We start from the raw sequence: 229,350 nt of genomic DNA on the forward strand, positions 1-229,350 counted from the left end.
CCCTTGATCGCGGCGATGTTCTTCAGCGCTGAGGAGAGTACCGGCGGGTTGGGCGAGATAAATTCGCTGCGCAGCTCCGGGTCCATGTAGTACTGCAGGATCAGGTAGAAGTCCTGCATCGAGTTGTCGCGCACCACCTCACTCCAGACCTTCTTCGGCACACCGTGGTCGTCGACCGTGGTCTGCTGGAACGGCGACATGCCGAGCAGGGTATGGATATTCAGCGCGGTGTCGCCCAGCAGCTGGCTGTGCAGGGCGCTGCGGGTGGTGCTGATGGTCTGGCGCAGACTGGCCTGCGGCGCGCTGAGGTTGTCGGCCAGGCGAATCAGCGAGGCCGCGCAGTGGCGCAGGCCGACTCCGCCATGGCTGCCGCCAAGAATTTTTTCGCCATTACCGGAGAACTCCAGGTGGCCATCGCTGCTCAGGCCGCAGGCTTGCGCCTGGGCGCTGCTGAGGCCCTGCCAGCTCAGGCGGTTGCCTTGCACCTTGGAGCCGGCGACGGGCTGGCCATCGATCACCAACTGGCCGTTGTGGACCCGCACCAGGCCGCGATGCTGGCCGCTCAGATGGTCGACCAGACCGTAGAAGCCGACGATGGCCGGGTTGTCGACCACCCCGCGCACGGCGTAAGGCGTGCCGAGGATGGTGTTTTCCCCGGTCAGGTAAGCGCCCTCGAAGCTGCTGGCGAAGCCGTCGAAGGTGAAGGCCATCTGGTAGGGGAACACGCTTTTCACCGGGCTGCTGCCGCGGTCATCGGTGTTCGGGGTAACGCCCTGGTTGGCGCTGAAGATCAGGCGGAATTCCGGGGTCAGCAGCAGGGTGAAGTCATAGTCCGGTTGCGGCGCCCAGTCGGTCTGGGTCTGCAGGTCGGAGAACTCCACCAGCACGTTCGGGTCGGGCTGGCCGATGAACGGGCCGTTGTCGGTGAGGCCGTAGGTGAAGCGCAGGGCGCCGTCGATCCAGGTGGCGTTCTTCCAGGCGTCGGAGCTGACGTCCCAGTTCAGTTTCGGCCCGCTGGCATCGCCGGACACGTACTGGCCGGCGTTGGCCGATACGGCGCAGGTGTAGGACACCGGCTTGAGGTCGATCTCCACGGAGAAGTGCGCGTCGCCACGGTTGATGTAGCCATAGCCCTTGCTGTTGTCCGGCAGCAGTTCGATGCGCCCGGAGATGGCCTCTGCACCGCTGCCCTGATGCCAGCTCAGCACATGGTTGTCGGGGTCCCAGGTCGAGGCTTGGCGCGCGATCGGCTGGTCGCCGAGCAGCAGGTGATCCTGGCTGCGATCCTGCAGCGCCGGGGTGAGCAGGGTCAGCAGCTCGAAATCCAGCGGACTGCTGCCGACGAAGTTGTTCAGTACCTTGATCGAATAGGTGCGGGCGAACTGGTGACGCGCGGCGAGCAGCGCACTGAAATGGCTGTGCTGTGGATTGATGGCCCTGCGGGTGCGCAGTTGCAGACGGGCCAGCTCGCTTTTGTTAATCCCTTTCATTGCATAACCTCCTAGCAGATGTGTGGGCGCCCAGCGCAGATGGCCGGCCGGGCGCATGCAGCCCTGGCAGTGACCAGAGCGCAAACCAGACAAGGAGGTACACAACAGCAACCCGCGATGGGACGCAGGCTCAGTGACAGATGCAACGGCAGATGAAGGGCAGATCGAACCTAGACAGGTAATGCGGAAATATGGCGTCCTTTCACCCAGCAAACTCCTTGTGCCCCGACCCTGGCATCCCGTGGCGGGTGCCGCTTGAGTCGAGTGAGCGACTGCCAGTCCCCTGCAGCGCCGTAGTACATCGGTTTAGTTGAAAGAAGCGCAGCGTCAAGCCGGATGCGCTGCGGGCGAAAACACCCGGATAAGCACCTTAAATTTTCAGCCAGCCGCTCTGCAACGGGCATTTCAGCACTGCCAAAGCGTGCTGCGGGGGAATACCCCAAGCGCCCCCTGAACAGCTGCCTGGCGGCTGCAGGTGGCGACCCGCCTGGCCTGCAAGCCCAGCACAGAATCGCTAGACGGATTGACGATAACGCCAGGCTTATTAAAAGCCTTTGGCCTCGTTCGCTAGCCCATCCAGCCCAGCGCCTTGGCCCGCGCCACTGCCTGGGTGCGGCGTTCGACGCCGAGTTTGACGTTGATCCGCCGTGCGTGGGTTTTCACCGTGTGCAGGGAGATGTACAGCTGTTCGGCGATCTGCTGGTTGGAGCAGCCCTGGGCGATCAGGCGCAGTACCGCCGCCTCGCGCTTGCTGAGCAACGACTCGCACACCTCGCCCGCCGGCAGCGCAGGCGCCGTGCCTATGTGCTGCTGACACCACTGGGGGTCACTCAGCTGCGGCACTATGCGTTCCAGCCAGGCGCCCTGACGCTGTTGCAGGGCGAGCAGCGGACGCGGTTGCTGCAGGCGCTCGGCCTCGCTCAGGGCCTGACACACCAGGGCGGCAGCGGCTTCCTTGCGGCCGGCGAGAAACTGCGCCTCGGCCAGGCTGACGCGGATCTCGCCCGCCAGGCTGTGGTGGCCCGCCTGCCCGCATTCGCCGAGCAACGCCTGGAGCAGCTCGACGGCGCTGTCCACGCGCCCCAGCGCCAGCTCGGCCAGGGCCAGGCCTTGGCGCACGCGCAACTGCAAGTCGAAGAAGCCCGAGGGCGCCAGCAGCGCATGGGTCTCGAAGCGCTGCTGCACCCGCAGGAAGTGGCTGCGTGCCTGTTCTACTTCGCCCTGGTGCAGGCAGAGTTCGCCCTGGGCCAGCAGCAGGACCTCGCGGTAACGCACCTCGGGTACATGCAGGCACTGCATCTGCCGTTCGGCACTGCGCAGCAGCTGGCGTGCGCGCTCGAACTCGCCGCTGGCGCTGGCCAGTTCGGCCAGGCTCAGGTAACCGAACAGCAGGTAGGCGTCCTGACATTGCTCGGCCTCCTGCAACCCCGTGCGCAGCGCCTGCTCCGCTTCGGCGCTGCTGCCACGGCCCGCCAGCAGATGGCCGCGCATCAGCAACAGACGCGCCAGCACGGGGCCGCGCAGAGCCGCACCCTGCAGCTGCTGCAGCGACTGCTCGGCCTGTTCCAGGGCACGCTCGCGCTCACCCAGCATGGCCAGCAGGTGGACGTGGTCGACGCTGATCAGCGCCTCGAACAGCACATTGCCGCGCAACCGCGCCAGGCGCAGGCCCTCGTGGCTGTGCTGCTGGGCCTGGGCCAGGTCGAGCTCGGCCATGGCCTGCTGAGCCAGGGCCTGGTGGCAGAGGATGTGTTGCGACCAGCCCGACTCGTCCAGCACGGCCAGTGCTTCCAGGCAGTGCTGGCGCGCGCTGCGCAGCCCGCGCTGGCGCTGCAACACCCCTGTCACCGCCTGGTACTGGGCGAGCAGTTGCTGCTGGCGGCGGGCATCGGGTTGCGGCAGGAAGCGCGCCAGCTCGGCGATGCAGCGATCCGCCTCGTCCAGGCGCGCACAGATGATCAGGGCCCAGGCCTGCAGGCAGATCAGGCGGGCGGAGCTGGAGAACAGGCTGGCCGGCAGTTCGTCGCGCCATTGCAGGAACTGCGCGACGCTGTAGCCGATCAGCAACTGATCCTGGCCATAGCGCTGCACGTAGCTGGCGGCCACCTCCAGCTGGCCGGCGCAGAGTGCATGCTGCACGGCTTCGCGCACCTCGCCACGCTCGGCGAACCACTGGCAGGCACGCAGATGGGCCGACAGCGGCGGCTGGCCGCCGGACAGACGCTTGAGCAGGCTGGCCAGCGGACGCCACAGGCGGAACCATTCGCCGCAGCCATCCAGGCCATGCAGGAACAGCTGGCGCTGGCGCAACTCGAGGAGCAGGGCCGCGCCGTCCTGTTCTTCCAGCACCTGGTCGCACAAGGTCGCGCAGAAGCGCGGCATATGCGCCAGGGTGAACAGCGCCTGCAGCAGCGTCGGCGGCAGGCCGGCCAGCACCTCGCGCTCGAAGTATTCCTGCAGCAACGGGGTACCGGCGAGCAGACGCTCGGCGAGATTGTCCGCACTGCTGCCCATCAGCAGCAGGCAGACACCGGCCAGCCAGCCCTCGCTGTGCTGCAGCAGTTGCTTGGCCAAGGCACTCGGCAAGCGCTGCTGGCGTTGTTCGAGCAGGCGTTCGAGCTCTGCCTCGGTAAGCGCCAGAGCTTGCGCGTCGAGTTCCTGCAGATCGCCCTGCAGCAGCAGCCGCGGCAGGTTCCAGGCCGGGCGCCGGCGACCGCTGATCCACCAGCGCAGGGTATGCGGGGCGCGTTCCAGCAGTTGGTCGAGGCAGGCATCCAGTTCGGCGCAGGTTTGCCGCGGGTAGTCGTCGAGAATGATCCATAGCGGTTGCTCGATGCGCCCGAGCAGCAGGCTCAACTCGGCGCCGGGTTCGCCCGGCCCGGGGGTCAGCTGCAGGGCCGTGGCCAGGCGGGTGAGCAATTCGGTCGGGGTCAGCGGCAGGCCGAGCAGCTCCAGCCAGACCACCCGAGTACCCGCGGGGGCGCGGCGCACGCACTCGTTGAGCAGCACGCTCTTGCCGAAGCCGGCCGGGGCGCAGACCAGGCTCAGGCGGCTGTCGCTGGCGAGCAGGGCATCGCCCAGCCGCGGCCGGGCGATATGCGCGGCGGGCAGGCGTGGCAAGGCGCTGTCGTGGGGGCGCTGGCGCAGCGCCATGGGCAGGGCGCGGACACTGTCATGCATGTTCTGGCCTCGACGCGGTTGTTGTATTTGTACGGTCGATGGAACGTCAGCCGATCATACCCACTAATCGGAGGGTCACCAGCGCCTGAATATCGGCAGTGGTGCTACATCAATAGTGCCAGGGCCTGTTCCCGTTTCGTTCGTGAACGAAACGGGAACAGACCCTAGACGCGAGCATAAAAAAGGCGACCACCAGGGTCGCCTCAAGCCAAGGAGCAGCGGCTTTTCTCTCAGCGCACGCCGGCGTTGCGCAGGGCGGCCGGAGTGAAGTCCTTGGCCGATGCGTGGGCGCCGTAGACGACCGAATGTTTCTCCTCGTTGGCCATGCCGATGGCCACGTAGCGGCCGACGACGATGTCGTAGAGGGCTTCGAAGGCATAGCCAGGCGTCTGTACGTGGAAGTTCTGCACGGCCATGGCCTGGCCGATGCGCCAGAGCTGGCCGCGGCCGTCATAGTGCTCGGAGGCGACGATCTGCCAGGAGTCCTCGTCGATGAAGAAGCGCCGCTTGGCGTAGATGTTGCGCTCGCCGGCGCGCAGCGTCGCTTCGACTTCCCAGACCCGGTGCAACTCGTAACGCGCCAGGTCCTGGTTGGTATGCCCGGCCTGCAGGATGTCGGCGTACTTCACCTCGGGCGAGGCCAGCTTGAAGTTGTTGTAGGGGATATACAGTTCGCGCTTGCCGATCAGCTTCCAGTCGTAGCGATCCGGGGCGCCGTTGTACATGTCGAAGTTGTCCGAGGTGCGCAGGCCATCGGCGGCGGTACCCGGGCCGTCGTAGGCCACCTGCGGCGCGCGGCGCACGCGGCGCTGGCCGGCGTTGTAGATCCAGGCCATGCGCGGTTCCTTGATCTGGTCCAGCGAGTCGTGCACCAGCAGCACGTTGCCGGCCAGGCGCGACGGCGCGGTGACCCGCTGCTTGAAGAACAGCAGGGCGTTCTCGGCCTTCTTCTCCGGCAGGTCGGGCATCATCGAGGGGAAGGCCACCACGTCATCGAAGTGCACCAGGGTGTAGTCGCCATTGGTCTGCGGGGTGGCCTGGACGATGTTGCGCTGCAGGTTGCCACCGCGGTAGCGAGTGATGTGGTTCCACACCACTTCCAGGCCGTTCTGCGGAATCGGGAAGGCGTAGTAGCGGCTGTCGGCGAAGTTCTGCAGGCCGTTGCCGCCTTCCACCAGCGTGGTATTCAGCGCGCTGCGCTTGGCGGCGGCGGCGACTTCTGCGGGGACGGTCGCCGTGCGGTGGCTGGGGTAGACCGGCATCTTGTAGCTCTGCGGGTAGCGTTTGAACATCGCCACCTGACCTTCGTTCAGCTTGTCCTGGTACTGCGGCAGGTTCTGCGCGGTGATGGTGAACAGCGGCTGCTCGCCGGCGAACGGGTCGCCGAGGAAACCATTGGCGTCCACCGCTGCGGCGTCCTTGCCCAGGCCGCCGGTCCAGGCCGGGATACTGCCGTCGGCATTGCCGGCTTGCTCTGCCCCTAGCGGGGTGAGGCTGCTACCCAGCTTGGCCGCCTCCTCCGGCGCCACGGCGGCGAACACAGCGCTGGCCAGCAGGCTGAGGGTGAGGGTACTGATCAGTTGCATTGTTGTTGTTTTCATAATTGGCTGGTTCCCTGGGTCGCGGTTCAGAAGTTCACGCCGAAGCTGAGGGCGAGAAAGTCACGGTCGACCGCGACGTTGTAATCACCGCCGAAGTAGTCGGTGTACGACAGGCTGGCGGTATAGGTATTGCGGTACTCGGCATCCAGACCGACGCTGATGGCCTTGCTGCCTTCGTTGAACACCGGGCCGTAGCCGTCGACGTCATGCGCCCAGGACAGGTTCGGCTTGAGGTTGATACCGGCGATCACGTTGTTGTAGTCCCAGATCGCCCGGGCGCGGTAACCCCAGGAGGTGGAAGTGAAGAAGCCGTCGTCGCCATACTCCTGCGCGGACAGCAGGTTCGACGCACTGGTGCCGTAGGGCGAGCCGTAGATCCCGTCGCGGCCATAGCGCAGCTCGTCCTGGCTCTCCAGGGCGCCGATGCGGGTCACGCCGATTTCACCGGCCAGGGTCAGGCGATCGGCGCCCATGACCCGATCGAAGAAGTGGGTGAAGGTGGTTTGCGCCTGGCCCACTTCCTTGCGGTTGTAGCCCCGGTGCAGGGCCTCGGCCTGGGCCAGCGCGCCGGCGAAGCCGCCAGTGGCCAGGCCGCCGGCAACGCTGGTGGCCATCCGGCTGGTCAGGTCGGTGGTGTTGATCTGCACCGGCATGTTGGGCCGGTAGCTGATCTCGCCCGACCAGGCGGTGCCGGTGGGCAGCGAGGTGGAGAAGCTCATGCCATACAGGCGGATGTCTTCCGGATATTCCAGGTAGTAGTTGCCCGTGCCGAGCAGGATCGGCTGGGCCAGCGCCCCGCCGGCGACGGTCAGGGCATTGGTGATGCTCGCGGCGTTGGCGTTCTGATAGCCGACATTCGGTGAGCGGCTGTGGTAGTTGATGAAGTAGGCCGCGTATTCGGTGTCGTCGCCGAGCCAGCGCAGCGCCAGGCCGAACTGCCCGGAGTCGCGGGCGTCGCGATCGCCGCCGCGCGGCACCACCAGCCCCTCCGGCTCGACGGTCACGCCCAGGTCGGCCAGCTCCGACTGGAAGCCGAGCAGGGTCTGGATGCTGCTGAGGCCGAGGCCGTTGTAGTTGGTGTCGCAGCCATCGGCGACCACGTCGGCACTGGAAAAGAAGGTGCCGCAGTTGTCGGCCACGGTCTGGTCCCACTCCAGCTGGTAGAAGGCCTCCATGCTCAACTGGTCGGTCAGGGTCTGCGACAGGTAGAGCATGTTGACCGGGATCAGCCCTTCCTTGAGCTCCGAGCCCGGTCGGCGCAAAGCGGCGGCATCGATCGGGTTGATGGCGTTGATGCTGTTGCCGATGAAGGTGCTCTCGCCCCAGCTGACCACCTGCTTGCCCACCCGGGTCGAGCCCGGTAGATCGCCGATGGCGTAGTTGTGGTAGACGAAGGCGTCGAGAATCTCCGCACCGGATGACTGCGCACCCTCTTTGCGGTTGTGTTCGTCGATGTCCTTGAACAGCCGCTGCTCGTCCTTCAGCTCGAAGTCGTACCAGTACTTGCCACGCACGAACACGCCAGTGTCGCCGTACTTCAGTTCGAGGTCATGGATGCCCTTGAAGATCTTCGAGAAGGTTTCGCCCTTCTTGAAGTTCAGGCGCCCGTCGTCGCCGGTCTGGGTGAAACCACTGCCGCCGTTGGCCGTACCGATCAGCTCCGGATCGGCGCTGCGCATCGACCAGCTGGCGCCGACCGACAGGGACGAGTCGAGCTGGCCCTCGATCTCACCGATGTTGAAGCTGGCGGCCTGCGCCGGCGCGACAGCAGCGAGGGCGATAGCCAGGGGAAGGATGTGTGGCTGGAAGATTCCGGGCCTTGTTGTTTTTGTCATGCGGCTCTCCGATGTGAGTGAAACTGTCCAGCACCCTAAACAGGGGATGACACTCGGATAAGCGCCCGAAGGTTGGATTCGTACCGTCGCCCGAAAGGATGATTAGCCCTCTAGCCAGGGCGTTGCGCGCCATCAACACGGCGCTGAATGCAGCACTATCAGCCGGCCGCCCCAGGCCCGTTCAGCGGGTATGAAAAAGCCCCGCACAAGGCGGGGCTTCGGTAACGGGCAACAGGTGGGCGATCAGGCGATCTTCGGCTGTGCCAGGTTGTTGTCGGCGGCTGCCGCAGGCGCCCATTGCTGCAGACGCAGCAGGCTTTCGCGATAGGGCTTGAGGCTCATCCGCAGCAGCAGCACCGAGGCCAGGACCGCCAGTGTGGTGACGATCAGCAGCGAATAGCGCAGCGCCTTGTCGTCGGCAAAGACGAAGTCGGTGACCAGCGCCACCGCCGTCGGCCCGATCCCCAGGCCGATCAGGGTGACGACGAACAGGTACACGGCCGAGGCCTGGCCGCGCATCGAGTTGGGCATGATTTCCTGGATCGCCGCCGGTGCCACGCCGAACGGCATGCTCAGGAAGAATACGGTCGGCGCCAGCAGCAGCGCCGCCCAGAAGGCGCTGCCCATCAGCGGGAACAGCACCACCAGCGGCAGCGCGCCGAGGGCGGCGATCAGGCCGACGCGCATATTGGCATCGCTGTGCCCGCGCTTGACCAACCGGTCGGCCAGGCGTCCGCCACAGACGATGCCCAGGCAACCGAACACGGCGACGATGCTGCCGTAGACGATGCCCACCTGGCCGGCATCCCAGCCGTAGGTGCGGATGAAGAAGCTGGGGATCCAGGCCGCACTGCCGTAACCGGCGAAGGCCAGGCCGGCGAAGCCGAAGTTGTGGCACAGCACGGTGCGCCGGTTGCTGCGGATATAGCGCCCGACCTCGGCCAGCGGTACCGCCACCCCGGCGCCCACGCCACGCCGCACAGGCTCGCGCACGGCGAGCATGAGCAGGGTGAACAGCACACCGGCGGCGCCGAGAATGAGGAAGATCAGCTGCCACGGACGCACCTCGCCGAGCACCGGCAGCACCAGGTCACCCTGGGCCGAGGCGAACTGGATCACCAGGCCGCCGAGCAGAAAAGCGATGCCGGAACCGAGGTAGACGCCCATCGAGTAGACGCTGATGGCGGTGGCGCGGCGCTCTGGCGGGAAGCTATCGGCAATCAGCGAATAGGCCGCCGGCGACAGCGCCGCTTCGCCCACACCAACGCCGATACGGCAGATGAGGAACTGCCAGTACAGCTTGGCCATGCCGCAGGCGGCCGTGGCCGCGCTCCAGAACAGCACGCCGATGGCGATCAGGCCACGGCGGCTGCGGGTATCGGCCAGGCGCCCGAGGGGGATGCCGCAGATGGTGTAGAACAGCGCGAAAGACAGGCCCATCAGCAGGCTCATCTGCGTGTCGCTGATCACCAGGTCACGGCGGATCGGCTCCACCAGCAGGTTGAGAATCTGCCGGTCGATAAAGGACAGCACATAGGCCACCATCAGGATGACCACGGTGGTCCAGGCGGACAGACTGGAGGGGTAGCCATTATTGTTGTTGGGCATTGGCATGCTTCCTCGACGCCACAGCACGGCGCGGATCGGGTGAGTGTCACCCAGCTTAGGTCGAGATAAAGCCGACTGAGTATCGCCCTAAGGTGTTATCAGCAAGTTGAATTGGCATGCTGCCCTCACGCGAATGGCTGAGCCTGGCACATCGCCAGTAACGGCAAAGCGCTTACAAAATCGAATAAAAAACACTACTGTGGCGCCTTTCTCCTGGATCAGGCACAAACATGTTGACTCCAGTTGCTACCGATTCGAGCCCAGCACCCAGCCGCGTGCATGACCTGCGCCGGGCCGCGCTGAAGCACAGTGGGCGCCAGGCCAAGCTCGCCGAGCTGGTGGCCGAGGCGATGCAGAAGGATATTGCCGCCCTCGGCTGGCCGGTCGGCAGCCTGCTGGGCTCCGAAGCCCAGCTGATGGAGCGCTACCGGATCAGCCGCGCCACCCTGCGCGAGGCGATCCGCCAGCTGGAGCGCAACGGCGTGGCCAGCATGCGCCGCGGCGCTGGTGGCGGCCTGATCGTCCGCCAGCCCGCCAAGGACTCCGCCGCCCTGGCCCTGGCGACGTATCTGGAACTGACCGACGTCAGCTTTGCCGAGCTGTTCGAAGCCCGTGAGCTGATCGAATGCCTGATCGTCAGCCAGGCCGCCGAACAGCTCAGCGATAGCGACATCGGGCGCGCGCGACAACTGATCGACCTGCTGCGCCATACGCCGCCCTGCAGCTTCAACGAAGAACTGCAGCTGCACGGCCAGGTGCGTGAACTCATCTGCCAGGTGGCCGCCAACCCGGCCATCAGCCTGATCTACGTGGCGCTGTGCTACGTCACCATCAATGGCCGCACGCCGCAACGCGCGCACGTGCGAGCCAGGCTGGAGCAGGCCTTCAGCACGGGCCGCCAGCTCAAGCTGGAGTTGCTCGAATGCATCGTGGCCGGCGATGCCCAGCGTGCCCAGGACAACGTGCGCGACTCGCTGCGCCAGCTCCGCGAGCTGATCGTCGAGCTCAGCGGCAGCCTGCAGAAGGGGCCGACCTCCGACATGAGCAGCCTGCAGCTGGCGCCTGATTTCGCCATCCGCAAGGTCTACGAGAAAACCGCCCACCGCCTGGCGGTGGTGATCGCCCGCAGCATCGCCAATTCCGGCTTGCGCGCCGGTGCCCGCCTGGGCGCCGAGCCAGACCTGCAGGCCCTCCATCAGGTCAGCCGGGCCGTGCTGCGCGAGGCGGTGCGCACCCTGGAGCTGCACGCCATCGTGCGCAGCCGGCGTGGCCAGGGCGGTGGGCTGATCGTGGAAACACCCGACCCGAGCTACACCATCAAGCTGTTGCTCAATTACCTGCGCCACAACCAACTGCCGCGGCACTACTTCTACTCGGTGTGGAAGACCCTGCAGCTGACGGCCGCCGGCCTGACCGCGCAACGCCTGGACAGCCAGGGCCGCGCGCGCCTGCAACAACTGCAGGCGGCTACTGCGGCCGCGCGCCTGAGCAACTCCCGCGAGCTCGACCTGTGCATTGCCGAGCTGAGTGGCAACCGCGCCCTCGCGCTGTTTTCCCATGTGTTCGGCGCCATGACCGAGCACGACCCACTGCCCGAAGCCCTGGCGGACAAGCTGCGCGACAGCCAGACGCAACGCATCCAAGCCCTGCTGGCACGCGACCCGAGCCTGGCGCGGCGCAGCATGCTGCGCTACTTCCAGCTGCTGGAAGGGGCGTTTGACGCAACCGCGCCAGGCGGCTCAGCGGGCTGAGAAACGCCGCTCTCGGGCGGCGGCGTGGGTTACAGCCGCCCGCTGCAGACTGGCGGGTAGCAGACTTGCAACAGGTTCTCAGACCACCCCGGCCGCGCGCAGCGCGGCGATCTGCCCTTTATGCAGCCCCAGCAGGCGCTGCAGGATGGCGTCGCTGTGCTCACCGAGCAGCGGCGGCGCCAGGCGGTAGTCCACCGGGGTCTGCGACAGGCGCAGCGGGCTGGCTACCTGCGGGGTGACGCTGCCCAGGCTGTTGGGCAGCTCCACGCGCAGGCCGCGGGCCTGCACCTGGGGGTCGGCGAACACCTGGGCCAGGTCGTTGATCGGCCCGCAGGGCACGCCGGCTTCTTCCAGCAGCTCCACCCACTCGGCGGTGGTGCGGAACACGGTGGCCTGGCGCAGCAGGGGGATCAGCTCGGCGCGGTTGGCCACCCGCGCCTTGTTGGTAGAAAAGCGCGAGTCGCCGGCCAAAGCCGGAAGGCCGGCGACCTCGCAAAACTTGCGGAACTGCCCGTCGTTGCCCACGGCGAGGATGAAATCGCCGTCGGCAGTGGGGAAGTCCTGGTAGGGCACGATGTTCGGGTGGGCATTGCCCAGGCGCTTGGGCGACTGGCCGGTGGCCAGGTAGTTCATCGCCTGGTTGGCCAGGCAGGCCACCTGCACGTCCAGCAAAGCAACGTCTATGTACTGGCCCAGGCCGGTCTGCTCGCGGGCATTCAGCGCGGCCAGCACGCCGACCGTAGCGTACAGCCCGGTGAGAATATCGGTGAGGGCGACGCCGACCTTCATGGGGCCGGCGCCATCCTCGCCATCGGGCTTGCCGGTCAGGCTCATCAGCCCGCCGAGCCCCTGGATCATGAAGTCATAACCTGCCCGCTTGGCGTAGGGCCCGTTTTGCCCGAAACCGGTGATGGAGCAGTAGATCAATCGCGGGTTGACCGCTTTCAGCGACGCGTAGTCGAGGCCATAGGCCGCCAGGCCACCGACCTTGAAGTTTTCCAGCACCACGTCGCACTGCGCCGCCAGTTCGCGTACCAGGCGCTGGCCCTCGGGCTGGGTGAAATCGAGGGTCAGCGACTGCTTGTTGCGGTTGGCGCACTGGAAGTAGGCCGCCTCGCGGCTGTCATTGCCGTCGGCGTCCTTGATGTAAGGCGGGCCCCAGTGCCGGGTGTCGTCGCCCGTACCGGGGCGCTCGACCTTGATCACCTCGGCGCCGAGGTCGGCCAGCGTCTGCCCGGCCCAAGGCCCGGCAAGCACGCGGGAGAGATCGAGAACACGGATATGGGATAGGGCGCCGGACATAAGAACCTCACGAACAAGTCCCCTCTCCCGCTTGCGGGAGAGGGTTAGGGAGAGGGGGAGTGTCGCGTCGAACCACAGCCCTCTCCCCCGGCCCCTCTCCCATAAATGGGAGAGGGGAGCCAAAGCGATTCGCGTCAGGCTCTTAGAAAAACGCCTGCAGACCGGTCTGAGCGCGGCCCAAAATCAGCGCATGCACGTCGTGGGTGCCTTCGTAGGTGTTGACCACTTCCAGGTTGACCAGGTGGCGAGCCACGCCGTACTCGTCGCTGATGCCGTTGCCGCCGAGCATGTCGCGGGCCATGCGGGCGATGTCCAGGGACTTGCCGCAGCTGTTGCGCTTCATGATCGAGGTGATTTCCACCGCGGCGGTGCCTTCATCCTTCATCCGGCCCAGGCGCAGGCAGCCTTGCAGGGCCAGGGTGATTTCGGTCTGCATGTCGGCCAGCTTCTTCTGGATCAGCTGGTTCTGCGCCAGCGGGCGGCCGAACTGCTTGCGGTCCAGGCAGTACTGGCGGGCGGTGTGCCAGCAGTCCTCGGCAGCGCCCAGGGCGCCCCAGCTGATGCCGTAACGGGCGGAGTTGAGGCAGGTGAACGGGCCCTTCAGGCCGCGCACATCGGGGAAGGCGTTCTCTTCCGGGCAAAACACGTTGTCCATGACGATTTCGCCGGTGATCGAGGCGCGCAGGCCGACCTTGCCGTGGATCGCCGGGGCGCTGAGGCCCTGCCAGCCTTTTTCCAGGACGAAGCCGCGGATCTCGCCGGCGTCATCCTTGGCCCAGACCACGAACACGTCGGCGATCGGGCTGTTGGTGATCCACATCTTGGCGCCGGTCAGGCGGTAGCCGCCGTCGACCTTCTTCGCCCGAGTGATCATCGAGCCCGGATCGGAGCCGTGGTCCGGCTCGGTCAGGCCGAAGCAGCCGATGTATTCGCCGCTGGCCAGCTTGGGCAGGTACTTCTGCTTGGTCGCTTCGTTGCCGAACTCGTTGATCGGCACCATCACCAGCGACGACTGCACACTCATCATCGAGCGGTAGCCGGAGTCGATACGCTCCACTTCACGGGCGATCAGGCCGTAGCACACGTAGTTGAGGCCGCTGCCGCCGTAGGCTTCCGGAATGGTGGCGCCGAGCAGGCCGGTTTCACCCATCTCGCGGAAGATCTTCGGATCGGTCTGCTCGTTGCGGAAGGCCAGCTGCACGCGCGGCTTCAACTTGTCGGCGGCGAACTGCTGGGCGCTGTCACGCACCATGCGCTCTTCTTCGCTCAGTTGCTGGTCGAGCAGCAGCGGGTCGATCCAGTTGAAGCTTGCCTTGCTGGCCATGGGGCGAATCCTCGAAACGTTGGCAGTAGAGGGCCGCCACCTGCACAGGCGCGGCCAGTCGATGGAGCAAGACTAGGCCGGTAAGCGGCACGGGGCAAACGAGGATTTTGCACGCTGTTGTGCAATAAGCTCACTCCGAGATAGCCTGAGAAGGCAATTCAAGCTCATGACTGTGAGGCTATCGCATAGATGCGCCGCAAAATCCCCAGCACCGTCGCCCTGGTGGCCTTCGAGTCGGCCGCCCGCCACCAGAGTTTCACCAAAGCCGCCGACGAACTGGCGCTGACCCAGGGCGCCGTGTGCCGGCAGATCGCCGGGCTTGAGGAGTTTCTCGGCATCGAACTGTTCCGCCGTTCGCGCCGCGGCGTGCAGCTGACCGAAGCCGGCCTGGCCTACAGCCGCAAGGTCGCCGCGCAGCTGGATGCGGTGGAGCGCGACACCCTCGCCGCCATGGGTCAGCAGGGTGCCATGAGCATCGAGCTGGCGGTGGTGCCGACCTTCGCTACCCAGTGGCTGGTGCCACGCCTGAAGGACTTCCAGCGCCTGCACCCGGAAGTCACCGTGCACCTGACCAACCGCACCCGGCCCTTCCTGTTCGCCGACACCGCCTTCGACGCCGCCATCTATTTCGGCGATGCCGACTGGTCCGGCACCGAGGCGCACTACCTGATGCCCGAGTACCCGCTGCCGGTGTGCAGCCCTGAGTTGCTGGCCGGGCGTGCGCAATTCAGCGCCGCGGAACTGGCAGCGCTGCCGCTGCTGCAGCAGACCACCCGTCCCTATGCCTGGCGCCAGTGGTTCAACGCCCAGGGCCTGAACGTGCCGCGCGACCTCAGCGGGCCGCGCTACGAGTTGTTCTCCATGCTGGCCCAGGCGGCGATCCACGGCATGGGCGTGGCGCTGATCCCGCCGTTTCTGATCCAGCGCGAGCTGGCCGAGGGCCGTCTGGTCGCCGCCCACCCCCTGGCTTTTCACAGTGATGAGCGCGCCTATTACCTGATTATTCCCGAGCGCAAGCTGGAATCGGCCGCTCTGCGCGCCTTTCGCGACTGGTTGTTGCAGGTGGCCGCTGACTACCAGCAGGAAAATCGCCTGTAGCCCTTGCCGTGCGCGGCCTGCGCCCATGTAGCACGGCGCCATGAACACTACATCGGCGCAACCCGGTAAAACCGCTGAAAGCCCCGCCACAGCTGGCGCGAACAGGATTTCGCACAATCCGTTCGATACATTTCACACCGCATTGGAATCGACGAACGGTTATTCAGCTGGCGAATGCCAAAACACCCCTGCAGGTGCCGCCAGCTGGGGGCTAGGCCAGCAACAGCGCGGCCTGCAGCTGGTATAAAAGACAACGACAGTACCTATAACTTGTAGTAATCGAATTTCAAAACTCCATAAATTCTTGAAGGCCTCGCCGTTCACCTGCAAAATGCCGCGCCCCGCCATTATCCGTGCGGGTTTGTGCTGATCCGCCCTCACCCGCGTGCCACCCGCAGTGCGCTGGTTCATCAAAACGATCACGCAGGAGAATTGAAGTGCACATCGGTGTTCCTCTCGAGACCCATGCCGGTGAGACGCGCGTTGCCGCGACTCCCGAAACCATCAAGAAGCTGATCGGCCAAGGCCATCAGGTGACTGTACAGACCGGTGCCGGCGTCAGCGCCAGCATTCCGGACAGCGCCTATGAGGCCGTGGGCGCAGCCATCGGCAACGATGCCGCCGCCTTCGGTGCCGACCTGGTGCTGAAAGTGGTCGCCCCGACCGAGGCCGAACTGGCGCACATGAAGACCGGCGCCGTGCTGGTTGGCATGCTCAACCCGTTCAGCAACGAGACCATCGCGCGCATGAATGCTCGTGGCGTCACTGCCTTCGCTCTGGAGGCCGCCCCGCGCACCTCCCGCGCGCAGAGCCTGGACGTGCTGAGCTCGCAAGCCAACATCGCCGGCTACAAGGCCGTGATGCTGGCCGCCAACCACTACCCGCGCTTCATGCCGATGCTGATGACCGCTGCCGGTACCGTGAAGGCCGCCCGCGTGCTGATCCTCGGTGCCGGTGTTGCCGGCCTGCAGGCCATCGCCACGGCCAAGCGCCTGGGTGCGGTGATCGAGGCTTCGGACGTGCGTCCGGCGGTGAAGGAGCAGATCGAATCGCTCGGCGCCAAGTTCGTCGACGTACCGTTCGAGACCGATGAAGAGCGCGAGTGCGCCCAAGGCGTTGGCGGTTACGCCCGTCCGATGCCGGCCTCGTGGATGGAGCGTCAGGCCAAGGCGGTGCACGAGAAGGCCAAGCTGGCCGATATCGTCATCACCACCGCACTGATTCCGGGCCGCAAGGCACCGACCCTGCTGCATGCCGCCACCGTGGCGGAAATGAAGCCGGGCTCGGTGATCATCGACCTGGCTGCGGCGCAAGGCGGCAACTGCCCGCTGACCGTTGCCGAGCAGGTGGTGGTGCAGCACGGCGTGACCATCGTCGGCCACAGCAACCTGGCGGCCCTGGTGCCGGCAGACGCTTCGGCCCTGTATGCACGCAACCTGCTGGACTTCCTCAAGCTGGTCATCGACGGCGAAGGCAAGTTCCACCTCAACCTGGAAGACGACATCGTCGCCGCGTGCCTGATGTGCCGCGATGGCAACGTCGTGCGCACCAACGGCTAAGGAGTAGAGACATGGAACTGATTTCCCCAAGCATCTACAACCTGATCATCTTCGTGCTGGCCATCTACGTGGGCTACCACGTGGTATGGAACGTCACCCCGGCCCTGCACACCCCGCTGATGGCAGTAACTAACGCCATTTCCGCGATCGTCATCGTCGGCGCCATGCTGGCCGCCGCGCTGACCGAGACCGTGCTGGGCAAGTCCATGGGCACCCTGGCCGTAGCTCTGGCCGCGGTCAACGTGTTCGGTGGCTTCCTGGTCACCCGCCGCATGCTGGAAATGTTCAAGAAGAAGGCGCCGAAAGCGCCGGTGGAGAAGCACTGATGAGCATGAATCTGATCACCCTTCTCTACCTGGTCGCCTCGATCTGCTTTATCCAGGCGCTGAAAGGCCTGTCGCACCCGACCTCGTCGCGCCAGGGCAACCTGTTCGGCATGATCGGCATGGGCATTGCCGTGGTCACCACCGTGTTCCTGGTGTTCAAGCTGGGCGCGCAAATGACCGAAGGCGGCGCTGCCAAGGGCCTGGGCTTCGTCCTGGTCGGCCTGCTGGTCGGCGGCACTGCCGGCACCATCATGGCCAAGCGCGTCGAGATGACCAAGATGCCGGAACTGGTCGCCTTCATGCACAGCATGATCGGTCTGGCCGCGGTATTTATCGCCATCGCCGCCGTGGTTGAACCGCAGTCGCTGGGCATCGTCGCTCACCTGGGCGATGCGATTCCGGCCGGTAACCGCCTGGAACTGTTCCTCGGCGCAGCCATCGGTGCCATCACCTTCTCCGGTTCGGTGATCGCCTTCGGCAAGCTGTCGGGCAAGTACAAGTTCCGCCTGTTCCAGGGCGCCCCGGTGCAGTTCAAGGGCCAGCACCTGGTCAACCTGGTGATCGGTCTGACCATCGCCGGCCTGGGCCTGGTGTACATGTTCACCGGCAACCTGCAGGCCTTCGCCATCATGCTGGCCCTGGCCTTCATCATCGGCGTGTTGATCATCATCCCGATCGGCGGTGCCGACATGCCGGTCGTGGTGTCGATGCTCAACTCCTACTCGGGCTGGGCGGCTGCCGGTATCGGCTTCTCGCTGAACAACTCGATGCTGATCGTCGCCGGTTCGCTGGTCGGCTCGTCCGGTGCCATCCTCTCGTACATCATGTGCAAGGCGATGAACCGTTCGTTCTTCAACGTGATCCTCGGTGGTTTCGGTGGTGCAGCTGAAGCAGCTGGCCCGGCCGGTGCCCAGGAAGCCCGTCCGGTGAAGTCCGGTTCGTCCGACGACGCCGCCTTCCTGCTGACCAACGCCGACACCGTGATCATCGTTCCGGGCTACGGCCTGGCAGTGGCCCGTGCCCAGCACGCGCTGATGGAGCTGGCCGAAAAGCTGACCCATCGCGGCGTCACCGTGAAGTACGCGATCCACCCGGTTGCCGGTCGTATGCCTGGCCACATGAACGTCCTGCTGGCCGAGGCCGAAGTGCCTTACGAGCAGGTGTTCGAGATGGAAGACATCAACTCCGAGTTCGGCCAGGCCGACGTGGTGCTGGTGCTGGGCGCCAACGACGTGGTCAACCCGGCCGCGAAGAACGACCCGAAGTCGCCGATCGCCGGCATGCCGATCCTCGAGGCCTACAAAGCCAAGACCGTGATCGTCAACAAGCGCTCGATGGCCAGCGGCTACGCCGGCCTGGATAACGAACTGTTCTACCTGGACAAGACCATGATGGTCTTCGGCGACGCCAAGAAAGTCATCGAAGACATGGTCAAGGCGGTCGATTAAGACGCTTTGCTCCAGACACAAAAAACCCGGCCATGTGCCGGGTTTTTTATTGGCCGATGACCTCAGCCACCCAAGCCATGCTTGTTGATGTGCTCAATGATCTTGTTATTGCGGGCCTGCCACTGGTTGAAAGCCGCCTCGAAGGCTGCCAGGTCCGGTACTTCCCCCTTAAAGGCGACCCCCACGATGGTGCTTGGAAAGTCTTCTGGACCATCAAACCCCACAAAACTGTGATTGAATCCTTTGAGCAGAGACCTAAAACCTTCGGGAGTGAAGCGCCAGTAGTCATAGGGGTAGGCATGAATAGGGAAGTTCATCACCGAGCTGATGATCAGCACACCGTTCTTTTGCAAGACACGATGCAATTCATCGATCGCCTTGCGTGGATATTCCACATGCTCGAGCGTATCCATGCAAATGGCCGTCCCCACCGACTCATCCAGCAACTCAAGGTGATGCAGGTTGAGTACTCGGTCGACCCCCTTACCCGCACGCATATCGCAACCGACATACTCCTGCCCTGGGAACAGCGGGCGCAGGTCTTCCAACTCGCTATCGTCATGCACCTGCAAAGCACCAAACTCAAAAATCGGCGCATGAAGCGCGATGGTTTTGTTGGTTAACTCAATAAAGCGTCTCAAGTGACTGCGCATATTGTTATAAGCCTGAACCTTAGCGATTGTTTTTGGTGGCCAAACTGGGTGCAAGCTCCTGAGAACACGTTCTACTAGCAGAACAGGGGCTTGCAGCAATGCCAGTGAAGCCGATTGTTGATGACCTGCGTACAGAGTGCTGCGACGGAAAACCTCTAAATCCCAGCGCTCGCTTCCATCCAGCCTGCGATCCCATGTGCTCAGTTTACAGCGCCATGAAGCACAGCTGCACTGTTGCCGGCCCGCAGAAAAATAAACTTACCCTACACGCCTCCCTTTGCCCGAGAGAAGTCCAGCGCCTTGGACATGGTTGAATGCACGCCTTATCGACGCAGTTCACATCCGCAAGTTGTCGGCTGGCGACTCAGAGTTAGGCTGTCGCGCTTGTTTCCACGACAAGGCTTTCAAACGCAGAAACGGCAGCTCAATATAACGATAAGTACAAGCCGACAAGGCAACTGCCACCAGCAGGATACCAATACCGAATAAGAGCTCCTCACCCCAACCAACTGGATGCCAAGGCAACCGCAGAACAGAGTTACTCTTAAGGAGGAAAAAAATCACTGAGCTGTGCAGCAGGTAAAAGGAATACGACCACAGACCAAGACGATGCAGAACTGGATTCACAAACAAACCCGCGCCCGGAAATTTGAAGTTCAATAGGGCAAAGACAAAAACAGACCACGCCAAGGCATCCCACAGGTAGTGCTCATACCAGAAGACATGAGCGTACGAGCCGAACTGGCGGCCCCGAAACTCAGCCATTTGATTGAGGACCAATAGGGCCATAACTACCAGGAGCAGGCCCACCCAAGGTTGAGCCCCCCAGCACCGCAGTACCGGACCAAAGCGTAGTTGCACCCACGCCAATGCAGCACCCACAGCAAATAGCGGCCAACGCCCTAATAGGCTATTTCTGTGATCCGCCCAAAAGCCCTGATCCAAACCGGATATGCATATCAGGAAATAGGCATAGCTCGCGGCCGGGATCAGTACCCAGAATACATGGCGCCAACCAGGATGGCGCACCAACCAGACAACTGCGGGTAACAGCAGATAGAACTGCACTTCAATGACCAGGCTCCACCAGACATTGCCCATTGGCGACAGAACGCCAACCCGCACCCCTTGAAAAAACAATGCTCCCAGCGCCTGCAACCATTGCCCACTCCACAAGGCGGCCAGCAGAACCAACAGGTAAAACATCGGCAGAATTCGCAACGCCCGGCGCAGTAGATATGGGCCGAGACGCAACGGAGCACCCTGTAGAAAAGGGCGACTCAGTAGAAACCCACTCAGCACGAAGAACAGCGTGACCCCCGCATCCCCACCGAACAGAAGCGCCACCACTGCCGGCAGGTTCTCAAAAGGCTGATAGCCATGCAGGCTACCCAAGTAGTGAAAACAGAAGACCAGCAGAATGGCTATGCCCCGCAGCGACTCAAACTCTGGCAGATGGTCCGCTTGGCTCGGGTGAACAGCATTTTGAGTCATGAGAGATTCACTTGTTGGTCATGCAGAGTAGTTGCTGGAAATCTTTCAGGCCGAAACCCTCCTGATTCGGTTGCAGAAACTTATTGATGACGACAGGCCGGTCGATCCACCCCGGGAAAACCCCGCGAGCATCCTGGCCGCCACCGATGAAAGTAGGCTGCGATAATCCAGCGGTACTACCAGGGCGTTTCAGGAGCTGCTCACTATCCATAATCTGCTTACCGTTCCAGTAAGCAGAAAGTCTGGCCTGGGCAGGCATGGGAAAAGGGAAGGTGTAATGCGCTTTCACATTCACACTGAGCACCAACCGATTGCAGGATGCCATCTCGGTAATAGGCTGACTGAACTGCTCTACCGCACCATGGACGATGCGTAAGCGGCGGTCGCGCAGCAACTGAACCCCCCACACACCAGGCTGCTCAATCAGCGTCATATCCCTATCCGTGGCGGCAGGCGCACTCAGAGAAAGCCCCATGCTGAAACCCTCGAAGACTGGTGCTCGCTGAAAATCACTGCCACGCAGTACTCCTGGCTCGCCCTGCGTACCCGGCTGCCAAGTGGTGGGGACCTGACGAGCCACACTTTCCCATTGGCGTATCAGAACCCTTGCCTCTTCGGGCTGATAGACGCGCCCCCCTTCAGAATTAGCAGCCTGCCCAATGGGTGGAGCAATCGCAGCTGAAATGAGTGGCGCCTGGAGCTTGCGATAGAACAAGCGCCCCTCTTCAAAACTTCGCCCTCCGTAACTCATGCCCTCAAGAAAGGCATCGGCAGCGAAGAAGAGATGCTTCGGCGACTGGTAGGGCTCCTTCCGCATCAAGCCAACCAGGCTTTTCCCATCGATATTCTGTGGTACCGGCCCCCCGGCCAGCTCAACCAGTGTGGGAAAGATATCCATGATTGTGGTGGCAGGAAGAATATCTTCATCCACGAAATGCTTGGGCCAGCGCAACAACAGCGGTGTGCGCTGAGCACCTTCGAGATAATTCCCCTTGCTGCCTTGGAACGGCCAGTTGTTATCACGGGCAATATTTGGGCCGCCGTTATCGCTGGCAAAGACCACAATCGTGTTGTCTGCCTGGCCAGACTCATCGAGAGCTTGCAGCAACCGTGCAATGTTGTGATCTAGCTGCGCCATGACGGCCAAAAACTTGCCTTCGGGGGTTGCAGGAAATTTGGCGGCGAACTGCGGCGAAGGCTGGTACGGCGTATGTGGCGAATACAGCCAAAGATTGATGAACCAAGGCTTCCCGTGCCCCATTCGCAATTGTTCGATGGCTTTCTCGGTAAGGATGTCATCGAGATAGCCTGCGTAGCGCTTGGGTGGTGCGCCGTTATCCTGCAGCCAGGGATTTATATGCGTCGGCCGGCGGCGAACCACCTCCCCGTGTGGCCCTGGCCCCTGCAGCACGAAATGACTGAGCATGCCGAACCAGTAATCAAAACCGTGCCTAGAGGGCTGAATTTCTGGATACTCAAGGGCTTCGCCCACATGCCACTTGCCAAGATGGATGGTGCGGTAACCCATACTCTTGAGCCGTTCAGGCAACGTGACAAGGTCAGGTGAAAGACCCAATCCGGTAGGTGCAAAACCTATCTTCATCGGCTCGCGGCCGCTAATGAGCGCCGCCCGGCTAGGCGAGCAGGTGCTATCCGTATAGTGCTGACGAAAACGCACAGAATCGCGACTGAGCTTATCGAGCGTTGGGGTAGGCGCCTGCCCATCACCCCAGCTGGCAATATCGTTATTACCCAGGTCATCGGTGAGAATCAGCAGGATATTCGGCCGCTGAGCTTGATCCGCATCATTGCCCGAACAGCCTGCACACAGCAGAATGGCCAGCAAATAAAGGCAGCATGCGGTTTTGAATGAACCCGCCACAATAGGACCCCTGCTAAATGAGTGACGCATTATTCCCGAAGCTGGTTGGCAATCAAGACACCCTGCCCGAAGCGGATGGTCTGTTGGTCAACTACCAAGCCCTGCAGAGCGCACAAGAGCAGCTCAGCGGGCTCTACCAGAGCAATCAGCCCTTCCCGCATATCGTCATCGACAATTTCCTTCCGCAGAGCACGATCGTCAAATTGCTTCAGGAATACCCTGAAGACCAGACCCTGCCAATCTGGAATGACGCCACTCACAAAGACAAGGAAAGCGGAGAATATGTACAGAAGGACAAACGCAATATTCGCGACCTCCTGCGCATGCCGCCGACGTATCGACAGTTGATCTGGGAGCTCAACTCACACTACTTCTTGAGCTTTCTGAGCAAAATGACCGAAATCAGCAATCTGATCCCCGACCCCAATCTACGAGGCGCCGGTATCCATCAGATTGGGCGTGGCGGATTTTTGAAGATCCACGCCGACTTCACCACCCATCGCGAATTTTCAATCGACCGCCGACTCAATCTCTTGGTCTATTTAAACCCGGACTGGAAGGACGAATATGGCGGTCATCTGGAGCTGTGGGACAAAGATATGCAAGGCCCACCCAAGCAGGTTCTGCCTGTAGCGAATCGTTGCGTGGTATTCAGTACTACAGCCACCTCCTTCCATGGTCACCCTCACCCTCTGACCTGCCCCAGTAACATCTATCGAAAATCCATGGCCCTGTACTACTACACCAATGGACGCCCCACTGGAGAAGCCGAACCGGTAGTCTCCACGCTATGGAAGGACACGCCTAACTAGCCCATCACGAGGAGCCCTCGCTCTATTCTTTAAACGCAAAAAGGGCTCCTCTACTAACTTGAATGATACCCACGCCAGAATTATCGAAAGTAGCAACGTAGCCACGAACGCGGCATATCTCTCCCAAGACCCCACTGCACCATGGCTCTTAGCCACAACAACTCCAATGAAAACTATTGGGTAATGCACAAGGTAGAGTGAAAAAGAAATTTTTGCTAAAAAATGGCCACACACACCGAACACAGTAGAACTGTTCTGTAGAAAAAGAAAAAATACACACCCCCAAAGCAGTGCTTCAGGAATTATGTCGAACGGTCGCACAGCGGCATAACCAGGACGGTCATTGACCGCTTTATCTTGCAAGAGCAAAGTCAAGAGAGCAAAGAACACCACGAACAGCCCAAGTCTTGCCATGCCTGAAGTCACCCGCAGCCGACCACTGACCACAATCAAAGCTATTACTGCACCCACAAAAAAAGCAGGCGCCTTAAATAATAAAGACGTAGTTATCCACGCATAGTCTCTGATATTGCCAGGAATAAGAAAGTGCGCACAATAAAAGTACAGCAAAGCCCACACAACGCCACACACCAACAAGACACGCTTTTTCAAAGCGAACAACAGAGGCACAAGCAAATAAAACTGAACCTCAGTCGCCAAACTCCACCACACGTTGCTATAAATGCTCAACTCGTTGCCGCTGACCAAAAACAACAGCGCGGGAATGAATTTTTCAAAGCTGCCAACTACAAGGCAACTTATGAACACGTAAAAATAATAGGTAGGCAATATCCTCAAGGCGCGCTGTTTAAAGTGTTCTAGCGTACTGTAGCTACGCCCTTCTCGCCCAGCCAAGATAAATGGCATAGATACAAGATAGCCACTTAGTATGAAGAAAAGCGTAACGCCGGTTCCCCCGGCATAAATAAAAATCAGAAGCGGGTTAAGCATTTCGCTGGGGCGCGAAAAAAATGCAGCATAGCCATGCATCACCACTACCAAAGTGATCGCAATAGCCCTGAGGTCATCCAACTGACCGAGTCTTTTATGCTGGGCTGTTGAAGGGGGCAGCGCGGCCCCCCCAGAGTCATTCACTTATTTAGCACCTTTAGCAACGGCAGCATTGCCAGCCAAACGCTTGAGCTTGCGCGTATTCTCTAGATGCTTGCTGGCATGCACATAGAACGCACGCAGTGCGGCATCGGATTTCTCGCTCTGATCCTCGAAGAGAACCTTGAGCAGCTCCGGATCCTGACTGCGATCGCCACCAGGCTTGCGCAGAACCCCAAGACCGAAACCATGATTGAAGGTGAAGGTTTCGTGCTGACCACGAATTTCGTCCCAGAACTTCCAGGCACCGAAGTCCTGCAGGCGCGCCTGGACATCATGGAATAGGATAATCCCACCCGGCTTGACCTTGGGGTACCAGTTGGCGAAGTCCGCGCTGACCGCCTCATAGGTATGGAACCCGTCGATATGCAGCAGGTCGATGGTGTCTTCGCTGAAATGCTTCAAGGCATCTTCGAAGAACATCCGCATCAGGTAAGAGAAACCGTGGTAGTGCTGACGGTTGTGGTTGTTGACCGAGTTGAATACCGACTCGTCGTACTTGTCGGTGTGCTCATCACCCTCGAAGGTATCGATGGCATAGCACAGGCCATCTATCTCGTTTTCCTTCATCGACTGACAAAAGGTGAAATAGGACAAGCCCTTGTGGGTGCCCAACTCGACCAGCATTTTCGGGCGCAGCGCTGCAACCAGGTCATAGCCAAACGGCAGATGATCAACCCACGTACTGAACACCATATGCAGGGGTTCAAAACGACGGATCGATGGCGGCATGTACACGTAGCTCATACTTTTATTTCCTGCGTAAATTTGGGTTGATGCAATTTGTTTTTTAGGGCAAGGGACGGTTTTTCAATTAACCAATACAGAATTTGTGCCAAGACAATGGAGAGCAGCAAGGTCAATAACACCCCGCCAAAAACATCAAAATCAAAGTGCTTTTTAACTAACTGCATGACTGGCATATGGACTAGGTAGAGAGAAAATGAAATACGGCCGCAATAGCGCGTCAGGCGGTTATCCAAAAAGCTGAAGCGCGGCTGCTCGCGCACAAGCATAACCCACATAACCGCACCCCATAGAAGCGCTTCCAATAAAACACTCCAAGGCGCATGCCAAATATAAACTGCCGGCCCCATGCGAGCGGCAGGAAGCAACAGCACTGCCAGTAAGAATAATAGCGCGCATAAAAATAATCGAGGGGCCCTCAACTTAAACCTCTGACCATCGCGCATGGACAGGACCGCCAAGAGCATGCCGACTAGAAATGCAGGCATCTGTCCGATCACCGAGAGAATTAAATGATACTGCACCTCGAACTCGAGCACACCTCTGTTGAAAAGCAGTTTATTGACAACACCTAGATAAAGCGCCAGGCAGATCATGGCCATTAAGACTAGAATCAGTCGATAATATCGGCTGCGCAGCCCAACGAAGAGCAAAGGTAGCAGCAGATAAAACTGGACCTCCGCAATCAAACTCCACCAAACAACACTAAAACTACCCAACTCATAACCACGAACACTTAATGACATCAATGGCAGCAACTGATCAAACTGCTGCGTAGAAAAAATACCGACCAAACCAACTACATAGTAGGGAGGGAGAACACGCAGAGCACGCTGAAGAAAGTAATGCCTCAACGATGGCAACTGCTTACGCTGCGCCGCATGAAAAAACGGCCGACTCACCAGAAAGCCGCTTAAGAGAAAGAATAGCGTTACCCCCGTGTTCCCCGCATAGAGAAAAGACAAAAGCAGAAAGTCACTCTGCATCTGCGATATCCCACTGACTCCTCCCCACACGTGATAGAGCAACACAAGGAGAATGGCCACTCCCCGAAGACCATCGAGAGGCCTGAAATGCTCCACCCGGTTCAAAAATTTGCCCGAGGAACGCGCGTGCATGAGTGCGGTCGCCCCAGAAAATAAATTCGCAATCCCTGCATTAATACAGGCACCATAAAATCAACCCAAAGGACTCAGACTCACATTTCATAGCCAAGCTCACCTAGATCCATACCTATCAACCTAGACAAACGTCTATTGGATTCAGCAAAAGCATTTTGCGTCAAAGCATCAACTTCTTGAGCCAGCCGCCGGTCAAGTGACCGAACCAAATACCCATCCCGCCTCAACGGCGCCCGCCATGTATTGCGGAAGCCTCTCCAGCCGTCACGATCTTTTAGCCAACCGCCGTAATTAAATGGCGTACTCAGCACCCACCTGTTCAGCAGACGTTGGATTTTTGTCTCAACTATTGTTTGCCCTTGATTGACCGTCTCATTGAACGGTAATTCCTTCAATTTTGTCGAGACCAGGGTATCCGGATAGGCCTTCATTACCTCCCCAACAAAAGCCTCAGGGTTATTTTTGAATAGTTCATAAGGAACGACAACTACCCGCTCCTTCGAAAACATTGCTTGATAGCGGGCAACTAAAGCGTCGTAACAGAGAAAGTCGAGATTGAACTGTGGAACGATATTTTCATCATGCGGAGCAAGGAAATCTTTGAGCTTGTGAGGTAACCCCCACGCAACAGCCGTGCTATACAGAGAGCGAATCATTTGTTTTTGCTCACGCACCACGATCAATATTCTGGCCTGGGGAAATGCCTCCAACAATCTCTGCGCGAGCAACTCCGCATCATATCCTCCGCAAAATAAATTTCCGACCAATGCCTCTGATGACACTACTGGAATCAGCTGAGCAGCCTGCTGATCCGGCAACAGCTTACGGGCTCGCGCTATAACAACATTGGCTTTTCCTTGGAGCGCATGACAATCAAAACGGAAGGGCTTCTTGGCCACCAAAAGCTCATGAATCACATCGGGACTCATGTATTTAATGAAACCCACCTCAGGAATAAATAAATTTTTCTGCAGCCACTTCGAGAGATTTTTCGGATACCCGATATGCAGCAACGGTGCATTATCAAAAAAACTCAGGTCTACGCTCATGCTCTACCATCCGAAATCACAAATCGTTTGATCGCATCAAGCTCACACAAAGCCTCAATGACTCGTCCGCTCAATCGCCTACTTATCCTACAACTGGCTTTGGCTTCATCAATTAGTTCGGGCATGCCTCTTTTTCAGCTGTTCGTCTGCATACATCTCTTCGTTACGTTCCGCGCAACGCTGTGCCCGATGCATGCCGCGCTCTACGGAATGCTTGAGGTAACGAAGAGCAGCCCCAGGAATCTTGCCCAACAAAATCGGCTCCACCGTAGGTGAGCGGAATGGTTGCCCCAGCAACTCTGTAAGCTGGTCATTCTGGCGTCGCAAAATAGCTTCACGCTTTTCCACTTCAGAGGTGGTCACCCCACCATGCAACTGATGAAACGACCCTTCGCCGGCCAACATGAAGGAGCGCGTACGCGGATGCATGGCCACTTTGCGATAGATGCACAGGTTCAGCGCTCCACCACCCGGCAGGTCAAACCGCTCATCCGCTTGACCAATCTCGCGAAATACTTCAGCCGAAGTGAACAGGCAGTTGCACTCCATGAAGGGATGGAAGATGCCGTTGGGATTCGCCCCGCTCAGGCAGGAGATGTCGAACAGGCTATAGCCATTGCGCTGCCAGTCGATCTCATCCAGCAGCGCCTGCTCCTTCTCCTCGGTATAATCATGGGTCAGGTGGAACTGCTGTTCGTTTTCACCGAGGTGGTAACCCGGCACGGCAACCATTGCGTCCTCACACAAGCTGAACGCCATCAGCACATTCTGCACGACCCCGGGCGTCACCATCCGCGCACCGTCGATCATCAGACCGATATAGCGACCACGAGCCTGGGAAAAACCAAAATTGATCGCCGCTGCAGGCGATACGCCTGGTTCGTCGCGCAGGAAGTAACGGAAGTGACCAGGTAGCGCGGCGACAGCCTCGGCATCCATGTTCCGGCGAGAACGGTTCTCCACCAGAATCACTTCATAGTCGTCGACAGCCACTCCTTGCTGATACTGCGGCCCGAGGCTGATCAGAGTGTTGAGCGCCTGACGCGGCATGTCATAGGCGATGACGATAATCGACAGCAAAGGCTGGCTCATGGCGGGCTAACCTTATCCAGCGAATGGCGGATGAACCGATAAACACTCGGGTGCGCGCTGCCAAACAGAATCGGTTTCACCGTAGGCGGCTTGCGATTGGCCCCGCGAATGGCAATGTCCTGGTCGTCCAACTGTTTGTAGATTCGAGCGCGCTCGTCCTTGAGGGTGCCGGTAGTCACACCCCCATGGAACTGGTGAAAGGAGCCCTCTGCGTACAGGAGGTAATATGGCGTGTCGGCGGACTCAAGCAGGCGCTTGTACAGATCAAGGTTGGCATTGCCACCCCCGAAATCGTCATAGCGCGGATTGACGCCACCAAGGGCCCTCCATTTCTTTACCGACATGCCGATGAAATTGCTCTCGTAATTAGGCTGAAAGAAACCACCCTGGCAAGACCCGCTGAGCACGGCAATATCGAACAACTTGTAGCCATCCTGCGGCCACTGGATGCCTTGTAGCAGACCGGCTTCGACTTCCTCGTTGTAACCTTCATTCACCGCCACCTGCTGCAGCTTGTGGCCTATGTGATAACCGGGGGCGGACACCGCAGCATTAGGCACCATACGGAAGACGTCCAGAGCCTGTCTGACCACACCCGGCGATACCATCCGTGCACCGTCGATCATGATCACTACATGACTGCCACGGGCCTGGGCAGCTCCGAAATTGATCGCATGCACGGGCGTACGCTGAGTCTCCTGACGGTGGAAGTAGCGCACGTTGGGCGCATGGCGCATGGCGCGCTCGGCACCGAGCAGGCGGTCTGAGTGGTTTTCCACGACGATGACTTCATAGTCTTCGGACTTGACCCCGCGCTGGTAACCAGGGCTCAGGGACAGCAAGGTCTTCTCAGCTTGATCCGGCATTTTGTAGACGATCAGCACGATCGACAGGCGAAGCTTGCGGCGAAACAGCAACATCGGGCGATTCCTTGAAACTAGCGGGCTAAGCCGCACAGCTCCTGATAGATGGACTGCAACTCATCCGGCAGAGGCTTATTCTCTTGCTGGTGGTGCTTAAGTTCGGGACTAAAGAAACGTTCGCCCTGCAGCGGGCGCAAGCCAACCTCAACCAAAACTTGATTGAGCTTGTCGTGCAACACGCTCTCATCCTCGTCGAAACAGAGCAACGGGAACGGCTGTTGGCGATACAGTTCAAGCAGGCGGCGGTTATAGGCCAGCCAGAGCGCGAAAGCCTTGTGTTCCGGCATGCCACCACGAGCATTGAGCGAACGAGCCACGGCCGAAGGATGACGAAAGATTCCGACGAACTGCAGGTCAGGCAGCAACGCCCGCCAACCCTCGACCAGCAACAGGGCACGCGGATCCTTGAAGCCCCAGTGCTCGACTCCACGGTAATCGGCAACCAACTTGCGCGCAGCCTGCACATCGACCGCGGTCCAAGGTAATGCCGTGGCTGGTGGGTTGTCCCAGGCCAGTCCGTGACGCGCTAAGAGTGCGTCATGAAATGCCACAATGGCCTGATTTTCACGATTTCCCTTGAGGTTGTGCGGGTTCCAGGCGCTGTACTGGCCAAGCTCGAGGCCCGCTTGCTGGAGCGAGCCGGTCAGGAAGCTGGTACCGCTGCGATGCATGCCGACGACCATCAACGGGCGACCAGGCGGATAGAGAAAAGCGAATGTGCGCCGGAACAGCGCTGAGATCGACCGCATGGAGTCCTCGTTGTTATTTGCGGGGAACAGGCCGTGTACTGGTTGGCTTCCCGCCCCAAGCCCCACGTACTCGAAAAGTGCTGCATTGTGTTTAAATGAGCGCCCCTTTTCAATCCGGTCATGTTGTAGATGAATTACAGGGCAATCGTCCTCTATGGGGTATACAGCGCCCTACGTACTGAAGTAGCGAAGCGCTTCCTCGGATTCCTCTGGTGGATCATCGAGCCCGTGATGTACATGGGGGTGTTCTATATCGTCTTTGGCCTGGGCCTGCGCCAAGGAGGGCCAGACTACGCTCCGTTCCTCCTCTGCGGCCTTATTGCCTGGAAATGGTTCGAAGGCACGGTACGCCAGGCCGGCAGCTCTATCGGCATGAACGCCGGCCTGCTGCAACAAATCCATGTACCCAAATGCCTTTTCCCCCTGATCCAGGTTCTGAGCAATAGCTTCAAGTTCCTGATCGTGCTGGCACTGTTGGTGGTGTTCCTGTTGGTCCTCGGCAAGCCGGTGACTCCGGCCTGGCTCGCCCTGATACCCGTACTCTTGACCCAGCTGGTACTGATCATCTCGGTCGGTTTCTTCCTCGCCGCGATCATTCCCTTTGCCCAGGACCTTAAGCAGGTGGTCGACAACCTGCTGATGCTGCTGATGTTCATGTCCGGTATTTTCTTCAGCGCCGAGCAGGTTCCTGAATCCATGCGGTTCATCTTCGAATTGAACCCCATGGTGGTGCTGATCGCTGCCTACCGCAGCATTCTGCTGGCAGGGCAATGGCCGCAATGGGACCAGCTGGGCTATGTGCTGCTGGTCTCCGCCCCACTCCTGCTAACAGCAGGCTTAATTTTCAAGCGCTTCGAGCGCCATTATCCAAAGCTAATGCTGTAGGACCACCATGACCGGCCGAATCATGCTCAGCGCCCAGAACGTGGGTATTTCCTATCGCCAACGCACCGGGTTGCTCAAATACGAGCGCTACTGGGCGCTCAGCGATGTCAGTTTTGAGCTCCATGCAGGAGAGACACTGGGCGTGATCGGCTGCAACGGCGCAGGTAAAAGCACCTTGCTGCGCATGATCGCCGGCATTATCGACCAGGATCGCGGTCAGCTCTGGCGCCAACCGGGTGCGACAGCCAACTTGCTAGCCCTCAATGCGGGCTTCAAGCCTGAGCTGTCCGGCCGTGAGAATGCAATGTTCAGTGGCTTACTGCTTGGCCTTTCGAACCAGCAGATCAGCGAAAAACTGGATGAAATCAAGGCCTTCAGTGACCTCAAGGATTTCTTCGAGCGGCCTGTCGGAACCTATTCGACCGGCATGCGGGCACGACTGGGCTTTGCCGTGGCCATTCATGCCGATCCAGACATCCTGCTGATCGACGAAGTGCTCGGCGTGGGTGACGAAAGCTTCAAGATCAAATCGCATGCAGCGATGAAAGCCAAGATCAACTCGGACAAGACCGTGGTGCTGGTATCACACAGCATGGCGGCAATCCGCAGCCTATGTGACCGCGTCCTGTGGCTGCATGAGGGGCGATCGATAGCCTGCGGCGAGACCAACTGGGTGATCGACGGCTATCTCGAGACCATTCGTACAGCCTTGCGCAAGCAGCGCCTGCAAGAAAAAGAGCAGACGAGCACAGCTGCAACCAGCCAACCCATTTAGAACAACAGGGCCCGCCACGCTTGGCCAAGACCTGACCCGAGATACGCATGATAACGACGCACAAGAAAGTCTTCGTAGTTCTGGGCATGCATCGCAGCGGTACCAGCGCCATGACCCGAGCCCTACAGGTATTGGGTGTTGAGCTCGGCAACAACCTAATGCCTGCCGCAGCGCTCAACAACGAGACCGGCTTCTTCGAAGATCTCGACATCAACGAACTCAACATCGAGATTCTGAAAACGCTCGGGTATAGCTGGCACAGCCTCGCCTGCGTTGACCTGACTGATCTGCAAAATATCGACCTCAGCACGCTACGCCAGAAGGCCGCTGCCCTGCTGAAAGAGAAATTGCAGAACCACAGTTATTTTGGCCTCAAAGATCCCCGCATCTGTCGCCTGCTGCCGTTCTGGCAAACGGTCTTCGCCGAGCTGAGTCTCGATGTTCATTACCTGATAGCCAGTCGTAATCCGATCAGCGTCGCTCAGTCCCTAGCCAAACGTGATGGCTTTGAGCTGGAAAAAGGCCATCTGCTCTGGCAAGAGCACATGCTCAACAGCCTGCGGCTCACCACCGACAGTTCACGGATTGTGGTCGACTTCGATCAGCTCCTTGCTCAGCCCGACAAGCAGCTCGGCCGAATCGCCCGCCAATTCGGTCTGACATTCGACCCGGCAAGCGTTCATTACCAGCAGTATCGCCATGAGTTTCTCAAGGATTCACTGCGCCACACCCTGTACAGCATTGATGAGCTCGAACACGCCGGGGAAGCTTCCAGCCTTAGCCGCGAGCTGTTCCGCCTACTCAGTCGACTGGCAGACGATAACGCCACGCAAGGCATCGACCTGAACACCCTGCATCTACAGCAGCAGGCTCTCAGCAATGCCTTGCAGCTGATTGACAAGGGAGAATCCAAAGCACGCAGCCTCAAGGCCAAGGCCGAGCAACTCAATGGCCAACTGCAGCAGAAAACCCAGCAATTGCAGGACAAGGGACAGTTGCTGCAGGAGCGGGATCGGCAGTTGCAGGAAAAAATGCGAGATATCCAGGGAAAGGATCAGCAACTGCAGGGAAAAATGCGACATATCCAGGACAAAGATCGGAAGCTCATTGAGCTCGGACACACGATCAACCAGTTGAAAGCGCGCAATCAGACTCTGATCGCCGAGGTACTCCAGTACAAGCAGTCCACCAGCTGGCGCATCACCGCTCCCATGCGCCGCCTCGTTACACTGGGCACGCGGCTCAGAGCCCTTAGCAGCAAACTGCGCGGGCTTATCAACAGTGCTGGCGGCCCTCTTCCCCTCCTGCAGAAACTGCTGAGCATTTACCGCCTGGAAGGTCGTCACGGTATTCTGCAGCGCGCTCGCCTGTACCGGATGAGCAAGGTCTCGTTCGGCGCCAACTGGCCGGGCAAAGACTTCGCCCTCAGCAGTGCTGCCCGGCAACAACAAGCCGAGTCAACAAATCGCGCCAACCCGCCAACGCTTTCCGCGCCGGCTCAAGCAGAAGCCCAGCCCATTAGCCAGAGCCGTCTGAAACTGGCTATTGCCGTGCATGTGTTCTATCCGGAACTGTGGCCAGAAATCGCCCGACGTATCCGTAACCTACCATTCGCCTACGACCTGTTCATTACAGTTGCAGCAGAGTGCAGAGCGGCTCTGGAAGAGCAGCTCGTCGTCGATCCTCTGGCGGCGGAAATTGTCGAAGTGCCCAACCAGGGTTACGACATCTTGCCCTTCATTACCCTGCTGCCACGTTTGCAGGCAGGCCAGTACGACCTGGTTTGCAAAGTGCACAGCAAGAAGGGCAGCGCCAATCTGGAGCAACTGCATCCGGAGCTAGGCAACCTGTGGTTGGACCTGCTACTGGACCCACTACTGGGCAGCGAACAGGTGGCCCGAGATGCCGTGCTGGCCTTCGAGCGTGATGCCCAACTGGGTATGCTCGGCTCCGCCGACCTGTACAAGTCGGCCGCGCGCTTGATGTATGGCAACGAAATTCCTGTCACACGTCTTCTGCAACAACTGGATCCGACCCGTGACCCAGCGCACGACTGGGGCTTCTTCGCCGGCAGCATGTTCTGGGCACGTCTCGATACACTCACACCACTGCTCACACTGGAGCCGCTGCTGAGCGAACTGGACAACGCCGCGACACTGCGTACGGGTACGCATGCCTCGGCATGGCATGCGATGGAACGTATTTTTGGCCTGCTGCCTTCTTTGACAGGTCAGCGCGTGGCGCTGTCCTACGCCACGGATCTTATTCGACAAAATCATGCCGTCCACCTGCAGGAAGCGGCGAGACCATCGCCCTATGGCATCGGTCTGACCCTGGTGGCAGAGAGTCGCATCCAGCAATATCAGAGCTTCCTCGCAAGCCAGCCCGGTTTTGATGCGCACTATTACGCGGCTAACACTCCTCAGGCCGCAGAACTCGGCATGCTGCCGCTGACACACTTCCTGCGCTATGGCATCTATAGCGGACAGTGTCCGAGCGCCAACTTCTCGCCCGGTCTTTACTGGGACGAGCACCGTGACGTGCTGCTAAACCGCCAGAATGCCTTGGTTCACTATATCCAGCACGGACGCAAGGAAGGTCGCAGCAGTTTCCCGGCGCAGAACAACTCTGAGCTTATCTGTGAACAAATCGCAAAGTCCGGCCTGTTCGATGCCAAGCACTACAAGCGCAGCAATCCTGATGTTCTGGCCGCGCGCATAGATCCTCTGCAACACTTCTGTAAGCACGGCTATCTTGAACTGCGCAAACCGAATCCGGACTTCGACCTGGAATGGTATCGCCGCGAGCACCTCGATGCTTTCCTCACCCCGATCAACCCACTGCTGCATTACGTCAACAGCGGTAGCAAACGTCGGCTACCAACACGCCCGAAAGCCAAGGCAACTGCCGCCACCGGTATGCGCTATGCGCCGGGCCAGCAGCCACGTCGTATCTGTCTGTTCGCTGGCTATGACCCACACGGACTGATCGACGACTATGTACTCGACTACCTGAAAGCCCTGAGCAAGCACGCCGACATTTATTTCCTCAGCGATGCGACCATGCCTGCCAGTGAACTGCAGAAGCTCACCGGCCTGGTCAAAGGGGCCTGGGCGATTCGCCATGGGGAGTATGATTTCGGCTCCTACTCGCGCCTGGCGCGCTTGCTGGTCGGCTGGGACACGATCAACAGCTATGACGAGCTGATTCTGGCCAACGACAGCTGCTACCTGATCGACAGCCTGGACCCGGTCTTCGCCGCCATGGATCGCCGGCAATGCGACTGGTGGGGCATGCAGGCAACCAAGGGGCTGTCCGCGACGCGCCATATCAAAAGCAATGGCTTCAAGCAGAAGATCCCGCTGGCCGAGGTCAAGCGCAAGCTGCTCACGCGTTTTGAGCAGGACGACTTTTACGACTTCCACTTGGGCGCCTATTTCCTGGTCTTCCGCCAACCCGTCCTGCAGGAAGGCAGCCTGGCCAAACTTCTCGACGGCGTGAAGAAACAGCCGAACAAGAAGGCCATCATCCAAAGCTATGAGATCGGCCTGACCCGCACCCTGATCAACCGCAAGTTCGAGTTCGATACCTTTATCGACTCGCTGCACCCGTTCCATCCGATTTATACCGAGCGTCACTTCGATCTGGTTGCCGAAGGCATGCCACTGTTCAAACGCTTCTTCCTAACGGAGAACCACTACCACGTGCCGGAGCTTTGGCGCTGGAAGGAGCGTCTGCTCGAGTTGCGGCCGAATCTCGATCTGGCACCGTTTGAGAAAAACCTGGAGCGAGTGGCTCCCGCGGACAAGCTCTACAAGAGCCTGCACATCCCCCACCCAAATGCGGCTGCCACCGAGCAGGATGCGTTGCTCGATGCTGCCAGCTTCCTGCAACTGGACGGCAAGGTTGCCAAGCACGACAACTGGTGGGCCTTCCCGGTGTGCGCCTATGACCACTCACTGAGCGGCAATGATCGTGCAGTCTTCGAGGAAGTACGCAACGATCCCAACATCAAGAAAGTGATTCTGACGCGCAGCAAAGCGATCGAGCTCAGCGGTGAAAACATCGAAGTGCTGCCACTCGAAAGCCGTCAGGGCCAAGAGCGCCTGCTACGCTGCAAGTACGTGTTCATCAAGCACACCCCGCGCGAGAATGCCCTGTATCCCCTGCGCGCCGACCTGCACCGTTTCATCAATCTGTGGCACGGCATTCCACTCAAGCGGATTGGCTACGCCTCACTGGATCTGAAGAACAAGCTGGTCGCCGTGGCTGATCAGCACAGCCGCTGCCACTCAGTCATCAGCTCGTCGAAGATCGACCGCATGGCAATGGCCTCGGCGTTCTACCCCCTGAGTTTCCACCATGTCTGGCTGACCGGACTGCCGCGCAACGACTTCATCCTGCGTGAAACAGAAAAGCTACCCGTTGATCTGCGCACGGACCTGGAGCGCCTGCAGGCGCAACTGGCTGGCAAACGACTGGTGTTGTTCGCGCCGACTTTCCGTAACAACCAGAGCGATGGACACTACCCCTTCAGCCAGGCCGAGCAAGACCTGCTGGCGGCCTGCCTGAACAAGCATGGGGCAGTACTGGGCATCCGTGAGCATATGGCGGCCAAGGCCAACAGCTACTTCAGCGCACTGCAGGAGTTACCTACCCTGCAGCTGGGCAACGCCCAGTTCAGCAACATCGAAATGCTCTACCGTCAGGCCGAAATCCTGATTACTGACTACTCGAGTTGCTTCATCGACTTCATGCTCACCGGCAAGCAACAGATCTGCTTTGCCTATGACCTGCAGTCCTACGCGCAGAGTGAACGTGGCCTGTTCTACGACCTGGATACCGTCTTCCCGGGCCCAATCTGCGAGGAGTTCAGTAGTCTCCTGCAAGCGCTCGACAATGCCTTGAGCAATGACACCAGCACACTGGATCCGGACTACGCGCTCAAGCGCAAGATATTCTTCGACTTTATCGACGACTCAAACGCTGCACGTGTCGTCCAGCACGTACAAGCCGAGTTCATGGAGAACGCCAGCGCATGAAAACCGTCATCACTTATGGCACGTTTGACGTATTGCACGCCGGACACATCAATTTATTACGGCGTGCCCGCGCCCTGGGCGATCGTCTGATCGTGGCCCTGTCTACCGATGCCTTCAACACCGGCAAACACAAATCGGCGCTGCTCAGCTATGACAACCGCAAATCGGTCATCGAATCCATTCGCTACGTGGACATGGTAATTCCGGAAACCTGCTGGGAGCAGAAAGTCACCGACGTCCAACTGCACGGCGTAGATATTTTCGTGATCGGCGACGACTGGCAGGGCCACTTCGACTTCCTCAAAGACCTCTGCGAGGTCGTCTATCTACCGCGGACAATGGGCATATCGTCCACGGAAATACGTCAGGATATGCGACAGAACGAAGCCCTGGCACGCCTGGAAAGTTGACATGCCCATCGGTGCGACAAGCTGCTCTTGCGTACCCGAATGCACTCCTGAAAGATGTAGCCTCGGGGCCAGACCAGCCCTACCCGATAATCAGAATAAAAACACTCGGAACCAGGGATGACAGCTTTTCCAGATAGCCAGCACGGTACGATACCAGGCATGCCAACCCCGGCCTCGTTGAGAGTTGCCGTGCTGCTGTCGACCCACAACGGGGCGCGATTTCTGCGCGAGCAACTCGACTCGATCATCGCGCAGACCCACGCCAACTGGCTTATCGTGGCATCGGATGATGGCTCTACGGACGCCACCCTGACAATTCTGGAGGACTATCGAAACAAACTGGGAGCCCAACGCCTGCAAATCAGACGCGGCCCCTGTCGCGGTTATGCGGCCAACTTTCTCTCGACCGCCACCGATAAATCCATCGAAGCCGACGCCTTTGCCTTCGCCGACCAGGACGACGTATGGCACCCGGACAAACTAGAGCGGGCCGTGTCTTGGCTGTGTGAACAACCCCAGGAGCAGCCCAGCCTCTACTGCTCACGAACCCGACTGATAGATGCGTCGGGAGACCCGATTGGTTGCTCTCCGCTGTTCAGCAAACCACCGTCATTTCGCAACGCCCTGGTACAGAGCCTAGCCGGCGGCAATACCATGGTCTTCAATCGTGCCGCCCGAAATCTCCTGGCCGAGGCCGGTACGCCGCCTATCGTGTCGCATGACTGGTGGTTCTATATGCTGATAACCGGCTACGGTGGTTTGCTCCACTACGATCCCAGCCCCAGCATCGATTATCGGCAGCACGGAGCCAATATCATCGGCTCTAACCTGAGCCTGTCCGATCATCTGTATCGGCTCCGGCGCCTGCTTTCCGGGCACTTCCAGAGGTGGAATGAGATCAACCTGCGCGCCCTATCACTGCACGAAAACCTGCTGACCGAGGAAAACCAGAAAGTCCTGATCCATTTTGCCCAAGCCCGCCAAACCTCTTGGCTTGATAGCCTGCGCACGCTGCTCAGCTGCGGTATTTACCGCCAAACCACACTGGGCAATCTTGGACTGGCGGCGGCCGCACTACTGCGCAGGATCTGATCGCTGCGCAGATACAATTCAGCTCACCCGTGGCTACAAAAACAGATCATGACGCTCTCCCCTTGTTTCCCGTGCACGCCCGGGAAGGAAGCGCGTCTGGGACACCTCCTCAGGCAATTCGACCCACCCCACACTAGGTAAGCCCCTTGGGCACTGCGCCTGCTCGCCAATAGCGGAATCAGCTCTGCAGAGCGCCAGATAGAGCTGGAAAACCCCTTCTGGCACTGAGCCGGCATCGCCCTGACCGAGCATGTTGCGCTAGGCTTATGGCAACCACCGGAGAAAGCAATTCTCTGGGCAACACAATTCTGAACAGGAGTTCAGCATGCCTCGCACCTACCTTATCGCCGCCGCTCTGTTGATGCTGGCCAGCACCGCACAAGCCACCAGCTTCGTGGTCACCACCGACACCCTCGGCAGCGCCACAGTGGGGACTACCGATACCACGTCCGATATCTCATCATCCTTCGGTGACGACAAGATCGTGCTGGCCGCGCGTGACGATGCCGCCAGCTTCGTCGCCAGCCAGGGTGAGATCCGCGGCGCGCGCCTGGAAGCCGCCCTGCAACACATTCGCCAGCAGGTGCCACAACTGCAGGCCGATGATCTGCAACTGGCCCAGGCCATACTCATTCTTTGATGGCTGCCCGCACCGGCTTAAGTCGGACACGCCTCCATGAGAGCCGATTTATCTTCAATGCAGCTCAGCTTTAGCCCATCGTGGCTAAAGGCGCTCCTATAGAAATACCAGCAGACTGGCGCTGTCCTGCGTGAACGCCGTCGCGGCAGCGGGTGATCGGACTTGAACTGGCGCAGGCTATTTTCGTCCAATAGGCCGGTTCCCTGCTTATCTGGAGTTGTCATGCGTAACCTGTTGCCCACCCTTCTCGCCGTCACCCTATGCATGAGCGCCGTCAGCGTCCAGGCGCAAACCCTGGTCGCCACCAGCAACATCATCATCCGCGCGCTGGACCGCAGCTTCGACTTCACCTCCGACACCACCACCTCGATCCGCGATATGAAAGTCGTGCGCGCCGCCCAGGACGATGCCGCCAGCTTCGTCGCCAGTGCCGGTGACATTCGTGGGGCAGAGCTGGAGGCCGCGTTCGCCACCCTGCGCGAACGCCTGCCGGAAGCCCGCGACGCGTCCGACCAGGAACTCGCCGAAGCCATCCTCGCCCTGTGAGGACAAGTGCCGTGCGCTGGCTGCTGGCCCTGCTGCTGGCAACCGCCACGGCGGCCCAGGCCGAACTGCGCCTGCACCTGGACAGTGACGGGCTCAGCGCCGCCGAACGCCAGCTCAGCCAGCAACTGATCGACGAGGCCCTGGCCACACTGCCGCCCAGCTTTATCCAGCGTCTGGATCGGCAAGTGCGGGTGCGCTGGCAGGACGACCTGCCGGCCAACGCCTACGGACGCATCACCCGTCTCGATGCCCTGAGCCTGAATGCCAACCTGCTGCCGCGCCTGCTCGACCCGCAGCAGGCCAGCGCACCGAGTGGCCGCCCCCACGGCACCCTGCGCCGCGAAGTGCTCGCCACCATCGTCCACGAGCTGACCCACCTGTATGACCGCGCACGTCTGTGGCCGGCTGCCGAACAAAACCTGCTGCAACGCTGCCAGGCCCGTGTATCCAGCAGCGGTACGGTCGGCCTGGCGGATCAATGCCGCGGCCAGGATGCGCGACGCTTCAGCCTCAGCGACGACCCACGCCTGCTCGACCTGGCTGGCTGGCAACAGGCCGTTGGCAAGCGTGGCAAGCGCGAGCAGGGCAACGGCCAGAACAGTCGCAGCCCCGACCTGTACGAGCTGAGCAACCCGCGCGAGTTCGTCGCGGTGAATCTCGAGTACTTCCTCCTCGACCCGAGCTACGCCTGCCGCCGCCCGGCCCTGCAGCGCTACTTCGCCGCCCATTTCGCCTGGACGCCGGCCAAGCAGCAGACCTGCGCCGACGGCTATGCCTATCTCAACGCCGGCCGCGACTTCGCCCGCCAGCCGCTTGGCCAGCTCGATCCTGCGCGGGTCTACGAAGTGGACTACCTGCTCGCCGAACCCAACCAGCAATGGGCCAGTCGCTGGGGGCACAGCATGCTGCGCCTGGTGATCTGCGCGCCGGGACGGCCGCGCGGCCCGGATTGCCGGCTGGACCTGCAGGAACACCTGGTGCTGTCCTACCGCGCCTTCGTCGGCGACGTGCAGCTGTCCAGCTGGGACGGCCTGACCGGCGCCTACCCCTCGCGCCTGTTCGTCCTGCCGCTGGCCCAGGTGATCGAGGAATACACCAAGGTCGAGCTGCGTGGCCTGGTATCAGTACCACTCAAGCTGCAACGCAGCGAGCTGGAGCAACTGGTCGAGCGTGCTGCCGAGCTGCACTGGAGCTACGACGGCGACTACTGGTTCCTCTCCAATAACTGCGCGGTGGAAACCCTCAAGCTGCTGCGCAGCGGCAGCGGCCGCGACGAGCTGCAGGCCCTCGACAGCATCATGCCCAACGGCCTGCTGGATATCCTCGACGGCCGCGGCCTGGCCGACCGCAGCGTGCTGGCCGACCCGCGCGAGGCGCTACGCCTGGGCTACCGCTTCGACTCCTTTCGCGACCGTTACCAGGCCATGTTCGCCGTGCTACGCGCCCAGCTGCCGGTGCCGCAGGAGCAGGTCGAAGACTGGCTGCAGCTACCGGCCGAGCAACGCCGCAGCTGGTTCGCCCGCGCCGACCTGCGCACCAGCGCCGCCCTGCTGTTGCTCGAACAGGCCGCCCTGCGCCGCCAGCTTCTGCTGGCCCAGGAAGACCTCAAGCAGCGCTACCTCAAGGCCCGCGAACAGCAACAACCGGGTTTCGGCGAAGCCGACAGCACGCTGCGGCAGATCCTCGCCAACAGCGGCTTCCTCAGCCGCCCGGCGGAGCTGCTCGACGCTGGCTACGGCCTACCGCAACGCAGCGAATGGCAGCGTCTGGAGCAGGAGAGCACGACGCGCCAGCAGACCCTGCGCCAGCTCAGCGACGACCTCGACCGCGAAGTGCGGCGCCTGCTCGAACCGCAGCGCCTGGCCGAACTGGAGGCCGGCGAGGCTAACCTCAAGCAGCTCGGCACGCACCTGCGCACACTGCACAAGGCCGGCGGCGGATTGGTTTTGCCCTAAAAGCGCGGCGCTTATCCTGTAGAGCGGGTGAACGCCGGGCTAGAGCAACGCGGGTTTCACCCGCCCTACACATTATCCGCAGCCGCGAAGCCCACCAGAACGGATCGAGGCACCACCCATGGACTTTTCGACCCGACCTACAGGATCTCCTCGTCTTCTTGCGGCAACTGCGGGTCCAGCTGCAGCCAGGGCAGCCGGCTCTTCACCCAGATATGTCGCTCGGCCGGGGCCCGCTCCGGGCGATCCAGGCTGGCCACGGTGATATCCAGACTGTCCGGGCTGAGCGTGGTGAACAGCGTCAGGTGGCAGCCACAGTGGCCACAGAAATGGCGTGTGCAGCTGGGCGAAGAGGCGTAAACCGCCGGCTCACCGCTGAGCCAGCGAAAGCTCTGCGCCGGCACCGTCAGCCAGGTGGTGACGATGCCGCCACTGGTGCGCCGACAGATCGAACAGTGGCAGTGCGCGATATCCTGCAGTGGCGCAGCGAAGGTGTAGCGCAGCCGGCCGCAATGGCAGCCGCCGCTGTAGGTATCGGTCATGGATGCTCTCCGGAAGTGTTTCACAGACCCTAGCCTGGGCGCCGGCTTTTGCCCAAGATGACGGCTCGACCGCCGTGGAAGTCGCCGTGACCACACTCCTTTACAGCCTCTGGCCCCTGTTTGCCATGATCCTCGGCGGTCTCGCCCTGCGCCGCTGGAACTTCCCCGGCGAGGCCTTCTGGCCGGCCGCCGAGCGCCTCAACTACTTCATCCTGTTTCCCGCCCTGCTGTTCAGCAGCCTGGCCACTGCGCCGCTGGACAACCCGGCACTGCCGCGTCTGGCCCTGGCCGTGCTGCTCGGCCTCGGCGGCGCCTGGCTGGGCCTGCTGCTGGTACGCCGTCTGCGCGGCTGGCCGGCAGCGCGCTTCGGCACCTTCAGCCAGGGCATCCTGCGCTTCAATACCTACCTAGGCCTGGCCGTGATCGGCAGCCTGCACGGCCAAGCCGGCCTGGTGCTGGCGGCGCTGCTGCTGGCGCTGATGGTGCCGGCGGTAAACGTGCTGTCGGTCTGGTCGCTCACCGCCGAACGAGGCGTCAGCGTGCACAGCCTGCTTCTGCCGGTACTGAAAAACCCGCTGATCCTCGCCTGCCTGGCCGGGATACTGGTCAACCTGGCCGGCATCGGGCTGCCCGGCGGTAGTGATCGCCTGCTCGGCCTGCTGGCCGCCGCCAGCCTGCCGCTGGGTCTGCTCTGCGTCGGCGCCGCGCTACGCCCACAGGAACTGCGCGGCGAAAAGGCCGCCCTGTTCTGCAACTGTGGCCTGCGCCTGCTGGGCATGCCGTTGCTGGCCCTGGCTGTAGCGCGCCTGCTGCAGCTGCCAGCGCTGGAGAGCACGCTGCTGGTGCTGTTCTTCGCCCTGCCCACGGCGCCCACCGCCTATGTACTGACCCGCCAACTGGGCGGCGACAGTCAACTGATGGCCGGCCTGATCACCCTGCAAACCCTGTTGTCCGGGCTCAGCCTGTTCGTCGTACTGGCCCTGCTGGTGCGCTGAACGGTACGCCAGCGAAAGCCCGCTGAAAGCTTCGCCCCTTAGCATCGCCCCACTACCGGCACAGACCGGTTCGTCCGGCTGCGCGTCTGCACGCGGCAGTCGGCCAACCCCGACAACAACAAGATGGGTGATTGCCATGCCTCGTTCCTGCCGCCACTCCGGCCGCTTCACACCTGCCCTCCGCTCGCCGCACGCCGTGCGCTGACCCCAGCGCCCCTCGCCCAGCCCCGACCGGAGATACCGCCATGCTGACTATTCTCGGCTTCGCCATGGTCATGACCTTCATGTACCTGATCATGAGCAAGCGCCTGTCCGCCCTGATCGCCCTGATCATCATCCCCATCGTCTTCGCCCTGATCGGCGGCTTCGCCAGCGGCATCGGCCCGATGATGCTGGAAGGCATCGGCAAGCTCGCCCCGACCGGAGTGATGCTGATGTTCGCCATCCTCTACTTCGCCCTGATGATCGACTCCGGGCTGTTCGACCCGGCCGTGCGCAAGATCCTCCAGCTGGTCAAAGGCGACCCGCTGAAGGTATCCATGGGCACCGCCGCCCTAGCCCTTATCGTCTCCCTCGACGGCGATGGCGCCACCACCTACATGATCTGCGTGGCCGCCATGCTGCCGCTGTACAGCCGCCTGGGCATGAGCCCGCTGATCATGGCCGGGCTGATCATCCTCGCCGGCGGGATCATGAACATGACCCCCTGGGGCGGCCCCACCGCCCGCGCCGCCAGCGCCCTGCACGTCGATCCATCGGACATCTTCGTGCCGATGATCCCGGCGATGCTGGTTGGCTGCATCGCCCTGTTCGGCGTCGCCTGGGTCTATGGCAAGCGCGAACGTGCGCGCCTCGGCGTGCTGCACCTGCCGGACGATGCCGAGCAGCACGCCGAGATCAGCGTGTCGCAGTACCCCGAGGCGCGCCGGCCCAAGCTGCTGTGGATCAACGGCGCGCTGACCGCGACCCTGATGGCCACCCTGATCGCCGGCCTGCTGCCGCTGCCGGTGCTGTTCATGATCGCCTTCAGCATCGCCATGATCATCAACTACCCCTGTCTGCAGCAGCAGAAGGAGCGCATCGCCGCCCACGCCGGCAATGTTCTGGCGGTGGTCGGGCTGATCTTCGCCGCTGGCATCTTCACCGGCATCCTCAGCGGCACCGGCATGGTCGAAGCCATGTCGAAGAGCCTGCTGGACGTGATCCCACCGTCGATGGGGCCGTACCTGGCGGTGATCACCGCGCTGGTGAGCATGCCGTTCACTTTCTTCATGTCCAACGATGCATTTTATTACGGCGTGTTACCGGTATTGGCCGAGGCAGCCAGTCATTACGGCATCAGTCCGGTGGAGATGGCACGGGCCTCGATCGTCGGGCAACCGGTACACCTGCTCAGCCCGCTGGTACCGTCTACCTACCTGCTGGTGGGCCTGGCCAAGGTCGAGTTCGGCGACCACCAGCGCTTCACCCTGAAATGGGCGGTGCTGATCTGCCTGGCCATCCTCCTGGCCGCCCTGCTGCTGGGGGTATTCCCGCTGTTCAGCGGATGAATGCCAAGACAGCCGGAAATTTCCCGCAAAGCCAGCTAGAATCGCGCCGCCTAGCCGGCGATAACGCCGACCGACTCGTTAAATAGCAAGGAACTGATATGGAATGGCTGACCAGCCCGGAAATCTGGGTTGCTTTCCTCACCCTGACTGCCCTGGAGATCGTCCTCGGCATCGACAACATCATCATGATCGCCATCCTGGTCGGCCGCATGCCGCCGCACATGCAGGCGCGCACCCGCCTGTTCGGCCTAGCCCTGGCGATGATCACGCGCATCGCCCTGCTGCTGTCGATCACCTGGATCATGCGCCTGACCAGCGACCTGTTCGAACTGTTCGGTCAGGGCATCTCCGGACGCGACCTGATCCTGTTCTTCGGTGGCCTGTTCCTCCTGTGGAAGAGCAGCACCGAGATGTATCACAGCCTGGAAGGCGAGGATGAAACCGAGCAGACGCCGGGCAACACCGCCGCGCGCAACTTCATCGGCACCATCATCCAGATCGCCATCATCGACATCGTGTTCAGCCTGGACTCGGTGATCACCGCCGTCGGCATGGTCGACCATGTACCGGTCATGGTCGCCGCGATCATCGTCGCCGTGCTGGTGATGATGCTGGCCGCCGGCACCATCAGCGACTTCATCGACAAGCACCCATCGCTGAAGATGTTGGCCTTGGCCTTCCTGGTCGTGGTCGGCACCGTGCTGATCGCCGAGAGCTTCGAAGTCCACGTACCGAAGGGCTACGTCTACTTCGCCATGGCCTTCTCCCTGGGCGTGGAGGCACTCAACATCCGCATGCGCACCCGCCGCGGGCGCAAGGAAGACCCGGTCAAGCTGCGCAAGGATATTCCGGGCGAGTAAGCCGGAGTTGCACGAATAAAAAACGGGGCCGAAAGGCCCCGTTTTCGTTTGGCCTGCAGAAAGCCGCTGGTCGATATCACGCGCTAACGGCTTGCTAGATAGTGGCCAAGCGCTAGCGTCACACAGGGGTGGCTCGACGCTGCGCAGGACTGAGGCGCACGTCAGGGAAGACGCAGGGCAAAACCATTCGAGCAGTTGCATAGACCCGGCAAATTCCCTCCGCCTTGTCGATAACACAGACGAGGGATGCGCCATGTTCGGAATGGAAATGCTGGATGTGCTGATCGGGTTGATCACCCTGTACTTGGTCTATGGCCTGGCCTGCACGGCAATAGTCGAGGCCGTTGCGGCCAAGTTGAGTTGGCGCGGCAAACAACTGCGCAACGCCTTGGATGAGCTGCTCGCCGGACAGCTCGAGGCGGACGGCAACGCCGCCGACGCCTTCTTCATGCACCCGCTGATCCAATCTCTGAGCAAGGGCCAGAACTCCTTGCCATCCTACATTTCGGCCCCGGCCTTCGCCCGGACCGTACGCGCGCTGCTCGATCCCACAGGCACCGCGCAGAGTCTGCAGACGCTGATCGACCAACTACCGGGCAGCGACGACAGTAACCGTATCAAAGGTCTGCTACGGGCCCTGGCTATGGATACACAGAATGACGCAGTCGCTTTCGGCAAGGCGCTGGAGTCGCAGTTCGACCTGGTCATGGAGCGAGCCACCGGTTGGTTCAAGAAGAACACGCAGACCCTAAGCCTGGTGGCCGCTGCAGCATTAGTACTTGCCACCAACTTCGACACCATCGCCGTCGTTAACCGCCTGACCCTGGATGAGCAAGCCCGCGCGGTATTGATCAAAGCGGCTGAGCAACAGCTCAGCGCCAATCCCCCGGCCAATGACGCAACCGCACAGCCGGCAACGAACACAGGTACAGCGCAAAATCTGGCGGCACAGCCCGCCGCACAACCGTTGGAGGGTAAAGAGCTGCAGTTGATTATCGACCTCGGCCAGACGCTGGGCCTGGGCTGGCGCTCGAGCGACAAGAGCAAGAAACAGCCTGAGAAAAGCGATAACTGGCAGACCCACCTCTCCAAACTCGTCGGTCTTGCGATCAGCATCCTGGCCGTTTCCCTCGGCGCGCCCTTCTGGTTCGACATGCTGCAACGGGTCATGCAGCTGCGCAGCTCAATCAAACCGAAGGCCGAAGAACAGAAGAAGCCGGCCAGCTCATGAGGCCAAAGGAGCGGCCCAGGACGATGCCCAACGCTCTCGTTCCTGAACATGCTCCAAGGGCTGCCCTACTCCGTCCAGCAATGACGCAGCCACTGCCGCTGCGAACAAAACCTCATGCTGTTCATTTGAGAGATTTTCGGGCAGGTAAAGCGCCCAGACCGTAGGAGCGAGCTCTGCTCGCGAAGCTCTATGTGATGCCCAATTCGCGAGCAGAGCTCGCTCCTACAAATTTCCCACAGCAGAAAAAACGCCGCGATTCCTTGGGGAAATCACGGCGTTTTTCTTAAGTGAACAGCATTACGGCTATGTGCCGGTATTCTTACGGTGAGCCTCGAGTCGAGCAAGCCCAAGGCAAAATGCTCAGCCGAAGTCACTTCTCGCCATCACTCCAGCGTGAACCACTGCACCTCGACGCGGCGGTTCTGCTCGCTGTCCTGGCCGATCGGTTCTTCCCAGCCGCGACCGACCAGTTCGATGCGGTCGTCGGCGATGCCGGGGTGGCGGGCCAGCAGGGCTTCCTTGACCGACAGGGTGCGTTGGCGCGACAGCTCCATGGCCTTCAGCGCCATGCTCTTGACCAGCGCCGGGCCGCCCTGGCGCTCGAAGTCGGCGACCATGGCGTTGTCCACGTGGCCGCGCAGCAGGACGATGGAGCCGGGGCTGACCTGGAGGAATTTCTTGATGGTGTCCAGGTAGTCCTGGTTGGCCTTGACCTGCTTGTCCAGCGCGGCCGAGTTGGCCTCGAAGAAGAAGCGGATGTCCTTGCTCAGCAGTGCATCGCCTTCCAGGGCGACCTTGCCGCTGGTGCGGATCGGCGCGATGGAGATGCTCTGGCCCTTGAACTGGCCGCCGGCATCCAGCGCCTTGAGGTGCTGCACATTGGCGAAACGCGCCGGGTCGGCCGGGTTCTTGATCAGCGCGCCGTAGGCCAGCACCGAGGACTGGAAGATGCCCTGGAAGGAGCCGGCCGAATCGATGCTGCCGTCGAAGAAGGCGAGGTTTTCCGGCAGGTTGCTCAGGTGCACCTTGGCCAGCTCGTCGGCGGTCTCCTGGGCGGTCCAGCCGAAGGCCCGAGCGACCAAGCCGGCGTGGGCCTGATCGTCGCGCAGCATGCGGTTTCCTTCCAGCAGGCCATGCACCAGGCCCTTGACCTTGTCCGGATGGGCCGTGGCGAAGCCCTTGTTGACCACCAGGATGTCGGCGACCACCAGCAGGTTGCGGTTGGACACCAGCATCTTCGCCGCGCCCGCAGACTCGGCAACCACTTCGTCGGTGCGCGGCGACCAGCCGACACAGCCGTTCAGGCGGCCGGCGCCGTTCAGCTCGGCGGCGTAGGCATCGCAGGCGATGAAGGCGTCCTCGTAGAACACCAGGCCCAGTTCGTTGGCTGCCGGGCGGCTTTCCAGGTCGCGCAGCACCTTGACCGGCACGCCGGCCTCGGAGGCCAGGTAGCGGATGAAGAACTCGCTCTCGTTGAACTGGCTGGCGCCGAGTACCTTGCCCTTGAGCTGATTAATGCTGGCGATGCCGCTGTCCACTACCACCTGGTCGGCGCCACGGGAGAAGGCGATCTGCGCCGGCACCGTGACCTCGAACTGGCGGCCGAGCACGGCGAGCACGTCGGTGGTGGTCGCCACCGCGGCCAGCTGGCCGTTGTTCAGCGCCGACCATTCCTCGCTCTCGCCCTTGTTCAGGCGTACCTGGAAGCCGTACTGCTTGGCAAACAGCGAATCGGGGTTGGGGTCCATGCCACCGTTGGCGACGATCAGGCCGCCGTAGCCGGCGTACTCGCTGATGTCGATGTCGATGATGTTGTTCTTCATCTCATAGGGCGCGGCCGACTGCAGCACTGGTGTACCAGTGACCGGCTCGGCCGGCTCGGGCACCGCTACGCCGCCACCGAGGCTGCTCGGCAGGCTGGCCACCGGGCTGTCGCCGCCCTGCTTGAGCATGTCCTTGCTGACCAGCCAGCCACCGAGGCCGAGCAGGCCGAGCACCAGCACAATGGTTAGCAGCTTGCCGGCGGCATTGCCGCGCTGGCGCTGACGGAACGAGGATAAATCCATGACGCGTCTCCCTGTCGGTTGCGAGCCCTGGGCCCGCCATTCAGTGTGCAAATCTTCGCGGCGGCGCCAAGCCGTAGCCTGGATGCAATCCAGGAGGCTGTGCCCGCAATACCCCGGATTAGCTCCGAGCTACTCGCCTATTCAGTGTTTGACGGCTTCCCTGGCGAGCGGCTTGCCGCCCTCCTGCAGCACGTAGCTTGGCAGGCTCTGTTGTTCGTTGAGTTCGAGCACGCCGAGCAGGTCGCGCTGGTCGTTGAGCCAGCGGCTGGCCTCGTTGAACGAGGAAGTCAGGGCGTTCAGCGCAGTGCCGATCTGCTCCTCGTCGGTGGCCAGCAGGGTCTGCTCGCGAATCAGGGCGATCTGCTGGTCGATGCGCGCCAGCTCCGCGTCCACATGTTCCTTGCGCCGCAGGCCTTCGGCATGGGCGGCCTGGCGCGCGTCGATCACCTGCTTCTGCTGTTCCAGGCTACGGCGCAGCTCGTCGCCCAGGTCGCTGGCGGCCAGGCGCTGGTCGATCTGCTCTTCCTGGCGTTGCAGTTCGGCGCTGTCGGCGGCGGCGGTGTCGACCACCACGCTGAGCGCCTGGCCGGCCACCAGCAAACGCAGGTTGAGCCATACCAGCTGCTCCAGGCTGTCGGCGTGGGAGGCCATCAGCGGCGAACGGGAGAGCAGTTGCAGCACTTCGCGGGCGCGGTCCTCAATGCGCTGCTGACGCTGGCGCTGGCTGTCACCGAGCTGGGCCAGGGTGTTTTCATAGCGCTGCTCGGCCGGATCGACCCGTACTTCGCCAGCATCCACCGCATTGCGAAAGCGCTTGCTGCTGGCCAGCAGTCCCAGATAGGCCAGCTCCAGGCCGACGCCAAGCACCCAGAAGCCGGGGCTGATAAAGGCGCCGAGCAGGCCGACGGCAGCCAGCGCCAGCCAGTTCGGCGGCAGCGGCATGCCCAGCGGACGGGCATTGAAGGCGGACCACAGATAACGCCCGACACTCATGGACTGACGGTCTCCTGGGCAAGGTGACGCAAGGACTCGGGGACGAAGGCGACGTCCGTGGCCTCGCGGATGGCGAGGATCATCTGCTGGCGCAGCACCTGCTCGGATACCGGCGGCTGATAGCCCTGCAGGCACTGCTTGAGCGCGGCCAGGGCGGAGAGCTTGCTGGTGCGCACCTGGCGGTAGACCTTCACCGCCAGCGCCTCGGCGGCGCCGGGCGTGAGCAACAACGGCAGGTCGAGCTTGACCAGCTCGGCCAACTCCAGTTTGAGGTCGAAGCGCTTGAGCAAGGCCTTGAGCAGCGCCGCGCTTTCTTCCACCGTGGTGCTCGGCAGCAGCGGAATCTTCACGTCGACCCGGCCGGGGCGCTTGAGATCGACCTCGATCAGGTCCGGGCGCGAGGAGGCGAGAATCCAGATCACCTTGCCGCGGTTGTCAGCGTCGCCCATCTCCTGGGCAATCATCGAGTAGATGCGCCCGGACAGGCCGCTGTCACCGCTGCCGCCGTCGCGCTTGCCTAGGGTCTGGTCGGCTTCGTCGATGAACACGATGCAGCGACCGAGGCCGCGGATCAGGCGGAAGATCTTCTCCAGGTTGCCTTCACTGGAACCGACCCAGCGGTCGCGGAAGTTCTTCAGCTTGACCACCGGCACCCCGGCCTCGCCGGCCAGGCACTCGACCAGGTAGGTCTTGCCGGTGCCCACCGGGCCGCAAAAGATGTAGCCCTTGGGCAAGGCGCGCAGGTCGGCGGCCTGCCACAGCGCCATGTCCTGGCGCAGCCAGGTCTTCAGCGCGTCCTGGGCGTGGTAGTCGTCGAGGGTACGCGCCGACTCGATGAATTCGACCAGGCCGGCGCTGTCGGCTTCGACCAGTTCCTTCTTCGCTTCGACCCAGTCCTGCGCGCCGAGCACCTTGCCCTGGTGGGCGCGGCGCTTGACCAGGCTGGCCAGGGCGCTGAGGCTGACCCCGGCCAGGGTCTGCACCGCGCCGGAATCTTCGCCGGGAAAAGCCTTGGGGTGATCGACCCGCAGCTGCGCCAGGCACTGCTGCAGGCTGGCGGCGTCCGGCAGCGGCACCTGCACCCGGTCGATGCGCGGGTTGTTGGCTACCAGCGGGTGCAGGTCATTGAGGTTGTCGGCCAGCAGCAGGCTGGCGAAAGCCATGTCGCTGAACGGCGGCTCGGCGGCCCAGTCGCGCACCAGACTGGCCAGGCTGGCCGTGGCGAAATCGCCCTGCTGGCTGGCCGGCAGCACCAGCTCGGCGCCGCGCAAAATCACCGCCACATGTTCGCTGTCGCCACGCCCCAGCGCACGCAGATTGGCGCGATAACGCAGGTAGCGGCTGATCAGCTCCACCGCCTCGCGCGGGTCGTGCGGCCAGGGCTGGATCTGCGCCGCGGCCGGCCATTCGGCAAAACGCTCGCCGCCGCGCAACAGGCTCAGGCCGTTGCCCGGGTCGTAGAGGAAGACGATGTCGAAGGCGGCGAGCAGCTTGGCGTCCAGGTAACGGGTCAGGCTGACCAGGCGGTCGTCCAGGGGAAAGCGGTCGGCGACGTTGCCGTACAGCACGAACTGGCCATGGGCGCCGCTTTCATAGGCCAGGCGCAGTTCGTCGAGCCAGTTGGGTACTTCCTGTGCCCCACTCATGGTTTATTGGCTTTCCGATTGCGGATTGCCGCCCATGCTGCGGTTGGCCTCGGGCGCCGCGCTGGCTTCCTGGCCGGGCAGGGCGATGCCTTCCTTGGCCGCGAACTCGGCCAGGGCCTGGTCGGCGAGGGCGTCCATCTCGGCTTCCTTGAGGTTCACTTCGCTCATGTCCATCGAGTCGCGGGCCATGCGCGCGCGGCCGGCGGCCTTGGTACGCTCTTCCTCGACCATCTCGTGCAGGCGGTTGAGGGTGTCGCCGGAGCCGCCGATGGTGCTGACCATGCCGGCGGCCATCTCGTTCATCTCGGCCATGGCGGTCTTCATGCGCATGTCGTTGATCGCGCCCTTGAGCGCCTCGATCTTGCTGCGCGCGGCATTCACCGCCACTTCACGGGCCTTGGTCAGGTTCTGGTAGGTCTCTTCGGCCTGGGCCAGCTGGCGGCGATTCTCTTCCAGCTCGCGGGCCAGGCTCTGCAGGCGCAGGGCGTTTTGCGCGGCCGCCGACTTGTTACCGGCACGCAGGTGCGCGGTGGTGCGCGCGTGCAGCTCGCGCTCCTCGGCTTCCTGCTTGCGCACCTGGCTCATCAGGCGCTCGGCCAGGCCAGCATGGGCGGCCAGGCCCTGGTTGAAGTTGGCGATCTGCTTGCGCAGGTTCTCCTGCTCCAGTTCCAGCAGGGCTTCCGGGTTCTTGCGCTCCAGGTCCTTGATGAACAGGGAGAGGATGCCTTTGAAGACATTGGCGAGGCGGCTGAACATGAACAACTCCTTGCGATCTGCGTGCAATCCATCGTGCACCGGCGCCACGGCCGGCAGGGCTTGGCGCATTCTTCGCGAGCGGGCGGGCAGATGCAACCGGGGCAGGCGAGTTTAGCCAGGCGACCTGTCGACACTTGGCGACAAGTCACGTCCTATCGAGATCACTGGATCCATGCCGGTAAAGCGGCTGTTGCCCCAGACAAGCCGAGAACGGACCAACTACCGGTCACGGCCCGGTTGGCGCATTCAGATAGTTGATAACCAATTGTTCGTACTGGTTGCTCGTGCGCAGCGACGCCAGGCCACGGTTGAATACGGCGATAAGCTTCTCGGCTTGAGGGTGCTGGCGAGACACCAGAAGGTGCAGGCTGGTCGACGGGAAGGTGCTCTGTGAGCGGTGGAACTGGCTAGGCAAAACGCCTGCCTGACTCAACGCACCTGCACCGATCATGCTATCGGCAACAAAGACATCATCGCGGTTGAGCAACAGCAGACGGGCACACTGGGGCAGCCCTATCGGGGAGTGACGTGTCAGCAAGCCCTGTTCGATCATCTGGTCAATCGCAGCCGGCAACTGCCAACCCAGGGGGTAGCACAGGCGTTTACCGGTCAATGCGGCCAGGTTACTGACTTCGTAGACTTCGCCTGCGCGACTGAACAGATGCTGCTCGATCACCGTCAGGGGGTCGCTGTACAGATAGTCCTGTCCACGCTCAACCGTGTAGACATAGGGAAAGGTGGCGTCGTATTCAGCCTTCAGGGTCATTTGCATGCCGCGGTTCCAGGGGTGCCACTCCAGCTCGGCTTGAACCTCGATCTGGGCCAGCGCGGCCTGCACCACCTGCGTCAGCAGCCCACCCCCGGACAACTGCTGGCCGGTGAACGGCGCATAATCGTCACCGGTTACTAAACGCATGGTTTCGGCGGATGCCAGTGCCGGGCGGCACAGACAGGCGAGCAGCAAACACAGCACAACTCCACGCATGCGCATTCCTTAACCTGGCAAACCAAGGCCGAGCTGAGCGGGATTACCCGCCCCGTATTCAAGGTGCTATCAGCTTAGCCAAACAAGTCCAACTGTCCCTGCGCCGGTGGCACACCAGGTCGTACCTCTTGCCCCCCCAGCCGCTCCGCCAACCCCGCCGCACGTTCGGCCTTGGTGTTCACCGCCTCGCTCAGGCGCGCCGGCAGCCCCCAGATTTCAACCTTGTGCTTGGCGCGGGTGATGCCGGTGTAGAACAGCGCGCGGGTCAGCAGCGGGCTGGGCAGCTCGGGCAGGGCCAGCAGTACTTCGCTGAACTCCGAGCCCTGGCTCTTGTGCACGGTCATGGCGAAGGCACTGTCGTGGCTGGGTAGGCGCGCCGGGGCGAAGGCGTGGTAGCCGTCTTCGCCTGAGCCCCCGCTTTCAAAAAAGACGCGCAGGCCGTGCTCGCCGTGAAGGCACAGGCCGATATCGCCGTTGAACAGGCCCAGCGCATAGTCGTTCTGCCGCACCATCACCGCGCGGCCGGGGTACCAGCGCTCGCGTTCGGCCAGGCTGTAACGGCGTTTGATCCGCGCCTCCAGCGCCTCGTTGAGGCCGCTGACGCCCCACGGCCCTTCACGCTGGGCGGTGAGGGCGCGAAAAGCGTTGAAGGCCGCGAAGGCCTGGGCCGGATCGCCCGCGCGGGCCGCCTGCAGATAGGGTCGATAACCCTGGTCGAGACGATCCAGCAGGGCGGCCGGGGTCGGTTGCGCCTGCCAGTGCAGGTCGGCGCGCTGTTCCCTGAGCAGGTTCAGCGTGCCGGGCGCGTCGCCGCTATTGATCCGCCGCGCCAGCTCGCCGATGCCGCTGTCGCCGGCGAAACGGTGGCTGTGAGTCAGCAGCACCACTGCGTCGCCCAGCCTGGAGCGCGGCGGCTCGACCGGCACGACCTGCCCGGTGATGCGCTGCAGCTCGGCCACAGCAGCGGCGTCGAAACCGCGGCCCTCGCACAGCTCGGCGAACACCGCGCCGGCTTCCACGGCGGCGAGCTGATCCTTGTCGCCGAGCAGGATCAGCCGCGCGTGCGGCGGCAGGGCATCGACCAGCTTGGCCATCAGCGCCAGGTCGACCATCGAGGCTTCGTCGACCACCAGCACGTCCAGCGCCAGCGGCCGCGCCGCGTCGTGACGCACCTTGGGCGTGTCGCCACGGCTGCCGAGCAGGCGGTGCAGGGTGCGCGCCTCTTCCGGCAGGGCGGCCTTGATCGCTTCGCTGACCGGCAGCGCCGCCTTGGCATTGCGGATCGCCTCGGCCATACGTGCAGCCGCTTTACCCGTCGGCGCGGCCAGGCCGATGGCTAGCTGGGCACCGCCGGGTTGTTCAAGTAGCGCTGCGAGCAGACGCACCACGGTGGTGGTCTTGCCGGTACCAGGCCCGCCGGAGATCACCGCCAGGCGCCGGCGCACCGCCTGTGCGGCGGCCAAGCGTTGCCAGTCGGGTTGTTGTTGGTTGAAGGCAAACAGGCGCGCCAGACTCTCCGTCAGCACGGTTTCGTCGACCTGCGGCAGGTCGACGGCGCGGGCCAGCAGCTGGTGGGCTAGCTGGCTTTCGTAGGCCTGGTAGCGCGCCAAGTACAGGCGCGAACCGTCGAGAGTCAGCGGGGCGAAATCGCCGGGGGCGCCGACCAGGGTTGAGGCTTCCAGCTGCGTGCGCCATTCGCCCAGCGCTGGCAGGACAAAGGCGAACTCCGCCCACGGCCGCTGCCCGGCCAGGCGCGCCAGTGGCAGGCAGACATCACCCTGGCCCAGCGCCTCGCAGCACAGCGCGGCGGCGGCCAGCACGCTGTCCGTTGCCGTCGGGTCGAGACGGCGCAGGCTGTCGACCAGCGCCCGCTCCAGCGGGCCGAGGGGCAGGTCCAGCAGGCTCATCGCGCCACCTCCGCGACCGTAGGAGCCAGCTTGCTGGCGATCCGTGGCGGCGTGATGAAAAGCATCGCCAGCAAGCTGGCTCCTACAGGGGCGGTGCGCATCACTGGCCCTCCGCAAACAGGACCGTAGGGCGGGTGGAACCCGCGGCCCGCGATGCGGATAACAACGCGGGTTGCACCCGCCCTACGGCAATCATGAGGAAGCTCCGGCGAACAGGTTATCCAGCGCATCCAGCAGTTCGTCACTGGGCCGGGCGAAGTACACCCCGGCCTGAGGCATGCCGCGCAGGAACAGGTAGTAGGCGCCGCCGAGCTGCTCGTCGTGGAAGTCGGCCAGGCGCTGACGGAGGAAGCGCCGCAGCGCCACCAGGTAGATCAGGTACTGCAGGTAGTAATGCTCGCCGGCCAGGGCCTGCAGCAGGCGCTCGCCGCCGTAGTGGCTGGCGTCCGGGCCGAGCCAGTTGGACTTGTAATCCAGGATGTACCAGCGTCCGTCGTGCTCGAAGGTCAGGTCGATGAAGCCCTTGAGGAAGCCCTTGAGGCTGTCGAACTCCAGCCGTTCGGCGGCCTGGCGCAGCGGCTCGGCCAGGCCCATGGCCGGGTCGACCAGGATCGCGCGCAGGCGCTGCACGTCCAGGTCGGCCACCGGGAAGGTGAAGCCCAGCTCGGGCAGGCGCCGCGCCGCCTGCAGGCTGGCCAGCGTCAGGCCGCTGCCGTCCAGGTCGCTGTCCAGCACCTGTTGCAGATGGGCGCTGGCGATGGCTGTCCACAGTTCGGCGTTGATGCCGTGGGCGCTCAGCGCCGGCTCGACCAGGTCGGCCAGGGGCGCCTTGCCGCGCGCCCAGTCTTCGAGGATGGCGTGCAGGCAGGTACCGGCACGCGCGCCACGGGGGAAGGCGAAGAAGCCGCTGCCTGGCTCGCTGGCATCCGGCATCACCAGGCCGTCGCGATCCGGCGCCTCCATATGCATGCCGGCCGCCAGGCCGGAGAAGCTGCCGATGCGCCAGGCGCTGTGCAGGCTGCGCTGGAACTGCTGCAGCCGGGCGGGCGGCGTGGCGCGCTGTTCGCCGGCGGCGCAGGCCTCGCGGTTAAGCAGTGGCACGCGGGCGATCATCCCTGCGCTGCCCTCGGCCAGTTGATCCAGCTCGCTGGCCAGGGCGCTGGCGGATTTGTCGTTGAGGTGACCGGCCAGCTCGCCCAGGGCGTCGGCACCGCCCAGCTCGCGGCCGTGCAGCAGCCAGGCCAGGGCGCTGCTGTGCAGGCCTTCGTCGGGCAGGCCGCCGTCCTTCTTCGGCTTGGGCACGGCCACCGGGCCCCAGTGCAGCCACAGGCGGTGCTCGGCGCGGGTCAGGGCCACGTAGGTCAGGCGCAGCTTCTCAGCGAATACCTCGCGCCGAGCGGTCTGCAGGTGCTCGTCGAGGCGGGCGCTGCCGAGGTCGAGCAGCGGCTGGCCATCTTCATCATGGCAACGGGCGCTGTCGGTGTGCTGGCCGAGCAGACGGCCGTCCCACAGGAAGGGGCAGAACACCAGTGGGTATTCCAGGCCCTTGGAGGTGTGGATGGTGACGATCTGCACCCGCTCGGCATCGCTTTCCAGGCGCAGCAGGGCATCCTCGCCGGCGCCCTCGCTGCCTCGCTGGCCGTTGAACCAGGCGAGCAGGGCCTCCAGGCCGGGGCGTTGCAGGCTCTCGGTCTGCAGCAGCTCGGCCAGGTGCAGCAGGTTGGTCAGCCGGCGTTCGCCGTCGATGCCGGCCAACAGGCGTTCGGCCACCTGTTCCTGATCCAGCCAGGCCCTGAATACGCGCATGAAACCGTGCTGCTGCCACAGCTGGTGATACTGCTCGGCGTCGGCGCGCTCCTTGTCCCAGGCACGTTCGTCATCCTGGCAGCGCGCCAGCTGCGCGGCGTCGCGGCCGAGCAGGCGGCTGGCCAGGGCATAGCGCAGCACACCCTCGCGGCCCGGCTCGGCGTAGGCGGCCAGCACGGCGGCCAGCTCGGCGGCTTCCTCGCTATGCCACACGCTGTCGCGGCCGCGGCGTACGCTGGGCACGCCTCGCACGGCCAGCTCCTCGGCGATGCTCGCCGCCTCGCGGTGGCTGGCGACCAGCACGGCGATATCGCCACCGCGCAGCGGGGTACGCACGCCCTTGTCATCGAAATAGGCCGTGCCCTCGCCACTGGCGGCCAGCAGCCCGGCGATGCGCTGGGCGGTGTCGATGGCAGCGATCTCACCGGCGCGGCCCTTGTTCAGGCCGTCGTCAGCCAGCCAGACCAGCGCCAGCGGCGCGCCGTTGGCTTCGTCCGGCAGCACCAGATCTGCCCGCGACTTTTTCCCGGCACTGACCGGCGGGTAGTCCAGGCCCTGTTCGGCGAACGGCTGCGGACGGGCGAACAGGCGGTTCAGCGCGTCGATCAGTTGCGGCGTGGAGCGGTAGTTGAACGGCAGGTCATAGCGCCGCGCGGCGGCATCGCGGGCGGTGAGGTAGGTGGCCAGGTCGGCGCCGCGAAACGCGTAAATCGCCTGCTTGGGATCCCCCACGAAACACAGGTCGCCGCCCTCGCGGTAGATGCGATCGAAGATCTGGTATTGCACCGGATCGGTGTCCTGGAATTCGTCGATCAGCGCCAGCGGGTATTGCGTGCGCAGGGTCGTGGCCAGATCCGCACCGGCCGGGCCGTGCAGCGCCTCGTTGAGGCGATTGAGCAGGTCGTCGAAGGCCAGCAGGCGCTGCGCCGCCTTGCGCGCCGGCAGTTCGGCGTTGAGCTTGTCGAGCAGTTCGACCTGCAGGGCGATCAGCCGCTGGCGGCCGGCCGGTACGGCGACACCGAGCGCCTCGGCCAGTTCGTCGAAGGCCTCGGCGAGGGCGCCCTGCGGCGCGTCGAAACCTTTCTTGGTGGCCTTGTGCAGCGCTGCCGCGCCGAACTTGGCCAGGCCATCGGGCTGCTCGAACAGCGCCGCCGGGTCGGCGAAATAGGCGTCCAGCTCGGCCGTCCACACCGGCAACTTGGCCAGCTTGTGGGTGCTCTGGCTCAGCCCGCCATGCTCGCGCAGCAAGGCGACGAAAGCCGCGCCCTGCTCGCGCCACAGCTGTTCGGCACGTTCCCAGGCAGTGCTGGCGGCGTTCAACTCGTCGCCACTCAACGGCTCGCGCGGCTCGATGCGCAGGTAGGGCTTGCCCAGGTGGCTGCGTAGGGCCTGGCGCAGGCTGCTCGGGGTGATCTTCTGCTTGGCCAGGAAGCGCGCCCAGGCCGGATCGGCCGCCGCCAGCACATGGCGCCAGGCGTCGGCGAGCAGGGCGTCGAGCACCTCGCGGTCGTCCTGGGTCAGCTCGCTGTCGAAGTCCCCCCCGGCCTCGAACGCAGCGTCCTGCAGGGCGCGCTGGCAGAAGCCGTGGATGGTGAAGATCGCCGCCTCGTCGAAGCCGTGCACGGCCAGCAGCAAGCGCCGACGCGCGTCCTCGCCGGGGTGGCGGCTATGCAGCTCGCTGAGGAACGGGTCGCTACTCGGCGTGCCTTCATAGACCGCCAGCAGCTCGGCCAGGCGCGCGCGAATGCGTTCACGCAGCTCGGCAGTGGCGGCGGTGGTGTAGGTGACCACCAGAATCTGGCTGACGCTGAGTTGCTGCTCCAGCAGCAGCCGCGCGTACAGCGCAGTCAGGGTCCAGGTCTTGCCGGTACCGGCGCTGGCCTCGATCAGCGAGCGGCCGGTGAAGGATGAGGTCTGCAGGTCGAGGCTCATGCGTCGTCCTCGTCGGCGGCCAGGGCCAACAGCGCCGGGCCGAGCAGTTGTTCGGCCAGTTGTTCGAAGCGCTCGCCCAGCGGTTCGCGTTCGCGGAAGGCCAGGGCGTTCCAGGGGTCGAGGGCCTCGCCGGGGATCGGGCTGAAGTCGGCGCCGAGCCAGGCGGCCTGCGCGGCGCCACGGGCGGCGTCGATGGGTTCCTTTTTGCTCCGTGCGCTGGGGGTGACCAGGGCCTTGGCGAAGTCATGGCTGCTGCGCGGCAGGAACGGCAGCGGCGCGCTGAGTGCCTCGCGATAGGCGGCCAGCCAGGGCTGCAGCAGCTCACGGGGGTTGGCCAGGGCGCCGAGCTGCCAGTCGCCGGCCGGCGAGACCAACAGGCTGTCGCGGGCGATACCGTCGCTGGCGGCGACGTTGAGCAGCAGGTGGCGCAGCCAGAAACCGGGCAGGTCCCAGGCGCTCGGCGCATTCAGGCGCCAGTCGAACAGACCAGCACTGGTCACGCCATCCAGCCAGCCATGCAGGCGCACGCCGGCCAGGGTGATATCCACCAGCAGCGGTTGCGGCGCTTCCGCGGGACGCGCTTCGAACAGGCGTGGGGCGAAGGCACGCACCGGGCCGCGCAGCTTGCCCCACAGCGCATGGCCCAGCTCGCCGGTGGGCAGCCAGCCGGCGGCGCGGGCAATACGGCGTTCCTGCTGCTCGCTCCAGTCGCGCTCCACCGCCTGCAGGGCCAGGTGGCGCAGGCCGCGCCGGGCCGGGCCTTCGAGGGCGAACGGCTCGTCCGCGGCGATGGCTTCCTCGGCGTCGGCCAGGCGCAGGCCCAGGCGCTGCTCGAGGAGGAAGCGCGCCGGGTTGCGGAAACACAGCAGCAGCTGCGCCGGCTCGATGGTCAACCAGTCCTCGCCCGGCTCCGGCAACTGGGTGATGAAGGGTGGCGGGGTCAGCAACGGTGCCTCGGCCAGGCGTTGAGCGGCGCGGAACCAGGAACTGGCGAAACCCAGTTGCTGGCCCGATTGCTGAAAGTTGCCAGGGGCGAAGGGCTGCAGCGGGTGGGCGACGGTGATCGCGGCGCTGGCTTTGCGCTCTTTCGGCTGCGATGCGTCAGTGCTGGCGGGATCGCGAGCAAGCTCGCTCCTACAAGGAGCGACGGCGGTGAGGTCGACCGCTTCGAGCAGTTCGTTGACCAGCACCGAAGGCGGCAGCACCGCGTTGTCGCGCGGGTCGCGGCCGACGTAGCTGAGGTACAGGCCGTCGCGCGCGGAGAGCAGGGTTTCCAGCAGCAGGTAGCGGTCGTCCAGGCGCCGCGCGCGGTCGCCACGGCGCGGCTTGTGGCTGATCAGGTCGAAGCCGGCCGCCGGGGTGCGGCGTGGCAGGGCGCCGTCGTCCAGACCGAGCAGGCAGACCAGGCGAAACGGCAGGCTGCGCATCGGCACCATGGTGCAGAAGGTCACCGCGCCGGTGAGAAACCCCGAGGCCCCGCCGCCGGCCTCCAGCGCCGTGCCGAGCTGCTGACGCACCAGGGCCAGTTCCAGCGGCCGGGCGATGCCGGCGTCGCTGGCCTGGCGGGCGAGGGCGGCGCAGCTCTGGCTCAGCAGCAACAAGGTATCGCCGGCTTCGCGCTCGTCGAACAGGCTGTCGATCAGTGCCTGCAGGTCCAGCGCCCAGTCCGCCAGCGGGCGGGCGCGTTGCAGGCTCTCGGCCAAGCCGGCGAGCTTGCTGACGAAGGCACAGAGGCGGCCGAGCAGCTGACCGCGCGCGCCTTCCAGGGCATCCAGCGGCAGGCTGTCGCCGAGCAGCGGAATGCCGTCGCCGGCCAGTTGCGGCGGCGCGGCGAAGCCCAGCAACAGGCGGTCGAGGCCCTGGGCCCAGGTGAAGGCGTTGTCTGCCGGCAGGCCGAGGGCGGCGTGGTGGCCGGCATCGCGGCCCCAGCGCACGCCGGCGTCGCGCAGCCAGTCGCGCAACAGAGGCAAGTCCTCCTGCTCGATGCCGGCGCGGCGGGCGATGGCCGGCTGCTCCAACCAGGCGAGGATTTCCTCGGCGGCGAAGCGGCTCTCGGGCAGGGCGAGCAGGTCGATAAAGGCTTCCAGCAGCGGCAGTTCGGCGCGCAGGCTGCGGTCAGCCAGGCTGAAGGGAATGCGTGGCGCACCTTCGCGCGGAGCAAACACCGCCTCGATATAAGGCGCGTAGCGCTCGATATCCGGGGTCAGCACCACCACCTGGTCGGGAGTCAGGTGCGGCTCGGCGGCGAAGCGGGCGAGCAGCTGGTCATGCAGGATCTCCACTTCGCGCAGCGGCGAGTGGGCAATATGCAGCTCCAGCGAGCGGTCATCGGCGCGCAGTTCGATGCGCTCGTCCGCACTACGCGTTCTGAGCCGCAGGATATCGTGCTGCAGGGCGTGCAGCAGGCTGTCGTCGAGCAGGTCGGCGTCTTCGCTGTACAAGCCGGTTTCCTGCCCGCCTTCGGCCGAGGCCAGGCTGAACAGGCTGTCGAAGAAATCACGGCCCTGCTTGCCGAGGCTGGCCAGCAGCGGGTGACCGACGTCCAGATACCACTCGTCCGGGCTCATCGCTTGAAAAATCGCTGCGCTCTGGGGCTGCTTGGCCAGCTCGCGGATATCACGGATCTCGCCCCAGGCCTCGCGGCAGGGGTTAAGGGCAAAGATCACCACCTCGGTATGCCGGGCCAGGCCTTCGAGCACGCGCAGGTGATGGGGCGGCAGGCTGCTGATGCCGAATACCAGCAGGCGCTCGGGCAAGCCGGCAATCGGCGTGGCGTCGTACAGGCGTTGCAGCAGGTCATCGAGCAGGCGCGCGCGGTGCGGGTGACCGTCGGCGGTCAGCTCGCGCCAGAGCAGGGCCTGCCAGGCTTCGTCGGCGCCGAGCTCGCACAGTTCGCCACGCTCCCAGGCGGCCAGCCAGTCGTCGCGATACAGCAGGTACTGGTCGAACACGTCGGCGATGCGCGTGGCCAGGGACAGCCGGCGGCGCTCGTCGCCGCCTTCCAGGTAGCGCGCCAGGCGCGGTGCACGTTCCAGATTGCTCGGCTCGCACAGCCAGTCGTACAGGCGCCAGCTCAGGGTCAGCGGGGTGAAGGCGGACTGCTCCGGCAACTGACCCAGCACCAGCCGCGACAGCTCCCAGACGAAGGCCGAGGGCAGCTGTACTTCCAGCTGCATGGCGATGCCCTGTTCGCGCGCCAGCTGCAAGGTCAGCCAGCGGCCGATGCCCTGGCTCGGCACCACCACCCGCGCCGGAGCGAAGGGGTCGCGTTGCGGCTGGGCGAGCAGGCTCGTGGCCAGGGCGCCGAGGGTTTCCAGGTCGGGGGCGTGGAAGAGGTTGAGCATGGGCTGTCGGGCATTTTGCAAAGAGCGTCAGGTTACCAGCAAGGCGCCGGAGCGAGCACGGTGAAAGCGTGGCAGCGGCGCCTACTCTGCGAGAACGGCAGCGACCGGCGGCAACCCTGGCCTTGACTCAGGTCAAAGCCAGCTTGCCAGGGGCCACCTAGAGTGACCACACGAAAACCAGCGCGCGTCCCGCAGTCATGCCGCGAACGATCCCCAGCATCCTGATCACCCATAACGACCAGCAGATGGCCTGCCGCGTGCGGCGCCTGCTGCACAGCGACGGGCTGGACTGCGCCGTGCTGGCGCGCCCGCAAGACTGCAGCCAGGCGCCGCTGTGTCGCTGGCTGCAGGATTGGCCACTGCCGGCTCACGCCGCCCTGCATGCCACCCTGGCCGATGCCATCGAGGTGCTCGAACGCTCCCGGCATGCCTTCAAGTCACGCGATCTGGCGGACCTGCGCCAGCGCCTGGAACAGCTGTTAGGCGAATTGTCAGGACCCACGCAATAAGGTAGAAAACACCGCAGTAGGTTCCGCCCACCCGCGGAGACCGGCTTTGCCGGGCAGGACACAAGGGCCTGCAAGACGAAGCGCCGCGACGCCATGTTCCCCGAGAACGTGGCGTCCGGCGCTTTTTTTATGCCCGCAATAAAGCAACAGGGAGAACCAATGGGTTCGATTACAGCACTCCAGGAACTGATGCAGCGCCTCGGCCTGGATCAGGCCGAGGCCGCTGAGCGCTGCCGCCTGCTCGGCTGGCAGGCCGCCGATGCGGCACGCCTGAACGCCGTGGCCGAGACCATGGCGCCGGCGCAACAGGCCTTCGTCGAGCGGCTCTACCAGCACCTCGGCGAGTTTCCCGGGCCGGCCAGCCTGATCAGCAACGAAGCCACCCTGGCTCGTCTCAAACACAGCCAGCTGGATTACTACCAGCGCCTGTGGCGCGGCCCCTATGACAGCGACTACCTGGCCAGCCGCCTGCGCATCGGCCTGATCCACCAGCTCGCCGGCGTGGAGCTGAAGTGGTACCTGGGCGGCTACCGCCTGTACCTCGACTCGATGCTCAGCGCGCTGCTCCCCGATGACGCCCAGCGCAGCCTGTACGCCAGCCTGCTGAAGGCGGTGTTCTTCGACATGACCCCGGCCATCGACACCTACAGCGCCGCCCAGCGCAAGGCCCTGGAAGACAGCGAGGCGCGTTTCGCCCGGGCCCTGCGCGGGGCCAACGACGGCATCTGGGACTGGCATCTGGAACACGACCGGCTGTACGTCTCGGAGCGCTGGGCGGGCATGCTCGGCCTCAGCCGCGACAGCCTTGGCGAAGGCAGCGCCAGCTGGTTCTCGCGGGTCCACCCGGACGACCTGCCCGGCCTGCGCCAGGCCATCGATGCGCACCTCAGCGGCGCCAGCGCCCTGCTGCACCACGAGTACCGCATGCGCCGCAGCCGCGGCGACTACCTGTGGGTGCTGGCGCGCGGCGTGGCGCAAAGCGATGCCGATGGGCAACGGCGGATCGCCGGCTCGCAGAGCGATATCAGCGCGCGCAAGGCGGTCGAGCAGCAGCTGCGCCACGCCGCCCGCCACGACCCGCTGACCGGCCTGGGCAACCGCCTGCGCCTCGACGAACTGCTGGCGCAGGCGCTGCAGCAACTGGGCAAGGTCGGCGCGCGCCAGGCCGCGCTGCTGTTCATCGACCTCGACCGCTTCAAGCTGATCAACGACAGCCTCGGCCATGCCTGCGGCGATCAGGTGCTGGTCGAGGTCGGCCGGCGCCTCAGCCAGTGCCTGCGCCCCGGCGACCACCTGTGCCGTTTCGGCGGCGACGAATTCGTCGTGCTGCTCTGCGACCTGGCCTGCGCCAGCGACGCCGAGCAGGTCGCCCAGCGCATGCTCGACAGCCTGCACCTGCCGCTGCACCTGGCCGAGCAGACCCTGGTGGTCAGCGCCAGCATCGGCATTGCCGCGCTGCAGGCCAGCGATGCCTCGCAGGATGCCCTGCAGGCCGCCGACCTCGCCCTGTACCGCGCCAAGCAGGCCGGCAAGGCGCAGTTCGCCCGCTACAGCGCCGAGCTGCAGACCAGCGCGCGGCGCCAGCTGGAGCTGGAAAGTGCCCTTGCCCAGGCACTCGACCGCGACGAATTCGTCCTGCATTACCAGCCGATCTGCCGTATCGATGAGGACAGCCCGCAATTGATCGGAGTCGAGGCCCTGCTGCGCTGGCGCCAGGACGGCGCGCTGGTGCCGCCGCAGGAGTTCATCCCCTCGCTGGAAGAGTCCGGCGAGATCCTTCGCGTCGGTGACTGGGTGCTGGCCCAGGCCTGCCGCCAGGTGCGTGCCTGGCAACTGGGCGGGCAGGTGCAGCTGCGCTGCTCGGTGAACCTGTCCAGCCGCCAGTTGCAGCAGGACGACTTTGTCGCCCGGGTCACCCAGATCCTGCAGGACAGCGGCCTGCCGCCGGCCAGCCTGGTGCTGGAGATCACCGAGAGCCAGCTGATGCAGGACTGCACCGCCACCCTGATCACCCTGCGCGAACTGGCCAGCCTCGGCGTGCGCCTGGCCCTCGACGACTTTGGCACCGGCTATTCCTCGCTCGGCTACCTCAAGCGCTTCCCGCTGCACATCCTCAAGGTCGACAAGAGCTTCATCAACGGCGCACCGCAGGATGCCGACCAGACGACCATCAGCCGGGCCATCATCGGCCTGGGCCACAGCCTGGGTCTGCAAGTGGTGGCCGAAGGCGTGGAGCATGCCGGCCACCTGGAATTCCTGCGCGCCGAAGGCTGCCACCTGGCCCAGGGCTACTGGTTCAGCCACCCACGCCCAGCCGCCGAACTGCAGCGCCTGTTCAACGGTGAAGACTGTTTCGCCGGGCTCTGCAACCAGCTGCCAGGCGCCACCTCCCACACCTGCGAGGAAGTCCAGCCATGAAGATCAACCTGCCGGTCAGCCAGCGTGCGGTGGACGTCCCCGCCCACGCCAACATCCTCTCCACCACCGACCTCAAGGGCGCGGTCAGCTACGTCAACCCGGACTTCATCGCCATCAGCGGCTACAGCGAGGCGGAGCTGCTCGGCCACAACCACAACATCGTGCGCCACCCGGATATGCCACCGGCGGCCTTCGCCCACCTCTGGCAGACCCTGAAAAACGGCCGGCCATGGATGGGCCTGGTGAAGAACCGCTGCAAGAACGGCGACCACTACTGGGTCAGCGCCTATGCCACGCCGGTGCTGCGCAACGGCCAGGTGGTGGAATACCAGTCGGTGCGCACCCGCGCCGAGCCGGAGTTGGTAGCGCGCGCCAAACAGCTCTATGCCGAGCTGATCAAGGGGCGTACGCCGCGCCAATTGCGCCCGCCGCGGCTGACCCTGGCCGCGCGCCTGAGCCTGCTGACGGCCGCTCCGCTGCTGGCGGTGGCGGCAGCGCTCGGCTTGAGCGGAGCCCTGCCACTGCTGCCGGCCGTGGCCGGCGGCCTGGGCCTCGCGGCCCTGCTCGGCGGCGTTTTGCACCTGGGCCTGCGCCCGCTGCGCGCCCTGACCGAGCAGGCCCGGCGCCTCGCCGACAACCCGCTGAGCCAGTGGGTGTACAGCGCACGCAATGACGAGTTTGGCCAGCTGGCCTTCGCCCTGCGCAGCCTGCAGGCCGAGTCCGGCGCGGTGGTCGGGCGCATCGCCGATTCGGCGCGCCAGCTCAGCCAGGAAGCCAGCGAACTGGCGGCCGCGGTGGACAGCAGCAGCCAGGCCAGCCTGCGGCAACAGGGCGAGACCGCCCAGGTGGCCAGCGCCATCGGCCAGATGGCGGCCAGCGTGCAGGAGGTGGCACGGCACGCCCAGCTCAGTGCCAGCGCCGCCAGCGCGGCGGATCTGGAGACCAGCAATGGCCTGCAACTGGTCGAGCAGACCCGTCAGCTGATCGCCAGCCTGGCCGGCGAGGTGCAGCAGAGCAGCCAGGTGATCCACCAGCTGGAACTGCATGGGCAGAAGATCAACCAGGTGCTGGAAGTGATCCAGGGCATTGCCGAGCAGACCAACCTGCTGGCGCTCAACGCGGCCATCGAGGCGGCCCGCGCCGGGGAGGCCGGACGCGGCTTCGCCGTGGTCGCCGATGAAGTGCGCGGCCTTGCCTCGCGCACCCAGCAGTCCACCGCCGAGATCAACGCCATCATCGCCACCCTGCAGCAGGGCACCGCCCAGGCCGTAGCGGCCATGCAGCGCAGCCAGCAGCAGGCCGGTGCCAGCGTCAAGCAGGCGCTGCAGGCCAGCCAGTCCCTCGACGGCATCACCCAGCGGGTCGGCCAGATCAGCGACATGAGCATCCAGATCGCCGCCGCCGTGGAGCAGCAGAGCGCGGTGGGCGACGATATCCAGCGCAACCTCTGCGGCATCCGCCAGGCCAACGAAAGCACCGTGGTGGCCAGCGACCAGAGCCGCAGCAGCGCCGAGCACGTGGCCGGCCTGGCCGAGCGCCTGCAGTTGCTGGTCGAGCAGTTCTGGGGCCGGCGCCAGCCCGACTGACCGCGCAAGGCCGTCGATCTGGGCTATAACCAGTTGCACAGCCAGGCGCGGAGTCTTAGGTGCGTGCGTGGCCGGCCAACCTGGAGGGCTCTGCATGCCACAGCGCAATCTCATGTCCCTGCTCACCGCGCTGCTGCTGGCCCTGCCCGCAGCAGCGGAAGCGGCCAAGTGCAAGGGCCAGGGCAACCTGCTGTTCCTCGGCAAGACCAACAACCTGAGCCGCTCGGTCTGGCTGTCCGGCACCGGCAGCGGCTCGTTCAACCTGCAGGCACCGAGCAACGACGTGGTCGATGCCTGGCAGCGCGACAGGCGCGGCCTACACCTGTCGCTGTCGCCGGTGGTGTCGCAGGGCAGCGGCCTGCCGCACACCCTGGTGGATGTCAGCGGCGCGCCCTGCGAACTGGACATGGAGAACCAGAAGGGCGGCATCGTCTTTCCGCCCATCGTGCAATTGCCGCCCAAGCTGCCGCCGTTCATCAAACCGCCAAGCAATCGGCCATCGCCGCCTGGCCTGATGCCTTCCCGGCCATCGCTGCCCGGTGGCGGCCTGATGCCTTCCAGACCCGGCATGCCCAGCCTGCCGGGCGGTGGAGCGACTCCGCCAATCGGCACTCTGCCACCCAGCGGCCTCATGCCCGGCATGCCCGGTGGCGTGCAACCGCCCATCGGCGGTCTCGGACCCGGCAGCCTGATGCCTTCCAGACCAAGCATGCCCAGCCTGCCCGGTGGTGGCGCGACCCCACCAATCGGCACACTGCCACCCAGCGGTCTCACGCCCGGCATGCCCGGTGGCGTGCAACCGCCCATCGGCGGCCTGGGGCCCGGCACCCTGACGCCTTCCAGACCCGGCATGCCCAGCCTGCCGGGCGGCGGAGCGACCCCGCCAATCGGCACACTGCCACCCAGCGGTCTCACGCCCGGCATGCCCGGTGGCGTGCAACCACCCATCGGCGGTCTCGGGCCCGGTACCCTGATGCCTTCCAGACCGAGCATGCCCAGCCTGCCGGGCGGCGGAGCGACCCCGCCAATCGGCACACTGCCACCCAGCGGCCTCACCCCCGGCATGCCCGGTGGTGTGCAACCACCCATCGGCGGTCTCGGGCCCGGCACCCTGACGCCATCCAGACCGGGTATGCCCAATCTTCCGGGCGGCGGAGCGACCCCGCCAATTGGCACCCTGCCACCCAGCGGCCTCACCCCCGGCATGCCCGGTGGCGTGCAACCGCCCATCGGCGGTCTTGGACCCGACACCCTGACACCGTCCAGACCGGGCATGCCCAGCCTACCGGGCGGTGGAGCGACCCCGCCAATCGCCACCCTGCCACCCAGCGACCTCACCCCTGGCATGCCCACCCTGCCGCCAGACGGTGGGCAACCCGCACCGCCGGAGAGCCTGCAACCGCCTGTCGCCGGCCTACCCGGACTGGATGGCAGTGGCGCAGACGGCCAGGTGCCCCTTACCGAGGGCCGCAAGTTCCAGCAGGAGCCGCTGTGGAACGTCTGGGCGGACAGCCGCTACAGCGACATCGCCGACCGCCGCTCCGGGCTGGATCTGGACGGCCACTCCGGCTACGTGACCATCGGCGCGGACCGCCGGCTGGACAATGACCTGGTGGTGGGCCTGATGGGGATCGCCGAGCGCAACCGCAGCAAGGGTTTCGACGACGACTGGGAAGTGCGCTCCGACGGCTACAGTGCCGGCCCCTACCTGGCCTACCGGCTGACCCCGAGCCTGGCCATGGATCTGTCGCTGACCGTCGGCCAGCTGGACAACGACAACCGCGTGCTGATCCTGCGCGAGCGCTTCGATACCCAGCGCTACGCCCTGTCGACCAGCCTCAGCGGCCAGTACCTGCTGGGCGAGACGCTGCTCAGCCCGAAGCTGTCGCTGTCCTACACCCATTTCCGCAACGAGGAGCACGAGATGCGCGGCGAGATCGCCGGCATCCCGCTGCGCCTGGAAATCGAAGAACAGAGCTACGACTACGGCGTGGCCGAAGCCTCCCTGCAGGCCACCCGTACCTACCGCAGCGACGGCGGGCGCTACTGGCATCCCTATGTCGAGGTCGGCCTGAGCAACGAATTCGAGCGGCCCAACGACGGGCGTATCCTCACCGGCGACCTGACTCAGGAAAAGACCTCGCCCTGGTCCGGCAGCCTGCGCGGCGGGGTGCAAGCCCAGGTGGCGGACAATGCCCTGATCGATACCAGCATCGGCTACCTCAGCCTCGGCCAGAACGGCCTGGATATCTGGGAGGGCCGGGTGTTTATTTCGATCGGCTTCTGAGCCGGCGCCTGGCGTGCGCGGCGAAGCACGACTAAAGCTAAGACAAAGGGCGCGACGAACGCGCTGTCATAACGAGCGAGCCCCAGGCTATTCAGGAGGCTGCGCCATGCTCACCTTGCTCAACCTGCTGTCTGCCATCGCCCTGCTGGTGTGGGGCACCCATATCGTGCGTACCGGCATCCTGCGCGTGTACGGCTCACAGCTGCGGCGCATCCTCAGCCACAGCGTGGCCAAACGGCCGCAGGCGTTCGCCGCCGGCATTGGTGTCACTGCGCTGGTGCAGAGCAGCAACGCCACCGCCATGCTGGTCACCTCCTTCGTCGCCCAGGGCCTGATGGGACTGGCCCCGGCGCTGGCGATCATGCTCGGCGCCGATGTCGGCACGGCGCTGATGGCGCGGGTGCTGACCCTCGACCTGTCCTGGCTGTCGCCGCTGCTGATCTTCGCCGGGGTGGTGCTGTTTCTCTCGCGCAAGCAGCGCCGCGCCGGCCAGGTCGGGCGGGTGGCCATCGGCCTTGGCCTGCTGCTGCTCGCCCTCAACCTGATCGTCGAGGCCGCCAGGCCGATTGCCGAATCCAACAGCCTGGAAGCGCTGTTCGCCTCCCTGACCGGCGATCTGCTGCTGGATGCCCTGGTCGGCGCGCTGTTCGCCCTGCTCACCTATTCCAGCCTGGCCGCCGTGCTGCTCACCGCGACCCTGGCCAGCAGCGGCATGATCAGCCTGCCGGTGGCCATCGGCCTGGTGATCGGCGCCAATATCGGCAGCGGCGTGCTGGCCCTGCTCAACAGCAGCATGCAATCGGCGGCCGGCCGGCGGGTGGCGATCGGCAGCCTGCTGTACAAGCTGCTCGGCCTGCTGCTGGTGCTGCCGCTGGTGACCCCGCTGGTGAACTGGATGGACGGCCTGGAGCTGTCGGCGGCGAGCCTGGTGATCGGCTTCCACCTGCTCTACAACAGCCTGCGCTGCCTGCTGATGCTGCCCACGGTGAACCTGATGGCGCGCCTGTGCACCCTGCTGCTGCCGGAGCGCAAGAGTGCGGAAGGCGTGGCCGAGCCGCGCCACCTCGACCGCAGCGCTCTCGACACGCCAAGCCTGGCGCTGGCCAACGCGGTGCGCGAGACCCTGCGCATCGGCGACCTGATCGAGCAGATGCTCGGCCACCTGCAGGAGGTGCTGCGCGAGGGCTCCTCGGAAGCCGGACGCCAGCTGCGGCGCCTGGATGACGATGTCGACGCGCTGTACAGCGCGGTCAAACTGTACCTGGCGCAGATGCCGCGCGAAGACCTGGCCGGCCACGACAGCCGGCGCTGGGCGGAGATCATTGAGCTGGCGGTGAACCTGGAGCACGCCGGCGACCTGATCGAACAGATGGCCGGCAAACTCGACAACCACAAGCGTTCACGCCACTACAGCTTCTCCGCCAGCGGTCTGGAGGAGCTGACCGGCCTGCTCGGCCTGCTGCAGGACAACCTGCGCCTGGGCCTCAACGTGTTCCTCAATGGCAACCCCGCCAACGCCCAGCGCCTGATCGCGGAGAAACGCCGCTTCCGCCAGGAGGAGCGCAAGCTGGCCCACGCCCACGTCGGCCGCCTCAGCCAGCAGGTGGTGCAGAGCATCGAGACCAGCGCCCTGCACCTGGAGCTGATCGCCGACATGAAGCGCCTCAACTCACTGTTCTGCAGCAGCGCCTATGCCCTGGTCGAAGCGCTGGAAGTCCAGCCGGAAGCGGCGCCGACCACGCCGCAGGAGCCGCCGCTGGCGAGCAGCGATGAAAACCCCAGCAGTGTGGCGCCGCCGACCCAGCACTGAAGCATCAGATCTCCTGGGTGGTCGCGGCCGGAGGCTGGGCTGCCGGCTCCGCAGGCTTTTCTGCGGTCGCCGGCGGGGCCGGGCGATCGAGCAGCTGGTCGGCAGACTCCTGCGCCTTGTCGACCGTCTGGTTGAGCTGGTCCAGGGTTTCGCCAAGGCTCTCGCGGGCCTGCTCAACCACCGCCTGTTCGGCCTTCTCGGCCAGCCCCTGGGCCGCCTTCTCGGCGCTGTCACAGGCGGTCAGGGCCAGCAGGGCGCAAGCGCCGAGGGTGGTTTTCAATAACGGATGCATGGTGATTTCCTTTAGTCAGGTGGAGCCGCCGCGCGGGATGGCGGCGGCCAGGGGTCAGTTCCCGGCGTGCGTCACGGGCGGCGCGTTGCGGGTTTTCCACAGCGACAACAGCACCCCGCCAACCAGCAGGCCGAGCGTCACGCCGAGGGAGAGAACCGGCGGAATCTTGCCGATGATGCCAACCAGGAAGATCTTGCTGCCGATAAACACCAGCACCAGGGCCAGGGCGTACTTCAGGTAGGCGAAGCGGTGGATCAGCGCGGCCAGGGCGAAGTACAGGGCGCGCAGGCCGAGGATGGCGAAGATGTTCGAGGTGTAGACGATGAAGGGGTCCTGGGTGATGGCGAAGATCGCCGGCACGCTGTCCACGGCAAACACCAGGTCGGCACACTCGATCAGGATCAGGGCGAGAAACAGCGGCGTCACCCACAGCACGCTCTTGCCGCTGGCATCCGCCTGGCGCACGAAGAAGCGCTGCTCGTGCAGGCGCTCGGTCACCCGCAGGTGGCGGCGCAGGAACAGCACGAAGCGGTTGTTGGCCAGGTCCGGCTCGGCATCGACCTTGCTGAACAGCATCTTCACCCCGGTCAGCACCAGGAACACGCCGAACACATAGAGGATCCAGCTGAACTCGTGGATCAGCGCGGCACCCAGGCCGATCATCAGGGCACGCAACACGATCACGCCCATGATGCCCCAGAACAGCACCTTGTGCTGGTACTGCCGGGGGATGGCCAGGAAGCTGAAGATCAGCGCCATGACGAAGACGTTGTCCATCGACAAGGATTTTTCGATGAGGAAGCCGGTCAGGTAATCGATGCCGGCGTCGCCGCCTTTCTGGAAATACACCCACAGGCCGAACAGCAGGCCGGCGCTGATGTAGCCAGCGGACAGCAGCAGGCTTTCCTTGACGCCAATCTCGCGGTTGTCGCGGTGCAATACGCCCAGGTCAAAGGCCAGCAGGGCAATCACCACGCCCAGAAAGATCAGCCAGAGCCAGACAGCGGTGCCGAGCAGGTCGGCGAAGAGAAACGGTTCTAGGGCGGTCATGAGCCCCTCCTTGCAGTCGAAGTTGTACCAACTGTGACTCCGACATGGCGGCGACCAGCCGTCAGAGGGGCCCGGTGTCACGGGCGCAAGGATAGAGAGGCCGGGACGGACCACTCAAGCAGCAGGCTTTTGCAAAGTATGTCCTCGTCGCCGGAGCCCGTGCGATGATGCGCGCCCCGCAAGACCTCACCACCGACGCCCATGCCTCACTGGAAACCGCACTTCCAGCGCCTGCTCGCCCTGCTGCAGCGCTACCCCGGCCTAATCGCCGCCTTCGGCTTCTGCTCCGGCGTGGCCAGCTTCATCCTGGTCGATCGCCAGGAGGGCGTGGGCCGGGTGATCGCCGTGCTGATGCTGCTGAGCTGGGCCTGGCTGCTGCTCGAAGGCCTGCTCACGCGCAGCGCGGCGCGCTGGCTGGGGCTGGAGATGCCGCCCAAGCTGCTGCGCTACCTGACCCAGCTGATCCACCAGGAAAGCCTGTTCTTCGTCCTGCCGTTCTTCTTCATCACCACCGCCTGGAACAGCGGCCAGCTGGTGTTCACCAGCCTGCTCGGCCTCGCCGCCCTGCTGGCGATCACCGACCCGCTCTACTACAAGTGGCTGGCCGCGCGGCGCTGGCTGTACCTGAGCTACCACACCCTGACCCTGTTCGCCGTGCTGCTTACCGCGCTGCCGCTGCTGCTGCAGCAGACCACCGCCGAGAGCTACCGCCTGGCCCTCGGTATTGCCCTGCTGCTGGCCGTGCCGAGCCTGGCCAGCGCACTGCTGCTGCACAACTGGCGGCGCTGGCTGGCGATGTTTGGCCTGATTGCCACGCTGGGGGTCGGTGGCTGGCTGGCACGGCCGTGGATTCCGCCGGCCACCCTGTGGCTGACCGAAGTGGCGGTGAGCGCCGAACTGCACCAGCGCACCCCCGGGCGTAGCCTGCAGCAGGTCAGCGTGCAGCAGCTGCGCAGCCAGGGCCTGTACGCCTACACCGCGATCAGCGCACCGCGCGGGCTGAACGAGCGCATCTACCACGTTTGGCGGCATGCCGGCGTGGAGGTCGACCGCATCGCCCTGGATATCAACGGCGGACGCAAGGGCGGCTACCGCTCCTGGACGCACAAGCGCAACTTCCCCGAAGTGGTGGTCGGTAACTGGCAGGTGCAGGTGGTGACCGAGACCGGTCAGCAGATCGGCGTGCTGCGCTTCCGGGTCAGCGAGTGAGCGGCACGGCGCGGGATCCTGGCGGTGCTGGGCCATGAACCGGTAGCCCGGACTTCAGTCCGGGGCACGTCTGCCAGCTCCCGGACTGAAGTCCGGGCTACCGCGCGACAACTCAACAGATCGTACACAGGCTCCTACAGGCGGAAGCGCTGCACCATGCCATTCAGGTCACTGGCCAGGTGCGCCAGCTGATCGCTGGCCACCGAGGTTTGGTGGGCGCCGGTGGCATTCTGCGAGGCGATATCGCGGATGGCCACCAGGTTGCGATCCACCTCGCGAGCCACCTGGGCCTGTTCTTCAGCGGCACTGGCGATCACCAGGTTCATCTCGTTGATCTGGCTGATGCGCGCGGAAATCACCTCCAATGCGCTGTCCGCCTCGCCGGCCATGCTCTGGCTGCGCAGCGCATATTCGCTGCTCTGCTGCATGGCATTGACCGACTCCTGGCTGGCGTTCTGGATCGCGCTGATCATCCGCTCGATTTCCTGGGTCGAGGTCTGCGTGCGCTGGGCCAATGCCCTGACTTCGTCGGCGACCACAGCAAAACCACGGCCCTGATCACCAGCACGCGCCGCCTCGATGGCGGCATTCAGCGCCAGCAGGTTGGTCTGTTCGGCGATGGTGCGGATCACTTCCAGCACCCGACCGATGGCGATGGCTTCTTCGGCCAGGGTGGCGATGGTGTCTGAGGTGTGCTGCAGGCGCTGACTGAGCTGCTCGATGGTGCTGCGCGTGGTGCTGACCTGTTGCCGGCCGCTCAACGCGGTCTGCTCGGCATCGCGCGAGGAATCGGAGGTGTGGTTGGCGTTGCGCGCCACCTCGTCGACCGCCGCCGACATCTCGGTCACCGCGGTGGCGGCCATCTCGATTTCGTCGTTCTGTCGGGTGATGCCGCGCGACGATTCCTCGGTCACCGCATGCAGCTGCTCGGCCGCCGAGGCCAGCTGCACCGCCGCGCCCTGGATGCCTTGCAGGGTCTCGCGCAGGTTCTCCTGCATGAGCTTGAAGGACTCCTGCACATCACTGATCTCGTCATGCCCGCTGACATTCACCGGCAAGGTCAGGTCGCCGCCGGCATTGCGCGCCACCACTTCGCGCAGCTCGCTCAGACGCAGGTTGATGCCACGGCTCATCATCCAGGCCTGCAGGCCGCCGCCGAGCAGGATCACCAGCAACAACACGCTGATCAGGGTGAAGCTGCGCTGGTACACGGCCATCCCGTCGTTGTACTTGCGCTCGGACTCCTGCAGTTGCACCTCGATCAGTTTGGAAAACTGCTCGGAGAGCGGGTCGATGCGCGGGTACAGCTCCTTGGCCGTATAGGTCGCCAGGGCCTCGCCATCGCTGTCGCGCAGGATCGTCTTGAGCCGTTGCAACGGATCACGCGCGGCCTGCATCAGCGGCTCGATCTGGGCGATCAGCTGCTGTTCCTCGGCGATCAGTTGGGTCTGCTTGTAGGCCTGCCAGATCGTGGCGATCTTGCTCTCGGCCTCCTCCACCTGGCGCAGCGCCTCGGCAGGGGTGATCCCGCCATTGCGCGCCTTGTGGCTGGCATCGACGATATTCACCGCGTAGAGGTCGGCGATCACCTTGAGGTCGCGCAGTGGCACCACGCGGTCCAGGTAAACGCTGTTGAGGTCGGCCAGCACGCCGCGCAGGCCATGCAGGCCGCTGACACCTATAGCCAGGCTGCCCGCCATCATCAGGACGATGAGGACGAACAACCTTGTCCGAATAGTCCAATTTTTCATGGTCGGTCACCCGCTGTCACGACTGGCGTATGCCTAGGTAAACGATAGTCGTAAATTGCCAGCAGTGCCCGGCCGCCGCGGGCTGCAGACGGCCGGGAGCGACCTTCAGGCGTCCAGCGCGGCGGCCGGGCCGAAGAACTCGTAGCGGGTCTGGGCGGGGGGCACGCCCAGCTCGCGCAGCTGACGCTTGAGCTGGGCCATAAATGGCTTGGGCCCGAGGAAATAGGCATCCACGTCGCGCTCGGCCGGCAGCCAGGCCTGCAGCTGTTCGCGGCTGAGGCGGCCGTAGGCGTGGCCGCCGTCGTTGGCGCGCGGCTCCTCGAAGCAGTAGAAGCGCTGCAGCTGCGGATGCTGCGCGGCCAGCGCGTCGACCCGCGCGGCGAAGGCCTGTACCCCAGCATGCCGCGCGCAGTGGATAAAGCGGATCGGCCGGCCGCTGTGCACCGCGCTTTCCAGCATGGCCAGCAGCGGGGTAATGCCGACCCCGGCGCTGATCAGCAGCAGCGGCTTGCGCGACGGGGTCAGGCTGAAATCACCGGCAGGGGCGAACAGCTCCAGCTCGTCACCCAGCTGCACCTGGTCGTGCAGGTAGTTGGAGACCAGGCCACCGGCCTCGCGTTTGACGCTGATGCGGTACTCGCAGCCATTCGGCGCGGCCGACAGCGAATAGTTGCGGCGCACTTCCTCGCCATTCAGCAACAGGCGCAGGCCGATGTACTGGCCGGGAATGAAGTCGACCACGGCGCCACCATCGCTCGGCTGCAGATGGAACGAGGTGATTTCCTCGCTCTCCGCCACCTTGCTCACCACACGGAACAGCCGACCGCCGCGCCAGCCGCCGGGGGCGCGCGCGGTGGCGGCATACACCTCTTCCTCGGCGCCGATCAGCAGCTCGGCCAGCTGGCCATAGGCGGCGGCCCAGGCGTCGATCACTGCGTCGGTGGCGATTTCCGCGCCAAGCACTTCGCGGATCGCCCGCAACAGGCAGTTGCCGACGATCGGGTAGTGCTCGGGGAGGATCTGCAGCGACACGTGCTTGTTGACGATCTGCCCCACCAGCGGGCCGAGCTCCTGCAGACGGTCGATATGCTTGGCGTACATCAGCACGCCGTTGGCCAGGGCACGTGGCTGGTCGCCGCTGGCCTGGTGAGCCTGGTTGAACAGCGGACGCACCTCGGGGTACTCGCCGAGCATCAGGCGGTAGAAGTGGCTGGTCAGGGCTTCGCCACCACTTTCCAGCAGCGGCACGGTGGCTTTGATGATCGCGGTTTGTTCGCCAGACAGCATGGGTAACTCCTTGATTGCACGCAGGTTTGCTTTCTACCCAGAACATTCCACGAAACGTGCCAGTTATTTGCCCTATATAAATCAGTAACTTATAAGCTATGTTGTGTTTTAGACATCAAAGCATTCGCTGTCATTTCGACAGCACGGAGTCATCATGACTACACAGTCACTGCTCCAGGCGCTGCTGCCGCTGGTCGACGACCTCAGCCGCGAATTGAGCGAGGGCGAACGCTACCGCCGCCTGCTAAGCGCCCTGCGCACGCTGATCCCCTGCGATGCCAGCGCCCTGCTGCGCCTGGACGGCGAGCAGCTGATCCCGCTGGCGGTGGACGGCCTCAGTGCCGACACCCTCGGCCGGCGCTTTCTGCTTAGCGAGCACCCGCGCTTCCAGGCCCTGCTGGCCAACCCGCGGCCGACTCGCTTCGCCGCCGACAGCGGCCTGCCCGACCCTTACGACGGCCTGGTCGAGGAACACAGCGGCCAGCTGGAAGTGCACGACTGCCTGGGTTGCCCACTTTTTATCGACGAGCAGCCCTGGGGCCTGCTGACCCTCGACAGCCTCGACCCGGCGCGCTTTGCGCAGAGCGATCTGGACAACCTGGAAACCTTCGCCCGCCTGGCCGCCGCTAGCGTGCGCGCCAGTGGCCGCCTGCTCAACCTGAGCCGGCGCGCCGATGCCGAGCACCAGTTGGCCGAGCGCTACCGGCAGATGGCCGGGCAAACCGCGCCCGCCGAGCTGATCGGCCAGAGCGCCGCGCACCAGCGCCTGCTGGCGGAAATCGACACGGTGGCCGGCAGCGACCTGACCGTGCTGATCGGCGGCGAAACCGGGGTCGGCAAGGAGCTGGTGGCACAGGCGCTGCACGCCCGTTCGCTGCGCGCCGCGCAGCCGTTGATCAGCCTCAACTGTGCGGCACTGCCGGAAGCCCTGGTGGAAAGCGAACTGTTCGGCCATGTGCGCGGCGCCTTCTCCGGCGCCCACAGTGAACGCAGCGGCAAGTTCGAGCTGGCCGATGGCGGCACCCTGCTGCTCGACGAAGTCGGCGAGCTGCCGCTGGCGGTGCAGGCCAAGCTGCTGCGGGTGCTGCAGAGCGGCCAGCTGCAGCGCCTCGGTTCCGATCGCGAGCACCGGGTGGATGTGCGCATCCTCGCCGCGAGCAACCGCGACCTGGCCGAGGAAGTGCGCGCCGGACGCTTCCGTGCCGACCTCTACCACCGCCTGAGCGTCTATCCGCTGCGGGTTCCTCCGCTGCGCGAACGCGGCCGCGACGTGTTGCTGCTGGCCGGCTTCTTCCTCGAACAGAACCGCGCGCGCCTCAACCTGCACAGCCTGCGCCTGACCAGCGAGGCCCAGGCCGCGCTGCTGGCCCACGCCTGGCCGGGCAATGTGCGCGAGCTGGAACACCTGATCGGCCGCGCCGCGCTCAAGGCCCTGGCGCGCCAGGCGCAGCGCCCGCGCATTCTCAGCCTGGAAGTGGCCGACCTCGATCTGCTGCCGGTAGCCAGCGCCCCCGTCAGCAGCCCGAGCCTGGCGCCCGGCAGCAGCGCCGCCGTCGACCTGCGCCTGGCCGTGGACGCCTACCAGCGCCAGCTGATCCAGGCCGCGCGGCAGCGCCAGCAGGGCAACTGGGCCGCCACCGCCCGCGAGCTGGGCCTGGACCGCGCCAACCTGCATCGGTTGGCCACCCGTCTGGGGCTGAAGTAGGGAAAGTGCCCCGGATTGCATCTGGCTACAACACGGGCCTGCGTAGCCCGGATGCAATCCGGGAAAGCTGCTGCGGGGTCGCGGGCCGCTGCTACAGGCGGAAGCGTTGCACCATGCCGTTGAGGTCGCTGGCCAGGCGCGCCAGCTCGTCGCTGGCCACCGAGGTCTGGTGCGCGCCGGTGGCGTTCTGCGCGGCGATATCGCGGATCGCCACCAGGTTACGATCCACCTCGCGGGCCACCTGGGCCTGCTCCTCGGCGGCGCTGGCAATCACCAGGTTCATCTCGTTGATCAGGCTGACCCGCTGGGCAATCACTTCCAGGGCACTGTCCGCCTCGCTGGCCATGTCGCTGCTGCGGCTGGCGTACTCGCTGCTCTGGCCCATGGCATCCACCGACTCGCGGCTGGCGCTCTGGATCGCACTGATCATCCGCTCGATTTCCTGGGTCGAGGTCTGCGTGCGCTGGGCCAGGGCACGCACCTCGTCGGCGACCACGGCGAAACCGCGACCCTGATCACCGGCGCGCGCCGCCTCGATGGCGGCATTCAGCGCCAGCAGGTTGGTCTGTTCGGCGATGGTGCGGATCACTTCCAGCACGCGGCCGATGGCGATGGCTTCCTCGGCCAGGCGGGTGATGGTGGTCGAAGTGTGCTGCAGGCGCTGGCTGAGCTGCTCGATGGTGCTGCGTGTGGTACTGACCTTCTGCCGCCCGGCCTCGGCAGTCTCTTCCGCCTCACGCGAGGAGTCGGAGGTGTGGTTGGCGTTGCGCGCCACCTCATCCACCGCCGCCGACATCTCGGTCACTGCCGTGGCGGCCATCTCGATTTCGTCGTTCTGCCGGGTGATGCCCCTGGACGAGTCTTCGGTGACCGCGTGCAGCTCTTCAGCCGCCGAGGCCAGCTGGGTGGCCGAGTTCTGGATGCTCTGCAGGGTCTCGCGCAGGGTGTTCTGCATGCCGCCGAGCGAACGCTGCACCTGGGTTACCTCGTCGGCACCCTCGGCGCTGACCGGCTGGGTGAGGTCGCCGCCGGCGATACGCTGCGCCGACTCGGCCAGCTGCGCCAGCGGCTGGGTGATGCTGCGACTGAGCAGCCAGGCGGCCAGCATGGTGAACAGCACGCTGGCCGCGAGAATCAGGCTGAAGATCCAGGTGGCGTTGTCGGCATTCTTTTCCGCGCGCGTGCCGGCAGCCGCCGCGCCACGATTGTTCAGCTCGATCAGCTTGTCCAGGGCCGTGGCCAGTTCACCGAAGCGGGCCTCCGATTCCTCGGCCGCGGCCTGATCCAGCTGGCCAGCGCGCACACTGGCAACCACCTTGGCCAGAGCGGCCTCGTAGGCCAGGCTCTTGTTGTGGTAATCGCCGAACAGACGCCGGTCTTCGTCATCGATGATGGTGTCTTCGTAGGCCTTGTCGTAGCCGGTCACCCGCTCGCGAATCGCCTTGGCCTCGGCGCTGAGGCGCTGGTCATTCTGCGGATGGGCTATCAGCTCATACTCGGCCTGGCGCAAGCCCAGGCGCTCGGACTTGATCTTGGCCATCAGGTCGAGGCCGAGCATCCACACATCCTTCACCTCCAGCAGATCGCTGCGCAGGCTGGACATCTGGCTGAGCGCGACCCCACCGGTCGCCAGGAGGATCAGGGTGAGCACACCGAAACCAATCAAGTTGCGCAGACCGACACTGACGGAACGCAGAAGCATGAGCCGCTACTCCAAGAGACACAGGGGTTGTGTCGGGTTAGCGTCAGTATTGGCCGGATATTTAGCGGACGCGGAAAACTTCTTTCAGCCGAAGAACCAGTAGCACACCGCAATGGCCGCCAGCACCCCGGCCAGGTCGGCGACCAACGCGCAGCCCACCGCATGACGGGCACGCTGGATGCCGACCGCGCCGAAGTACACGGCCAGCACATAGAAGGTGGTCTCGGTACTGCCCTGGATGGTCGCCGCGACCAGGGCCGGGAAGCTGTCGACGCCATGGGTCTGCATGGTCTCGATCAGCATGGCGCGCGCCGCGCTGCCGGAGAACGGCTTGACCAGGGCGGTGGGCAGGGCATCGACGAAGCGGGTGTCCCAGCCCAGCCACTCGATCAGGCTGCGGATGCCGTCCAGGCCAAAGTCCAGGGCACCGGAGGCACGCAGCACGCCGATCGCGCAGAGCATGGCAACCAGGTAGGGCAGTAGGCTCTTGGCCACGTCGAAGCCTTCCTTCGCTCCTTCGACGAAGGTTTCGTAGACCGGCACCTTGCGCAGCCAGCCGACCAGCAGGAACAGCAGAATCAGGCCGAACAGCACCAGGTTGCCGAGCAACGACGACAGCGCCGCCAGGGCCGTGGCGGACAGCCCGCCGAGCAGGGCCATGAAGCCGCCCAATAACAAGGCTCCAGGAATCAGGTAGGCCAGCACTACCGGGTCCCACAGGCGCAGGCGCTGCATCAGCGCCACCGCCAGCAGGCCGGCCAGGGTCGAGGCGCTGGTGGCCAGGAGGATCGGCAGGAATACCAGGGTCGGGTCGTCGGCGCCCTGCTGCACGCGGTACATGAAGATCGACACCGGCAACAGGGTCAGCGACGAGGCGTTGAGCACCAGGAAGAGAATCTGCGCGTTGCTCGCCACCGTGGCGCTGGGATTGAGCTCCTGCAGGGCCTTCATCGCCTTGAGGCCGATCGGCGTGGCGGCGTTGTCCAGGCCCAGGCCGTTGGCGGCGAAGTTGAGGGTAATGAAGCCAAGCGCCGGATGGCCACGCGGTACATCCGGCATCAGCCGCGCGAACAGCGGGCCGAGGGCACGGCCGAGCAGGTCGACCAGGCCGGCTTTCTCGGCAATGCGCAGAAAACCCAGCCACAGGGTCAGGGTGCCAAACAGCACCACCATCAGCTCCACCGAGACCTTGGCCATGGCGAACAGGCTCTCGACCATGGCCGCCCACACCGCCACATCGCCGCCCATCCAGCGCACCAGCGCGGCGAGTGTCGCCACCACGAAGAATCCCAGCCACAGGCCATTGAGCATTGCTTACCCCCCAATCAATGGCGGCGATGATAGCGGCAGCTGCGGACAGCGGTCACCTGCGCGACGGCAATCGACGGCACGCTGCATAAAACTGCAAGCAAGCTCGGCCACACTGCTGATAGTGTCTAAAGTTAATGCGTTTCCCGACCCTAGGAGTACATGGATGAAATACCCCCTCATGCTGTCCCTTGGCCTCACGGCCGGCTTGCTGCTGGCCGGTTGTGCCAGCAAAACCACCCAGCCTGACCAGTATTCGGGCTTCCTCGGCGACTACTCGCAACTGCAGCCGGCCACCTCGGCCAGTGGCGCTCCGGTGATGCGCTGGGTCTCGCCAGACTACAAGGCGGGCAACTATCGCTCGGTGTATATCGAGAAGCCGGTGTTCTATCCCACCCCGAAACCGAGCGACCAGGTCAGCCAGGCCGTGCTCGATGAAATCGCCGACTACCTGTACCAGGCCATGCGCCGTGAATTGCAAAGCAGCATGACGGTGGTCAGTCAGCCCGACATGGACAGCCTGGTGCTGCGCAGCGCGATCACCGCCGTGGACGTCTCCACCGAAGGGCTGAAGGTCTACGAAGTGATCCCGATCGCCCTGGTGCTCGCTGCCGCCAGCACCGCCGCCGGCACGCGCGACCGCACCACCGAGGTCTATGTCGAGATGGAAGCCATTGAGGCGCGCACCAGCAAGCCGCTGGTGCGTGTGGTGCGCAAGGGCCATGGCCAGGATCTGGAAAACAGCAGTACCCAGCTGACCCTGAAAGCGCTCAAGCCAGCCCTGGATGTATGGGCGGCCGATGCCCGGGCCTTCAGGCCCTGAGCCGCGCATAGGGCGGCAGCCTGGCTACCGCTGATGCTTGTTACTGGCCGGACACTCGTGTCCGGCCAGTGTTTGTTGAGGGGAGTCACGCGTCATGCCCAGCCTCAACCCCAGCCGTGAACAATTGGCCGCCTTCGCCGCACAGATGCCCAGTGGCGAGCCCATCCTGATGCTCAACCTGCTGCGCTATCACGCTGTGGCGGCGTACCCGGATGCGTCTACCTACCCACCCTGCAGCGGGCGCGAGGCCTATGCGCGCTACAGTCGCACGGCACTGGCCAAGGTCAGGGGTGTCGGCGGTGAGGTGGAGCTGCTGGCACAGGCGCACGTGGCGCTGATCGCCCCGGCGGAGGAAGCCTGGGATGAGCTGCTGCTGGTGCGCTATCCATCCCCCGAGGCCTTTCTATCGATGCTGGCCGATGCCGAATATCGCGCCGCCACCGTACACCGCACTGCAGCCCTGGCCGACTCCCGGCTGATCGGCTGCCGGGCACCCTGAGCCGCACAATAGCCAGCCGATGCTCAGGGCTTCTGGTTGAGCACCTGCAGGATCGCCGCACTTTCTGCATCGAGCTCACCGTCGTAGCGCGCCGGGCGATATTTCATCTGCAGGGCAATCAGCACATTGCGCGTGGCCTCATCCAGCTCACCGCTCTGCGGCGTCGAGTAACCCAACTGCTGCAACTGCTGCTGGAACCAACGCACATCCGGTAACGCCACGGCGAAGCGCGCCTGCTCACGCGCCACTGCGGCGGCATCCGGCCAGCGGATCAGGCCCGCCTCGGCCAGGCGTTTCCAGGGAAACAGCGGCCCCGGATCGACCTTGCGCTGCGGGGCGATATCGCTGTGGCCGATGATGCTGTCGATGGGCAGCTCATGGCGTTTGACCAGGTCCTTGAGCAGGCTGATCAGCGCTGCGATCTGCGCTTCGCTGTAGGGCTGCCAGGCAGCACCGTGCGGTCCTTGCTCATAGCCCTGATTGACCAGCTCGATACCGATGGTGCTGGCATTCAGCCAGGTGCGCCCCTGCCATGCACTATCCCCGGCATGCCAGGCGCGACGGTTTTCGTCGACCAGACGGTAGACGGTGGCCGGGCTGTCGCCGATCAGGTAGTGGCTGCTGACTTCGCCCTGGGTCAGCAGCGCCAGGGAATGGGCCAGGTCGGTGGAGGTGTAATGCACCACGATGTACTGCACGCGGCTGCTCTGGCTGCGCGAGCTGAAGCTATCGTCGATGACCTGGCCGCCGGTGCAGGCGGCCAGCAGCAGGGTGGTGAGGGCAAGCAGGGTAAATCGCATGGCATCAGCGCACAGTGGATTGGGAGCGCAGTGTAACGCCTGGCAGAACATTCGCAGAAACGATCTCGCGAGCTAGTGCCAGGCAAGGCGCAACGACCAACGGGAGTAACAGCCGCAGGCTGGCCCGAAGGGTGAGCGCCAGCGAATCAAAGGCCCGAGGGCGCGGAGTTTACTAGTCGTAAATGAGCAGTACTCGCTTCACTCGCCCTCCGGGCCGCGCTGAAGCGCGTTAGCCGCAAGCGGCTTTCCGAGGGCATTTGACCAACCTGCGGTTGTTACTTCGTTTCAACGCAGCATGGCCGACGCGCAGCAGATCGTCAGGGGGTGATGTGTAACACGCTTTGCAGGTTGTCCAAAAGCATGTCGACGCTGAGCATGATCAGCAGCATGCCGGTCAGGCGCTCTACCGCAGTGAGACCCCGGGCGCCAAGGAAACGCTGCAGCCAGGATGCCTGCAGCAGAATCATGGCCGTGGCGAACCAGGCCAACCCGACCGCCAGGTACAGCTCCCACAACGCGCCTTCGTGGGTATTGCGCAGGGTCATCAGCACCGCCAGGGCCGACGGGCCGGCTACCGCGGGCGTGGCCAAAGGCACCAGCAGCGGCTCGCCATCCGGTAGATCGCCGAGCACACCCTCGGGCCGCGGGAAGATCAGGCGCATGGCAATCACGAACAGGATGATGCCACCGGCAATCGCCGTGGCCTCGCGCGACAAACCGAGGCCGCTGAGGATCTTGTCGCCGAAGGTGAGAAATACCATCAGCAGCACCAGGGCCAGCAGCAGCTCACGCAGCGCCACGCGCATGCGCCGCTGCGGGGCGACGTTCTTCAGCGCAGCCAGGAAGATGGCGATATTGCCGAACGGATCGGTAACCAGAAACACCAGCACGGCAATGCCGAAGATATCCATGACGAACTCCAGAAGCAGATGCGCACAGTTTAGGGTCTGTTGCCGTTTCGTTCACGGCCGCGACGGAGCCTGTTTTTGCGCGGGGCTAGGCGCGAGACGCGAGGTTTGGTCGTCCAAATGAGCCGTCGAGTAACGACGTCCCGCGCGAAAACAGGCCCGTCCCTTCGGGTTGCGCGCAAAATCGCGCCATGCGTCGTTGCGGGACTTACCAAGGGAATGCCATTGCCTGCGTCCCGCGCCTAGCCTGGCGCGATTTTGCGCAGCAACGCGGCTCGCGAACGAAACGGCAACAGACCCTAAAAGCCAGCCACCCGGCCGTCTGTCGGCGAAGCGTCCGCTAGCAGCGCAAACGGGACAGGCGAGGGCGTTGCCAGGGCAAAAATGCCAAATACGTCACAAATGACCTCCATGATCGGACATGGGGATCGCCGGCGGGGATAAACGGCGCAATGCCCGGTCTACAGCAGCGTATCGTCAATGGCATGCCTCCCCGAGGATAACCGTCATGCACCGCCAGTTGCTCTGGTTCAAACAGGATCTGCGCCTCGATGACCACCCGGCGCTTCAAGCTGCCATGGATGCCGAGCGCGTGCTGCCGCTGTTCATCCTCGACCCGGCCCTGCTCCAGCCGGGGCCATTCGGCTGCCGGCGGATGGGCGTGCACCGTGCGCGCTTCCTCCTGGAAAGCCTCACCGCCCTCAACGCGGAGCTGCGCCAGCGTGGCTCCGGCCTGCTGGTCCTGCATGGCCGCGCCGAGCAGCTGATTCCGCAGCTGGTCGAGCAATTCAGCCTGCAGGAAGTGCTGACCCTCGACGAAATCGCTCCCGAAGAACGCAGCCAGCTCGACGCGGTGCGCCAGGCGCTCGGCTGTGTGCCACTGCGCGTGCTACCAGGCAACCATCTGCTGCGCAGTGAGGAGCTGCCCTGCAGCCTGGAACAGCTGCCGCAGGTCTACAGCCAGTTCCGCGAGCTGGTCGAACAGCGCCTGCCGGTGTTCCAGCCGCGCCCGGCACCGGCACGCCTGCCGGCCCTGCCGGAAAACGCCGAAATGCAGTTCGCGCCACTGCCCAGCCTGTCGCAGCTGGGCCTGGGTGAGCCGCTCAGCGTGGCCAACAGTGCCTTCCCCTTCTCCGGTGGCGAGCCCGCCGCCCAGGCACGGCTGCGCGACTACCTGTGGCAACGCCAGGGCGTGCGCCAGTACAAGGACACCCGCAACGGTCTGATCGGCAGCGAGTACTCGTCGAAGTTCTCGCCCTGGTTGGCCAACGGCAGCCTGTCCGCGCGCCGGGTGGTGGCCGAGCTGCGCCGCCACGAATCGCAGTTCGGGCGCAACGACTCGACCCATTGGCTGTGGCTGGAAATGCTCTGGCGCGACTTCTTCCGCTGGACCCTGGTGCGTCATGGCAGCGCGCTGTTCCAGGCCGCTGGGCTGAAAGCCACGGCGCGCGCACCGCAGCAGCTCGACCAGCGTTTCAGCCTATGGTGCCAGGGGCGCACCGGCATGCCGCTGGTGGATGCCAACATGCGTGAGCTGCTGAGTACCGGCTTCATGTCCAATCGCGGCCGCCAGGTGGTGGCCAGCTACCTGGTCAATGACCTGCAGCAGGACTGGCGCCACGGCGCGGCCTGGTTCGAAGAGCATCTGCTGGATTACGACCCGGCCAGCAACTGGGGTAACTGGGCCTACCTGGCCGGTGTGGGCAGCGACCCGCGCCACGGACGCATGTTCAACGCCCTGCGCCAGGCCCGTCAGTATGACCCGGATGCGACCTATGTCAGCCTCTGGCTGCCGGAGCTGCGCAGCGTGCCGCAGCACCTGCGCCACACTCCGTTCCTGCTGTCACATCTGCAGCTGGACGCCATGGGCTATCCGCGCCTGGAACAGATCCCCGAGCAGTGGAAGCCTTATATGCCGGACGCCGCCTAGAACTAGTCCTGCTCGATGCGATTGCGCCCGCCGCGCTTGGCCCGGTACAGCGCCTGGTCGGCGCGCTCGAATACCGCGTCACTGCTCTCGCCAACGGCGAAAGCAGTCAGCCCGGCAGACAGGGTGATGGTCACCCGCTCGCCACGGAAGTGGAACGGGCAGTGCTCGATTGCCGACAGCAGGGTCTGCAATAGCTGCGCACCACCCTCCAGCGGGGTAGCCGGAATCAGCAGGACGAACTCCTCGCCACCGAAACGGGCAATGAAATCGGTCTTGCGCAGGCGCTTGTTCAGCTCGCCGGCGATGATCTTCAGCACCTTGTCGCCGGCCAGGTGGCCATAGCCATCGTTGATTCGCTTGAAGTGGTCGATGTCCAGCACCGCCAGCAGCAGCTCGCCGCCGTAACGCTGCCAGCGTGCCACCTCCAGCTCCAGACGCTCGCTCCAGCCAGCGCGGTTGGCCAGTCCGGTCAGTGGGTCGATCAGGGCCTTCTGCCGCTGCTCTTCGAGGTGGTCGCGGAAACTCTGGGCTTCCTCCTCCATCTCCGCGACTTTCTGCGCCAGCGCCTGCAGGCGCTCGGCTACCTCATCCTCATGACCATCACGCTGGCGCTGGTGCTCGGAAACCGTGCTGAGCAAACCGTCGAGGCGCGCCTCCAGGGCCTGCTTGAGGCTTTCCAGATCGGCCGCCTCCTGCACGCTGGCCTGCAGGCCGCTGACCTGCTCACGCAGCTCCTGATTGAAGCTGCGCGCGCTTTCGAGCGACTCGCTGTAGCCCTCGTGGGCTTCGCTGAGGGTGCCGAGAAAGGCCGCCAGGCGCTCGTTGAGCTGTTTGAGGTAACCGGCGAACTCGCGCTGGCCACTGTCGGTGACGGCCAGCACCAGTACGGCCAGATCATCCAGCACCGGGACCAGCTCGTACCAGTTCAGACCGCCCTGCATGCGCGCACGCAGCTCTTCGCCCTGGGGCTGGTGACGCAGCGGCAGCTCCAGCTCATCGAGCAGGCCAAGCAGGCTCTCCGCAACATGCGGCGCCACGGCGCTGTAGCCAGGCTCGGCTGGTTCGGGCAGGGCATAGGCCGGATCATCACCGCCGCTGAACACCCGCGCCTCCAGCGGCAGACTGTCCAGAGCGGGCGTGAGACTGGTTACAGCCGGCGCAGGTGCGACCGGCTCCGAGCCAACTGCAGACGCCACAACAGCGCTGGCCGCCGCCAGCGGCTGGCTGACTGGCTGCGCCGATGCAGCGGGCGCAGCGGGCGCAGCGGGCGCAGCGGGCTGATCATCCTCGTCGAGGGACTGCGGTAGAGCAACTTCATCGCCAGTCTCGGCGACTTCATTGCCGGGCGCCGCCTTGTCCGACATCGGCGCCTCATCGCGCCCCCCGAAAAGGCGCTGCAACAGGCCGGGCCGGGCCACCTGATCGCTGCCCAGCACCGCCAGCACCTTCTGCTGCAGGCTGCTCAGCTCGGCCAGCAAGGCCGGCATCTCGCGTGGCTGACTGGCCCGCTCATCGATGCGCTTGGCGAATTGCTTGAGCGCCCGGCGCACCTCACGGGGCAGCTCCAGGGCCAGCAGCTGCTGGGTCAGCCCGGTGATCCCGGCGACGTTCTGCTCGACCCGTTGCTGACGGCGCTGCTCGGAGTCGAGCACGGCCTTTTCCAGGCGCGGGATCAGGGCGGACAAACCGGCATCCATCTGTTCACCACGGATGATCTCGCGCAGCTCCTGCATACACTGGTCGACCGCCTTGTCCGAACCTTCAGCTGCCAGCGAGCTGCGCACCAGACCACGGCGCAGCAGATCGAGGCGGGCGTCCCAGCGGCGCTCGAGCTGTTCCTGTTGTTCCAGGCTATCGAGGTATTTGGCTTTCCAGCGCTGGGCATCATCGGTCATGGGGGCGATCCAGTGGTAAGCGTCTTCAGCGTAGTAGCCGGCGCACCGGTCAGCCCGACCGGCAAGCGAATATCTATGGCCACCGGCAGGTGATCGGAAATCGGCTGGCTGAGCACCGCCACCCGTTCCACGGCCAGGCCGGGGCTGAGCAGAATATGATCGAGACAGCGCTGTGGCCGCCAGCTCGGGAAAGTCGCCTCAACCTGCGGGGCCAGCAGACCGAGGTCGCGCAGCGGCGAGTGCTGCAGCAGATCGGTAGCGTGGGTGTTCATGTCACCCATAAGGATCTGGTGCCGGTAGCCGCCAATCAGCTCGCGGATATAGGCCAGCTGGCGGGTGCGGGTACGCGCGCCCAAGGCCAGGTGCATGACCACCACCACCAGCGCCTCCGCTCCTTCGCCAAAACGCAGCAGGATGGCGCCGCGCCCCGGTGGCCCGGGAAGGGGATGGTCTTCCAGTTGCTGCGGCTGCCAGCGACTGAGCATGCCATTGCTGTGCTGGGCCAGGCGACCCAGGTTGCGATTGAGCTGCTGATACCAGTAGGGGAAGGCGCCGAGTTCGGCGAGGTGCTCGACCTGGTTGACGAAGCCGGAGCGCAGGCTGCCGCCATCGACTTCCTGCAGGGCGACCAGGTCGTAGTCACCAAGCAGGGCACCGATCTTCTGCAGATTGCCGGCCCGCCCCGGGTGCGGCAGCAGATGCTGCCAGCCGCGGGTCAGGTAGTGGCGGTAACGCTCGGTGCTGATGCCGACCTGGATATTGAAACTGAGCAGGCGCAGCAGACCGCTGCATGGCGGGCCGACGGAGTCCGGGCAACGACCGTTGACCTGCGGTTGGTGCAGACCGATCGAACGCCCGGAACTCCAGCGGCGCAGCATGATGAGTTACTCAGCGAGCGGCACGCTCTTTGTCGATAAGGTAATTGGCGACCTGCAGCAGCTGTTTCTCACCACCAGCAGAACGCACATCGAAACGGTATTTGCCGTTGACGATCAGCACCGGTACGCCCGTGATCTGATAGGCCTTGGCCAGTTGCTTGGCCTTGGCCATCTGGCCCTTCACGGCAAAGGAATTGTAGGTGTTGAGGAAGGAGTCGCGATCGACACCCTGCTCGGCGAGGAAGTCGGCCATTTCTTCCGGATCCTTCAGTTCCTTGCCTTGCTTGTGGATGGCATCGAACACGGCCTTGTGCACACGCTGCTCGACCTTCATCAGGTCCAGGGTGATGTACAGCTGGCCATGGATATCCCAGGTACGGCCGAACAGGGCCGGTACACGAGTGAAGTGGACGTCGGATGGCAGCTTCTCGACCCAGGCATTGAGGGTCGGCTCGAGTTGGTAGCAATGCGGGCAACCGTACCAGAACAGTTCAACCACCTCGATCTTGCCTGGCTGGGAGACCGGGACCGGCTTCTGCAACTCGACATAGTGCTGGCCGGCCTTGACCGGTTCGGCTTCAACCGATTCGGCCTGAACACCAAAACTGAACAGGCTGAGGCTGGCGATAGCAGCACTGAGCATCAGGTTACGCATGCATGACTCCTTGGCAAATGGGTGCCGCTCGGGGCGGGCCTGGGTTGGACCGGCGGCCCGGCTGCGGGTTCCGGCATTGTAGCGGCGGCGCCCATAAAAAAGGGCGGCCGTAGCCACCCTTTTTGCGAGCGTTCATCCGAGCTTAGTGCAGGCCCTGGATGTAGCTGGATACCGCAGCGATATCCTTGTTGCTCAGCTTGGCAGCGATGGCCCGCATGATCAGCGTATCGCCATCGTTGGTGCGGTTGCCTTCGCGGAAGTCGGTCAGCTGCTTGGCCACGTAGGCGCCATGCTGGCCACCCAGCTTGGGGAAGCCGGCGGTTGCATTACCCGCGCCGTCTGGCGAGTGGCAACCGGTGCAGGCTGGCATGCCTTCTTCCAGCTTGCCGCCGCGGAACAGTTCGGCACCACGGGCAACCAGCGCCGGATCGGCAGCGCCGACACTCATGCTCTGGCTGGCGTAGTAGGCCGCGATGTCGGCCAAGTCCTGATCACTGAGGTTGGTCAGCAGACCGGTCATTTCGACGACCTGGCGCTTGCCGGACTTCACATCCTGCAGCTGCTTGAGCAGGTACTTCTCGCCCTGGCCAGCCAGTTTCGGGAAGTTCGGGGCGGCGCTGTTGCCGTCAGCCCCGTGGCACGCGCCACACACGGCGGTTTTCGTCTTGCCGGCTTCGGCATCGCCAACCAGCGCGGCGCCACCAGCAGCATATGCTGCGGAGGAGAGGCCCAGGCTCAACAGCAGAGTCACGAGTACTTTGTTCATCAGCTAATCCAATAACGGCTAGAGGTAAAAGAGTTTCTGCGGGATTACTCGCTCATCACCTTGATGACGGCCTGGTAGTCCTCTGCAGTGCAGTCCATGCACAAACCACGCGGTGGCATGGCAGTCAAACCATTGGTCACGCTGGCTACCAGCGCGTCCATGCCCTTGGCCAGACGTGGCTCCCAGGCTGCCTTGTCGCCACGCTTGGGCGCCGTTGGCAATTGTCCATCGTGGCAGGCCGCGCACGCCTTGGCGTATACCGCCTCGGCATCCTGTGCAGCCTGTACATTAGCGGACAGGGCGCAAAGTGCAGCTACTGCGATCAATACTTTTTTCATGGGCCAACCTCATCAGGTTGGGAACGATCTGCGTTCTATCGCGCAGCTGATTTGTTCGTTCCCGGAACAACGGACGGGACAAAGCGCACACAAAATCTGCGGCATTATATACTGGCGTCGCTGAAACGGAAGCGACACCATGCCGCGCCTCACGCGGCGCCCGCCCCAACCGGAACCTCCCATGCAACCCAAGAATCCCATCATCGGTCTGTGCCAACAGGCTACGTTCATGATCAGTGCGGCCAAGGTCGACCAGTGCCCGCCAGACGAAGGCTATGAAGTGGCCTTCGCCGGGCGCTCCAACGCCGGCAAGTCGAGTGCGCTGAACACCCTGACCCATGCCAACCTGGCGCGCACCTCGAAGACACCGGGCCGCACTCAGCTGCTCAACTTCTTCACCCTGGACGAAGAACGCCGCCTGGTCGACCTGCCCGGTTATGGCTATGCCAAGGTGCCAATCCCGCTCAAGCAGCACTGGCAGCGCCACCTGGAAGCCTACCTGAGCAGCCGCGAGAGCCTGGTCGGGCTGATCCTGATGATGGATATCCGCCATCCGCTGACCGAGTTCGACCGCATGATGCTCGACTGGTCAAAGGCCAGCCACATGCCGCTGCACATTCTGCTGACCAAGGCCGACAAGCTGACCTTCGGCGCCGCCAAGAACGCCCTGCTCAAGGTGCGTCAGGATATCCACAAGGGCTGGGGCACAGACGCCAGCATCCAGCTGTTCTCGGCACCCAAGCGCCAAGGCGTCGAGGAAGCGCAGGCCGTGCTGGCTGGCTGGATGGGGCTGCTCGAGGAAGCCGAAGACGATCAAGCGTCGGCCGAGTAAGTACCGGCCAGAAGCGTCTCTGCCAAGGATGCTGCAGATAAAAAAAGCCCCGGGCTTCGTATGGGGAGGGAGAAGTCCGGGGCTCAATTCTGAACCGCTAGGGCGGGGTTCAGAGATCTGCCAACACTAGAACACACATAGGAGCATCGAAGGGCTGATGCCATTCGTAATCTCTGACCGGTGTCGGAAGTGGATAGTTCAGCGATTTTTTAAATCGCATTGCGATAAGCAATGATTTGAAAGACTGAAACGAACTAAAAATCTGGCGAGCTGCGACTCCATGCCGCAGCCCCTGACCAGGCAATCAGTGTGCTTCGTCCCAGTTGTCACCCACCCCAGCCTCGACCAGCAGCGGCACATCCAGCTCGGCGGCACCGCTCATCAACGGCAGCAGGCCAGCCTTGAGCGCCTCGATCTGCTCTTCGCGCACCTCCAGCACCAGTTCGTCGTGTACCTGCAGGATCACCTTGGCATCCAGGCCACAGGTGCCCAGCCAGCTGTCCACGGCGACCATCGCCCGTTTCATGATGTCCGCCGCGGTGCCCTGCATCGGCGCGTTGATCGCGGTGCGTTCGGCGCCCTTGCGCAGCGACGGGTTCTTCGCATGGATATCCGGCAGGTACAGACGGCGGCCGAACAGGGTCTCGACATAACCCTGCTGCGAGGCCTGCTCGCGGGTGCGCTCCATGTAGGCCAGCACCCCGGGATAGCGGGCGAAATACACGTCGATGTAAGCCTGCGCCTGCTTGCGGTCACAACCGATCTGCTTGGCCAGGCCGAAGGCGCTCATGCCATAGATCAGGCCGAAGTTGATCGCCTTGGCACTGCGGCGCTGGTCGTTGGTCACTTCGTCGAGGGCCACGCCGAACACTTCGGCGGCGGTCGCCTTGTGCACATCGCGGCCGTGGCGGAAGGCATCCAGCAGGCCTTCGTCCTGGGCCAGGTGGGCCATGATGCGCAGCTCGATCTGCGAGTAGTCCGCCGCCAGCAGCTTGTAGCCCTTGGGCGCGATAAACGCCTGGCGGATGCGCCGGCCCTCGGCGGTGCGGATCGGGATGTTCTGCAGGTTCGGGTCGGTCGAGGACAAGCGCCCGGTAGCGGTGACGGCCTGGTGGTAGCTGGTGTGGATGCGCCCGGTGCGCGGGTTGATCTGCTCCGGCAGGCGGTCGGTGTAGGTGCTCTTCAGCTTGCTCAGGGAGCGGTACTGCATCAGCACCTTGGGCAGTTCGTAGTCCTGCTCGGCCAGCTCGGCGAGCACCGCCTCGGCGGTGGAGGCCTGGCCGGTGGCAGTTTTGCTGATGATCGGCAGGCCAAGTTTCTCGTAGAGAATCGCGCCGAGCTGCTTGGGCGAACCCAGGTTGAACTCCTCGCCGGCGATGGCGAAGGCCTGGCGCTCCAGCTCGACCAGGCGCTCGCCCAGTTCGACGCTGTGCTGGCCAAGCAGCTTGGCGTCGACCAACGCGCCCTGGCGTTCGATACGCGCCAGCACCGGCACCAGCGGCATCTCGATCTCGCGCAGCACCTTGGCCAGGGTCGGGGTTTCCTGCAATTTGGCCCACAGCGTCTGGTGTAGGCGCAGGGTCACGTCGGCATCTTCCGCCGCGTAGGGGCCGGCCTGCTCCAGGGCGATCTGGTCGAAGGTAAGCTGCTTGGCACCTTTGCCGGCGATGTCCTCGAAGCGGATGGTGCTGTGATCAAGGTACTTCAGCGCCAGGCTGTCCATGTCGTGACGGGTCGCCGTCGAGCCGAGCACATAGGATTCGAGCATGGTGTCGAAGGCCACGCCCTGCACCATGATCGGCGTCGAGGCGTTGGCCAGTACGCTCATGTCGTACTTGGCGTGCTGGCCGACCTTGGCCTTGGCCGGGTCTTCGAGCAGCGGCTTGAGTGCGCGCAGCACCGCGTCGCGATCCAGCTGCGCCGGCACGCCCATGTAGGAGTGGGCCAGCGGCACATAGGCCGCCTCGCCGGCCTCGACGGCGAAGGACACGCCGACCACTTGGGCCTGCTGCGGGTCGAGGCTGGTGGTTTCGGTATCGAAAGCGATCAGCTCGGCCTGCTCCAGCTTCTGCAGCCAGGCATCGAACCGGGCCTGCTCCAGCACGGTTTCGTAGCGCGTGTCGCTGGCGGCCGGCTGCTCCTGCTGTTGCTCCTCGACTTCAGCGGCGGCCGGCTCGGGCTCATCGAACAGCCCGCCGCTGCTCACGACTGGCTTGGCCGCTACCTTGGCCGCCGGTTTGCTGCGCGCCTGCTCGCGCTGCAGCTCATCCAGCCAGCTCCTGAATTCCAGCTCGGTATAGAGCGTGGTCAGCGCCGCGCGATCCGGCTCGCCCGGATGCAGGTCATCGACGCCGACCTCCAGCTCGACATCCAGCTTGATGGTCGCCAGCTGGTAGGACAGGTAGGCCATGTCCTTGTGTTCGGCGAGCTTGGCCGGCAGGGTCTTGGCGCCGCGGATCGGCAGCTCCGGCACCTTGTCGAGGTTGGCGTAGAGCACATCGAGGCCACCGCCGATGCCGACCAGCAGGCCCAGCGCGGTCTTCTCGCCAACGCCCGGCACGCCGGGAATGTTGTCGACCTTGTCGCCCATCAGCGCCAGGTAGTCGATGATCAGCTCAGGACCGACACCGAACTTCTCTTTCACGCCATCCACGTCGTAGACGCTTCCGGTCATGGTGTTGACCAGAGTAACGTGCGGGCAGACCAGCTGCGCCATGTCCTTGTCGCCGGTGGAGATCACCACGTCGCGGCCCAGCGCGGCGGTCTGCCGGGCCAGGGTGCCAATCACGTCGTCAGCCTCGACGCCTTCGACGCACAGCAGCGGATAACCGAGGGCGCGCACGCTGGCATGCAGCGGCTCGACCTGGCCACGCAGCTCCTCCGGCATCGGCGGGCGGTTGGCCTTGTACTCGGCGAACATGGCATCGCGGAAGGTCCCGCCCTTGGCGTCGAAGACCACCGCGAAGGGGCTATGCGGGTATTGCTTGCGCAGGCTCTTGAGCATGTTCAACACGCCCTTCACCGCGCCGGTCTGCAGGCCCTTGGAAGTGGCCAGCGGCGGCAGGGCATGGAAGGCGCGGTATAGATAAGAAGAACCGTCGACCAGAACCAGAGGGGCGTTAGACATGCGCAGGATCAACCTTTTCCTGAGGGCCGGGGTTAAACTGAACCGACCATTGACGACAAAGGGACAAGGTTACCATGCGCGTATTCAACCGCCTGATTCTCACCGGCCTGCTAGCCATCAGCCCGCTGTATGCGCTAGCCGCCGACGATGCGCCGAGCGCCGATCCGGATGTAACCATCCGCCAGGATGGCGACAAGACCATCACCGAATACCGGCAGAACGGTTTCCTCTATGCCATCAAGGTCACCCCGAAAGGCGGCAAGCCCTACTTCCTGGTGCGTGCCGACGGCAGCGAAGGCAACTTCATCCGCTCCGACCAGCCGGACATGCTGATTCCCGCCTGGGAAATCTTTAAGTGGTAAACCACCGGGCAGCCGGCCAACCACCTGCCCCCTGACAAACGGACGCGCATGCCATGTCGGTCTTCACCCCCCTGGAACGCCACGAACTGGAAGCCTTTCTCGAGCCCTACGGGCTGGGGCGGCTGAAGGACTTCCAGGGCATCAGCGCCGGCACCGAGAACAGCAACTTCTTCGTCAGCCTGGAAGCTGGTGAATATGTGCTGACCCTGGTCGAGCGCGGCCCACGGGCCGACATGCCGTTCTTCATCGACCTGCTCGAACGCCTGCACCAGGCCGGCCTGCCGGTGCCCTACGCGGTGCCGATGCAAAACGGCGAAGCCCTCGGCGAACTGGCGGAAAAACCGGCGATCCTGCAACCGCGCCTGGCCGGCAAGCACATCAGCCAGCCCAACGCCCACCACTGCGCAGAGATCGGCAGCTGGCTGGCGCGCCTGCACCTGGCCACCCGCGACAATATCCTAGAACGGCGCAGCGACCGCGGCCTCGACTGGATGCTCGAAGAAGGCCCAATGCTGGCCCTGGAGCTGCACGACGAGCAGGTGCCGTTGCTGCGCGACAGCCTGCACGAAGTGGCCGAACTGAAGGCGCGCATCCTCGCCCTACCGCGCGCCAACCTGCACGCCGACCTGTTCCGCGACAACGCGCTGTTCGACGGCAACCAGCTGGCCGGGGTGATCGACTTCTACAACGCCTGCGCGGGGCCGATGCTCTACGACCTGGCGATCACCCTCAACGACTGGTGCTCGCAGGCCGACGACAGCCTCGACCTGCCGCGCGCCCGCGCCCTGCTCGGCGCCTACGCCGCGCTACGGCCATTCACCCGCAGCGAAGCCGAGCTGTGGCCGGCCATGCTGCGCATCGCCTGCCTGCGCTTCTGGCTGTCCCGGTTGATCGCCGCGCGGCGCTTCCAGGGTCGTGATGTGCTGGTCAAGGACCCCAGCGAGTTCCAGCGCCGCCTGGCGCAGCGCCAGCAGGTCAACCTGGCGCTGCCCTTCGCTCTCTGAGCCGCGACCACCAGGTAGCCCGGACTTCAGTCCGGGGCCAGCTGGCGCCTCCATTCCCGGACTGAAGTCCGGGCTACGGAATGGATGCCAGGCCTGCGCAGCCGACGCTCCCTGCACCGGGTAACGCTTCGGCGGCTACAGGCTTTCCAGGCAGCCGGCCAGCTCGCTGGCCAAGTCTTCCAGCAACTGCTCGTAGCTCTGCGCCGAGGCGCCCAGGGCATCCATTTCCGCCAGTTTGACCGGCAGGCCGGCGCTCAGGGTTTGCGCCAGGCGCGGGCGCAGCGGCGGCTCGCTGAACACGCAGCTCGGCCCGGCCGCCTGCAGGCGCTCACGCATCGCCGCCACGTGCCGCGCCCCCGGCTGCACCTCGGCGGCCACGCTGAATACGCCGGCGTGCTTGAGGCCATAGGCGGCCTCGAAGTAATCGTAAGCCTCGTGGAAGACGAAGTAGGGCTTGTCGGCCACCTTGCCCAGACGCGCATGCAGGCGTTGGTCGAGAGCATCCAGGCGCGCTTCGAAGGCGGTCAGGTTGCTCTGGTAACGGGCGGCATTCGCCGGATCGGCCTGAGCCAGGTCGGCAGCCATCTTCGCTGCTATCACCTTGGCGTTGTGCGGCAGCAGCCAGAGGTGGGCGTCCAGGGTGCCGGGGCGGTGATCGTGGTCGTGCTCGTCGTGGCCATGCTCATCGTGGCCGTGCTCGTCGCTCTCTGGCTTGGAAAAGTGGCGCAGCTGCAGGCCGGGCAAGCCCTGCAGCGCCACGCTCGGCAGACTGCGCGCCTGCAGTACGCGCGGCAGGAAGCTCTCCATGTCCGGGCCGATCCAGTACAGCAGGGTCACGCTCTGCACCCGCCGCACATCCGACGGACGCAGGGCGAAACGATGCGGCGAGGCACCCGGCGGCAGCAGCACGGTTGGCGTGCCGACACCCTCCTGCACCGCGGCGGCGATCAGCTGCAACGGCTTGATGCTGGTCAGCAGCTGCACTTCGGCGCGGGCGGAGAGGGAAAACAGGCACAGCAGGACAACAGCGGAAAGACGCGACACGACGGCAAGACTCGGCGGGCAAAGAGTTATAGAATAACGTCTCTTCACCCGGACGTCCTCGTCATGTTCAAACCGCATATTGCCAACACGCCCCTGGCCTGCCTGCCACACGACCATTCGCACTGTGTCAGCAGCGCCCTGGCCGAGGCCGATGCGCTCTGCGCCAAGCAGGGCGTGCGCCTGACCGCCCTGCGCAAGCGCGTGCTGGAGCTGGTCTGGCAGAGCCACAAGCCGCTGGGCGCCTACGACATCCTCGGTGTGCTGAGCGAGACCGACGGCCGGCGCGCCGCACCACCGACCGTCTATCGGGCGCTGGATTTCCTCCAGGAGAACGGCCTGGTGCATCGCATCGCATCGCTCAACGCCTTTATCGGCTGCGTGCGTCCGGAGCATGCGCACCAGGGCCAGTTCCTCATCTGCCGCAATTGCCACACTGCCATCGAGCTGGAGCTGCCGAGCATCAGCCAGGCGATTGTCGCCGGCGCCAAAGAGGTGGGTTTCGTGGTGGAAAGCCAGACCGTGGAAATCGTCGGCCTGTGCGCCAGTTGCCGGGAGGCGGCATGAGCGAGGTACTGGTCCAGCTCGACGGCGTCGGCGTCGGCTTCGCCGGGCAGCGCGTGCTGCAGGATGTGCAGCTGACCGTGCGCACCGGCGAGATCGTCACCCTGATCGGCCCCAACGGCGCCGGCAAGACCACCTTGGTGCGCGCCGTGCTCGGCCTGCTCAAGCCCGACAGCGGCCGGGTGCAACGCAAGGCACGCCTGCGCATCGGCTACATGCCGCAAAAACTGCACGTCGACCCGACCCTGCCGCTCTCGGTGCTGCGCTTTCTGCGTCTGGTGCCGGGCGTCGACCGCGCCGCCGCGCAGGCAGCGCTGGTCGAGGTCGGTGCGGAGCAGGTGATCGACAGCCCGCTGCAGGGCATCTCCGGCGGCGAACTGCAGCGCGTGCTGCTGGCCCGCGCCCTGCTGCGCGAGCCGCAGCTGCTGGTGCTCGACGAACCGGTACAGGGCGTCGATGTGGCCGGCCAGGCCGAGCTGTACCGCCTGATCACCCAGCTGCGCGACCGCCACGGCTGCGGCGTGCTGATGGTCTCCCACGACTTGCACCTGGTGATGAGCACCACCGACCAGGTGGTCTGCCTGAATCGCCACGTGTGCTGTTCCGGCCACCCGGAACAGGTCAGCAACGACCCGGTATTCGTCGAGATGTTCGGCCAGGACGCCAAGAGCCTGGCCATCTATCACCACCACCACGACCACAGCCACGATCTGCACGGCGCGGTGGTCGATCAGCCCGGTCTGACCATCCACGGCCCGGCCCATGTCCACGGCCCAGGTTGCAAACATTGATGCCCGATTTTCTCCTCAACGCCCTGCTCGCCGGCCTGGCCCTGGCGCTGGTCGCCGGCCCGCTGGGTTCCTTCGTGGTCTGGCGGCGCATGGCCTATTTCGGCGACACCCTGTCGCACGCCGCGCTGCTCGGCGTGGCCCTCGGCCTGCTGCTGGATGTCAGCCCGACCCTGGCGGTGACCGCCGGCTGCCTGCTGCTGGCCGTGCTGCTGGTGACCCTGCAGCAGCGCCAGCCGCTGGCCTCGGACACCCTGTTGGGCATCCTCGCGCCAACCACCCTGTCGCTGGGCCTGGTGGTGCTGAGTTTTATGGACGAGGTGCGCATCGACCTGATGGCCTACCTGTTCGGTGACCTGCTGGCCGTCGGCCCCAGCGACCTGGCCTGGATCATCGGCGGCGCCGTCCTGGTCCTGGCCCTGCTGCTGCCGCTGTGGCGCCAGCTGCTGGCGATCACCGTGCATGAAGAACTGGCGCGGGTCGAAGGTTTGCCGGTGGCGGCCCTGCGCCTGGCCCTGATGCTGCTGATAGCGGTGGTGATCGCCGTGGCGATGAAGATAGTCGGCGTGCTGCTGATCACCTCGCTGCTGATCATTCCGGCCGCCGCGGCCCAGCGCCATGCACGTACGCCAGAACAGATGGCGATCGGTGCCAGTTTGCTCGGCATGCTGGCGGTAGGCGCGGGCTTGAGCCTTTCCTGGTACCAGGACACACCGGCCGGACCGTCGATCGTGGTGTCTGCCGCAGGCTTCTTTTTGTTGAGCTTTGTGCTGCCGCGCCGAGCCCGCTAGTATTGGGCGTTTTTTGCTCAGACCAAAACGCCACAAAACCAACGGGTCACATAATGAACAGTGGAACGTATCGCTATCTCGCCGCGCTCGGCCTCGGCCTGCTGCTGGGCGAGGCCCGTGCCGAATACTGGACCGTGGACGAACTGGTGAAGGACTTCAGCCAGGTCTCCGCGCAGATCACTCGCGGCGAGCTGCAGGCGGCCGAATCCGGGCTGGATGCCCTGCGCCCGCGCACCGCCAGCAACGACGTGCGCATCGACCAGTACCAGCGCGAGCTGGCCAACGCCTACCTGCGACAGGGGCGCCAGCAGTTGCAGGCCGGCGATACCGCCGCGGCCAATGCGACCCTGAGCCAGGGCGAGCGCCATCTGAGTGCCGCGTCTCCGGCGCTGCGCCAGGAATACCAGGCCAGCCTGACCGCCAGCGCTGCGCAGGGCGGTGCCAAGCCGGCGCCGGTCGCCGCGGCCAAGCCGAAAGCCGAGCCCTCCAAGATCGCCAAGGTCGCAGCCAAACCGGCAGTTGCCGTGGCCGTAGCCGAGGACTCCGCCGAGCGCCGCGAGGACGTCGAACGACGCCTGCAGGAGGCCGAGGCGATCATCGCCAAGAAGGAGGCCGCGCGCGCTCGCCAGCAGCAGTTGGCCGAGGAAAAGGCCGCCGCCGAGCGTGAGGCCCGTACCCAGCAGGCCGCTGCCGAGCCAGCACCGGCACCGACAGTCACCAAGGTCGAACCCGCCAAGCCCGCCGTGGCTGCCGCCCCGCGCGCGCGCCTGATCGACCCGGCCGCCGCCAGCAGCAGCGTTGCCATGCCGATGCTCGACGCCAATGACCGCGACGGCCTGCGCACCCTGCTCGACGCCGTGGCCGCCGACGTGGTCGCCTTCGACTGCGCGGTACGCCTGCAAGTGCGCGAGGCCAAGGACTACCCCTTCGTCGCCGCGCTGCTCTCGGCACGGATCAAGAAGCTCGAACCCGGTTTCACCCCGCAGTTCTCGCCGGTGCTCAAGCCGGATCAGGAGCCGCGGCTGGTGCTCAGCCCGCAGAGCAACAGCTGACCTCTCGGAGCTGCTGCGCGTCGGCGATACTGCGTTGAAACGAAGTAACAGCCGCAGGTTGGTCAAATGGCCTCGGAAAGTCGCTTGCGACTAACGCGCTTCAGCGCGGCCCGAAGGGCGAGTGCAACGAGTACTGCTCATTTACAGCTCGTAAACTCCGCGCCCTCGGCCATTCCCGCCTTGTCTCGCTCTAGCTCGCGAGCTCCGCTACAACCTGTAGCGCGGATTACATCCTGACTACGGCCGCCAACTTGGCGGCCGTTTTGTTCTTATGCTTCAACGCAATCCATTCAGGCCAATAAAGACTAAGAACGCATAAACAAACCGGCTAAAATGCGCGGCTTTCGGCTAACCGCCTAGGCTAGAAGGAGTCGCCGCGCCCATCGGATTGCGGCAGTCACTCCCACGTACCCACAAGGTTCGCTCCGTGATCGAGTTCCACCACGTCAACAAGACCTACCGGGTCGCCGGGCGCGCCGTGCCCGCCCTGCAGCCCACCGACCTGCGCATCGAGGCCGGCCAGGTGTTCGGCCTGATCGGCCACTCCGGCGCCGGCAAAAGCACCCTGCTGCGCCTGATCAATCGCCTGGAAGAACCTTCCGGCGGGCGCATCACGGTCGCCGGCGAGGACATCACCGCCCTCGACGCCAATGGCCTGCGCCGCTTCCGCCGCCAGGTCGGGATGATCTTCCAGCATTTCAACCTGCTGTCATCGAAGACCGTCGCCGCCAACGTCGCCATGCCCCTGCAGCTGGCCGGCGAGCTGAGCCGCGACGAGATCGCCCAGCGCGTGGCCGAGCTGCTGGCCCGCGTCGGCTTGAGTGAGCACGCCAACAAGTACCCGGCGCAACTCTCCGGCGGGCAGAAGCAACGCGTCGGCATCGCCCGCGCCCTGGCCACCCGGCCGAAGATCCTGCTGTGCGACGAGGCCACCAGCGCCCTCGACCCGCAAACCACCGCCTCGGTGCTGCAACTGCTGGCCGAGATCAACCGCGAGCTGGGCCTGACCATCGTGCTGATCACCCACGAGATGGACGTGATCCGCCGCGTCTGCGACCAGGTGGCGGTGATGGACGGCGGGCAGATCGTCGAACAGGGCCCGGTGGCTCAGGTGTTCCTGCATCCGCAGCACGCCACCACCAAGCGCTTCGTCCAGGAAGACGAGCACATCGACGAGGACGAGCAGCGCGACGACTTCGCCCATGTGCAGGGCCGCATCCTCCGGCTGACCTTCCAGGGCGAGGCCACCTATGCGCCGCTGCTGGGCACCGTGGCACGCGAGACCGGGGTGGACTACAGCATCCTCGCCGGGCGCATCGACCGCATCAAGGACAGCCCCTACGGCCAGCTGACCCTGGCCCTCACCGGCGGCGACATCGACGCCGCGCTGGCGCGCTTCCAGGCCGCCGACGTGCACCTGGAGGTGCTGCGATGATCGAGTCCCTGCTGGCCAGCTGGCTGCCCAATGTCGACTGGCAGGAGATCGGCTACGCCAGCCTCGACACCCTCAACATGCTCGGCGGCTCGCTGCTGTTCACCGTGCTGCTCGGCCTGCCGCTGGGCGTGCTGCTGTTCCTCACCGGGCCGCGGCAGATGTTCGAGCAGCGCGCGCTGTACGCCGTGTTGTCGCTGCTGGTCAACGTGCTGCGCTCGGTGCCGTTCGTGATCCTGCTGATCCTGATGATCCCGCTGACCGTGCTGATCACCGGCACCTCGCTGGGCGTCGCCGGCGCCATCCCGCCGCTGGTGGTCGGCGCCACGCCGTTCTTCGCCCGCCTGGTGGAAACCGCCCTGCGCGAAGTCGATCGCGGCATCATCGAGGCGACCCAGGCCATGGGCGCGACCACCCTGCAGATCATCTTCCGCGCCCTGCTGCCGGAAGCGCTGCCGGGGCTGATCGCCGCGGCCACCGTGACCGCCATCACCCTGGTCTCCTACACCGCCATGAGCGGCCTGATCGGCGGCGGCGGCCTCGGCGACCTGGCCGTGCGCTACGGCTACCAGCGCTACCAGCCGGACGTGATGGCGGTGACCGTGATCCTCCTGCTGGTGCTGGTGCAGGTGCTGCAGACCGTCGGCGACAAGCTGGTGGTGCATTTTTCTAGGAAATAAAAAGCTCGCGCAAATAGCTGACTGAATTCGCCTTACCCCATAGAACAGCGGGCGACCCGTTACCCACGGGACCCCGCGCCCATATCCCACAAGGAGCTGAACCATGAAAAAACTGCTGACTGCCCTGGCCGCCGCGGCCGCCCTGACCAGCGCTGCTGCCCAGGCCGCCGACACCCTGCGCGTCGCCGCCACCGCCGTGCCGCACGCCGAGATCCTCGAATTCGTCAAACCGGCCCTGGCCAAGGACGGCGTCGACCTGCAGGTGAAAGTCTTCACCGACTACGTGCAGCCCAACGTGCAGGTGGCCGAAGAGCGCCTGGACGCCAACTTCTTCCAGCACCAGCCGTACCTGGATGAGTTCAACGCCTCGCGCGGCACCCAGCTGGTGAGCATCGCCGGCGTGCACGTCGAACCCTTCGGTGCCTACTCGAGCAAGATCAAGACCCTCGCCGAGCTGCCGCAAGGCGCTCAGGTGGTGATCCCCAACGACGCCACCAACGGCGGCCGTGCCCTGCTGCTGCTGCAAAAGGCCGGTGTGATCAAGCTGAAAGACGGCGCCGGCATCACCGCCACCGTCAAGGACATCGCCGAGAACCCCAAGGCGATCAAGGTGCGTGAGCTGGAAGCGGCCACCCTGCCGCGCGTGCTGGCCCAGGTCGACCTGGCGCTGATCAACACCAACTACGCCCTGGAAGCCGGCCTCAACCCGACCAAGGACGCCCTGGTGATCGAAGGCAGCGACTCGCCTTACGTCAACATCCTGGTGGTGCGTGAAGCCGGCAAGAACGACGCGGCCCTGCAGAAGCTGGCCAAGGCGCTGCACAGCGCTGAAGTCAAAGCCTTCATCAACGACAAATATAAAGGCGCGGTAGTGCCGGCGTTCTGATCGCCTGGTACCTGTCTAGTCCCGAAACCGCCCAACAAAAAGCCCGCTCAATGAGCGGGCTTTTTCTTGCTTGGGTTTTCGTAGCCCGGATGCAATCCGGGAAAGGAGCGCCTGTGTCCCGGATTGCATCCGGGCTAAGGCTATTTCGCGCCGAGCAGGCCCGGCAACTGCGCTGCCAGCTTGTCGTTGTTCAGCGGCGCGCGGATAAAGCCGCGCTGGGTGCCATCCGGGCCGATGATCACCAGGTTGCCGCTGTGATCGACGGTGTAGTTTTCCTTGCTCGTGTCGGCTGGGATATAGGGAATGCTCACCGCGCCGGCCAGCTTCTGCAGATCCTCCTGGGCACCGGTCAGGCCCATGAAGGCCGGGTCGAAGAAGCCCAGGTATTTCTTCAGCTGTTCGGGGTTGTCGCGCTGCGGGTCAACCGTCACCAGCACCACGCGCAGCTGGGCCTGGGTCTCGGCCGGCAGCATGCCCTTGAGCTGGCGCAGCTGGGCCAGGGTGGCCGGGCAGATATCCGGGCAGAAGGTGTAGCCGAAGAACAGCAGGCTCCACTGGCCCTTGAGCTGGTCCACGGCCTGCGCCTGGCCATCCTGGTTGGTCAGCGCCAGGCCCGGCAGGCTGCGGCTCTGCGGCAGCAGGACGATGCCGGCGTCGAGCAGGGCCACCTTGTCGGTGCCGTCGCCCTTGCTGTTGAGCACCTTGTTGACGGTAAGGCCGAGCACCAGGGCAACAGCGGCGACGAGGACAAACAGGGTTTTCTGCGTTCGGGTCATAGATTCAGCAACAGGTAGTGGTCGGCGAGGAGGGCGATAAACAGCAGGAACAGGTACCAGATACTGTACTTGAAGGTGTTGATCGCCGCGTGCGGTCGGCTGTCACGGTACAGCACCACAGCCCAGAACATAAAGCGCCCGCCGAGCAGCACGGCACAGGCGAGATAGAGCAGCCCGCTCATGTGGATGGCATAGGGCAGCAGGGTCACGGCGATCATCACCGCGGTGTACAGCAGGATGTGCACCTTGGTGTAGTGCTCGCCATGGGTCACCGGCAGCATGGGGATGTCGGCCTTGGCGTATTCCTCCTTGCGGTGGATGGCCAGGGCCCAGAAGTGCGGCGGCGTCCAGGCGAAGATGATCAGCACCAGCAGCAGCGGCTCGGCGCTGATATGCCCGGTGACCGCGACCCAGCCAAGCAGCGGCGGCGCGGCGCCGGCCAGGCCGCCGATGACAATGTTCTGCGGCGTGGCGCGCTTGAGAAAGCCGGTGTAGAGCACCGCGTAGCCGAGCAACGAGGCCAGGGTCAGCCAGGCGGCCAGCTCGTTGGTGAAGGTCAGCAGCAGGGCCATGCCCGCCACCGCCAGCAGCAGGGCAAAGCCCAGCGCCGCCACCGGCGACAGGCGCCCGGCGGTGACCGGACGTTTGTGCGTGCGCGCCATGATCGAGTCGATGCGCCGGTCGACCACATGGTTGACCGCCGCCGCCGCACCGGCACACAGACCGATGCCGAGGTTGCCGAACACCAGCACCTGCCAGGCCACCCCGGCACGGGTGGCGAGGAACATACCGACCAAGGATGTGATCAGCATCAGCAGCACCACGCGCGGCTTGGTCAGCTCCAGGTAGTCGCGCCAGCTGGCGTGCTCCTGGCGGGTTTGCAGCAGAGTAGCCATGGGGGTCTCTCCTTATCGTTATTTGCTGACCTGGGCCAGACCGGCGGCAGCCGGGATGACCGAGGATTCGCGAGCGGAACTCGCGGCTACGGCAACGCTACGCAGGCGGTAATTGATCAGTACCAGCACCAGCAGCAGGGCTGCGCCGCCGCCGTTGTGCGCCACCGCCACGACCAGCGGCAGGTGCAGCAGCACATTGCTGATGCCCAGGCTGATCTGGGCGGCCAGGGCCAGCAGCAACAAGGCGGCCAGGCGACCCTGACCGGCGGCGCGCAGACGCCAGGCCAGCACCAGCAGCACCAGCGTGACCAGCATGGCGCCGATACGGTGGCTCATGTGGATGGCGGTGCGCGCATCACTGTCGAGCTGGCCACCGAGGTAGTTGGGGCCGATGTGCTGGGTCAGGTGGAAGCCGTTGGCGAAGTCCATCGCCGGCAGCCATTCGCCATGGCAGGCGGGCAGGTCGACACAGGCCACTGCCGCGTAGTTGGAGCTGACCCAGCCACCCAGAGCGATCTGCCCGATGACCAGGACCAGCGCCACGCCCGCCAGCACACGCAAGCGCCGGGAAATCTGCGCCAACACCGGCAGCGCACCCGACAGGCGCAGAGTGAGGAGGAACAGCAGCGAAAGCGTGGTGAAACCGCCCAGCAGGTGCGCGGTAACCACCTGCGGCCAAAGCTTGAGGGTTACGGTCCACATGCCGAAGGCAGCCTGGGCGATCACCACGCCGAGCAGCAACAGCGGCAGTTTGAGCGGTTGGCCCGGCTCGTCGCGCCGACGCAGGGCTTGCAGCGCCAGACCGAGGATGACCAGGCCGAGACTGCCGGCGAAGTAGCGATGGACCATCTCGTTCCAGCCTTTCTGCGCTTCCACCGGCGCCTCGGGGAAGCGCGCCTCGGCATGGGCCAGCTGCGCCTCGCTCTGCGGCACGCCGATAAAACCGTAGCAGCCGGGCCAGTCCGGGCAACCCAGGCCGGCATGGGTCAACCGGGTATAGGCGCCGAGCAGGATCACCACCACCGCCAACAGGGTGGCGAACAGGGCCAGACGGTAGCCGGGGCGAGTTGTGCGTTCAGTCATCCAGGGGCCTCGTTCTTGTTGTTATACGGGCATGGCGTGGGCTTTAGCCTATTTGCGACAGTTTAAGGAGCAGCCGCAGATCATTGAGGATGGCCTTGCCCTTGGTCGTGGCGTCGTAGCGCAGCACCAGGTTGCCATGCGGATCGACCAGCCACAGCTGCGCCCCGCTGGCACCTTTGGCGGTCTTCTCATAGGCCGGTAGCGCCAGGTCATAACGCCCCAGCTGTGGGTATTCGCGCTGCAGCTGGGCGTCGTAGTCGGCCGGCAACGGGCTGCTGACGGCCAGGCCATGGCTGGCGCGGGCGGCGTCGCGATTGAGGCCGATCTGGATCTGCCGGGCGGTGTAGACCAGCTGACGGCAATCCTCGGCGCACTGCTGCGGCGCGGTGACCAGGATCTGCCAGCGTGCCTGGGTGGCGCCGCTAACCCCAAGATCGGCCAGGTTCTGACCGTTGCCGATCAGCTCGCCGTGATAGTTGCGCGCATCCGGCACCCAGAAGCGCCACTGGTACATGGCGGTGGCGAGGACCATCGGGCCGATCGCCACCAGCAGCAGCAGGATCAGCTGCAGGCGTCCGCGCAGGCGCGGCACGGCGACCTCAGGAATGCTGTTGGGGGGATTCATGGTTGTGCTCATCGTGCTGCTCCCGCGCATTGCGCCATCCGAAATAGAGGTAAAGGCCACACAGGGCCGCCGCCAGGGCGAACCACTGCACGGCGTAGCCGGTGTGCTTGTCTGGGCTCATGGCCACCACCGGCCACTCGGCCAGGTAGGCGGCCGGGCCCGGTTCGAGCCGCACTTCATAAGCCAGACCGCCACGACCCAGTTGCTGCCACAGGCGCTGTGGCTCGACCAGGGTGATCAGCCGGGGCCAGCGCTTGTCTGGCACATCGCCCTGCAACTGGAAGCTGGCGCCCGGCGGCACATAGACCTGCGCCACCAGTTCCAGTGGTTGTTGTGGGGTGGTGAATTGCGGCGGGGTACGCCGGTCCGGCCAGGGCAGCCAGCCGCGGTTGACCAGCAGCCACAGGCCACTGGGTTGGTCATAGAAGGGTTGCAGCAACTCGACGCCGACCTGGCCGTTGCGCTGACGGTTGTCGAGTAGCAGGCTGTGACGCTCGTCGAACTGCCCTTGCAGGCGGATGCGGGTGTGCGCCGGATCGCGCTGTTGCTCAAGTTCGGTCAGGCTGATCGGCGCCGCGTTCTGCCGGGTTTCGTGGCTGGCCAGCAGGGCGCGCTTCTCCTCGGCCCTGGCCAGCTGCCAGAAACCCAGCGTCACCAGCAGCGGCAGCAACAGCGCCACCACTACACTGGGCAGAATGCCGGGGCGAAAGGCGCTCACCGGCGACTCCCGAAACCCGCTGCGCGTCTGGCTATACTACAACTGCACATTCCCCATCCCCCGGAGTCACGCATGCTCAAGGCCGCGATCATCCTCTTGCTGCTGGCCACCCTGGTCAGCCTGTTCAGCGGCCTGTTCTTCCTGGTCAAGGACGAGGGCCACGGCTCGCGAGTGGTCAATTCGCTGAGCGTTCGGGTGATTCTCACGGCACTGACCGTGGCGCTGATCGCCTGGGGTTTCTACAGCGGCCAACTGGTCAGTCATGTCACCTGGTAGCGGCAGGCTGCAACACCTGCCGCCAGCCAGTTCGATCAAAGCACGTAGACGAAGATAAACAGCCCCAGCCAGACCACGTCGACGAAGTGCCAGTACCAGCTGGCCGCCTCGAAGCCGAAGTGCTTGTCGCCATCGAAATGGCCCTTGAGCACCCGCACCAGCATCACGGTGAGGATGATCGCCCCCAGGGTCACGTGGGCACCGTGGAAACCGGTGAGCATGAAGAAGGTCGCGCCGTAGATGCCCGAGCCGAGGGTCAGGCCCAGTTCGGTGTAGGCCTCGATGTATTCCTCAACCTGCAGCACCAGGAAGGCCGCACCGAGCAGGATGGTCAGCGCCAGCCAGGCCTTGAGCGGGCCACGCTTGTTCTTCTTCAGCGCGTGGTGGGCAAAGGTCACGGTGAAGCTGGAGCTGACCAGCAGGATGGTGTTGATCAGCGGCAGGTGCCAGGGATCGATCACCGCGCTCGGTGGCGGGAACAGCTTGGGATCCGGGTTGCTCAGCGCCGGCCAGCTGTACTGGAAGCCTTCCCAGAGCATGTTGCTGACGCCCTTGTCGCCCTCACCGCCGAGCCAGGGCCCGGCCCAGGTGCGGATGTAGAACAGCGCACCGAAGAAGGCGGCGAAGAACATCACCTCGGAGAAGATGAACCAGCTCATGCCCCAGCGGAACGAGCGATCCATCTGCGGGCTGTACAGGCCGTCGCGGCTTTCCTTGATCACCGCGCCGAACCAGCCGAACAGCATGTAGGCGAGGAACAGGCCACCGACGAAGAAGATCAGCGGGCCGTTGGAGTCGGCGCGCTCGGCCTTGAGGTCGTTGAACCAGGTGCCGAGACCGTAGACGGTCAACAGCATGCCGAGGGTGGCGATGATCGGCCACTTGCTCTGGGCGGGAACGTAGTACTGCTCGTGACTCGACATTGTTGTTCTCCTTATGGAGCCGACTGGGCAAGGGTCGCCTGGGCGACAGGCGGTTTACGCGCAGTGATATCGAACAGGGTGTAGGCCAGGGTCAGGTGTTTCACATCGGCGGGCAGATCGCGGTCGACGATAAAGCGCACCGGCATCTCGATGCGCTCGCCCGGCTGCAGCACCTGCTGGGTGAAACAGAAGCACTCGGTCTTGTGGAAGTACGCCGCGGCCTTGGACGGCGATACGCTGGGTATGGCCTGGGCGGTCATCGGCTTGTCGCTAGGGTTGTAGGCGACGAACAGCATCTGGTTGCTCGAGCCAGGATGCACTTCCAGCTCGTCGTTCTGCGCCTTGAACTCCCAGACCATGCCGGCGGCATTGGTGGCGAGGAACTGCACGCGCACCTGGCGCGCCTCGTCCACCGTCTGCGCGCCGTCATAGGCCCCGGCGGTCTTGCCATTGATGCCAAAGGCCTGGCACATCGCGTCGTACAGCGGCGGCAGGACGAAGACGCCGAAGCAGAACATCGCCACCACCACCAGCAGCAGTTGCACGACCAGACGACGGGTGCCGATGACCTCGCTCACGATGCCGCTCCTACTTCACTTCCGGCGGGGTACTGAAGGTGTGGTAGGGCGCCGGTGACGGCACCGTCCACTCCAGCCCTTCGGCGCCATCCCAGGGCTTGGCCGGTGCGGGCTTGCCGCCACGGATGCACTTGATGACGATGAACAGGAAGAGGAACTGGGTGGCGCCGAAGGTGAAGGCACCCACCGACGAGAGCATGTTGAAGTCGGCGAACTGCAGGTTGTAGTCGGGGATGCGCCGCGGCATACCGGCAAGGCCGACGAAGTGCATCGGGAAGAACGCCAGGTTCATGCCGATGAAGCTCATCCAGAAGTGCAGCTTGCCGAGGGTCTCGTCGTACATGTGCCCGGTCCACTTGGGCAGCCAGTAGTAGGCCGAAGCGAAGATGCCGAAGATCGCGCCGGGCACCAGCACGTAGTGGAAGTGCGCCACCACGAAGTAGGTGTCGTGGTACTGGAAGTCCGCCGGGGCGATGGCCAGCATCAGCCCGGAGAAGCCGCCGATGGTGAACAGGATGACGAAGGCCACGGAGAACAGCATCGGCGTCTCGAAGGTCATCGAGCCCTGCCACATGGTGCTGGCCCAGTTGAACACCTTCACCCCGGTGGGCACGGCGATCAGCATGGTGGCGTACATGAAGAACAGTTCGCCGGTCAGCGGGATGCCGACGGTGAACATGTGGTGCGCCCAGACGATGAACGACAGGAAGGCGATCGAGGCGGTCGCGTAGACCATCGAGGTGTAACCGAACAGCGGCTTGCGCGCGAAGGCCGGGATGATTGCACTGACCGCGCCGAAGGCGGGCAGGATCATGATGTACACCTCGGGGTGGCCGAAGAACCAGAACACGTGCTGGAACAGCACCGGGTCGCCGCCGCCGGCCGCGCTGAAGAAGCTGGTGCCGAAGTGGATGTCCATCAGCATCATGGTCACCACACCGGCCAGCACCGGCATCACCGCGATCAGCAGGAAGGCGGTGATCAGCCAGGTCCAGACGAACAGCGGCATCTTCATCAGGGTCATGCCGGGGGCACGCAGGTTGAGGATGGTGGCGATCACGTTGATCGCGCCCATGATCGAACTGATACCCATCAGGTGCACGGCAAAGATGAAGAAGGTCACCGACTCCGGCGCGTAGGTGGTCGACAGCGGCGCGTAGAAGGTCCAGCCGAAGTTGGGCCCGCCGCCTTCGCTGAACAGGGTGCTGACCAGCATGCCGAAGGCCGCCGGCAGCAACCAGAAGCTGAAGTTGTTCATCCGCGGCAGGGCCATGTCCGGCGCGCCGACCATCAGCGGGATCATCCAGTTGGCCAGGCCGACGAACGCCGGCATCACCGCGCCGAAGACCATGATCAGGCCGTGCATGGTGGTCATCTGGTTGAAGAATTCCGGCTGCACGATCTGCAGGCCCGGCTGGAACAGCTCGGCGCGGATCACCATGGCCATGCTGCCACCCAGCAGGAACATGGCGAAGCTGAACCACAGGTACATGGTGCCGATGTCTTTGTGGTTGGTGGTCAGCACCCAGCGCATCAGGCCCTTGGCCGGGCCGTGGTGATGGTCATGTCCGGCATGACCGTGGTCGATCACTGCACTCATGTCCTTACTCCTGAGCCTGTTTGAACGCGAGGACGTCTTTCGGCGTGACCATGTCGCCTACCGCATTGCCCCAGGCATTGCGTTCGTAGGTGATGATCGCGGCGATATCGACTTCCGAGAGTTGCTTGCCGAAGGCGGCCATGGAGGTGCCGGGCTTGCCGTTGACCACGATGCCGAGATGGCCGGCAGCCGGACCTGTAGCGATCTTCGAGCCCTTGAGGGCCGGGAACATCGGCGGCAGGCCTTCGCCAGTGGCCTGGTGACAGGCGGCGCAGGAGGTGTTGTAGGCCTTTTCGCCACGCGCCATCAGCTCGTCGCGGGTCCACTCCTTGCTGGTCAGCTCCTTGAGCTTGGCAGCCTGCTCCTTGCGCTCGGCTAGCCAGATGGCGAAGTCCTCCTTGGACTTGGCCTCGACCACCACCGGCATGAAGCCATGGTCCTTGCCGCACAGCTCGGTGCACTGGCCACGGAAGATGCCGGGCTCCTCGATGCGGGTCCAGGATTCGTTGATGAAGCCGGGGATGGCGTCCTTCTTCACCGCCAGCGCCGGCACCCACCAGGAGTGGATCACATCGGCAGCGGTGATCAGGAAGCGCACCTTGGTACCCACCGGCACCACCAGCGGCTCATCGACTTCGAGCAGGTAATGCTCGCCCTTCTCCGCCTGGTTGTTGATCTGCGCGGCGGGCGTAGCCAGGTTGCTGAAGAACTCGACGTCCTGGCCCAGGTATTTGTAGTGCCACTTCCACTGGTAGCCGGTGATCTGGATATCCAGCTCCGACTCGGAAGTGTCGTAGATCTCGATCAGCGTCTTGGTCGCCGGCACCGCCATCACCACCAGAATGACGAAGGGCACGACGGTCCAGAGGATCTCCACCGTGGTGCTTTCGTGAAAGTGGGCGGCGACCTGGCCGGTTGAACGACGGTGAATGATCATCGACCAGAACATGGCGCCGAAGACCACCACGCCGATCACGACGCAGATCCAGAAAATGATCATGTGTAGGTCGAAGACTGAACGACTGACCTCGGTGGCACCCGGCAGCATATTCACTGCCCACTCGGCCTGCGCCGAGCCAAATGCCAACCACAGCAGGAGGCCCATCCAGACTCGTGGATGTCGCATCATTGCGGGTTCCCCTTAATTTTTCTTGTTATCCCGCCGGCAAAGCCCGCGGCAAAGGGATCGACTGCCGATACAGCTGGCAAAAACTGTCGAAACCTCTCCGTGCCGAAGCCCGTCCGGTTCCATCAGGTAACGCCTTGCGATTTCGAGTATAGCCAGCCACCGCGACATAACAACGCCGCCGGAAAAATGCCTGCTCGATTCTGTCTCTTGGCTGGAGCGCTAGAATGACGAGGGCTGCAGCGCAGAGCGGGGCGCGCTATATAGCAAGTAAGAATAAATATTTAATAATTATGACAATCCGATCTTAGCCGGCAGGTTTTGCCGGCTAAGGTGAATTCTCGTTTGTCTCATGTCCTCATTTCAGGAGCCGTCATGAATACCGTTGCACTGCGCGAACAGATCCAACAGGCACTGGCCCATGAAGCCGACAGCGGTGCATTGGCCAACCAACTGCAAACCCAACTGAGCAAGCTGCACCCGACCATCCAGCTCCCCACCAGCGATGCCCGCGGCGTACTCGAACGCTTTGTCGCCGCCTATATCGAACAGGTGCCGGATGTGCTCGATGCGGCCAACAGCGTGGCCCGCGAAGCTGGCATTGAGGACCAGGTGAAGCCGGTACTGAAGCTCGCCGAGCAATTCTTCCTCAGCCCGCCGAGCGTGATGGAAGGCCACCAGGGCCTCGATGCCCTGCTCGACGAGGCCTACCTGGCCCATCGTCTGGTCGAGGAGGTCAACGACCGCTACATCACCCACCTGGGTCAGCCGCTGATCCCGCTGGATACCACGGTGGCCAACCTGATTGCCCACCAGCTGATCGGCGAACCCTTCGCCAACCAACTGGACGAAGCGGTGCATCACGCCATGCAAGGACTGCTGGATGACAGCGTGTTCCAGCAGAGCTCGGTGCAGGACTACCGCGCCCGCCTGAGCAGCCCGCAGACCCTGGCGGCCTGGCAGAACTGGCCGTGCCTGTCGCGCCAGCTGGGCGTCGAGCTGGGCCTGCCGGCGTAGCAACAACTCCCAGCGCCTGACCACGCGCCAGATGCAACAAGGCCCGCATGCGCGGGCCTTGTCGTTTCACTGCGCCGGGTAGCGCGCCCTGGGCGTGGCCATCGGCACCACCTCACCGTCCAGTGGCAGGAAGCCCCCGCTCTTGGCGTCGTAGGCACGGATCGCGCTGCTCTCGATGTCGTACACCCAGCCGTGGATGAACAGCTGCCCGCTGGCCAGCCGGGCCGCCACCGAGGGGTGGGTGCACAGGTGGTTAAGCTGGGCGATAACGTTCTCCTCGGTGAGGATGCTCAGCGTATCGTGGCCGCTGCAGCCGCAGTTTTCCTCGACCACCTTGAGCGCCACCTCGCTGTGACGCAGCCAGGCCTTGACCGTGGGCATGTTCTCCAGGGTCTCGGGGGCCAGCACCGCCTTCATCGCGCCGCAGTCGGAATGGCCGCAGACGATGATGTGCTGCACACCCAGGGCCAGCACCGCGTACTCGATGGCCGTGGAAACCCCACCCATCATCTGCCCATAGGACGGCACCACGTTGCCGACGTTGCGGGTGACGAACAGGTCGCCCGGCGCGCTCTGGGTGATCAGCTCGGGGACGATGCGCGAGTCGGCGCAGGTGATGAACATGGCGCGCGGGTTCTGCGCGCTAGCCAGGGCCTTGAACAGCTCTTCCTGTTGCGGGAAGACCTCTGTGCGGAAGCGCTTGAAGCCTCCGACTATGGCACTCAGCGCCTCGTCGGCGCTTTCCGGCGCGGTGCGCGCCTGCAGGGGAATGGCGTTGTGCTTGTAGGGCATTGCGTCTACCTCATGCTGAACCGTTGCGCTGGGCGAATTATCGACCTGGCATGCGGACAGCCGCCAGCAGTGAATAGTCACAAATTACAGCAGAGACAGCTGCCCACCAGGCGGGGCGAACTGGCTGCAGTCGAGAGCGAAACCTTCGCGCCGGCTCAAGCCCAGGCGCTTGAGCGCCAGCTGGAAACGCTGGGCCAGCAGCTCGGCGAACACGCCCTGACCGCGGAAGCGGTGGCCGAAGCGGCTGTCGTACAGCTCGCCGCCACGGCTCTGCCGAATCAGGCTCAGCACATGCTCGGCTCGCTGCGGGTGGTGGGCCTGCAACCACTCCTCGAACAACGGCGCCACCTCGCGCGGCAGACGCAGCAGCATGTAGTTAGCGCTTTGCGCGCCGGCCTGTTTGGCTGCTTCCAGCAGGCTCTCCAGCTCCATGTCGTTGATCATCGGGATCATCGGCGAGCACAGCACGCCCACCGGAATGCGCTGTTCGCGCAGCACGCGGATCGTCCGCAAACGCGCTGAAGGTGCAGCGGCGCGCGGTTCGAGGATGCGCTTGAGCTCGTCATCCAGGGTGGTCAGGCTGATATACACCGAGACCAGGCGGCGCTCGGCCAGCTGAGTCAGCAGGTCGAGATCGCGCAGGATCAGCGCGCCCTTGGTGACGATGGTCAGTGGATGGCCATAACGCAGCAGCACTTCCAGGCAACGGCGGGTCAGCTGGTGCTCGCGCTCGATCGGCTGATAGGGGTCGGTGTTGCTGCCCAGGGCAATCGGTGCGCAGACATAGCCCGGCTTGCTCAGCTGCTGCTCGAGCAGGGCCGGCGCATTGCGTTTGGCGATCAGCCGGGTCTCGAAGTCGATGCCCGGCGACAGATCCCAGTAGGCATGGCTGGGCCGCGCGTAGCAGTAGATGCAGCCGTGTTCGCAGCCGCGATAGGGGTTGAGCGAACGGTCGAACGGCAGGTCCGGCGACTGGTTGCGGCTGATGATGCTCTTGGCCATTTCCACCCGTACCTCGGTGGCACGGCTGGGTGGCACTTCCTGAAACCAGCCATCGTCCGTGGCGATGATGCGCTGCGACGCAAAGCGGTTGTGCGGATTGCTGGCGGTGCCGCGACCGCGGGGAGGCAAGGAAACGGACATACTGGACGCTCACGGATACTGTATATAAAAACAGTATTCGTTTTGCGCCCGCTTGACCAGAGCGACGGCGACGGCTGGTCGCCTACTCTGGCTTCTTATGGCCTGCCCTCCGTGGCAGCAACCCTGAGGGGCCGTCACCATGCGACGTTATTGATCCGGCCCATATTAAGGGTTTAACAGCGCGACTATTGTAGGAGCCAGCTTGCTGGCGATTCGTGGCGCGAAGAGCATCGCCAGCAAGCTGGCTCCTACACCAATCAATCTATTTACGGGCCGAATCTATAAAAAATGACTCCCGGTCATTTTTTATGGCCTGCCCTCCATGGCGGCCACACCTGCGGGGTCGTCGCTGTGCGACGTTTAAAATAGCTCCCTGCTATTTTTTCAGCTTGGGATTGGGGAAGAACTGCACGCCCTGCACCTTGGGGTCGGCCGGTTTCGGCGGCGCCAGGCTGACCCGCGTGCCGAGTTCCTTGGGCACCGATTGGCCCTGTGCGTTGAGGGTGTCGGCGTAGCCGCAGGTCACGCACTCGCGATGCGGCACGCCGTCGACGTTCCACATCTTGATGGTGTCCTGGCCGCTGCACGCCGGGCACACGGCACCGGCGATAAAGCGTTTGGGGGTCACTTCGGGTTGCTCGCTCATGCCGCCTCCGCACTCAGGCCGAGGTGGCGCAGCAGGGCGTCGATGCTCGGCTCGCGCCCACGGAAGTCGACGAACAGCACCATCGGCGCCTGCGAACCGCCACGGGCGAGGATCGCCTCACGGAACGCGCGGCCGGTGTCGGCGTTGAACACGCCGTCTTCCTCAAACTTGGAGAAGGCGTCGGCGCTCAGCACTTCGGCCCACTTGTAGCTGTAGTAACCGGCCGCGTAACCGCCGGCGAAGATATGCGCGAAGCTGTTGGGGAAGCGGTTGTAGGCCGGCGGACGCATCACCGAAACCTCGGCGCGGATGCCTTCCAGCACGTCCAGCACGCTGCGGCCGTCACCATGAGTGGCGTGCAGTTCGAAGTCGAACAGGCTGAACTCGATCTGCCGCGCCATCATCAGCCCGGACTGGAAGTTCTTCGCGGCCAGCATCTTGTCCAGCAGGTCCTGCGGCAGCGCCTCGCCACTCTCGTAGTGAGCGGAGATCAGCGCCAGGCCTTCCGGCTCCCAGCACCAGTTCTCCATGAACTGGCTCGGCAGCTCGACCGCATCCCAGGCCACGCCGTTGATGCCGGAGGCGCCGGCATGTTCGACGCGGGTCAGCAGGTGGTGCAAGCCATGGCCGAATTCGTGGAACAGGGTGGTGACTTCGTCGTGGGTCAGCAGCGCCGGCTTGCCGCCGACCGCCGGGGTGAAGTTGCACACCAGGTTAGCCACCGGGCTGATCAGTTCACCTTGCGCCGAACGACGCTTGTCGCGCGCGCCGTCCATCCACGCGCCGCCGCGCTTGTTGGCGCGGGCGTAAAGGTCGAAAAAGAAGCGCCCGACGTGCTGGCCGTTCTCGCTGATCTCGAACAGGCGCACGTCCGGGTGCCAGCTATCAAAACCACTAAGCTCCTTGATCTGGATGCCGTAGAGCTTCTCGACGATGGCGAACAGGCCGGTCAGCACCTTGTCGATGGGGAAGTAGGCGCGGAGGATTTCCTGGGAAATGCTGTAGCGCTGCTCGCGCAGCTTTTCGCTGTAGTAGCCGACGTCCCAGCTCTGCAGATCGTTGCAGCCTTGTTCGGCGGCGAAGGCTTTCAGCTCGCTCAAGTCTTGGGCGGCAAACGGCTTGCTGCGCACGGCCAGGTCGCGCAGGAAGCTCAGCACCTGTTCGGTGGACTCGGCCATCTTGCTGGCCAGGCTCAGCTCGCTGTAGCTGGCAAAGCCGAGCAGGCCGGCCAGTTCCTTGCGCAGGTCGAGGATCTCGGCCATCACCGGGCCGTTGTCATTCTGCCCGGCGTTCGGCCCCTGGTCGGAGGCGCGGGTGCAGTAGGCGGCGTAGACCTCTTCGCGCAGGGCGCGGTCGTCGGCGTAGGTCATCACCGCGAAGTAACTGGGGAACTCCAGGCTGATCAGCCAGCCGTCCAGCTCCTTGGCTTCGGCGGCTTGCTGCATCTGCGCCTTGGCCGAATCGGTGAGGCCGGCCAGAACTGCTTTGTCAGTGACGTGCTTGGTCCAGGCCTGGGTGGCGTCGAGCAGCTGGTTGGAGAATTTGCTGGTCAGCTCGGACAGCTTCATCTGGATCTCGCCGTAGCGCTTCTGCTCGGCTGGCGGCAGGTCGATACCGGACAGGCGGAAGTCGCGCAGGGCATGTTCGAGGATGGTTTTCTGCGCCACGTCGAAGCCTTCGGCCTCGGGGCTGCTGGCCAGCGCTTCATAGGCCTCGAACAGCGGCTTGTTCTGGCCTATCTCGGTCCAGTATTCCGACAGCTTGGGCAGGCAGGCCTCGTAGGCGCTGCGCAGTTCGGCGTTGTTGCACACCGCGTTGAGGTGGCTGACCGGGCTCCAGGCCCGACCGAGGCGTGCGCCCAGCTCGTCGAGGGCCAGCACCAGGCCGTTCCAGCTCGGCTTGCCCGGTTGCGCCAGCAGCGCGGCCACGGCGGCGCGGCTGTCGTCGAGGATCTGGCTGACGGCCGGCTCGACATGCTCAGGCTTGATCAGGGAGTAGGGCGGCAGGTCGAAATCTTGCAGGAGGGGGTTGGCTGCGGTCACGGCTAGGCACCTTTGATGCGCGAATACATGTACAGGTTATGGGGTCGCGGGCGACGTTTCACAACCGGAATGCCCCGCATGTTAATTACAATCGGGGCAAACCGCAGCCTGGAGCCTGGTCAAAGGCTCGCGAGCTAGAGCCAGACAAGGCAAAAATGGCCGAGGGAGCGGAGTTTACGAGCTGTAAATGAGCATCCCGAGGCCATTTTTAACGCGGGATGGCCGACGCGCAGCAGACTTTGAGCAGGTTCCAAGAGGTTTCTATCGTGGCGATTCGTACTTACCAAGGCACCACACCCGGCCTGGGCGCACGGGTGTTCGTCGACCGTTCGGCAGTGGTCATCGGTGACGTACAGCTGGGCGAAGACAGCTCGGTATGGCCCTTCGCCCTGATCCGTGGCGACATGCACCGCATCCGCATAGGCGCGCGCACCAGCGTGCAGGACGGCAGCGTGCTGCACATCACCCATGCCGGGCCGTTCAACCCGGAGGGTTACCCGCTGATCATCGGCTTCGACGTGACCATCGGCCACAAGGTCACCCTGCACGGTTGCACCCTGGGCAACCGCATCCTGGTCGGCATGGGCAGCATCGTCATGGACGGCGCCGTGGTGCAGGACGAGGTAATCATCGGCGCCGGTTCGCTGGTGCCGCCGGGCAAGGTGCTGCAGAGCGGCTACCTCTATGTCGGCAGCCCGGTGAAGCAGGCCCGCGCCCTGACCGACAAGGAGCGCGCCTTTTTCAGCTACAGCGCGGCCAACTACGTGAAGCTCAAGGATTTACACCTGGCCGAGGGTTACGACCAGGCCGAGTGACCCGCATCACGCCGCCGACCGGGCTGGTTATGGCCAGCCAACACTGCCGGCTATGCTGGCGCCGCGCCGTCTACCGAGAAATAAGGATCTTCCCCATGCACGCCAATCCCTTCGACCTACCCGTCAGCCAACCTCCCGCGGCCGCGTTGACGGCTCGGGCGTTTGCCCTGCCCTATGCCTTCATGGGCCTGGCGTTGCTGATCGGTCTGAGCGGTCTTGTGATCAATTTGCTCAGCGTGTGGCTGCCGCAGGATGAGGAGCTGTTCGCCAGCTACCTGGAGTACCTGCCGCAAATCCTCGCCTCGTTTGTCGAAGGCACGCTGCTCAGCGCCGTCGCCGTCCTGCTGCTGAGCCGCAGCTATCTGGAGCGCCACACCATTGTCGACTTCGCGCGGCCCCGGCAGCTGCTGGCGCTGTTTTTCGGCATGGCGCTGGTGCTGTCACTGGTGCTGGGCTTTGGCGCTGGGCAGTTGCTGTCGCACCTGCTGCCCTGGGCCTACGAATGGTTCGAGTCACCGACTCTGGCGCAGCTCTTGATCAGCGAGCCGATCAACCTGCTGCTGTTCGTCCTCGATACCCTGCTGCCGCTGTGGCTGAGCCTGCATCTGCTGCGCCGTCACGCCGTGCCGGGTGCTGCGCGCCCGGTCCCGCGCTGGGAAGCGGCCCTGGCCTTCGCCCTGTGCTTTGCGGTGGCCTACCTGAAGCTGCTGAGCCTGCTGCCGGAGCAGCTGTTCTACTACGACAGTGCGTGGATCTACAGCCTGTTGCTGTTGGCTGGCGTGCTGCAATCCGCCCTGGTCTTCGCCGCCGCCTGGAGTGGTTTGCCGCTGCTGCTGCGCCAGTGCAACCCGGGCCGGCTGATCCTCGCCAGTCTGCTGTGTGCGCTGCTCTGGTTACTGGCCTTCGTGCTGGTTGCCGTGGCCATCGCGCTGTATACCCTGAGCGGCAACGAGCTGGTCAGCGAAGCACTGCTGGCGCTGCCCGGCCTGGGCCTGCTGGCCCTGCTCTGGCCGCTGACGCGCCTGAGCCTGCGCTGGGTGTATCGAGCGCAAGCCGCCTGATGGGCTAGCCAGGCGCTAGTCGCCCGCCGTCAACCGGTTCAACTGCGCGCGGCGCTGCTTGGCCGGCAGCTCGCCGAGTGCCGCGGCGTGCGCGTAGAAGTTGGCCCAGTCGCTCCCGGCCTGAGCAAACAGGGCAGCGAAAGCCGGCACCCAGCGGTCGTAGAGGCCGAAGGGCAGCAGCTTGGCATTGTTCAGCGGCGCATTGATCCAGGCATCAAAACGCCTGTCGCCGTGCCACTGGCTGTCGCGTAGCTGGCGGTATTCACTGCGCAGGCGGGCGAACTCGGCGGTCTTGCCCTGGCGCTTTTCCGCATCGCTGCGCGGGCTGGCGTACAGCTGTTCGAGGCGCGCGCGGCTGGCCAGGATCAGCGCGATGAACTGCTGCTTCTGCCGTTCGCCGGCGCCGTCCTGCGCCGGCAGACCTCGGCTGGCGCGCCACTGGCGCAGGCCTTGCTGCTCGACAAAGCTGGCGAAGGACTCATTGAACGCGGTGTCGTCCTGCACATACAGCTGCTGGTGGGCGAGCTCGTGAAAGATCACCGCGGCCAGGCGCTCGTCGTCCCAGCGCAGCATGCTGTTGAGGATCGGATCATCGAACCAGCCGAGGGTGGAGTAGGCCTCGATCCCGGCAACATAGGTATCCAGGCCCTCCTGGCGCAGCAGGGCGGCGGCACCCCGGGCGCGACCCTGCTGGTAGAAACCGCGGTAAGCCACGCAACCGGCGATGGGGAAGCAGTGAGTCAGCGGCGCCAGGGACAACTCGGCGGTGGCGAACACATTCCACACCACATAGGGCCGCTGCAGGTCGGCATACAGGCGGTAGCTGCGGTTGTCCGGCAGGCCCAGCTGGGCACTGGCGAAACTGCGCGCCTGCTGGGCCAGGGCCAAGCGCTGTTGCAACTGCGGGTCGCGCGCCGGGTCGGCGATGATCGCGCTGACCGGCTCGCGCGCCTGCAGCAGTTGCCACTGGCCGCCCGCCAGCTGGGCGTAATACTCCAGGCTGCTGCAACCGCTTAGCAGCAAGCCGAGCAGCAGGGGAACCCCGCGGCGGCGGGCGAGGTCGAGTATGACAAGCGATGAAGTCGGCAACATGCCCACGAGCCTATTGCATTGCCCCTGCCAGACGCCAGCCACGAGGAATGTCACATGTATCGCCTGATGCTCTGCAGCCTGCCCTTGCTTCTCGCCGGCTGTGCCCTCTGGCTGCCCCGCCACGACCCCGGACAGGCCTGGATCGAGCTGCACGCTGGCGAAGAGCAGCAACTGCAAGCGCTGCAGGTGGACGGCAAGGATCAGGGGGACACGCGCTATTTCCAGGTCAGTCCGGGTCGCCATGAGCTGCAGGTGCGCCTGCAGTTCCAGGTCGCGCCGGGCAATATCGGCCCGGCCAGCCAGGGCCATCCACGAACCTGCCTGCTCAGCCTGGACTACGCCGAGTTCGCCGCCGGCCAGCGCTATAGCCTGAAAGCTGGCAGCCACGGTTTCCGCCCCTGGGTCAGGCTCTACGATGAGCGCGCTGAGCCGTTGGCACGGGCCCGCGAAGGCCGCTGCGGCGAGGTTTGATCGGCGCTATGCTGCACATCTGCCGCCCGGACTTCTCGACCATGCGCCCACTCTTTTTTCTCATTCTGCTCACCCTCGGTGCCTGTGCCAGCCCGCTGCCCACGCCCGACCCGCAACAAGCCTGGGTCAGCCTGTATGCCCGCGCCGGCTACACCCTGATGGCGCACAAGCTGGACGATAGACAGACCCGCGACGGCCGCTACTTCCAGGTCAGCCCCGGCGCCCATGCGCTGGATGTGCGCTTCCAGTTCGAAATGGCGGGTGGGAGTGGGGGTGGCGACAAGTACGCCAGTGAGCCGACGCAAATCACCTGCCAGCTGCGCCTGCAGTACGACGGTTTCGCCGCCGGCCAGCAGTACCGTATCGAAGCCCGGCCCATGTCCTACAAGGCCAGGGCCTGGCTGTACGACAGCCAGCGCCGGGTGCTGGCGCGCAGCAAGGTATTGCGCTGCAGCACCTTCTGAACGGCGCTGTTGCGTAACCCGGATGCAATCCGGGATCGGAGCCGCCTGCTTCCCGGATTGCATCCGGGCGACGCAATCCGGTTACGCGTGAACGCCGGCCTTAGCGCAACCCGGCAACAATCTCGAAGCTGCGCAGGCGATGTTCGTGCTGGTACAGGTCGCCGGTGAAGATCAGCTCATCGGCACCGGTCTGCTCCAGCAGGATCTGCAGACGCGCGCGTACCTTCTGCGGCCCGCCGATCACCGCCAGGCCGAGGAAATCACCCACCGCCTGCTGCTCATGCGGCTGCCAGCGCCCGGCCATGCTCTCCACCGGCGGACGCAGCACCAGACTCTGCCCACGCATCAGCGCCAGCACGCGCTGGAAGGCGGTGGTGGCGAGGAACTCGGCCTCTTCGTCAGTCGGCGCGGCAATCAGCGGTACGCCGACCATCGCATAGGGTTTGTCGAGTACGGCCGAGGGCTGGAAGTTGTCGCGGTAGATGCGCAGCGCCTGATGCAGGTAGCGCGGCGCGAAGTGCGCGGCGAAGGCATAGGGCAGGCCTTTCTGCGCCGCCAGCTGGGCGCTGAACAGGCTGGAACCGAGCAGCCAGAGCGGCACGTTGCTGTCCATGCCAGGCATGGCGATCACCTGCTGCCCCGGCTGGCGCGGGCCGAGCAGGGCCTGCAGTTCCTCGACATCCTGGGGGAAGTCATCGGCGCTACCCTGGCGGTCGCGGCGCAGGGCGCGGGCAGTCTGCTGGTCAGCCCCCGGCGCGCGGCCGAGGCCCAGTTCGATGCGCCCCGGATACAGCGCGGCGAGGGTGCCGAACTGCTCGGCCACCACCAGCGGCGCATGGTTGGGCAGCATGATGCCGCCGGAACCCAGACGCAGGGTGGTGGTGCCGGCGGCCAGGTAACCGAGCAGCACGGCGGTGGCCGAGCTGGTGATGCCCTCCATGTTGTGGTGCTCGGCCACCCAGTAGCGCGAGAAGCCCAGGCGCTCGGCGTGCTGGGCCAGGGCCAGGGAACGTTGCAGGGCCGGCGCCGGGCCAGTTTCATCGTCGCGCATCGGCGCCAGGTCGAGGATGGAAATCGGGGTGGTGGACAGCCTGCTCATACAGCCTCCTGAGGTCATACAAGCTTTATGGGGGCGGCGCGGCGAAAGGCAAGAACGAAAAGGCCGGAGCCCCTTGCGGGAACTCCGGCCTGTGCAGTTTGGTGCTGCGATCAGCCGCGCTGGTAGACGATTTCCTTGGCGCCCGCTTCGCAGGTGCCGACCACGCTCTTGTCGCCGGCGCTGCCCTTGTCCACCACCTCCAGGCTGTAGGCGGCGACGCCCTTGGCCTTGAGCTTGGCGTCGATCTCCGCCTTGAGCTCCTCGCACGGCTTGGCCGCCGCCAGGGCCGAGCCGGCCAGGGAAAACAGGGCCAGGCCCAGGATCAGTTGTTTCATGATTAACACTCCTTCGTTAGGCAAACGGCTCAAGCGAGCCATGGCGGGGCAATCCACCCCAGACGGAAAGGGCGCGCGCTGTTGTTCAAACCCCGACGCCGCGCTGCCAGACCTCAGGCAGCCTAGTGCATGGAGCGGGGAATTTCTGCCAACGCCTTGGAGCTTGTTGACGATCTTCTTTGCCGACCGCTACACAGCGTTGCAGGGCAGGCACGTACAGCCCCCGCTCCCGTTCACGGGAGTGGGCTGGGGAGAGAGGCGTGGCCGAGGCCCGCAACAGGTTCCTAGCTATTGCCGATGCGGAAACCGACTTTGAGCTCGACCTGGTAATGCGCCACCTTGCCATCGACGATATGGCCACGGGTATCGATGACCTCGAACCAGTCCATGTTGCGCACGGACTTGGCACACTCGGCCAGGGCATTGCTGATGGCATCCTCGATGCTCAGCTTGGAGGTGCCGACAACTTCGATCTTCTTGTAGGTGCGGTGATCGGACATGCTGCTTCTCCTCAGGCGGGACTGTTCCTGTCTGAGGCTAGTCGAGAATCAGCCGGCCAGTTCCTCGCGCAACCATTCGGCCAGGCGCTCGGCGCGGCTGTCGCGAGCGCGCGCCGGCACCCACAGAGCCAGGCGGGCCGGGGTTTCGACAAAGCCCCAAGGCGCCAGCAGGCGGCCGCCGGCCAGGTCGTCGGCGACCAGCTGCTGCGGTGCGATGGCCATGCCGAGACCGGCCGCCGCCGCTTCCAGCAGGTAATACAGGTGCTCGAAACCCTGGCCCAGCTGCAAGCGCGTGCCATCCAGCTGCTGCGCCCGCGCCCACTGCGGCCAGGCCTGCGGGCGCGACACGGTGTGCAACAGCGGCTCGTTCAACAAAGCTGCGGCCGGCGCCTGGGCCAACTCGGCAAAGCGTGGCGAGCGCGGGCTGAGCACCGGGCCGATGCGCTCGGCCGCCAGCTCGAACACCTGCATGTCCGCTGGCCAGGGCGGCTCGGCGAAACACAGGGTGGCATCCACCCCGGGGCGGCGCGGATCCAGCTCGCCCTCGCTGGCCGACAGTTGCAGGCGCAGCTCGGGCAATTCGCGCTGCAATCTGTCGAGACGCGGAATAAACCAGCGCGCCAGCAGGCTGCCGGGGCAACCGAGAACGAAAGGCGCATCGACCTGCTGCTGTTTCAGTTCGGCACAGGTACTGCGCAAACGCTCGAAGGCCTCACCCGCCGCATCGCGCAGGCGGCTGCCGGCATCGGTGAGTTTTACGCCACGACCCTCCTTGCTGAACAGCGCCACACCCAGCTGCTCTTCGAGCACGCGGATCTGCCGGCTCACCGCGCCGTGGGTCACGCTCAGCTCATCCGCAGCCTGGCTGACACTCTGCAGGCGGGCGGCGGCCTCGAAGGCGCGCAGGGCATTTAGCGGGGGCAGTTCTCGGCTCATGATATCTGTGAGTTTTTCTGACGTGTTACGGCAATCTAATCGCTTTTCAGGTGGGCGGCCAGGGGTAGAATGGCGCCATCGCACATACTCCCTGGAGAGCCCCATGACTTCACTGCGCACCGGCCCTGACGCCACTGGCCTGTTCGGCTCGTTTGGCGGCCAGTACGTCGCCGAAACCCTGATGCCGCTGATCCACGACCTGGCCGCCGAATACGAGAAGGCCAAGCAGGATCCGGAGTTCCTCAAGGAACTGGCCTACTTCCAGAGCGACTACGTCGGCCGGCCGAGCCCGCTGTACTTCGCCGAGCGCCTGACGGAGTACTGCGGCGGGGCGAAGATTTATCTGAAGCGCGAAGAGCTGAACCACACCGGCGCGCACAAGATCAACAACTGCATCGGCCAGATCCTCCTGGCCAAGCGCATGGGTAAGAAGCGCATCATCGCCGAGACCGGCGCCGGCATGCACGGCGTCGCCACCGCCACCGTGGCCGCACGCTTCGGCATGGAATGCGTGATCTTCATGGGCACCACCGACATCGATCGCCAGCAGGCCAACGTGTTCCGCATGAAGCTGCTGGGCGCCACCGTGATCCCGGTCGTCGCCGGCACCGGCACCTTGAAAGACGCGATGAACGAAGCGCTGCGCGACTGGGTGACCAACGTGCACAACACCTTCTACCTGATCGGCACCGTGGCCGGCCCGCACCCCTATCCGGCTATGGTGCGCGACTTCCAGGCAGTGATCGGCAAGGAAACCCGCGGACAAATGCTGGAGAAGGAAGGCCGCCTGCCCGACAGCCTGGTCGCCTGCATCGGCGGCGGCTCCAACGCCATGGGCCTGTTCCACCCCTTCCTCGACGATAAATCCGTGCAGATAGTCGGCGTGGAAGCCGCCGGCCACGGCATCGAAACCGGCAAGCATGCGGCCAGCCTGAACGGCGGCATCCCCGGCGTACTGCACGGCAACCGCACCTTCCTGCTGCAGGACGACGATGGCCAGATCATCGACGCCCACTCGATTTCCGCCGGCCTCGACTACCCCGGCATCGGCCCGGAACACGCCTGGTTGCATGACATCGGCCGCGTCGAATACACCTCGGTGACCGACCACGAAGCCCTGGAAGCCTTCCACAAGTGCTGCCGCCTGGAAGGCATCATCCCGGCCCTGGAAAGTGCCCACGCCCTGGCCGAAGTGTTCAAGCGCGCGCCGCAGTTGCCCAAGGAGCACCTGATGGTGATCAACCTGTCCGGCCGCGGCGACAAGGACATGCAGACCGTGATGCACCACATGCAACAAGATCAGCAGGAGAAACACTGATGAGCCGCCTGCAAAGCCGCTTTGCCGAGCTTAAACAACAAAATCGCGCCGCCCTGGTGACCTTCGTCACCGCCGGCGACCCCAACTACGACGCGTCCCTGGCCATCCTCAAGGGCCTGCCGGCGGCCGGTGCCGACGTAATCGAGCTGGGCATGCCGTTCACCGACCCGATGGCCGACGGCCCGGCGATCCAGCTGGCCAACATCCGCGCCCTGGCCGCCAAGCAGAACCTGGCCAAGACCCTGCAGATGGTGCGCGCCTTCCGCGAAGGCGATCAGAGCACGCCGCTGGTGCTGATGGGCTACTTCAACCCGATTCACCACTACGGCGTCGCCGCCTTCATCGCCGAGGCCAAGGAGTCCGGTGTCGACGGCCTGATCGTGGTCGACCTGCCACCGGAACATAACGCCGACCTGTGCGACCCCGCCCAGGCCGGCGGTCTGGACTTCATCCGCCTGACCACCCCGACCACCGACGACAAGCGCCTGCCCACCGTGCTCAACGGCAGCTCTGGCTTCGTTTATTACGTCTCGGTGGCTGGCGTCACCGGCGCCGGTTCGGCCACCATTGAGCATGTGCAGGAAGCCGTGACCCGCCTGCGCCGCCACACCGACCTGCCGCTGTGCATCGGCTTCGGCATCCGCACCCCGGAACACGCGGCGACCATCGCCCGCCTGGCCGACGGTGTGGTGGTCGGCTCGGCGCTGATCGACCAGATCGCAGGCGCCACAGACGACCAGCAGGCCATCCAGGGCGTGCTGAGTCTGTGCCAGGCGCTGGCCGAAGGGGTTCGCGACGCGCGGCGCTGAGGCACGGCTCGCCCCTCTGCCAAAAGGGGCGACTCTCGCCAATCACAAGAATGTCAGCGCTATGGTGATGAACATCGTCATGGCGTTGTTTCACGCGGCTACGCCCTACTTAGCCTGGCAGCAAATCCGACAGACTGCTGCCTCGCGAGACTACCCGGCGCCCCAGAGCCAAGCGTGCTCTACGCTCTATCTCGGCAATGGCCCGTGAGCAGTGTGTTCGGATGGCGTCGATACCTGAAGTAGAGCATGCCCACGCGCTGCGCACCTGCTGAAAGACTGTCAGCGTGGACCACGGGACAACCGCCGCATCAAGCGCCGCAGCCTGATCAGGGAGGGGTTCGCTGCCGCACGAGCGTTTCGCTCCAGCTGCAAGTGGTGGGCGTACTGCGCGGCCTCAGTCTGACGCGCCGTTTCGAGACTCTGGGCATATTGTTCCGCCAGCTCAGCACGCCGAGTGCTCGACTCGAGCGCCTCAAGCAAGCCAGCACGCTCGCTGGTTTCCCGCTGCAGGGCGTACGACCCCACCAGTTCGGCCTCGGCCTGACGCGCCGTTTCGAGGTTCTGGGCATATTGCTCCGCGAGCTCGGCACGCCGGGTGCTCGACTCGAGCGCCTCAAGCAAGCCGGCACGCTCGCTGGTTTCCCGCTGCAGGGTCGCGACCAGATCCAGCACGTAAGCCTCGGCGGTCTGCGCACTCGCCTGCCAGTGCTCGACGGCGTCGCGCCACTCGGCCTCCCGGGCCAAGGCCAGGCGTGCCTGCCCCGGCTCATCGAGCAGGCGGGCCAGAGCCAGGACCAGCTCGGTATTACCGCTAGCAACCGTCGGCAGCGGCAGACCTTGCTGCTGCTTGGCCAGCCAATCGCCCAAACGCTGCTCGCGGCCCTGGCCATGTGCCTCCAGTCTGCTCGACCAGCATCGATCCGCGGGCGCAACACCAGTGCTGCGGCAGCCCGCGACGATGCGCTGCGCCAGACCATCCCAGCGCTTGTCGCGGATAATCAGCAGATCCTCCTCGCGACCGGCATGGCTCAGCGCACCCTGCAGCTTGACCAGAGTGTAATGGTCGGTCGGCAATCCCAGGCAGGGACGCTGTCTGGCCAGGGCGAACACCAGCGGGTGATAGCGCGAACTGACCACCAGATCGGCCTGCTGGGTCAGCCAGGCTGTCTCGCCACTGCCCTGCACCTCCAGCACCCGCATCGCAGCCGGCTGCTGCAGACGCGCGGCCAGGGCCAGACCAATGGCCCGATCCCCCACATCGCAGCCGTTCTGCCGATCACACACATGGGGAATGAACAGGAAACGCGCACCCAGCTCGGCAACCACCTTGTCCAGCTCGGTCGCCACGCAATCCAGCCACAGGTCGCGCTCGGCACCGGCAAACAACGGGTGCAAGGTCAGGGCAATCAATGGGCCCTGGCTCAACGGCTCCGGCCAGGCCGACTCCAGCAACGTGCTCGGTCGGGGCAGCAAGGCCATGGCATCGTCCAGCTGGTAATCGATGCGCGCCAATGGCGCTCCCAGCCCCAGAGCCAGAGCCACCGAGCTGGCCTCACGCAAACCGATCCAGGCAGCGGCACCGAGTATCTCGGCCACCAGCTCGCGATCGACCAGGCTGAGCTGCGGCCCCAGGGTCTGGCCAAGCAGCAGCAGCGGAACCCCCCGTTGACGAGCGAGGCGCACCAGCGCTAGGCGCTCGAGGATGTACCCGGGCCAACTGCTGGACAGGTTGCCGCCACCGGAAATCACCAGCAGATCCGCCTGCAGCAAAGCTTGCAGAGCCTCCGGCAACTGCCCGGGCTGCCGCTCGACCAATGCCAGCCAGCAGTCTATCTGCTGCAGCTCAACCTGCCGATCGGCAGATATCTCGGCAAAGCCCAGCCTGGGCACGGCCTGAGCGTCATACAGGCCGGCACTCATGAGCGGGTCGCGGGACATCAGGCTGAAGCAGGCCTCGGGTAGCAGACGGCGCAACATCTGCAGGTTGCACTCGAGCATCGCCTCGTCACCGACATGAAAATGGTCGGTGCCGGCCAGATCTCCAATCAGTAAAACGTGACGCACAGTCTTCATGACCTCTCTCGACAACAGCAGGCTCATCGCGAGCGTGGCACAAGAGCATCGGCCACCCTGGAAAACAGGCCGCGTTGAACCGGTGCCGGGGCTTCGACCGGCGCCCTGTTCGCGCGCTCCTGCTCCAGGCTTTTGACGTAGATTTCAACCTCCTCCAGCTTGCTGCGCAACCGCGCCACTTCAGCCACCAACGAGTGCGCATACCCCTCAGCCGACTCATGGGAGTGCCGCAAGGCGGCCAGATCGGTGTGCAACTGACGGACATAGTGGTGCGGCGCCTGATCCAGCTGGCCGGACACTCGCGGAAAGTGATTGCCGGTCAGCACGCTGCGCGTGCGGCCGTCCATGTAGCAGGCGGTGAAGGCGCGACGCGGCTGGTTGGACGGGTTGATGCCCGAGCGATGGATCAGCCAGTTGTGCAGCAGCAAGCCATGACCCGCCTCAAGCTCGAGGGGCAACGCCTGCTCCGTGGGGCAGTGGCGCTGCATGTCTGCTTCGCTCAGCGTGCTGCCATGGGCACTGAGTAGGCCCAAGCGATGGGAGCCGGGAATCACCTCGACACAGCCATTGGCGCGGGTGGCCGGGTCGAGGGCGACCCAGATGGTCACCAGCGGGTCGCGATCCAACGCCCAGACATCGCCACCATCCTGGTGCCAGGGCAGGTAGGTACCCTGGCCGGCCGGCTTGTTCATGATCATCGCGCGGAACAGTGAGACCGGCGCATGCGAACCATACAGACGGGCACAGATCTCGCCGAACAACGGGTGCTGTACCAGGGGGGCGAACAGCTCGTCGTTCTCCAATCCCTGCACCTTGCGGTAGAGGTGGGTTCCCGCCGCTAGTTGGCTGACCGCCTGCGGCAGAGCGTCGTAGTCGCCCCCCGTATCCAACTGCATCTGGATCAGCGGATTGACCTGAGTACCGCTGGCCAGGTCATCGGCGCGCTGGGTCAGTTCGGCAATCGCCTCGGTATCGAGCAGACGGCCGAGGCGGATAAATCCGTTCTGCTCGAAATCGCTCCACTGCTGCTCGCTGAGCATGCTTCGCTCCCCTTGCTTGTCTGTGCGCACTGACCTTGCACAGCTCCAGTCAATTGGTAGCTACGCCCGGCAAGCGTCTTAATTTCCGGCATCTAAACAGATTCGCTCAAGCGCTTCAGCAAATACTTGGGTGACTCCTCATATCCCTGGCGGTAGTAGAAACGCTGTGCCGCGCTGCGCCGGCTGGCACAGTGCCACTCGATGCGCCAGCAACTGCTGCAAACGCTCGTCCAGAAATGTCTCGGTACCTGGGTAATTGAGGGCGACAAGCGGTTCGGCCAGTGTGGCGAGGCGAGATGAAGTCAGGGCTGGCGATGCGTGCGCCGCTGGGCGCCGCCCCATCCGCAAGGACGGCGCGCCCTTCCGGATGAGCGACCTAGCACGAGCGCTCCAATCGAACTAGCCTGACTGGGGACAACCCCCGGCACCCGGCCCCGGATTTTCCTGTGCGCCAGCCAGGAATGGAGCAGACCCATGGCAGACCTAGACCCCATCGACTTTGCCGCACCCGGCCTGGCGCTTGAGCCAGAGCAGGGCTCAGCCACCACCCAGGAAGCAGCGAAGAAGAAGGCCTGCTTCCAGATCGACACGCGCGACAAATGCAAAAGCGAGCGCCGCCAGCACAGCGAACGTAGGCAGAGTATTCGCTTCGAGGCCGATCGCCGCAGCGGCGAAGACCGCCGCCCGCACAAGCCGGGCTGGGATCCGGGGGTCGACCTCTAGCCCAACTGAGCACTTGGGCTTTAAAGCCGAAAACGAGAATCAGGCTTGCCGCGCAGGTCTGTTCTCGTTTAACTCCACCCCTGTCTTTTTTAGGCAAGGATGGTTCGTTGATTACCCAACCAATAGCCGCTGCAACTATAGTCGCCAAGCGTCACCTGGCCCTGGCGCGAGTCATCGCCCAGTCATTCCGCCGGCACCACCCGGACATCCCCTTCTTCGTCCTGTTGGCCGATGAGGTCGACGGCTATTTCGAGCCCGCCGACGAAGGCTTTCAACTGCTGACTTTGGATCACTTGGGCGCGGAAGAACTGCGCCCCTGGTGCTTCCGTTATGCGCAACTGCCACTGAGCTATGCATTGACGCCAGCATTGCTGCAGCATCTGCTTGGCGAGTTCAGCCAGGTCATCTTTATCAAACAGGAAAGCTTGGTGCTGGGGCGACTCGACTCGATGCTGCGCGCTCTGCAGCAGTCATCCATTGTGCTCACGCCCCATCTGCTGGAACCCCTGCAGGGCGAGGGGCATATCGCCCGCGAGCTGGCGATTCTCCAGGCCGGCACCTACAACGGCGGGATCATCGGCCTTCGCGCCGGCAACAGTAGTCACGATTTCCTCGCCTGGTGGCGTCAACGAGTTGAACTGCACTGTCGGCACGACATCGCCGCCGGTATGCACTACGAACAACGCTGGCTAGATCTGGTGCCGCTGCTGTTCGACGGTGTGCAAGTGCTGCATGACCCCGGCTGTAATGTCGGCCATTGGCACCTGCCGGAACGTGCAGTGCGGGTGGTTGGCGAACAAGTGCTGGCCGCTGGCGTGCCTTGCAGTCTCTTCCGCTTCAGTGGCTTCGACGGTGCGCAAGCCAACCAAGCCACTCGCTACTTCGAGCGCCTAAAACTGAACCAGCTAGGCGACAGCGGATGGGTTTTCGAGCACTACCGGCAACTACTGTTGAGCGCTGGACACGAACAATCCACGCAGTGGCCCTATGCTTGGGAGCGCTTCACCAACGGAGTGGTGATTCCCGATATCGCCCGCGAGCTATACCGCGATCAGGGTTATGCCGTGTCGGCCTTTGGCGATCCCTTCTCCAGTCAGGCGGACAACAGTTTCTTCGCCTGGCTGCAGAAACCGGCGCGGGATGACTGCCCATCCCTGTCACGCCTTTGGCATGCGCTCTACCAGCAGCGTACCGATGTGATGGCCGCCTACCGTGACCCCTTCGGTACCGACCTCAACGGCCTGCTCGGCTGGATTCGCAACACTGGCTGGCGCGAGTTCAACATCGATCCGGCATTGCTGCCAATGGTAACGACATGACGGTTATCGTCAGTATCGCGGCAAAGAACTATCTGCCGCGCGTGCGCGTACTGGCCGCCTCCCTGCAAACCTGGCATCCCGAACTGTCGCTGCACGTATTGCTGGCCGACGAATTGGCCGGTGAGCTCGACCCAGCCAGCGAGCCTTATCGGCTGGTTACCCTGGACGAGCTGCAAATGGCTGATCAGCGGCAATTCTGCTTCCGCTATGACATCAAGCAGCGCGCCGCCGCACTCAAACCTTACTTCCTGCAGCATCTGCTCGACCAGGGGCATCAGCACGTCCTGTTCATCGATCCAGACATGCTGGTCACCGCCAGCCTGGCTCCGCTGCTGGAGCCCTTGCAACAGCATGCGATCCTGCTCACACCGCACCTGCTGCACCCAGCCAGTGGCCAGCTGGCGGCACAGCGTGAACTGGAGATACTGCGCGCCGGCATGTTCAACGCCGGCGTCATCGGCGTTTCTGCCAGCGCCCAGGGCCAGGCCTTCCTCGCCTGGTGGCGGCAACGACTGGCTCTGCATGCGCAGGACTCGGTAGCCGAGGGCATGTATTACGATCAGCGCTGGCTGGATCTGGTGCCAGGCCTGTTCGACCAGCTATATGTGGTCCGCGACGCCGGTTGCAACGTGGCACACTGGAACCTCGGTGAGCGCCCGCTCGAATGGCGGAACGCTGAGTTGCTCTGCGCAAAACAGCTTTGCCGCTTGATCCATTTCAGTGGCTACGACCCGAATAGCCCTGAGCGCCTGAGCTACCATGCCGACTGGATCGCCCCCGACAGCGGCTCGCCACTAGCCGCGCTGCTGGAGGATTATCGACAACGCCTGCTCGTGGCAGGACAAGCGCAAGTCGATGGCTGGAGGACTGCCTGGGAGCACTTCGACAATGGCCTCACGATCAGCCCCATACTGCGCAAAATATTCGCCGCCAACGCCACCCATGAGCGCTTCGGCGACCCATTCCACTGCGGCCAAGGCAGTTTTTTCCAGTGGCTCTGCCTCCCTGTAGATGACCAGCAACCACCACTGAGCAATCTATGGGACAGCCTGATCAAGCTCACACCGGCGCTGCAGAAACTCTGGCCTGACCACCTAGGGGCTGATCGCCAGGCCTTTCTCGACTGGGTCAGCATGGAGGGCGCCACCACTATCGAATACCGGCCGAGCTGAACCGACGGAGCCCCCTTCTATTCGCACGTCCAGCACCAGCTACCTGCTCGATACAGAACAACGGTGTCGAGGTGCCTGGGTAAGGCTCAGCGCAGCTTGCCGACCATCGCCGCCAGCACACTGAACACGGCACGCGCCAGGTTCTTGCTGCGCGCGCCATTCCAGCCGGTGCGCGGATCGGGCGTGAGGTCGTGGTCCTTGAACGGCATCTCCACCGTATAAGCCAGGCAATCGTAGGTCTGCCCGACCCAGTTGCAGGCCAGCGCCAGGTTGGCCTGGCCGGGTTCGTCGCGCGGGTAGCCGTGCGCCACCTGGAATTCACCGCAGGCCATCAGGCGCTCGCGGAACTCCTGCTCCAGGGCGTCCAGACGCGAGGTGAAACCGGGGTTACCTTCGCAGCCGGCGGTGAACACGTAGGGAATTTCCTCGTCGCCGTGGATATCCAGGAAGCAGTCGACGCCGTGGGCGGCCATCTGCTGCTGGACGAACAACACTTCCGGGCTTTGCCCTGCGCTGGGCGCCTGCCAGGTGCGGTTGAGGTCCTGGCCGGCAGCGTTGGTGCGCAGGTTGCCGAGGAAGGCGCCGTCCGGATTCATGTGCGGTACCAGGTACAGATCGGCCTGGCTGAGCAGTTGCTGCAGCTCGGCATCTGGCTGGCCAAGCCGCTCGATCAGGCCTTCCATAAACCACTCGGCCATGTGCTCGCCCGGATGCTGCTGGGCGATCAGCCACAGCTTACGTGGCGTGGCGGCGGTGCCGCGCACATGCAACAGCGGCAGCTCGCGGCCCTGCAGACTCGTGCCGCAGGCCAGCAGTTCGACATTCGGCAGGGCCAGGGCACGCACCAGCAACTGCGCGTGGCGGGCGCGGCTATAGGGCTCGAAGTAGGCGAAATAGGCCTGGGCCTGTTCGGCGAGCAGCTCGAAATGCAGGCCGTCCTGGTTATAGGTGGTCGACACACGGAACCAGTCCACACCGTCATAACTGGCCACCGCCTGGTAGCCGCTCCAGGCGTTCTTGTAGCTGGACTGCGGCGCGTTGACCAGGCTGAAGCCATGCCGCTGGCCCGGCAGCAGGCCCTCGGCGAGGAAGTGGAACCACTGGAAATGCTCGCTGGCGAAATCCTTGCGGATCGCCAGGCGCACCTGCTGCGGGTTGCTGGCATCCACTAGCTGGATATTGCCGCTGTCGAAATCGCTGCGAATCTGCATGGCCGGGCCCTCTGCGCTGGATGCCTGGCAGGATAACCGGCAACGCCGGTCCCTGCATGTGGACGCCAAGGGCATGTCGCATTAGTGCAACTCTCAGAACCCCAGCGTGGCCGAGACTAGTACCTGCCGCGGCTCGCCCACCGACACGTAGTTGCGGCTGGCGGCGGACGGGTAGTACTGGCGGTTGAACAGGTTCTTCACATTCAGCTGCAGGCCGAGGTCGTGCTCGCCGAGGTGGGTGTCGTAGGCGACGAAGGCGTCGGCCACGGTATAGGCCGGCAGCTCGAAGGAGTTCTCCGCGTCACCGGCACGTTCGCCGACATGGCGGGCACCGCCGCCGACACGCAGGTCGTCGCCGCCGAGCAGCGCGCCGACGTCGTAGACCAGCGACAGGGCGGCGCTGTTCTTCGCCACGTTCTGCAGGCGATTACCCTCGTACAGCGGGTCCTCGCTGACTTCGGCATCCAGCCAGGCATAGCTGCCGATCAGGCTCCAGCGCGCGCTGAGCTGGCCGCTGACATCCAGCTCGATGCCGTGCGAGTTGACCTGGCCGGCGGCGTGGTTGAGCGTCTCGCCGTTGCCCAGGTCCTGGGTCACCATGACGTTGCGCTTGTCGATGTCGAACAGCGCCAGGGTGGCGCTGAGGCGGTCGGGGATGTCCAGCTTGCCGCCGATTTCCCAGGACTTGCCTTCCTCGGCCGGGATCGAGGAGTCGACCACGGCGATGCTGTCCAGCGGAGCGATGGTCGAGTTGGGTTTGAACGACTCGCTGTAGCTGGCGTACAGCGACGCCTGCTGATTGATCTTGTACACCACGCCGGCACGCGGCACCCAGGTCTGGCCGTTGTTGTCGGTGTTGACGTCGAACGGACGGCCACGCCCGGCGTACTGGTCGTAGACCAGGTAGCGGCCGCCGGCGACCAGGATCCAGTGCTCGTCCAGGTGCCAGGAGTCCTGCACGAAGAAGGAGTCAGTGCGCAGCAGGTCAGTCTGGTCGCTGGAAGCGGCATCGACGTTGTCGGACGGCTCGACCGTGCCATATTCCGGATCGAGGGGGTCGAGGATGCTGTTGCCGCCGCGGATCAGGTCGGCACGGTAGATCTTGCGCTTCTCGCTGTCGACGCCGACCACCAGCTCGTGACGCAAACCACCCAGCTCGAGGTCGCCGAGCAGGCTGGTGGTGGCGAAACTGTCCGTGCTGACCGCGCCGTGGGTGCCGTCGATGCGCCGGGTGACCGCGCCGGTGTTGGCGTTGACGCTGGTCACCCGCGCCTGGTTGTCGTCATAGGTCTCGCGGCTCCAGCCGTAGGCGAAGTTGGCCTTCCAGGCGTCGCTGAGCTGGTGTTCGACAGCGAAGCGCCAGAGGTCGGAACGGCCCTCGGTGACGTTGAATTCCTCGTCAAGACGGCGGCTGTAGGGAATGTCCAGCGGCTTGTTGCTGCGCGGGTCGATGGCCGTGCCACGGTCGAACGGCGTCTCGAACTCGCGGTGCTCGTAGGACAGGCTTACGCTGGTGGCCTCGCCGTACCAGACCAGCGAAGGCGCCACCAGGCTCTGCCGGTACTGGCCGAAATCGCGCCAGTACTCGTTGTCGTCATGGTCGAGGATCAGCCGGTAGGCGAAGCCGTTGTCGCCCAGCGCGCCGGTGCTGTCGAGGCTGCCGCCGCTGCCCTGCTTGCCGTGGGCGAAAGCCGATCCGCGCAGGGTCAGCTCATTGGCCGCCTGCAGCTGCGGCTTCTTGCTCACCACGTTGACCACCCCGCCCGGGTCCTGGATGCCGTACAGCAGCGAGGCCGGGCCCTTGAGCACCTCGACCCGCTCGGCGCTGGCACCGAGGTTGCGGCCGAGCACCGAGGGCAGGCCGTCGCGCATGATCGAGCCGTCGCGGTTGTCGCCGAAGCCGCGCTTCATCACCGCGTCCTGGGTGCTGCCCAGGGTGTTGGCCTGGGTAATGCCGCTGACGTTGCCCAGGGCGTCGTCGAGATTGCGCGGGCGCTGGTCGTGCAGCACCTGTTCGCTGACGCTGGCCACCGCCTGGGCGCTGTCCAGGTTGCTGGCGCCGCTGCGCAGTACGCCAGGGTTGGCCGGCGGCTGATAGCCGCTGCTGACGCTGGACTGGATATCGGTGGCCTGTAGCTCCACTCCCGCTTGGGGCACCAGCAGGTAGCTGCCATCGCTCTGTTGCTGCGCGGTCAGGCCCTGGCCGCTGAGCAAGCGAGTCAGGCCGGCGTCAGCGCCGTAGCGCCCCTGCAGGCCGGTGCTGCGGCGGCCGTCGGTCAGCGCGGCATTGCCGATCAGGACGATGCCGGCCTGTTCGGCGAACTGGGCCAGGCGCTCGGTCAGGTCACCGGCGGCGATGCTGTACTGACGGGCACTCTCGGCCAGACCGGGCGGGCTGTGCAGCAGGGCCGCGAGGGTGCAGGCCAGGGTTAGGGGACGCAGGGACAAGGGCGATGGGGCGATCATGACGCGGGCTCCAGAGGGTTATGTCCTCTACACCGAGCACGGCGGTAAAAAGGGGAACCCGCCGACGCATTAATTTTCACGAGCCGCCACGATTTTTCGCAGGCCGTTCGTTTCAGGTCGCCGCCTCGATGCTCACCCACCAGGGCAGCGGCCGGTGGATACGCACCGGCAGCACCTTGGGCAGCAGCGCCAGTGCCTGGTCGGTATCCGTCAGGGGGAAGCTGCCGACCACGCGCAGATCGGCCACCGCCGGGCTGCAGCCGAGATAGCCATGCCGCTGGCGGCCGAGATCCTCGACCAGCCGGCGCAACGGCGTGCCCTCGGCGACGAATACGCCCTGCACCCATGAGCGCCGCGCCGCCTCCACCGCCCGCACCTCGCCCACACTGGCGCTGCTGAACAGCACTTGCTGACCCGCCTGCAGCTGTCGGCGCAAGCCCGCCTCGGTGCGCAGTTCGACCTCGCCTTCGAACAGGCTCAGGCACAGGCCCTCGGCACGCTGACAGAGACCGAAGCTGGCGCGCTCGCTGGCCACCCAGCCATGCCGGGTGCTGACCCGCAGCGCACCACGCCCATCGACCGGCACCTGTAGCAACACTTCGCCGGCGCGCAGGTGGAGCTGACGACGCTGCGCGGTGTAGCCGATATCCAGCGCCGAGAGGCTGTTCAGCCAGGCCTGGCCGCCATCGGGCAAGGCCAGCTCGCGCCGCTCACCCACCGCGGTGGCCTGATCGGCGGCGAAGGCCAGCAGATGATCGCCCAGCGGCGTTTCGCGCAGGCCGCGCCAGCCGAGCAGGCCACCGGCCGCCAGCACGCCCAGCGACAGCAGCGCCCGGCGTCGGCCCATGCCCGCTCGCGCCGGGGCCTGCAGGGCAGCGAAGGCCGCTGCGCGACTGTCGCCGTGCTGGAAGGGGGCGAAGCGCGCACCCACGCGCTCAACCACGGCCCAGGCCTGACGGTGCTCGGCGCGGCTCTCCAGCCAGGCGCTCCAGGCCACGCGCTCGGTCTCACTGGCGCCATCCAGCAGCCGCGCATACCAGTCGGCGGCCTGCTGCAGTTCCACGTATCCCGCCTCGCTCATGCCTCAGTCCTCGCCATCCAGCAAACCGGCTTCGAGCAGGGCGCACTGCAGCATGGCGCGGGCCATGTATTTCTTCACCATGCGCTCGGAGATGCCCAGTTGCGTGCCGATCTCGCGGTAGCCATAGCCCTGCACCTGCGCCAGCAGGAACACCGTGCGCGCCTTGGCCGGCAAACGGCTGAGCATCGCATCGATCTGCTGCAGGGCTTCGAGCAGGCTCGCCTGCAGTTCGGCCGAGGCAGCAAAAGCTAGCGGCTCGGCGGCCAGGGCCTGCAGCCAGGCCTGCTCGATCTGCCGGCGACGCCAGCGGTCGATGCACAGCCCGCGCGCCACGGTGCAGAGGAAGGCCCGGGCATCGCTGTGGCTGGCAAAGCCACGTGGCTTCAGGAGCAGACGCAGGAAGGTGTCCTGGACCAGATCGGCCGCCTCGCCGTCGCCCACCGCCTGGCCGAAGCGACGGTTCAGCCATTGCTGCAACCAGCCGTGGTGCTGGAGATACAGGCTGCCGAGGGCGGTCTGGCCGCTGGGCGCTGAACTGGAGGGGGTCAAGAGAAGGCGCTCGCTCGCGACAAGATCGCATATGAGAATTTATATCAATTATAGGTGGCTAGCCTGGCCGATGTAAGAGGTCGCTTCGAGCTTGGCTTTATGAATTTTATCGTGTAATTTTTCATGAACTTTCAAGTGAGAAATTTCACGAGGCGTCCATGTTCAAGCAATCCGCGCAGCACGTCGGCACCTACTACGCCGCCACCTATGGCGAGATTCCGCTGCGCCCGCGCCTGGAAGGTCGTGAAGACGCACAGATCCTGATCATCGGCGGCGGCTTTAGCGGCCTGCATACCGCCCTGCGTCTGGCCCTGGCCGGCAAGAAAGTCGTGCTGCTGGAAGCCAGTCGCCTGGCCTGGGCCGCGTCCGGACGCAACGGCGGCCAGGCGCTGCCGGGCTGGTCCTGCGATATGCCGCCATTCGAGAAGGCCCTGGGCACCGAGCGCGCCCGCCAGCTGTGGGACAGCATGACCTGGGCCGCCAAGGAAATGCGCGAGCTGCCCGAGCGCCACGGCTTCGACATCGACTACCGCACGGGCGCCCTCTACACCGCGGTGTTGCCGCGCCGGGTGCGCCTGCTGCAGGAAAACCTCGAAGAGGCGAGCGAGAAGTACGGCTACCAGCAACTGAGCTTTATCCCCAAGCAGGATCTGCCGCAGTGGATCGCCAGCCCGCGCTACCTGGCCGCGCTGCATGACGCCGGCGCCGCCCACCTCAACCCGCTGAAACTGGCCCAGGGCCTGGCCGACGCCATCGAGAAGGCCGGCGGACGGATCTTCGAGCAGAGCAAGGTGCTCGACTACCGCGAGACCGCCGCGGGTTACGTGGCTCGTACCGAGCACGGCGAGGTGCGCGGCGATGTGCTGGTGCTGGCTTGCAACGCCTACATCGACCGCCTCGACCCCGCGCTGTCCAAGCGCCTGCTGCCGGTCGGCTCCTACCAGGTGGCGACCGCGCCGCTGGACCCGGAACTGGCGCGCTCGCTGTTCCCGCGCGGCACCTGCGCCATCGACAACCAGTTCGTCCCCGACTATTTCCGCGTCACCCCGGACAACCGTCTGTTATTCGGCGGCGGCTGCACCTACCTGGGCGGCATCCCGGCGGACGTGCCGGCCGCCACCCGCCCCTACCTGGAGCGAGTGTTCCCGCAACTGCGCGGGGTGCAGATCGACTACGGCTGGGGCGGCCATATCGACTGCACCATGCACCGCACCCCAGACGTCGGCCGCCTGGGCCAGAAGTACTGGCTGCAGGGCTTCTCCGGCCACGGCATCCTGCCGACCCTGGCCGCCGCCCGTGCGGTGAGCGATGCGATCCTCGGCGACGAACAGCTGCTCGGCCTGTACCAGGGCCTGAGCAACCCGCGTTTCCCCGGTGGCGACCTGCTGGCCGCCCCGATCGAGGCCGTCGGCAAAGCCTGGTACCGTCTGCGCGACACGATCTGAACCGGGCTACGCAAAAGGGCAAAACCATGGACATGCAGGATGAAATCGAAGGGCTGGCGATCCTGGTGCGCGACCTGCGCAAGCACAAGAACGTCACCCTCAATGAACTGGCCGAGCGCATCGGCCGCTCGGTGGGTTTCCTGTCCCAGGTCGAGCGCGGCCTGTCGCGCCCGACCGTGGCCGACCTCACCGCCATCAGCGAAGCGCTGGGCGTGCCAACCACCTATTTCTACAGCCTGAGCAAGCCGCGCGACGTGCGCTGGGTGACCCGTCCGGGCGAGCGGCGCACCCTCTACTACGCCGGGGGCATCACCGACGTGCTGGCCTCGCCGACCATGTCCGGCGGCTTTTCCATGCTCGAAAGCCACCTCGAACCCGGCGCCACCAGCGGCGAAGGCCATCTCAATGACAGCTCCGAACAGGGCGGTTTCGTCCTCGAAGGTGAGCTGACTGTCTGGTACGGCGACGACGCCGAACCGGTCACACTCGGCCCGCGTGACAGCTTCCAGCTGCCGCCGCATGCCCAGTTTCGTTACGCCAATCTTTCCGACCAACCCACGCGAGTCCTCTGGGTCTTCACCTGACCCGTGCAGATAGCCACCATGACAACAACAACGAAATTCCCCGACCTGCTCAGCGAAGTACGTGCCTTCCGCGCCGCCAACCCCGATGTGCGCTATGTCGAACTGATCTGCCTGGATATTCCCGGGCACTTCTACGGCAAGCGCTATCCCATGGACATGCTGGAGAAGGTCGCCGCCGGCGGCCCGCTGAAAGTGCCGCAGAACTGCGTGCTGCTCGGCGCCCAGGGCGGCCTGCACCCAATTGGCGACTACTGCTTCAACGACGGCGACCCGGATGCGCCGCGCCGCCTGATCCCCGGCACGCTCAAGCCGGTGCGCTGGGAGAAGCAGCCGATGGGGCAGATGCTGATCAGCTCCGACGGCACCGAAGCACCGATCGAATTCGAGCCGCGTGAAGTGCTCGCCCGCGTGCTCAAGCGCCTGGACGCGCGCGGGATTCGCCCGGTGGTGGCCTTCGAGCTGGAGTTCTATCTATTCGACCGGGCACTTTCAAACGGCCTGCCGCAGTTCCCCCGCGACCCGCTGACCGGCGACGCCGACGACCAGCCGAACATGCACATCGAGCGCCTGACACGCTTCTCCGACGTGCTGCATGAAACCGTGGAAGCGGCGCGGGAACAGGGCGTGGATGCCAACGTGATCACCGCCGAGCTCGGCCCCGGCCAGTTCGAGATCAACTTCGCCCACTGCGACGATGGCCTGCACGCCGCCGACCAGGCCGCGCTGTTCTGCCGCAGCACCCGCGGCGTAGCCATGCAGCATGGCTACCGTGCCAGCTTCATGAGCAAGCCCTACCTGCAGGCGCCGGGCAGCGGCATGCACGTGCATGTCAGCCTGTACGACAAAGCCGGCAACAACCTGCTCGACGGTGACAACCAGCGCCCACTGCGCCACGCCGTGGCCGGCTGCCTGGAGCTGCTGCCGCACTGCATGCCGATCTTCGCCGCCAACCACAACGCCTTCCGCCGCTACGGCGCCATGGTCAACTCGGCGAGCAAGGCCAGCTGGGGCTTCGAGGACCGCGATGCGTGTATCCGCATCCCCGAGTCGGACGGCAAGAACCTGCGCATCGAGCACCGCCTGGCCGGCGCCGACGCCAACCCCTACCTGGTGCTGGCGGCCATCCTCAGCGGTATGGAATACGGCCTGGACATGGCCCGCGAGCCGATCCCGTCGCTCAACGAAGACCGCCGCAGCGGCATCGACTTCCCCAAGGACATGCTCACTGCCGTGGCGGCGATGGCCTCGCACGAGGTGGTCAAGGACAAGCTGGGCAGCGAGTTCGTCTTCGTCTACTGCGAGAACAAGCGCCAGGACCATCTGGACTTCATGAACGAGGTCAGCGCGCGGGAGTATCGCTGGTTCCTGTGATGGGCTTCAGGCGCATTGGCGCTAGCGCTGAGCTCTAACTCAGCGCTTATCTCGGATTTCGGGCCGTCATATCGATACGCCCAAAACACAAAAGCCCGGCAATCGCCGGGCTTCCTGTATCAACAGCGCGCTTACTGCGCCGCCTGCACCAGGCGCGCACGCTCGGCCTGCTTCTGTTTCTTGTAGGCCAGCGCCGCTGGCGCCACCTTGGTCACCTGGCCGGTCTCCAGCCATTTTTTCAGGCGGTTGGCATCGGCCATGTGGGTGTATTTGCCGAAGGCATCCAGCACCACGAAGGCCACCGGCTTGCCGGCCATCTGCGTGCGCATCACCAGGCAATGACCAGCGGCGTTGGTAAAGCCGGTCTTGGTCAACTGGATGCTCCAGTTCGGCTTGTGCACCAGGCTGTTGGTGTTGCGAAACCCCAGGCTGTAGCGCGGCTTGGCGAACACTTGGACGCGCTCGCGGGTGCTGCTGAACTGGCCGATCAGCGGGTACTGGCCGCTGGCCTTGATCAGCTTGACCAGGTCATTGGCGGTGGACAGGTTGCCTTCCGAGAGGCCGGTCGGTTCGGTATAGCGGGTACGGGTCATGCCCAGGGCGCGAGCCTTGGCGTTCATCGCCGCGACGAAGGCCGGCACACCGCCCGGATAGTGGTGGGCAAGGCTGGCAGCGGCGCGGTTTTCCGAGGACATCAGGGTCAGCAGGAGCATGTCGCGACGGCTCAGCTGGCTGCCGACCCGCACCCGCGAATAGACGCCGCGCATTTCGTGGACGTCCTTGATGACGATGGGCAGTTGCTGGTCCAGCGGCAGCTTGGCATCCAGGGTGACCATGGCGGTCATCAGCTTGGTCACCGAGGCGATCGGCACCTGCAGGTCGGGGTTGCTGGAGTAGAGAATCTGATTAGTGTTGAGATCGACCAGCAGGGCGCTGCCGGAAGCCAGCTCCTGGGTCTTGGGCGCCGCCTGCAGGGCAGGGCTGGCAACGAGGGTCAGGCAGGCCAGCAGCAGGCCGGCGAGGGAGAAAGCTTTGTTCACGAGATCGGTCCGCACAGTGGAAAGGTGCCTGGGCGGTCCCTGCCGGCGAATGACGAAAGTATAAGTGCGCGCCGCGCCTCAGGCGAGCGCGGCCGCTCTACGGCGGCCCAGCTACAGCAAGATCAGCGCACCGCCGGTCAGGCGCGGCAGGTCGATGTCGCGTGTACCGATCAGCAGGTGTGCCTGTCAGCCCAGCTGGCGGCGCAGCTCCGCCAACACCGGCGCGCTGTGCGGACGCACGCCGCGCCAGAGGCAGAAGGCCTCGGCCGCCTGCTCCACCAGCATGCCCAGACCGTCGATGCAGCGCGCGGCGCCATGCGCGGCGGCCCAGCGGTTGAAGGCGGTCGGCTCCTTGCCGTACATCATGTCGTAGCAGACCGTGTGACCGGGACGGATCAGCCCCGGCTCGATCGGCGGCAGCTCACCGGCCAGCGAGGCCGAAGTGCCGTTGATGATCAGGTCGACGGGTTCGCTGAGCCAGTCGAAGCCGCTGGCGGCCACCGGGCCAAGGTCGGCGAACTCGTGGGCCAGCTGTTCGGCCTTGGCCACGGTGCGGTTGGCGATCACCAGAGCCTGCGGCTCATGCGCCAGAATCGGCGCCAGCACGCCACGCACGGCGCCGCCGGCACCGAGCAGGAGGATGCGCTTGCCCGCCAGGTCGAGCCCGGCATTCAGCGTGAGGTCGCGCACCAGGCCGGCGCCGTCGGTGTTGTCGCCGAGCAGACGGCCGTCGTCGAGCTTCTTCAGGGTGTTCACCGCACCGGCGCGACGCGCGCGTTCGCTCAGCTCATCGGCCAGGCGATAGGCCTCTTCCTTGAATGGCACGGTGACGTTGCCGCCCTGGCCCTCGACGAAGAAGGCGCGGGCAAACCCGGCGAAATCATCCAGCGGCGCCAGCAGGGCTTCGTAGCTCAGCGCCTGGCCGGTCTGCGCGGCAAACAGGCGATGGATCAACGGCGACTTGCTGTGGCCGATGGGGTTGCCGAAGACACCGTAGCGGTCCATGGAATGTCCTTCTGTTTGATAACGGGCGGCGAATACGCGGGTTCCGCTCTGCTCCCCTCGCCCATTTATGGGAGAGGGGCCGGGGGAGAGGGCAACGGCAGCCGCGCCCTCTCCCAACCCTATCCCGCATGCAGGAGAGGGGGCAGCCCTACACGCCGGCGAGCCAGTCGCGATCGGTAAGGAAATACTCGGTCAGGCGTGCTTCCTCAGTACCCGGTTCGGGCTTCCAGTCATAACCCCAGCGCACATGCGGCGGCAGGGACATGAGGATCGACTCGGTACGCCCGCCCGACTGCAGGCCGAACAGGGTGCCACGGTCGAACACCAGGTTGAACTCAACGTAGCGACCCCGGCGATAGGCCTGGAACTCGCGCTGCGCCTCGCTGAACGGGGTGGCCTTGCGCCGTTGCACGATGGGCAGGTAAGCGTCGATATAGGCATCGCCGATGGCGCGCAGGAAGGCGAAGCTGGTGTCGAAATCCCACTGGTTGAGGTCGTCGAAGAACAGCCCGCCGATGCCACGCGGCTCGCCGCGGTGCTTGAGGTGGAAGTAGCGGTCGCACCATTCCTTGTACTTCGGGTAGACCTTGGCACCGAAGGGCGCACAGGCGGCACGGGCCACCTGGTGCCAGTGCACGCAGTCTTCCTCGTTGCCGTAGTAGGGGGTGAGGTCGAAACCGCCGCCGAACCACCAGACTGCTTCCTCGCCTTCCTTCTCGGCACTGAAGAAGCGCACGTTGGCGTGGGAGGTCGGCACATGGGGGTTTCCCGGGTGGATCACCAGGGACACGCCCATGGCCTCGAAGCCACGCCCGGCCAGTTCCGGACGGTGGGCGCTGGCCGATGGCGGCAGGCTGTCGCCGAACACATGAGAGAAGTTGACCCCACCCTTCTCGATCAGTGCGCCGTTCTCGATCACCCGGGTGCGGCCGCCACCACCGGCCGGCCTGTCCCAGCTGTCCTCGAAGAAACGGGTGCCGCCATCCTCGGTTTCGAGGGCGGCGCAGATGCGGTCTTGCAGGTCGAGCAGGTAGGCCTTCACGGCCTGGGTACGGTCACTCACGGCAGTCATCCGGACGAGCTGGAAAGGGCGCAAGCATAGCATCGTCGCCTCGGCCGCAGACTTGACCGCGATCAGTCCGGGCGCCTGCGGCGGCTTGCGTACAGGAGGTCAGGTACACCCAGGTTAAGACGGGCGCACTACATCGCCGCTGCGCAGATCGCGGATCAGGCTGGGGTTGCGCCGTCCGCCGAGAGCACCGCCGAGCACACCGTCGAGCTGCTGGTGGAAGTACTGCTCGACGCGCAGGCGCGAACGGGCGGACGGACGCCCGGCGGGGTTGGCCGAGGTCGATACCAGCGGGCCGGTGAGGGCGCAGAGGTCGCGCACCAGCGGGTGGTCGCTGACGCGCAGGGCCACCGTGTCGTGCTGGCCGCTGATCCACTCGGGCAACAGACCCTGGTGCGGCACCAGCCAGGTGTTCGGCCCCGGCCAGGTGCTGGCCAGGCGGTCGATCCAGCGCTCGGGCAGGTCGTCGAGGAGGAAGTCGAACTGGCGGATGTTGTCCGCCACCAGGATCAGGCCCTTGTGCACCGGGCGATCCTTGAGCGCCAGCAGGCGGTCCACGGCCATTTCGTTCCACGGGTCGCAGCCCAGCCCCCAGACGGCCTCGGTCGGATAGGCGATCACGCCACCCTCGCGCACGATGCGCGCCATGCGCTGTACCCGCCAACTGCTGTGCATGCTTACCCCCGCAACGATTTACTCGCGGCGAGTGTACCCAGCTCAGCCGGCGCGCGGTACCCAGCGCCCCGCCTCGCAGACGATTTGACCCTCCAGCTCCAGCTCGGTGAGCAGCGCCAGGGTCTCGCCCATGCTCAGGCCACAGGCACGCGCCAGGCTTTCGCTGTTCTGCGGCGCGGCACGCAGGTGCAACAGCAGGGGATGCTCGTCGACCCGGTCTGCAGCCGGAGCAGGCGGCACGCTCTGCCAGCCGCGCAGGGCTTCGAGGATATGCTCGATGCTTTCCACCAAGACCGCCCCATCGCGGATCAGCTGATGGCAACCGCGTGCCCCCGGATGATGGATCGAGCCCGGAATCGCATAGACCTCGCGCCCCTGTTCAGCGGCCAGTTTGGCGGTTATCAGCGAGCCACTGGAGGGACTGGCCTCGACCACCAGCACCCCGAGCGACAAGCCACTGATGATGCGGTTGCGCCGGGGAAAGTTGCTGGCCTGCGGCGGACAGTCCAGCGGCAGCTCGGAGACCAGCGCGCCGCCACCTTCAGTAATTCGCGTGGCCAGGCTGACATGCCGCTGTGGGTAAAGCCTGCGCAAGCCGGTACCGAGCACCGCCACCGTCTTGCCGCCTCCATCCAGTGCGCCCTGATGCGCAGCACCATCGATGCCCAAAGCCAGCCCGCTGGTGATCACGAAGCCACCGCCGGCCAGGCTGCGGGCAAAGGCCTGCGCCGTATCCAGGCCCGGACGCGAGGCGCGCCGGCTGCCGACCATGGCCAGCTGCGGCCGTTCGAGAAGGGCCGGATCACCGGCGACGAACAGCAGCGGGGGCGCATCGTGCAGTTCGGCCAGCAGGGCCGGGTAGTCTGGTTGCCCCCAGAGCAGCAGGTGCTGACCGGGCTGCTCCAGCCAGGCCAGCGCCTGCGCCGCGCGCTCACGAATCAGCGCACTGCGGCGTGGCTCGGCACAGCCGTCCGGCAAGCCCAGCGAACGCCAGGCAGGCGCCGGCGCGCTGAGCGCAGCGGAGGCCGAGCCAAAGGCATCGAGCAGACGACGGAAACGCCGGGGGCCCAGTTCGGGCAGGCAATGCAGGCGCAGACGCGCCTCGAGTTCTGCAGGAGAGAGTGCTGGCATGACGATCATCCTTGATCGGGTAACGCGGGCGACGCAGAAAGCAGAACCCCCGCAGAGCGGGGGTTCCAGGTATTACGGGTTCTTCACCTTGTCCATCAGCGCCAGGTCACGGGTGGCGTACAACACCAGGCCGTAGCTGAGCTTCTCGTAGGTGCGGAACACCATCAGCAGACCGGCACGCTCGTCCGGAATCTTCACCGACTCACCGGTGATGCGATCACGTACGGTTTCGCCGGTCTTATACAGGGCCAGCACGTTGCCTTCGATGAGGCCATCGATCTTGCCCTTGTTGATGGTTACCACGTCGTACTGGCCAACACGGGCTACGCCACGCGGTACGTCGAGGATCACACCATTGACGTCGGTCGTAGGCTCGCTGGGCATGAAGGTCGAATTGATCGCGCGTTCTTCGGTGGGGAACAGGCGATCGCCCAGGCGCACTTCCTGAGTCGAGCGGCTCAGGCTGACGGTAGCGATATCGCCTTCCTGGGCCACCACTTCACCGCTGCCGATATCGTCGGCATTGATGCCGAGGAATTCCTTGGTATCCGGATCGGTGTAGACCTTGCCCTGACGGAAGATGCCATAGGCTGGCTCGGCCTGGTTGAATTCGCCACGGGCATAGAGGCGATCCCCCGCGCCACTGACTACGCGCTCGGCATTACCGGCCACCACATAGGGCTGGTTGGCGAAGTCTTGCTCGCTATCGACGATACGATTGCTCAGCAGGAAGCTGTTGATCGCCTCCAGCGGAATGGTCGGAATCGCCTGGGCGATCGGCGTGCTGCGCACCTGCGGCGACAGCTTGATGGTGCCGCGCGACTCGCCGCGGTTGAGCACCAGACGCGGCTGGCCGTCAACGTAGATGAGACTCAGGCTATCGCCTGGGTAGATCAGATGCGGATTCTCGATCTGCGGGTTGGCGTGCCACAGTTCTGGCCATTTCCAGGGCTGGCTGAGGAACTTGCCAGAGATGTCCCAGAGTGTGTCGCCCTTGACCACGGTGTAGCGGTCCGGGTGACCTTCCTTGAGTTGCACTTCTGCCTGGGCCAGACCGCCGACGGCGAGAAGCAGCAGGGCGAGTAGTGATTTCCTCATGCGGTGAATCCCTTTATTATGTGGCTGGCGCCTGTAAGCCGCAGAATACGTGGCTTCAAAGCCGTTTTTCAAAGCTGTTCATCATCTTAGCAGCGGTTTTTGACTTTATTCCACAAGTGCATCACAAACATCTATGGCGATTCTCAACATCCTCGAATTTCCCGACTCGCGCCTGCGCACCCTTGCCAAGCCGGTCACCCAATTCGACGAAGCACTGCACAAGCTGATCGACGACATGTTCGAGACCATGTACGCCGCGCCCGGTATTGGCCTGGCCGCGACCCAGGTCAACGTACACAAGCGTCTGGTGGTGATGGACCTGTCCGAGGACAAATCCGAGCCGCGGGTGTTCATCAACCCTGAGTTCGAATCCCTCACCGAGCAGATGGATCAGTACCAGGAAGGCTGCCTGTCGGTGCCCGGCTTCTATGAAAATGTAGACCGTCCGCAGAAAGTGCGGATCAAGGCCCAGGATCGTGACGGCAAGCCCTACGAGCTGATCGCCGAAGGCCTGCTGGCGGTATGTATCCAGCACGAGTGCGACCACCTCAACGGCAAGCTGTTCGTCGACTACCTGTCCAGCCTCAAGCGCGACCGGATCAAGAAGAAGCTGGAAAAACAGCACCGCCAGCAAGCTTGACCCCGATCTCCAAAGGCTTGCTCCGGCAAGCCTTTTTCTTTTCCAGCAGTGAGTGATCCATGCGTATCGTCTTTGCCGGCACCCCGGAATTCGCCGCCCAGCACCTGCAGGCCCTGCTCGATGCCGGCCGGCAGATCGTCGCCGTCTACACCCAGCCGGACCGCCCGGCCGGACGCGGGCAGAAGCTCGCCCCCAGCCCGGTCAAGCAACTCGCGTTGCAGCATGGGATTGCCGTATACCAGCCGCAGACCCTGCGTGACCCTGCCGCCCAGGCCGAACTGGCGGCGCTCAAGCCAGACCTGATGGTGGTGGTGGCCTACGGCCTAATCCTGCCGCAGGTGGTGCTGGACACCCCGCGCCTGGGCTGCATCAACAGCCACGCCTCCTTGCTGCCACGCTGGCGCGGTGCCGCGCCGATCCAGCGCGCGGTGCAGGCCGGCGACGCCAGCAGCGGCGTCACCGTGATGCAGATGGAGGCCGGCCTGGATACCGGGCCGATGCTGCTCAAGGTCAGCACCACCATCACCGCCGCCGACACTGGCGGCAGCCTGCACGACCGCCTGGCCCAGCTCGGTTCGGCGGCAGTGGTCGAAGCGGTGAGCAAGCTGGCCGCCGGCGAGCTGCACGGCGAAGCGCAGGACGACAGCCAGGCCACCTACGCGCACAAGCTGAACAAGGACGAGGCGCGCCTGGACTGGAGCCGCCCGGCCGACGAACTGGAGCGCCTGATCCGCGCCTTCAACCCCTGGCCGATCTGCCACAGCACACTGCATGGCGAACCGCTGAAAGTGCTGGCCGCCAGCCTGGGCGAGGGCACCGGCCAGCCCGGACAGATCCTCGCGGCGAGCAAGGACGGCCTGACCGTGGCCTGCGGCACAGGCGCCCTGCGCCTGACCCGCCTGCAACTGCCGGGTGGCAAACCGCTGAATTTCGCCGACCTGTACAACAGCCGCCGCGAGCAGTTCGCCGTCGGCCTGGTGCTGGGACAATGAACCCACGCCTGGCCGCCGCGCGTGCCCTGGCCGCCGTACTGAATGGCAAGGCCTCGCTGGGCAGCAGCCTGCCTCCGCTGCTGGACAAGGTCGAGGCGCGCGACCGTGGCCTGGCCCAGGACCTGGCCTTCGGCGCCGCGCGCTGGCAACCGCGCCTGGCCCTGCTTGCCGAAAAACTCCTGCAAAAACCCTTCAAGGCCGCCGACCGCGATGTCGAGGCCCTGCTGCTGATCGGCCTGTACCAGCTGTTCTACACGCGCATCCCGGCCCACGCGGCGATCGGCGAGACGGTGGCCTGCGTCGACAAGCTGAAGAAGTCCTCGCTCAAGGGCCTGCTCAACGCCGTGCTGCGCAATGCCCAGCGCGACGGAGAGGCACTCTGCGCCAGCCTGGACAAGGACCCGGTGCTGCACACCGCGCACCCGCGCTGGCTGCAGAAGCGCCTGAAGGCCGATTGGCCCGAGCACTGGCAAGCCATCTGCGCCGCCAACAACGAGCATCCGCCGCTGCTGCTGCGGGTCAACCGTCGCCACGGCAGCCGCGATGACTACCTGAATGAGCTGCGCGCGGCCGGCATCGAGGCCGAGCCCTGCAGCTTCAGCCGCGACGGTATCCGCCTGCTTGCGCCCTGCGACGTGAAGACCCTACCGGGCTTTATGAACGGCCGCCTCAGCGTGCAGGACGAAGCCGCCCAGCTGGCCGCCGAACTGCTCGACCTGGCCCCCGGCCAACGGGTGCTGGATGCCTGCGCCGCGCCGGGCGGCAAGACCTGCCACCTGCTCGAAGTCGAGCCGGGCCTGAGCGAAGTGGTCGCCGTCGACCTGGAGGCCAGCCGCCTGCTGCGGGTGCGCGAGAACCTCGACCGCCTCGGCCTGCAGGCCACCCTGATCGCCGCCGACGGCCGCGATACCGCCAGTTGGTGGGACGGCCAGCCGTTCCAGCGCATCCTGCTGGACGCACCCTGCTCGGCCACCGGGGTAATTCGCCGCCATCCGGATATCAAGCTGACCCGCCAGGCCGACGACATTGCCGCCCTGGCGCAGCTGCAGGGCGAACTGCTGGATGCCCTGTGGCCGACCCTGGAAGTCGGCGGCGTGCTGCTCTACGCCACCTGCTCGGTGCTGCCACAGGAAAACAGCGAAAACATCGCCGCCTTCCTCACCCGCACCCCCGGTGCGCGTGAGCTGGCCATTTCCGGCGCCTTCGGCGTGCCTTCGACCCACGGCCGCCAGCTGCTGCCGCAAGTCGACGGCCACGATGGCTTCTACTATGCCAAGCTGATCAAGATTGCCGCGTCACGCGGCTAACGGAGTGATCGCGTGAAAATCATCATCCTCGGTGCCGGCCAGGTCGGCGGCACATTGGCGGAACACCTGGCCGGCGAGGCCAACGACATCACCGTGGTTGACACCGATGCCGATCGCCTGCGCGACCTCGGCGACCGCCTGGATATCCGCACCGTGGTCGGCCGCGGCTCCTTCCCCACCGTGCTGCGCCAGGCCGGCGCCGACGACGCCGACATGCTGGTGGCGGTGACCAACAGCGACGAAGTCAACATGGTCGCCTGCCAGGTCGCCTACACCCTGTTCCACACCCCGACCAAGATCGCCCGGGTGCGCGAGTCGGCCTACCTGACCCGCGAAGCACTGTTCGACAACGAGGCGATCCCGGTCGACGTGCTGATCAGCCCCGAGCAGGTGGTGACCAACTACATCAAGCGCCTGATCGAATACCCGGGCGCCCTGCAGGTCATCGACTTCGCCGAGGGCAAGGCCCAGCTGGTGGCGGTCAAGGCCTACTACGGCGGCCCGCTGGTCGGCCAGCAGCTCAAGCAGCTGCGCCAGCACATGCCCAACGTCGATACCCGGGTGGCGGCGATCTTCAGGCGCAACCGACCGATCATGCCGCAGGGCGACACGGTGATCGAAGCGGATGACGAGGTGTTCTTCATCGCCGCCAAGGCGCACATCCGCGCGGTAATGAGCGAGATGCGTCGCCTCGAAGACAGCTACAAGAAGGTGGTGATCGCCGGTGGCGGACACATCGGCGAGCGCCTGGCCGAGGCCATCGAAAGCCGCTACCAGGTGAAGATCATCGAGATGAACCCGGCACGCTGCCGCTACCTCTCGGAGAATCTGGAAAGCACCATCGTCCTGCAGGGCAGCGCCTCCGACCGCGACCTGCTGGTGGAAGAGAACATCAACGACGCCGACATCTTCCTCGCCCTGACCAACGACGACGAGGCCAACATCATGTCGTCCCTGCTGGCCAAGCGCCTGGGCGCGCGCAAGGTGATGACCATCATCAACAACCCGGCCTATGTCGACCTGGTCCAGGGCGGCGATATCGACATCGCCATCAGCCCCCAGCTGGCCACCATCGGCACCCTGCTGACCCACGTGCGCCGTGGCGATATCGTCAGCGTGCACTCGCTACGCCGCGGTGCGGCGGAGGCCATCGAGGCCATCGCCCATGGCGACGCCAAGTCGAGCAAGGTGGTCGGACGGATGATCGAGGAAATCGCCCTGCCGCCAGGCACCACCATCGGCGCAATCATCCGCGACGAGGAAGTGCTGATCGCCCACGACGACACCCTGATCGAATCGGGTGACCATGTGATCCTGTTCCTGGTCGACAAGAAGTACATCCGCGACGTGGAGCGCCTGTTCCAGGTTGGCCTGACCTTCTTCTGAGACCACGACCATGACCACACCGGATAGCCTGGAAAAGCTGCTGGCCAAGGGCGTCGACAACGCCCTGCTGCGCTTCGGCCTGGGCAAGGGCTACCTGGATGCCGGCGAGCCGGCACGGGCCGCCGAGCACCTGCAGAAGTGCCTGGGTTTCGACCCCAATTATTCGGCGGCGTGGAAACTACTGGGGCAGGCCTGCCAGCGTCAGGGCTTCGGCGAAGAGGCGCGCCAGGCCTGGCACAACGGCCTGGAAGTGGCACGCAAGCGCGGCGACAAGCAGACGGAAAAGGAAATGCTGGTGTTTCTGCGGCGCCTGGAAAAAGCAGCCGGTCAGGACGGTGGAATCCAGTAGGTGCGCACAGCGCACCCTAGACTAACCCTTAATCGCGCTGGAAGATCAGCGCCACCCCACTGGGCTCGAAGCGCACCACTTCCATCTGCACCACCGGCGCTTCGATGGGCAGGCCTTGCACCTGACCACTGACCTGCTCGCCGATCTGCAGCAGGCGCTGGGCGTCGTCGATCACCACAAACACACCGCTGTCGGAAATATCACGGGTAGTCACCAGCATCTGGCCGTGCACCGGATGGTCGATGCGCAGCTGGACCTTGAGCGGGGTGCGGTTGTGCTCGCGCTTGTTGTCCATGCCAGTCCTGTCGTGAGCCAGTGGTAAGTGATCAGACGTTAATAGCTATCGGCCGCGGCATCAATACCACTTCTTCTCGCCAGGCGGGCGCTTCTTGAAACGCTTCATGCTCCACATGTACTGGCTGGGGTAGGCCCGCACATAGCGTTCGATCACCTGACTCATGGCCGCCACGCCTTCTTCCACGTTGTCGCTGTACATGCCTGCAGGCGCCGCTTCGAGTATCACCTTGTAGCCCGAGCCATCGTCCAGGCGTAGCGCATGCAGGAACACGCCAACCGCCTTGCCGCCAGTCAGCATGCCCGGCACGAACTTGCTGGTCAGCGCCTGGGTGGCGCAGAAAGGCACGAACACGCCACTCGACACGCTCGGCTCCGGGTCGGCCGGGATGCCCACGGCACCGCCGCGGCGCACTTCCTTGATCACGCTGAGGATACCTTCCTTGGTCGAGGCGGCGACCTTGTTGCCCATCTGCACGCGCTGCTTTTGCAGCAGTTCATCGACCGCCTTGAGCTTGGGCGGCCGGTAGAAAATGATCGGTTTGCACTGGGCGCAGTAGAAGTGATTGAGCACCTCCCAGTTGCCCAGGTGACTGGTGATGCCAACCACGCCCTTGCCAGAGGCCAGCGCCGCTTGCAGCACCTCCAGGCCTTCGACTTCACGCACCAGATCGATGGATTTCTGCGCCGGCCAGATCCACGCGCAGGCGCTTTCGGTGAAGGTGCGCCCGATATCCATCAGCGCCCGGCCGAGCAGTTGCTCCAGCTCGGCAGGAGACAGCTCGGGAAAACAGTTGGCCAGGTTGATTCGCGCCACCTCGCGGGAGCTATTGGGCAATTTCCACATCAACCAACCGATGGCGCCGCCCACCGCCTGCACAGCGCGCCAGGGCAGCAGGGCGAACAAGCGCAGAAAGCCGACGACCAGGGCGCCTTTGAACTTCTCCACGAGCAACTCCTGAGGGGAAAGAGGGCGGGCATTGTAGCGACTGTGCGCGTGCGGTTCAGCTGCGCAGTGCGGGGTAGCGATCGCAGTCGGTGGTGTGATCCATGACCATGCCGGCTGCCTGCATGTAGGCATAGCAGATGGTCGGGCCGACGAAGGTGAAGCCAAGCTTCTTCAGCGCCTTGCTCATTGCCTCGGCTTGCGCCGTGACCGCCGGCACTTCGCCACGGCCAGCGAAGTGATTGATCTGCGGCGCGCCACCGACAAACGACCAGAGCAACGCCACCGGATCCTCCAGCTTCAGCCAGGCCTGGGCATTCTGCCGCGCGGCCTTGAGCTTGAGACGGTTACGGATGATGCCGGGGTCCTGCAGCAAGTGCTCGATTTCCTCGTCGCTCATCTGCGCCAGGCGCTGCACCTCGAAACCCCACAGCACTTCGCGGTAGCGCGCACGCTTCTTCAGCACGGTGATCCACGACAAGCCGGCCTGGAAACCTTCCAGCAACAGCAGCTCGAACAAGCGCTGCGGATCACGCAGCGGCACGCCCCATTCCTGGTCGTGATAGGCGATGTACAGCGGGTCGTCGTTACACCAGAAGCAGCGTGGCATGGGGCCTTCCTTGCGCTTTCCGCAGAATTGATCGGGTATACTGCCCGGCTTTATGCCCAAGCCTCGATACCGGTGAAATTCGTGAGCCAGACTACGCCCGACGTGAGCACCTTCCAAGGTCTGATCCTTGCCCTGCAGAGTTACTGGGCCGAGCAGGGTTGTGTGATCCTGCAGCCCTATGACATGGAAGTGGGAGCCGGCACCTTCCACACCGCCACCTTCCTGCGTGCCATCGGCCCGGAGAACTGGAACGCCGCCTACGTGCAGCCGTCCCGCCGCCCGGCCGACGGTCGCTACGGCGAGAACCCCAACCGCCTGCAGCACTACTACCAGTTCCAGGTGGTGCTCAAGCCGAACCCGGCGAACATCCAGGATCTGTACTTGGAGTCGCTGCGCCGCATCGGCGTCGACACCTTGGTCCACGACATCCGCTTCGTCGAGGACAACTGGGAATCGCCGACCCTCGGCGCCTGGGGCCTGGGCTGGGAAGTCTGGCTGAACGGCATGGAAGTCACCCAGTTCACCTACTTCCAGCAGGTCGGCGGCGTCGAGTGCTACCCGGTCACCGGCGAAATCACCTACGGCCTGGAACGCCTGGCCATGTACCTGCAGGGCGTCGACTCGGTGTATGACCTGGTCTGGACCGACGGCCCGTTCGGCAAGGTCACCTACGGCGACGTGTTCCACCAGAACGAGGTGGAGCAGTCCACCTACAACTTCGAGCACGCCAACGTCGACAAGCTGTTCGAGCTGTTCGATTTCTATGAGTCCGAAGCCAACCGCCTGATCGAACTGCAGCTGCCGCTGCCGACCTACGAAATGGTGCTCAAGGCCTCGCACACCTTCAACCTGCTGGATGCCCGCCGTGCCATCTCGGTGACCGCGCGCCAGCAGTACATCCTGCGCGTGCGCACCCTGGCCCGCGCCGTGGCGCAAAGCTACCTGCAGGCCCGCGCCAAGCTCGGCTTCCCGATGGCCAGCCCCGAACTGCGTGATGAAGTACTGGCCAAGCTTGCTGAGTCCGGTCTCCTTGCCGACGAAGTACTGGGCAACAAGAAGGAGATTGCAGAATGAGCGCCCACGATTTCCTGGTTGAACTGGGCACCGAAGAGCTGCCACCGAAAGCCCTGAACAGCCTCGGCGAAGCCTTCCTCGCCGGCGTCGAGAAGGGTCTCAAGGCCGCCGGACTGGGCTATGCCAAGGCCCGCTACTACGCCGCGCCGCGCCGTCTGGCCGTGCTGGTCGAGGCGCTCGCCAGCCAGCAGCCGGATCGCACCATCAATCTCGATGGCCCGCCCGTGCAGGCCGCCTTCGACAAGGACGGCAACCCGACCCAGGCTGCACTCGGCTTCGCCAAGAAGTGTGGCGTCGAGCTGAGCCAGATCGATCAGAGTGGTCCGAAGCTGAAGTTCAGCCAGTCCATCGCTGGGCAGAAAACCGTCAGCCTGCTGCCGGATATCGTCAGCGCAGCGCTGAACGACCTGCCGATCCCCAAGCGCATGCGCTGGGGCGCCGGCAAGACCGAATTCGTCCGCCCCAGCCAGTGGCTGGTGATGCTCTTCGGCCAGCATGTGGTCGACTGCGAAATCCTCGCCCAGAAGGCCGGGCGCATGTCCCGCGGCCACCGCTTCCACGCCAACTTCGAAGTGGCGATCGAGAGCCCGGCCAGCTACTCCCATGATCTGCGCGGCGCCTTCGTGGTCGCCGACTTCGCCAAGCGCCGCGAGCAGATCGCCGCCCGCGTGGCCGAGCTGGCCAAGGCCGAGAACGGCACCGCCATCGTGCCGCCGGCGCTGCTGGATGAAGTCACCGCCCTGGTCGAATGGCCGGTGCCGCTGGTCTGCTCGTTCGAGGAACGTTTCCTCGACGTGCCGCAGGAAGCGCTGATCACCACCATGCAGGACAACCAGAAGTACTTCTGCCTGCTGGACGGCAACGGCAAGCTGCTGCCGCGCTTTATCACCGTGGCCAACATCGAGTCGAAAGACCCGGCACAGATCGTTTCCGGCAACGAAAAAGTGGTGCGTCCGCGCCTCACCGACGCCGAGTTCTTCTTCAAGCAGGACAAGCGCCAGCCGCTGGAGAAACACAACGAGCGCCTGGCCAACGTGGTGTTCCAGGCCCAGCTCGGCAGCGTGTTCAACAAGGCCGAGCGGGTTTCCGCCCTGGCCGGCTTTATCGCCGAACGTATCGGCGGCGACGCCACTCGCGCCGCCCGCGCCGGCATCCTGTCCAAGTGCGACCTGGCCAGCGAGATGGTCGGCGAGTTCCCGGAGATGCAGGGCATCGCCGGCTACTACTACGCCAAGCACGACGGCGAAGCCGACGACGTGGCCCTGGCGCTGAACGAGCAGTACATGCCGCGCGGCGCCGGCGCCGAGCTGCCGCAGACCCTCACCGGGGCTGCCGTGGCGGTGGCCGACAAGCTCGACACCCTGGTCGGCATCTTCGGCATTGGCATGCTGCCCACCGGTTCCAAGGACCCCTACGCCCTGCGGCGTGCCGCGCTGGGCGTGCTGCGCATCCTGATCGAGAAGCAGCTGGACCTGGACCTGGGCGCAGCCATCGCCTTCGCCATCGAGCAGTACGCCGACAAGGTCAAGGCCGACGGCCTGGCCGCCCAGGTGCAGGACTTCATCTTCGACCGCCTGCGTGCGCGCTATGAAGACGAAGGCGTCGCCGTCGCCGTGTACCAGGCCGTGCGCGCCCTCAACCCGACCGCGCCGCTGGACTTCGACCAGCGCGTGCAAGCGGTGCAGGCCTTCCGCGCGCGCAGCGAAGCCGAGGCCCTGACCGCGGCGAACAAGCGCGTGTCCAACCTGCTGGGCAAGTTCGACGGGCAGATCCCGGCCAGCGTCGACAACGCGCTGCTGGAAGCCGGTGCCGAGCAGACCCTGGCCGCCGCCGTGGCCGCCGCCGAACAGGCCGTGGCCCCGCTGGCCGCCGCGCGCCGCTACCGCGAGGCGCTGGAGCAGCTGGCCAGCCTGCGCGAGCCGGTGGATGCGTTCTTCGAGGCGGTGCTGGTCAACGCCGAGGATGCCGCCGTACGGGCCAACCGCTACGCCCTGCTGGCCAAACTGCGCGGCCTGTTCCTCGGCGTCGCCGACATCTCGCTGCTGGGCTGATCGATGAAGCTGCTGATCCTCGACCGCGACGGCGTGATCAATTACGACTCCGACGCCTACATCAAGTCGCTGGAGGAGTGGCTGCCACTGCCCGGCGCGGTCGAGGCCATCGCCCGCCTGAGCAAGGCCGGTTGGATCGTGGCCGTGGCCACTAATCAGTCCGGCCTGGCACGCGGTTACTACGACCTGGCCACGCTCGACGCCATGCACGCGCGCCTGCGTGAGCTGGTGGCAGAGCAGGGCGGCGAAGTCGGCCTGATCGTGCACTGCCCGCACGGCCCGGACGATGGCTGTGCCTGCCGCAAGCCCAAGCCGGGTATGCTCGAGCAGATTGCCACGCACTACGGCACAGAACTGGCAGGCGTCTGGTTCGTCGGCGACAGCCGTGGTGACCTCGACGCCGCGCTGGCCGTCCATTGCCAGCCCGTACTGGTAAAAACCGGCAAGGGCGAACGCACCCTGAGCAAACCATTGCCAGCGGGAACCCTGATATTCGATGATCTGGCGGCCATCGCCGATCAGCTTCTTCTCTAGAGAACTCGAGCCCCCATGACGACAGTGCAGGCCCTCAGAACTTTCCTCTTCTACCTGCTGCTGTCCTCCAGCTCCTTCTTCTGGTGCATCCTCTGCGTGTTCATCGCGCCTTTTCTGCCGTTTCGCGCGCGCTACCGTTTCGTCATCCAGGCCTGGTGCCGCTGCGCCACCTGGCTGGCAAAAACCGTGGTGGGCCTGCGCTACGAAGTCGAAGGCCTGGAGAACATCCCGCAGCAGCCTTGCGTGGTCCTCGCCAAGCACCAGAGCACCTGGGAAACCTTCTACCTGTCCGCGCTGTTCGAGCCGCTGTCGCAGGTGGTCAAGCGCGAGCTGCTCTACGTGCCATTCTTCGGCTGGGCGATGGCCATGCTCAAGCCCATCGCCATCGACCGCAGCAATCCCAAGGCGGCGCTCAAGCAACTGGCCAAGCAGGGCCATGAACGCCTGGGGCAGGGCGCCTGGGTGCTGATCTTCCCGGAAGGCACGCGCATCCCGCCGGGGCAGATCGGCAAGTTCTCCCGCGGCGGCACCTCGCTGGCGGTGAATGCCGGCCTGCCGGTGCTGCCGATTGCCCATAACGCCGGCGAGTTCTGGCCCAAGCACGGCTGGGCCAAATACCCGGGCACTATCAAGGTGGTGATCGGCCCGGTGATGCATGCCGAGGGCAGTGGCCCACGGGCGATTGCCGAACTCAACGAGCGCGCCTTCGCCTGGGTGCAGCAGACCCAGCAGCGGATTTCCGGCGTGCCCATGCAGAGCACGGCGACAGAAACGCCCGAAGTGGTCTGACAGTCCAACTGTGGATAAGCTGTGGGCAAAATACCGGCAGAGTGCCATTACTCGCCGCAAGTCATTGAATAAAATGGTTATTAGCTGATTTTCTGGAACATGCCCGGCGGGGCATAAGTTTTTCCGCAAGCCCCCGCCGCAGCTGGTAAATCCATGCGCTGCGCACGGCAGAGAACCGCCCAATACGGCTAAGCTTGGAGCTGACTGCCGGGCCCGCTAGAAAAGGAATTTCGTTCATGCTGTCGATCTACCAGCTCAAACCGCGTTTCCAGAATCTGCTGCGTCCCGGCGTACAACGCCTGTTCGATCGCGGCGTCACCGCCAACCAGGTGACCCTAGCCGCCGGCATCATTTCGCTGCTGCTCGGTGTGCTCCTCGCCGTCTTTATCAGCCACGTCTGGCTGTTCGCCCTGATCCCGCTGTGGATGCTGCTGCGCATGGCGCTGAATGCCGTGGATGGCATGCTCGCCCGCGAGTTCGGCCAGCAGTCCAAGCTCGGCGCCTACCTCAACGAACTGTGCGACGTGATCGCCGACAGTGCCCTGTACCTGCCGTTCGCCCTGCTGCCTGGAGTTTCGCCGCTGCTGGTGGTGCTGGTGGTGCTGTTCGCCGTGATCAGCGAATACGCCGGCGTGCTCGGCCCGATGGTCGGTTCCGGCCGGCGCTACGACGGGCCCATGGGCAAGAGCGACCGCGCCTTCTGCTTCGGCGTGCTGGGTGCCGGTGTGGCGTGCGGTCTGCTGGCGGCGTCTTGGATAAACGGGCTGCTCGCAGTGATTCTGGCCCTGTTGCTGTACACCCTGTGCAACCGCGTGCGCCAAGGTCTGGCCGAGGCGACACAACCCTCCTGATCGGAATAAGGATATTTCGATGCGCGAATCTCAGAACCACATCTTCACCACCCACGATGGCGTCGAGCTGCTCTATCGCCACTGGCCCGCCACCACGCCGACTGCAGGCCCACGCCAGGCCGTGGTGATGTTCCACCGCGGCCATGAGCACGGCGGACGCATGGCCCACCTGCCGGGCGAGCTGGACCTGCCTGCGTTCGACTTCTTCGCCTGGGATGCCCGTGGTCATGGCCTGTCGCCCGGCGACCGCGGCGACAGTCCGAGCTTCGCCACCAGCGTGCGCGACGTGCAGACCTTTATCGAGCATATCCGCGCCAAGCACGCCATCGCCGAGCAGGACATGGCCGTGCTGGCGCAGAGCGTCGGCGCCGTGGTGGTGTCGACCTGGGCCCACGACTACGCACCGCAGATCCGCTGCCTGGTGCTCGCCTCGCCGGCGTTCAAGGTCAAGCTCTACGTGCCCTTCGCCCGTCCCGGCCTGAAGCTGATGCGCGCCTGGCGCGGCAATTTCTTCGTCAACAGTTACGTCAAAGCGCGCTTCCTCAGCCACGACCCCGAGCGCATCCGCTCGTTCGAGAACGACCCGCTGATCAGCCGACCGATCTCGGTGAATATGCTGCTCGGCCTCTACGATGCCGCCGAGCGGGTAGTGGCTGACGCTCAGGCAATCCAGATCCCCACCCAATTGCTGATCTCCGGCGCCGACTTCGTCGTCCATCGCAAGCCGCAGGAACAGTTCTTCGAGCGCCTGGGCAGCCTGCGCAAGGAGAAGCACATCCTCCCCGGCTTCTTCCACGACACCCTCGGCGAGCGCGACCGCGCCCATGCCCTGGTGCGCGCGCGGCGTTTCATCCTGCGCAGTTTCGAGGAGCCGCTGAATCGCCCCACACTGCTGGATGCCGACCGCCTCGGCGCCACCTGCGCGGAAGCCGAGGAGCTGGCCGCGCCGCTACCGCGCAACTCGCTCGGCGACCTGTACTGGCGCGCCACACGGGCCGGCCTCAAGCTCGGCAGCGGGCTGTCCGACGGGGTCAAACTGGGCTTCGCCACCGGCTTCGACTCCGGCAGCACCCTGGACTATGTCTACCGCAATACCCCGAGCGGCAAGAGCGCACTGGGTCGGCTGATCGATCAGAACTACCTCAACTCCATCGGCTGGCGCGGCATCCGCCAGCGCAAGGTGCATGCCGAGGAACTGCTGCGCCTGGCCATGGGCAAACTGCGCGAGTCTGGCAAAGGCGTGCGCATCGTCGATATCGCTGCCGGCCACGGCCGCTACATCCTCGAGTCGCTGGAAGGCATGCAACAGCAGCCGGACGCGATCCTGCTGCGCGACTACAGCGAGATCAACGTGCGCGACGGCAGTGCGCTGATCGAGCAGAAAGGCCTGGGCGCCATCGCCCGCTTCGTCAAAGGCGATGCCTTCGACAAGGCCGACCTGGCCGCCCTCGATCCGAAGCCGACGCTGGCGGTGGTCTCCGGCCTGTACGAGCTGTTCGGCAGCAACCAGATGGTCGGCGACTCGCTGGCAGGTCTGGCGGCGGCAGTCGAGGAGGGTGGTTACCTGATCTACACCGGCCAGCCCTGGCACCCGCAGCTGGAACTGATCGCCCGCGCCCTGACCAGTCACCGCGAAGGTCAGCCCTGGGTCATGCGCCGCCGCAGCCAGGCGGAAATGGACCAGCTGGTGGCCGCTGCCGGCTTCCGCAAGCTGGAACAGCGCATCGACGAATGGGGCATCTTCAGCGTGTCCCTGGCGCAGCGGGTGTCCTGATGGACGCCACTGTTCCACGTGAAACCGGGCTGTGGAAGCGTGGAGTGCTCTGGCTGCTGCTGCTCGGCCCGCTGTTCTTCGCCAGCTACGGCTTCGCCAACTGGCTGACCACTCAGCGCGAGGATGTCGGCAGCCTGGTATTCGCCTGGGAAAGCGCGATGCCGCTGTGGCCATGGAGCATCGTGCCCTACTGGTCGATCGACCTGCTCTACGGCCTGTCCTTCCTGCTCCCGGCCAGCAGCCGGGAAATGGATCGTCACGCCCTGCGCCTGCTCAGCACGCAGATCCTCTGCGTCGCCTGCTTCCTGCTCTGGCCGCTGCGTTTCACCTTCGAGCGCCCGGAACTGAGCGGAGTTTTCGGCTGGATGTTCGACGTACTGATGGGCTTCGACAAACCCTTCAACCAGGCACCTTCGCTGCATATCACCCTGCTGGTGATCATCTGGGCGATGTTCGCCCGGCATACCCAAGGCATGCTGCTGCGTGGCCTGCTGCACGGCTGGATGGCGCTGATCGGCCTATCGGTGCTGACCACCTGGCAGCATCACTTCATCGATGTGCCCACCGGCGCCCTGGCCGGCTGGCTGTGCATATGGTTGTGGCCCATCGATGGACGTAGCCCGCTGCAGCAGGCCAGCCTGGCCCGTACGGCACAACGCTGGCGGCTGGCCCTGCGCTACAGTCTGGGCGCAGCGCTGTGCAGTGCCCTGGCCGTCAACTTAGGCGGTGCCTGGCTTTGGCTGCTATGGCCGGCGCTGTCGCTGCTGCTGGTGGCGCTGAACTACGCCTGCATCGGCGTCGAGGGTTTCCAGAAGCAGGCGAACGGACGCCTGAGCCAGGCGGCGTTGTGGTTGTTCGCCCCCTACCTGGCCGGCGCCTGGCTCAACTCGCGCCTGTGGACCCGTCGCCATCCCCAGCCGGATCAGATCGTCGACGGCATCTGGCTCGGGCGCTTGCCTGGGGCAAGGCAGGCCCAGCCGTTCAACGCACTGCTCGACCTGTGTGCCGAGCTGCCAGTCGACAGCCAGGGCAAGGCCTACCGCGCACTGCCCTGGCTCGACCTCTGTGCCCCCACTGCCGACGCCTGCCTGCAGGCGGCCGAGGCCATCGAGGTGTTGCGGCAAGAAGGGCCGCTGTTGGTCTGCTGCGCACTCGGCTATTCGCGCAGTGCCACCGCCGTGGCGGCCTGGCTGTTGCGCTATGGCCACTGCACGGATGTCCCGGCGGCGCTGCAGCAGATCCGCCAGGCTCGACCGCAGATAGTCCTGGGTCCTGCTCAGCTGCAGGCACTGCTGCAGATGCAGCAACTGCCGACTCGCGCTCATCCCGCGGCGCTGGAGATCGTCCATGGCCACTGACATGCAATTGCAACTGGTGGCTGGCCTGCTGCGCCGTGGCCGGCTGCTCGACCAGCTGTCCACCGGGCTGACCCTGCTGGCGCTGGCCCTGGGTCTGGCGCACCTGCTCAGTGGCCAGGTCAATCCAGCCAGCGCAGTGCTCTGTGGCCTGCTGATTCTGCTCGGCCTGGCGCAGAAGTACTGGGCCGTGCGGGTCGCCCTGGATGCCGAACTGTTCGCCAACCTGGCAGGCCAACCCGAGCAGCTTGCCGAGCACACCCGCCAGCTCGATGCGGCCCTGCACAGCCTGGGCCTGCAACCGGCCAACTCGGTCGACCGGCCCTGGGCTGAACGCTGCCGTGGCGCACTGCGGCTGTTGCGCCTGCAAGTCGCCTGGTTGGCGGCGCAAATACTGTTGGCATTGGCTGCTGTGCTGGCCATGCCCTGGCTTTCCCTCGCTGGATAGGAGTTGTCCATGCTCGCTTCATTTGTTGCCTTCGCCATCACCTCGGCGGCGCGCCTGCTCACTGGAGCTCGGGCGCTCTGGCTGGGTTGTACCGCGCAGCCGGTGCAACGCCTGTACTACGCCAACCACAGCAGCCACGGCGACTTCGTCCTGCTGTGGGCCTCGTTGCCCGATGAACTGCGCCGCACCACTCGTCCGGTAGCCGGCGCCGATTACTGGCAGAAGGGCGGCCTGCGCAGCTTCCTGATCAATCAGGTGTTCAACGGCGTGCTGGTCGACCGTGATCGCAGCAGCCCCGAACACAACCCACTGCAGCCAATGCTCGATGCCCTCGGCCAGGGCGACTCGCTGATCATCTTCCCAGAGGGCACGCGCAATCTCGGCGATGATCCACTGCTGCCCTTCAAGAGCGGTCTGTTCCATCTGGCCAAGGCCAATCCACAGGTCGAAGTGATCCCGGTATGGATCGCCAACCTCAACCGGGTCATGCCCAAGGGGCGCGCGTTGCCGCTGCCGCTGCTGTGCACCCTGAGCTTTGGCGCGCCACTCGAGCGCCTGGCCGACGAAGACAAGGCGGCGTTCCTCGAACGTGCGCGCAACGCCCTGCTGGCACTCGCGCCCGAGGAGGCTTGAGATGGATCGCAATACGCTGCTGTTGTTCGCCGGTATCGGCGCCGTTCTGCTGCTGGCCTCGCTGGTCGGTTTTATCCTCAAGCGCCGCGCCGGGGACACGCCCAACTCGGTGATCGATAACCTCAACGCGCGCATCAACGCCTGGTGGGTGATGGTGCTGGTGATCGGCACCGCCTTCATGTTCGGCAATACCGGAGTGATTGTGCTGTTCTACGGCGTGTCCTTCTACGCCCTGCGCGAATTCATGACCCTTACGCCGACCCGGCGCAGCGACTACCCGGCGCTGGTGGCTGCCTTCTACTTCGCCCTGCCGGTGCAGTACCTGCTGATCGGCATCGACTGGTACGGCATGTTCAGCATTTTCATCCCGGTCTATCTGTTCCTCCTGTTGCCGATCCTCGCCTCCCTCGGTGGCGACACCACGCGCTTCCTCGAACGTGCCTCCAAGGTGCAGTGGGGCCTGATGATCGCGGTGTACTGCATCTCCGCGGTACCGGCGTTGCTGACCCTGGATATCCCCGGCTACGAGGGGCGCAACCTGCTGCTGATCGCCTGGCTGGTGATAGTCGTGCAGCTCTCCGATGTGCTGCAGTACGTCTGCGGCAAGCTGGCCGGCAAGCACAAGATCGCGCCGCTGCTGTCGCCGTCGAAGACCGTCGAAGGCTTCGTCGGCGGTGTCGCCCTGGCGACTCTGGTCGGCGCGCTGCTGTGCTGGATCACCCCGTTCAGCTTCTGGCAGGCCGCCGCCCTGGCGCTGCTGGTCAACCTGCTGGGCTTTGCCGGCGGCCTAGTAATGTCGGCGATCAAGCGCGACCGCGGCGTGAAGGACTGGGGCCACATGATCGAAGGCCACGGCGGTATGCTCGACCGCCTCGACTCGGTGTGTTTCGCTGCACCGATCTTCTTCCATGTGGTGCGCTACTGGTGGGCCTGATCGACTAAGCGACAGGCAATAAAAAACCCCGGCATGCCGGGGTTTTTTCTGTGGGGAAACAACCTGGTCAGAAGTCCAGGTTGGATACCGCCAGAGCGTTGCTTTCGATGAAGTCGCGGCGCGGCTCCACGGCATCGCCCATCAGGGTGTTGAAGATCTGGTCCGCCGCGATGGCATCTTCAATAGTCACCTTGAGCATACGGCGCACGCTCGGGTCCATGGTGGTTTCCCACAGCTGTTCAGGGTTCATCTCGCCCAGACCTTTATAGCGCTGGATGCTGTGGCGCTTGGTGCTTTCGGCCATCAGCCAGCCGAGTGCTTCCTTGAAGGTGCTGACCGGCTTCTTGCGCTCACCGCGCTGCACGTAGGCCCCATCTTCCAGCAGGCTGTTGAGCTGCTCGCCGAGGGTGGTCACGGTGCGGTAGTCGTTGCTGGCGAAGAAGTCGCGGTTGAAGGTGATGTAGCTCGACAGGCCGTGGGCCATGACTTCCACTTCCGGCAACCACAGGTGACGCTCGCGGTCTTCACGCAGGCTAGCGGTGTAGGTCTGGCCGGACTTCTCGACGCCCTTCAGGCGCGCCTGGAAGGCGTCCAGCCAGGTCTGCATGGCGGCCTGGTCGGCCAGCTGCTCGACCGATACGCGCGGCAGGTAGACGAAGTGCTCGGTGATGTCCTGCGGGTAGACGCGGGACAGGCGACCGAGGGTCTTCATCACCGCGCGGTACTCGTTGACCAGCTTCTCCAGCGCCGCGCCGGACAGGCCTGGGGCATTCTCGTTGACGTGCAGGCTGGCATCATCGAGGGCCGAGGAGGTCATGTACTCGTCCATGGCCTCGTCATCCTTGATGTACTGCTCCTGCTTGCCCTTCTTCACCTTGTACAGCGGCGGCTGGGCGATATAGATGTAGCCACGCTCGACCAACTCCGGCAGCTGACGGAAGAAGAAGGTCAGCAGCAGGGTACGGATGTGCGAACCGTCGACGTCGGCGTCGGTCATGATGATGATGTTGTGGTAACGCAGCTTGTCGATGTTGTACTCGTCGCGACCGATACCGCAGCCGAGCGCAGTGATCAGCGTGCCGACTTCCTGGGAGGAAATCATGCGGTCGAAGCGCGCGCGCTCGACGTTGAGGATCTTGCCCTTGAGCGGCAGGATCGCCTGGGTCTTGCGGTTACGGCCCTGCTTGGCAGAACCGCCCGCGGAGTCCCCTTCCACGATGTAGAGTTCGGACAGCGCCGGGTCTTTTTCCTGGCAGTCGGCCAGCTTGCCGGGCAGGCCGGCGATATCCAGCGCGCCTTTGCGGCGGGTCATCTCACGCGCCTTGCGTGCCGCTTCACGGGCCCGGGCGGCGTCGATCATCTTGCCGACCACGGCCTTGGCTTCGTTCGGGTTCTCCAACAGGAAATCGGCGAAGTGCTTGCCCATTTCCTGTTCCACCGCGGTTTTCACCTCAGAGGAAACCAGCTTGTCCTTGGTCTGCGAGCTGAACTTCGGATCCGGCACCTTGACCGAGATGATCGCCGTCAGGCCTTCGCGAGCGTCGTCACCGGTGGTCGCGACCTTGTGCTTCTTGGCCAGGCCTTCGGCTTCGATGTAGTTGTTCAGGTGGCGGGTGAGGGCGGAGCGGAAGCCAGCCAGGTGGGTACCGCCGTCACGCTGCGGAATGTTGTTGGTGAAGCACAGCAGGTTCTCGTTGAAGCTGTCGTTCCACTGCAGGGCAACTTCCACACCGACGCCATCTTCCTCGCGCTGGATGTTGAAGTGGAACACCTGGTTGACCACGGTCTTGTTGGTGTTCAGGTATTCAACGAACGCCTTGAGGCCGCCTTCGTACTTGAACAGCTCTTCCTTGCCGCTGCGCTCGTCCTTGAGGACGATGCCGACACCGGAGTTGAGGAAGGACAATTCGCGCAGGCGCTTGGCCAGGATGTCCCAGCTGAAGTGGATGTTGTGGAAGGTGTCTTCCGACGGCTTGAAGTGGATCTGCGTGCCGGTGCCATCGGCATCGCCAACCGGGGCCAGCGGGGCCTGCGGGACGCCATGCACATAGGTCTGTTCCCAGACCTTGCCGCTGCGGCGAATGGTCAGAACCAGTTCCTTCGACAGCGCGTTCACTACCGAGACACCCACGCCGTGCAGGCCGCCGGATACCTTGTAGCTGTTGTCGTCGAACTTACCGCCGGCGTGCAGCACGGTCATGATGACCTCGGCGGCGGAGACGCCTTCCTCTTTGTGCATGTCCACCGGGATGCCGCGACCGTTGTCGCGCACGGTGATCGACTCATCTGGGTGGATGGTGATGCTGATGTCGCTGCAGTGACCGGCCAGCGCTTCGTCGATCGAGTTGTCGACCACCTCGAAGACCATGTGGTGCAGACCGCTGCCGTCATCGGTGTCGCCGATGTACATGCCTGGTCGCTTGCGTACGGCATCCAGGCCCTTGAGGACCTTGATACTGTTGGAGTCGTACGTTTGGTTTTCGCTCATGCCTTCACTCCCGGTGGTCGTGTCTGGGTGATACAGCCATGTTCCACGTGGAACATGGCGACCGGCGTATCCGTGCGCCAGCCATCATTCAATAATTCGTGATCGACACAGGTGATGAACACCTGACACTGCAAATCATCCAGCAGTCGGCACAAGGCCCGTCGATGTTGCTCATCCAGCTCCGACGGCAAGTCGTCCACCAGATAAATGCATTGGCCATGCTTGGCCTGGTTCAGCAGATGCCCCTGGGCGATGCGCAGTGCGCAGACCACCAGCTTCTGCTGACCGCGGGACAGAATCTCCGCGGCATTGTGTGCGCCGAGGCGCAGGCGTAAATCGGCGCGCTGCGGTCCGGCCTGGGTATGGCCGAGCTGCTGGTCGCGGGGCAGGGTGGCGGCCAGTACATCGGTCAGCGCCTTATCCTTGTCCCAGCCGCGGTAGTAACTCAGGGTCAGCCCTTCAAGCTCCACCAGCTCACTCAGCACCTGCTCGAACACCGGCTTGAGGGACTGGATATAGGCCCGTCGGTAGCCGTCCAACTCATCGCAGGCCAGGCACAGCTCACGGTCCCACGCGGCCTGTGCAGCGCCGTCCAGTGTACCATGCCGCAGCCACGAGTTTCGCTGGCGCAGGGCCTTCTGTAGGCGCTGCCAGGCCGGCAAAAAGCGTTGTTCCACGTGGAACACTCCCCAATCGAGGAACTGCCGACGAATCTTCGGCGCCCCTTCGAGCAGGCGGAAACTGTCCGGGTTGATCACCTGCAACGGCAATACTTCTGCTAGCTGCGCCGTGCTGCGCGCATTCTGCCCATCGATGCGAATCTGCAGTTCGCCCTGGCGATCACGGGAAATACCCAGATTGCTGGAGCGGTCGTCAGCCAGCTCGACCTGACCGAATACGGTACAGGCCGGTTGCTCGTACTGAATCATCGGCAGCAGCTTGTTGCTGCGAAAGGAGCGGGCGAGGCCGAGCAGGTGAATGGCTTCCAGCAGGCTGGTCTTGCCGCTGCCGTTGGCGCCATGAAGGATGTTAATGCGGGGAGAGGGGGAGAGCGTCACCGGGTGCAGATTTCGCACCGCGGTGACGGTGACGCGGGAAAGGGACATTCAGACGTTACAGACGCATCGGCATGACAACGTAGGACGAGTCGTCGTTACCTGCTTCCTGCACCAGGGCGCTGCTGTTGGCATCGGAGAGGATCAGACGCACCTGCTCGGTGGTCATCACGCCCAGCACGTCGAGCAGGTAACTGACGTTGAAGCCGATCTCCAGCGAGCCACCGTTGTAGTCGACCGCCACTTCTTCTTCCGCTTCTTCCTGCTCCGGGTTGTTCGCCTGGATCTTCAGCTGACCGCTGGCCAGTTGCAGACGAATACCGCGGTACTTCTCGTTGGACAGGATCGAGGTGCGGCTGAAGGCTTCACGCAGGGCCTGACGATCACCGATCACCAGCTTGTCGCCACCGCGCGGCAGCACACGCTCGTAATCCGGAAACTTGCCGTCGACCAGCTTGGAGGTGAAGGTGAACTCGCCGGTGGTGGCACGGATATGGTGCTGGCCGAGAACGATGGCGACTTCGCCGTCCTGCTCTGTGAGCAGACGGGCCAGTTCGAGAATACCTTTGCGCGGCACGATCACCTGGTGCTTCTCGGTGTTCTCGATGGCCGCTTCCATGGCGCACATGGCCAGGCGGTGACCGTCGGTAGCCACCGCGCGCAGTACGCCGGTCTGCACTTCGATCAGCATGCCGTTGAGGTAGTAGCGCACGTCCTGCTGGGCCATGGCGAAACTGGTGCGTTCGATCAGGCGGCGCAGTTTGCTCTGGATCAGCGAGAAGGTCAGCGAACCCGGGCCTTCTTCCACAGTCGGGAAGTCGTTGGCCGGCAGGGTCGACAGGGTGAAACGGCTGCGCCCGGCCTTGACCACCAGTTTCTGCTCGTCGACGCGGATATCGATCAGCGCATCGCTCGGCAGGCTCTTGCAGATATCCATCAGCTTGCGTGCCGGCACGGTGATCTCACCCGGTTCGGCGCTGTCTTCCAGGGCCACGCGGCCAACCAGCTCGACTTCCAGGTCGGTACCGGTCAACGACAGCTGTTGGCCTTCGACCACCAGCAGCACGTTCGACAAAACCGGCAAGGTCTGACGGCGTTCGACGACGCCGGCGACCAGTTGCAGGGGTTTCAACAGGGCTTCGCGTTGAATGGTGAAATGCATGGTCTAGTCCCTTGCCTAATGAGGCTGCGTGTCAGGTAGTCAGGGTGCGCAGCAGGTTCTTGTAGTCCTCGCGGATATCCGCGTCGGATTCCCGCAGTTCCGCAATCTTACGACAGGCGTGCAGAACTGTGGTGTGGTCTCTTCCGCCAAATGCATCGCCGATTTCCGGCAGGCTGTGGTTGGTCAATTCTTTCGACAAGGCCATGGCCACCTGGCGTGGTCGGGCGACCGAACGTGAGCGGCGCTTGGACAGCAGATCGGAAATCTTGATCTTGTAGTACTCGGCCACGGTGCGCTGGATATTGTCGACGCTGACCAGCTTGTCCTGCAGGGCCAGCAGATCCTTCAGCGATTCACGAATCAGCTCGATGGTGATCGGCTGGTTGGTGAAGTGCGAGTGGGCGATCACCCGTTTCAGCGCGCCTTCCAGCTCGCGCACGTTGGAACGAATGCGCTGGGCAATAAAGAAGGCAGCGTCATGCGGCAGATCGACCTTGGTCTGCTCGGCCTTCTTCATCAGGATGGCCACGCGGGTTTCCAGTTCCGGCGGCTCGACCGCGACGGTGAGGCCCCAGCCGAAGCGCGACTTCAGACGCTCTTCCAGGCCTTCAATTTCCTTCGGGTAACGGTCGCTGGTGAGGATGACCTGCTGGCCACCTTCGAGCAGGGCGTTGAAGGTATGGAAGAACTCCTCCTGGGAGCGCTCCTTCTTGGCGAAGAACTGGATATCGTCGATCAGCAGCGCGTCCACCGAGCGGTAGAAACGCTTGAATTCGTTGATCGCATTGAGTTGCAGCGCCTTGACCATGTCGGCGACGAAGCGCTCGGAATGCAGGTAGACCACCTTGGCATTCGGGTTCTTCTTCAGCAGGTGATTACCCACCGCATGCATCAGGTGGGTCTTGCCCAGGCCAACGCCGCCATACAGGAACAGCGGGTTGTAACCGTGCTTGAGGTTGTCCGCCACCTGCCAGGCTGCGGCGCGGGCCATCTGGTTGGATTTACCCTCGACGAAGTTCTCGAAGGTGAAGGTGCGGTTGAGGTAGCTGGTGTGCTTCAACGCGCCTTCCACCTGCACAGTGCGCTCGGTTGGGCGTGTCGCGGCGACGGGCTGGGTACTGACCTGCGGCTCGCTGGATGGAGCGTCGTGCACAACCGCGGCAACGGACGGCACATGACTATTAATAGAAGGCGTGGCGACTGGTGGGGCAACACGGGCAGCCGCGCTACGTCTGCTGCCGATCAGCATCGACAAGGCAGGCGCCAGACCATTGGCCCGCTCGGCCAGGAGCTCCAGCAGCCTCACCAGGTATTTTTCGTTGACCCAGTCGAGAACGAAACGGTTCGGTGCATAGACCCGCAACTCGTCACCCTCGGCTTCCACCTGCAAGGGGCGGATCCAGGTGTTGAATTGCTGGGCAGGCAACTCATCGCGAAGCAGCTCAACACACTGCTGCCAAAGTTCAACGGACACGGAAAACCCCTAAGTCGCTACGGTCAGCGAGGCAAAAAACAGCCTGCATTGTAGCCCCCGAGACCCGAGTTATCCACACGAAAAAGACTTATCAGCCGAGCAAAATCAAGGATTTATTAGTGTTTCGCTCGGTAACGGGATAACCACGGAAAGCTGTGGATAAACTACCCGTGAGGGCTATGGATAAGCCAGGGCAAAAGCCTCTGGATAACCCACCTGTGGGTAAAGTGGCATTTGCTGCACAGGCTTCACCCAGGCTCCACACAGTCGGCGCACCTGTTACCGACAGACTTTCCAAGCGCTGCAGGTACCGTCAGACTAAGCCTGCGCAGGGTTTTCCACAGCTAACCGCTTCCTTAAAGCTTTATAAGTACTACAAGTTCTTTTAAGAATTTCTTTCCTTTTATCTTCTTTATGCTCAGAAGCCTGTCTGGAAATTGACCTGAGGCTTGGCTTTCACTAGAATCGCCGGTCTCTTTAAACGGGGGCCATTCCGGCCCGCAGTGGATCACCCAGGTAAGCACCATGAAACGCACTTTCCAACCCAGCACTATCAAGCGCGCTCGTACCCACGGTTTCCGCGCACGCATGGCCACCAAGAACGGTCGTGCAGTCCTGTCGCGTCGCCGCGCCAAGGGCCGCAAGCGCCTGACCGTCTGATAAACCGGAACGGGTGGTGAGTCGAGACTTCGGTCGGGAAAAGCGTCTGCTGACACCCCGGCAATTCAAGACAGTATTCGACTCACCCAGCGGCAAGGCTCCTGGCAAAAACGTCCTGCTCCTCGCTCGCACTAACGATCTGGACCATCCCCGCCTGGGTTTGGTGATCGGCAAGAAAAGCGTCAAGCTTTCCGTCGAGCGCAACCGCCTGAAACGCCTGATCCGGGATTCCTTCCGGCATCATCAGGCGTTATTGGGCGGTTTGGACATTGTCGTGGTAGCACGCAAGGGTCTTGGCGATCTGGACAATCCCGAACTGCATCAGCAGTTCGAGAAACTCTGGAAACGCCTTGCCCGCCAGCAGCCTAGCCCTGAAGCCAAAACCGGAATAGGGGTGAGCGACAGTCCCCATGCGTAAACTGGCGATCCTTCCGATCCAGTTTTACCGCTACGCCATCAGCCCGTTGATGGCCAATCACTGTCGCTTCTACCCCAGCTGTTCCTGCTACACCCAGGAAGCCATCGAACTGCATGGTTTGCTGCGGGGTGGCTGGCTTGGCATTCGTCGCCTGAGCCGCTGTCATCCCTGGAACCCCGGTGGTTACGATCCGGTTCCGCCTCTTTCTCCCCCTTCGATGACCGAGTAATCCATGGATATCCAACGCTCGATCCTGCTCGTCGCCCTGGCAATCGTCTCCTACCTGATGGTTCTGCAGTGGAACGAAGACTATGGCCAGGCTGCTCTGCCGACCCAGAGTGCCGCTGTTGCCAGCAACAGTAATCCGGATCTGCCTGATGCGCCGGCAGTCGCCAGCAGCAACGACGACATCCCGGCTGCCAACAGTGAACAGGCCCAGCCTGCAAGCACTGCCGCCGTCAGTGATCAGCTGATCCGGGTGAAGACCGACGTGCTCGACCTGGCCATCGACCCGCGTGGTGGTGACATCGTGCAGTTGACCCTGCCGGCTTACCCACGTCGTCAGGATCATCCGGAGATTCCGTTCCAGCTGTTCGATAACGGTGGCGAGCGCCTGTACCTGGCACAGAGCGGCCTGATCGGCAGCAATGCGCCGGACAAGAGCAGTGGTCGCGCCCTGTGGAGCAGCGCCCAGCAGCAGTACCAACTGGCAGACGGCCAGGATGAATTGGTCGTCGAGCTGAAATACAGCGAAGCCGGGGTCAACTACATCAAGCGCTTCAGCTTCAAGCGCGGTCAGTACGAACTGGCCGTGGCCTACCGGATCGACAACCAGTCGGCCCAGGCCTGGAGCGGCAACATGTTTGCCCAGCTCAAGCGCGACAGCAGCGGCGACCCATCCTCGACCACCGCCACCGGCACCGCCACCTACCTGGGCGCAGCCATGTGGACCAGCGAGGAGCCGTACAAGAAAGTGTCGATGAGCGATATCGACAAGCAGGCCGACAAGGAAACCGTGCAGGGTGGCTGGGTCGCCTGGCTGCAGCACTACTTCGTCACCGCCTGGATCCCGGGCAAAGACACCAGCAACGTGGTGCAGACCCGCAAGGACAGCCAGGGCAACTACATCATCGGCTTCACCGGTCCGACCCTCAGCGTCGCCGCCGGCGCCAACGCCGAGACCGGCGCCACCCTGTATGCCGGCCCGAAGATCCAGAAGCACCTGGGCGAACTGTCCCCGGGCCTGGAGCTGACCGTCGACTACGGCATCCTGTGGTTCCTCGCCCAGCCGATCTTCTGGCTGCTGGAACATATCCACAGCATCCTGGGTAACTGGGGCTGGTCGATCATCGTCCTGACCATCATCATCAAACTGGCGTTCTTCCCGCTGTCCGCCGCCAGCTACAAGTCGATGGCGCGCATGCGTGCGGTGTCGCCGAAGCTGGCCGCGCTAAAGGAACAGCATGGCGATGATCGCCAGAAGATGTCCCAGGCGATGATGGAGTTGTACAAGAAGGAGAAGATCAACCCGCTCGGTGGCTGCCTACCGATCCTGGTGCAGATGCCGGTATTCCTGGCCCTCTACTGGACCCTCCTGGAAAGCGTGGAAATGCGCCAGGCCCCGTGGCTGCTGTGGATCACCGACCTGTCGATCAAGGATCCGTTCTTCCTCCTGCCGATCATCATGGGCGCCACCATGTTCATCCAGCAGCAGCTCAACCCGACGCCGCCGGATCCGATGCAGGCCAAGGTGATGAAGCTGATGCCGATCATCTTCACCTTCTTCTTCCTCTGGTTCCCGGCTGGTCTGGTGCTGTACTGGGTGGTCAACAACGTCCTGTCCATCGCCCAGCAGTGGTACATTACCCGCAAGATCGAGGCGGCTGCGGCGAAAGCCTGACCGTCCTCGCCGCTGCACTGAACGCCCCCTCGTGGGGCGTTTTGCTATCCATCCTTTGTGAGAGCCTGCTCACGGCCTGCGAGTTAGAGAAAAACCAGGCGAAAGCAGCTGAGGAAGCGGAGTTTACGAGTTGTAAATGAGCATTCCGAAGCCGCTTTCAACGCAGTTTTTCCGACGCGCAGCAGGTCGTGAGCAGGCTCGGAGAGAGCCACCATGAACGCCGCCCGAGAAACCATCGCCGCCGTCGCCACCGCCCAGGGTCGTGGCGGGGTCGGCATCGTGCGGGTCTCCGGGCCACGGGCGCGGGCCATCGGCATCACCTTGAGCGGCCTCGAAGCCAAGCCACGGCATGCCCACTACGGGCCCTGGCACGACGACGGCGGCGAAGTGATCGACCAGGGCCTGCTGCTGTTCTTCCCCGGCCCGCATTCCTTTACCGGTGAAGACGTGCTGGAACTGCAGGGCCACGGCGGCCCGGTGGTGCTCGACATGCTCCTGCAGCGCTGCCTGCAGCTCGGCGCCCGCCAGGCACGGCCCGGCGAGTTCAGCGAGCGCGCCTTCCTCAACGACAAGCTCGACCTGGCCCAGGCCGAGGCGATCGCCGACCTGATCGAAGCCAGCTCGGCCCAGGCCGCACGCAATGCCTTGCGCTCGCTGCAGGGCGAGTTCTCGCGGCGCGTGCATGGTCTGACCGAGAAGCTGATCGAGCTGCGAATCTACGTGGAAGCAGCGATCGACTTCCCCGAGGAAGAAATCGATTTCCTCGCCGATGGCCATGTACTCGGCATGCTGGATGGCGTGCGCGACAACTTATCCACAGTGCTGCGCGAGGCCGGACAAGGCGCCCTGCTGCGTGATGGCATGACTGTGGTCATCGCCGGCCGGCCCAATGCCGGCAAGTCCAGCCTGCTCAACGCCCTCGCCGGGCGCGAGGCGGCCATCGTCACCGAGATCGCCGGGACCACCCGCGACGTGCTGCGCGAACATATCCACATCGACGGCATGCCGTTGCACGTAGTGGATACCGCCGGCCTGCGCGACACCGACGACCAGGTCGAGAAGATTGGCGTGGAACGCGCCCTCAAGGCCATCGGCGAGGCGGATCGGGTGCTGCTGGTGGTCGACTCGACCGCGCCAGAAGCGGCTGATCCCTTTGCCCTGTGGCCGGAATTCCTCGATCAGCGCCCCGATCCAGCGCGAGTCACCCTGATTCGCAACAAGGCCGACCTGTCGGGCGAAGCCGTGGCGCTGGATACCTGCGCGGATGGTCATGTCACCCTCAGCCTGTCGGCCAAGTCCAACGACGGCCTGGATCTGCTGCGCGAACACCTCAAGGCCTGCATGGGCTACCAGCAGACCACCGAGAACAGCTTCAGCGCCCGCCGCCGCCATCTGGAAGCCCTGCGCCAGGCCTCCAGCCACCTCGAGCACGGCCGCGCGCAGCTGACCCTGGCTGGGGCCGGCGAGCTGCTGGCCGAGGATCTACGTCAGGCCCAGCAAGCCCTGGGCGAGATCACCGGTGCCTTCAGCTCCGACGACCTGCTCGGACGCATCTTCTCCAGCTTCTGCATCGGCAAATAAACCCGCTTAAGCAGCATCCGCCTGCCTGGTCCAAGGCGGATCGCCCCTGCCCGGCAGTTATCCAATGGGCTACAAAGGCGAACCTAAGCCCTGTGGAAAACCCAGCCTAAGCCCGGTCTATAAGTAGGCTTGAAAGCTGAAGATAAAACCCTCTGTGCATAACTAGCCATTCCATCCACAGCTAGTGGGCAGCTTGCCCAGTGGAAAGTGCCAGGATCAGCACAGGTTTATCATTCGCTGTACAGCTTGCCAGCAAAGGGCTGTAGCGCTTTATCCACAGAAAACGCCTTGACCATATATAAAAATAAAAATAAGGCTTTATAAAACTTCATTCTTTTATTCTCTATAAACCTGAAGCCTTACCGACTGGCTATTTTTTGTGCAGAAGGCTTCATTCACTCCGGCTAAGTCCCTATACTTGCGCCCCTTCTCTTTTTCCCCCTTTTCTACAGGCACGAGGTGCGTGGTGGACTTCCCTTCCCGTTTTGACGTGATCGTGATCGGTGGCGGTCATGCCGGTACCGAGGCTGCATTGGCAGCGGCACGCATGGGCGTGAAGACCCTACTGCTGACCCACAACGTGGAAACCCTCGGCCAGATGAGCTGCAACCCAGCCATCGGCGGTATCGGCAAGAGCCACCTGGTCAAGGAAATCGACGCCCTCGGCGGTGCCATGGCACTCGCCACCGACAAGGGCGGCATCCAGTTTCGCGTGCTCAACAGCCGCAAGGGCCCGGCTGTACGTGCCACTCGCGCCCAGGCCGACCGCGTGCTGTACAAAGCCGCGATCCGCGAGATCCTGGAAAATCAGCCGAACCTGTGGATATTCCAGCAGGCTGCCGACGACCTGATCGTCGAGCAGGACCAGGTCAAAGGCGTGGTCACCCAAATGGGCCTACGCTTCTTCGCCGATTCAGTGGTACTGACCACCGGAACCTTCCTCGGCGGACTTATCCACATTGGTCTGCAGAACTACTCCGGCGGCCGTGCCGGCGATCCGCCCTCGATCGCCCTGGCCCAGCGCCTGCGTGAGTTACCGCTGCGCGTCGGTCGCCTGAAGACCGGCACCCCACCGCGCATCGACGGCCGTTCGGTAGATTTCTCGCTGATGACCGAGCAACCGGGCGATACGCCGATCCCGGTGATGTCCTTCATGGGTAACAAGGACATGCATCCACGGCAGATCAGTTGCTGGATGACCCACACCAACGCGCGTACCCACGAGATCATCGCCAGCAACCTGGATCGCTCGCCGATGTACTCCGGCGTGATCGAGGGAATCGGTCCACGCTACTGCCCGTCGATCGAGGACAAGATCCATCGCTTCGCCGACAAGGACAGCCACCAGGTGTTCATCGAGCCGGAAGGCCTGACCACTCATGAGCTGTACCCCAATGGCATCTCCACCTCGCTGCCGTTCGATGTGCAGCTGCAAATCGTGCGTTCCATCCGTGGCATGGAGAACGCCCATATCGTGCGGCCCGGCTACGCCATCGAGTACGACTACTTCGATCCGCGCGACCTCAAGTACAGCCTGGAGACCAAGGTTATCGGCGGCCTGTTCTTCGCCGGGCAGATCAACGGCACCACTGGCTACGAAGAAGCCGGCGCCCAGGGCCTGCTGGCCGGGGCCAACGCCGCGCTGCGCGCCCAGGGCAAGGAAGCCTGGTGCCCGCGCCGCGACGAGGCCTACATCGGCGTACTGGTCGACGACCTGATCACACTGGGCACCCAGGAGCCGTACCGCATGTTCACCTCGCGCGCCGAGTACCGGCTGATCCTGCGCGAGGACAACGCGGACCTGCGCCTGACCGAGAAAGGCCGCGAGCTGGGCTTGGTCGACGATGCCCGCTGGGCCGCCTTCGAAGCCAAGCGTGAAGGCATCGTTCAGGAAGAACAGCGCCTGAAGAGCACCTGGGTGCGCCCAGGTACACCCCAGGGCGATGCCATCATGGAGCGCTTCGGTACGCCGTTGGCTCATGAGTACAACCTGCTCAACCTGCTCAGCCGCCCGGAAATCGACTACGCCAGCCTGATTGAGGTGACCGGCGCCGGTGCCAGCGACCCGCAGGTCGCCGAGCAGATCGAGATCAAGACCAAGTACGCCGGCTACATCGAGCGTCAGCAGGAAGAGATCGAGCGCCTGCGTGCCAGCGAAGACACCCAGCTGCCGGCCGATATCGACTACGCCGGGATCTCCGGGTTGTCCAAGGAGATCCAGGGCAAGCTGGGTAACAGCCGCCCCCAGACCCTCGGCCAGGCCTCGCGGATCCCCGGCGTGACCCCGGCGGCGATTTCCCTGCTGCTGATTCATTTGAAGAAACGCGGCGCTGGCCGTCAGCTGGAGCAAAGCGCCTGATGTCTGCCGTTACCCAACGCCATGCCGAAGAACTCGCGCAAGGCGCGCAGACGCTTGGCGTCGCCGTATCCGCCCAGCAGCAGGAGCAGCTGCTGGCCTACCTGGCGCTGCTGATCAAATGGAACAAGGCCTACAACCTGACCGCCGTGCGCAACCCGGACGAAATGGTTTCGCGCCATCTGCTCGACAGCTTGAGCGTGGTGCCTTTTGTCGCCGAGCATGGCGATAACTGGCTGGACGTCGGCAGCGGCGGCGGCATGCCGGGGATTCCCCTGGCCATCCTGTTTCCCGAGCGGCAGTTCACCCTGCTCGACTCCAATGGCAAGAAGACCCGCTTCCTGACTCAGGTGAAGCTGGAGCTGAAGCTGGCCAACCTGGAAGTTATCCACAGCCGGGTCGAAGAGTTCCAGCCGGAGGTGCCTTTCAGCGGTATTTGCTCGCGTGCCTTCAGCTCGCTGCAGGATTTCTCCGACTGGACCCGGCATCTAGGCGACGGCCATACCGAGTGGCTGGCGATGAAGGGCGTGCATCCGGATGACGAGCTGCAGGCCCTGCCGGCGGACTTTCGTCTGCAAAGCACGCACGTGCTCAAGGTTCCCGGTTGCCAAGGCCAGCGCCATCTGTTGATACTGCGTCGCTTGGTCTAGGGGGAACGGCAGCATGGCTAAAGTATTCGCGATCGCCAACCAGAAAGGCGGAGTCGGCAAGACCACTACCTGCATCAATCTGGCGGCATCCCTGGTCGCTACCAAGCGCCGTGTGCTGCTGATCGACCTCGACCCGCAGGGCAACGCCACCATGGGCAGTGGCGTCGACAAACAGACCCTGGAACACTCGATCTACGACGTACTGATCGGCGAGAGCACGGTCGGCGAAGCCATGCAGTTCTCCGAGCATGGCGGTTACCAGTTGCTGCCGGCCAACCGCGACCTGACCGCCGCGGAAGTAGGTCTGCTGGAAATGAAGATGAAGGAGAGCCGCCTGCGCTATGCGCTGGCGCCGATCCGCGAGAACTACGACTACATCCTCATCGACTGCCCGCCGGCGCTGTCGATGCTCACGGTCAACGCCCTGGTCGCCGCCGACGGGGTGATTATCCCCATGCAGTGCGAGTACTACGCGCTGGAAGGCCTGAGCGACCTGGTCAACAGCATCCAGCGCATCGCCGAACTGCTCAACCCGAGCCTGAAGATCGAAGGCCTGCTGCGCACCATGTACGACCCGCGCATCAGCCTGACCAACGATGTCACCGCGCAGCTCAAGGAGCATTTCGGCGACAAGCTCTACGACGTGGTCATCCCGCGCAACGTGCGCCTGGCCGAGGCGCCCAGCTTCGGCATGCCGGCACTGGTCTACGACAAGCAATCCCGTGGTGCCATTGCCTACCTGGCCTTGGCCGGCGAACTGGTGCGCCGTCAGCGCAGCAGCGCCAAAACTGCTACCGCCTAAGGAATCCCATGGCCCTCAAGAAACGTGGACTCGGCCGCGGGCTAGACGCCCTGCTCGGCGGCACCTCCGCTGCCGCCCTGGAAAACGAAGCCGTACAGGCCGACACCCGTGAGCTGCAGCATCTGCCGCTGGATCTGGTGCAGCGTGGCAAATACCAGCCGCGCCGCGACATGGACCCGGGTGCGCTCGAAGAGCTGGCCAACTCGATCAAGGCCCAGGGTGTGATGCAGCCGATCGTGGTGCGCCCCATCGGTGGCGGCCGCTTCGAGATCATCGCCGGTGAGCGCCGTTGGCGCGCCAGCCAGCAGGCCGGCCTGGAGAGGATCCCGGCCATGGTCCGTGACGTAACGGACGAAGCGGCCATCGCCATGGCGCTGATCGAGAACATCCAGCGCGAAGACCTCAATCCGATCGAGGAAGCGGTGGCGTTGCAGCGTTTGCAGCAGGAATTCGAGCTGACCCAGCAGCAGGTCGCCGACGCGGTGGGCAAGTCGCGGGCAACCATCACCAACCTGCTGCGCCTGATCGCCCTGCCGGAAGAGATCAAGACCCTGCTGTCCCATGGCGATCTGGAAATGGGCCATGCCCGCGCCCTGCTCGGTTTGCCCGCCGAACAGCAGGTCGAAGGTGCGCGACATGTTGTCGCACGCGGCCTGACGGTGCGTCAGACCGAGGCCCTGGTGCGGCAGTGGTTGAACAGCAAGGAAAAACCGGTGGCCGCGGTCAAGAGCGATCCGGACATCAACCGCCTGGAACAGCGCCTGGCCGAGAAGCTAGGGGCTCCGGTGCAGATCAAGCATGGTCCGAAGGGCAAGGGTCAGCTGGTCATCCGCTACAGCTCGCTGGACGAGTTGCAGGGCGTTTTGGCGCACATTCGCTAATTCGGGGAAACAATTGCACATCTTTGGTGCTGTGCCGGACGGTCGGAATTCACTACCGGCCAGTTGAATGGGGGTAGAACCCACCCTATACTTCGCGCGCATTTTGTCGGCACAAAATATGCCAAGTGATTGATTTTAGGCGGCCGACGCCAGAGGAACAGTAGTGATGGATGCCCGCACGCCAAACCGCCTGCCCTTCCATCGTTTGCCGGTTTTTCCGGTGCTGCTCACTCAATTGGCCGTGTTGCTGCTGGCTGCTGCTACCCTGTACGGCTGGCGCGGCCCGGTGAGCGGTTACTCGGGACTCTGTGGGGGGGCTGATTGCCTGGCTGCCCAACCTGTATTTCGCCCACAAGGCGTTCCGTTTCAGCGGGGCGCGGGCGGCTCAGAACATCGTCCGGTCTTTTTATGCCGGCGAGGCGGGCAAACTGATTCTGACGGCAGCGTTATTCACGCTGGCGTTTGCAGGGGTGAAACCTCTGGAAGCACTGGCGCTGTTCGGTGTCTTCCTACTGACCCAAGGGGTCAACTGGTTCACACCGCTGCTGATGAGAACAAGACTTTCGAGACCTTAGAGCGTTTGAGGCAAACATGGCAGAACAAACCGCTTCGGGCTACATCCAGCACCACCTGCAGAACCTGACTTTTGGGCAACTGCCGACTGGTGATTGGGGCTTCGCCCACACCGCACAAGAAGCAAAGGAAATGGGCTTCTGGGCATTCCACGTGGATACCCTGGGTTGGTCCGTCTTCCTCGGCCTGATCTTCATCCTGCTGTTCCGCTCGGCCGCCAAGCGCGCCACCAGCGGCCAACCGGGTGGCCTGCAGAACTTCGTCGAAGTGCTGATCGAGTTTGTCGACGGCAGCGTCAAGGACACCTTCCACGGCCGTAACGCGCTGATCGCGCCGCTGGCCCTGACCATCTTCGTCTGGATCTTCCTGATGAACCTGATGGACCTGGTGCCGGTCGACTTCCTGCCGATGCTGGCCGCGACCATCACGGGCGACAGTCATCTGCCGTTCCGCGTGGTGCCGACCACCGACCCGAACGCCACCCTGGGCATGGCCCTGTCGGTGTTCGCCCTGATCATCTTCTACAGCATCAAGGTCAAGGGCATCGGCGGCTTCCTCGGCGAGCTGACCCTGCATCCTTTCGGCAGCAAGAACATCGTCGTGCAGATCCTGCTGATCCCGGTGAACTTCCTCCTCGAGTTCGTCACCCTGATCGCCAAGCCGATTTCCCTGGCTCTGCGTCTGTTCGGCAACATGTATGCCGGCGAACTGATCTTCATCCTGATTGCCGTGATGTTCGGCAGTGGCATGTTCCTGCTCAGCACCCTGGGTGTTGTACTGAACTGGGCGTGGGCGGTGTTCCACATCCTGATCATCACCCTGCAGGCGTTCATCTTCATGATGTTGACCATCGTCTACCTGTCGATGGCGCACGAAGACAACCATTAAGAGCGCCCTGCGCCTCTGATGACCTTCTCCCTCTGGGAGAGGGTGCCCGAAGGGCGGGAGAGGGCTGACCTCTCCGAGATTGAAAAACGATTTTGCTTTACCGCTTCACTTTGAAAAACCCCTAACCAATACGACATAAAAAGTCGGGAGGAAAGATGGAAACTGTAGTTGGTCTCACCGCGATTGCTGTTGCCCTGCTGATCGGCCTGGGCGCTCTGGGTACTGCCATTGGCTTCGGCCTGCTGGGCGGCAAATTCCTGGAAGGCGCTGCGCGTCAGCCGGAAATGGTTCCGATGCTGCAGGTCAAAATGTTCATCGTCGCCGGTCTGCTGGACGCCGTGACCATGATCGGTGTTGGTATCGCCCTGTTCTTCACCTTCGCTAACCCGTTCATCGCTCAAATCCCGGCCTAATCAACTCATCGAGTTGATTAGCTGGATAGACAACGAACGAGCGAGGTATTGGCGTGAACATTAATGCAACCCTGATTGGCCAGGCCGTTGCGTTCTTCATTTTCGTGCTGTTCTGCATGAAGTTCGTATGGCCTCCGGTCATCACGGCTTTGCGCGAACGCCAGAAGAAGATCGCTGATGGTCTGGACGCCGCCAACCGTGCGGCTCGTGATCTGGAACTGGCCCACGAGAAAGTGGCTCAGCAACTGCGCGAAGCCAAAACCCAGGCTGCGGAAATCATCGAGCAGGCCAAGAAACGCGGTACCCAGATCGTCGACGAAGCCCGTGATCAGGCCCGTGTCGAAGCTGACCGTGTGAAGGCTCAGGCTCAGGCCGAGATCGAACAGGAACTGAACAGCGTCAAAGACGCCCTGCGTGCCCAAGTGGGTGCCCTGGCTGTTGGCGGTGCCGAGAAGATCCTGGGTGCAACCATCGATCAAAACGCGCATGCGGAGCTGGTTAACAAACTGGCAGCCGAAATCTAAGCGAGGGCGATCATGGCAGAACTGACCACGCTGGCCCGACCTTACGCCAAGGCTGCTTTCGAGCACGCCCAGGCCCATCAGCAACTGGCCTCCTGGTCAGCCATGCTCGGCCTGGCTGCAGTGGTGTCGCAAGACGACACCCTGCAACGCGTGCTCAAGGCCCCGCGTCTGACGAGTACAGAAAAGGCCACCACTTTTAATGAAGTGTGTGGTGACAAGTTCGATGCCCAGGCACGCAACTTCATTTCCATTGTCTCCGAACACAATCGTCTCGATCTGTTGCCGGAAATCGCCGCCCTGTTCGAGCTGTACAAAGCTGAACAGGAAAAGTCGGTGGACGTGGAAGTGACCAGTGCCTTCGCATTGAGCACCGAACAGCAAGACAAACTCGCCAAGGTTCTCAGCGCACGGCTCAGTCGAGAAGTGCGTCTGCACGCGACGGAAGACGCCACCCTTATCGGTGGTGTGGTAATCCGCGCGGGCGACCTGGTTATCGATGGCTCGGTTCGCGGCAAAGTCGCGAAGCTGGCCGAAGCGTTGAAATCTTGAGTTTGAAGGGGCAGCAGAGCAATGCAGCAACTCAATCCTTCCGAAATTAGTGAAATCATCAAGGGACGTATCGAGAAACTCGACGTCTCTTCCCAGGCTCGTAACGAAGGCACCATCGTCAGCGTGTCTGACGGTATCGTGCGGATCTATGGTCTCGCCGACGTCATGTACGGTGAAATGATCGAGTTCCCGGGCGGCGTCTACGGTATGGCCATGAACCTTGAGCGCGACTCCGTCGGCGCCGTGGTTCTGGGTGCCTACCAGTCGCTGGCCGAAGGCATGAGCGCCAAGTGCACCGGCCGCATCCTGGAAGTCCCGGTTGGTCCGGAACTGCTGGGTCGCGTGGTCGATGCACTGGGTAACCCGATCGACGGCAAAGGCCCGCTGAACAACGTCGTTAGCGACGCGGTTGAGAAGGTTGCGCCGGGCGTGATCTGGCGTAAGTCGGTCGACCAGCCGGTGCAAACCGGTTACAAGTCGGTCGATGCCATGATCCCGGTAGGCCGTGGCCAGCGCGAGCTGATCATCGGTGACCGTCAGATCGGTAAAACCGCTCTGGCCATCGACGCCATCATCAACCAGAAAGACAGCGGCATCCGTTGCGTCTATGTGGCTATCGGTCAGAAGCAATCGACCATCGCCAACATCGTACGCAAGCTGGAAGAGAACGGCGCCCTGGCCAACACCATCGTGGTGGCTGCGTCCGCTTCCGAATCGGCTGCCCTGCAGTTCATCGCACCGTACGCCGGTTGCACCATGGGCGAATACTTCCGCGACCGCGGTGAAGACGCCCTGATCGTGTACGACGACCTGTCCAAGCAAGCCGTTGCCTACCGCCAGATCTCCCTGCTGCTGCGCCGTCCGCCGGGCCGCGAAGCTTACCCGGGCGACGTGTTCTATCTCCACAGCCGTCTGCTGGAGCGCGCTTCCCGCGTTTCCGAAGAGTACGTCGAGAAGTTCACCAATGGCGCCGTGACTGGCAAGACCGGTTCGCTGACCGCTCTGCCGATCATCGAAACCCAGGCTGGCGACGTTTCCGCGTTCGTTCCGACCAACGTGATTTCGATCACCGACGGTCAGATCTTCCTGGAATCGGCCATGTTCAACTCGGGTCTGCGTCCGGCCGTCAACGCCGGTATCTCGGTATCCCGCGTGGGTGGTGCTGCTCAGACCAAGATCATCAAGAAGCTCTCCGGTGGTATCCGTACCGCTCTGGCTCAATACCGTGAACTGGCGGCTTTCGCCCAGTTCGCTTCTGACCTGGACGAAGCCACCCGCAAGCAGCTTGACCATGGTCAGCGTGTAACCGAGCTGATGAAGCAGAAGCAGTACGCGCCGATGTCCATCGCCGAGATGGCTCTGTCGCTGTACGCCGCCGAGCGTGGCTTCCTGGTGGACATCGAAGTCGCCAAGATCATCAGCTTCGAGCAGGCCCTGATCGCCTTCTTCAACCGTGAGAACGCCGCACTGATGGCGAAGATCAACGAGAAGGGCGACTTCAATGACGACATCGATGGCCAGCTGAAAGCCGGTATCGAGAAGTTCAAGGCCACTCAAACCTGGTAAGCCGCAGCGGGGATCGCAAGATCCCCGCTTGCTAACCTGATAGGTGTTACATGGCAGGCGCAAAAGAGATTCGCAGCAAGATTGCGAGCATCAAAAGCACGCAGAAGATCACCAGCGCCATGGAAAAGGTGGCGGTCAGCAAAATGCGCAGAGCACAAATGCGCATGGCGTCGAGCCGTCCCTACGCGGAGCGTATCCGTCAGGTGATTGGTCATCTGGCCAACGCCAACCCGGAATACCGTCATCCGTTCATGATCGAGCGCGAAGTAAAGCGCGTCGGTTATGTGGTGGTGAGTTCGGACCGTGGTCTGTGTGGTGGTCTGAATACCAACCTGTTCAAGGCTCTGGTCAAGGACATGGCGAGCAATCGCGAGCAAGGCGTAGAGGTTGATCTCTGCGTGATTGGTACCAAGGGCGCGGCGTTCTTCCGCAACTTTGGTGGCAATGTCGTTGCTGCGATCAGCCACCTGGGCGAGGAACCGTCGATCAATGATCTGATCGGTTCGGTCAAGGTCATGCTCGATGCCTACCTCGAAGGTCGCATCGATCGTCTGTCCGTGGTCTCGAACAAGTTCATCAATACCATGACGCAAAAGCCGACAGTGGAGCAGTTGATTCCGCTGGTGGCGACTCCGGATGCTGGGCTCAAGCACCACTGGGACTACCTCTACGAACCCGATGCCAAACAGCTGCTCGAAGGCTTGATGGTGCGCTACGTGGAATCGCAGGTATACCAGGCGGTGGTCGAGAACAACGCGGCTGAACAAGCGGCGCGGATGATCGCGATGAAGAACGCCACCGACAACGCTGGCGATCTGATCAAAGACCTGCAGCTGATTTACAACAAGGCGCGTCAGGCAGCGATCACCCAGGAAATTTCGGAAATCGTCGGCGGCGCTGCCGCGGTTTAAAGAACGGTTCAAATATTCAGAGGAACCAAAGATGAGTAGCGGACGTATCGTTCAAATCATCGGCGCCGTCATCGACGTGGAATTCCCGCGTGATCAGGTGCCGGCAGTCTACGAAGCGCTGAAAGTAGTCGGCGCCGAAACCACTCTGGAAGTTCAGCAGCAGCTGGGCGACGGCGTGGTTCGCTCCATTGCCATGGGTTCGACCGAAGGCCTGAAACGCGGCCTGGACGTCTCCCGTACCCACAAGGCCATCTCCGTACCGGTCGGTAAAGCGACCCTGGGCCGGATCATGGACGTACTGGGCAACCCAATCGACGAAGCCGGCCCGATCGGCGAAGAAGAGCAGTGGGAAATCCACCGCCCTGCGCCGTCCTACGCTGAACAAGCGGGCGGCAACGAGCTGCTGGAAACCGGCATCAAGGTTATCGACCTGGTTTGCCCGTTTGCCAAAGGCGGTAAAGTCGGTCTGTTCGGTGGTGCCGGTGTCGGCAAGACCGTAAACATGATGGAACTGATCCGTAACATCGCCATGGAACACAGCGGTTATTCCGTGTTCGCTGGTGTGGGTGAGCGTACTCGTGAGGGTAACGACTTCTACCACGAGATGAAGGACTCCAACGTTCTCGACAAGGTAGCCCTGGTTTACGGTCAGATGAACGAGCCGCCAGGCAACCGTCTGCGCGTAGCCCTGACCGGCCTGACCATGGCCGAGAAGTTCCGTGACGAAGGTCGTGACGTACTGTTGTTCGTCGACAACATCTACCGTTACACCCTGGCCGGTACCGAAGTATCCGCACTGCTGGGCCGTATGCCTTCCGCGGTGGGTTACCAGCCGACCCTGGCCGAGGAAATGGGCGTTCTGCAAGAGCGCATCACCTCCACCAAGAACGGTTCGATCACCTCGGTACAAGCCGTATACGTACCTGCGGACGACCTGACCGACCCGAGCCCGGCGACCACCTTCGCCCACTTGGACGCCACCGTCGTACTGTCGCGTGACATCGCTTCCCTGGGTATCTACCCGGCCGTGGACCCGTTGGACTCCACCTCCCGTCAGCTCGATCCGCTGGTGGTTGGTGTTGAGCACTACGAGACCGCGCGTGGCGTGCAGTACGTACTGCAGCGTTACAAGGAACTGAAGGACATCATCGCGATCCTCGGCATGGACGAACTGTCCGAATCCGACAAGCAGCTGGTATCCCGTGCTCGTAAGATTCAGCGCTTCCTGTCCCAGCCGTTCTTCGTGGCCGAAGTCTTCACCGGTTCGCCAGGCAAGTACGTTTCCCTGAAGGACACCATCGCTGGTTTCAGCGGTATTCTGAAAGGTGACTACGATCACCTGCCGGAGCAGGCGTTCTACATGGTTGGCAGCATCGACGAAGCAATCGAGAAAGCCAAGAAACTGTAATCCCCTGTGCGCCCGGCAACGGGCGCGACAAGGGTCGTTTACAGCGTTGCGAGCGAAGACCAGGCAAGGCGAAAACGATGAAGACGCGGAATTTACTTGGGTAAATGAGCAGTCTGAAGCGGTTTTCAACACAGCTTGGTCGAGCGCAGTAGCTGCAAACGATCCGACATGTGAGGCTAGATATGGCTATGACAGTCCATTGCGACATCGTCAGCGCAGAAGCGGAGATCTTCTCCGGTCTGGTCGAGATGGTGATTGCGCACGGTAACCTGGGTGATCTCGGTATCGCTCCAGGCCACGCGCCGCTGATCACCGATCTCAAGCCGGGTCCGATCCGCTTGGTCAAGCAGGGTGGCGAAGCTGAGGTGTTCTACATCTCCGGCGGTTTCCTCGAAGTGCAGCCGAACATGGTGAAGGTCCTGGCCGACACCGTGACCCGCGCTGCCGACATCGACGAAGCAGCTGCTCAGGAAGCCCTCAAGGCTGCTGAGAAAGCGCTGCACGAGCATGACGCCGAGTTCGACTACGGTTCCGCTGCCGCTCACCTGGCAGAGGTCGCGGCCCAGCTGCGTACCGTGCAACAGATGCGCAAGAAGTTCTGAGGCGCGTCCTCCGGCTTCAGTGCAAGCAAGTAAAAGGGTAGCCTTGGCTACCCTTTTTCTTTTTCTACGAGTAGCCCGGATGCAATCCGGGACGGTTACCCCGGATTGCATCCGGGCTACTTAATAGGATCTGCCCCCATGTCCCTCGATATTGTCATCCTCGCCGCCGGCCAGGGCACCCGTATGCGTTCGGCACTGCCCAAGGTGCTGCACCCGATTGCCGACAAGTCCATGCTCGGCCATGTGATCGACACGGCGCGCCAGCTTTCGCCACGCAAGATCCATGTGGTGATTGGTCATGGCGCCGAGCTGGTCCGCGAGCGTCTGGCGGCTGACGATATCCACTTCGTGCTGCAGGCCGAACAACTCGGTACTGGCCACGCGGTGGCTCAGGCGCTGCCGGCGTTGGAAGCGGACAAGGTGCTGATCCTCTACGGCGATGTGCCGCTGACCCGGGTAGAAACCCTGGCCCGCCTGCTGGAGCAGGCCAACGACACCCAGCTGGGCCTGCTGACGGTCAATCTGGCCGATCCCACCGGCTATGGCCGGATCATTCGCGACGCTGCCGGCCAGGTACAGGCGATTGTCGAGCACAAGGATGCCAGCGACGCGCAGCGCGCCATCCGCGAGGGCAACACCGGCATTCTCGCCGTACCCGGCAAGCGCCTCGGCGGCTGGCTGGGGCGTCTGTCCAACAGCAACGCCCAGGGCGAGTACTACCTCACCGATGTGATCGCCATGGCAGTGGCCGACGGCCTGGTGGTGGCTACCGAAACCGCCCAGGACGAACTGGAAGTGCTCGGCGCCAATGACCGCATCCAGCTGGCCCAGCTCGAGCGTCACTACCAGCAGCGCGCCGCCCGTAGCCTGATGGCCCAGGGCGTGACCCTGCTCGACCCGGCACGCTTCGACCTGCGTGGCGAAGTGAAAGTTGGCCGCGATGTGCTGATCGATGTGAACGTGATTCTCGAAGGCCAGGTGGTCATCGAGGACGGTGTGCAGATCGGCCCCAACTGCGTGATCAAGAACAGCACCCTGCGCCGCGGCGCCATCGTCAAAGCCAACAGCCATCTGGAAGGTGCCGAACTGGGCGAGGGCGCCGACTGCGGCCCGTTTGCCCGCTTGCGCCCGGGTGCGAAGCTGGGTGCCAAGGCCCATGTCGGAAACTTCGTCGAGCTGAAGAACGCCGTGCTGGGCGAGGGCGCCAAGGCCGGCCACCTGAGCTACCTGGGCGATGCCGAGATCGGTGCGCGCACTAACATCGGCGCCGGCACCATCACCTGCAACTACGACGGCGCCAACAAGTTCCGCACTGTGATGGGCGAGGACGTGTTCATCGGTTCCAACAGCTCCCTGGTGGCACCGCTGACCCTGGGCGATGGCGCCACCACTGGCGCCGGTTCCACCGTGACCCAGGACGTACCGGCCAAGGCCCTGGCCGTCGGCCGCGCCAAGCAGCGCAACATCGAAGGCTGGAAGCGCCCGACCAAGAAGTAACGGTCGAGTGGTTATCCACAGGGAAAAGGCGGCTCAGGCCGCCTTTTGTCTATTTCAGGCTTGACCATAAGCTTTCGTTAGGTTTTGATTCACGCACTTATCTTTCGAATCGAAACTTACGGATGTCCAAGCGCAACACACCGCAACGTCGCCACACCATCCTGGCCATGCTCACCGAGCAGGGCGAGGTCAGTGTCGACCAGTTGGCCAGTGCCTTTGCCACGTCCGAAGTGACCATTCGCAAGGACCTCGCTGCCCTGGAGAAGAACGGCCTACTGCTGCGTCGCTACGGCGGCGCGGTGCCCATGCCGCAGGAGCTGATCGGCGAGCCAGCGCAGCCGATATCCAGCCACAAGCAGGCCATCGCCCGCGCAGGAGTCGAACGCATCCGCGAGCATGCGCGGGTGATCATCGACAGCGGCACCACCACGGCGGCGATGATCCCGCAGCTCGGCTACAAGCCCGGCCTGGTGGTGATGACCAACTCGCTGAACGTTGCCAACGCCCTGCGCGATATCGAGCACGAACCGGTGCTGCTGATGACCGGCGGCACCTGGGACCCACACTCGGAATCCTTCCAGGGCCAGGTCGCCGAGCAGGTGCTGCGCTCCTATGATTTCGACCAGTTGTTCATCGGCGCCGATGGCATCGACCTGCAGCGCGGCACCACCACCTTCAATGAACTACTGGGCTTATCGCGAGTGATGGCCGAGGTGGCGCGCGAAGTCATCGTCATGGTCGAGAGCGACAAGGTCGGCCGCAAGATTCCCAACCTGGAACTGCCGTGGAGCAGCGTCCATACCCTGATCACCGACGACCGCCTGGATGCCCAGGCGGCCGAACAGATAAAGGCGCGGGGCATCACCCTGATCCTCGCCGCCGTGCAACCTTAGGAGAACAGCCATGTGTGGCATTGTTGGCGCCGTCGCCGAACGCAGCATCACCCCAATCCTGGTCGAAGGCCTCAAGCGCCTGGAGTACCGCGGTTACGACAGCGCCGGCGTGGCGGTCTTCACCCAGAGCGGCCAGTTGCAGCGCTGCCGCCGCGTAGGCAAGGTCGCCGAACTGGCTCAGGCCCTGGCCGGTGAACCGCTCAACGGCCACCTGGGCATCGCCCACACCCGCTGGGCCACTCACGGCGCGCCGAGCGAGCGCAATGCCCACCCGCATTTCTCGGGTAAACAGCCCGGCGAACAACTGGCCGTGGTGCACAACGGCATCATCGAGAACCACGAAGAGCTGCGCGCCCGCCTGCAAGGCCTGGGCTACGTCTTCACCTCGGATACCGACACCGAAACCATCGTTCACCTGCTGAACCACAAGCTTGCTGAGCACGGCGACCTGGCCGTTGCCCTCAAGGCCGCCATCCCCGAACTGCACGGCGCTTACGGCCTGGCTGTGATCAGCGCCCAGCAATCGGATCGCATCCTCGCCGCCCGTAGCGGCAGCCCGCTGGTGATCGGCCTGGGTCTGGGCGAGAACTTCCTCGCCTCCGACCAGCTGGCTCTGCGCCAGGTCACCGACCGCTTCATGTACCTGGAAGAAGGCGACATCGCCGAAATCCGCCGCGACAGCGTGCAGATCTGGGACGCCAGCGGCCGCACGGTACAGCGCGAACAGGTGCAATACCACGAAGGCGCCGAGGCCGCCGACAAGGGCGAGTACCGCCACTTCATGCTCAAGGAAATCCACGAGCAGCCCAAGGTCGTGCAGCGCACCCTGGAAGGCCGCCTGGGCACTGACCACGTCCTGGTCCAGGCCTTCGGCCCGCAGGCCGCCGAGCTGTTCGCCAAAGTGCGCAACGTACAGATCGTCGCCTGCGGTACCAGCTACCACGCCGGTATGGTCGCCCGTTACTGGCTCGAAGGCCTGGCCGGCATCCCCTGCCAGGTCGAAGTGGCCAGCGAGTTCCGCTACCGCAAGGTGGTGGTGCAGCCGGACACCCTGTTCGTCAGCATCTCCCAGTCCGGCGAAACCGCCGACACCCTGGCCGCCCTGCGCAACGCCAAGCAATGCGCGCCGGACAACGGCGGCTACCTGGCCAGCCTGGCCATCTGCAACGTCGGCATCAGCTCCCTGGTGCGCGAATCCGACCTGACCCTGCTGACCCAGGCCGGCCCGGAAATCGGTGTGGCCTCGACCAAGGCCTTCACCACCCAGCTGGTCGGCCTGATGCTGCTGACCCTGTCCCTCGGCCAGGTACGCGGCACCCTCGAAGCCGGCGTGGCCGCCGAACTGGTGGAAGAACTGCGCCGCCTGCCCACTCGCCTAGGCGAAGCCCTGGCGATGGACAAGACCGTCGAGAAAATCGCCGAACTGTTCGCCGAGAAGCACCACACCCTGTTTCTCGGCCGCGGCGCGCAATACCCGGTGGCCATGGAAGGTGCGCTCAAGCTCAAGGAAATCTCCTACATCCACGCCGAAGCCTACCCGGCCGGCGAGCTCAAGCACGGCCCGCTGGCCTTGGTCGACAGCGACATGCCGGTGGTCACCGTGGCGCCGAACAACGAGCTGCTCGAGAAGCTCAAGTCCAACCTGCAGGAAGTCGCCGCCCGCGGCGGCCAACTGATCGTCTTCGCCGACCAGCAAGCCGGCATGAGCAACGGCGAAGGCACCCACGTGGTGAACATGCCGCACATCCACGACGCCCTGGCGCCGATCCTCTACACCTTGCCGCTGCAACTGCTGTCGTACTACGTGGCAGTGTTCAAGGGCACGGATGTGGATCAGCCGCGTAACCTGGCCAAGAGCGTGACGGTGGAATGAGGTGGTAGAGGTAAACAAAAAAGCGGGCCATGGGCCCGCTTTTTTGTGGGTTGAGGCGCAGCAAACAATCCAGCGACATTCGTCAGACACCGCATGAGCGACCCAACAGAAAGAGACGGGTCGTCGCATGTGGAGTGTGCAGAGTCGCTTCGGCCTGCCGATCATGCGACTCGCCATACTCACTCGTGTTGAACTGCTTCAGCACTTTCATTGTGAGCCTGACATCGCCGTTGCGGGAGCGATAGACCAGGCGACGTTTGCCCGTATCACTGGTCTCCAGCTCCACTATTTCGCCGTTGTTGCGCAGATAAAGGAAGCGCTCGTCCACTTCGACGAGAGACGTCGACATACCCTCCCTCATGGTGAAGTGCTGATCGGTGATGCTGTACCCGCATAGCCACACTCCTGGGCTGTCATGACCCGTGGCGTTGAATCTGGACAGCGCTTCCTTGTAGGACAGTGGCTCAAGCGATGCTGCATATGCAGGGGCGCTGGCAACCAAAATGCCTGTCAGCAATATCCCAGTTGCCGCGATAGCACGGAGCATCAACTGATGCCTATCTTCTTGCCGACTATGTCGCCTGCCATATCGAGCCAATCCGGTGACTGGCTCTTGTCCGGCTGCTCCGCCTCATTCAATTGCTCGGCGAGCATATCGACCAACCCCATCGGATTGCCTTCCTTGGCCTCGGCTACCGCCTTGGCTGCCTGTGCGGCTTTGAGGATGGTTTGGAGTTCCGGTGTTGTAGCTGTTTGCTCGGTGAGGGGCTGTGGTAGCGGCATGGCTGCTACCTCACGCAGAACAGTGCCCGGTTCGCGGGTATAGGCGCGCAGGTGATCGATGCCTTCCATCATCGGGTAGGCGATACCGGTGAGTGGGTCGAAGGCGCTGACCTGCGGCAGACTTTGGCCCGAAGACTCCGGCATGGGCAGCTTGCCGCGAATCACCGGCACGCCCAGAGTTGGCAGAATCAGACCGAGCAAGTAGCGGGGATCGCGGCGTTTGACTGCCAGGCCGATGCTGCCGACGGCGATGGCCAACCCTATGACCCGTCCTGCAGTCAGCAGCGGCGTCAGTGACTTGTTCGACTCCTGGTCGAAGTGCACCAGACGGTAGCGGAAGTAGTCGGTCCACATTTCGCGGGGTGCATAGCCCGAGCTATTCATGAACCAGGCGCGGGAGTCGTGGATATGGTCATCGAATAGCGCGACGAGCGATTCGTATCCGGGAGCAACTTTTCCTTTGTCCAAAAAGAGCTTGTGGTACCAGGCCGTGCCGTCGGTATGGATGCTCTTGAACTGTTTTGCTTCATCCTCTTCGTTGATCAGATAGATCACGCCGGAAAGTGAGTCGATTACGCCGGAAAGGAAACCCCGATCATCCTCCACTGGCTTCCAGTCGCCACGGTAGTCGCGGGAAAACTCGGCGGCGGCGCCTTGAAGCTGGCGGTTATCCAGAGTGGGCTCGTAGGCCTTTTCAATCTCGAGCTTCTGGTATTCCCCGAGGCCGCCGATGGTGCGGATGTCCTCATCGAACTCTGAGTAACCTGGGCAATCACCCTCCGCCAGGGAGCGGTTGGCCTGGAGGCGGCGTTCACAGCTGATAAATTTCTCGCCGTTTCGTTCGCGCGTCTTCTCCTCCAGTTTGTGAGCATGCAGGTGCTTGCGAGCATCCCAAACGGCTTGGGCTTCGTCCGGCTGGTTCTTGACGTTCTCGTAGAAGCTGCTGCCGTTTAGGCCATTGTGGTAGCGGTCGATGCGCCAGCCGGTGATCAGTTCGGTCTCTCGCTCGACAATTTCTTCGAGGGGCGCGTTACCTGCTCTGGCGGCCTGGGCCTGCCAGGCATTGAAGCGCTCGATAAGAACTGGAGAGATAGAAAACTCCCGGTTACTTATGTCGATCATGGCCAAATTGGGTTCTCGATCCGAGACATCCTTCGAGATCATCTCTTTTGGTATCAGTAGAGGTGCGCCAGCAGCGAAGGCCTCTCGATACATGTGATGAAGAGTGATCTGGGATAAAAGCAGCTCTTCCTGCATGGCCTTGCCCTGATCCTTGGCGGGATAACCTCCACCCACATCCGAGTGCATGCCTGGATAGACATACTCGACGCTATTTGCCCGATAGCTTGAAGATTGGCTCTTGTCCGGTTCTCCGTCATCGCCGCGTGGGCGGCGGCGGATCGAGTCCAGCGGGAAACTGGCGCGCTGTTCGTGGGCCGAGACCAGGTGCACGCAGCGGTTGAGGAAGCGTTGGTCTTCCGGCAGGCGGGTGTCTTCGTCAGGCAGGCGCATGGTGCCATCGGCCCAGCTCATATGCCCGGCGGCGAAGGGAAAGCTATCGGCTAGGCCGACCGCCGCCACCGTGTCGAAGATGCCGAGAAACTCGATGGAGATTGGCAGGCCGGCGAAGCGGTATTCCGGTTCGCCATGGGCGCCGGTTTTGCGTACCAGCTCCAGCAGCCAGTTGCAGAAGGTCCGTGCCTCGGCTGCACCTCGGGAAAAGCCATAGACGTACAGGCGCAGGGAAAGGATTTCCGGCTTCTTCTGCTGCTCCTTGCGAGCCCCTAATTCAGCTTCGAGCTGCTCAATCAAGGGCCGCAGAGTCTGTTCTCGGTTGCGCTTACCATTGCTGATCAGCTCTGGAGTCAACAGAACGGTATTCATTTGCGCGACCAGATCTTTTGTTTCTGCAACGCCTAGTTCGGAGTTCAGCAAGACTCTGTGCAAGGCATCTATCAAGCGGGTAAGCCCCCAGTTGATGCGACTTTCCCCGCCTGCAGCGCCTACGAGGCCGAACTGGCAAGGCTCATGCTCGTCGATATCCGGAAAAACTGTGCCGACACCTGGGCAGTAGTAGCGGAAGTGGCTTGGCGTTTTTTCGGTTGACGGGTGCTCCACAGTCGCATGGTACAAACGGGCGACATTGCTGGTGCTCAGCGGATCGCGCTCGTCCGCATGTCTGTTGTTGTTAGTGCCATCGAAGAACAGAGAAAGATGTAGGGACTTACAGCAGGTGTCGCTGCTAATGGCTCCACCTGTCTGCAAGGACTTCTGCCTGGTCTGCGAGATTGCACGGTTCTCATCTCTCTCTCGCTTGCTCAGGTTGTTCATTACTGCATGCGGAGAATCGGGCAAACCGCTTTTGAATGGGGGGGGCGATCAATGTATTGGTCTTGCCGGCACTTCCCTGTGTCATGGCGTTGGGCACTCCTTGTTCTCCTTGAGCTGGAACAATTCCTTGTAGGGGTAGTCGGGGTGTTGCGGTGTGAGGCAGGTGGTGTTGACCTGCACCTGGTCGCAAGACAGGAAATGAACCTTGATAGAACAGAACTCTTGCCCGTACTGAGGAATTTCGACCTCGACGCGGTGATGAGTCCAAGTCTTGATCTCTTCTCTCATCCTGGCATGCCAAGCCTCAGAATCACGCTGTTCTGGCCAGCTACTACTGCTGTAGGGATCTGCGTCTTTCTCCCACTCCACTACGGCGGTTAAACCGGGTCGCCACTGGGCGGGCAATACGCCACAACAAGTCTGTCCACTACCTCCTTGATGAGGGCCCAGATTGGGGCCTCCGGCGCCATTCACACTGAAGCTATTGATGGCTGCAGAGGTGTGGTTGTAGCCCATTACCGGTGCAGCCAGCATCTTGGGTTTGGTGGGGCCGCAGCCGGCGAGCAGCAGGGCGCAGATAGCGCCGCAGATAAGCCTGGTTTTCATGAGGCTGGACATTCCTTGGTCTCCTTGAGCTGGAACAATTCCTTGTAGGGGTAGTCGGGGTGTTGCGGGGTGAAGCAGGTGGTGTTGACATGTACCTGGTCACAAGGGAGGAAATGAACCTTGATAGAACAGAACTCTTGCCCGTACTGAGGAATTTCGACCTCGGCCCGGTGGCGGGTGTAGTGACGCTCATGCTCTTCCATCCGTTTGCGCCAGGCGTCCGAAAACAGGGGTTCAGGCCACTTCACGCGGGGGTTTGGGTCTTTTTCCCATTCCACCACAGCGGTTAGGCCGGGACGCCACTGGGCGGGTAATACGCCACAACAGCTTTGCTTCCCTCCCCCCTGATGTGGCCCGATGCCTGCACCACCGGCGCCATTCACACTGAAGCTATTGATGGCTGCTGCGGTGTGGTTGTAGCCCATCACCGGTGCAGCCAGCATCTTGGGTTTGGCGGATGTGCAGCCCATACACGCCAGCACGCTGGTGCAGAGCAGACAGCCTAAACGGAGGTTCATGCGAGCTGTGCCCTAGGGGAAGTTGAGGAGTTTCGAGTCAGCCATTCGCGTACATGTGTCCTGCGCTGTTCGATGTCCACAACGGCCTGTTTATTCGCATCGAGGTGAGCACGCACGAGGTGTTGCTGCAGGGTTTCCCGGTTGGGTAAGCCGTACTCCTGGTGTTGGGCGCAGGTGAATGCGCGGTATTCCTCTGCATCCATCCAGGCGACGAGTTCGGCGACCTGCTCATTGCTCAATGCCAATGGCGGCAACGGTTGAGGCCGCTCGCTGGGGCGAACCGGCTGACCAGTCAACTGGCGAGGCTGGTCGTCGCGATCCAACCAATGCCAGGCGATAGCCGGGGCATGGAACCAGCGGCCTTGCTGCGGCATGAGGGTTTCACTGACGGCGAGAAACAGTCGTGGATCCCAGTAGCGCAACAATCCGCCGCTGCGGCCCTGATTCCATTCGGCTTGGGTGCAATGGCGCAGATGCTCAGTCAGTTCGACGAAGGACCATGAGCTGAGTAGGGCCAGCAGGCGCGGCTCGCGGTGCAGGGAGTCGAGCAATTGCTGTAGCCAGAGCAAATGCTCCTGATCCTGCCGTTGCAGGCGCAGCAGAACGGGGCCCTGTTTGGCGATGGCCTGCTCGGGGGTGTTATCGAGCAGCAGGGCGATAGCGGGTTCGGCTTTTAGCTCGGCCAGACTCTGCCAGAGCGGGTAATTAAGTCCGGTGGTATCGATCAGCAGATCGATATGGGCGAGCCGGTGACTGAGCGCTTGCTCCTGCAGGGTGGCCAGCCAAGTGGATGCTGTAGATAGCATTGGTCTTCCTTGATCAGTATCGAATCAGCGCGGCACCAGAGCCTGGGCCTTGCGTTGGGCAATGCGCAGGCACTCTTCGCATACAGCGGGTTGCGGCTTGTTCTCGCAATTGCTCAGCGGATTACTCCCGGCCTGCTCCAGCAGATTCCCCGCCTTGTCCGTATCCGCCATCCCCGGCTGGCGCGGTGGTTTGATTCCGATGCCTGATCCCGTTCCCGGTGAGCCGCCGGCATTGATCTTGACCATGGGGCCGACCAGGGTGATGCCGCTGGGGTCGAGTTTGATGAAGCTGCCGCCGGCCTTGAGGGTGATTTCAAGGCCGGCTTCAATGACCATCTTCTGCCCGGCTTTCAAGTGAATCTCGCGGCCGGCCTGGGTTAGTTGGGCGGTGCCGAGTTTGATGTGCTGGTTCTGCGCCACGGTCAGGTGGTCGTCGGCGCGGATTTCCACCTTGCGATCCAGATGGGTGGTGTGGTGTTCCTCGGCTTTCAGCTCGGTGTAGCTGTTGGCTTCGACCGTGTCGTGGCGTTCGTGGCCGATGCGGATCTTCTGGTCGTGCTCGATGTTTTCGTCCCAGTCTTTCTGGGCGTGGATGTAGATCTGTTCGGCGCCTTTTCTGTCCTCGATGCGCAGCTCGTTGTAGCCACCGCCGCCGGGGGAGCTGAGGGTCTTGAACACGCTGCGGGTCTTGTTCGCCGGCAGGTCGTAGGGAACGACGTGTTCCTTGTGATACAGGCAGCCGGTGACCAGCGGCTGGTCGGGGTCGCCCTCGAGGAAGGTGACCAGCACTTCCATGCCGATCCGTGGGATGGCGATTCCGCCGTAGCGGTCACCGGCCCAGCTGCTGGAGACGCGCAGCCAGCAGCTGCTGGTGTCGTCGCCATGGCCTTCGCGGTCCCAGTGGAACTGCACCTTGATCCGGCCGTATTGATCGCAGTGGATCTCCTCGCCCTTGGGCCCGGTGACTACTGCGGTCTGGCTGCCCAGCACACGCGGTTTCGGGTGTTGCAGGGGCGGGCGGTAGAGGATGTTCCAGGGGCTGGCGCTGAAGTGGTTGCGGTAGCCTTGGTTAAACTCCTCACGGGCTGCCCCCTCTCCCTGGCCCTCTCCCCGAAGGGGAGAGGGGATATTGGAGCCGCTGCCGAAGTTGCTGATCGACTCCTCCAGCACCTGCGGCTGTTTGCCTTGGTGGATCACCTCGTGCAGCAGCCACAGGTCGTTCCATTCGCGGCGCGGGTGGTCGGAGATTTCCAGCAGGTGGCCGCTGAGCAGGCGCGGCTGGTCGCTGCGGCCTTCGGCTAATTGATAGTCGGCGCGGTGGCGTTCCAGGGCGCGCTGGGCCAGGTGTTTGCCACGGGTGCGCTCGGTGTAGCGGCCGGGGTAGTCGTAGTCTTCCAGGTCGGGCTGGAACTCGCTTTTGGCGGCAGCCTCCAGCAGCAGGCGCGGTTGTTCGAAGTCGTAGTCGCGGCAGGTCACGCGGTTGCTGCGTGTGGCCAGGCGCAGTTTGAGGCGCTTGATCACCGGTTCGTCGGCGACCATGCCGCTGTCCTGCACATAGGCGGTGGGCTGGCCCAGGCGCGGGAAGCTGGTCTGGTCGTCGCCGAAGACCAGCACATGGCCTTGGCCACTGTGCTCGAAGTGGTAGTGCAGGCCTTCTTCCTCGCACAGGCGCTGGATGAAGTGCAGGTCGCTCTCATCGTACTGCACGCAGTAGTCGCGCGGTGGATAAACCGCCGGGCCGAGCTGGAAGCGGTAGGCGCCGCCGAGGATGCCGTGCTCCTCCAATACCAGGGCGATGATCTGCGGCACCGTCAGCTGCTGGTAGATGCGCTGGTTAGTGCGTTGCGCCAGCCAGGCCAGCTTGGGCTGCAGCACCAGGCGGTAGCGGGTCAGGCGCTTGCCGGACTCGCCCTGGGCGGCGTCGTGCACCAGGCCATGGATGCCCTGGCCGTCCGGGCTGAAGGCGAGGAAGGCGGGCTGGCCGAGCAGGCTCTGTAGGTCGAGGTCGGGGCGCTCGCTGACCAGCTCCACCTCGAAGCGGTAGGGCTGGTTGAGCGCTTCGCGGCCGTGGAATTCGAGCACCTGCAGGTCATGGCGCTGGCCGTCGAGGGTCAGGCTGAAGTGGGTCTGGTTGGCGGGGTTGAACATTCTGTCGTCCTTGTCAGAGGGCTGGCCGGCGGCGCAGCCAGCGCGGCAGCCGGGAAGCCGGGCGCTGCTGTTCGCGGAAGGCGCGCAGCAAACGGGGCAGACTGCTGCGCTGGGCCGGGTCGAACTCCAGCGCGGCGCGCAGGGCCGGCCACAGGGCGCGGGGCATATCGGCGGGGGCATGCAGCGGCAGTTCCATTGCCTTGGCCTGTTTAGCACTTTGCCGGCGGAAAGGATGCTGGCCGCTGCACAGTTCGTAGATCACGCAGGCCACCGCATAGACATCGGCGGCGGCGCTCAGGGGTGCACCGTCGAGCAGTTCCGGGGCGGCGTAGCGCGGCGTCCAGGCGGCGAAGCGGCTGCGCGACAGGCGCGGCAGGCCGGTGAGAAAGCCGTCCATGGCCTGGCCGAGGCCGAAGTCGAACAGGCGCAGCTCGCTGTCACCGAGCATCAGGTTGCTCGGCTTCAGGTCGCCGTGCAGCACGCCCTGGCCGTGCGCGTAATGCAGGGCTTCGAGCAGGCTCAGGCTGATCGTGCGGGCCTCGGCCCAGGGCAGGCCGCTGGGGTATTGCTGCAGCAGGCTGTCGAGGGTGCAGCCCTTGAGCAACTCCATGGTGATGAAGGCGCGCTGGCTGGGCGGGTCGATCTCGAAGCTGTACAGGCGCACCAGGTTGCGCTGGCTCAGGCGCGCGCTGAGGGCGAACTCGCTGTAGAGCAGGGCGCTGGCGTCCGGGTACTCGGCGAAGTCTTCGCTGAGGGTCTTCAGTGCCACATAGGGCTGCGGGTCGCCGAACTGTTCGCGCAGCAGGTCGCGGGCGCGATACACCGCGCCCATGCCGCCGACGCCGAGCAGGCGTTCGATGCGGTAGCGGCCGCAGAGCACCGGCGGCAGGTCCTTGGGCAGGGGCCGTGGCGCCTTGGCGGTGCTGCCGGCCATCAGGGTCAGGTCGGCGCTGGCGGCGGTGGCCGCGGCCTGGCTGTTCATCGCGCTGCTCATCGGTTGATCACCACGGCACTGAGGTTGTCGCGGGCCGGGCCGTCCAGCGCCAGTTCGAACAGGCGCTGCAGGGCCAGGCTGGCGCTGGGGCGGATCAGCGCGGCGCCGAGCTGGTCGTGGTCGAGGTCCTGATACAGGCCGTCGCTGCACAGCAGGAACACGTCGCCGGGCAGGCTCTCCAGTTCGAGGATATCCAGCTGCAGCTCCTCGGCCGCGCCGATGGCCCGGGTCAGGGCATGGGCGGCCGGCTGGCGCGCGGCTTCCTCGACGCTCATGCCGCGTTCTTCGACCAGTTGCTGGAGCAGCGAATGGTCGCGGCTCAACTGGTACAGCTGGCGCCCGCGCAGCAGGTAGCAGCGGCTGTCGCCGGCCCACACGCAGGCCATCCGGCTGCCGGCGGCGAGCAGGGCGACCACGGTGCTGCCGACCAGCATGTCGGGGTTATCGCTGGTCACCGTGAGGCCCAGGCTGAGGTGCCGATTGAGCCGATGCAGGCAATCACGCAGGCGTTCCAGGCGTTGCTCGAAGCTGCCGGCGGGGTCCAGCTCGCCCAGGCTCTCGACGATCAGGCGGCTGGCCAGGTCGCCGTTCTGGTGGCCGCCCATGCCGTCGGCGACCACCCACAGGCCACGCTGCGGCTGGTCGAGAAAGGCATCCTCGTTGCGCGCCCGCACCTTGCCGGTGTCGGTGCGCGCGGCGCTGTGCCAGAGCAGGTTGGCGACTTCCATCAAAGCGTCGCCGGCAGCTTGAAGTCGCGCAGCAGGCTGGCGTCGAACGGGTTCGGCGAGCGCTGGCTGTGCAACAGGTACTTGGCCTGCAGGCCCTGCAGGTTGGCCTTGAGGATGAGCACGTCGCGGCCGCTGTGCTGCTCGACCTGCATCAGGTCGAGCAGGCGGAACAGCGCCCAGGGCCCGCTGCTTTTCTCGATGCCGACGCGGCGCCCGCCCTGCTCTTCGAGCACCAGGCTGCTGCGCTCGCTGTCCCCTTCGGCCGGCCAGCGGAACGCGGTGGCGATGATCGGCCCGTGGCGGTATTCCAGCTGCTGGCCGCCGTACTGGAAGTCGGCGCGGTTGAGGCTGTAGTCGAGGGTGAACGGCTCCAGCTTGAACAGCACCAGCGGCTCGGTGGGGTTCTCGGCGAAGAAGCTGCGGCGGATCACCTGGGTCTGGTTGATCTGCTTGAGGAATGCCGGCGACAGCGGCAGGCCCTGGCCGTCCAGGCGGCGCAGCTGGTACTTGCCTTCGCTGTCGCTGACGAAGGCCTTGAGGTAGCGATCGACGAAGCCGTCGGCCACGCCATCGGCCTTGAAGAACTCGCGGAAGTCGGCGATCGCCACGTCGCTGTCGCTCTTGGCGCTGAACGGATAGCGCTTGAACAGCGACTCCTTGTAGAAGGCGTACAGCTCGCTGCGGTAGCGCTTGTTCAGGTAGCCGTAGGCGTCGTTCAGTACCAGCTGCCAGCTGTCGTCGGCGATCAGGCTTAGCCAGTTGCCCACCGGTTGCGGCAGGCGTGCAGCGCTGCTGCGCACCTGGTTGATCGCATCTGGGCTGCCGGCCATGCGCGCCTTGGCCATCTCGAAAGCGGCCTGTTCCGGGGCGCTGGCGTGGGCCAGGCCGCTGAACTGCAGTTGCAGGGCATCCAGCGCCTGCAGGGTGGCGGCCAGTTCCGGGCCGGCGCCGCTGTTGGCGTCGAGCAGCCGGTGCAGCGGTTCGAAGCGCCGTTGCAGGGCGCGGCGGGCGGTGTCCGGCAGGCTCTTGGCGATGGCGCCGATGCCCTGTTCGGCTGCAGCGGCGGCCAGTTTGGCCTTCTTGCCCAGCTTGGCCTGGGCGGCCAGCTCGTCGACCTGGTCGGCGGCTGCCGGCAGGTCGAAGCGGGTGTTCTCGCGCACTTCCACCAGCACCTGCAGCAGCGGCGAGTTGGCCGCGGTCAGCGCGGACAGCTGGAGGATGCCCTGGGCCGTGTTGCCGATCGGCTCCAGGCTGAGCTGGGCGATGGCCTCGCCCCAGTAGTTGGCGTAGTCGCGGAAATACAGCTGCTCCAGTTCCACCAGCAGGCGGCTGAGGTCGTTGTCGCTGAGCTGGTTGCCTTCGCCGAGTACCCAGTTGTCGCGCAGGATGTCGCGCACCAGACCGAGGCCCTGGGCGACGAAGTACTGCTGGTAGCCTTTCTGCGTGTACAGCCCGGGAATGCTGTAGTCGCTGCCGAGGAACAGCGTGGCTTGGCTGCCCAGCTGCTGGCTCAGGCGGTATTCCGGCAGGCTGCGGGCCTGGTCGCGGAGCATGCGGTAGACCACGTTGGCCAGCGACTCGTTACGCAGGATCTGCCGCGCCTCGGCTACCAGCGCATCGTTCAGCGGGTAGGCGCTGAACGGTTCGGCCAGCAGACGCTGGAAGTGGCCGTTGAGGCCCTTCTGCGTCGGCTCGGCGCCGGCGTAGCGCAGCGACCAGTCGGCGGCCAGCCAGTCCTGCAGGTACGCGGCTTCGCGGCGCTGTTCCAGATTGAGCATCAGGTAGGCGCGCAGGCTGCCGAGCAGCAGCTCGCGGTCGTCGCGGTTGGCGCGGATCTGGCCTTCCAGCTGACGGGCGACGCGTGGCAGCAGCTCGCTTTCCAGCTGGCGGCGATAGGCCTGGTGTACGGTCGGGTCGACCTTCTCGCCCTGGTACAGACCGCCGCGTTCGAGCAGGGCGGCGTCACTCGGTGCGAGGAATACCTGGGTCGCCGCATAGCTGCTGTCGAGCAGCGGCAATACCTGCTCGGCCTCGTCCTTGGGGTTGAGGCTCTCGCCGGCGCGACCCAGTTGCTGGGCCAGTTCGCGCAGCTGTTCCAGGCGGCCGTGGTTGGCCGAGTAGCTGTTGCCCCAGAGCAGGCCAAACAGCACCAGGCAGGCGGCGGCGCCGGCGTAGAGGGCGCGCTGGCGCCAGTCGATGCGGCGTACTTCCTTGTCGTCCAGCCCGGCCAGATCGGCCTCGGGGAAGATCACTCTGCTCAGTAATTGGTTGATAAAGCGCGCACGGCCGCTGCGGTAGGTCGGCAAGGTGCTGCCGGCCAGGCCGAGGTTGCGACCGATACTGGTGGTACTCGGGTCGAGCGCATCGCTGAGCTGCGGCGCGCTGGTCAGGTAGAAACCGCGCAGGTGGCTGGAGCGCTGGTAGCGGTTGCCGCTGAAGGCCAGTTCGACGAACAGGCACAGGCGCTCGCCGAGCTGGCCGAGCTGGTGCGGGAAGTCGAGGATACGCCCGCGGCGCTGGGTGTCGCGCTCCTGGTGCATGCGCAGGATCACCTGACTGTTGAGGCGGCGCAGCAGTTCCTCGAACTCCTGGCGAATCACCCCGGCGTCGGTGGCGTTCTGCTCTTTGCGCAGGCTGGCGCCGAGCACCTGGTCGCTTTCCTCGCGGCTCAGCTGGTCGAAGAACTCGTCGAAACCTAGGATCTTGTCGGCCTTGCTCAGCACCAGGTACACCGGCACTTCCACGCGCAGCTCGGCGTGGATCTCGTGCAGGCGCTGGCGCACCTGGCGGGCCAGGTTCTCCAGCTCCAGTTCGTTGTGGTACAGCAGGCTGTCCACCGGGATGTTCACCAGCACGCCGTTGAGCGGGCGCGCGCGGCGCTTGCGCAGCAGGTTGAGCAGGGTGTGCCAGGCGCGGCTGTCGACCGCCACGTCCGGCTGGTTGAGGTAACGCCCGGCGGTGTCGAGCAGCACGGCGTGGTCGGCGAAGTGCCAGTTGCAGTAGCGGGTGCCGCCGACGTCCTTGGTCAGGCGCTGGGCGTCGCCCTTGCTCAGCGGAAAGTCCAGGCCGGAGAAGTCCAGCAGGCTGGTCTTGCCACTGCCCTGCGGGCCGATCAGCAGGTACCAGGGCAGTTCGTTGCGCCATTTGTCGCTGCGCCCGCGGTACAGGCTGGAGCTCTTCAGCGTGCGCAGGGCCTGCTTGAAGCGGCCGCGCAGTTCGACCTGCTCCTCGCTGATCAGGCCGTCGCGGCGCAGGCGTTCCTGGGCGTCGACGTCATCCGCTTCGGCCTTCTTGCGCTGGTTGGCGCGCCAGCTGATGAACACGATGAACAGGCCCCAGGCGAGGAACAGCAGGCTGATGCTGACCAGGCGGCTGGCCGCCGATTCCCAGAACTTGCTGTCGGCCACTGCCAGCAGCGGCCCGACGAACCACACCAGCAGGGCCAGGCACAGCACCAGGCACAGGCTCCAGACCCAGGTCTGGCGCAGGAAGGTGGCGGTTTTCTTGAGAAAATCCTTCATCTCAACTTATCCCTGAGTGGATTGTGCGGCGGCCGCCGGAGCGACCTCGACCGCCTGGTAGGGCTGCAGCACTGTGCTGCGCTGCTCGTGCAGCACCCAGCTGAAAGCGGCGTAGAGGAGGGCCAGGCCAGCGACCGTGGCCACTGCCACCAGCCAGCCCGGGACGATGCGCACCAGACGCCGGCGGCCGTCCTTGAGGCCCTGCCAGTGCGGCGACAGCTCGCGCGGAATGTCGCCGCGCAGCTGGCGGATCTGCCGGTACAGGCTGTCGCGGATCGCCTCCAGTTCGAGCATGCCGCGCGGCAGCACGCGGTACTTGCCCTCGAAACCGAGCGACAGGCAGATGTACATCAGCTCGAGCATGGCCAGGTGCTTGACCGGGTTGCGCGACAGGTGCTCGAGCAGCTGGAAGAATTTCTCGCCGCCGAAGGTCTCGTTGTGAAAACTCGACAGCAGGCTCATCTGCGACCAGGCGCTTTCGTTGCCCCAGGGCGTGGTCACCACCGCCTCGTCGACCACCGTGCACAGCACGTAGCGCGCGGCCATCACCTGGCCGCCCTCGGCGCCTTCCTGCAGGGCGCGGTGTTCGAACAGCTTGATTGCCACGCTGAGGCGTTCGTTGAGCGCCTGGAAGTTCTCCGCGCTGGCGCTGTTTTTCAGCCGCACCACTTCCGAGAGCAATAGCGCGCTGGCGGCCACCAGCGGGTTGAAGCTGATGTTGAAGACTTCCGCCGGGCGCATGCGCGCGGCATACACCATGCGTTCCTCGAGCTGCTCCATGGGCGGCGCGGCGAAGTCGGTCAGCGGGCTGCGCGCCGCGCCGGCAGTCTGGCGGTTTAGGACGACGGTCTTGTCCTGTGCTTCCTTGATCATGTTCAGCTCCTGATCGCCCAGAATTTCAGCTCAAGCCCGGAGAAGTCCCCGGACACGTGGAAGGCAAACCCGCCCGAGCTTTCCAGCTGCGCCAGCTCTTCCGAGCCGAGCTCCAGGGCGAAGTAGGTCTTGTCCGAGTGGAAGGGGATCTGCCGTGGCGCTACCGGCAGCGGCTTCACCTTGATCCCCGGCAGGTGCAGGTTGACCAGCTGGCGGATGCGCTCCACCGCACCGATCTTCAGGTGCGCCGGCAGGCGCTTGCGCAGCTCCTCGGAGTCGCATTGGGCGCTGGCGGCGAGGATGAACTCGGCGCTGGTCAGCAGCTTGTGGTCCTGCAGCGGCGAGACCTGGATGCCGTACTGGCGTTGCTGCAGCGGCAGCTCGATGGCGTGCTGTTCGAGCACCATCGACAGCACCTGGCGCAGCGCATCCATCAGCTTGCGGAAGCTGCCGCCCTGGTCGTTGTGCAGGTAGCGGCTGTCCAGGCGCGGGCGCTTGTGGTCGCTGGCGAAGGTGGCCAGCTCGCCGAGCAGGCCGACCAGCTCGCGGTAGATGCGCTCCGGGTGCAGCTGTTCCAGCGACAGGTAGTGGCGCAGCTGCGGCTCGTAGCGGTTGACCAGCTGCAGCATAAGGAAGTCCCCCACTTCCGTGTTTCCCAGCTTGCCGGCCGCGCGTACCCGCTCGGCGAGGATGTCGCCGCGATGGCCGAGCATGCTGATCACTTCCTTGAGGTAGGCCAGCAATGTGTTCGACGCCTGCACATGGAGGAAGGTCGGGCTGAAGTCCGGGTCGAGCACGACCACCCCGTCCGGGCTGGTGTCGAGGATTTCCGCGACCTTGAGTTTGACGAAGGCCTGGTCGGTCTGCTGCTCGCCGAGCAGCAGGCGGAAGTCCGGACGGCCACAGCTGACCTGGCTGGCGGCGCTGTCGCCGGCATTCGAGTCGGTGACTTCCAGCTCCTGGGCGCGGTAACGGGCGAGCACGTCCTGCTGTTCGGCGCGGCGGCTCTCGATGTGGTTGCCGGTGACCAGCGGCAGGGCCAGGTACACCGGGGTGGCCGAGGTGTTCGGCGGCACGTCGATGGCCAGCGGCTCGCGCGCGGCGTCGATCTCGAACAGGCTGCCGTCCGGCAGCACGCCGCCGGCCTGGCTCAGCACCAGCTTGCCCATGCCGAGGAACTGACGGTCGATCTCCAGGCTGAAGAAGCCCCAGGGATAGACCTCCAGCAGGCGCGTGCGGGCCTTGAGCTGGTGTTCGTAGTAACGGTCGCTTTGCTGGAAGTGCTGCGGGCGCAGGAGCATCCCTTCTTGCCAGACTACCTTGAGCATTTCCATGTGCTCAGTCCTCTTCCTGTGCGTCGCTCAGCGCCTGCAGGCCGCGCTTGTCCAGGCTCACTCCGGCCTGGTTGATCTCGCCCTCCTGCAGCGACACGACGAAGCGCCAGCTGGCCTCCGGCAGATCGCGGTAGGCGGCCACCACGCCGACGTAGCGGCTGCCCGGCTGCACCGCGAGTTTCAGCTCGCGGGTTTCGCCGGGGCGCACTTCCAGCTCCTCGAAGCTGACCAGGTCGGGCATCAGCGATTCCTTCGGCCGCTGGTACAGGGAGAAGAAGTCGGCGTTGTTGAACGACGAGGGATTCTTCAGCTCCAGCAGGCGCACCACGATCGGCGAGGGGCGGCCGTGCAGGTCCGGGTTGAGGTCGTCGCTGGCGGCCAGGGTCAGGTCGAGCTTGGTCTTGTCCGAATAGGGCGACAGGCTGCTGCAGCCGCCCAGGGCGACGAGTAGGGAGAACAGGCTGAGGCTGATAAGGCGGCGCATGGCATTCATCCTTGCTTTCATTCTTGGAAGTCGGTGTTGAGCGTGGCGATCAGGCGCACCTGCTCTTCGTAGGTCTTGGCGAAGTCGCGGGCGAACAGGCGCTGGCTCCAGTCGTCGTCCTGCTCGAGCAGGCGGTACTGGCGCTGGTAGGCGCGCCAGCGGCTGCCGGCGGTGGCCAGCAGCGGCTTGCGCTCCTGCTCGAAGCGCAGGGTGAGCTGCTCCGGGGCGAACTGGTCGAACAGGCCCTTGACCGCCGCACGGCTTGCGGCGAACAGCGCCACCTGGTGCGCCTGCAGATCGCGGTAGGCGCGGCCGACGGCCTGCTCGGCGGCCAGCTGGCTGGGCTTGTTGCTGCGCAACAGGGCCTGCAGCGCCTCGCCAGCATCGGCGCTGTGCTTGAGCGGGTTGTTGCCGGCGCTCTGCACGGTGGTCAGGGCCAGACGCAGTTCGTTCTTCAGCTCGCCCCGGGTGCGCAGGCTCTGCTGCAGGCCGCCGATGCTCTGCTTGAGCAGGCGTGCGGCATTCAGCGCCAGGGCTTCGCGGCCGGCTGCGTCGAGGTCGTCGAGTGGCACGCCGAGGGCCTCGCCGAAACGCTGCCAGAACGCCGCGCTGTGTGGCTCGCTGACAACCGTCGGGCGCGGCTGCGCGGTCGGCTCGCTGACGCGCACGGCAACCGGCACTTCGACCGCCTCTTCGACGGCCGCTTCCACCAGCTCCGGCAGCAGCAGGCTTTCCATGTCGATGCGCGCGTATTGGCTGCGCTCGAACTGTTCCTCCGGCTCCTGCACCAGGCCGGCGAATTCGTCCAGGCTGCTGTAGCCACGCGGGCGCTGTTCGAGGGCGGCGATCGGGTCGAGGTCGAGGAAGGCGTCATCCGGGATGATGCTGCCGGCCGCCTGGCGCTGACCGATCTGCTCCTCGAACTGCGCCGGGTCCTGCAGCACGCGGGCGCGGATTTCCACTTCGCCCAGGCAGAACACGTCACCGTGGCCGATGCGCAGCGGCTCGCCACGGCGCAGGCTGGCGCCGCTGTCCTTGAGCTGGATGCCGTTGCTGCTGGTGTCGGTCAGGTAGAAGTGACCATCGCTGTAGCTGACCTGGGCATGCCGGCTGGAGATGATGCGTTTGCTGTCGGGGATCGACCAGTCGCACTCCTCGCTGCGGCCAATCACCCCACCGGCCTTCTTGAAGCTCTTGCTGGTCAGCATGCCCGGCGCGAATTGCTGGGCGCTGACGACGTCGAATACCAGTTCCATGGTGGTGTGCTCCTCGGCTTATCAGTTGTCGCGCTGCTCGGCGTGCGGGTCGCCCAGCGGGCGGTAGTCGTCATCGCTGGATTTGTAATTGCCGGCACAGCCGCTCAGGCAGAGCAGGGCGGCGAGCAGGGTGGTGGTCAGCAGGCGGTGGGACATCTCGGGTTCTCCACAGGCGGTGATTGAGGTGATTGGATTCAGGCGAACGCAGGCTGCGGTCGGTGGCCAAAGCGGTTGTCTTGCGACTGGCCCGGCCAGAGCAGCAACAGCGGCCAGATGATGGCGACCAGCAGTACCAGTACCCCGCTCTGGCCCATGTCGTGCAGGCGGCGGATGCCCAGGCAGAGGGTGGCGGCGAATGTGTAGAACAAGCCGATCAGCAGCAGCGTGTTGATGGCGTACTCCTGCAGCGGTTCGGGAAAAAGCAGACCCAGCAGGCAGATGGCCAGGGCGCACTGGCTCCACAGCGAGAGCAGCAGATACTTGAGACGGCCGATACGCCCGTTGGAAACCAGTGGCTCCAGGGTCAGCAGGAACAGGATGTCCGTGGTTTTGCTCATCAGGGTTCTTCCTTAAATGTCGGCCGGGCTGATCTTCAGCCGGTCCATGCGGTACAGCAGGGTGCGCCGCGGCAGGCCCAGTTCGCGGGCGGCCTGGCTCTGGTTGCCGCGGTTCTTGCGCAGGCAGTCGAGCAGCAGGTTGCGTTCGACCCGTTCCAGGCGTTCGCGCAGGTTCATGCAGCCGTCGCCGGGTTGGCTGGCGTCCTGGTGCAGGTTGAAATGCTCGGGCAGCAGCTCGCCGCCTTCGCACAGCAGCACGGCGCGCTCCACCAGGCCCTTCAGTTCGCGCACGTTGCCGGGGAAGGTGTAGCTGGCCAGGTGGGTGAGGGTGGTCTCGGCCCAGCGGCACGGGTCGCGCTGCAGGAAGGCGCTGGCCTTGGCGGCGAAATGCCGGGCCAGCAGGAGGATGTCCTCGTCGCGTTCGCGCAGTGGCGGCAGGGCGATGGGGAAGTGCGACAGGCGATAGAACAGGTCTTCGCGAAAGCGCCCCTGCTCGACCAGGCTGCGCAGGTCGCGGTGGGTAGCGGCGACGATGCGCACGTCGACCTTGTGCGTGGCGGTGCTGCCCAGTGGGCGCACTTCGCCTTCCTGCAGCACGCGCAGCAGCTTGGCCTGCAGGGCCAGCGGCATGTCGCCGATCTCGTCGAGGAACAGGGTGCCGCCGTCGGCCGCGTCGAACAGGCCCTTGCGGTCGCGCTCGGCGCCAGTGAAAGCGCCCTTGCGGTAGCCGAACAGCTCGCTCTCCAGCAGGCTCTCCGGCAGCGAGGCGCAGTTCTGCACGATGAACGCCTGGCTGCGGCGGAAGCCGCAGTCGTGGATGGCGCGGGCGACCAGTTCCTTGCCGGTGCCGGTCTCGCCGGTGAGCAGCACACTGACCGGGTTGTGCAGCACCTTGCCGAGCAGCTGGCAGACCGCACGCATCGCCGCGCTGCTGCCGATCAGGCCGTAGCCGCTGCTCGGCAGGCTGGTTGGTAGGGTGCTGGGCACGCTGGCCAGCGGCGCGCGCAGGCGTTGCAGCAGCTGGTGCTGGGTCAGGGCGAAGGTGCCGAGGCTGGCCAGCGAGCCGGCGAAACCTTCCAGCTCGCGGGCACTGTGGCTGGCCAGCAGCAGCAGGCCGCCGACGCGGCCCTGCTCGTCTTGCAGCGGCAGGCACAGCAGGCTGCGCCAGGCTTGGTCGCGGGTCGGCAGGAAGCTGGTTTCGTGCAGGTTGTGGTCGAGATTGGCCAGGCTCAGGTGGCGGTTCTGGCACAGGCAGTACTGCAGCAGCTGCTCGCCGTCGTAGTCGCTGGGTAGGCTGGCGCTGTGCTCGGGGTGCGCCTGGCCATCCAGCCATGCGGCGGCCAGGGTCAGGCGGGTGTGGGTGCTGTCGAGCAGGTACAGCTGGCTCAGTTCGCAACCCGCGAGCTGCGCGGCGGCCTGCACCAGGCCGGCCGGCAGGTCGTCGGCCTTGGCCAGGCGCGACAGCTGGCCGAACTGCTCCAGCAGGGCTTCGGCATAGGGCAGCGGCTGGGCAATGCGCTGCAGCAGCTGGGGTGGCTCAGGCAGCTGTGGCGGCAGGCGTTCAGGCGAATTCACAGACCAGCGCTCCTTCACCGTCGAGGGTGGCATGCACCTGCTGCAGGCTTTCGCCGGCGGCCATGGCATCCAGCAGGCGGTCGGCGATCTGCGGCAACAGCTGTTGCTCCAGCAACTGGTCGATCAGCCGGGCGCCGCTGTCGTTGTGCTGGCAGCGGCGGGCCAGGTGGCCGAGCAGCGCCGGGTGGTGGCTGAAGCCCAGCTGGCGGCGCGCCAGGCGCTCGCCGAGGCGGCCCAGCTTGAGCGCCACCAGTTCCTCGAGCACGCTGCCGGCCACCGGGTAGTAAGGCACCACGCGCATGCGAGCGAGCAGTGCCGGCTTGAAGTGGCGGCTCAGGGCCGGGCGAATGGCCTGCTCCAGTACTTCGGCGGCCGGGCGCTGCTCGTCGCTGCAGAGCTGGGCGATCTGCTCGCTGGCCAGGTTGCTGGTCATCAGGATCAGGCAGTTGCGGAAGTTGATCTCGCGCCCCTCGCCGTCGTTGGCCACGCCCTTGTCGAAGATCTGGTAGAAGACGTTCATCACGTCCGGGTCGGCCTTCTCCACCTCGTCGAGGAGGATCACCGAGTAGGGCTTCTGCCGTACCGCCTCGGTGAGCATGCCGCCCTCGCCGTAGCCGACGTAGCCGGGCGGCGCGCCGATCAGCCGCGACACCGTGTGCTTTTCCTGGAACTCGGACATGTTGATGGTGGTGAGGAAGCGCTCGCCGCCGTACAGCAGGTCGGCCAGGGCCAGGGCGGTCTCGGTCTTGCCGACCCCGCTGGGGCCGACCAGAAGGAACACCCCGACTGGCGCATCGTCCTTGTTCAGCCCGGCGGCGCTGGCGCGCATGGCGCGGTCGAGGGCCACCACCGCCTGCTCCTGGCCGCGCACGCGCTGGCGCAGGTCATGGGCGAAACCGGCCACCTTGGCGTTGTGTTCGCGGGCCAGCTGGCTCAGCGGCACGCCGGTCCAGTGGCTGATCACCTCGGCCACCAGGCGCGGGCAGACTTCATGGCTGACCAGGCGCTCGGCGCTTTGTGCTGCAGCCAGCTCGGCCTGCACCCCGCGCAGCTCGGCTTCCAGTTCGGCCAGATTCGCCAGGGGTTCGACGCTGTCGTCGGTCACTTCGGCAGGTTGATCGAGGCGGGCGGCGGCGCACTGCTGGCGCAGTTGCAGCAGGCGTTCGGCCAGTTGGCGCTGGCTGTCCCAGCGGCTGCCCAGTTGTTGCAGTTCGTCAGCGGCCTGCAGCAAACGGTTTTCCAGTTGAGCGAGGACTTCGCCATCGACGCTCAGGCCGGCATCCAGGTCGCGGCGCAGGGCTTCGCGTTGGCGCTGGCCTTCAGCGATCTCGCCGCGCAGGCGTTCCAGCGCTTCCGGGGCGGCGGCCAGGCTGATGCGTACGCGCGCGCAGGCGGTGTCGAGCACGTCGACCGCCTTGTCCGGCAGCTGGCGCCCGGCCAGGTAGCGCGCCGACAGTTCGGCGGCGGCGACCACCGCGTCGTCGCGCAGGTAGATGCCGTGGCTCTTCTCGTATACCGGCGCCAGGCCACGCAGGATGGTCACGGCTTCCTGGACCGTCGGCTCGTGCAGCTGCACCGGCTGGAAACGCCGGGCCAGGGCCGGGTCCTTCTCGAAGTACTTCTTGTATTCGCTCCAGGTGGTGGCGGCGATGGTGCGCAGCTCGCCACGGGCCAGGGCCGGCTTGAGCAGGTTGGCGGCGTCCGAGCCACCGGCCTGGCCGCCAGCGCCGATCAGGGTGTGCGCCTCGTCGATAAACAGGATGATCGGCTTGGCCGCGCCCTTCACTTCGTCGATCACCCCCTGCAGGCGCCGTTCGAACTCGCCTTTGACGCTGGCGCCGGCCTGCAGCAGGCCCATGTCCAGGCACAGCAGCTCGACGCCCTTGAGCACTTCCGGCACTTCGCCGCTGGCGATGCGCAGGGCCAGGCCTTCGACTATGGCGGTCTTGCCGACGCCGGCCTCGCCGACCACGATCGGGTTGTTTTTCCGCCGGCGGGCGAGGATGTCGATCATCTGGCGGATCGCCCCGTCGCGGCACAGCACCGGATCGAGCTTGCCGTCGCGGGCCTGCTGGGTGAAGTTGTGGGTGAAGCGTTGCAGGTTGGATTCACCCGTCGCGGCGGCTTTGCCGGCGCCTGTCTGCGGCTGCTGGCTGAGGGCGAAATCGCGCAGGCGCTCGGCATTGACCTTGGCCAGCAGCGGCTGGTAGTGGCTGCCGGCATAGCGCATGGGGTTGCGCAGCAGGGCGAGGATCAGCGCGGCCTGTTCCACCTGGCTCTGGCCGAGTTCCAGGTTGGCCACCAGCAGGGCGTCCTGCAGCCACTGCACCAGCTCGGCGGAGAACACCGGGTTGCGCGAGGCGCTGTGTTCGCCGCGCGGTTGCAGGGCGCTGGCGAGGGCGCCGGCGTCCACTTCGGCATCCTGCAGGGCGCGGGCCAGCAAGCCTTGCGGGCGTTCGAGCAGACCGAGCAGCAGGTCTTCCACCAGGATCTTGTTGCCACCGCGCTGCAGGCAGCGCTCGGCGGCGCCTTCGAGGTCGCGGCGGGTGTCGGCGTCCAGTGCCTGGACCAACTGTTGTAGGTCGACGTTGATCATTCTCTCTGTCCTTAGTGAGTCATGCTGCCGATGGTGACCACACCATCGGCCTGTTCGTGGCCCAGCCAGCTGGTCCAGCCGAGGTGGCAGGGGTTGCCGGCGCCGATGCGTAGCTCGCGGATTTCCTCGTGGCGCAGGGCCAGGCGGATGTCGTAGTCGAGCGGGTCGCGCAGGGTGAAGCGCACCAGCGCGCAGAGCGGCTGGTAGCCCGTGCCGATCGGCAGGAATTCGTGGAAACGGGCCCAGCTGAGCTGGCGGATATGGATGCGGAACTTGCCGCCGCGGTCGCGCACCCGCTCGCCGAGCACCAGGCTTTCGCCCAGCTGGCTGTTGGCCAGGCCGAGGCGGTTGCGCTGCTCGCCGATGATCTGCACCTGGCGCTCGACGCACTGCTCGATGCGCAGGTCGGTGTGCTTGAAGTAGTAACGCAGCACCGACTCGACCAGTGCCGCCGAATGGGCGCGCAGGCTGAGCAGGCCGAGGTAGGGCAGCAGGCGCTTCCAGTTGAGTTCCTCGGCGGCGCGGATCTGCTCGCCGCCGAGGCCGATCAGGGCGAACAGCTGGTTGGAGAACTGATCGCTGGCGCCGCGCTGGAAGCGCGCGTAGTAACGGTACTTCTGCCAGATCGGCAGGAGCAGGCGCTGCAGGCGGTTGTTGAACAGGTCGAGGAATTCGCGGGTCGGGTTGCCGTCCGGGTTGTCGCCCAGCGCCTGTTCGCCATAGAAGGCCGGCAGCGGCGAACCGGCGCCGAACAGGCTGACCAGGTTGATGCGCAGCTGCGCGCGCAGCTCGCCGTGTTCTTCGAAGAACTGCACGCGATCGACATCGCTGCCGGGGAAGCCCAGGCTCGGGTTGGCCTGGAATTCCAGGCGCTCGTACAGCTGCTCCTCATCCAGTTCGGGATGGGCAGTGCGCAAGCGGTCCAGCACCAGCAGCACACCCTGGAACAGGCTGTACTCGCGGATGCCCCGGCTGAGCCGGTTCAGAGCAGGGGCTGCTGCCCCATGCGCGGCGTCCATCGGTACACCTCTCCTTGTGTGCTGTGTACGCGCAGCTCGTGGTACGAGTTGAGGCTGGCGTAGAGGGCGAAGAATTCATTGAGCACCGAGGCGAACAGGAACAGATCCCCTTCGCCCAGGTAACCGTCCGGGTTCATGTTCAGTTCGGTACGCACACCGCGCACCGGCAGGCCGCGATGCAGGCGGTCGACGTGCTGGTGGCTGATCGACTGCAGGCCGCCGAGCAGGCGTTTGCTGACCTTTTCCGCGTGCTGGTCGTAGTAGCGCGGCAGGTCGTAGGTTTCGAGGATCACCTTGAGCGCCTGCACATCGGCCAGCGACAGGTAGTTCAGCGACATGTTGCTGATCAGCTTCCACAGGTAGTCGCGGTGCAGCGGCGGTGCGTAGCTCGGCGTCACCGCGCTGATGTTGCGGAAGGTGAGGAACTCCGGGGTGTCTTCGCTGGGCAGGCAGATATCGCCCAGGCCCAGCTGGCGTGGCAGGTTCTGGTTGGTGCAGGTCAGCTCGATGGACAGGGTTTCCTGCTGATCCTGCTGGCGCATGCCGAAGCTGAGCCAGGTCTCCAGGCCGTCGCCGAGCATCGAGGGCTGCTGGCGCACGCTGTAGTGCGGACGGGCCTTGGGCACGTCGAAGCTGGCGTCGTGCTCGAACGACTCGAATGGCACGTATTCCTCGTAGCCCATGCCGCCGGGCTTCCAGCCGGTCACCCGGTCCACCGAGAACACCGCGCAGTGGCGCGTCTCGAATTCGGCCGGCAGCAGCAGGTACTGGTCCTGCTTGCCGTCCAGGCGGATCGGGATGGCGTCGTGGGCGAACAGGTTGACCACCGGCGTGCAGTACAAACGCACGTTGTCCAGGGTCGGGCGGATGCGCTGCAGGCCGGTCTTCTGGATATCGAAGCGCAGCTCCAGGCCGCGGGCACGTTCCAGCAGCTCGGCCGGCTGGCGCTTGAGCAGCTCGAGGCCCTTGAGCTCGACGAAGAGGAACTTGTCCTGGAAGGCGAAGTATTCCTGCAGGTGGCGGTAGCCGCGGAAGGTGTTCAGCGGGTAGGGCACCAGCGCTTCGTCTTCGGCGAAGCCCACTGCCTCGACTTTGTCGGCACCCAGGGCGAAGCCCGGCAGCGGCTGATCGTAGGCATCCTTGAGCGGCTTGCCCTCGCCATCCAGCAACACCAGCTGGATGCCGCCGAGGTGGCGCAGCAGGCCGAGGTAGAGCAGCTGGCTGATGTAGCGCTCGCCGGCCAGGTGCAGGCGCAGTTTGCTCAGTTCGACTTCACCGAGGTGGCCATCGGCGCTCATGCCCAGGCGCAGGCTGAGCAGCGCGCCGTCGCCCTTCACCGAGTAGTCCAGGCCGTTCAGCGCCAGCGGCAGCACCTCGCAGGCGAAGGCGGTGCGGAAGCGACAGGTCACGCCTTCGATGGCCTTGGCTTCCACCGGCGTATGCCGCGGTACCGCCAGGGCCGGACCGGGGCGCTTGAGCGGGTCGAACTGCAGCATGCTGAAGGCCGGCAGCGGGCGCATGTAGTTCGGCCACAGCAGGTGCATCAGCGAATGGGTCAGCTCCGGCAGCTCGTCGTCGAGCTTCTGCCGCAGGCGTCCGGTGAGAAAGGCGAAACCCTCGAGCAGCCGCTCGACATCCGGGTCGCGCCCGGCCTGGCCGAGAAACGGCGCCAGCGCCGGGCTGCGCTCGGCAAAGCGCTTGCCGAGCTGGCGCAGGGCAGTGAGTTCGCTCTGGTAGTGGTGGTTGAAGGACATTAGTTGACGGTCTCCGTGGCTGATTCGAGGCAGCTCCAGAAATCCTCTACGGCCTCTTCTTCGGAGATGGCGATGTGTTCCGGTTGCAGCATCAGTCGCGGTAGCTGTATCGGCCCAGATGAGCACCAAAAGGGGCTCATCCACGTGCAATGGCGGGAGTGATAACCGGGAGCGCTGACCGACAGCGTGGCCCCGCAAGGCGGCCCATCGGCCAGCAGGGCGAACAGGCGATAGTCGCGGTGTTCGGCGAAGGCGAAACGGCCTTCGGCATCGCTGACGGTGTCATAGGCCCAGGATTCGTCGCTGTGGATATCCAGCTCGACCTTGGCGCCCGCCACTGCCTGCCCTGTTTCGGCAGACAGCACGCGACCCTCGATGGCCGGGTTGCGGGTTACCGAGTGCGGGTAGGGCACGCAGGCGCTAAGACTCGATAGCGCCATGCACAGATAGGCAGCTTTTATGGTCATGGACAAAGTTGATCGGAGGATACCTTCCAGATATCGACGGTGTTGCCGGGGTCACCAATCGTTGTTTCTTTCAGATGGCTGAGGAAGTTAGTTTTATCTAGTACGATTTTCCGTTGATTGGCGGATAGTTGAAGTTGGTAAGTGTCGGGAAATCCATTTTTCAGTTCATCGCTGAAAGATACATAAGACAGTATTTCGATGGATTCGCCTGGTTGCAGCGTTTTAACAAGGTGCAGAGGCTTCTTGGCGTTTGAGTATTCGTTGACGTCAATATCAACTGAATATGTGCACGCGTTGTGAAAGTCCACGATATACACATACTTGCTTTGGGCTGTGCAGCCGGCCAGAAGCATGGCTCCGAAAATGCCTAATGCTTTAGTCATGGAACTGCACCCTAGTTAGCCAAAGCAGGCCTTTTACGTCCTGTTCGGAGATAGATGATCGATCCCAGAAGTCTAGCCAGGCGGATTCGCCACTCGGGGGTTCCGTGAAGTAATGCATTACATCCAATTCTCCGGTATCTGGAATGTAGTTATTGTCTTTTCTTCTTTGAGTGAGAACTGTGGAAGTATCCTTATGGCTCCATGAATAGTGGGGAATAAGGCCTCCATCACCATAGTCATTAAGAACTAGGTGGCCGAATTCATGGGCTGAGGTGTGCATAAATTCTTCGTCAGAGAAAATCGCTGGGTATCTGCGTACTGACCAATATCCAGAGTTATGGTGAATGACTCTGAAGCCTCCCAGGCTGGTTGACCTGCCGCCATCCACGGTTAAATTCTCGGTAAGCGGGAAATTCTTAGCACAAGGTTTTGCATTGATGTCGGCCTTTACTGTGAAGAGGTAAAGCCCCTTACTGCTATTGATACCGTTGGCGATACCCTGTGTTCGCGTAGCGTTGCGTGACCAGTAATACTCAATGCCTCTTTTAGCCTGAGTCTCTAATGCTGCATATGTCAGCGGTGTGAGATTGCTGTTTTGACCTTTGATACGGCCATCGGAAAAGCTCGGCCGTACAGTGACTTCGACCGTTTTGGCATTGCGATCAATCTGCGCATCGACCCAATCCACTTCCTTGCTTTCATTGACCAATGGCAGCTCGACGATCTGCTGCAGGCCGCCCTTGACCGCTGTCAGGCGCACCTTGAGCGCGGCGCTTTTGAGCACCTTGGTATCGAGGACACCGGTCAGGCTGTAACCGTCCCATTGCCACGTGTGTTCGCCGGTGGGCAGCAGCTTGGCGGTATCGGCTGCGGCATAGATCAGCGTGCTGCCATCCAGCACTTCCAGGGTCAGGCTATCGGCGGGCTGTTCGCGGTTGCTGACCAGGAAATCGATGGTTTCCAGGTTCTTCGTGGTACCGCTGGCCAGTTCGGCGTAGTCGGGGATTTCCAGTGGGGTCAGGATGCGATTGCCGCCGGATTTCAGCTCCAGCCGGTAATCCAGTGTTTCGCTCTTCTGTTCCGCGGCCTCAGCGCTCGGAATCAGTGCGTCGACCACGGCGGCCACGGCACTGGCGATAAAAGACACCGGCTCGACCGGGCCGATGGTCGCGCCGCCGCCGCTGGTGCCGATAATCACCGTCCCCGACCCCGCCACCACCACATTGCCGTGGCTACCCACGGTGCCGATGGTGGTCGCCGGTTTGCCGTTGATCAGCACGTTGGGGATCACATTGCCGACCAGCGCGCCGCCGCAGGCCGAGGCATCACCCATGCGCGCGGCCGGTTTGCTGTCGAACAGCACGTCGGGCGAGCCGGCGGCGATCGGGTTGCTGCCGTGGCCCGGGACTGGGCAGGCAGTGGGGTCGCCCAGGCGGGCGGCGGGTTTACCGGACATCCATGCTCTCCTATAACAGGCCCTTACCTGACCTTCACTTGCCCGCTGCCATCCAGCTGCGCGGCAAAACTTACGGGGCGTTTGACGCCGTCGATCTCCAGCTGGCCTTCGATGGCGAAGGCCAGGCTTAGCGGATCGTGGTCGCGGGGCAGTGACACCACGCGCACCTGGGTCAAGCGCGGTTCGTACGCTTCGATAAAGCGTTCGATGGCGATACGCGCCTGTTGCAAGGCATCGTGCAGCGACAGGCGCATATCGTTGAGATCGGGCAACCCGTAGTCGGGCAGCGTTTGCACGCTGCCCGCCCGGGTGCTGAGCATCTTCGCCAGGTGGGCAGCCACCGAGGCCATGGCGGACACCTCATGGCTCCAGCCGGCGCGTTTGCCGGCTTCGCCACCCAGGCGCTCGAACAGGCTGCCGTACGACATGGCGAGTTATTCCTTGTCCAGCTTGCCGACCAAGGACAGGGTGAAATCAGCACCCATGTACTTGAAGTGCGGACGCACGTTGAGGCTGACGCGGTACCAGCCCGGCTCACCATCGACGTCGCTGACGATCACTTGCGCGGCGCGCAGCGGACGGCGGCTACGCACTTCCGAGCTGGGGTTTTCCTGGTCGGCGACGAACTGGCGGATCCACTTGTTCAGCTCCAGCTCCAGGTCGGTGCGCTCTTTCCACGCGCCGATCTGCTCGCGCTGCAGCACTTTCAGGTAGTGCGCCAGGCGGTTGACGATGAACAGGTAGGGCAGCTGGGTGCCGAGCTTGTAGTTCAGCTCGGCGGTCTTGCCTTCCTCGCTGATGCCGAAGAACTTCGGCTTCTGGGTGGAGTTGGCGGAGAAGAACGCGGCGTTGTCGCTGCCCTTGCGCATGGTCAGGGCGATAAAGCCTTCCTCGGCCAGCTCGTACTCGCGGCGGTCGGAGACCAGCACTTCGGTAGGGATCTTGGTCTCGATCTCGCCCATGCTCTCGAAGTGGTGCAGCGGCAGGTCTTCCACCGCGCCACCGCTCTGCGGGCCGATGATGTTCGGGCACCAGCGGAACTTGGCGAAGCTGTCGGTCAGCTTGGAGGCGAAGGTGTAGGCGGTGTTGCCCCACAGGTAGTGCTCGTGGTCGCCGGCGACGTTCTCCTTGTAGACGAAGCTCTTCACCGGGTTCTCTTCCGGATCGTAGGGGTTGCGCAGCAGGAAGCGCGGCAGGGTCAGGCCGACATAGCGGGCGTCTTCGCGCTCGCGGAAGCTCTGCCACTTGGCGAACTGCGGGCCCTCGAAGTGATCCTTGAGGTCCTTGAGGTTGGGCAGGCCGGTGAAGCTCTCCAGGCCGAAAAACTTCGGGCCGGCAGCGGCGATAAACGGCGCGTGGGCCATGCAGGCCACCGAGGCGACGTGCTGCATGCACTTGATGTCCGGCGAGCTGGGGTCGAAGAAGTAGTTGGCGACGATGGCGCCGACCGGCTGGCCGCCGAACTGGCCGTACTCGGCGGTGTAGATGTGCTTGTACAGGCCGGACTGGGTGATTTCCGGGCTGTCCTCGAAGTCGTCCAGCAGGTCCTGCTTGGAGGCGTTGAGGATTTCCAGCTTGGTGTTCTCGCGGAAGTTGGTGCGATCGACCAGCAGCTTGAGGCCGCGCCAGGACGATTCCAGGGCCTGGAAATCGGCGTGGTGGAGGATCTCGTCCATCTGCCGGCTGAGCTTGGCGTCGATCTCCGCGATCATGCGGTCGACCATGGCCTTCTTCACCGGCTCGTTCTGGTTGTGCGGTTTCAGCAGCTCTTCGATAAAGGCCGACACGCCGCGCTTGGCGATGTCATAGGCCTCGTCGTCCGGGGTCAGCCGGGTTTCCGCGATGATGCGGTCGAGAATGCCGGCTTCGGCGACATTCCGGGTGGTTTCCACTACTGCGCTGGTGCTCATGCTCGGGCTTCCTTGTCGAGGGTTCAGGCGTCTTGCTGGGTCAGGCCCAGTTCGCCCAGTACGCGGTCACGGGAGTCGTCGTCGGCGAGCACGCTTTCGATCGCCTTGCGGAAGGCCGGGGCGTTGCCCAGCGGACCTTTCAGGGCGACCAGGGCGTCGCGCAGTTCCATCAGCTTCTTCAGCTCGGGAACCTGGTCGACCACGGCGGCGGGGTTGAAGTCCTTCATCGAGTTGATGCGCAGCTGCACCGGCAACTCGTCGGCGCCCTGCTCATCCTGCAGGCGGTTGGGCACGTTGAAGGTCAGGTTGAGTTCCTGCTTGCCGAGCACTTCGTCGAAGTTGTTCTTGTCGATGCTGATCGGCTTGCGGTCTTCGATCTTGCGATCGTCGGCGCGCTGGGTGAAATCGCCCAGTACCATCAGTTTGAGTGGCAGTTCGATCTCTTCCTGGGCGCCGCCGGTGGCGGGCTTGAACGTGACGTTGATGCGTTCCTTGGGGGCTACCGAGCCTTCTTTGGCCATGGCTGTTCTCCTTTACGTTTTCGGTATGTACGGGCCTTGCGGCCTTAATCCAGCACCACTTCGAGGTCGAGGTGGCACAGCCTGCGGTGTATCTCTTCCTTGCGTTCGCGGATCACGTGGCTCTGCGGCAGCAGCTCGTAGCAGCTGTGCAGCAGGCGCAGCACTTCCAGGGCGAGATCGGGTTCCCACTCGCCGAGGCCGGAGGCCTGCAACGTCTGGTCGAGGGATTCGAGTTGGGTCTTGGCCAGTTCGTGCTTCTTCGCCGCGCTGCACAGGCGCGCCAGGGCGAGCTGCCAGAAGAACCGGGCGCGGCCGCCCTGGGCCTGGGCCATGCCTTGCTTGAGTTGTTGCACGGCGGCTTTCAGGCCGTCCTTGCGCAGCTGCGGCAGCACCGCCTGCAGGGCGACTTCCCAGGCCGGCAGGCTGCCACCGTCGCTAGTCATGGTGGGGGCTGGTTCGGTACTGGCCGTCTGCAGATGCGGCAGCACATGGGCGCCGATCCAGGCGCGGGTTTCGGCGTCGGCGAAGGGCGCGCCATCGTGGAAACAAAGTTCGTCCAGGCCGGGCACGCGCTGCAAGAACAGCGCCAGCTGGATCTCCACCTCGGCCATGGCCGGCTCGGCGCCCAGCTCCTGCAGGCACTCCCAGGCCAGGCGCTGGCCGTCGAGCCAGAACGGCGCGCGGGCGATGCTGGTTTCCAGCTCCAGCAGCAGATCGGCGTACTGGCCGGCGGCGAAGCGTTCGCGGTAGCTGGCCAGCTTGTCCACCGGCAGGCCACGCAGGGCGGTAACCTGCTCGGCATTGCGTTCCGGCAGGCCGTCGATCGGCAGCCACAGCAGGGTGCGGGCCAGGCGCAGGGCGCGGATATCGCTGGCCTTCTGCTTCAGCCACCAGCCGCACAGCGGTCGGGCGCCGTCTTGCAGGGCGCGCAGGGATTTGTGCGCGTCGCGCTCGTTGTCGATCGGCGTGCTGGCGCTGAACACCTGACTGGCGGCCTGCTTGACCTGGGCCAGGGCGGCGCCGACCACGCCCGGTTCGGCCTGGCCCTGAGTGGCGCGGTTGATCTGTTCGTCGATCCGCCGGCACAGCGGCAGCAGCAGCGGGGCGTCTTCGCCCAAGTGAGCGGAGAGGCAGCCTTCCAGCTTGCGCAGCAGCTCGGCGAGGGTGCGGAACAGCGGCAGCTGGGTGGCCACCGGAATGTCTTCGCCGAGGGCCTTTTCCAGGCGTGGGGTGAGCCAGGCGAAAGCGGCGGCGCGGGTGCGCTCCTTGCGCGGGTGCAGTTCGTCCCAGTGCTGGCTGCACAGTTGGTGCAGCAGGCCCAGGCCGGCCTGCAGGCCGCTGAGGTTCTCGCGCTGGTACAGGCTCCAGGTCAGCCAGCTGGCGACGCGCAGGTCCTTGGACTGCTCGCGCAGCAGCGCCTCGCTCTGCTCGCGGACTTTCTGCCAGTCGATGGCATCGGTCTGGTGCATGGCCGCGGCCTTTTCCAGCTCGCTTTCCAGCACTTCGTATTCTGGCGAATAACGAATATCCGCACCGGAAAAGTCCCCTTGTTTAATTGGGGAATTGGCCAGTTGCAAATAATGTTCGGCGAGCGAGTTGGAAACAGTCATTCCTTGACCTGTTAATTGGATACATAACTTCCATGTCTTCATCCAGATATTAAGGATGAATGCTTTGGGCTTCCGATGTGCGCAACTTCTTGCGCACCTTGATGTGCAATAAGTTGCGCACAAGCCCTATGGGGTGGGCATCCTAGACCTGTGGTGGAGGGGCGGCAAGCGCGGAAAGTGTGACCTGTATGGCAACCGGGAAGATTGCATGACTATCTTTTGGTACGTTCGTTCTTGAATTAAGGCGGTGCATTATTAGTTGCTTGGCTGCATTAATAGCGATCGGATATATGCATCGCGATATGTAAGTAAATGCTTACCTCTCAGTTAGTGGCGCATCACAGTTATTCGAGAAGATGCACAATTTAGTGTGACCGCCAGCAACTTTTCGGCGATTGCCGACTTGCGGGCTAGTTTCGCCGGTCACGACTGGACGGCCGGATTCAGGGCGCCCTGCTTTCTGCCCGGCGCCGGCACGGGGCCTGGCCTAAGCTGGCAAGGTTGCCTGAACCTTCGTCAAGGAGTCCCGCCATGCGTATTCAGTCGTCGTTGCTTCTCGGTCTGTGCCTGCTGCCCGCCCTGGCTAGCGCCGAGCAGATCCGTCCGGGGTTGTGGGAGTTCACCAGCAACCTGCAGAGCGATGGCCAGGCGATGCCGGACATGCAGGAGATGCTCGGCCAGCTGCAGAATCTGCCGCCCGAGCAGCGCCAGATGATGGAGCAGATGATGGCCAAGCAGGGCGTCAAGCTGGGTGGGGCCGGCGTGCAACTGTGCCTCAGTGAGGCGCAGGCCAAGGCGCACGACATTCCCCTGCAGGACCCCGAATCCGGCTGTACCCATGAGATCACCGAGCGTGGTGCGGATGTCTGGAAGTTTCGCTTCACCTGCCCGGATGGCCAGGGCGAAGGCGAAACCCGCTTCGAAGGTGACACGGCCTTCAGCACCCAGGTCAACGGTGTCTATGGCGGCCGGCAGAGCAGCATGCACAGCCAGGCGCGCTGGGTCAGTGCTGATTGTGGTGGGCTGCTGCCGCGCTGAGGGACAGGCTGTGGCGCAGTCGGCTGCGCACAGGCAGGCCTTGTGGTTAAGCTGCGTCGCATGAATCCGCGGTTTGTCTGGGGAGTGTTGTATGCAGGGAGTCGTGTGGGTGGCGCTGGCCGTGCTGGCGTTGCTGCTGGTGGCCGTCGTGTATGGCTACAACCGCCTGGTGTTCAATCGCGCGCGGGTGGCCGAGGCCTGGAGTGGCATCGATGTGCAGCTCAAGCGCCGTTCCAGCCTGATCCCCAATCTGGTCGGCTGCCTCAAGGTGTACATGGCCCATGAGCGCGACACCCTGGAGGAGCTGGTGCTGCAGCGCGGCGCCGTGCAGGCCCATGAAGGCGATGACCCAGCCGGTCGCAGCGCCGCCGAGAGCCAGCTGAGTGCGGGTCTGCTGCGGGTGTTTGCCCTGGCCGAGAACTACCCCGAGCTGAAGGCCGATGGCGGCTTCCTCGATCTGCAGCGCACCTTGAGCGAGCTCGAGGAACAGATCCAGATGGCCCGCCGTTACTACAACGGCGCGGTGCGCGAGCTCAACGTGCTGGTCGAATCGGTGCCGAGCAACCTGCTGGCACAACTGTTCGGCTTCCAGTGCGCCGCTTATTTCGCCCTGGACGATGCACGCGACGCCCTTTCCCCGAAACTGGAGTTCTGAGATGCCGGGCTGGCTGAAACCCCTGTTGCTGTTGTGCTGCCTGCTGCCCACCACGGGCTGGGCCGAGGAAGTCATCGAGGCCTACACCGTCGGCCTGCAGGTCGAGCGCGATGGCTACCTGCAGGTGGTTGAGCGCATTACCGTGCAGGCCGAGGGCGAGCAGATACGCCGCGGTATCTACCGCGATATTCCCACCCGCTACAGCCTGGGCAATGGCCTGGAGCGGCGCACGCCGGTCCAGATGCTGGAAGTGACCCGCGATGGCCAGGGCGAACCTTTCCATAGCGAGGCGCTGGGTGCCGGGATCCGCTACTACATAGGCTCGGCCAACTATGAGCTAGAGCCCGGGCGCTACACCTATCAGCTGCGCTACCGCATCGACGCCCAGTTGCTGCACCGCGAGGGCGAAGACGAGCTGTACTGGAACGCCACCGGCAACGGCTGGAGCTTCCCGATCCAGGCGGCGGCCGTGCAGGTGCAGTTGCCCGAGGGCGCGCGCATCGGTGATGTCATGGGTTACACCGGCTATGTCGGCGACAGCGGTAGCGATTACCGTGAGGAGCGGCGTGCGGACAATCAGCTGCTACTGCGTACCACGCGCGTGCTGCAGCCCGGCGAAGGCTTTACCGTGGCGGTGGACTGGCAGGCCGGCCTGGTCGAGCGCCCGGGCCTGGGTCAGCGTATCGCCCGGCTGATCGCCGACAATCTGGGGGTATTCTTCGGTCTGCTGCTGTTGCTCGGCCTGTTCGCCTATTACCTGTGGTGCTGGTTCGACGTCGGCCGCGACCCGCGCAAGGGCCTGGTGATTCCGCTGTTCGCCGCGCCGGATGGACTGGCGCCGGCCGTGCTCGGCTATCTGTGGAACCGCGGTTTTCGCGGTGGCTACAGCGCCGCCGAGGCCGTCAGCGTGAGCTTCACCGACCTGGCCATCCGCAAGCTGCTGACCCTGGAAGACAGCCCGCGGGGTGCCGCCTTTATCCTCGATTCGGGGCCGGCGCCGCGCGACAACCTGCAGACTCACGAGCAGGCGCTGCTCGACGAACTGTTCCCGGCAGACCAGCCGAGCAAGCCCCTGCGCGTCGGCAGCAGCTACGAGCCGCGCCTGGCCAAGGCCATCGATGCGCACAGTGCGGCGCTGGGCGAGCGCGGCAAGAACTGGCACAGCAACAACCGCGGCGCTTGGGGCTGGGGTGTGGCCTGGGCGCTGGTCGGTACTCTGGTCAGCGTGTTTTCCAGTGTCGACGGTGAAGAGCAGATGGGCCTGGCGATTTTCGGCCTGATGTTCGGTCTGTGCTTCGGCCTGTCCGGGGTGTTCATGCTGGTTGCCGGCATCCGCCTGTGGCGCGAAGGCACACCGGACAACGGTGGCGGGGTGCTGACCGCCGCGGGGGCGATCTTCATCATCCCCGGCACCATCGGCCTCGCCGTGCTGTTCTACAACCTGGCGCCGATGGTCGTGCTGTTGCTGGTGCTGTTCTGGCTGCAGGTCATCCTCTTCCGTGGCTGGCTGGAAGCGCCATCGGTGGAAGGGCGGCGCCTGCTGGATGCGGCCGAGGGTTACCGTGAATACCTGCAGCTGGCCGAAAGCGAAACCCTGGCCCGCGCCGCCGAGGCGCCGGCCATGAGCATTGCGCTGTACGAGCAGCACCTGCCCTATGCCATGGCCCTGGAAGTGGAAGAGGCCTGGACCGCGCGCTTCACGGCGGCCCTGGATGCCGGCCAGATCGACCCCGCACTGCGTGAATACCAGCCCGACTGGTACCGCAGTCGCAGCAGCTTCTCCAGGCCCAGCGCGCTGACCGGTGCCCTACTCGGCGGCCTGAGCAGCGCCACCTCGAGTGCCGCCACGCCGCCGCCCAGCCCGTCTTCGTCGGGTAGCTCCTCGGGTGGCTCGTCCGGCGGCGGTTCTTCGGGTGGTGGTGGCGGAGGCGGTGGAGGCGGCGGCTGGTAAGGTGCCGTCACATGCCTGGCGTTCTGCGTGAGCGTGCTTAGCGGCGGGTAGCTTTGAGCTTTTCCACCAGGCGCTGGCTTTGCTCCAGCTGCTCGTCCTCGCTGAGCCGAGGGTTATCCAGCGCGGCATGCATGGCGTCGATCAGCTCGCCCTGCTGCCGTACGCGCTGATCCAGTTGCTGCAGGCGGACATCATTCTTGCGCCAGCTCCAGATCGCCCAGCCAAGCACTGCCAACAGCAGCAGGGCCAGGGCTATTAGGGCCAGAGTGTTCATGCGGCGCTCCTGTGCGGAATTTTACGGTTGTGCTGCACAGTAGCAGGCCTGCAGCGCATCGTCAGCGGCATGCCCCACGCAGCGTTGCGCTGTGCGATTTTTCCGCACGGGGCGCCTGCAGCTAGAGTCGCGGGCGGTGAATTGGCAGAGTGGACGGATTTATTCTGGCCCTCATTAATTAGATGATGGCAGCGTATTCGCTGCTTTTGACTGCATATCTATCTAAATTTGTCTTTCATTGTTGAGCCGTCCGAGCAGTATCTGGGTGGGAAAGTCGATCATCTGCCGCAGTTCCACGTGAAACCCATCGTCCATGGCCCTGGCGCGGAAGTGTTTACTACCAAGTTGGTTTGGCTGCTGCGGCGCTCAAGGCTCATTTTGCTGAGAGGGGAATCTTAGCCGCGTGACGACTACGGCATCGCTGTTGGGTGGTGTGTTGTTGAGCGCAATAGTTATGTTATAACAAATATAGAAACGCCTTTGACACCACCCAGTTGTGCCCAGCCAAAACCAATGGCTGGCGAGGAACTCCCGATGAACAAGCGTCTACCCGTCACCGTGCTGTCCGGCTTCCTCGGTGCCGGCAAGAGCACCCTGCTCAACCATGTGCTGCGCAACCGCGACGGCCTGCGCGTGGCGCTGATCGTCAACGATATGAGCGAGATCAATATCGATGGCTCGGCAGTGCAGCGCGATGTCAGCCTCAATCGCGCCGAAGAAAAACTGGTGGAGATGAGCAACGGCTGCATCTGCTGCACCCTGCGCGAGGATCTGCTCGAAGAGGTGGCGCGGCTGGCCCGCGATGGCCGTTTCGACTACCTGCTGATCGAGTCCACCGGCATCAGCGAGCCACTGCCGGTGGCCGAGACCTTTACCTTCCGCGACGAGCAGGGCCAGAGCCTGGCCGACCTGGCGCGCCTGGATACGCTGGTGACGGTGGTCGACGGGGTGAACTTCCTGCGCGATTTCCATGAGGCTGAGAGTCTGGCCAGCCGCGGCGAGACGCTGGGCGAAGAGGACGAGCGCTCAATCACCGACCTGCTGATCGAGCAGGTGGAGTTCGCCGACGTGATCCTGATCAGCAAGACCGACCTGATCTCCAGAACCGAGCGCGAGGAGCTGATTGCCATCCTGCGTGGGCTAAATACCGAGGCCGAGATCCTGCCGATGGTGATGGGCCAGGCGCCGCTGGCGACGATCCTCAACACCGGCCGCTTCGACTTCGACCGCGCTGCCCAGGCCCCTGGCTGGCTCAAGGAGCTGCGCGGCGAGCATGTGCCGGAAACCGAGGAATATGGCATCGCCTCCAGCGCCTATCAGGCGCGCCGGCCGTTCCACCCCGAGCGCTTCTTCGCCTTCCTCAACCGTGAGTGGGTCAATGGCCGCCTGCTGCGCTCCAAGGGCTATTTCTGGCTGGCCAGCAAATACCAGGAAGCCGGTAGCTGGTCGCAGGCCGGCGGCCTTATGCGTCATGGTTTTGCCGGGCGCTGGTGGCGCCATGTGCCGCAAGCGCAGTGGCCGCAGGATGATGAGGGGATGCGCACGCTGATGGCCAAGTGGGATGCCGCGGTCGGCGACTGCCGTCAGGAGCTGGTGTTCATCGGCCAGAAGATCGACTTCGCCTTGCTGCGCCGTGAGCTGGATGACTGCCTGTTGACCGACGCCGAGATGGCTGGCGGCCCCGAGGCCTGGGTGCGGCTAGCTGATCCGTTCGGGCCCTGGGTAGTCGAGGCGGCGTAGTGCTTGGAGCCTGTTGTGGCGCTCGTCCAAGAGTGGCCAGGTGACAAGACCTGGGCGTTTCAGCGCGCCATCCACACGCCCTTGCTCTGCTGCTCGCAGGCCGGCTTGAGGTAGCGCGCATCGGTTTCGATGCCGTAGTAGTGGATGTCCTGCTGATAGGGCGTGCCGCCGACCCGCGCGTTGCGGCACTCGCCGAAGGCGCCGCTGGGGCATTGTTCGACGAAGCTGACCTCGACCTTCTGCCCTTGCAGCTGCGGCGCGCAGAAGCCGCCACGGAACAGGTTGGCCGGGATGCTGCGGTTCTGCTGGCAGATCTTCACATCCACCTGGTTGCCCTGGCTGTGGATCACGCAGGCCTCGCCCCAAGCCTGGCCCGCCAACCCCAGCAGCAGTACGACAGCAATCGAACGCATCCCGTTTGTCCTTGTGTGCAAAGGGGCGACTTTAGCCTTTTCTGCGCGGCGGCAAAACCGCACCATAGGCCCATGCTGACGAATATCCCCACCCATCTGATCACCGGCCCGCTGGGCGCCGGCAAGACCAGCCTGATCCGCCACCTGCTGAGGCAGAAACCGGCGGATGACTGCTGGGCGGTGCTGATCAACGAGTTCGGCCAGACCGGCCTGGATGCCGCGCTGCTCACCACCGACGCCGATGGCATCAGCCTGGCCGAGGTCGCTGGCGGCTGCCTGTGCTGCGTCAATGGCGCGCCGTTCCAGGTTGGCCTCGGTCGTCTCTTACGCAAGGCGCGGCCGCATCGTTTGCTGATCGAACCCTCCGGGTTGGGCCACCCCGCCGAGCTGTTGCAGCAGCTGCGCGAGTTGCCCTGGCGCGATGTGCTGGCCCTGCAGCCGCCGGTGATGGTGCTGGATGCCGTCGCTCTGGCCGCTGGCGAGTCGCTGCCGGCGGCGCAGCGGGATGCGCTGGGCAGCATGGGCCTGTTGTTGCTGAACAAGGCCGAAGCGCTGGACGAAGCCGCTCGTGAGCAGCTGTGTGGGCAGTTGCCGGCGCTGCCCATGCTCTGGACCAGTCAGGGCCGCCTGGATTTCAGCGCCTTGCCCGGTCATGCGAGTCGGGCCGGAGACGCGAGTGGCGCAGTCGAATTGCCCCGTGGCCAGGCGCCCATTGCGACAGTATGGCGTGATGCCGCCGAGCCGATCTGCCAGATCCAGCAGCAGGCCGAGGGCTGGAGCATCGGCTGGCGCTGGCACCCGAGCCAGCGTTTCGAGCTGCTGCGTGTGCAGCAGTGGCTTGGCAGCCTGCCCTGGCGGCGGGCCAAGCTGGTGCTGCAGAGCAACGCCGGCTGGCTGTCGGCCAACGCCCTGCACGGCCAGGCCCTGCACTGGCAGAACAGCGAGTGGCGCAAGGATTCGCGGCTGGAGCTGATCTTCAGCGAGGCGCAGAACGCCGAGGAGTTGCAGCGCGGTATGCGCGCTTGCCTGCTCAGCGACTGACGCTGGTCTCGCTCTCGGTACTGGCCAGCGGCAACCTGGCGATGGCTTCGATGATCCGCGCACTGTAGCGGTTGACCAGCGAGGGAATCGCCGAGCTTTGATAGTTGCGCAGCGACGGTTCGATATAGCGCCACTTGGAGTCGATCTCGCCGAGCAGGCGCTGGTATTCGTGGCTCTGTTGCGTGGCGGGTAGCAATGCCTTGAGCGCGCCGTCGAACTCCTGAGCCAACTGGTCGATCGCCGGCTGATTGCCGCCCAGGCTATTGGCCCCCACGTTGTAGGCGATGTAGTGGGTGGCAATTTGCTGCAGCAGGAGTTCCAGATTGCGGCCGCGCTGCGCCAGGTCGGCAGGGGCCGCTAAGGGTGGCTGATCGAGGCTGTTGGCGAGGGCGTCGCACTGCGCCATCAACTGGCCGTTGAGACGGATCAGCTCGGCGATTGCACTGCCGTCCAGATCCTCCTGCCGTTGCAGTTGGGCATTCAGCTCGCCGAGCAGGCTGGCATAGCGGTGCCAGGGCTGGCGGATAGCACTCACATCGCCGCTCTCGGCGAGCAGGGCCAGCTGCACGTCGGCCAGCGCCAGGCGCCGCTCCAGCGAGCGACTGTAGGCCGGGTCGGCATCGACGCCATACAGCAGATAGAAGTCGCCA

At 64.3% G+C, this 229,350-nt stretch carries 195 protein-coding genes and 8 pseudogenes (2 of these 203 cut by a window edge); 94 read left to right on the forward strand and 109 right to left on the reverse strand.

All coding sequences use genetic code 11. The annotated features are described in order from the left end of the window. The 5 genes from LRS11_RS04625 to LRS11_RS04645 form a co-directional block, all read right to left on the reverse strand. Positions 1–1,490 carry the 5' end (the start) of a hypothetical protein gene (locus LRS11_RS04625; RefSeq protein ID WP_260495734.1) on the reverse strand. The gene continues 2,479 nt to the left of window position 1, outside the view, so the window shows 1,490 of its 3,969 coding nt (coding positions 1–1,490); its start codon is at positions 1,488–1,490; its stop codon lies beyond the left edge, outside the window. Between the two features lie 567 nt (positions 1,491–2,057). Further along, entirely contained in the window at positions 2,058–4,670 is a 2,613-nt protein-coding gene (locus LRS11_RS04630; RefSeq protein WP_260495735.1) for a LuxR C-terminal-related transcriptional regulator, read from the reverse strand. Between the two features lie 230 nt (positions 4,671–4,900). Then, positions 4,901–6,271 (reverse strand): DUF1329 domain-containing protein, encoded by a 1,371-nt coding sequence (locus LRS11_RS04635; protein WP_260495736.1) that lies wholly within the window; start codon positions 6,269–6,271, stop codon positions 4,901–4,903. Positions 6,272–6,297: 26 nt separating this feature from the next. Continuing rightward, positions 6,298–8,106 (reverse strand): DUF1302 domain-containing protein, encoded by a 1,809-nt coding sequence (locus tag LRS11_RS04640; RefSeq protein WP_260495737.1) that lies wholly within the window; start codon positions 8,104–8,106, stop codon positions 6,298–6,300. A 243-nt stretch (positions 8,107–8,349) separates the two neighbouring features. Continuing rightward, complete coding sequence (locus LRS11_RS04645) at positions 8,350–9,714, reverse strand: MFS transporter (protein ID WP_260495738.1); 1,365 nt, start codon at positions 9,712–9,714, stop codon at positions 8,350–8,352. A gap of 230 nt (positions 9,715–9,944) precedes the next feature. Here LRS11_RS04645 and LRS11_RS04650 point away from each other — a divergent pair, with 230 nt between their 5' ends. Next, positions 9,945–11,465: a FadR/GntR family transcriptional regulator gene (locus LRS11_RS04650; RefSeq protein ID WP_260495739.1), complete on the forward strand. Its 1,521-nt coding sequence runs from the start codon at positions 9,945–9,947 to the stop codon at positions 11,463–11,465. 78 nt (positions 11,466–11,543) lie between these two features. Here LRS11_RS04650 and LRS11_RS04655 read toward each other — a convergent pair whose 3' ends face one another. Further along, entirely contained in the window at positions 11,544–12,767 is a 1,224-nt protein-coding gene (locus LRS11_RS04655) for a CaiB/BaiF CoA transferase family protein (RefSeq protein WP_260495740.1), read from the reverse strand. Between the two features lie 142 nt (positions 12,768–12,909). Continuing rightward, complete coding sequence (locus LRS11_RS04660) at positions 12,910–14,091, reverse strand: acyl-CoA dehydrogenase (protein ID WP_260495741.1); 1,182 nt, start codon at positions 14,089–14,091, stop codon at positions 12,910–12,912. A gap of 189 nt (positions 14,092–14,280) precedes the next feature. Between LRS11_RS04660 and gcvA the strand changes: the two genes are divergently transcribed. The 4 genes from gcvA (at position 14,281) to LRS11_RS04680 (ending at position 18,522) form a co-directional block, all read left to right on the forward strand. Beyond that, positions 14,281–15,189: a transcriptional regulator GcvA gene (gene gcvA / locus LRS11_RS04665; protein WP_260495742.1), complete on the forward strand. Its 909-nt coding sequence runs from the start codon at positions 14,281–14,283 to the stop codon at positions 15,187–15,189. A gap of 437 nt (positions 15,190–15,626) precedes the next feature. Next, the gene (locus LRS11_RS04670) at positions 15,627–16,748 is read left to right on the forward strand and encodes a Re/Si-specific NAD(P)(+) transhydrogenase subunit alpha (protein ID WP_260495743.1); all 1,122 of its coding nucleotides are present in this window, start codon (positions 15,627–15,629) and stop codon (positions 16,746–16,748) included. An 11-nt stretch (positions 16,749–16,759) separates the two neighbouring features. Further along, on the forward strand, positions 16,760–17,074 hold the full coding sequence (locus tag LRS11_RS04675; RefSeq protein ID WP_160077203.1) for an NAD(P) transhydrogenase subunit alpha: 315 nt from the start codon (positions 16,760–16,762) through the stop codon (positions 17,072–17,074). Beyond that, complete coding sequence (locus LRS11_RS04680; RefSeq protein ID WP_260495744.1) at positions 17,074–18,522, forward strand: NAD(P)(+) transhydrogenase (Re/Si-specific) subunit beta; 1,449 nt, start codon at positions 17,074–17,076, stop codon at positions 18,520–18,522. Before LRS11_RS04675 ends, LRS11_RS04680 begins: the two co-directional genes overlap by 1 nt. 62 nt (positions 18,523–18,584) lie before the next feature. On the opposite strand, the gene LRS11_RS04685 is transcribed toward LRS11_RS04680, so the two are convergent. The 3 genes from LRS11_RS04685 to LRS11_RS04695 form a co-directional block, all read right to left on the reverse strand. Next, complete coding sequence (locus LRS11_RS04685) at positions 18,585–19,175, reverse strand: class I SAM-dependent methyltransferase (RefSeq protein ID WP_260495745.1); 591 nt, start codon at positions 19,173–19,175, stop codon at positions 18,585–18,587. 336 nt (positions 19,176–19,511) lie between these two features. Continuing rightward, positions 19,512–20,669, reverse strand: a complete 1,158-nt coding sequence (locus LRS11_RS04690) for an acyltransferase family protein (protein WP_260495746.1) — start codon at positions 20,667–20,669, stop codon at positions 19,512–19,514. A 7-nt stretch (positions 20,670–20,676) separates the two neighbouring features. Then, entirely contained in the window at positions 20,677–22,551 is a 1,875-nt protein-coding gene (locus tag LRS11_RS04695) for a sulfatase (RefSeq protein WP_260495747.1), read from the reverse strand. Positions 22,552–22,568: 17 nt separating this feature from the next. On the opposite strand from LRS11_RS04695, the gene LRS11_RS04700 reads away from it, so the two are divergent. After that, the gene (locus LRS11_RS04700) at positions 22,569–23,363 is read left to right on the forward strand and encodes a 2OG-Fe(II) oxygenase (protein WP_260495748.1); all 795 of its coding nucleotides are present in this window, start codon (positions 22,569–22,571) and stop codon (positions 23,361–23,363) included. Here LRS11_RS04700 and LRS11_RS04705 read toward each other — a convergent pair. The 7 genes from LRS11_RS04705 to LRS11_RS04735 form a co-directional block, all read right to left on the reverse strand. Continuing rightward, positions 23,340–24,458, reverse strand: coding sequence for an acyltransferase (locus LRS11_RS04705; RefSeq protein WP_260495749.1), 1,119 nt, complete (start codon positions 24,456–24,458; stop codon positions 23,340–23,342). The genes LRS11_RS04700 and LRS11_RS04705 overlap by 24 nt on opposite strands. Further along, on the reverse strand, positions 24,459–25,220 hold the full coding sequence (locus tag LRS11_RS04710) for a class I SAM-dependent methyltransferase (protein ID WP_260495750.1): 762 nt from the start codon (positions 25,218–25,220) through the stop codon (positions 24,459–24,461). Further along, positions 25,217–26,338, reverse strand: coding sequence for an acyltransferase (locus tag LRS11_RS04715; protein WP_260495751.1), 1,122 nt, complete (start codon positions 26,336–26,338; stop codon positions 25,217–25,219). The genes LRS11_RS04710 and LRS11_RS04715 overlap by 4 nt, the downstream gene beginning before the upstream one ends. A gap of 80 nt (positions 26,339–26,418) precedes the next feature. Continuing rightward, the gene (locus LRS11_RS04720) at positions 26,419–27,390 is read right to left on the reverse strand and encodes a sulfotransferase (protein ID WP_260495752.1); all 972 of its coding nucleotides are present in this window, start codon (positions 27,388–27,390) and stop codon (positions 26,419–26,421) included. A 108-nt stretch (positions 27,391–27,498) separates the two neighbouring features. Next, on the reverse strand, positions 27,499–28,482 hold the full coding sequence (locus tag LRS11_RS04725; RefSeq protein WP_260495753.1) for a glycosyltransferase family 2 protein: 984 nt from the start codon (positions 28,480–28,482) through the stop codon (positions 27,499–27,501). After that, positions 28,479–29,402 (reverse strand): glycosyltransferase, encoded by a 924-nt coding sequence (locus LRS11_RS04730; RefSeq protein ID WP_260495754.1) that lies wholly within the window; start codon positions 29,400–29,402, stop codon positions 28,479–28,481. The genes LRS11_RS04725 and LRS11_RS04730 overlap by 4 nt, the downstream gene beginning before the upstream one ends. Positions 29,403–29,419: 17 nt before the next feature. Beyond that, the gene (locus LRS11_RS04735) at positions 29,420–30,154 is read right to left on the reverse strand and encodes a sulfotransferase family protein (protein ID WP_260495755.1); all 735 of its coding nucleotides are present in this window, start codon (positions 30,152–30,154) and stop codon (positions 29,420–29,422) included. 129 nt (positions 30,155–30,283) lie between these two features. Here LRS11_RS04735 and LRS11_RS04740 point away from each other — a divergent pair, with 129 nt between their 5' ends. From LRS11_RS04740 to LRS11_RS04775, 8 genes are all read left to right on the forward strand, one after another. Continuing rightward, complete coding sequence (locus LRS11_RS04740) at positions 30,284–31,039, forward strand: ABC transporter permease (RefSeq protein ID WP_260495756.1); 756 nt, start codon at positions 30,284–30,286, stop codon at positions 31,037–31,039. A gap of 22 nt (positions 31,040–31,061) precedes the next feature. Then, positions 31,062–31,814: an ABC transporter ATP-binding protein gene (locus LRS11_RS04745; RefSeq protein ID WP_260495757.1), complete on the forward strand. Its 753-nt coding sequence runs from the start codon at positions 31,062–31,064 to the stop codon at positions 31,812–31,814. Between the two features lie 110 nt (positions 31,815–31,924). Beyond that, positions 31,925–36,856: a CDP-glycerol glycerophosphotransferase family protein gene (locus tag LRS11_RS04750; RefSeq protein ID WP_260495758.1), complete on the forward strand. Its 4,932-nt coding sequence runs from the start codon at positions 31,925–31,927 to the stop codon at positions 36,854–36,856. Continuing rightward, entirely contained in the window at positions 36,853–37,266 is a 414-nt protein-coding gene (tagD, locus tag LRS11_RS04755) for a glycerol-3-phosphate cytidylyltransferase (RefSeq protein ID WP_260495759.1), read from the forward strand. The genes LRS11_RS04750 and tagD overlap by 4 nt, the downstream gene beginning before the upstream one ends. 189 nt (positions 37,267–37,455) lie before the next feature. Then, entirely contained in the window at positions 37,456–38,358 is a 903-nt protein-coding gene (locus tag LRS11_RS04760) for a glycosyltransferase family 2 protein (protein ID WP_260495760.1), read from the forward strand. A gap of 325 nt (positions 38,359–38,683) precedes the next feature. Continuing rightward, positions 38,684–38,998, forward strand: a complete 315-nt coding sequence (locus tag LRS11_RS04765) for a DUF2388 domain-containing protein (protein WP_260495761.1) — start codon at positions 38,684–38,686, stop codon at positions 38,996–38,998. Positions 38,999–39,220: 222 nt separating this feature from the next. Then, positions 39,221–39,544, forward strand: a complete 324-nt coding sequence (locus LRS11_RS04770; RefSeq protein ID WP_312026995.1) for a DUF2388 domain-containing protein — start codon at positions 39,221–39,223, stop codon at positions 39,542–39,544. A gap of 11 nt (positions 39,545–39,555) precedes the next feature. After that, a complete protein-coding gene (locus tag LRS11_RS04775; RefSeq protein WP_260495762.1) occupies positions 39,556–41,499 on the forward strand; it encodes a DUF4105 domain-containing protein in 1,944 nt (647 codons plus the stop codon). Between the two features lie 137 nt (positions 41,500–41,636). On the opposite strand, the gene LRS11_RS04780 is transcribed toward LRS11_RS04775, so the two are convergent. Continuing rightward, a complete protein-coding gene (locus tag LRS11_RS04780; protein WP_260495763.1) occupies positions 41,637–42,038 on the reverse strand; it encodes a GFA family protein in 402 nt (133 codons plus the stop codon). A gap of 125 nt (positions 42,039–42,163) precedes the next feature. On the opposite strand from LRS11_RS04780, the gene LRS11_RS04785 reads away from it, so the two are divergent. The 4 genes from LRS11_RS04785 to LRS11_RS04800 all read left to right on the forward strand — a co-directional run bounded on the left by LRS11_RS04785 (position 42,164) and on the right by LRS11_RS04800 (position 46,674). Continuing rightward, positions 42,164–43,033 carry an AEC family transporter gene (locus LRS11_RS04785; protein WP_260496862.1) on the forward strand — a complete coding sequence of 290 codons (870 nt, stop codon included), beginning with the start codon at positions 42,164–42,166 and terminating at the stop codon, positions 43,031–43,033. Positions 43,034–43,278: 245 nt separating this feature from the next. Then, entirely contained in the window at positions 43,279–44,583 is a 1,305-nt protein-coding gene (locus LRS11_RS04790; protein ID WP_260495764.1) for a CitMHS family transporter, read from the forward strand. 98 nt (positions 44,584–44,681) lie between these two features. Beyond that, positions 44,682–45,443 carry a TerC family protein gene (locus LRS11_RS04795; RefSeq protein ID WP_260495765.1) on the forward strand — a complete coding sequence of 254 codons (762 nt, stop codon included), beginning with the start codon at positions 44,682–44,684 and terminating at the stop codon, positions 45,441–45,443. 268 nt (positions 45,444–45,711) lie between these two features. Next, complete coding sequence (locus LRS11_RS04800) at positions 45,712–46,674, forward strand: hypothetical protein (RefSeq protein ID WP_260495766.1); 963 nt, start codon at positions 45,712–45,714, stop codon at positions 46,672–46,674. A 383-nt stretch (positions 46,675–47,057) separates the two neighbouring features. On the opposite strand, the gene LRS11_RS04805 is transcribed toward LRS11_RS04800, so the two are convergent. From LRS11_RS04805 to recC, 8 genes are all read right to left on the reverse strand, one after another. Next, positions 47,058–48,740 carry a phosphate ABC transporter substrate-binding/OmpA family protein gene (locus tag LRS11_RS04805; protein ID WP_260495767.1) on the reverse strand — a complete coding sequence of 561 codons (1,683 nt, stop codon included), beginning with the start codon at positions 48,738–48,740 and terminating at the stop codon, positions 47,058–47,060. Between the two features lie 141 nt (positions 48,741–48,881). Beyond that, positions 48,882–49,733, reverse strand: coding sequence for a hypothetical protein (locus LRS11_RS04810; RefSeq protein WP_260495768.1), 852 nt, complete (start codon positions 49,731–49,733; stop codon positions 48,882–48,884). Beyond that, positions 49,730–51,379, reverse strand: a complete 1,650-nt coding sequence (locus tag LRS11_RS04815; protein WP_260495769.1) for an AAA family ATPase — start codon at positions 51,377–51,379, stop codon at positions 49,730–49,732. Before LRS11_RS04815 ends, LRS11_RS04810 begins: the two co-directional genes overlap by 4 nt. A 3-nt stretch (positions 51,380–51,382) precedes the next feature. Then, positions 51,383–52,135 carry a PspA/IM30 family protein gene (locus LRS11_RS04820; RefSeq protein ID WP_260495770.1) on the reverse strand — a complete coding sequence of 251 codons (753 nt, stop codon included), beginning with the start codon at positions 52,133–52,135 and terminating at the stop codon, positions 51,383–51,385. Between the two features lie 226 nt (positions 52,136–52,361). Then, positions 52,362–53,120, reverse strand: a complete 759-nt coding sequence (locus LRS11_RS04825; RefSeq protein WP_260495771.1) for a substrate-binding periplasmic protein — start codon at positions 53,118–53,120, stop codon at positions 52,362–52,364. A gap of 74 nt (positions 53,121–53,194) precedes the next feature. Next, a complete protein-coding gene (gene recD, locus LRS11_RS04830; protein ID WP_260495772.1) occupies positions 53,195–55,027 on the reverse strand; it encodes an exodeoxyribonuclease V subunit alpha in 1,833 nt (610 codons plus the stop codon). A 192-nt stretch (positions 55,028–55,219) separates the two neighbouring features. Continuing rightward, positions 55,220–58,765: an exodeoxyribonuclease V subunit beta gene (gene recB, locus LRS11_RS04835; RefSeq protein WP_260495773.1), complete on the reverse strand. Its 3,546-nt coding sequence runs from the start codon at positions 58,763–58,765 to the stop codon at positions 55,220–55,222. Continuing rightward, positions 58,762–62,109, reverse strand: coding sequence for an exodeoxyribonuclease V subunit gamma (recC, locus tag LRS11_RS04840; RefSeq protein WP_260495774.1), 3,348 nt, complete (start codon positions 62,107–62,109; stop codon positions 58,762–58,764). Before recC ends, recB begins: the two co-directional genes overlap by 4 nt. A gap of 197 nt (positions 62,110–62,306) precedes the next feature. Here recC and LRS11_RS04845 point away from each other — a divergent pair, with 197 nt between their 5' ends. The 6 genes and pseudogenes from LRS11_RS04845 to LRS11_RS04865 all read left to right on the forward strand — a co-directional run bounded on the left by LRS11_RS04845 (position 62,307) and on the right by LRS11_RS04865 (position 70,719). Beyond that, on the forward strand, positions 62,307–62,618 hold the full coding sequence (locus LRS11_RS04845; RefSeq protein WP_260495775.1) for a hypothetical protein: 312 nt from the start codon (positions 62,307–62,309) through the stop codon (positions 62,616–62,618). A 159-nt stretch (positions 62,619–62,777) separates the two neighbouring features. Beyond that, on the forward strand, positions 62,778–65,036 hold the full coding sequence (locus LRS11_RS04850) for an EAL domain-containing protein (protein ID WP_260495776.1): 2,259 nt from the start codon (positions 62,778–62,780) through the stop codon (positions 65,034–65,036). Then, a pseudogene (locus LRS11_RS22415) lies at positions 65,033–65,737 on the forward strand (PAS domain-containing protein); the annotation flags it as partial. The gene LRS11_RS04850 and the pseudogene LRS11_RS22415, both read left to right, overlap by 4 nt. Positions 65,738–66,094: 357 nt before the next feature. Beyond that, positions 66,095–66,622, forward strand: a pseudogene (locus tag LRS11_RS22420) (methyl-accepting chemotaxis protein); the annotation flags it as partial. 94 nt (positions 66,623–66,716) lie between these two features. Further along, positions 66,717–68,909, forward strand: a complete 2,193-nt coding sequence (locus LRS11_RS04860; protein WP_260495778.1) for an autotransporter outer membrane beta-barrel domain-containing protein — start codon at positions 66,717–66,719, stop codon at positions 68,907–68,909. A gap of 106 nt (positions 68,910–69,015) precedes the next feature. After that, entirely contained in the window at positions 69,016–70,719 is a 1,704-nt protein-coding gene (locus LRS11_RS04865; protein WP_260495779.1) for a Na/Pi cotransporter family protein, read from the forward strand. A 4-nt stretch (positions 70,720–70,723) separates the two neighbouring features. Here LRS11_RS04865 and LRS11_RS04870 read toward each other — a convergent pair whose 3' ends face one another. Further along, complete coding sequence (locus LRS11_RS04870) at positions 70,724–71,011, reverse strand: hypothetical protein (protein ID WP_260495780.1); 288 nt, start codon at positions 71,009–71,011, stop codon at positions 70,724–70,726. Between the two features lie 54 nt (positions 71,012–71,065). After that, on the reverse strand, positions 71,066–72,061 hold the full coding sequence (locus LRS11_RS04875; RefSeq protein ID WP_260495781.1) for a TerC family protein: 996 nt from the start codon (positions 72,059–72,061) through the stop codon (positions 71,066–71,068). A gap of 201 nt (positions 72,062–72,262) precedes the next feature. On the opposite strand from LRS11_RS04875, the gene LRS11_RS04880 reads away from it, so the two are divergent. Continuing rightward, complete coding sequence (locus LRS11_RS04880) at positions 72,263–73,270, forward strand: DUF2914 domain-containing protein (protein WP_260495782.1); 1,008 nt, start codon at positions 72,263–72,265, stop codon at positions 73,268–73,270. Positions 73,271–73,404: 134 nt separating this feature from the next. On the opposite strand, the pseudogene LRS11_RS22425 reads toward LRS11_RS04880, so the two are convergent. The 3 genes and pseudogenes from LRS11_RS22425 to hmpA form a co-directional block, all read right to left on the reverse strand. Beyond that, positions 73,405–74,109 (reverse strand): annotated as a pseudogene (locus tag LRS11_RS22425) (methyl-accepting chemotaxis protein); the annotation flags it as partial. 150 nt (positions 74,110–74,259) lie between these two features. Further along, positions 74,260–75,021, reverse strand: a pseudogene (locus tag LRS11_RS22430) (MCP four helix bundle domain-containing protein); the annotation flags it as partial. Positions 75,022–75,126: 105 nt separating this feature from the next. After that, positions 75,127–76,308 (reverse strand): NO-inducible flavohemoprotein, encoded by a 1,182-nt coding sequence (hmpA, locus tag LRS11_RS04890; protein ID WP_260495784.1) that lies wholly within the window; start codon positions 76,306–76,308, stop codon positions 75,127–75,129. 154 nt (positions 76,309–76,462) lie between these two features. Here hmpA and norR point away from each other — a divergent pair, with 154 nt between their 5' ends. Further along, complete coding sequence (gene norR, locus LRS11_RS04895; RefSeq protein ID WP_260495785.1) at positions 76,463–78,013, forward strand: nitric oxide reductase transcriptional regulator NorR; 1,551 nt, start codon at positions 76,463–76,465, stop codon at positions 78,011–78,013. A 91-nt stretch (positions 78,014–78,104) separates the two neighbouring features. Here the strand turns inward: norR and LRS11_RS04900 are convergent, their stop codons facing one another. From LRS11_RS04900 to LRS11_RS04905, 3 genes and pseudogenes are all read right to left on the reverse strand, one after another. Beyond that, positions 78,105–79,160 carry a methyl-accepting chemotaxis protein gene (locus tag LRS11_RS04900; RefSeq protein ID WP_409519802.1) on the reverse strand — a complete coding sequence of 352 codons (1,056 nt, stop codon included), beginning with the start codon at positions 79,158–79,160 and terminating at the stop codon, positions 78,105–78,107. A gap of 30 nt (positions 79,161–79,190) precedes the next feature. Continuing rightward, positions 79,191–79,715, reverse strand: a pseudogene (locus LRS11_RS22435) (MCP four helix bundle domain-containing protein); the annotation flags it as partial. Between the two features lie 84 nt (positions 79,716–79,799). Further along, on the reverse strand, positions 79,800–81,026 hold the full coding sequence (locus LRS11_RS04905) for a nucleoside recognition domain-containing protein (protein ID WP_260495787.1): 1,227 nt from the start codon (positions 81,024–81,026) through the stop codon (positions 79,800–79,802). Positions 81,027–81,189: 163 nt separating this feature from the next. Here LRS11_RS04905 and LRS11_RS04910 point away from each other — a divergent pair, with 163 nt between their 5' ends. Together LRS11_RS04910 and LRS11_RS04915 are read left to right on the forward strand one after the other, a co-directional pair. Continuing rightward, positions 81,190–81,846 (forward strand): DUF3313 domain-containing protein, encoded by a 657-nt coding sequence (locus tag LRS11_RS04910; RefSeq protein WP_260495788.1) that lies wholly within the window; start codon positions 81,190–81,192, stop codon positions 81,844–81,846. A 94-nt stretch (positions 81,847–81,940) separates the two neighbouring features. Beyond that, positions 81,941–82,345: a DUF1330 domain-containing protein gene (locus LRS11_RS04915; protein WP_260495789.1), complete on the forward strand. Its 405-nt coding sequence runs from the start codon at positions 81,941–81,943 to the stop codon at positions 82,343–82,345. 23 nt (positions 82,346–82,368) lie between these two features. Here the strand turns inward: LRS11_RS04915 and LRS11_RS04920 are convergent, their stop codons facing one another. Both LRS11_RS04920 and LRS11_RS04925 read right to left on the reverse strand, forming a co-directional pair. Further along, positions 82,369–83,145 (reverse strand): N-acetylmuramoyl-L-alanine amidase, encoded by a 777-nt coding sequence (locus LRS11_RS04920; protein ID WP_260495790.1) that lies wholly within the window; start codon positions 83,143–83,145, stop codon positions 82,369–82,371. Positions 83,146–83,462: 317 nt separating this feature from the next. Then, the gene (locus LRS11_RS04925) at positions 83,463–84,056 is read right to left on the reverse strand and encodes a MarC family protein (RefSeq protein ID WP_260495791.1); all 594 of its coding nucleotides are present in this window, start codon (positions 84,054–84,056) and stop codon (positions 83,463–83,465) included. A 505-nt stretch (positions 84,057–84,561) separates the two neighbouring features. Here LRS11_RS04925 and LRS11_RS04930 point away from each other — a divergent pair. Then, the gene (locus tag LRS11_RS04930; RefSeq protein ID WP_260495792.1) at positions 84,562–85,983 is read left to right on the forward strand and encodes a DASH family cryptochrome; all 1,422 of its coding nucleotides are present in this window, start codon (positions 84,562–84,564) and stop codon (positions 85,981–85,983) included. A 2-nt stretch (positions 85,984–85,985) separates the two neighbouring features. Here LRS11_RS04930 and LRS11_RS04935 read toward each other — a convergent pair whose 3' ends face one another. From LRS11_RS04935 to LRS11_RS04955, 5 genes are all read right to left on the reverse strand, one after another. Continuing rightward, the gene (locus LRS11_RS04935; RefSeq protein ID WP_260495793.1) at positions 85,986–87,878 is read right to left on the reverse strand and encodes a GGDEF domain-containing protein; all 1,893 of its coding nucleotides are present in this window, start codon (positions 87,876–87,878) and stop codon (positions 85,986–85,988) included. Beyond that, complete coding sequence (locus LRS11_RS04940; RefSeq protein ID WP_260495794.1) at positions 87,875–88,756, reverse strand: endonuclease/exonuclease/phosphatase family protein; 882 nt, start codon at positions 88,754–88,756, stop codon at positions 87,875–87,877. The genes LRS11_RS04935 and LRS11_RS04940 overlap by 4 nt, the downstream gene beginning before the upstream one ends. 10 nt (positions 88,757–88,766) lie before the next feature. Further along, positions 88,767–89,411 carry a thiol:disulfide interchange protein DsbA/DsbL gene (locus LRS11_RS04945; RefSeq protein WP_260495795.1) on the reverse strand — a complete coding sequence of 215 codons (645 nt, stop codon included), beginning with the start codon at positions 89,409–89,411 and terminating at the stop codon, positions 88,767–88,769. A gap of 142 nt (positions 89,412–89,553) precedes the next feature. Beyond that, positions 89,554–90,177 carry a c-type cytochrome gene (locus LRS11_RS04950; RefSeq protein WP_260495796.1) on the reverse strand — a complete coding sequence of 208 codons (624 nt, stop codon included), beginning with the start codon at positions 90,175–90,177 and terminating at the stop codon, positions 89,554–89,556. A gap of 44 nt (positions 90,178–90,221) precedes the next feature. Beyond that, positions 90,222–90,515 carry a c-type cytochrome gene (locus LRS11_RS04955; protein WP_260495797.1) on the reverse strand — a complete coding sequence of 98 codons (294 nt, stop codon included), beginning with the start codon at positions 90,513–90,515 and terminating at the stop codon, positions 90,222–90,224. Positions 90,516–90,696: 181 nt separating this feature from the next. Here LRS11_RS04955 and yihA point away from each other — a divergent pair, with 181 nt between their 5' ends. Further along, entirely contained in the window at positions 90,697–91,347 is a 651-nt protein-coding gene (yihA, locus tag LRS11_RS04960; RefSeq protein WP_260495798.1) for a ribosome biogenesis GTP-binding protein YihA/YsxC, read from the forward strand. Between the two features lie 304 nt (positions 91,348–91,651). On the opposite strand, the gene polA is transcribed toward yihA, so the two are convergent. Continuing rightward, complete coding sequence (polA, locus tag LRS11_RS04965; RefSeq protein WP_260495799.1) at positions 91,652–94,474, reverse strand: DNA polymerase I; 2,823 nt, start codon at positions 94,472–94,474, stop codon at positions 91,652–91,654. Between the two features lie 74 nt (positions 94,475–94,548). On the opposite strand from polA, the gene LRS11_RS04970 reads away from it, so the two are divergent. Together LRS11_RS04970 and LRS11_RS04975 are read left to right on the forward strand one after the other, a co-directional pair. Continuing rightward, complete coding sequence (locus tag LRS11_RS04970; protein WP_260495800.1) at positions 94,549–94,836, forward strand: DUF2782 domain-containing protein; 288 nt, start codon at positions 94,549–94,551, stop codon at positions 94,834–94,836. A 53-nt stretch (positions 94,837–94,889) separates the two neighbouring features. Next, positions 94,890–95,840 (forward strand): homoserine kinase, encoded by a 951-nt coding sequence (locus LRS11_RS04975; RefSeq protein ID WP_260495801.1) that lies wholly within the window; start codon positions 94,890–94,892, stop codon positions 95,838–95,840. Positions 95,841–95,975: 135 nt separating this feature from the next. On the opposite strand, the gene LRS11_RS04980 is transcribed toward LRS11_RS04975, so the two are convergent. Next, entirely contained in the window at positions 95,976–96,884 is a 909-nt protein-coding gene (locus LRS11_RS04980) for a zinc ABC transporter substrate-binding protein (RefSeq protein ID WP_260495802.1), read from the reverse strand. Positions 96,885–96,947: 63 nt separating this feature from the next. Between LRS11_RS04980 and zur the strand changes: the two genes are divergently transcribed. The 7 genes from zur (at position 96,948) to LRS11_RS05015 (ending at position 103,074) form a co-directional block, all read left to right on the forward strand. Then, positions 96,948–97,448 (forward strand): zinc uptake transcriptional repressor Zur, encoded by a 501-nt coding sequence (gene zur / locus LRS11_RS04985; protein WP_260495803.1) that lies wholly within the window; start codon positions 96,948–96,950, stop codon positions 97,446–97,448. Next, positions 97,445–98,236, forward strand: a complete 792-nt coding sequence (gene znuC, locus LRS11_RS04990; RefSeq protein ID WP_260495804.1) for a zinc ABC transporter ATP-binding protein ZnuC — start codon at positions 97,445–97,447, stop codon at positions 98,234–98,236. The genes zur and znuC overlap by 4 nt, the downstream gene beginning before the upstream one ends. Then, positions 98,236–99,024 carry a zinc ABC transporter permease subunit ZnuB gene (gene znuB / locus LRS11_RS04995; RefSeq protein ID WP_260495805.1) on the forward strand — a complete coding sequence of 263 codons (789 nt, stop codon included), beginning with the start codon at positions 98,236–98,238 and terminating at the stop codon, positions 99,022–99,024. Before znuC ends, znuB begins: the two co-directional genes overlap by 1 nt. Positions 99,025–99,077: 53 nt before the next feature. Further along, on the forward strand, positions 99,078–100,076 hold the full coding sequence (locus tag LRS11_RS05000) for a hypothetical protein (protein WP_260495806.1): 999 nt from the start codon (positions 99,078–99,080) through the stop codon (positions 100,074–100,076). 427 nt (positions 100,077–100,503) lie between these two features. Then, positions 100,504–101,511: a methionine ABC transporter ATP-binding protein gene (locus tag LRS11_RS05005; RefSeq protein WP_260495807.1), complete on the forward strand. Its 1,008-nt coding sequence runs from the start codon at positions 100,504–100,506 to the stop codon at positions 101,509–101,511. Then, positions 101,508–102,188, forward strand: a complete 681-nt coding sequence (locus tag LRS11_RS05010; protein ID WP_260495808.1) for a methionine ABC transporter permease — start codon at positions 101,508–101,510, stop codon at positions 102,186–102,188. The genes LRS11_RS05005 and LRS11_RS05010 overlap by 4 nt, the downstream gene beginning before the upstream one ends. Before the next feature lie 103 nt (positions 102,189–102,291). Further along, a complete protein-coding gene (locus LRS11_RS05015) occupies positions 102,292–103,074 on the forward strand; it encodes a MetQ/NlpA family ABC transporter substrate-binding protein (RefSeq protein WP_260495809.1) in 783 nt (260 codons plus the stop codon). A 140-nt stretch (positions 103,075–103,214) separates the two neighbouring features. Here LRS11_RS05015 and LRS11_RS05020 read toward each other — a convergent pair whose 3' ends face one another. The 5 genes from LRS11_RS05020 to LRS11_RS05040 are packed head-to-tail and all read right to left on the reverse strand — an operon-like array spanning position 103,215 to position 107,172. Next, the gene (locus LRS11_RS05020; RefSeq protein WP_260495810.1) at positions 103,215–103,850 is read right to left on the reverse strand and encodes an SCO family protein; all 636 of its coding nucleotides are present in this window, start codon (positions 103,848–103,850) and stop codon (positions 103,215–103,217) included. After that, positions 103,847–104,746 carry a heme o synthase gene (cyoE, locus tag LRS11_RS05025; RefSeq protein ID WP_173210656.1) on the reverse strand — a complete coding sequence of 300 codons (900 nt, stop codon included), beginning with the start codon at positions 104,744–104,746 and terminating at the stop codon, positions 103,847–103,849. Before cyoE ends, LRS11_RS05020 begins: the two co-directional genes overlap by 4 nt. A gap of 18 nt (positions 104,747–104,764) precedes the next feature. Beyond that, the gene (locus LRS11_RS05030; RefSeq protein ID WP_260495811.1) at positions 104,765–105,829 is read right to left on the reverse strand and encodes a COX15/CtaA family protein; all 1,065 of its coding nucleotides are present in this window, start codon (positions 105,827–105,829) and stop codon (positions 104,765–104,767) included. Between the two features lie 43 nt (positions 105,830–105,872). Then, the gene (locus LRS11_RS05035; RefSeq protein ID WP_409519779.1) at positions 105,873–106,466 is read right to left on the reverse strand and encodes a hypothetical protein; all 594 of its coding nucleotides are present in this window, start codon (positions 106,464–106,466) and stop codon (positions 105,873–105,875) included. Beyond that, entirely contained in the window at positions 106,429–107,172 is a 744-nt protein-coding gene (locus tag LRS11_RS05040; protein ID WP_260495813.1) for an SURF1 family protein, read from the reverse strand. The genes LRS11_RS05035 and LRS11_RS05040 overlap by 38 nt, the downstream gene beginning before the upstream one ends. 72 nt (positions 107,173–107,244) lie before the next feature. Here LRS11_RS05040 and LRS11_RS05045 point away from each other — a divergent pair, with 72 nt between their 5' ends. Further along, positions 107,245–107,448 carry a twin transmembrane helix small protein gene (locus LRS11_RS05045; protein WP_110680540.1) on the forward strand — a complete coding sequence of 68 codons (204 nt, stop codon included), beginning with the start codon at positions 107,245–107,247 and terminating at the stop codon, positions 107,446–107,448. Positions 107,449–107,483: 35 nt separating this feature from the next. On the opposite strand, the gene LRS11_RS05050 is transcribed toward LRS11_RS05045, so the two are convergent. Genes LRS11_RS05050 through coxB form a run of 4 tightly spaced genes read right to left on the reverse strand, consistent with a single transcriptional unit; the run spans position 107,484 to position 111,678 of the window. Continuing rightward, positions 107,484–108,371 carry a cytochrome c oxidase subunit 3 gene (locus LRS11_RS05050; protein WP_260495814.1) on the reverse strand — a complete coding sequence of 296 codons (888 nt, stop codon included), beginning with the start codon at positions 108,369–108,371 and terminating at the stop codon, positions 107,484–107,486. An 11-nt stretch (positions 108,372–108,382) separates the two neighbouring features. Beyond that, positions 108,383–108,949, reverse strand: a complete 567-nt coding sequence (locus tag LRS11_RS05055; protein WP_260495815.1) for a cytochrome c oxidase assembly protein — start codon at positions 108,947–108,949, stop codon at positions 108,383–108,385. A 10-nt stretch (positions 108,950–108,959) separates the two neighbouring features. Further along, complete coding sequence (ctaD, locus tag LRS11_RS05060) at positions 108,960–110,549, reverse strand: cytochrome c oxidase subunit I (RefSeq protein WP_173210670.1); 1,590 nt, start codon at positions 110,547–110,549, stop codon at positions 108,960–108,962. Positions 110,550–110,553: 4 nt separating this feature from the next. Then, complete coding sequence (gene coxB, locus LRS11_RS05065) at positions 110,554–111,678, reverse strand: cytochrome c oxidase subunit II (RefSeq protein WP_260495816.1); 1,125 nt, start codon at positions 111,676–111,678, stop codon at positions 110,554–110,556. A 372-nt stretch (positions 111,679–112,050) separates the two neighbouring features. Here coxB and LRS11_RS05070 point away from each other — a divergent pair, with 372 nt between their 5' ends. Further along, positions 112,051–112,692, forward strand: a complete 642-nt coding sequence (locus LRS11_RS05070) for a hypothetical protein (protein ID WP_260495817.1) — start codon at positions 112,051–112,053, stop codon at positions 112,690–112,692. A gap of 66 nt (positions 112,693–112,758) precedes the next feature. On the opposite strand, the gene LRS11_RS05075 is transcribed toward LRS11_RS05070, so the two are convergent. The 4 genes from LRS11_RS05075 to prlC all read right to left on the reverse strand — a co-directional run bounded on the left by LRS11_RS05075 (position 112,759) and on the right by prlC (position 117,315). Then, positions 112,759–113,484, reverse strand: coding sequence for a carbonic anhydrase (locus tag LRS11_RS05075; RefSeq protein ID WP_173210676.1), 726 nt, complete (start codon positions 113,482–113,484; stop codon positions 112,759–112,761). An 84-nt stretch (positions 113,485–113,568) separates the two neighbouring features. Next, the gene (locus LRS11_RS05080; RefSeq protein WP_260495818.1) at positions 113,569–114,627 is read right to left on the reverse strand and encodes a PA0069 family radical SAM protein; all 1,059 of its coding nucleotides are present in this window, start codon (positions 114,625–114,627) and stop codon (positions 113,569–113,571) included. A 376-nt stretch (positions 114,628–115,003) separates the two neighbouring features. Further along, positions 115,004–115,273, reverse strand: a complete 270-nt coding sequence (locus LRS11_RS05085) for a YheV family putative zinc ribbon protein (RefSeq protein ID WP_260495819.1) — start codon at positions 115,271–115,273, stop codon at positions 115,004–115,006. Then, positions 115,270–117,315 carry an oligopeptidase A gene (gene prlC / locus LRS11_RS05090; RefSeq protein WP_260495820.1) on the reverse strand — a complete coding sequence of 682 codons (2,046 nt, stop codon included), beginning with the start codon at positions 117,313–117,315 and terminating at the stop codon, positions 115,270–115,272. The genes LRS11_RS05085 and prlC overlap by 4 nt, the downstream gene beginning before the upstream one ends. 266 nt (positions 117,316–117,581) lie before the next feature. Between prlC and LRS11_RS05095 the strand changes: the two genes are divergently transcribed. Together LRS11_RS05095 and LRS11_RS05100 are read left to right on the forward strand one after the other, a co-directional pair. Beyond that, positions 117,582–118,130, forward strand: a complete 549-nt coding sequence (locus tag LRS11_RS05095; RefSeq protein WP_260495821.1) for a gamma carbonic anhydrase family protein — start codon at positions 117,582–117,584, stop codon at positions 118,128–118,130. A gap of 95 nt (positions 118,131–118,225) precedes the next feature. Further along, positions 118,226–119,191, forward strand: a complete 966-nt coding sequence (locus LRS11_RS05100; protein ID WP_260495822.1) for a hypothetical protein — start codon at positions 118,226–118,228, stop codon at positions 119,189–119,191. A gap of 15 nt (positions 119,192–119,206) precedes the next feature. On the opposite strand, the gene LRS11_RS05105 is transcribed toward LRS11_RS05100, so the two are convergent. Further along, positions 119,207–120,283 carry an aminopeptidase gene (locus tag LRS11_RS05105; protein ID WP_260495823.1) on the reverse strand — a complete coding sequence of 359 codons (1,077 nt, stop codon included), beginning with the start codon at positions 120,281–120,283 and terminating at the stop codon, positions 119,207–119,209. A 54-nt stretch (positions 120,284–120,337) separates the two neighbouring features. On the opposite strand from LRS11_RS05105, the gene LRS11_RS05110 reads away from it, so the two are divergent. Next, positions 120,338–120,754, forward strand: a complete 417-nt coding sequence (locus LRS11_RS05110; protein ID WP_260495824.1) for a hypothetical protein — start codon at positions 120,338–120,340, stop codon at positions 120,752–120,754. A 41-nt stretch (positions 120,755–120,795) separates the two neighbouring features. Further along, a complete protein-coding gene (locus LRS11_RS05115) occupies positions 120,796–121,218 on the forward strand; it encodes a hypothetical protein (RefSeq protein ID WP_260495825.1) in 423 nt (140 codons plus the stop codon). A 100-nt stretch (positions 121,219–121,318) separates the two neighbouring features. On the opposite strand, the gene LRS11_RS05120 is transcribed toward LRS11_RS05115, so the two are convergent. From LRS11_RS05120 to LRS11_RS05135, 4 genes are all read right to left on the reverse strand, one after another. Then, positions 121,319–122,317: an LLM class flavin-dependent oxidoreductase gene (locus LRS11_RS05120; RefSeq protein ID WP_260495826.1), complete on the reverse strand. Its 999-nt coding sequence runs from the start codon at positions 122,315–122,317 to the stop codon at positions 121,319–121,321. Between the two features lie 110 nt (positions 122,318–122,427). Next, the gene (locus tag LRS11_RS05125; protein WP_260495827.1) at positions 122,428–122,652 is read right to left on the reverse strand and encodes a DUF1161 domain-containing protein; all 225 of its coding nucleotides are present in this window, start codon (positions 122,650–122,652) and stop codon (positions 122,428–122,430) included. 284 nt (positions 122,653–122,936) lie between these two features. Then, positions 122,937–123,152 carry a dodecin gene (locus tag LRS11_RS05130; RefSeq protein ID WP_160077337.1) on the reverse strand — a complete coding sequence of 72 codons (216 nt, stop codon included), beginning with the start codon at positions 123,150–123,152 and terminating at the stop codon, positions 122,937–122,939. A gap of 48 nt (positions 123,153–123,200) precedes the next feature. Then, a complete protein-coding gene (locus LRS11_RS05135; protein ID WP_260495828.1) occupies positions 123,201–124,088 on the reverse strand; it encodes a LysR family transcriptional regulator in 888 nt (295 codons plus the stop codon). 103 nt (positions 124,089–124,191) lie between these two features. Here LRS11_RS05135 and trpB point away from each other — a divergent pair, with 103 nt between their 5' ends. Further along, complete coding sequence (gene trpB, locus LRS11_RS05140; RefSeq protein ID WP_260495829.1) at positions 124,192–125,406, forward strand: tryptophan synthase subunit beta; 1,215 nt, start codon at positions 124,192–124,194, stop codon at positions 125,404–125,406. Continuing rightward, positions 125,406–126,215, forward strand: coding sequence for a tryptophan synthase subunit alpha (gene trpA / locus LRS11_RS05145; RefSeq protein WP_260495830.1), 810 nt, complete (start codon positions 125,406–125,408; stop codon positions 126,213–126,215). Before trpB ends, trpA begins: the two co-directional genes overlap by 1 nt. Positions 126,216–126,494: 279 nt before the next feature. On the opposite strand, the gene LRS11_RS05150 is transcribed toward trpA, so the two are convergent. After that, the gene (locus LRS11_RS05150; protein ID WP_260495831.1) at positions 126,495–128,288 is read right to left on the reverse strand and encodes a polysaccharide pyruvyl transferase family protein; all 1,794 of its coding nucleotides are present in this window, start codon (positions 128,286–128,288) and stop codon (positions 126,495–126,497) included. 23 nt (positions 128,289–128,311) lie between these two features. After that, on the reverse strand, positions 128,312–129,328 hold the full coding sequence (locus tag LRS11_RS05155) for a phytanoyl-CoA dioxygenase family protein (RefSeq protein ID WP_260495832.1): 1,017 nt from the start codon (positions 129,326–129,328) through the stop codon (positions 128,312–128,314). A gap of 474 nt (positions 129,329–129,802) precedes the next feature. Here LRS11_RS05155 and LRS11_RS05160 point away from each other — a divergent pair, with 474 nt between their 5' ends. From LRS11_RS05160 to LRS11_RS05170, 3 genes are all read left to right on the forward strand, one after another. Further along, on the forward strand, positions 129,803–130,051 hold the full coding sequence (locus LRS11_RS05160) for a hypothetical protein (protein ID WP_260495833.1): 249 nt from the start codon (positions 129,803–129,805) through the stop codon (positions 130,049–130,051). 107 nt (positions 130,052–130,158) lie between these two features. Further along, the gene (locus tag LRS11_RS05165; RefSeq protein WP_260495834.1) at positions 130,159–131,370 is read left to right on the forward strand and encodes a hypothetical protein; all 1,212 of its coding nucleotides are present in this window, start codon (positions 130,159–130,161) and stop codon (positions 131,368–131,370) included. Then, entirely contained in the window at positions 131,367–132,542 is a 1,176-nt protein-coding gene (locus tag LRS11_RS05170; protein WP_260495835.1) for a hypothetical protein, read from the forward strand. The genes LRS11_RS05165 and LRS11_RS05170 overlap by 4 nt, the downstream gene beginning before the upstream one ends. Positions 132,543–132,628: 86 nt before the next feature. On the opposite strand, the gene LRS11_RS05175 is transcribed toward LRS11_RS05170, so the two are convergent. From LRS11_RS05175 to LRS11_RS05190, 4 genes are all read right to left on the reverse strand, one after another. Then, positions 132,629–133,753, reverse strand: a complete 1,125-nt coding sequence (locus LRS11_RS05175) for a M14-type cytosolic carboxypeptidase (protein ID WP_260495836.1) — start codon at positions 133,751–133,753, stop codon at positions 132,629–132,631. Between the two features lie 93 nt (positions 133,754–133,846). Beyond that, on the reverse strand, positions 133,847–136,216 hold the full coding sequence (locus LRS11_RS05180; RefSeq protein ID WP_409519803.1) for a TonB-dependent siderophore receptor: 2,370 nt from the start codon (positions 136,214–136,216) through the stop codon (positions 133,847–133,849). A gap of 115 nt (positions 136,217–136,331) precedes the next feature. Further along, on the reverse strand, positions 136,332–137,300 hold the full coding sequence (locus LRS11_RS05185; protein WP_260495838.1) for a FecR domain-containing protein: 969 nt from the start codon (positions 137,298–137,300) through the stop codon (positions 136,332–136,334). Between the two features lie 3 nt (positions 137,301–137,303). After that, entirely contained in the window at positions 137,304–137,849 is a 546-nt protein-coding gene (locus tag LRS11_RS05190) for a sigma-70 family RNA polymerase sigma factor (RefSeq protein WP_260495839.1), read from the reverse strand. A gap of 158 nt (positions 137,850–138,007) precedes the next feature. On the opposite strand from LRS11_RS05190, the gene LRS11_RS05195 reads away from it, so the two are divergent. From LRS11_RS05195 to LRS11_RS05205, 3 genes are read left to right on the forward strand one after another with little or no spacing between them, the layout of a single operon-like run. Further along, on the forward strand, positions 138,008–139,294 hold the full coding sequence (locus tag LRS11_RS05195) for an FAD-binding oxidoreductase (protein ID WP_260495840.1): 1,287 nt from the start codon (positions 138,008–138,010) through the stop codon (positions 139,292–139,294). Positions 139,295–139,320: 26 nt separating this feature from the next. Further along, positions 139,321–139,878: a helix-turn-helix domain-containing protein gene (locus tag LRS11_RS05200; RefSeq protein ID WP_260495841.1), complete on the forward strand. Its 558-nt coding sequence runs from the start codon at positions 139,321–139,323 to the stop codon at positions 139,876–139,878. A gap of 18 nt (positions 139,879–139,896) precedes the next feature. Then, entirely contained in the window at positions 139,897–141,249 is a 1,353-nt protein-coding gene (locus tag LRS11_RS05205) for a glutamine synthetase family protein (RefSeq protein WP_260495842.1), read from the forward strand. A gap of 131 nt (positions 141,250–141,380) precedes the next feature. On the opposite strand, the gene pbpG is transcribed toward LRS11_RS05205, so the two are convergent. The 6 genes from pbpG to LRS11_RS05235 all read right to left on the reverse strand — a co-directional run bounded on the left by pbpG (position 141,381) and on the right by LRS11_RS05235 (position 147,267). Further along, positions 141,381–142,304 (reverse strand): D-alanyl-D-alanine endopeptidase, encoded by a 924-nt coding sequence (gene pbpG, locus LRS11_RS05210; protein ID WP_260495843.1) that lies wholly within the window; start codon positions 142,302–142,304, stop codon positions 141,381–141,383. A gap of 171 nt (positions 142,305–142,475) precedes the next feature. Continuing rightward, positions 142,476–143,294, reverse strand: a complete 819-nt coding sequence (gene aroE, locus LRS11_RS05215) for a shikimate dehydrogenase (RefSeq protein WP_260495844.1) — start codon at positions 143,292–143,294, stop codon at positions 142,476–142,478. A gap of 148 nt (positions 143,295–143,442) precedes the next feature. Beyond that, entirely contained in the window at positions 143,443–144,357 is a 915-nt protein-coding gene (gene hemF, locus LRS11_RS05220; RefSeq protein WP_260495845.1) for an oxygen-dependent coproporphyrinogen oxidase, read from the reverse strand. A gap of 123 nt (positions 144,358–144,480) precedes the next feature. Next, positions 144,481–145,038, reverse strand: coding sequence for an L-threonylcarbamoyladenylate synthase (locus LRS11_RS05225; protein ID WP_260495846.1), 558 nt, complete (start codon positions 145,036–145,038; stop codon positions 144,481–144,483). Between the two features lie 42 nt (positions 145,039–145,080). Next, entirely contained in the window at positions 145,081–146,169 is a 1,089-nt protein-coding gene (dprA, locus tag LRS11_RS05230) for a DNA-processing protein DprA (RefSeq protein WP_260495847.1), read from the reverse strand. A 72-nt stretch (positions 146,170–146,241) separates the two neighbouring features. Then, positions 146,242–147,267: a LysM peptidoglycan-binding domain-containing protein gene (locus tag LRS11_RS05235; RefSeq protein ID WP_260495848.1), complete on the reverse strand. Its 1,026-nt coding sequence runs from the start codon at positions 147,265–147,267 to the stop codon at positions 146,242–146,244. 133 nt (positions 147,268–147,400) lie between these two features. Here LRS11_RS05235 and def point away from each other — a divergent pair, with 133 nt between their 5' ends. Genes def through LRS11_RS05260 form a run of 5 tightly spaced genes read left to right on the forward strand, consistent with a single transcriptional unit; the run spans position 147,401 to position 151,941 of the window. Next, positions 147,401–147,907, forward strand: a complete 507-nt coding sequence (gene def / locus LRS11_RS05240) for a peptide deformylase (RefSeq protein ID WP_260495849.1) — start codon at positions 147,401–147,403, stop codon at positions 147,905–147,907. A 59-nt stretch (positions 147,908–147,966) separates the two neighbouring features. Beyond that, complete coding sequence (gene fmt, locus LRS11_RS05245) at positions 147,967–148,899, forward strand: methionyl-tRNA formyltransferase (protein ID WP_260495850.1); 933 nt, start codon at positions 147,967–147,969, stop codon at positions 148,897–148,899. Then, entirely contained in the window at positions 148,896–150,206 is a 1,311-nt protein-coding gene (gene rsmB, locus LRS11_RS05250) for a 16S rRNA (cytosine(967)-C(5))-methyltransferase RsmB (RefSeq protein ID WP_260495851.1), read from the forward strand. Before fmt ends, rsmB begins: the two co-directional genes overlap by 4 nt. A gap of 12 nt (positions 150,207–150,218) precedes the next feature. Beyond that, positions 150,219–151,592 carry a Trk system potassium transporter TrkA gene (trkA, locus tag LRS11_RS05255; protein WP_260495852.1) on the forward strand — a complete coding sequence of 458 codons (1,374 nt, stop codon included), beginning with the start codon at positions 150,219–150,221 and terminating at the stop codon, positions 151,590–151,592. Positions 151,593–151,602: 10 nt separating this feature from the next. Continuing rightward, complete coding sequence (locus LRS11_RS05260; RefSeq protein WP_260495853.1) at positions 151,603–151,941, forward strand: tetratricopeptide repeat protein; 339 nt, start codon at positions 151,603–151,605, stop codon at positions 151,939–151,941. Between the two features lie 28 nt (positions 151,942–151,969). On the opposite strand, the gene LRS11_RS05265 is transcribed toward LRS11_RS05260, so the two are convergent. From LRS11_RS05265 to LRS11_RS05275, 3 genes are read right to left on the reverse strand one after another with little or no spacing between them, the layout of a single operon-like run. Further along, entirely contained in the window at positions 151,970–152,236 is a 267-nt protein-coding gene (locus LRS11_RS05265) for a PilZ domain-containing protein (RefSeq protein WP_260495854.1), read from the reverse strand. Between the two features lie 60 nt (positions 152,237–152,296). Then, positions 152,297–153,184 carry a lysophospholipid acyltransferase gene (locus LRS11_RS05270; RefSeq protein WP_260495855.1) on the reverse strand — a complete coding sequence of 296 codons (888 nt, stop codon included), beginning with the start codon at positions 153,182–153,184 and terminating at the stop codon, positions 152,297–152,299. A gap of 55 nt (positions 153,185–153,239) precedes the next feature. Beyond that, complete coding sequence (locus LRS11_RS05275) at positions 153,240–153,791, reverse strand: DNA-3-methyladenine glycosylase I (protein ID WP_260495856.1); 552 nt, start codon at positions 153,789–153,791, stop codon at positions 153,240–153,242. Positions 153,792–153,872: 81 nt separating this feature from the next. Between LRS11_RS05275 and glyQ the strand changes: the two genes are divergently transcribed. The 10 genes from glyQ to LRS11_RS05325 all read left to right on the forward strand — a co-directional run bounded on the left by glyQ (position 153,873) and on the right by LRS11_RS05325 (position 164,234). After that, positions 153,873–154,865: a glycine--tRNA ligase subunit alpha gene (gene glyQ / locus LRS11_RS05280; protein WP_260495857.1), complete on the forward strand. Its 993-nt coding sequence runs from the start codon at positions 153,873–153,875 to the stop codon at positions 154,863–154,865. Then, positions 154,862–156,916 (forward strand): glycine--tRNA ligase subunit beta, encoded by a 2,055-nt coding sequence (gene glyS, locus LRS11_RS05285; RefSeq protein WP_260495858.1) that lies wholly within the window; start codon positions 154,862–154,864, stop codon positions 156,914–156,916. Before glyQ ends, glyS begins: the two co-directional genes overlap by 4 nt. A gap of 3 nt (positions 156,917–156,919) precedes the next feature. Then, on the forward strand, positions 156,920–157,450 hold the full coding sequence (gene gmhB, locus LRS11_RS05290) for a D-glycero-beta-D-manno-heptose 1,7-bisphosphate 7-phosphatase (protein WP_260495859.1): 531 nt from the start codon (positions 156,920–156,922) through the stop codon (positions 157,448–157,450). A gap of 15 nt (positions 157,451–157,465) precedes the next feature. Continuing rightward, a complete protein-coding gene (locus LRS11_RS05295) occupies positions 157,466–158,239 on the forward strand; it encodes a 1-acyl-sn-glycerol-3-phosphate acyltransferase (protein WP_260495860.1) in 774 nt (257 codons plus the stop codon). A 236-nt stretch (positions 158,240–158,475) separates the two neighbouring features. After that, entirely contained in the window at positions 158,476–159,090 is a 615-nt protein-coding gene (locus LRS11_RS05300; RefSeq protein WP_260495861.1) for a CDP-alcohol phosphatidyltransferase family protein, read from the forward strand. Between the two features lie 19 nt (positions 159,091–159,109). After that, a complete protein-coding gene (locus LRS11_RS05305) occupies positions 159,110–160,864 on the forward strand; it encodes a bifunctional alpha/beta hydrolase/class I SAM-dependent methyltransferase (RefSeq protein WP_260495862.1) in 1,755 nt (584 codons plus the stop codon). Continuing rightward, the gene (locus LRS11_RS05310; protein ID WP_260495863.1) at positions 160,864–162,222 is read left to right on the forward strand and encodes a phosphatase PAP2/dual specificity phosphatase family protein; all 1,359 of its coding nucleotides are present in this window, start codon (positions 160,864–160,866) and stop codon (positions 162,220–162,222) included. Before LRS11_RS05305 ends, LRS11_RS05310 begins: the two co-directional genes overlap by 1 nt. Further along, positions 162,212–162,667 (forward strand): hypothetical protein, encoded by a 456-nt coding sequence (locus LRS11_RS05315; RefSeq protein ID WP_260495864.1) that lies wholly within the window; start codon positions 162,212–162,214, stop codon positions 162,665–162,667. The genes LRS11_RS05310 and LRS11_RS05315 overlap by 11 nt, the downstream gene beginning before the upstream one ends. Before the next feature lie 9 nt (positions 162,668–162,676). Next, a complete protein-coding gene (locus LRS11_RS05320) occupies positions 162,677–163,300 on the forward strand; it encodes a lysophospholipid acyltransferase family protein (RefSeq protein WP_260495865.1) in 624 nt (207 codons plus the stop codon). 1 nt (position 163,301) lies between these two features. Continuing rightward, entirely contained in the window at positions 163,302–164,234 is a 933-nt protein-coding gene (locus LRS11_RS05325; RefSeq protein WP_260495866.1) for a phosphatidate cytidylyltransferase, read from the forward strand. 67 nt (positions 164,235–164,301) lie between these two features. On the opposite strand, the gene gyrB is transcribed toward LRS11_RS05325, so the two are convergent. From gyrB to dnaA, 4 genes and pseudogenes are all read right to left on the reverse strand, one after another. Further along, positions 164,302–166,722 carry a DNA topoisomerase (ATP-hydrolyzing) subunit B gene (gene gyrB, locus LRS11_RS05330; RefSeq protein WP_260495868.1) on the reverse strand — a complete coding sequence of 807 codons (2,421 nt, stop codon included), beginning with the start codon at positions 166,720–166,722 and terminating at the stop codon, positions 164,302–164,304. A 4-nt stretch (positions 166,723–166,726) separates the two neighbouring features. After that, a pseudogene (recF, locus tag LRS11_RS05335) lies at positions 166,727–167,828 on the reverse strand (DNA replication/repair protein RecF). A 7-nt stretch (positions 167,829–167,835) separates the two neighbouring features. Next, the gene (gene dnaN, locus LRS11_RS05340) at positions 167,836–168,939 is read right to left on the reverse strand and encodes a DNA polymerase III subunit beta (protein WP_160077405.1); all 1,104 of its coding nucleotides are present in this window, start codon (positions 168,937–168,939) and stop codon (positions 167,836–167,838) included. Positions 168,940–168,970: 31 nt separating this feature from the next. Beyond that, positions 168,971–170,413: a chromosomal replication initiator protein DnaA gene (gene dnaA / locus LRS11_RS05345; RefSeq protein WP_260495869.1), complete on the reverse strand. Its 1,443-nt coding sequence runs from the start codon at positions 170,411–170,413 to the stop codon at positions 168,971–168,973. A 525-nt stretch (positions 170,414–170,938) separates the two neighbouring features. Here dnaA and rpmH point away from each other — a divergent pair. The 21 genes and pseudogenes from rpmH to glmS all read left to right on the forward strand — a co-directional run bounded on the left by rpmH (position 170,939) and on the right by glmS (position 191,358). Beyond that, positions 170,939–171,073 carry a 50S ribosomal protein L34 gene (gene rpmH, locus LRS11_RS05350; RefSeq protein WP_003246698.1) on the forward strand — a complete coding sequence of 45 codons (135 nt, stop codon included), beginning with the start codon at positions 170,939–170,941 and terminating at the stop codon, positions 171,071–171,073. A gap of 16 nt (positions 171,074–171,089) precedes the next feature. Further along, on the forward strand, positions 171,090–171,491 hold the full coding sequence (gene rnpA / locus LRS11_RS05355) for a ribonuclease P protein component (protein WP_182832600.1): 402 nt from the start codon (positions 171,090–171,092) through the stop codon (positions 171,489–171,491). After that, the gene (gene yidD / locus LRS11_RS05360) at positions 171,484–171,720 is read left to right on the forward strand and encodes a membrane protein insertion efficiency factor YidD (protein ID WP_182832599.1); all 237 of its coding nucleotides are present in this window, start codon (positions 171,484–171,486) and stop codon (positions 171,718–171,720) included. The genes rnpA and yidD overlap by 8 nt, the downstream gene beginning before the upstream one ends. A 3-nt stretch (positions 171,721–171,723) precedes the next feature. Next, complete coding sequence (gene yidC / locus LRS11_RS05365; protein ID WP_260495870.1) at positions 171,724–173,391, forward strand: membrane protein insertase YidC; 1,668 nt, start codon at positions 171,724–171,726, stop codon at positions 173,389–173,391. A gap of 213 nt (positions 173,392–173,604) precedes the next feature. Next, entirely contained in the window at positions 173,605–174,972 is a 1,368-nt protein-coding gene (gene mnmE / locus LRS11_RS05370) for a tRNA uridine-5-carboxymethylaminomethyl(34) synthesis GTPase MnmE (RefSeq protein WP_260495871.1), read from the forward strand. 466 nt (positions 174,973–175,438) lie between these two features. Next, the gene (mnmG, locus tag LRS11_RS05375; RefSeq protein ID WP_260495872.1) at positions 175,439–177,331 is read left to right on the forward strand and encodes a tRNA uridine-5-carboxymethylaminomethyl(34) synthesis enzyme MnmG; all 1,893 of its coding nucleotides are present in this window, start codon (positions 175,439–175,441) and stop codon (positions 177,329–177,331) included. Next, positions 177,331–177,978 (forward strand): 16S rRNA (guanine(527)-N(7))-methyltransferase RsmG, encoded by a 648-nt coding sequence (gene rsmG, locus LRS11_RS05380; RefSeq protein ID WP_260495873.1) that lies wholly within the window; start codon positions 177,331–177,333, stop codon positions 177,976–177,978. The genes mnmG and rsmG overlap by 1 nt, the downstream gene beginning before the upstream one ends. A gap of 13 nt (positions 177,979–177,991) precedes the next feature. Beyond that, the gene (locus LRS11_RS05385; protein ID WP_260495874.1) at positions 177,992–178,780 is read left to right on the forward strand and encodes a ParA family protein; all 789 of its coding nucleotides are present in this window, start codon (positions 177,992–177,994) and stop codon (positions 178,778–178,780) included. A gap of 8 nt (positions 178,781–178,788) precedes the next feature. Continuing rightward, complete coding sequence (locus LRS11_RS05390) at positions 178,789–179,661, forward strand: ParB/RepB/Spo0J family partition protein (protein WP_260495875.1); 873 nt, start codon at positions 178,789–178,791, stop codon at positions 179,659–179,661. 166 nt (positions 179,662–179,827) lie between these two features. Further along, positions 179,828–180,236 (forward strand): annotated as a pseudogene (locus LRS11_RS05395) (F0F1 ATP synthase subunit I). A gap of 16 nt (positions 180,237–180,252) precedes the next feature. Next, on the forward strand, positions 180,253–181,122 hold the full coding sequence (atpB, locus tag LRS11_RS05400; RefSeq protein ID WP_260495876.1) for a F0F1 ATP synthase subunit A: 870 nt from the start codon (positions 180,253–180,255) through the stop codon (positions 181,120–181,122). Positions 181,123–181,277: 155 nt separating this feature from the next. Next, on the forward strand, positions 181,278–181,535 hold the full coding sequence (atpE, locus tag LRS11_RS05405) for a F0F1 ATP synthase subunit C (protein WP_173210797.1): 258 nt from the start codon (positions 181,278–181,280) through the stop codon (positions 181,533–181,535). A 53-nt stretch (positions 181,536–181,588) separates the two neighbouring features. Next, on the forward strand, positions 181,589–182,059 hold the full coding sequence (locus tag LRS11_RS05410) for a F0F1 ATP synthase subunit B (RefSeq protein WP_043311981.1): 471 nt from the start codon (positions 181,589–181,591) through the stop codon (positions 182,057–182,059). Between the two features lie 12 nt (positions 182,060–182,071). Further along, the gene (locus tag LRS11_RS05415) at positions 182,072–182,608 is read left to right on the forward strand and encodes a F0F1 ATP synthase subunit delta (RefSeq protein WP_173210800.1); all 537 of its coding nucleotides are present in this window, start codon (positions 182,072–182,074) and stop codon (positions 182,606–182,608) included. A 21-nt stretch (positions 182,609–182,629) separates the two neighbouring features. Beyond that, entirely contained in the window at positions 182,630–184,174 is a 1,545-nt protein-coding gene (gene atpA / locus LRS11_RS05420) for a F0F1 ATP synthase subunit alpha (protein WP_260495877.1), read from the forward strand. A 50-nt stretch (positions 184,175–184,224) separates the two neighbouring features. Continuing rightward, positions 184,225–185,085 (forward strand): F0F1 ATP synthase subunit gamma, encoded by an 861-nt coding sequence (gene atpG / locus LRS11_RS05425; protein ID WP_173210804.1) that lies wholly within the window; start codon positions 184,225–184,227, stop codon positions 185,083–185,085. A 31-nt stretch (positions 185,086–185,116) separates the two neighbouring features. Further along, entirely contained in the window at positions 185,117–186,493 is a 1,377-nt protein-coding gene (gene atpD, locus LRS11_RS05430; protein WP_173210806.1) for a F0F1 ATP synthase subunit beta, read from the forward strand. A 182-nt stretch (positions 186,494–186,675) separates the two neighbouring features. Then, positions 186,676–187,095 carry a F0F1 ATP synthase subunit epsilon gene (locus LRS11_RS05435; protein WP_260495878.1) on the forward strand — a complete coding sequence of 140 codons (420 nt, stop codon included), beginning with the start codon at positions 186,676–186,678 and terminating at the stop codon, positions 187,093–187,095. 138 nt (positions 187,096–187,233) lie between these two features. Beyond that, positions 187,234–188,592 (forward strand): bifunctional UDP-N-acetylglucosamine diphosphorylase/glucosamine-1-phosphate N-acetyltransferase GlmU, encoded by a 1,359-nt coding sequence (gene glmU / locus LRS11_RS05440; protein ID WP_260495879.1) that lies wholly within the window; start codon positions 187,234–187,236, stop codon positions 188,590–188,592. 122 nt (positions 188,593–188,714) lie between these two features. After that, a complete protein-coding gene (locus LRS11_RS05445) occupies positions 188,715–189,485 on the forward strand; it encodes a DeoR/GlpR family DNA-binding transcription regulator (RefSeq protein ID WP_183087804.1) in 771 nt (256 codons plus the stop codon). Positions 189,486–189,495: 10 nt separating this feature from the next. Beyond that, positions 189,496–191,358, forward strand: a complete 1,863-nt coding sequence (gene glmS / locus LRS11_RS05450) for a glutamine--fructose-6-phosphate transaminase (isomerizing) (RefSeq protein ID WP_260495880.1) — start codon at positions 189,496–189,498, stop codon at positions 191,356–191,358. A gap of 82 nt (positions 191,359–191,440) precedes the next feature. Here glmS and LRS11_RS05455 read toward each other — a convergent pair whose 3' ends face one another. The 26 genes and pseudogenes from LRS11_RS05455 to tssA all read right to left on the reverse strand — a co-directional run bounded on the left by LRS11_RS05455 (position 191,441) and on the right by tssA (position 221,588). Then, entirely contained in the window at positions 191,441–191,905 is a 465-nt protein-coding gene (locus LRS11_RS05455; protein ID WP_260495881.1) for a hypothetical protein, read from the reverse strand. Further along, a complete protein-coding gene (locus LRS11_RS05460; RefSeq protein ID WP_260495882.1) occupies positions 191,905–194,472 on the reverse strand; it encodes a DUF2235 domain-containing protein in 2,568 nt (855 codons plus the stop codon). Before LRS11_RS05460 ends, LRS11_RS05455 begins: the two co-directional genes overlap by 1 nt. 81 nt (positions 194,473–194,553) lie before the next feature. Continuing rightward, a complete protein-coding gene (locus tag LRS11_RS05465; RefSeq protein ID WP_260495883.1) occupies positions 194,554–195,090 on the reverse strand; it encodes a DUF3304 domain-containing protein in 537 nt (178 codons plus the stop codon). Next, on the reverse strand, positions 195,075–195,596 hold the full coding sequence (locus LRS11_RS05470) for a DUF3304 domain-containing protein (RefSeq protein WP_260495884.1): 522 nt from the start codon (positions 195,594–195,596) through the stop codon (positions 195,075–195,077). The genes LRS11_RS05465 and LRS11_RS05470 overlap by 16 nt, the downstream gene beginning before the upstream one ends. Next, complete coding sequence (locus LRS11_RS05475; RefSeq protein WP_260495885.1) at positions 195,593–196,402, reverse strand: DUF4123 domain-containing protein; 810 nt, start codon at positions 196,400–196,402, stop codon at positions 195,593–195,595. Before LRS11_RS05475 ends, LRS11_RS05470 begins: the two co-directional genes overlap by 4 nt. Before the next feature lie 24 nt (positions 196,403–196,426). After that, positions 196,427–198,550 carry a type VI secretion system tip protein TssI/VgrG gene (tssI, locus tag LRS11_RS05480; protein WP_260495886.1) on the reverse strand — a complete coding sequence of 708 codons (2,124 nt, stop codon included), beginning with the start codon at positions 198,548–198,550 and terminating at the stop codon, positions 196,427–196,429. Positions 198,551–198,563: 13 nt separating this feature from the next. Then, on the reverse strand, positions 198,564–199,532 hold the full coding sequence (locus LRS11_RS05485) for a serine/threonine-protein kinase (RefSeq protein ID WP_173210824.1): 969 nt from the start codon (positions 199,530–199,532) through the stop codon (positions 198,564–198,566). Between the two features lie 8 nt (positions 199,533–199,540). Beyond that, on the reverse strand, positions 199,541–200,272 hold the full coding sequence (locus tag LRS11_RS05490; protein WP_260495888.1) for a PP2C family serine/threonine-protein phosphatase: 732 nt from the start codon (positions 200,270–200,272) through the stop codon (positions 199,541–199,543). Continuing rightward, positions 200,272–203,793: a type VI secretion system membrane subunit TssM gene (tssM, locus tag LRS11_RS05495; RefSeq protein WP_260495889.1), complete on the reverse strand. Its 3,522-nt coding sequence runs from the start codon at positions 203,791–203,793 to the stop codon at positions 200,272–200,274. Before tssM ends, LRS11_RS05490 begins: the two co-directional genes overlap by 1 nt. 6 nt (positions 203,794–203,799) lie before the next feature. Further along, positions 203,800–204,666, reverse strand: a complete 867-nt coding sequence (gene icmH, locus LRS11_RS05500) for a type IVB secretion system protein IcmH/DotU (RefSeq protein ID WP_160492117.1) — start codon at positions 204,664–204,666, stop codon at positions 203,800–203,802. Between the two features lie 2 nt (positions 204,667–204,668). Then, a complete protein-coding gene (gene tssK / locus LRS11_RS05505) occupies positions 204,669–206,000 on the reverse strand; it encodes a type VI secretion system baseplate subunit TssK (protein ID WP_160492118.1) in 1,332 nt (443 codons plus the stop codon). 4 nt (positions 206,001–206,004) lie between these two features. After that, a complete protein-coding gene (gene tssJ, locus LRS11_RS05510) occupies positions 206,005–206,484 on the reverse strand; it encodes a type VI secretion system lipoprotein TssJ (RefSeq protein WP_260495890.1) in 480 nt (159 codons plus the stop codon). Between the two features lie 17 nt (positions 206,485–206,501). After that, the gene (tagH, locus tag LRS11_RS05515; protein ID WP_260495891.1) at positions 206,502–207,740 is read right to left on the reverse strand and encodes a type VI secretion system-associated FHA domain protein TagH; all 1,239 of its coding nucleotides are present in this window, start codon (positions 207,738–207,740) and stop codon (positions 206,502–206,504) included. 21 nt (positions 207,741–207,761) lie between these two features. Continuing rightward, positions 207,762–207,896 (reverse strand): type VI secretion protein, encoded by a 135-nt coding sequence (locus LRS11_RS05520; protein ID WP_160492121.1) that lies wholly within the window; start codon positions 207,894–207,896, stop codon positions 207,762–207,764. 38 nt (positions 207,897–207,934) lie between these two features. Then, positions 207,935–208,297 (reverse strand): DUF805 domain-containing protein, encoded by a 363-nt coding sequence (locus tag LRS11_RS05525; RefSeq protein ID WP_260495892.1) that lies wholly within the window; start codon positions 208,295–208,297, stop codon positions 207,935–207,937. A 12-nt stretch (positions 208,298–208,309) separates the two neighbouring features. Then, positions 208,310–209,824 (reverse strand): sigma 54-interacting transcriptional regulator, encoded by a 1,515-nt coding sequence (locus LRS11_RS05530; RefSeq protein WP_260496864.1) that lies wholly within the window; start codon positions 209,822–209,824, stop codon positions 208,310–208,312. Between the two features lie 34 nt (positions 209,825–209,858). Then, positions 209,859–212,468, reverse strand: a complete 2,610-nt coding sequence (gene tssH, locus LRS11_RS05535; RefSeq protein WP_260495893.1) for a type VI secretion system ATPase TssH — start codon at positions 212,466–212,468, stop codon at positions 209,859–209,861. An 11-nt stretch (positions 212,469–212,479) separates the two neighbouring features. Continuing rightward, positions 212,480–213,487, reverse strand: coding sequence for a type VI secretion system baseplate subunit TssG (gene tssG / locus LRS11_RS05540; RefSeq protein ID WP_260495894.1), 1,008 nt, complete (start codon positions 213,485–213,487; stop codon positions 212,480–212,482). Beyond that, positions 213,451–215,241, reverse strand: coding sequence for a type VI secretion system baseplate subunit TssF (gene tssF / locus LRS11_RS05545; RefSeq protein WP_260495895.1), 1,791 nt, complete (start codon positions 215,239–215,241; stop codon positions 213,451–213,453). The genes tssG and tssF overlap by 37 nt, the downstream gene beginning before the upstream one ends. Continuing rightward, positions 215,241–215,708, reverse strand: coding sequence for a carboxypeptidase-like regulatory domain-containing protein (locus tag LRS11_RS05550; protein WP_260495896.1), 468 nt, complete (start codon positions 215,706–215,708; stop codon positions 215,241–215,243). Before LRS11_RS05550 ends, tssF begins: the two co-directional genes overlap by 1 nt. Beyond that, positions 215,705–216,091, reverse strand: coding sequence for a hypothetical protein (locus tag LRS11_RS05555; RefSeq protein ID WP_260495897.1), 387 nt, complete (start codon positions 216,089–216,091; stop codon positions 215,705–215,707). Before LRS11_RS05555 ends, LRS11_RS05550 begins: the two co-directional genes overlap by 4 nt. A 1,168-nt stretch (positions 216,092–217,259) precedes the next feature. Next, a pseudogene (locus LRS11_RS05560) lies at positions 217,260–217,547 on the reverse strand (PAAR domain-containing protein); the annotation flags it as partial. A 23-nt stretch (positions 217,548–217,570) separates the two neighbouring features. Then, positions 217,571–217,975: a type VI secretion system baseplate subunit TssE gene (tssE, locus tag LRS11_RS05565; RefSeq protein WP_160492129.1), complete on the reverse strand. Its 405-nt coding sequence runs from the start codon at positions 217,973–217,975 to the stop codon at positions 217,571–217,573. A gap of 6 nt (positions 217,976–217,981) precedes the next feature. After that, positions 217,982–219,457, reverse strand: coding sequence for a type VI secretion system contractile sheath large subunit (gene tssC / locus LRS11_RS05570; protein ID WP_173210851.1), 1,476 nt, complete (start codon positions 219,455–219,457; stop codon positions 217,982–217,984). Positions 219,458–219,480: 23 nt separating this feature from the next. Continuing rightward, positions 219,481–219,978, reverse strand: coding sequence for a type VI secretion system contractile sheath small subunit (gene tssB / locus LRS11_RS05575; RefSeq protein ID WP_260495898.1), 498 nt, complete (start codon positions 219,976–219,978; stop codon positions 219,481–219,483). A gap of 44 nt (positions 219,979–220,022) precedes the next feature. Then, a complete protein-coding gene (gene tssA, locus LRS11_RS05580; protein WP_260495899.1) occupies positions 220,023–221,588 on the reverse strand; it encodes a type VI secretion system protein TssA in 1,566 nt (521 codons plus the stop codon). A gap of 531 nt (positions 221,589–222,119) precedes the next feature. On the opposite strand from tssA, the gene LRS11_RS05585 reads away from it, so the two are divergent. The 3 genes from LRS11_RS05585 (at position 222,120) to LRS11_RS05595 (ending at position 225,232) form a co-directional block, all read left to right on the forward strand. Then, positions 222,120–222,626 (forward strand): DUF3617 domain-containing protein, encoded by a 507-nt coding sequence (locus tag LRS11_RS05585; RefSeq protein ID WP_260495900.1) that lies wholly within the window; start codon positions 222,120–222,122, stop codon positions 222,624–222,626. Positions 222,627–222,717: 91 nt separating this feature from the next. Further along, on the forward strand, positions 222,718–223,281 hold the full coding sequence (locus LRS11_RS05590) for a LemA family protein (protein ID WP_260495901.1): 564 nt from the start codon (positions 222,718–222,720) through the stop codon (positions 223,279–223,281). Between the two features lies 1 nt (position 223,282). Beyond that, positions 223,283–225,232 (forward strand): DUF2207 domain-containing protein, encoded by a 1,950-nt coding sequence (locus LRS11_RS05595; protein ID WP_260495902.1) that lies wholly within the window; start codon positions 223,283–223,285, stop codon positions 225,230–225,232. 37 nt (positions 225,233–225,269) lie between these two features. Here LRS11_RS05595 and LRS11_RS05600 read toward each other — a convergent pair whose 3' ends face one another. Then, the gene (locus tag LRS11_RS05600) at positions 225,270–225,506 is read right to left on the reverse strand and encodes a hypothetical protein (RefSeq protein WP_260495903.1); all 237 of its coding nucleotides are present in this window, start codon (positions 225,504–225,506) and stop codon (positions 225,270–225,272) included. A 534-nt stretch (positions 225,507–226,040) separates the two neighbouring features. Between LRS11_RS05600 and zigA the strand changes: the two genes are divergently transcribed. After that, on the forward strand, positions 226,041–227,246 hold the full coding sequence (gene zigA / locus LRS11_RS05605; RefSeq protein WP_260495904.1) for a zinc metallochaperone GTPase ZigA: 1,206 nt from the start codon (positions 226,041–226,043) through the stop codon (positions 227,244–227,246). 59 nt (positions 227,247–227,305) lie between these two features. Here the strand turns inward: zigA and LRS11_RS05610 are convergent, their stop codons facing one another. After that, positions 227,306–227,659 (reverse strand): NADH:ubiquinone oxidoreductase, encoded by a 354-nt coding sequence (locus LRS11_RS05610; RefSeq protein WP_260495905.1) that lies wholly within the window; start codon positions 227,657–227,659, stop codon positions 227,306–227,308. Between the two features lie 72 nt (positions 227,660–227,731). Here LRS11_RS05610 and LRS11_RS05615 point away from each other — a divergent pair, with 72 nt between their 5' ends. Beyond that, complete coding sequence (locus tag LRS11_RS05615) at positions 227,732–228,700, forward strand: GTP-binding protein (protein ID WP_260495906.1); 969 nt, start codon at positions 227,732–227,734, stop codon at positions 228,698–228,700. On the opposite strand, the gene LRS11_RS05620 is transcribed toward LRS11_RS05615, so the two are convergent. Then, positions 228,690–229,350: the 3' portion of a hypothetical protein gene (locus LRS11_RS05620; RefSeq protein ID WP_260495907.1), read on the reverse strand. The gene runs 131 nt beyond the window's last position; the window shows 661 of its 792 coding nt (coding positions 132–792); its start codon lies beyond the right edge, outside the window; its stop codon occupies positions 228,690–228,692. The genes LRS11_RS05615 and LRS11_RS05620 overlap by 11 nt on opposite strands.

The organism is Pseudomonas sp. J452, assembly GCF_024666525.1.
Lineage (GTDB): Bacteria > Pseudomonadota > Gammaproteobacteria > Pseudomonadales > Pseudomonadaceae > Aquipseudomonas.

What these genes read in the sequence shown, in the direction of transcription:
- LRS11_RS04630 (WP_260495735.1), bottom strand. Translation starts at nt 4,670, where the DNA reads ATGCATGACAGTGTCCGCGCCCTGCCCATGGCGCTGCGCCAGCGCCCC.
- LRS11_RS04635 (WP_260495736.1), bottom strand. Translation starts at nt 6,271, where the DNA reads ATGAAAACAACAACAATGCAACTGATCAGTACCCTCACCCTCAGCCTG.
- LRS11_RS04640 (WP_260495737.1), bottom strand. Translation starts at nt 8,106, where the DNA reads ATGACAAAAACAACAAGGCCCGGAATCTTCCAGCCACACATCCTTCCC.
- LRS11_RS04645 (WP_260495738.1), bottom strand. Translation starts at nt 9,714, where the DNA reads ATGCCCAACAACAATAATGGCTACCCCTCCAGTCTGTCCGCCTGGACC.
- LRS11_RS04650 (WP_260495739.1), top strand. Translation starts at nt 9,945, where the DNA reads ATGTTGACTCCAGTTGCTACCGATTCGAGCCCAGCACCCAGCCGCGTG.
- LRS11_RS04655 (WP_260495740.1), bottom strand. Translation starts at nt 12,767, where the DNA reads ATGTCCGGCGCCCTATCCCATATCCGTGTTCTCGATCTCTCCCGCGTG.
- LRS11_RS04660 (WP_260495741.1), bottom strand. Translation starts at nt 14,091, where the DNA reads ATGGCCAGCAAGGCAAGCTTCAACTGGATCGACCCGCTGCTGCTCGAC.
- gcvA (WP_260495742.1), top strand. Translation starts at nt 14,281, where the DNA reads ATGCGCCGCAAAATCCCCAGCACCGTCGCCCTGGTGGCCTTCGAGTCG.
- LRS11_RS04675 (WP_160077203.1), top strand. Translation starts at nt 16,760, where the DNA reads ATGGAACTGATTTCCCCAAGCATCTACAACCTGATCATCTTCGTGCTG.
- LRS11_RS04680 (WP_260495744.1), top strand. Translation starts at nt 17,074, where the DNA reads ATGAGCATGAATCTGATCACCCTTCTCTACCTGGTCGCCTCGATCTGC.
- LRS11_RS04685 (WP_260495745.1), bottom strand. Translation starts at nt 19,175, where the DNA reads ATGCGCAGTCACTTGAGACGCTTTATTGAGTTAACCAACAAAACCATC.
- LRS11_RS04690 (WP_260495746.1), bottom strand. Translation starts at nt 20,669, where the DNA reads ATGACTCAAAATGCTGTTCACCCGAGCCAAGCGGACCATCTGCCAGAG.
- LRS11_RS04700 (WP_260495748.1), top strand. Translation starts at nt 22,569, where the DNA reads ATGAGTGACGCATTATTCCCGAAGCTGGTTGGCAATCAAGACACCCTG.
- LRS11_RS04710 (WP_260495750.1), bottom strand. Translation starts at nt 25,220, where the DNA reads ATGAGCTACGTGTACATGCCGCCATCGATCCGTCGTTTTGAACCCCTG.
- LRS11_RS04715 (WP_260495751.1), bottom strand. Translation starts at nt 26,338, where the DNA reads ATGCACGCGCGTTCCTCGGGCAAATTTTTGAACCGGGTGGAGCATTTC.
- LRS11_RS04720 (WP_260495752.1), bottom strand. Translation starts at nt 27,390, where the DNA reads ATGAGCGTAGACCTGAGTTTTTTTGATAATGCACCGTTGCTGCATATC.
- LRS11_RS04725 (WP_260495753.1), bottom strand. Translation starts at nt 28,482, where the DNA reads ATGAGCCAGCCTTTGCTGTCGATTATCGTCATCGCCTATGACATGCCG.
- LRS11_RS04730 (WP_260495754.1), bottom strand. Translation starts at nt 29,402, where the DNA reads ATGTTGCTGTTTCGCCGCAAGCTTCGCCTGTCGATCGTGCTGATCGTC.
- LRS11_RS04735 (WP_260495755.1), bottom strand. Translation starts at nt 30,154, where the DNA reads ATGCGGTCGATCTCAGCGCTGTTCCGGCGCACATTCGCTTTTCTCTAT.
- LRS11_RS04740 (WP_260495756.1), top strand. Translation starts at nt 30,284, where the DNA reads ATGAATTACAGGGCAATCGTCCTCTATGGGGTATACAGCGCCCTACGT.
- LRS11_RS04745 (WP_260495757.1), top strand. Translation starts at nt 31,062, where the DNA reads ATGCTCAGCGCCCAGAACGTGGGTATTTCCTATCGCCAACGCACCGGG.
- LRS11_RS04750 (WP_260495758.1), top strand. Translation starts at nt 31,925, where the DNA reads ATGACCCGAGCCCTACAGGTATTGGGTGTTGAGCTCGGCAACAACCTA.
- tagD (WP_260495759.1), top strand. Translation starts at nt 36,853, where the DNA reads ATGAAAACCGTCATCACTTATGGCACGTTTGACGTATTGCACGCCGGA.
- LRS11_RS04765 (WP_260495761.1), top strand. Translation starts at nt 38,684, where the DNA reads ATGCCTCGCACCTACCTTATCGCCGCCGCTCTGTTGATGCTGGCCAGC.
- LRS11_RS04770 (WP_312026995.1), top strand. Translation starts at nt 39,221, where the DNA reads ATGCGTAACCTGTTGCCCACCCTTCTCGCCGTCACCCTATGCATGAGC.
- LRS11_RS04780 (WP_260495763.1), bottom strand. Translation starts at nt 42,038, where the DNA reads ATGACCGATACCTACAGCGGCGGCTGCCATTGCGGCCGGCTGCGCTAC.
- LRS11_RS04785 (WP_260496862.1), top strand. Translation starts at nt 42,164, where the DNA reads ATGATCCTCGGCGGTCTCGCCCTGCGCCGCTGGAACTTCCCCGGCGAG.
- LRS11_RS04790 (WP_260495764.1), top strand. Translation starts at nt 43,279, where the DNA reads ATGCTGACTATTCTCGGCTTCGCCATGGTCATGACCTTCATGTACCTG.
- LRS11_RS04795 (WP_260495765.1), top strand. Translation starts at nt 44,682, where the DNA reads ATGGAATGGCTGACCAGCCCGGAAATCTGGGTTGCTTTCCTCACCCTG.
- LRS11_RS04800 (WP_260495766.1), top strand. Translation starts at nt 45,712, where the DNA reads ATGCTGGATGTGCTGATCGGGTTGATCACCCTGTACTTGGTCTATGGC.
- LRS11_RS04805 (WP_260495767.1), bottom strand. Translation starts at nt 48,740, where the DNA reads ATGGATTTATCCTCGTTCCGTCAGCGCCAGCGCGGCAATGCCGCCGGC.
- LRS11_RS04810 (WP_260495768.1), bottom strand. Translation starts at nt 49,733, where the DNA reads ATGAGTGTCGGGCGTTATCTGTGGTCCGCCTTCAATGCCCGTCCGCTG.
- LRS11_RS04815 (WP_260495769.1), bottom strand. Translation starts at nt 51,379, where the DNA reads ATGAGTGGGGCACAGGAAGTACCCAACTGGCTCGACGAACTGCGCCTG.
- LRS11_RS04820 (WP_260495770.1), bottom strand. Translation starts at nt 52,135, where the DNA reads ATGTTCAGCCGCCTCGCCAATGTCTTCAAAGGCATCCTCTCCCTGTTC.
- LRS11_RS04825 (WP_260495771.1), bottom strand. Translation starts at nt 53,120, where the DNA reads ATGCGTGGAGTTGTGCTGTGTTTGCTGCTCGCCTGTCTGTGCCGCCCG.
- recD (WP_260495772.1), bottom strand. Translation starts at nt 55,027, where the DNA reads ATGAGCCTGCTGGACCTGCCCCTCGGCCCGCTGGAGCGGGCGCTGGTC.
- recB (WP_260495773.1), bottom strand. Translation starts at nt 58,765, where the DNA reads ATGAGCCTCGACCTGCAGACCTCATCCTTCACCGGCCGCTCGCTGATC.
- recC (WP_260495774.1), bottom strand. Translation starts at nt 62,109, where the DNA reads ATGCTCAACCTCTTCCACGCCCCCGACCTGGAAACCCTCGGCGCCCTG.
- LRS11_RS04845 (WP_260495775.1), top strand. Translation starts at nt 62,307, where the DNA reads ATGCCGCGAACGATCCCCAGCATCCTGATCACCCATAACGACCAGCAG.
- LRS11_RS04850 (WP_260495776.1), top strand. Translation starts at nt 62,778, where the DNA reads ATGGGTTCGATTACAGCACTCCAGGAACTGATGCAGCGCCTCGGCCTG.
- LRS11_RS04860 (WP_260495778.1), top strand. Translation starts at nt 66,717, where the DNA reads ATGCCACAGCGCAATCTCATGTCCCTGCTCACCGCGCTGCTGCTGGCC.
- LRS11_RS04865 (WP_260495779.1), top strand. Translation starts at nt 69,016, where the DNA reads ATGCTCACCTTGCTCAACCTGCTGTCTGCCATCGCCCTGCTGGTGTGG.
- LRS11_RS04870 (WP_260495780.1), bottom strand. Translation starts at nt 71,011, where the DNA reads ATGCATCCGTTATTGAAAACCACCCTCGGCGCTTGCGCCCTGCTGGCC.
- LRS11_RS04875 (WP_260495781.1), bottom strand. Translation starts at nt 72,061, where the DNA reads ATGACCGCCCTAGAACCGTTTCTCTTCGCCGACCTGCTCGGCACCGCT.
- LRS11_RS04880 (WP_260495782.1), top strand. Translation starts at nt 72,263, where the DNA reads ATGCCTCACTGGAAACCGCACTTCCAGCGCCTGCTCGCCCTGCTGCAG.
- hmpA (WP_260495784.1), bottom strand. Translation starts at nt 76,308, where the DNA reads ATGCTGTCTGGCGAACAAACCGCGATCATCAAAGCCACCGTGCCGCTG.
- norR (WP_260495785.1), top strand. Translation starts at nt 76,463, where the DNA reads ATGACTACACAGTCACTGCTCCAGGCGCTGCTGCCGCTGGTCGACGAC.
- LRS11_RS04905 (WP_260495787.1), bottom strand. Translation starts at nt 81,026, where the DNA reads ATGCTCAATGGCCTGTGGCTGGGATTCTTCGTGGTGGCGACACTCGCC.
- LRS11_RS04910 (WP_260495788.1), top strand. Translation starts at nt 81,190, where the DNA reads ATGAAATACCCCCTCATGCTGTCCCTTGGCCTCACGGCCGGCTTGCTG.
- LRS11_RS04915 (WP_260495789.1), top strand. Translation starts at nt 81,941, where the DNA reads ATGCCCAGCCTCAACCCCAGCCGTGAACAATTGGCCGCCTTCGCCGCA.
- LRS11_RS04920 (WP_260495790.1), bottom strand. Translation starts at nt 83,145, where the DNA reads ATGCGATTTACCCTGCTTGCCCTCACCACCCTGCTGCTGGCCGCCTGC.
- LRS11_RS04925 (WP_260495791.1), bottom strand. Translation starts at nt 84,056, where the DNA reads ATGGATATCTTCGGCATTGCCGTGCTGGTGTTTCTGGTTACCGATCCG.
- LRS11_RS04930 (WP_260495792.1), top strand. Translation starts at nt 84,562, where the DNA reads ATGCACCGCCAGTTGCTCTGGTTCAAACAGGATCTGCGCCTCGATGAC.
- LRS11_RS04935 (WP_260495793.1), bottom strand. Translation starts at nt 87,878, where the DNA reads ATGACCGATGATGCCCAGCGCTGGAAAGCCAAATACCTCGATAGCCTG.
- LRS11_RS04940 (WP_260495794.1), bottom strand. Translation starts at nt 88,756, where the DNA reads ATGCTGCGCCGCTGGAGTTCCGGGCGTTCGATCGGTCTGCACCAACCG.
- LRS11_RS04945 (WP_260495795.1), bottom strand. Translation starts at nt 89,411, where the DNA reads ATGCGTAACCTGATGCTCAGTGCTGCTATCGCCAGCCTCAGCCTGTTC.
- LRS11_RS04950 (WP_260495796.1), bottom strand. Translation starts at nt 90,177, where the DNA reads ATGAACAAAGTACTCGTGACTCTGCTGTTGAGCCTGGGCCTCTCCTCC.
- LRS11_RS04955 (WP_260495797.1), bottom strand. Translation starts at nt 90,515, where the DNA reads ATGAAAAAAGTATTGATCGCAGTAGCTGCACTTTGCGCCCTGTCCGCT.
- yihA (WP_260495798.1), top strand. Translation starts at nt 90,697, where the DNA reads ATGCAACCCAAGAATCCCATCATCGGTCTGTGCCAACAGGCTACGTTC.
- polA (WP_260495799.1), bottom strand. Translation starts at nt 94,474, where the DNA reads ATGTCTAACGCCCCTCTGGTTCTGGTCGACGGTTCTTCTTATCTATAC.
- LRS11_RS04970 (WP_260495800.1), top strand. Translation starts at nt 94,549, where the DNA reads ATGCGCGTATTCAACCGCCTGATTCTCACCGGCCTGCTAGCCATCAGC.
- LRS11_RS04975 (WP_260495801.1), top strand. Translation starts at nt 94,890, where the DNA reads ATGTCGGTCTTCACCCCCCTGGAACGCCACGAACTGGAAGCCTTTCTC.
- zur (WP_260495803.1), top strand. Translation starts at nt 96,948, where the DNA reads ATGTTCAAACCGCATATTGCCAACACGCCCCTGGCCTGCCTGCCACAC.
- znuC (WP_260495804.1), top strand. Translation starts at nt 97,445, where the DNA reads ATGAGCGAGGTACTGGTCCAGCTCGACGGCGTCGGCGTCGGCTTCGCC.
- znuB (WP_260495805.1), top strand. Translation starts at nt 98,236, where the DNA reads ATGCCCGATTTTCTCCTCAACGCCCTGCTCGCCGGCCTGGCCCTGGCG.
- LRS11_RS05000 (WP_260495806.1), top strand. Translation starts at nt 99,078, where the DNA reads ATGAACAGTGGAACGTATCGCTATCTCGCCGCGCTCGGCCTCGGCCTG.
- LRS11_RS05010 (WP_260495808.1), top strand. Translation starts at nt 101,508, where the DNA reads ATGATCGAGTCCCTGCTGGCCAGCTGGCTGCCCAATGTCGACTGGCAG.
- LRS11_RS05015 (WP_260495809.1), top strand. Translation starts at nt 102,292, where the DNA reads ATGAAAAAACTGCTGACTGCCCTGGCCGCCGCGGCCGCCCTGACCAGC.
- LRS11_RS05020 (WP_260495810.1), bottom strand. Translation starts at nt 103,850, where the DNA reads ATGACCCGAACGCAGAAAACCCTGTTTGTCCTCGTCGCCGCTGTTGCC.
- cyoE (WP_173210656.1), bottom strand. Translation starts at nt 104,746, where the DNA reads ATGGCTACTCTGCTGCAAACCCGCCAGGAGCACGCCAGCTGGCGCGAC.
- LRS11_RS05030 (WP_260495811.1), bottom strand. Translation starts at nt 105,829, where the DNA reads ATGACTGAACGCACAACTCGCCCCGGCTACCGTCTGGCCCTGTTCGCC.
- LRS11_RS05035 (WP_409519779.1), bottom strand. Translation starts at nt 106,466, where the DNA reads ATGAGCACAACCATGAATCCCCCCAACAGCATTCCTGAGGTCGCCGTG.
- LRS11_RS05045 (WP_110680540.1), top strand. Translation starts at nt 107,245, where the DNA reads ATGCTCAAGGCCGCGATCATCCTCTTGCTGCTGGCCACCCTGGTCAGC.
- LRS11_RS05050 (WP_260495814.1), bottom strand. Translation starts at nt 108,371, where the DNA reads ATGTCGAGTCACGAGCAGTACTACGTTCCCGCCCAGAGCAAGTGGCCG.
- ctaD (WP_173210670.1), bottom strand. Translation starts at nt 110,549, where the DNA reads ATGAGTGCAGTGATCGACCACGGTCATGCCGGACATGACCATCACCAC.
- coxB (WP_260495816.1), bottom strand. Translation starts at nt 111,678, where the DNA reads ATGATGCGACATCCACGAGTCTGGATGGGCCTCCTGCTGTGGTTGGCA.
- LRS11_RS05070 (WP_260495817.1), top strand. Translation starts at nt 112,051, where the DNA reads ATGAATACCGTTGCACTGCGCGAACAGATCCAACAGGCACTGGCCCAT.
- LRS11_RS05075 (WP_173210676.1), bottom strand. Translation starts at nt 113,484, where the DNA reads ATGCCCTACAAGCACAACGCCATTCCCCTGCAGGCGCGCACCGCGCCG.
- LRS11_RS05080 (WP_260495818.1), bottom strand. Translation starts at nt 114,627, where the DNA reads ATGTCCGTTTCCTTGCCTCCCCGCGGTCGCGGCACCGCCAGCAATCCG.
- LRS11_RS05085 (WP_260495819.1), bottom strand. Translation starts at nt 115,273, where the DNA reads ATGAGCGAGCAACCCGAAGTGACCCCCAAACGCTTTATCGCCGGTGCC.
- LRS11_RS05100 (WP_260495822.1), top strand. Translation starts at nt 118,226, where the DNA reads ATGCACGCCAATCCCTTCGACCTACCCGTCAGCCAACCTCCCGCGGCC.
- LRS11_RS05105 (WP_260495823.1), bottom strand. Translation starts at nt 120,283, where the DNA reads ATGTTGCCGACTTCATCGCTTGTCATACTCGACCTCGCCCGCCGCCGC.
- LRS11_RS05110 (WP_260495824.1), top strand. Translation starts at nt 120,338, where the DNA reads ATGTATCGCCTGATGCTCTGCAGCCTGCCCTTGCTTCTCGCCGGCTGT.
- LRS11_RS05115 (WP_260495825.1), top strand. Translation starts at nt 120,796, where the DNA reads ATGCGCCCACTCTTTTTTCTCATTCTGCTCACCCTCGGTGCCTGTGCC.
- LRS11_RS05120 (WP_260495826.1), bottom strand. Translation starts at nt 122,317, where the DNA reads ATGAGCAGGCTGTCCACCACCCCGATTTCCATCCTCGACCTGGCGCCG.
- LRS11_RS05125 (WP_260495827.1), bottom strand. Translation starts at nt 122,652, where the DNA reads ATGAAACAACTGATCCTGGGCCTGGCCCTGTTTTCCCTGGCCGGCTCG.
- LRS11_RS05130 (WP_160077337.1), bottom strand. Translation starts at nt 123,152, where the DNA reads ATGTCCGATCACCGCACCTACAAGAAGATCGAAGTTGTCGGCACCTCC.
- LRS11_RS05135 (WP_260495828.1), bottom strand. Translation starts at nt 124,088, where the DNA reads ATGAGCCGAGAACTGCCCCCGCTAAATGCCCTGCGCGCCTTCGAGGCC.
- trpB (WP_260495829.1), top strand. Translation starts at nt 124,192, where the DNA reads ATGACTTCACTGCGCACCGGCCCTGACGCCACTGGCCTGTTCGGCTCG.
- trpA (WP_260495830.1), top strand. Translation starts at nt 125,406, where the DNA reads ATGAGCCGCCTGCAAAGCCGCTTTGCCGAGCTTAAACAACAAAATCGC.
- LRS11_RS05150 (WP_260495831.1), bottom strand. Translation starts at nt 128,288, where the DNA reads ATGAAGACTGTGCGTCACGTTTTACTGATTGGAGATCTGGCCGGCACC.
- LRS11_RS05155 (WP_260495832.1), bottom strand. Translation starts at nt 129,328, where the DNA reads ATGCTCAGCGAGCAGCAGTGGAGCGATTTCGAGCAGAACGGATTTATC.
- LRS11_RS05160 (WP_260495833.1), top strand. Translation starts at nt 129,803, where the DNA reads ATGGCAGACCTAGACCCCATCGACTTTGCCGCACCCGGCCTGGCGCTT.
- LRS11_RS05170 (WP_260495835.1), top strand. Translation starts at nt 131,367, where the DNA reads ATGACGGTTATCGTCAGTATCGCGGCAAAGAACTATCTGCCGCGCGTG.
- LRS11_RS05175 (WP_260495836.1), bottom strand. Translation starts at nt 133,753, where the DNA reads ATGCAGATTCGCAGCGATTTCGACAGCGGCAATATCCAGCTAGTGGAT.
- LRS11_RS05185 (WP_260495838.1), bottom strand. Translation starts at nt 137,300, where the DNA reads ATGAGCGAGGCGGGATACGTGGAACTGCAGCAGGCCGCCGACTGGTAT.
- LRS11_RS05195 (WP_260495840.1), top strand. Translation starts at nt 138,008, where the DNA reads ATGTTCAAGCAATCCGCGCAGCACGTCGGCACCTACTACGCCGCCACC.
- LRS11_RS05200 (WP_260495841.1), top strand. Translation starts at nt 139,321, where the DNA reads ATGGACATGCAGGATGAAATCGAAGGGCTGGCGATCCTGGTGCGCGAC.
- LRS11_RS05205 (WP_260495842.1), top strand. Translation starts at nt 139,897, where the DNA reads ATGACAACAACAACGAAATTCCCCGACCTGCTCAGCGAAGTACGTGCC.
- aroE (WP_260495844.1), bottom strand. Translation starts at nt 143,294, where the DNA reads ATGGACCGCTACGGTGTCTTCGGCAACCCCATCGGCCACAGCAAGTCG.
- LRS11_RS05225 (WP_260495846.1), bottom strand. Translation starts at nt 145,038, where the DNA reads ATGCACAGCAGTTGGCGGGTACAGCGCATGGCGCGCATCGTGCGCGAG.
- dprA (WP_260495847.1), bottom strand. Translation starts at nt 146,169, where the DNA reads ATGCCAGCACTCTCTCCTGCAGAACTCGAGGCGCGTCTGCGCCTGCAT.
- LRS11_RS05235 (WP_260495848.1), bottom strand. Translation starts at nt 147,267, where the DNA reads ATGAGGAAATCACTACTCGCCCTGCTGCTTCTCGCCGTCGGCGGTCTG.
- def (WP_260495849.1), top strand. Translation starts at nt 147,401, where the DNA reads ATGGCGATTCTCAACATCCTCGAATTTCCCGACTCGCGCCTGCGCACC.
- fmt (WP_260495850.1), top strand. Translation starts at nt 147,967, where the DNA reads ATGCGTATCGTCTTTGCCGGCACCCCGGAATTCGCCGCCCAGCACCTG.
- rsmB (WP_260495851.1), top strand. Translation starts at nt 148,896, where the DNA reads ATGAACCCACGCCTGGCCGCCGCGCGTGCCCTGGCCGCCGTACTGAAT.
- LRS11_RS05260 (WP_260495853.1), top strand. Translation starts at nt 151,603, where the DNA reads ATGACCACACCGGATAGCCTGGAAAAGCTGCTGGCCAAGGGCGTCGAC.
- LRS11_RS05265 (WP_260495854.1), bottom strand. Translation starts at nt 152,236, where the DNA reads ATGGACAACAAGCGCGAGCACAACCGCACCCCGCTCAAGGTCCAGCTG.
- LRS11_RS05275 (WP_260495856.1), bottom strand. Translation starts at nt 153,791, where the DNA reads ATGCCACGCTGCTTCTGGTGTAACGACGACCCGCTGTACATCGCCTAT.
- glyS (WP_260495858.1), top strand. Translation starts at nt 154,862, where the DNA reads ATGAGCGCCCACGATTTCCTGGTTGAACTGGGCACCGAAGAGCTGCCA.
- gmhB (WP_260495859.1), top strand. Translation starts at nt 156,920, where the DNA reads ATGAAGCTGCTGATCCTCGACCGCGACGGCGTGATCAATTACGACTCC.
- LRS11_RS05295 (WP_260495860.1), top strand. Translation starts at nt 157,466, where the DNA reads ATGACGACAGTGCAGGCCCTCAGAACTTTCCTCTTCTACCTGCTGCTG.
- LRS11_RS05300 (WP_260495861.1), top strand. Translation starts at nt 158,476, where the DNA reads ATGCTGTCGATCTACCAGCTCAAACCGCGTTTCCAGAATCTGCTGCGT.
- LRS11_RS05305 (WP_260495862.1), top strand. Translation starts at nt 159,110, where the DNA reads ATGCGCGAATCTCAGAACCACATCTTCACCACCCACGATGGCGTCGAG.
- LRS11_RS05310 (WP_260495863.1), top strand. Translation starts at nt 160,864, where the DNA reads ATGGACGCCACTGTTCCACGTGAAACCGGGCTGTGGAAGCGTGGAGTG.
- LRS11_RS05315 (WP_260495864.1), top strand. Translation starts at nt 162,212, where the DNA reads ATGGCCACTGACATGCAATTGCAACTGGTGGCTGGCCTGCTGCGCCGT.
- LRS11_RS05320 (WP_260495865.1), top strand. Translation starts at nt 162,677, where the DNA reads ATGCTCGCTTCATTTGTTGCCTTCGCCATCACCTCGGCGGCGCGCCTG.
- LRS11_RS05325 (WP_260495866.1), top strand. Translation starts at nt 163,302, where the DNA reads ATGGATCGCAATACGCTGCTGTTGTTCGCCGGTATCGGCGCCGTTCTG.
- gyrB (WP_260495868.1), bottom strand. Translation starts at nt 166,722, where the DNA reads ATGAGCGAAAACCAAACGTACGACTCCAACAGTATCAAGGTCCTCAAG.
- dnaN (WP_160077405.1), bottom strand. Translation starts at nt 168,939, where the DNA reads ATGCATTTCACCATTCAACGCGAAGCCCTGTTGAAACCCCTGCAACTG.
- rpmH (WP_003246698.1), top strand. Translation starts at nt 170,939, where the DNA reads ATGAAACGCACTTTCCAACCCAGCACTATCAAGCGCGCTCGTACCCAC.
- yidD (WP_182832599.1), top strand. Translation starts at nt 171,484, where the DNA reads ATGCGTAAACTGGCGATCCTTCCGATCCAGTTTTACCGCTACGCCATC.
- yidC (WP_260495870.1), top strand. Translation starts at nt 171,724, where the DNA reads ATGGATATCCAACGCTCGATCCTGCTCGTCGCCCTGGCAATCGTCTCC.
- mnmE (WP_260495871.1), top strand. Translation starts at nt 173,605, where the DNA reads ATGAACGCCGCCCGAGAAACCATCGCCGCCGTCGCCACCGCCCAGGGT.
- rsmG (WP_260495873.1), top strand. Translation starts at nt 177,331, where the DNA reads ATGTCTGCCGTTACCCAACGCCATGCCGAAGAACTCGCGCAAGGCGCG.
- LRS11_RS05385 (WP_260495874.1), top strand. Translation starts at nt 177,992, where the DNA reads ATGGCTAAAGTATTCGCGATCGCCAACCAGAAAGGCGGAGTCGGCAAG.
- LRS11_RS05390 (WP_260495875.1), top strand. Translation starts at nt 178,789, where the DNA reads ATGGCCCTCAAGAAACGTGGACTCGGCCGCGGGCTAGACGCCCTGCTC.
- atpB (WP_260495876.1), top strand. Translation starts at nt 180,253, where the DNA reads ATGGCAGAACAAACCGCTTCGGGCTACATCCAGCACCACCTGCAGAAC.
- atpE (WP_173210797.1), top strand. Translation starts at nt 181,278, where the DNA reads ATGGAAACTGTAGTTGGTCTCACCGCGATTGCTGTTGCCCTGCTGATC.
- LRS11_RS05415 (WP_173210800.1), top strand. Translation starts at nt 182,072, where the DNA reads ATGGCAGAACTGACCACGCTGGCCCGACCTTACGCCAAGGCTGCTTTC.
- atpA (WP_260495877.1), top strand. Translation starts at nt 182,630, where the DNA reads ATGCAGCAACTCAATCCTTCCGAAATTAGTGAAATCATCAAGGGACGT.
- atpG (WP_173210804.1), top strand. Translation starts at nt 184,225, where the DNA reads ATGGCAGGCGCAAAAGAGATTCGCAGCAAGATTGCGAGCATCAAAAGC.
- atpD (WP_173210806.1), top strand. Translation starts at nt 185,117, where the DNA reads ATGAGTAGCGGACGTATCGTTCAAATCATCGGCGCCGTCATCGACGTG.
- LRS11_RS05435 (WP_260495878.1), top strand. Translation starts at nt 186,676, where the DNA reads ATGGCTATGACAGTCCATTGCGACATCGTCAGCGCAGAAGCGGAGATC.
- glmU (WP_260495879.1), top strand. Translation starts at nt 187,234, where the DNA reads ATGTCCCTCGATATTGTCATCCTCGCCGCCGGCCAGGGCACCCGTATG.
- LRS11_RS05445 (WP_183087804.1), top strand. Translation starts at nt 188,715, where the DNA reads ATGTCCAAGCGCAACACACCGCAACGTCGCCACACCATCCTGGCCATG.
- glmS (WP_260495880.1), top strand. Translation starts at nt 189,496, where the DNA reads ATGTGTGGCATTGTTGGCGCCGTCGCCGAACGCAGCATCACCCCAATC.
- LRS11_RS05455 (WP_260495881.1), bottom strand. Translation starts at nt 191,905, where the DNA reads ATGCTCCGTGCTATCGCGGCAACTGGGATATTGCTGACAGGCATTTTG.
- LRS11_RS05460 (WP_260495882.1), bottom strand. Translation starts at nt 194,472, where the DNA reads ATGAACAACCTGAGCAAGCGAGAGAGAGATGAGAACCGTGCAATCTCG.
- LRS11_RS05465 (WP_260495883.1), bottom strand. Translation starts at nt 195,090, where the DNA reads ATGTCCAGCCTCATGAAAACCAGGCTTATCTGCGGCGCTATCTGCGCC.
- LRS11_RS05470 (WP_260495884.1), bottom strand. Translation starts at nt 195,596, where the DNA reads ATGAACCTCCGTTTAGGCTGTCTGCTCTGCACCAGCGTGCTGGCGTGT.
- LRS11_RS05475 (WP_260495885.1), bottom strand. Translation starts at nt 196,402, where the DNA reads ATGCTATCTACAGCATCCACTTGGCTGGCCACCCTGCAGGAGCAAGCG.
- tssI (WP_260495886.1), bottom strand. Translation starts at nt 198,550, where the DNA reads ATGTTCAACCCCGCCAACCAGACCCACTTCAGCCTGACCCTCGACGGC.
- LRS11_RS05485 (WP_173210824.1), bottom strand. Translation starts at nt 199,532, where the DNA reads ATGAACAGCCAGGCCGCGGCCACCGCCGCCAGCGCCGACCTGACCCTG.
- LRS11_RS05490 (WP_260495888.1), bottom strand. Translation starts at nt 200,272, where the DNA reads ATGGAAGTCGCCAACCTGCTCTGGCACAGCGCCGCGCGCACCGACACC.
- tssM (WP_260495889.1), bottom strand. Translation starts at nt 203,793, where the DNA reads ATGAAGGATTTTCTCAAGAAAACCGCCACCTTCCTGCGCCAGACCTGG.
- icmH (WP_160492117.1), bottom strand. Translation starts at nt 204,666, where the DNA reads ATGATCAAGGAAGCACAGGACAAGACCGTCGTCCTAAACCGCCAGACT.
- tssK (WP_160492118.1), bottom strand. Translation starts at nt 206,000, where the DNA reads ATGGAAATGCTCAAGGTAGTCTGGCAAGAAGGGATGCTCCTGCGCCCG.
- tssJ (WP_260495890.1), bottom strand. Translation starts at nt 206,484, where the DNA reads ATGCGCCGCCTTATCAGCCTCAGCCTGTTCTCCCTACTCGTCGCCCTG.
- tagH (WP_260495891.1), bottom strand. Translation starts at nt 207,740, where the DNA reads ATGGAACTGGTATTCGACGTCGTCAGCGCCCAGCAATTCGCGCCGGGC.
- LRS11_RS05520 (WP_160492121.1), bottom strand. Translation starts at nt 207,896, where the DNA reads ATGTCCCACCGCCTGCTGACCACCACCCTGCTCGCCGCCCTGCTCTGC.
- LRS11_RS05525 (WP_260495892.1), bottom strand. Translation starts at nt 208,297, where the DNA reads ATGAGCAAAACCACGGACATCCTGTTCCTGCTGACCCTGGAGCCACTG.
- tssH (WP_260495893.1), bottom strand. Translation starts at nt 212,468, where the DNA reads ATGATCAACGTCGACCTACAACAGTTGGTCCAGGCACTGGACGCCGAC.
- tssG (WP_260495894.1), bottom strand. Translation starts at nt 213,487, where the DNA reads ATGGACGCCGCGCATGGGGCAGCAGCCCCTGCTCTGAACCGGCTCAGC.
- tssF (WP_260495895.1), bottom strand. Translation starts at nt 215,241, where the DNA reads ATGTCCTTCAACCACCACTACCAGAGCGAACTCACTGCCCTGCGCCAG.
- LRS11_RS05550 (WP_260495896.1), bottom strand. Translation starts at nt 215,708, where the DNA reads ATGACCATAAAAGCTGCCTATCTGTGCATGGCGCTATCGAGTCTTAGC.
- LRS11_RS05555 (WP_260495897.1), bottom strand. Translation starts at nt 216,091, where the DNA reads ATGACTAAAGCATTAGGCATTTTCGGAGCCATGCTTCTGGCCGGCTGC.
- tssE (WP_160492129.1), bottom strand. Translation starts at nt 217,975, where the DNA reads ATGTCGTACGGCAGCCTGTTCGAGCGCCTGGGTGGCGAAGCCGGCAAA.
- tssC (WP_173210851.1), bottom strand. Translation starts at nt 219,457, where the DNA reads ATGAGCACCAGCGCAGTAGTGGAAACCACCCGGAATGTCGCCGAAGCC.
- tssB (WP_260495898.1), bottom strand. Translation starts at nt 219,978, where the DNA reads ATGGCCAAAGAAGGCTCGGTAGCCCCCAAGGAACGCATCAACGTCACG.
- tssA (WP_260495899.1), bottom strand. Translation starts at nt 221,588, where the DNA reads ATGACTGTTTCCAACTCGCTCGCCGAACATTATTTGCAACTGGCCAAT.
- LRS11_RS05585 (WP_260495900.1), top strand. Translation starts at nt 222,120, where the DNA reads ATGCGTATTCAGTCGTCGTTGCTTCTCGGTCTGTGCCTGCTGCCCGCC.
- LRS11_RS05590 (WP_260495901.1), top strand. Translation starts at nt 222,718, where the DNA reads ATGCAGGGAGTCGTGTGGGTGGCGCTGGCCGTGCTGGCGTTGCTGCTG.
- LRS11_RS05595 (WP_260495902.1), top strand. Translation starts at nt 223,283, where the DNA reads ATGCCGGGCTGGCTGAAACCCCTGTTGCTGTTGTGCTGCCTGCTGCCC.
- LRS11_RS05600 (WP_260495903.1), bottom strand. Translation starts at nt 225,506, where the DNA reads ATGAACACTCTGGCCCTAATAGCCCTGGCCCTGCTGCTGTTGGCAGTG.
- zigA (WP_260495904.1), top strand. Translation starts at nt 226,041, where the DNA reads ATGAACAAGCGTCTACCCGTCACCGTGCTGTCCGGCTTCCTCGGTGCC.
- LRS11_RS05610 (WP_260495905.1), bottom strand. Translation starts at nt 227,659, where the DNA reads ATGCGTTCGATTGCTGTCGTACTGCTGCTGGGGTTGGCGGGCCAGGCT.
- LRS11_RS05615 (WP_260495906.1), top strand. Translation starts at nt 227,732, where the DNA reads ATGCTGACGAATATCCCCACCCATCTGATCACCGGCCCGCTGGGCGCC.